Source organism: Mucilaginibacter sp., from assembly GCF_028288205.1.
Taxonomy (GTDB): Bacteria; Bacteroidota; Bacteroidia; order Sphingobacteriales; family Sphingobacteriaceae; genus Mucilaginibacter.
Genome location: NZ_JAQBOD010000048.1, coordinates 1 through 195,596, shown reverse-complemented (window position 1 = coordinate 195,596; position 195,596 = coordinate 1). Strand labels below are relative to the sequence as shown.

Annotated in this window: 165 protein-coding genes, 1 tRNA gene and 2 pseudogenes; 106 read left to right on the top strand and 62 right to left on the bottom strand. The window is 38.1% G+C overall.

The genetic code is table 11. The features are described 5' to 3' along the window. The 33 genes from rpoC to JWR23_RS11565 all read left to right on the top strand — a co-directional run. A partial coding sequence (rpoC, locus tag JWR23_RS11725) for a DNA-directed RNA polymerase subunit beta' (RefSeq protein WP_299516279.1) occupies positions 1 to 4,173 on the top strand: 4,173 nt, incomplete at its 5' end. A gap of 68 nt (positions 4,174 to 4,241) precedes the next feature. Next, a complete protein-coding gene (locus tag JWR23_RS11720; protein WP_299500009.1) occupies positions 4,242 to 4,553 on the top strand; it encodes a DUF3467 domain-containing protein in 312 nt (103 codons plus the stop codon). Between the two features lie 66 nt (positions 4,554 to 4,619). After that, entirely contained in the window at positions 4,620 to 5,582 is a 963-nt protein-coding gene (locus JWR23_RS11715; RefSeq protein WP_299516278.1) for a bifunctional heptose 7-phosphate kinase/heptose 1-phosphate adenyltransferase, read from the top strand. Between the two features lie 23 nt (positions 5,583 to 5,605). Further along, positions 5,606 to 6,541: a GDP-L-fucose synthase gene (locus tag JWR23_RS11710; protein WP_299516277.1), complete on the top strand. Its 936-nt coding sequence runs from the start codon at positions 5,606 to 5,608 to the stop codon at positions 6,539 to 6,541. 205 nt (positions 6,542 to 6,746) lie between these two features. Next, the gene (locus tag JWR23_RS11705) at positions 6,747 to 9,248 is read left to right on the top strand and encodes an SLBB domain-containing protein (protein ID WP_299516276.1); all 2,502 of its coding nucleotides are present in this window, start codon (positions 6,747 to 6,749) and stop codon (positions 9,246 to 9,248) included. A gap of 23 nt (positions 9,249 to 9,271) precedes the next feature. After that, positions 9,272 to 10,360 carry a lipopolysaccharide biosynthesis protein gene (locus JWR23_RS11700; RefSeq protein ID WP_299516275.1) on the top strand — a complete coding sequence of 363 codons (1,089 nt, stop codon included), beginning with the start codon at positions 9,272 to 9,274 and terminating at the stop codon, positions 10,358 to 10,360. Between the two features lie 3 nt (positions 10,361 to 10,363). Then, positions 10,364 to 11,389 carry an iron-sulfur cluster-binding domain-containing protein gene (locus JWR23_RS11695; RefSeq protein WP_299516273.1) on the top strand — a complete coding sequence of 342 codons (1,026 nt, stop codon included), beginning with the start codon at positions 10,364 to 10,366 and terminating at the stop codon, positions 11,387 to 11,389. A gap of 12 nt (positions 11,390 to 11,401) precedes the next feature. Further along, positions 11,402 to 12,175 carry a glucose-1-phosphate cytidylyltransferase gene (gene rfbF / locus JWR23_RS11690; protein ID WP_299516271.1) on the top strand — a complete coding sequence of 258 codons (774 nt, stop codon included), beginning with the start codon at positions 11,402 to 11,404 and terminating at the stop codon, positions 12,173 to 12,175. Between the two features lie 2 nt (positions 12,176 to 12,177). Beyond that, positions 12,178 to 13,254, top strand: a complete 1,077-nt coding sequence (rfbG, locus tag JWR23_RS11685) for a CDP-glucose 4,6-dehydratase (RefSeq protein ID WP_299516269.1) — start codon at positions 12,178 to 12,180, stop codon at positions 13,252 to 13,254. Beyond that, positions 13,255 to 14,304, top strand: a complete 1,050-nt coding sequence (locus tag JWR23_RS11680; RefSeq protein ID WP_299516267.1) for an NAD-dependent epimerase/dehydratase family protein — start codon at positions 13,255 to 13,257, stop codon at positions 14,302 to 14,304. Positions 14,305 to 14,311: 7 nt separating this feature from the next. Further along, on the top strand, positions 14,312 to 16,126 hold the full coding sequence (locus tag JWR23_RS11675; protein WP_299516265.1) for a thiamine pyrophosphate-binding protein: 1,815 nt from the start codon (positions 14,312 to 14,314) through the stop codon (positions 16,124 to 16,126). A gap of 4 nt (positions 16,127 to 16,130) precedes the next feature. Then, positions 16,131 to 16,895, top strand: coding sequence for an aldolase/citrate lyase family protein (locus JWR23_RS11670; RefSeq protein ID WP_299516263.1), 765 nt, complete (start codon positions 16,131 to 16,133; stop codon positions 16,893 to 16,895). A gap of 14 nt (positions 16,896 to 16,909) precedes the next feature. Next, positions 16,910 to 17,692, top strand: a complete 783-nt coding sequence (locus tag JWR23_RS11665) for a hypothetical protein (protein WP_299516261.1) — start codon at positions 16,910 to 16,912, stop codon at positions 17,690 to 17,692. Positions 17,693 to 17,697: 5 nt separating this feature from the next. Beyond that, a complete protein-coding gene (locus JWR23_RS11660; protein ID WP_299516259.1) occupies positions 17,698 to 18,219 on the top strand; it encodes a DJ-1/PfpI/YhbO family deglycase/protease in 522 nt (173 codons plus the stop codon). 1 nt (position 18,220) lies between these two features. Then, positions 18,221 to 18,943, top strand: coding sequence for a hypothetical protein (locus JWR23_RS11655; protein WP_299516257.1), 723 nt, complete (start codon positions 18,221 to 18,223; stop codon positions 18,941 to 18,943). A 10-nt stretch (positions 18,944 to 18,953) separates the two neighbouring features. After that, positions 18,954 to 19,991: an Ldh family oxidoreductase gene (locus JWR23_RS11650; protein ID WP_299516255.1), complete on the top strand. Its 1,038-nt coding sequence runs from the start codon at positions 18,954 to 18,956 to the stop codon at positions 19,989 to 19,991. Between the two features lie 19 nt (positions 19,992 to 20,010). Continuing rightward, complete coding sequence (locus JWR23_RS11645; protein WP_299516253.1) at positions 20,011 to 20,655, top strand: HAD family phosphatase; 645 nt, start codon at positions 20,011 to 20,013, stop codon at positions 20,653 to 20,655. Positions 20,656 to 20,682: 27 nt separating this feature from the next. After that, on the top strand, positions 20,683 to 21,987 hold the full coding sequence (rfbH, locus tag JWR23_RS11640; RefSeq protein ID WP_299516251.1) for a lipopolysaccharide biosynthesis protein RfbH: 1,305 nt from the start codon (positions 20,683 to 20,685) through the stop codon (positions 21,985 to 21,987). 190 nt (positions 21,988 to 22,177) lie between these two features. Next, positions 22,178 to 23,122, top strand: coding sequence for an FkbM family methyltransferase (locus JWR23_RS11635; protein ID WP_299516250.1), 945 nt, complete (start codon positions 22,178 to 22,180; stop codon positions 23,120 to 23,122). Positions 23,123 to 23,161: 39 nt separating this feature from the next. Next, positions 23,162 to 24,511: a hypothetical protein gene (locus tag JWR23_RS11630; protein WP_299516249.1), complete on the top strand. Its 1,350-nt coding sequence runs from the start codon at positions 23,162 to 23,164 to the stop codon at positions 24,509 to 24,511. Then, the gene (locus JWR23_RS11625) at positions 24,504 to 25,475 is read left to right on the top strand and encodes a glycosyltransferase family 2 protein (RefSeq protein WP_299516247.1); all 972 of its coding nucleotides are present in this window, start codon (positions 24,504 to 24,506) and stop codon (positions 25,473 to 25,475) included. The genes JWR23_RS11630 and JWR23_RS11625 overlap by 8 nt, the downstream gene beginning before the upstream one ends. Before the next feature lie 43 nt (positions 25,476 to 25,518). Then, on the top strand, positions 25,519 to 26,142 hold the full coding sequence (locus JWR23_RS11620) for a DapH/DapD/GlmU-related protein (RefSeq protein ID WP_299516245.1): 624 nt from the start codon (positions 25,519 to 25,521) through the stop codon (positions 26,140 to 26,142). A 1-nt stretch (position 26,143) separates the two neighbouring features. Beyond that, the gene (locus JWR23_RS11615; protein ID WP_299516243.1) at positions 26,144 to 27,427 is read left to right on the top strand and encodes a hypothetical protein; all 1,284 of its coding nucleotides are present in this window, start codon (positions 26,144 to 26,146) and stop codon (positions 27,425 to 27,427) included. Positions 27,428 to 27,515: 88 nt separating this feature from the next. Then, the gene (locus tag JWR23_RS11610) at positions 27,516 to 28,373 is read left to right on the top strand and encodes a bifunctional 2-polyprenyl-6-hydroxyphenol methylase/3-demethylubiquinol 3-O-methyltransferase UbiG (protein ID WP_299516241.1); all 858 of its coding nucleotides are present in this window, start codon (positions 27,516 to 27,518) and stop codon (positions 28,371 to 28,373) included. A gap of 86 nt (positions 28,374 to 28,459) precedes the next feature. Further along, the gene (locus tag JWR23_RS11605) at positions 28,460 to 29,806 is read left to right on the top strand and encodes an O-antigen ligase (RefSeq protein ID WP_299516239.1); all 1,347 of its coding nucleotides are present in this window, start codon (positions 28,460 to 28,462) and stop codon (positions 29,804 to 29,806) included. A 46-nt stretch (positions 29,807 to 29,852) separates the two neighbouring features. Next, positions 29,853 to 30,971, top strand: coding sequence for a glycosyltransferase family 1 protein (locus JWR23_RS11600; RefSeq protein ID WP_299516237.1), 1,119 nt, complete (start codon positions 29,853 to 29,855; stop codon positions 30,969 to 30,971). A 39-nt stretch (positions 30,972 to 31,010) separates the two neighbouring features. Then, on the top strand, positions 31,011 to 32,123 hold the full coding sequence (gene gmd, locus JWR23_RS11595; protein WP_299516235.1) for a GDP-mannose 4,6-dehydratase: 1,113 nt from the start codon (positions 31,011 to 31,013) through the stop codon (positions 32,121 to 32,123). Positions 32,124 to 32,162: 39 nt separating this feature from the next. Next, on the top strand, positions 32,163 to 33,122 hold the full coding sequence (locus tag JWR23_RS11590; RefSeq protein ID WP_299516233.1) for a GDP-mannose 4,6-dehydratase: 960 nt from the start codon (positions 32,163 to 32,165) through the stop codon (positions 33,120 to 33,122). 2 nt (positions 33,123 to 33,124) lie between these two features. Beyond that, a complete protein-coding gene (locus JWR23_RS11585) occupies positions 33,125 to 34,267 on the top strand; it encodes a glycosyltransferase (RefSeq protein ID WP_299516232.1) in 1,143 nt (380 codons plus the stop codon). A gap of 296 nt (positions 34,268 to 34,563) precedes the next feature. Then, positions 34,564 to 35,964, top strand: coding sequence for an undecaprenyl-phosphate glucose phosphotransferase (locus JWR23_RS11580; RefSeq protein ID WP_299516230.1), 1,401 nt, complete (start codon positions 34,564 to 34,566; stop codon positions 35,962 to 35,964). Positions 35,965 to 36,139: 175 nt separating this feature from the next. Continuing rightward, positions 36,140 to 36,787 carry a hypothetical protein gene (locus JWR23_RS11575; protein WP_299516229.1) on the top strand — a complete coding sequence of 216 codons (648 nt, stop codon included), beginning with the start codon at positions 36,140 to 36,142 and terminating at the stop codon, positions 36,785 to 36,787. Further along, on the top strand, positions 36,784 to 38,478 hold the full coding sequence (locus JWR23_RS11570) for a capsule assembly Wzi family protein (protein ID WP_299516227.1): 1,695 nt from the start codon (positions 36,784 to 36,786) through the stop codon (positions 38,476 to 38,478). Before JWR23_RS11575 ends, JWR23_RS11570 begins: the two co-directional genes overlap by 4 nt. A gap of 12 nt (positions 38,479 to 38,490) precedes the next feature. Continuing rightward, the gene (locus tag JWR23_RS11565; RefSeq protein WP_299516225.1) at positions 38,491 to 40,194 is read left to right on the top strand and encodes a capsule assembly Wzi family protein; all 1,704 of its coding nucleotides are present in this window, start codon (positions 38,491 to 38,493) and stop codon (positions 40,192 to 40,194) included. On the opposite strand, the gene JWR23_RS11560 is transcribed toward JWR23_RS11565, so the two are convergent. The 3 genes from JWR23_RS11560 to JWR23_RS11550 form a co-directional block, all read right to left on the bottom strand. After that, positions 40,184 to 41,251 carry a hypothetical protein gene (locus JWR23_RS11560; RefSeq protein ID WP_299516223.1) on the bottom strand — a complete coding sequence of 356 codons (1,068 nt, stop codon included), beginning with the start codon at positions 41,249 to 41,251 and terminating at the stop codon, positions 40,184 to 40,186. The two genes, JWR23_RS11565 and JWR23_RS11560, sit on opposite strands and share 11 nt — an antisense overlap. A 1-nt stretch (position 41,252) precedes the next feature. Continuing rightward, positions 41,253 to 43,496, bottom strand: a complete 2,244-nt coding sequence (locus JWR23_RS11555; protein WP_299516221.1) for an SLBB domain-containing protein — start codon at positions 43,494 to 43,496, stop codon at positions 41,253 to 41,255. A 211-nt stretch (positions 43,497 to 43,707) separates the two neighbouring features. After that, the gene (locus tag JWR23_RS11550; RefSeq protein ID WP_299516219.1) at positions 43,708 to 44,940 is read right to left on the bottom strand and encodes a glycosyltransferase family 4 protein; all 1,233 of its coding nucleotides are present in this window, start codon (positions 44,938 to 44,940) and stop codon (positions 43,708 to 43,710) included. Positions 44,941 to 45,313: 373 nt separating this feature from the next. Between JWR23_RS11550 and JWR23_RS11545 the strand changes: the two genes are divergently transcribed. From JWR23_RS11545 to JWR23_RS11535, 3 genes are all read left to right on the top strand, one after another. After that, complete coding sequence (locus tag JWR23_RS11545; RefSeq protein ID WP_299516217.1) at positions 45,314 to 45,952, top strand: methyltransferase domain-containing protein; 639 nt, start codon at positions 45,314 to 45,316, stop codon at positions 45,950 to 45,952. Between the two features lie 375 nt (positions 45,953 to 46,327). Further along, entirely contained in the window at positions 46,328 to 47,269 is a 942-nt protein-coding gene (locus JWR23_RS11540; protein WP_299516216.1) for an NAD(P)-dependent oxidoreductase, read from the top strand. Between the two features lie 16 nt (positions 47,270 to 47,285). Continuing rightward, positions 47,286 to 48,386: a glycosyltransferase gene (locus JWR23_RS11535; RefSeq protein ID WP_299516215.1), complete on the top strand. Its 1,101-nt coding sequence runs from the start codon at positions 47,286 to 47,288 to the stop codon at positions 48,384 to 48,386. Here JWR23_RS11535 and JWR23_RS11530 read toward each other — a convergent pair. From JWR23_RS11530 to JWR23_RS11520, 3 genes are read right to left on the bottom strand one after another with little or no spacing between them, the layout of a single operon-like run. Beyond that, entirely contained in the window at positions 48,383 to 49,516 is a 1,134-nt protein-coding gene (locus JWR23_RS11530; protein WP_299516214.1) for a glycosyltransferase family 1 protein, read from the bottom strand. The two genes, JWR23_RS11535 and JWR23_RS11530, sit on opposite strands and share 4 nt — an antisense overlap. Positions 49,517 to 49,518: 2 nt before the next feature. Then, positions 49,519 to 50,217: a DapH/DapD/GlmU-related protein gene (locus JWR23_RS11525; RefSeq protein ID WP_299516213.1), complete on the bottom strand. Its 699-nt coding sequence runs from the start codon at positions 50,215 to 50,217 to the stop codon at positions 49,519 to 49,521. Continuing rightward, the gene (locus JWR23_RS11520) at positions 50,207 to 51,595 is read right to left on the bottom strand and encodes a hypothetical protein (RefSeq protein ID WP_299516212.1); all 1,389 of its coding nucleotides are present in this window, start codon (positions 51,593 to 51,595) and stop codon (positions 50,207 to 50,209) included. The genes JWR23_RS11525 and JWR23_RS11520 overlap by 11 nt, the downstream gene beginning before the upstream one ends. A 208-nt stretch (positions 51,596 to 51,803) precedes the next feature. On the opposite strand from JWR23_RS11520, the gene JWR23_RS11515 reads away from it, so the two are divergent. Continuing rightward, the gene (locus JWR23_RS11515) at positions 51,804 to 52,670 is read left to right on the top strand and encodes a class I SAM-dependent methyltransferase (protein WP_299516211.1); all 867 of its coding nucleotides are present in this window, start codon (positions 51,804 to 51,806) and stop codon (positions 52,668 to 52,670) included. A gap of 12 nt (positions 52,671 to 52,682) precedes the next feature. Here the strand turns inward: JWR23_RS11515 and JWR23_RS11510 are convergent, their stop codons facing one another. Continuing rightward, positions 52,683 to 53,600, bottom strand: coding sequence for a glycosyltransferase family 2 protein (locus JWR23_RS11510; RefSeq protein ID WP_299516210.1), 918 nt, complete (start codon positions 53,598 to 53,600; stop codon positions 52,683 to 52,685). A 229-nt stretch (positions 53,601 to 53,829) separates the two neighbouring features. On the opposite strand from JWR23_RS11510, the gene JWR23_RS11505 reads away from it, so the two are divergent. The 3 genes from JWR23_RS11505 (at position 53,830) to rfbA (ending at position 57,081) form a co-directional block, all read left to right on the top strand. Beyond that, complete coding sequence (locus JWR23_RS11505) at positions 53,830 to 55,269, top strand: flippase (protein WP_299516209.1); 1,440 nt, start codon at positions 53,830 to 53,832, stop codon at positions 55,267 to 55,269. Positions 55,270 to 55,353: 84 nt separating this feature from the next. Then, on the top strand, positions 55,354 to 56,217 hold the full coding sequence (rfbD, locus tag JWR23_RS11500) for a dTDP-4-dehydrorhamnose reductase (RefSeq protein ID WP_299516208.1): 864 nt from the start codon (positions 55,354 to 55,356) through the stop codon (positions 56,215 to 56,217). Between the two features lie 6 nt (positions 56,218 to 56,223). Further along, entirely contained in the window at positions 56,224 to 57,081 is an 858-nt protein-coding gene (gene rfbA / locus JWR23_RS11495) for a glucose-1-phosphate thymidylyltransferase RfbA (protein WP_299516206.1), read from the top strand. Here the strand turns inward: rfbA and miaA are convergent. From miaA to JWR23_RS11465, 6 genes are all read right to left on the bottom strand, one after another. Further along, complete coding sequence (gene miaA / locus JWR23_RS11490) at positions 57,074 to 57,982, bottom strand: tRNA (adenosine(37)-N6)-dimethylallyltransferase MiaA (RefSeq protein ID WP_299516204.1); 909 nt, start codon at positions 57,980 to 57,982, stop codon at positions 57,074 to 57,076. The genes rfbA and miaA overlap by 8 nt on opposite strands. Positions 57,983 to 58,032: 50 nt before the next feature. Further along, positions 58,033 to 58,677 carry a hypothetical protein gene (locus tag JWR23_RS11485; RefSeq protein WP_299516202.1) on the bottom strand — a complete coding sequence of 215 codons (645 nt, stop codon included), beginning with the start codon at positions 58,675 to 58,677 and terminating at the stop codon, positions 58,033 to 58,035. Between the two features lie 43 nt (positions 58,678 to 58,720). Next, complete coding sequence (locus tag JWR23_RS11480; RefSeq protein ID WP_299516201.1) at positions 58,721 to 60,133, bottom strand: HD domain-containing protein; 1,413 nt, start codon at positions 60,131 to 60,133, stop codon at positions 58,721 to 58,723. Between the two features lie 269 nt (positions 60,134 to 60,402). Continuing rightward, a complete protein-coding gene (locus JWR23_RS11475) occupies positions 60,403 to 60,969 on the bottom strand; it encodes an L-threonylcarbamoyladenylate synthase (protein ID WP_299516200.1) in 567 nt (188 codons plus the stop codon). Next, positions 60,962 to 61,945, bottom strand: a complete 984-nt coding sequence (locus tag JWR23_RS11470) for a glycosyltransferase family 9 protein (protein WP_299516199.1) — start codon at positions 61,943 to 61,945, stop codon at positions 60,962 to 60,964. The genes JWR23_RS11475 and JWR23_RS11470 overlap by 8 nt, the downstream gene beginning before the upstream one ends. A 110-nt stretch (positions 61,946 to 62,055) precedes the next feature. After that, positions 62,056 to 62,871, bottom strand: coding sequence for a 2,3,4,5-tetrahydropyridine-2,6-dicarboxylate N-succinyltransferase (locus tag JWR23_RS11465; RefSeq protein ID WP_299516198.1), 816 nt, complete (start codon positions 62,869 to 62,871; stop codon positions 62,056 to 62,058). Positions 62,872 to 62,991: 120 nt separating this feature from the next. On the opposite strand from JWR23_RS11465, the gene JWR23_RS11460 reads away from it, so the two are divergent. Beyond that, entirely contained in the window at positions 62,992 to 63,402 is a 411-nt protein-coding gene (locus JWR23_RS11460; RefSeq protein ID WP_299516197.1) for an RNA-binding S4 domain-containing protein, read from the top strand. Between the two features lie 88 nt (positions 63,403 to 63,490). On the opposite strand, the gene JWR23_RS11455 is transcribed toward JWR23_RS11460, so the two are convergent. Then, a complete protein-coding gene (locus tag JWR23_RS11455; protein WP_299516196.1) occupies positions 63,491 to 63,964 on the bottom strand; it encodes a nucleoside deaminase in 474 nt (157 codons plus the stop codon). A gap of 136 nt (positions 63,965 to 64,100) precedes the next feature. Next, complete coding sequence (locus tag JWR23_RS11450; RefSeq protein ID WP_299516195.1) at positions 64,101 to 64,637, bottom strand: OmpH family outer membrane protein; 537 nt, start codon at positions 64,635 to 64,637, stop codon at positions 64,101 to 64,103. A 268-nt stretch (positions 64,638 to 64,905) separates the two neighbouring features. Between JWR23_RS11450 and gyrB the strand changes: the two genes are divergently transcribed. From gyrB to JWR23_RS11425, 5 genes are all read left to right on the top strand, one after another. Next, positions 64,906 to 66,864, top strand: coding sequence for a DNA topoisomerase (ATP-hydrolyzing) subunit B (gene gyrB / locus JWR23_RS11445; RefSeq protein WP_299516193.1), 1,959 nt, complete (start codon positions 64,906 to 64,908; stop codon positions 66,862 to 66,864). 280 nt (positions 66,865 to 67,144) lie between these two features. After that, entirely contained in the window at positions 67,145 to 67,483 is a 339-nt protein-coding gene (locus JWR23_RS11440) for a PadR family transcriptional regulator (protein WP_299516191.1), read from the top strand. Beyond that, positions 67,480 to 68,166: a hypothetical protein gene (locus JWR23_RS11435; protein WP_299516190.1), complete on the top strand. Its 687-nt coding sequence runs from the start codon at positions 67,480 to 67,482 to the stop codon at positions 68,164 to 68,166. Before JWR23_RS11440 ends, JWR23_RS11435 begins: the two co-directional genes overlap by 4 nt. A gap of 277 nt (positions 68,167 to 68,443) precedes the next feature. Next, on the top strand, positions 68,444 to 71,227 hold the full coding sequence (locus tag JWR23_RS11430; RefSeq protein ID WP_299516189.1) for a TonB-dependent receptor: 2,784 nt from the start codon (positions 68,444 to 68,446) through the stop codon (positions 71,225 to 71,227). Between the two features lie 6 nt (positions 71,228 to 71,233). Beyond that, complete coding sequence (locus tag JWR23_RS11425) at positions 71,234 to 71,998, top strand: GLPGLI family protein (RefSeq protein ID WP_299516188.1); 765 nt, start codon at positions 71,234 to 71,236, stop codon at positions 71,996 to 71,998. Positions 71,999 to 72,088: 90 nt separating this feature from the next. Here the strand turns inward: JWR23_RS11425 and JWR23_RS11420 are convergent, their stop codons facing one another. Both JWR23_RS11420 and JWR23_RS11415 read right to left on the bottom strand, forming a co-directional pair. Beyond that, a complete protein-coding gene (locus tag JWR23_RS11420; protein ID WP_299516187.1) occupies positions 72,089 to 74,386 on the bottom strand; it encodes a BamA/TamA family outer membrane protein in 2,298 nt (765 codons plus the stop codon). Positions 74,387 to 74,389: 3 nt separating this feature from the next. Beyond that, the gene (locus JWR23_RS11415) at positions 74,390 to 79,537 is read right to left on the bottom strand and encodes a translocation/assembly module TamB domain-containing protein (RefSeq protein ID WP_299516186.1); all 5,148 of its coding nucleotides are present in this window, start codon (positions 79,535 to 79,537) and stop codon (positions 74,390 to 74,392) included. Between the two features lie 172 nt (positions 79,538 to 79,709). Between JWR23_RS11415 and dnaE the strand changes: the two genes are divergently transcribed. The 5 genes from dnaE to JWR23_RS11390 all read left to right on the top strand — a co-directional run bounded on the left by dnaE (position 79,710) and on the right by JWR23_RS11390 (position 87,333). Further along, positions 79,710 to 83,288: a DNA polymerase III subunit alpha gene (dnaE, locus tag JWR23_RS11410; protein WP_299516185.1), complete on the top strand. Its 3,579-nt coding sequence runs from the start codon at positions 79,710 to 79,712 to the stop codon at positions 83,286 to 83,288. Positions 83,289 to 83,702: 414 nt separating this feature from the next. Continuing rightward, entirely contained in the window at positions 83,703 to 84,023 is a 321-nt protein-coding gene (gene trxA / locus JWR23_RS11405) for a thioredoxin (RefSeq protein WP_214071573.1), read from the top strand. Positions 84,024 to 84,171: 148 nt separating this feature from the next. After that, the gene (locus JWR23_RS11400; protein ID WP_299516184.1) at positions 84,172 to 85,092 is read left to right on the top strand and encodes a DUF58 domain-containing protein; all 921 of its coding nucleotides are present in this window, start codon (positions 84,172 to 84,174) and stop codon (positions 85,090 to 85,092) included. Positions 85,093 to 85,211: 119 nt separating this feature from the next. After that, positions 85,212 to 86,681 (top strand): glycoside hydrolase family 130 protein, encoded by a 1,470-nt coding sequence (locus JWR23_RS11395; protein WP_299516183.1) that lies wholly within the window; start codon positions 85,212 to 85,214, stop codon positions 86,679 to 86,681. Positions 86,682 to 86,907: 226 nt separating this feature from the next. Next, the gene (locus JWR23_RS11390; RefSeq protein ID WP_299516182.1) at positions 86,908 to 87,333 is read left to right on the top strand and encodes a hypothetical protein; all 426 of its coding nucleotides are present in this window, start codon (positions 86,908 to 86,910) and stop codon (positions 87,331 to 87,333) included. A 5-nt stretch (positions 87,334 to 87,338) separates the two neighbouring features. Here JWR23_RS11390 and JWR23_RS11385 read toward each other — a convergent pair whose 3' ends face one another. The 10 genes from JWR23_RS11385 to JWR23_RS11340 all read right to left on the bottom strand — a co-directional run bounded on the left by JWR23_RS11385 (position 87,339) and on the right by JWR23_RS11340 (position 97,804). After that, complete coding sequence (locus JWR23_RS11385; RefSeq protein WP_299516181.1) at positions 87,339 to 88,346, bottom strand: glycosyltransferase family 4 protein; 1,008 nt, start codon at positions 88,344 to 88,346, stop codon at positions 87,339 to 87,341. Continuing rightward, positions 88,343 to 90,622, bottom strand: coding sequence for a glycosyltransferase family 4 protein (locus JWR23_RS11380; RefSeq protein ID WP_299516180.1), 2,280 nt, complete (start codon positions 90,620 to 90,622; stop codon positions 88,343 to 88,345). The genes JWR23_RS11385 and JWR23_RS11380 overlap by 4 nt, the downstream gene beginning before the upstream one ends. Positions 90,623 to 90,845: 223 nt before the next feature. Then, positions 90,846 to 92,033 carry an aspartate aminotransferase family protein gene (locus JWR23_RS11375; protein WP_299516178.1) on the bottom strand — a complete coding sequence of 396 codons (1,188 nt, stop codon included), beginning with the start codon at positions 92,031 to 92,033 and terminating at the stop codon, positions 90,846 to 90,848. A 66-nt stretch (positions 92,034 to 92,099) separates the two neighbouring features. Continuing rightward, positions 92,100 to 92,495 (bottom strand): hypothetical protein, encoded by a 396-nt coding sequence (locus JWR23_RS11370; protein WP_299516177.1) that lies wholly within the window; start codon positions 92,493 to 92,495, stop codon positions 92,100 to 92,102. A 91-nt stretch (positions 92,496 to 92,586) separates the two neighbouring features. Next, on the bottom strand, positions 92,587 to 93,309 hold the full coding sequence (locus tag JWR23_RS11365; RefSeq protein ID WP_299516176.1) for a hypothetical protein: 723 nt from the start codon (positions 93,307 to 93,309) through the stop codon (positions 92,587 to 92,589). A 62-nt stretch (positions 93,310 to 93,371) separates the two neighbouring features. Continuing rightward, positions 93,372 to 93,926, bottom strand: a complete 555-nt coding sequence (locus JWR23_RS11360) for a sigma-70 family RNA polymerase sigma factor (protein WP_299516174.1) — start codon at positions 93,924 to 93,926, stop codon at positions 93,372 to 93,374. A gap of 136 nt (positions 93,927 to 94,062) precedes the next feature. Continuing rightward, positions 94,063 to 94,521 (bottom strand): thioredoxin-dependent thiol peroxidase, encoded by a 459-nt coding sequence (bcp, locus tag JWR23_RS11355; protein ID WP_299516172.1) that lies wholly within the window; start codon positions 94,519 to 94,521, stop codon positions 94,063 to 94,065. Further along, on the bottom strand, positions 94,521 to 96,236 hold the full coding sequence (locus JWR23_RS11350) for a M23 family metallopeptidase (RefSeq protein ID WP_299516170.1): 1,716 nt from the start codon (positions 96,234 to 96,236) through the stop codon (positions 94,521 to 94,523). The genes bcp and JWR23_RS11350 overlap by 1 nt, the downstream gene beginning before the upstream one ends. Positions 96,237 to 96,394: 158 nt before the next feature. Beyond that, positions 96,395 to 97,006 (bottom strand): fumarylacetoacetate hydrolase family protein, encoded by a 612-nt coding sequence (locus JWR23_RS11345; protein WP_299516168.1) that lies wholly within the window; start codon positions 97,004 to 97,006, stop codon positions 96,395 to 96,397. Positions 97,007 to 97,315: 309 nt separating this feature from the next. Further along, positions 97,316 to 97,804: a T9SS type A sorting domain-containing protein gene (locus JWR23_RS11340; protein ID WP_299516166.1), complete on the bottom strand. Its 489-nt coding sequence runs from the start codon at positions 97,802 to 97,804 to the stop codon at positions 97,316 to 97,318. Positions 97,805 to 97,994: 190 nt separating this feature from the next. Between JWR23_RS11340 and JWR23_RS11335 the strand changes: the two genes are divergently transcribed. After that, the gene (locus JWR23_RS11335) at positions 97,995 to 99,938 is read left to right on the top strand and encodes a KUP/HAK/KT family potassium transporter (RefSeq protein WP_299516164.1); all 1,944 of its coding nucleotides are present in this window, start codon (positions 97,995 to 97,997) and stop codon (positions 99,936 to 99,938) included. 82 nt (positions 99,939 to 100,020) lie between these two features. Beyond that, positions 100,021 to 100,797: a phosphatase PAP2 family protein gene (locus tag JWR23_RS11330; protein WP_299516162.1), complete on the top strand. Its 777-nt coding sequence runs from the start codon at positions 100,021 to 100,023 to the stop codon at positions 100,795 to 100,797. 416 nt (positions 100,798 to 101,213) lie between these two features. Here JWR23_RS11330 and JWR23_RS11325 read toward each other — a convergent pair whose 3' ends face one another. From JWR23_RS11325 to JWR23_RS11315, 3 genes are all read right to left on the bottom strand, one after another. After that, on the bottom strand, positions 101,214 to 102,848 hold the full coding sequence (locus JWR23_RS11325) for a DUF3943 domain-containing protein (protein ID WP_299516160.1): 1,635 nt from the start codon (positions 102,846 to 102,848) through the stop codon (positions 101,214 to 101,216). A gap of 86 nt (positions 102,849 to 102,934) precedes the next feature. Then, positions 102,935 to 103,189 carry a SemiSWEET transporter gene (locus JWR23_RS11320; RefSeq protein WP_299516158.1) on the bottom strand — a complete coding sequence of 85 codons (255 nt, stop codon included), beginning with the start codon at positions 103,187 to 103,189 and terminating at the stop codon, positions 102,935 to 102,937. A 6-nt stretch (positions 103,190 to 103,195) separates the two neighbouring features. Then, positions 103,196 to 104,932, bottom strand: a complete 1,737-nt coding sequence (locus JWR23_RS11315; protein ID WP_299516156.1) for an amino acid permease — start codon at positions 104,930 to 104,932, stop codon at positions 103,196 to 103,198. A 73-nt stretch (positions 104,933 to 105,005) separates the two neighbouring features. On the opposite strand from JWR23_RS11315, the gene JWR23_RS11310 reads away from it, so the two are divergent. After that, the gene (locus JWR23_RS11310; protein WP_299516154.1) at positions 105,006 to 105,674 is read left to right on the top strand and encodes a phosphatase PAP2 family protein; all 669 of its coding nucleotides are present in this window, start codon (positions 105,006 to 105,008) and stop codon (positions 105,672 to 105,674) included. Here JWR23_RS11310 and JWR23_RS11305 read toward each other — a convergent pair. The 4 genes from JWR23_RS11305 to yihA form a co-directional block, all read right to left on the bottom strand. Then, on the bottom strand, positions 105,669 to 106,328 hold the full coding sequence (locus tag JWR23_RS11305; RefSeq protein WP_299516153.1) for a hypothetical protein: 660 nt from the start codon (positions 106,326 to 106,328) through the stop codon (positions 105,669 to 105,671). The genes JWR23_RS11310 and JWR23_RS11305 overlap by 6 nt on opposite strands. 98 nt (positions 106,329 to 106,426) lie before the next feature. Continuing rightward, positions 106,427 to 108,127 (bottom strand): M3 family oligoendopeptidase, encoded by a 1,701-nt coding sequence (locus JWR23_RS11300; RefSeq protein WP_299516152.1) that lies wholly within the window; start codon positions 108,125 to 108,127, stop codon positions 106,427 to 106,429. Between the two features lie 165 nt (positions 108,128 to 108,292). After that, positions 108,293 to 109,174, bottom strand: coding sequence for a UbiA-like polyprenyltransferase (locus tag JWR23_RS11295; protein WP_299516150.1), 882 nt, complete (start codon positions 109,172 to 109,174; stop codon positions 108,293 to 108,295). Between the two features lie 202 nt (positions 109,175 to 109,376). After that, positions 109,377 to 110,000 carry a ribosome biogenesis GTP-binding protein YihA/YsxC gene (gene yihA / locus JWR23_RS11290; RefSeq protein WP_299516149.1) on the bottom strand — a complete coding sequence of 208 codons (624 nt, stop codon included), beginning with the start codon at positions 109,998 to 110,000 and terminating at the stop codon, positions 109,377 to 109,379. Between the two features lie 191 nt (positions 110,001 to 110,191). Between yihA and JWR23_RS11285 the strand changes: the two genes are divergently transcribed. The 26 genes and pseudogenes from JWR23_RS11285 to JWR23_RS11160 all read left to right on the top strand — a co-directional run bounded on the left by JWR23_RS11285 (position 110,192) and on the right by JWR23_RS11160 (position 137,371). Continuing rightward, on the top strand, positions 110,192 to 110,680 hold the full coding sequence (locus JWR23_RS11285) for a VOC family protein (protein ID WP_299516148.1): 489 nt from the start codon (positions 110,192 to 110,194) through the stop codon (positions 110,678 to 110,680). A 16-nt stretch (positions 110,681 to 110,696) separates the two neighbouring features. Next, on the top strand, positions 110,697 to 111,182 hold the full coding sequence (locus JWR23_RS11280) for a GNAT family N-acetyltransferase (protein ID WP_299516147.1): 486 nt from the start codon (positions 110,697 to 110,699) through the stop codon (positions 111,180 to 111,182). Positions 111,183 to 111,263: 81 nt separating this feature from the next. Then, complete coding sequence (gene ubiE / locus JWR23_RS11275; RefSeq protein ID WP_299516146.1) at positions 111,264 to 111,995, top strand: bifunctional demethylmenaquinone methyltransferase/2-methoxy-6-polyprenyl-1,4-benzoquinol methylase UbiE; 732 nt, start codon at positions 111,264 to 111,266, stop codon at positions 111,993 to 111,995. Beyond that, entirely contained in the window at positions 111,992 to 112,726 is a 735-nt protein-coding gene (locus JWR23_RS11270; RefSeq protein WP_299516145.1) for an outer membrane beta-barrel protein, read from the top strand. The genes ubiE and JWR23_RS11270 overlap by 4 nt, the downstream gene beginning before the upstream one ends. A 67-nt stretch (positions 112,727 to 112,793) precedes the next feature. Continuing rightward, a complete protein-coding gene (locus JWR23_RS11265) occupies positions 112,794 to 113,006 on the top strand; it encodes a hypothetical protein (protein WP_299499699.1) in 213 nt (70 codons plus the stop codon). Between the two features lie 293 nt (positions 113,007 to 113,299). Next, positions 113,300 to 114,058, top strand: coding sequence for an SDR family oxidoreductase (locus tag JWR23_RS11260; RefSeq protein WP_299516143.1), 759 nt, complete (start codon positions 113,300 to 113,302; stop codon positions 114,056 to 114,058). 113 nt (positions 114,059 to 114,171) lie between these two features. Further along, the gene (locus JWR23_RS11255; RefSeq protein ID WP_299516142.1) at positions 114,172 to 114,621 is read left to right on the top strand and encodes a GatB/YqeY domain-containing protein; all 450 of its coding nucleotides are present in this window, start codon (positions 114,172 to 114,174) and stop codon (positions 114,619 to 114,621) included. 72 nt (positions 114,622 to 114,693) lie between these two features. Further along, positions 114,694 to 115,455 (top strand): alpha/beta hydrolase, encoded by a 762-nt coding sequence (locus JWR23_RS11250; RefSeq protein WP_299516141.1) that lies wholly within the window; start codon positions 114,694 to 114,696, stop codon positions 115,453 to 115,455. 1 nt (position 115,456) lies between these two features. After that, positions 115,457 to 116,119, top strand: a complete 663-nt coding sequence (locus tag JWR23_RS11245; RefSeq protein ID WP_299516140.1) for a CBS domain-containing protein — start codon at positions 115,457 to 115,459, stop codon at positions 116,117 to 116,119. A gap of 115 nt (positions 116,120 to 116,234) precedes the next feature. After that, complete coding sequence (locus JWR23_RS11240) at positions 116,235 to 117,116, top strand: NAD kinase (protein ID WP_299516139.1); 882 nt, start codon at positions 116,235 to 116,237, stop codon at positions 117,114 to 117,116. A gap of 10 nt (positions 117,117 to 117,126) precedes the next feature. Beyond that, a complete protein-coding gene (locus JWR23_RS11235) occupies positions 117,127 to 117,915 on the top strand; it encodes a DUF6089 family protein (RefSeq protein WP_299516137.1) in 789 nt (262 codons plus the stop codon). Positions 117,916 to 118,196: 281 nt separating this feature from the next. Beyond that, positions 118,197 to 118,937 (top strand): annotated as a pseudogene (locus JWR23_RS11230) (isoprenyl transferase). A 63-nt stretch (positions 118,938 to 119,000) separates the two neighbouring features. After that, a complete protein-coding gene (gene bamA, locus JWR23_RS11225; protein ID WP_299516135.1) occupies positions 119,001 to 121,553 on the top strand; it encodes an outer membrane protein assembly factor BamA in 2,553 nt (850 codons plus the stop codon). A 15-nt stretch (positions 121,554 to 121,568) separates the two neighbouring features. After that, positions 121,569 to 122,099 (top strand): OmpH family outer membrane protein, encoded by a 531-nt coding sequence (locus tag JWR23_RS11220; protein WP_299516133.1) that lies wholly within the window; start codon positions 121,569 to 121,571, stop codon positions 122,097 to 122,099. A 49-nt stretch (positions 122,100 to 122,148) separates the two neighbouring features. Further along, positions 122,149 to 122,664, top strand: a complete 516-nt coding sequence (locus JWR23_RS11215; protein ID WP_299516132.1) for an OmpH family outer membrane protein — start codon at positions 122,149 to 122,151, stop codon at positions 122,662 to 122,664. A gap of 168 nt (positions 122,665 to 122,832) precedes the next feature. Next, positions 122,833 to 123,666, top strand: a complete 834-nt coding sequence (gene murI, locus JWR23_RS11210; protein WP_299516130.1) for a glutamate racemase — start codon at positions 122,833 to 122,835, stop codon at positions 123,664 to 123,666. Positions 123,667 to 123,849: 183 nt separating this feature from the next. After that, entirely contained in the window at positions 123,850 to 124,920 is a 1,071-nt protein-coding gene (gene nuoH / locus JWR23_RS11205) for an NADH-quinone oxidoreductase subunit NuoH (RefSeq protein WP_299516129.1), read from the top strand. 154 nt (positions 124,921 to 125,074) lie between these two features. Further along, complete coding sequence (locus JWR23_RS11200; RefSeq protein WP_299516127.1) at positions 125,075 to 125,662, top strand: NADH-quinone oxidoreductase subunit I; 588 nt, start codon at positions 125,075 to 125,077, stop codon at positions 125,660 to 125,662. After that, entirely contained in the window at positions 125,659 to 126,210 is a 552-nt protein-coding gene (locus tag JWR23_RS11195; protein ID WP_299516125.1) for an NADH-quinone oxidoreductase subunit J, read from the top strand. Before JWR23_RS11200 ends, JWR23_RS11195 begins: the two co-directional genes overlap by 4 nt. Beyond that, the gene (gene nuoK, locus JWR23_RS11190) at positions 126,207 to 126,512 is read left to right on the top strand and encodes an NADH-quinone oxidoreductase subunit NuoK (RefSeq protein WP_299516124.1); all 306 of its coding nucleotides are present in this window, start codon (positions 126,207 to 126,209) and stop codon (positions 126,510 to 126,512) included. Before JWR23_RS11195 ends, nuoK begins: the two co-directional genes overlap by 4 nt. 88 nt (positions 126,513 to 126,600) lie before the next feature. After that, positions 126,601 to 128,658, top strand: a complete 2,058-nt coding sequence (locus tag JWR23_RS11185) for an NADH-quinone oxidoreductase subunit L (RefSeq protein ID WP_299516123.1) — start codon at positions 126,601 to 126,603, stop codon at positions 128,656 to 128,658. A gap of 211 nt (positions 128,659 to 128,869) precedes the next feature. Next, positions 128,870 to 130,477, top strand: coding sequence for a NuoM family protein (locus tag JWR23_RS11180; protein ID WP_299516121.1), 1,608 nt, complete (start codon positions 128,870 to 128,872; stop codon positions 130,475 to 130,477). A gap of 4 nt (positions 130,478 to 130,481) precedes the next feature. Then, entirely contained in the window at positions 130,482 to 132,320 is a 1,839-nt protein-coding gene (locus JWR23_RS11175; RefSeq protein ID WP_299516119.1) for a mucoidy inhibitor MuiA family protein, read from the top strand. A gap of 6 nt (positions 132,321 to 132,326) precedes the next feature. After that, positions 132,327 to 133,826: an NADH-quinone oxidoreductase subunit N gene (locus JWR23_RS11170; RefSeq protein WP_299516118.1), complete on the top strand. Its 1,500-nt coding sequence runs from the start codon at positions 132,327 to 132,329 to the stop codon at positions 133,824 to 133,826. 109 nt (positions 133,827 to 133,935) lie between these two features. Next, entirely contained in the window at positions 133,936 to 135,243 is a 1,308-nt protein-coding gene (locus JWR23_RS11165; protein WP_299516117.1) for an ammonium transporter, read from the top strand. Between the two features lie 220 nt (positions 135,244 to 135,463). Continuing rightward, positions 135,464 to 137,371 (top strand): class II glutamine amidotransferase, encoded by a 1,908-nt coding sequence (locus JWR23_RS11160; protein WP_299516116.1) that lies wholly within the window; start codon positions 135,464 to 135,466, stop codon positions 137,369 to 137,371. Between the two features lie 115 nt (positions 137,372 to 137,486). Here JWR23_RS11160 and JWR23_RS11155 read toward each other — a convergent pair whose 3' ends face one another. After that, the gene (locus JWR23_RS11155; RefSeq protein WP_299516115.1) at positions 137,487 to 138,140 is read right to left on the bottom strand and encodes a LysE family transporter; all 654 of its coding nucleotides are present in this window, start codon (positions 138,138 to 138,140) and stop codon (positions 137,487 to 137,489) included. Positions 138,141 to 138,300: 160 nt separating this feature from the next. On the opposite strand from JWR23_RS11155, the gene JWR23_RS11150 reads away from it, so the two are divergent. Beyond that, positions 138,301 to 139,917, top strand: coding sequence for an MFS transporter (locus JWR23_RS11150; protein WP_299516114.1), 1,617 nt, complete (start codon positions 138,301 to 138,303; stop codon positions 139,915 to 139,917). Positions 139,918 to 139,999: 82 nt separating this feature from the next. Next, positions 140,000 to 140,476 (top strand): dCMP deaminase family protein, encoded by a 477-nt coding sequence (locus JWR23_RS11145; protein WP_299516113.1) that lies wholly within the window; start codon positions 140,000 to 140,002, stop codon positions 140,474 to 140,476. Positions 140,477 to 140,580: 104 nt separating this feature from the next. On the opposite strand, the gene cmk is transcribed toward JWR23_RS11145, so the two are convergent. Beyond that, on the bottom strand, positions 140,581 to 141,255 hold the full coding sequence (cmk, locus tag JWR23_RS11140) for a (d)CMP kinase (protein ID WP_299516111.1): 675 nt from the start codon (positions 141,253 to 141,255) through the stop codon (positions 140,581 to 140,583). Between the two features lie 277 nt (positions 141,256 to 141,532). On the opposite strand from cmk, the gene arfB reads away from it, so the two are divergent. After that, positions 141,533 to 141,943, top strand: a complete 411-nt coding sequence (gene arfB, locus JWR23_RS11135) for an alternative ribosome rescue aminoacyl-tRNA hydrolase ArfB (protein WP_299516110.1) — start codon at positions 141,533 to 141,535, stop codon at positions 141,941 to 141,943. Here the strand turns inward: arfB and JWR23_RS11130 are convergent. Together JWR23_RS11130 and lon are read right to left on the bottom strand one after the other, a co-directional pair. Beyond that, positions 141,940 to 142,902 (bottom strand): lipid A deacylase LpxR family protein, encoded by a 963-nt coding sequence (locus tag JWR23_RS11130; RefSeq protein WP_299516108.1) that lies wholly within the window; start codon positions 142,900 to 142,902, stop codon positions 141,940 to 141,942. The two genes, arfB and JWR23_RS11130, sit on opposite strands and share 4 nt — an antisense overlap. A gap of 45 nt (positions 142,903 to 142,947) precedes the next feature. Beyond that, on the bottom strand, positions 142,948 to 145,425 hold the full coding sequence (gene lon, locus JWR23_RS11125) for an endopeptidase La (protein ID WP_299516106.1): 2,478 nt from the start codon (positions 145,423 to 145,425) through the stop codon (positions 142,948 to 142,950). Positions 145,426 to 145,786: 361 nt separating this feature from the next. Between lon and JWR23_RS11120 the strand changes: the two genes are divergently transcribed. Next, positions 145,787 to 146,425: a hypothetical protein gene (locus JWR23_RS11120; RefSeq protein WP_299516104.1), complete on the top strand. Its 639-nt coding sequence runs from the start codon at positions 145,787 to 145,789 to the stop codon at positions 146,423 to 146,425. Here JWR23_RS11120 and JWR23_RS11115 read toward each other — a convergent pair. Next, positions 146,422 to 147,153, bottom strand: a complete 732-nt coding sequence (locus tag JWR23_RS11115; RefSeq protein WP_299516102.1) for a hypothetical protein — start codon at positions 147,151 to 147,153, stop codon at positions 146,422 to 146,424. The two genes, JWR23_RS11120 and JWR23_RS11115, sit on opposite strands and share 4 nt — an antisense overlap. Further along, positions 147,140 to 148,663, bottom strand: coding sequence for a 2,3-bisphosphoglycerate-independent phosphoglycerate mutase (gene gpmI, locus JWR23_RS11110; RefSeq protein ID WP_299516100.1), 1,524 nt, complete (start codon positions 148,661 to 148,663; stop codon positions 147,140 to 147,142). Before gpmI ends, JWR23_RS11115 begins: the two co-directional genes overlap by 14 nt. Before the next feature lie 158 nt (positions 148,664 to 148,821). On the opposite strand from gpmI, the pseudogene JWR23_RS17765 reads away from it, so the two are divergent. From JWR23_RS17765 to plsY, 3 genes and pseudogenes are all read left to right on the top strand, one after another. Further along, positions 148,822 to 149,183 (top strand): annotated as a pseudogene (locus JWR23_RS17765) (endonuclease domain-containing protein). Positions 149,184 to 149,434: 251 nt separating this feature from the next. After that, positions 149,435 to 150,280 (top strand): carboxylating nicotinate-nucleotide diphosphorylase, encoded by an 846-nt coding sequence (gene nadC / locus JWR23_RS11100; RefSeq protein WP_299516097.1) that lies wholly within the window; start codon positions 149,435 to 149,437, stop codon positions 150,278 to 150,280. Between the two features lie 92 nt (positions 150,281 to 150,372). Continuing rightward, positions 150,373 to 151,020, top strand: a complete 648-nt coding sequence (gene plsY / locus JWR23_RS11095) for a glycerol-3-phosphate 1-O-acyltransferase PlsY (protein WP_299516096.1) — start codon at positions 150,373 to 150,375, stop codon at positions 151,018 to 151,020. Positions 151,021 to 151,246: 226 nt separating this feature from the next. On the opposite strand, the gene JWR23_RS11090 is transcribed toward plsY, so the two are convergent. The 4 genes from JWR23_RS11090 to JWR23_RS11075 all read right to left on the bottom strand — a co-directional run bounded on the left by JWR23_RS11090 (position 151,247) and on the right by JWR23_RS11075 (position 156,700). Continuing rightward, positions 151,247 to 152,515 (bottom strand): anthranilate synthase component I family protein, encoded by a 1,269-nt coding sequence (locus JWR23_RS11090; RefSeq protein WP_299516095.1) that lies wholly within the window; start codon positions 152,513 to 152,515, stop codon positions 151,247 to 151,249. 66 nt (positions 152,516 to 152,581) lie between these two features. Further along, positions 152,582 to 153,859 carry an adenylosuccinate synthase gene (locus tag JWR23_RS11085; RefSeq protein WP_299516093.1) on the bottom strand — a complete coding sequence of 426 codons (1,278 nt, stop codon included), beginning with the start codon at positions 153,857 to 153,859 and terminating at the stop codon, positions 152,582 to 152,584. A 35-nt stretch (positions 153,860 to 153,894) separates the two neighbouring features. Beyond that, positions 153,895 to 154,362, bottom strand: a complete 468-nt coding sequence (locus tag JWR23_RS11080) for a Fur family transcriptional regulator (protein ID WP_299516092.1) — start codon at positions 154,360 to 154,362, stop codon at positions 153,895 to 153,897. Between the two features lie 115 nt (positions 154,363 to 154,477). Next, on the bottom strand, positions 154,478 to 156,700 hold the full coding sequence (locus JWR23_RS11075; RefSeq protein ID WP_299516090.1) for a bifunctional (p)ppGpp synthetase/guanosine-3',5'-bis(diphosphate) 3'-pyrophosphohydrolase: 2,223 nt from the start codon (positions 156,698 to 156,700) through the stop codon (positions 154,478 to 154,480). A gap of 107 nt (positions 156,701 to 156,807) precedes the next feature. Here JWR23_RS11075 and JWR23_RS11070 point away from each other — a divergent pair, with 107 nt between their 5' ends. From JWR23_RS11070 to bshB1, 3 genes are read left to right on the top strand one after another with little or no spacing between them, the layout of a single operon-like run. Beyond that, entirely contained in the window at positions 156,808 to 157,422 is a 615-nt protein-coding gene (locus tag JWR23_RS11070) for a DUF4294 domain-containing protein (protein WP_299516088.1), read from the top strand. A 2-nt stretch (positions 157,423 to 157,424) separates the two neighbouring features. Next, a complete protein-coding gene (locus JWR23_RS11065) occupies positions 157,425 to 157,925 on the top strand; it encodes a glutathione peroxidase (protein ID WP_299516086.1) in 501 nt (166 codons plus the stop codon). Positions 157,926 to 157,940: 15 nt separating this feature from the next. Next, entirely contained in the window at positions 157,941 to 158,666 is a 726-nt protein-coding gene (bshB1, locus tag JWR23_RS11060; RefSeq protein ID WP_299516084.1) for a bacillithiol biosynthesis deacetylase BshB1, read from the top strand. Between the two features lie 2 nt (positions 158,667 to 158,668). Here the strand turns inward: bshB1 and JWR23_RS11055 are convergent, their stop codons facing one another. From JWR23_RS11055 to JWR23_RS11040, 4 genes are all read right to left on the bottom strand, one after another. Then, positions 158,669 to 159,115 (bottom strand): hypothetical protein, encoded by a 447-nt coding sequence (locus JWR23_RS11055; RefSeq protein WP_299516083.1) that lies wholly within the window; start codon positions 159,113 to 159,115, stop codon positions 158,669 to 158,671. A 194-nt stretch (positions 159,116 to 159,309) separates the two neighbouring features. After that, complete coding sequence (gene lat / locus JWR23_RS11050; RefSeq protein ID WP_299516082.1) at positions 159,310 to 160,641, bottom strand: L-lysine 6-transaminase; 1,332 nt, start codon at positions 160,639 to 160,641, stop codon at positions 159,310 to 159,312. 135 nt (positions 160,642 to 160,776) lie between these two features. Then, entirely contained in the window at positions 160,777 to 161,664 is an 888-nt protein-coding gene (locus tag JWR23_RS11045) for a 1-aminocyclopropane-1-carboxylate deaminase/D-cysteine desulfhydrase (RefSeq protein ID WP_299516081.1), read from the bottom strand. Between the two features lie 8 nt (positions 161,665 to 161,672). Beyond that, positions 161,673 to 162,746, bottom strand: a complete 1,074-nt coding sequence (locus tag JWR23_RS11040; RefSeq protein ID WP_299516080.1) for a DUF6588 family protein — start codon at positions 162,744 to 162,746, stop codon at positions 161,673 to 161,675. A 132-nt stretch (positions 162,747 to 162,878) separates the two neighbouring features. Here JWR23_RS11040 and JWR23_RS11035 point away from each other — a divergent pair, with 132 nt between their 5' ends. The 3 genes from JWR23_RS11035 (at position 162,879) to JWR23_RS11025 (ending at position 165,749) form a co-directional block, all read left to right on the top strand. Next, the gene (locus tag JWR23_RS11035; RefSeq protein WP_299516079.1) at positions 162,879 to 163,934 is read left to right on the top strand and encodes an RluA family pseudouridine synthase; all 1,056 of its coding nucleotides are present in this window, start codon (positions 162,879 to 162,881) and stop codon (positions 163,932 to 163,934) included. After that, on the top strand, positions 163,915 to 164,775 hold the full coding sequence (locus JWR23_RS11030; protein WP_367277541.1) for an aminotransferase class IV: 861 nt from the start codon (positions 163,915 to 163,917) through the stop codon (positions 164,773 to 164,775). The genes JWR23_RS11035 and JWR23_RS11030 overlap by 20 nt, the downstream gene beginning before the upstream one ends. A gap of 74 nt (positions 164,776 to 164,849) precedes the next feature. Then, positions 164,850 to 165,749: a DUF1080 domain-containing protein gene (locus JWR23_RS11025; RefSeq protein ID WP_299516078.1), complete on the top strand. Its 900-nt coding sequence runs from the start codon at positions 164,850 to 164,852 to the stop codon at positions 165,747 to 165,749. A 386-nt stretch (positions 165,750 to 166,135) separates the two neighbouring features. On the opposite strand, the gene fmt is transcribed toward JWR23_RS11025, so the two are convergent. Together fmt and JWR23_RS11015 are read right to left on the bottom strand one after the other, a co-directional pair. Next, positions 166,136 to 167,056: a methionyl-tRNA formyltransferase gene (gene fmt / locus JWR23_RS11020; protein ID WP_299516076.1), complete on the bottom strand. Its 921-nt coding sequence runs from the start codon at positions 167,054 to 167,056 to the stop codon at positions 166,136 to 166,138. A 95-nt stretch (positions 167,057 to 167,151) separates the two neighbouring features. After that, complete coding sequence (locus JWR23_RS11015) at positions 167,152 to 168,255, bottom strand: exo-beta-N-acetylmuramidase NamZ domain-containing protein (protein ID WP_367277540.1); 1,104 nt, start codon at positions 168,253 to 168,255, stop codon at positions 167,152 to 167,154. A 206-nt stretch (positions 168,256 to 168,461) separates the two neighbouring features. Here JWR23_RS11015 and JWR23_RS11010 point away from each other — a divergent pair, with 206 nt between their 5' ends. Beyond that, positions 168,462 to 169,682, top strand: coding sequence for an FtsX-like permease family protein (locus tag JWR23_RS11010; protein WP_299516072.1), 1,221 nt, complete (start codon positions 168,462 to 168,464; stop codon positions 169,680 to 169,682). A gap of 12 nt (positions 169,683 to 169,694) precedes the next feature. Here the strand turns inward: JWR23_RS11010 and JWR23_RS11005 are convergent, their stop codons facing one another. The 7 genes from JWR23_RS11005 to JWR23_RS10980 form a co-directional block, all read right to left on the bottom strand. Then, a complete protein-coding gene (locus JWR23_RS11005; protein WP_299516071.1) occupies positions 169,695 to 170,144 on the bottom strand; it encodes a hypothetical protein in 450 nt (149 codons plus the stop codon). A gap of 42 nt (positions 170,145 to 170,186) precedes the next feature. Further along, positions 170,187 to 170,990, bottom strand: coding sequence for a nucleoside triphosphate pyrophosphohydrolase (mazG, locus tag JWR23_RS11000; protein ID WP_299516070.1), 804 nt, complete (start codon positions 170,988 to 170,990; stop codon positions 170,187 to 170,189). A gap of 114 nt (positions 170,991 to 171,104) precedes the next feature. Further along, a complete protein-coding gene (gene mnmD / locus JWR23_RS10995; protein ID WP_299516069.1) occupies positions 171,105 to 171,773 on the bottom strand; it encodes a tRNA (5-methylaminomethyl-2-thiouridine)(34)-methyltransferase MnmD in 669 nt (222 codons plus the stop codon). Between the two features lie 2 nt (positions 171,774 to 171,775). Next, positions 171,776 to 173,110 carry a rhodanese-like domain-containing protein gene (locus JWR23_RS10990; protein WP_299516068.1) on the bottom strand — a complete coding sequence of 445 codons (1,335 nt, stop codon included), beginning with the start codon at positions 173,108 to 173,110 and terminating at the stop codon, positions 171,776 to 171,778. Between the two features lie 222 nt (positions 173,111 to 173,332). Next, entirely contained in the window at positions 173,333 to 175,381 is a 2,049-nt protein-coding gene (locus tag JWR23_RS10985) for a M13 family metallopeptidase (RefSeq protein ID WP_299516066.1), read from the bottom strand. A 128-nt stretch (positions 175,382 to 175,509) separates the two neighbouring features. Beyond that, a complete protein-coding gene (locus JWR23_RS17760) occupies positions 175,510 to 175,725 on the bottom strand; it encodes a hypothetical protein (RefSeq protein WP_367277539.1) in 216 nt (71 codons plus the stop codon). Between the two features lie 13 nt (positions 175,726 to 175,738). After that, positions 175,739 to 175,984: a DUF559 domain-containing protein gene (locus tag JWR23_RS10980; protein ID WP_299516064.1), complete on the bottom strand. Its 246-nt coding sequence runs from the start codon at positions 175,982 to 175,984 to the stop codon at positions 175,739 to 175,741. Positions 175,985 to 176,151: 167 nt separating this feature from the next. On the opposite strand from JWR23_RS10980, the gene JWR23_RS10975 reads away from it, so the two are divergent. Both JWR23_RS10975 and JWR23_RS10970 read left to right on the top strand, forming a co-directional pair. Further along, positions 176,152 to 178,833 (top strand): valine--tRNA ligase, encoded by a 2,682-nt coding sequence (locus tag JWR23_RS10975; RefSeq protein ID WP_299516062.1) that lies wholly within the window; start codon positions 176,152 to 176,154, stop codon positions 178,831 to 178,833. A gap of 99 nt (positions 178,834 to 178,932) precedes the next feature. Further along, positions 178,933 to 180,789 (top strand): ATP-binding protein, encoded by a 1,857-nt coding sequence (locus JWR23_RS10970; protein ID WP_299516060.1) that lies wholly within the window; start codon positions 178,933 to 178,935, stop codon positions 180,787 to 180,789. Here the strand turns inward: JWR23_RS10970 and JWR23_RS10965 are convergent. Beyond that, positions 180,755 to 181,207 carry a type I restriction enzyme HsdR N-terminal domain-containing protein gene (locus JWR23_RS10965; protein ID WP_299499561.1) on the bottom strand — a complete coding sequence of 151 codons (453 nt, stop codon included), beginning with the start codon at positions 181,205 to 181,207 and terminating at the stop codon, positions 180,755 to 180,757. The two genes, JWR23_RS10970 and JWR23_RS10965, sit on opposite strands and share 35 nt — an antisense overlap. Before the next feature lie 142 nt (positions 181,208 to 181,349). Between JWR23_RS10965 and holA the strand changes: the two genes are divergently transcribed. The 4 genes from holA to JWR23_RS10945 all read left to right on the top strand — a co-directional run bounded on the left by holA (position 181,350) and on the right by JWR23_RS10945 (position 185,299). Further along, the gene (holA, locus tag JWR23_RS10960; RefSeq protein WP_299516059.1) at positions 181,350 to 182,372 is read left to right on the top strand and encodes a DNA polymerase III subunit delta; all 1,023 of its coding nucleotides are present in this window, start codon (positions 181,350 to 181,352) and stop codon (positions 182,370 to 182,372) included. Positions 182,373 to 182,486: 114 nt separating this feature from the next. Further along, the gene (locus JWR23_RS10955; protein ID WP_299516058.1) at positions 182,487 to 183,275 is read left to right on the top strand and encodes a leucyl/phenylalanyl-tRNA--protein transferase; all 789 of its coding nucleotides are present in this window, start codon (positions 182,487 to 182,489) and stop codon (positions 183,273 to 183,275) included. A gap of 536 nt (positions 183,276 to 183,811) precedes the next feature. After that, positions 183,812 to 184,216 (top strand): EVE domain-containing protein, encoded by a 405-nt coding sequence (locus tag JWR23_RS10950; protein ID WP_299516056.1) that lies wholly within the window; start codon positions 183,812 to 183,814, stop codon positions 184,214 to 184,216. Further along, complete coding sequence (locus JWR23_RS10945) at positions 184,217 to 185,299, top strand: family 10 glycosylhydrolase (protein WP_299516054.1); 1,083 nt, start codon at positions 184,217 to 184,219, stop codon at positions 185,297 to 185,299. Positions 185,300 to 185,542: 243 nt separating this feature from the next. On the opposite strand, the gene JWR23_RS10940 is transcribed toward JWR23_RS10945, so the two are convergent. Next, positions 185,543 to 186,061 carry an acyl-CoA thioesterase gene (locus JWR23_RS10940; RefSeq protein WP_299516053.1) on the bottom strand — a complete coding sequence of 173 codons (519 nt, stop codon included), beginning with the start codon at positions 186,059 to 186,061 and terminating at the stop codon, positions 185,543 to 185,545. 103 nt (positions 186,062 to 186,164) lie between these two features. On the opposite strand from JWR23_RS10940, the gene JWR23_RS10935 reads away from it, so the two are divergent. After that, on the top strand, positions 186,165 to 188,417 hold the full coding sequence (locus tag JWR23_RS10935; RefSeq protein ID WP_299516051.1) for a S9 family peptidase: 2,253 nt from the start codon (positions 186,165 to 186,167) through the stop codon (positions 188,415 to 188,417). Between the two features lie 93 nt (positions 188,418 to 188,510). Continuing rightward, on the top strand, positions 188,511 to 189,089 hold the full coding sequence (locus JWR23_RS10930; RefSeq protein WP_299516050.1) for a YceI family protein: 579 nt from the start codon (positions 188,511 to 188,513) through the stop codon (positions 189,087 to 189,089). 499 nt (positions 189,090 to 189,588) lie between these two features. On the opposite strand, the gene JWR23_RS10925 is transcribed toward JWR23_RS10930, so the two are convergent. Beyond that, positions 189,589 to 190,017: a DUF2147 domain-containing protein gene (locus JWR23_RS10925; protein ID WP_299516049.1), complete on the bottom strand. Its 429-nt coding sequence runs from the start codon at positions 190,015 to 190,017 to the stop codon at positions 189,589 to 189,591. 135 nt (positions 190,018 to 190,152) lie between these two features. Here JWR23_RS10925 and JWR23_RS10920 point away from each other — a divergent pair, with 135 nt between their 5' ends. Further along, a complete protein-coding gene (locus tag JWR23_RS10920; RefSeq protein WP_299516048.1) occupies positions 190,153 to 190,686 on the top strand; it encodes a hypothetical protein in 534 nt (177 codons plus the stop codon). A gap of 58 nt (positions 190,687 to 190,744) precedes the next feature. Here the strand turns inward: JWR23_RS10920 and JWR23_RS10915 are convergent, their stop codons facing one another. Beyond that, positions 190,745 to 193,132, bottom strand: a complete 2,388-nt coding sequence (locus tag JWR23_RS10915) for a BamA/TamA family outer membrane protein (RefSeq protein WP_299516046.1) — start codon at positions 193,130 to 193,132, stop codon at positions 190,745 to 190,747. Here JWR23_RS10915 and JWR23_RS10910 point away from each other — a divergent pair. The 3 genes from JWR23_RS10910 to JWR23_RS10900 all read left to right on the top strand — a co-directional run bounded on the left by JWR23_RS10910 (position 193,123) and on the right by JWR23_RS10900 (position 194,198). Then, positions 193,123 to 193,872 carry an RNA methyltransferase gene (locus tag JWR23_RS10910; protein ID WP_299516044.1) on the top strand — a complete coding sequence of 250 codons (750 nt, stop codon included), beginning with the start codon at positions 193,123 to 193,125 and terminating at the stop codon, positions 193,870 to 193,872. The two genes, JWR23_RS10915 and JWR23_RS10910, sit on opposite strands and share 10 nt — an antisense overlap. A gap of 48 nt (positions 193,873 to 193,920) precedes the next feature. After that, a tRNA-Cys gene (locus JWR23_RS10905) sits at positions 193,921 to 193,991 on the top strand. Positions 193,992 to 194,024: 33 nt separating this feature from the next. After that, positions 194,025 to 194,198: a spore protein gene (locus JWR23_RS10900; RefSeq protein ID WP_299516043.1), complete on the top strand. Its 174-nt coding sequence runs from the start codon at positions 194,025 to 194,027 to the stop codon at positions 194,196 to 194,198. A 177-nt stretch (positions 194,199 to 194,375) separates the two neighbouring features. On the opposite strand, the gene JWR23_RS10895 is transcribed toward JWR23_RS10900, so the two are convergent. Then, the gene (locus tag JWR23_RS10895; RefSeq protein ID WP_299516041.1) at positions 194,376 to 195,425 is read right to left on the bottom strand and encodes a quinone-dependent dihydroorotate dehydrogenase; all 1,050 of its coding nucleotides are present in this window, start codon (positions 195,423 to 195,425) and stop codon (positions 194,376 to 194,378) included. Positions 195,426 to 195,596 lie beyond the last annotated feature (171 nt).

Sequence of the window (195,596 nt, the reverse complement as noted above, 5' to 3'; positions counted from 1 at the left end):
ACCATTAACTACAGGACCTATAAGCCTGAGCGTGATGGTTTATTTTGCGAGCGTATTTTTGGTCCGGTTAAAGATTACGAGTGCCATTGCGGTAAATACAAACGTATCCGTTACAAGGGTATAGTTTGTGATCGCTGCGGTGTTGAAGTAACCGAGAAAAAAGTACGTCGTGAGCGTATGGGACACATTAATTTGGTGGTTCCGGTTGCTCACATCTGGTATTTCCGTTCGTTGCCAAATAAAATTGGTTACTTATTGGGCTTACCAACAAAAAGACTTGATCTAATCATATATTATGAAAGATATGTAGTTATCCAGGCTGGTATTAAAGAAAGTGACGGAATCCAGAAAATGGACTTCCTTACAGAAGAAGAATACCTGGATATATTAGATACCCTTCCAAAAGAAAATCAATACTTAGATGATAAGGATCCGCAGAAATTTGTAGCCAAAATGGGTGCAGAAGCTTTGGAAGAATTATTAAAACGTATTGACCTTGATGAATTATCATTTAGCTTACGCCACCAGGCAGCTACAGAAACTTCGCAACAACGTAAAAACGAAGCGCTAAAACGCTTACAGGTTGTTGAGGCTTTCCGTGGTGCAAAAACAAGGATAGAGAATAACCCTGAGTGGATGATCGTTAAGATCGTTCCGGTTATCCCGCCCGAATTGCGCCCGTTAGTACCTCTTGAAGGTGGCCGTTTTGCAACGTCAGATCTAAATGATCTTTACCGTCGTGTAATTATCCGTAACAACCGTTTAAAACGTTTGATCGAGATAAAAGCACCGGAAGTTATTTTACGTAACGAAAAACGTATGTTGCAGGAAGCTGTTGACTCGTTATTTGATAACTCACGTAAAGTAAACGCGGTGAAAACCGAAGGTAACCGTGCATTGAAATCACTTTCAGACATCCTGAAGGGTAAACAAGGCCGTTTCCGTCAAAACTTATTAGGTAAACGTGTTGATTATTCAGCCCGTTCGGTAATTGTTGTAGGTCCTAACCTTAAATTACACGAGTGCGGTTTACCAAAAGATATGGCTGCCGAATTGTTTAAACCATTTATCATTCGCAAGATGATTGAGCGTGGTGTGGTTAAAACAGTAAAATCTGCCAAGAAAATAGTCGACCGTAAGGACCCATTAGTTTGGGATATATTAGAAAACGTATTGAAGGGTCACCCGGTATTATTAAACCGTGCACCTACGCTACACAGGTTAGGTATACAATCATTCCAGCCAAAACTGGTTGAAGGTAAAGCTATACAACTGCACCCGTTAACTTGTACCGCCTTTAACGCGGATTTTGACGGTGACCAGATGGCTGTTCACGTACCACTGGGTAACGCTGCAATATTAGAGGCACAGGTATTAATGCTTGCGTCGCACAATATCTTAAACCCTGCTAACGGAACACCTATTACCGTTCCATCACAGGATATGGTGCTTGGGTTATACTACATAACCAAGGGCCGTAAAACTGATGAGGGTCGTGTTGTAAAAGGCGAAGGTTTAATCTTCTACTCATCTGAAGAAGTTATTATCGCTTACAATGAGCGTAAAATTGACCTGCACGCGTTTATAAAGGTTAAGGTTTTGATTAAAGAACGTGATGGTGGTATTGTAAGCAAGATCATTGATACTACTGTTGGCCGTGTGTTGTTTAACGAGCACGTTCCGGTTGAAGTAGGTTATATAAATGAGTTGCTTACCAAAAAATCATTACGTGATATTATTGGTGAGGTAGTAAAAATCACAGGTATGGCCCGCGCTGCCCAGTTCCTTGATGATATTAAGGAATTAGGTTTCAGAATGGCGTTCCAGGGTGGTTTATCATTTAATTTAAAGGATATAAATATCCCTGCAGAAAAAGTTACACTTATTGCACAAGCTTCTAAACAAGTGGAAGAAGTAATGGGTAACTATAATATGGGTTTCATTACTAATAATGAGCGTTACAATCAGATCATCGATATCTGGACACGTATCAACAATCGCTTAACAGCGAATGTAATGGATATATTGAGCAACGATAACCAGGGCTTTAACTCTGTTTACATGATGCTTGATTCGGGTGCGCGTGGTTCTAAAGAGCAGATCCGTCAGCTTGCAGGTATGCGTGGTTTGATGGCTAAGCCTCAAAAATCAGGTTCAGGTGGTGAAATTATCGAGAATCCGATCCTTTCAAACTTTAAAGAAGGTTTGTCTGTATTAGAATACTTTATTTCAACTCACGGTGCACGTAAAGGTTTGGCCGATACAGCATTGAAAACAGCTGATGCTGGTTACCTGACCCGTCGTTTACATGACGTTGCACAGGATATGATAGTTGGTACTGTTGATTGCGGAACTTTAAGAGGTATATACACTACCGCGTTAAAAGATAACGAGGATATTGTTGAGCCATTATATGACCGTATTTTGGGCCGTACCTCTTTACATGATGTGTTTGACCCTATTACTAATGAATTGTTAGTATCAGCAGGTCAGGATATTACAGAAGAGATTGGTAAAACAATTGAAAACTCTCCGTTAGAAGGTATTGAAATACGTTCGGTATTAACATGCGAAAGCAAACGCGGTGTATGCGCATTATGTTATGGCCGTAACCTTGCAAGCGGTAAACGCGTGCAAAAAGGCGAGGCTGTTGGTGTAATTGCTGCACAATCAATCGGTGAGCCGGGTACACAGTTAACATTACGTACATTCCACGTGGGTGGTACTGCATCAAACATTGCTGCAGAATCACAAATTAACGCGAGGTTTGACGGTGTTATTGAATTTGAAAATGTGCGTACGGTTGAATATAAAACTGAAGACGGCATTGTAGATGTAGTATTAGGCCGTTCGGGCGAGTTCCGTATAGTTGAGGAAGGAAGCAATAAAGTTATTGTAACCAACAACATTCCATATGGTTCATACTTATACATTAAAGATAACAGCAAGATTAAAAAAGGCGACCGTATTTGTTCATGGGATCCGTACAACGCGGTTATCATATCAGAATTTGCCGGTGTGGCGCAGTTTGAAGCTGTATTAGAGGGTATCACTTTCCGTGAAGAATCTGATGAGCAAACAGGTCACCGCGAAAAGGTAATTATTGATACAAGAGATAAAACCAAGAACCCGGTTATCCAGGTTGCTGATAATAAAGGAAACCTTATTAAAGGATATAACATCCCGGTAGGCGCTCACATCGCCGTTGATGAAGGAGAGAAATTACAAACAGGACAGATCATTGCTAAAATACCTCGTTCAACAGGTAAAACAAGAGATATCACCGGTGGTTTACCACGTGTAACAGAGTTATTTGAAGCACGTAACCCATCAAACCCTGCTGTAGTTACCGAAATTGACGGTGTTGTAACCTTAGGTGGCGTTAAGCGTGGTAATCGTGAGATCACTATTGAATCAAAAGACGGACAAGTTAAAAAATACCTTGTTCCATTGTCTAAACATATCCTTGTACAGGATAATGACTTTGTGAAGGCAGGTATGCCGTTATCTGATGGTTCAATATCTCCTGCTGATATCCTGGCTATTAAAGGCCCGGCTGCAGTACAGGAGTACCTGGTTAATGGTATACAAGAAGTTTACCGTTTACAAGGTGTGAAGATCAATGATAAACACTTTGAGGTTATTGTTCACCAAATGATGCAGAAAGTAGCTATCGAAGACGCGGGCGATACCCGTTTCTTAGAGAAAGAAGCTGTTGACAGTTGGGATTTCATGCTGGAAAATGACGACATCTTTGATAAAAAGGTTGTTGTTGAGCCGGGAGATTCTGCAACACTGAAAGCGGGACAGATACTATCTGTACGTAGGTTAAGAGACGAAAACTCAATTTTAAAACGTAAAGATTTAAAACTGGTTGAAGTGCGTGACGCTATCGCGGCTACTTCAAGCCCAATGTTGCAGGGTATCACCCGTGCATCATTAGGTACTAAATCGTTTATCTCTGCAGCATCGTTCCAGGAAACCACTAAGGTGCTGAACGAAGCAGCAATTGCAGGTAAGAAAGATTTAATGCTTGGCTTGAAAGAAAACGTAATTGTTGGTCACCTTATTCCATCAGGAACCGGTTTACGCGAATACGAAAATATCCGTGTAGGTTCACAAGAGGAATTTGATCGCTTAATGGCTTCAAAAGCTGAAGAAGTAGAAGCTTAATCAATATAAGTCAATAAATAAATTAGCAAGCCTTCCGCAAAACGGAAGGCTTTTGCTATTTTAGCAGTATGGAAGAACCAAGCGAAAACCAATTAAATATTGAACTTTCTGAAGAAATTGCAGAAGGCATTTATTCAAACCTGGCGATAATAACCCATTCAAGCTCAGAGTTTGTACTTGATTTTATTCGTGTTATGCCGGGTATACCTAAGGCAAAAGTAAAATCACGTATAATTTTAACGCCGGAGCATGCCAAAAGATTATTAACGGCCCTTGGAGATAATATTGAAAAATTTGAAGCAGCAAATGGCCGAATTAAAGTACAGCAGGAAACATCCGGGTTCCCAATGAATTTTGGCGGTACAATGGGTCAGGCGTAGCAAATTATTACGCTTTATTATTTATCTTATTTAACGATATTTGCATTTTATCAATTTATATAACTAATGCCTGTATACAAATTCCCTGACCATAAAAAAGCAAAAATTTGTGTAATAGGCGATATAATGCTTGACCATTATATTAATGGTTCGTGTGATCGTATTTCGCCTGAAGCTCCTGTGCAAATCATTGACGTAACTGATGAGGTTTATAGTTTAGGAGGAGCAGGCAACGTGCTTAAAAATTTGCAGGCTTTTGGTTGTGAGGGTTCACTTATAAGTATAAGCGGTAATGACGATACAAGCCAGATTGTTGTTGAAGAGCTGCAAAAAATTACGCCATCTTTTTATCATCTTGCAAAGGATAGTAACCGGCGTACCACTATAAAATCAAGGGTAGTTGTAAACAGGCATCAGTTAATAAGGCTGGATAAGGAAGATAAGGTTTATTGTACCGAGGCTATTGCTGATGACATATTTGAGTTTTTAAAAACAAAGATTACAGAACTTGATGTTGTAATATTATCTGATTATTGTAAGGGCGTATTAAGCACGCGTTTGGTAAAAAATATTATTAAATTATGTGCTGGTAATAAAGTAATTACTATAGTTGATTCAAAGGATAAAGATCTGTCAAAATATTACAAAGCTACTTTAATAAAGCCCAATAAAAAAGAAGCCTCTTTAGCGTCAGGTATAAGTATTATTAATGATGATACGCTTGAACAAGCCTGTAAAAAAATTGCCGATGTTACAGCTTGCCAAACTGTTATTGTTACCCTGTCAGAAGATGGTATAGCTATTTATGATCAAAACAAACTGACAAAAAAGCCTACCAAAGCGCTCGATGTGTTTGATGTAACAGGTGCGGGTGATACGGTAGTTGCAGCTTTAGCTTTTGCATTAGCTAATAAATTATCCATATCCGAAGCCTGTGATTTGGCAAATAGCGCGGCAGCAATTGTTGTGGCTAAATTTGGCAGCGCTGTAGCCACGATAGAGGAAATTAATAATTTGAACAGCAAATAATATAAAAACATAAATATTTAATAATGGATATAAACTCCAAAATATATATTGCCGGGCATAGAGGAATGGTGGGTTCGGCTATTTATCGTAAGCTGGAAAAGGAAGGGTATACAAATATTATAACTCGTATATCTTCTGAACTGGACCTGCGCAGCCAGCAGCAGGTTGCCGATTTTTTTGAACAGGAAAAGCCAGACTATGTGTTTTTAGCAGCAGCTAAAGTTGGGGGCATTATTGCCAATGATACTTACAGAGCAGAATTTTTATATGATAATTTGCAGATACAGAATAATGTTATCAATTCATCATATGTTAATGGCGTAAAAAAGTTGATGTTTTTAGGCTCGAGTTGTATTTATCCTAAATTGGCCCCACAGCCTTTAAAAGAAGAATATTTGTTAACAGGCCCGCTCGAAGAGACAAATGAACCTTACGCTATAGCTAAGATTGCAGGCATAAAGATGTGCGATGCTTACCGAGTGCAATACGGGTGTAACTATATATCAGTAATGCCTACTAACCTGTATGGATACAATGATAATTATCATCCGCAAAACTCACATGTTTTACCTGCTTTAATCAGGCGGTTTCATGAAGCCAAAGAACAAAATATAGATGCTGTAACTATTTGGGGTAGCGGGACACCTAAACGTGAGTTTTTATTTGCTGATGACCTTGCTGAAGCCTGCTATTATCTGATGAAAAATTATGATGAGGCCGGATTGATAAATATTGGCACTGGCGAAGACTTGTCAATTAAAGACCTGGCATTGCTTATAAAAGCCATTGTTGGCTATAAGGGTGAAATACAATTTGATGCAACTAAACCTGATGGCACACCACGAAAATTAATGGATGTGAGCAAATTACATAGCAAAGGTTGGAAACACACTGTTGAACTTGAGGAAGGAATTAAGCTGGCTTACCAGGATTTTTTAAAGAACATAGTAATAAAATAACACCAGTTATAGCTATAAACAAATAAATATATACCTGGCAATTATTTTAATTGCAGCGCAATTATTAACCTAAACTAATAGTTTTTTATAAAAAAATCAATTCTATAACCGTTTTCGTCAACCTAAAATAGTTTAATTTGCTTATTATTGCAGTAGTCAAATTAGTAGTTAGTAATGTAATTACTACTGTGGTTTATTATAAAACATGAATAATTTAAAAATCTATGTAGCATTATTGGTGGTTGTTTTATGCTTTTTAGCTCATAAACCCGCCTCTGCTCAATCTCTGCCTCAAAATTTATCAAACTATAATGTCGATGATGCTTCGGATGCTCAAATAAGGCAGATGATGCAATCTGCACAGTCACAAGGGTTAAGTGATGCGCAATTGATACAGATGGCTCAAGGCAGAAATTTGCCTCCCGCTCAAGTTCAACGATTACAATCAAGAATAGCTGATATACGTAAAAAAGATGGTAATAGCGGCGCAACAAGTGGCTACGGTAGTGATACTACTAATAATCAATCATCGGCCCGTAAAAATTATCAACAAGATGATACATTAAACAGGCAAAACAGAATTGATCTATTTAAAGATCTTCAGCCTAAAGTATTTGGTGCCAGCCTATTTAGAAACAGCAAAGCAAATACGTTTCAGCCAAATTTAAAATTGGCAACCCCTGTAAATTATATTATCGGACCTGATGATAAGTTAAAAATTGATGTTTATGGTAACTCGGTTGCAAGCTGGACTCTTCCTGTTTCTCCGGAAGGTAATATTAATATTCCCGGTGTTGGAATATTAAATGTAAGCGGGAGAACTATAGAGCAAGCTACTATAGCTATAAAAAGCAGGTTGGCAGCTAATAATTACGCTATTGGTAAAGGCACTGCTGTTCAAGTTAGTTTAGGTGATATACGTACTATTAATGTTATTTTGCAAGGTGAGTTAGTTAAACCGGGTACTTATTCATTATCATCGTTATCAACAGCATTTGATGCTTTATATGCAGCAGGTGGGCCTAACGATATTGGTTCATTCCGTAAAATTGAGATTGTAAGAAATAATAAAGTAATAAGCCAACTTGATCTGTATGATTTTATAACGCATGGCGGTGGAAAAAGTAATATTGTATTGCGGGATCAGGATTTAATACGGGTGCCGCCTTATGGAGCACATGTTGAGTTGAAGGGTGAAGTGAAAGTGCCGGCAATATTTGAAACATTAACCGGCGAAAAACTACAAGACATTTTAAACTATGCCGGTGGATTTACAGATCAGGCGTACACTGAACGAATTAAAGTAGATCAGGTTAGCGGTCAGCAACACCGTTTTAAAGATGTATTTGAAGCTGATTATAGTAAATACACTCCATTACGCGGGGATAAATTTACTATTGCCAGGATATTGGACAGGTATGAAAACAGGGTAACTATAAAAGGAGCTGTTTTTAGGCCTGGTGAATTTGAATTAAAAAACGGACTAACCATAGCACAGTTAATAAAAAATGCGGGTGGCTTAAAAGAAGATGCATTTACCGGCCGCGGAAGCATTATCAGACTTAACCCCGATAACTCAATACAACAAATTTCTTTTAACGTACAGGACGCGTTAACAAAGCCATCAGCGGATATTGTTTTACAACGAGAGGATAGTGTATCAATAACATCAGTATTTGATCTGCACGATAGGTATAGCGTTTCTATTAAGGGGCAGGTAAGAAAGCCGGGTGATTTTAATTATGCTGATAGCATGAAGGTTGCAGATCTGATTATTAAAGCAGGTGGTTTTGCTGAAGGGGCAAGCTCTAAACGTATTGAAGTATCGCGTAGAGTGTATGACAGTGACCCTAGTTTAAAAAATAGCAGGGTAGCACAAGTATATAGTGTAAACGTTGATGCTAATTTGAAATTCGAAGACATTAATTTCTCACTTAAGCCATTTGATATTGTATCGGTATATAGCTTACCGGGATACGAGACACAAAAAATAGTAAAAGTTGAAGGTGAAGTAATTTTCCCGGGATATTATACTATTCAAAATAAAAATGAAAAAATATCAGATCTGATTCGCCGTACCGGTGGTTTAACCCAATCTGCCGATATAGAAGGTGGTAGTTTAAAAAGAGACAATGCAGCCATACTTGGTGTTGATAAAACCAAACTTGATACTACAGCATTAAATAAAGAACGTACCGATCGTTTAAGAAGACTGCAAAGCAGTTACAAGGATACTACAAAAAGCACTGTTGATATAGAACAGTTTAGAAATAATTATATAGGTATTAATCTTAAAAAGATATTGCAACACCCGGGTGAGGGAGATGATTTGATATTAGAGAATGGAGACGTTTTAAGAGTGCCCAAAGAACAGCAAACTGTTAGAGTAAACGGAGAGGTGCTTTACCCAAGTGCAATAGTTTATACTGGTGGAAAATCCTTTAGGGGGTATGTTTTAAATGCAGGGGGATTTTCGGCCAATGCTTTAAAGCGCGGTGCATACGTTGTTTATCCTAATGGAACTGTTAAAGGAACAACTAAAGTTTTGTTTTTTAATAACCATCCCAAAGTTAAACCCGGGAGTGAAATATTTGTACCTAAAAAACCAGAACCTAAAGGAAATACAGCCCAGGAAATATTAGGCTTTGCTACAGGACTGGCATCATTAGGAGCTATAATATTAGGTATAATAAGTGTTACCAAATAATTCAATAAAGATTTATTACTATAATGGTCAAAGTTGATCTGGAAGAAAACTTAAATAATTCAGAGGAAATTACTTTGAAAGAGCTAATCCTGAAAATGCAGGAATGGTGGCGTTATCTTTTATCAAAATGGGTAATTATCCTGGTCGCGGGTATCATTGGAGGCGCTATTGGCTTAACCTATGCATATTTTAAAAAGCCAATTTATACAGCGGAACTCAGTTTTGCTTTGCAGGATGAAAAATCTGGTGGGGGACTTGGCAGTGCATTGGGTTTAGCAAGTCAGTTTGGGATAGATTTAGGTGGCGGTGGCGGCGGTAGTGAATTTTCCGGGGATAATTTATTGCAATTAATGAAATCGCGCACGATGGTGGAGAAGGCGCTACTAAATCCTGTAGTTATTGAGGGCAAAAGGGAAACCCTGGCTGAATATTATATTGACTGTAATAAAATTCGTGAAGGTTGGAAAGGTAAGCCGGAATTAGAAAACATCCATTTTTTACCGGACGCCGACCGTTCAAAATTTACTTTAAAACAGGATAGTATATTGGGTGCATTTCATAAAACTTTAATTACCAATAATTTGACCGTGGATAAGGTTGATAAAAAATTGAGTATAATTTCGCTTAGTGTTAAATCTACTAATGAACTTTTTTCAAAATACTTTACAGAAGTATTGGCCAAAGTTGTATCAGATTTTTATGTGCAAACAAAAACAGAAAAATCAAGTAAGAATGTGGCTATATTGCAGCGTCAGACAGATTCTGTGCGGCGCGCTTTGAATGGTGCTATATCTGGTGTTGCTTCATCTATTGACGCCGCCCCAAACCCTAATCCAGCGTTGCAAACTTTACATGTGCCATCTCAGCGCAGGCAAGTTGATGTGCAAGCTAATACAGCTATTTTAGGGGAGTTAGTTAAGAATTTAGAAATGGCTAAGATGTCTTTATTACAAGAAACCCCTTTGATACAAGTGATTGATAGGCCGATTTTGCCTTTGGAAAAGGAGAGAACAGGTAAATTAAAAGGACTGATTATAGGAGGAGCTGTAGCAATATTTTTAACAATATTAGCCATGTCGATTACTAAATTTTTTAAGGCAATAATGTTGTAAAGGATGATAACCTATACATTAAAAATAGTTGAAATATTAAGAGAAACTGAAGATGCTTGTACAATTTGTTTTAAACAACCTGCTTTAAGGAAAATACAGTATGTTTCGGGTCAATACATAACATTAATTATTACTATTAATAATAGAAAGTATAAACGGCCTTATTCATTATCGTCATCGCCTGGTATAGATAGTACATTAAATATAACTGTAAAACGGTTGCTTCATGGCATTGTTTCCAATCATTTAATGGATGTAATTAAAGAAGGTGACCTGTTAGAAGTAATGGAACCGATTGGTGATTTTGTTTATAAAACCGATATTCATTATAATAACGAATTGTTTTTATGGGGTGCAGGAAGTGGAATTACACCCCTTATGTCTATACTTAAAACTGCCCTTCATGCCAATGTACAAAGAATTATTTTATCATATTGTAATAAGAGCTTAGAAAAAACTATTTTTTATGGCCAGTTAGTACAGTTTAAAAAGCAATATGTTAATCAATTTTCACTAAGACTGTTTTGTACAGAGGAAGAAAAATTGGATGCGAAATATGGAAGAATTAATGCAGATGATGTTGCTAAAGTTTTTGAAGATATAAAGGATAAAAAAAAAACTATTCATTACATATGTGGTCCTATAGGATTAAAGGAAACTGTAAAAAATGAATTATTAAATCAAGGACTGACAAGAGATCAAATATTTTCAGAAGATTTTGAACATATCATAAATGAAAATGAACTCAAAGAAATACAAAGCCGATTTATTGAAATAATAAAAGGTAATGACAGATTTAAGATTGAGGTTGTAAGAGGGAAGAGTATTTTGGAAGCAGGATTAGACCGTCAAATTGATTTGCCGTATTCTTGTCAAACAGGAAGTTGTACACTTTGTAAAGCAAAATTAATATCCGGTGAAGTAAAGAAAATTAGTACGGAAGCATCAGAACACAAATTAGAAGATAATGAAAGATTACTATGTTGTAGTTATCCACTTACAGATAATATTATATTTGAAATTGATTAAAAAATTAGCTATATGAAAGTAGTACTCCTGGCAGGTGGTTTAGGCACCCGATTATCTGAAGAGACTGTTTTAAAGCCTAAGCCAATGATCGAAATAGGTGGTATGCCCATATTATGGCATATTATGAAAATTTATTCCGCTTATGGGTTTAATGATTTTGTTGTTTGCCTGGGCTATAAAGGATATTTAATAAAGGAGTATTTTGCAAACTATTTCCTTCATAAGTCCGACGTAACGATAGATTTATCTGATAATTCAATTAAAGTGCATGATTCACAAGCAGAACCCTGGAAAATTACTTTAGTAGATACCGGTAATGATTCAATGACTGGAGGGCGTATAAAGCGCATACAACCTCATGTTGGTAATGAGACATTTATGCTTACCTACGGTGATGGGGTAAGTGATATTAATATTAAAAATTTATTGAGTTATCATGAAGGTCATGGCAGATTATGTACAGTTACTTCTGTACAGCCATCAGGGCGTTTTGGTGCTTTGGATCTTGCAACCGATATGTCAGTTAAATCATTTTTGGAAAAACCGAAAGGAGATGGTTCCTGGATAAATGGCGGGTATTTTGTATGCCAACCAGATATCTTTAATTATATTAAAGATGGCGACCCTACAGTTTGGGAGCAACAGCCTATGGAAAACATTGCAAAAGATGGGCAGATGAAAGCATATAAACATGATGGGTTTTGGCGACCGATGGATACACTAAAAGATAAACATGATTTAAATGAAATGTGGGATAGTAATAAAGCACCCTGGAAAATTTGGTAACAATGCTTGACGAATTAAAAAAGATATATTCAGGTAAGAAAGTTTTTTTAACGGGACATACTGGTTTTAAAGGCTCATGGCTATTAAAAGTACTAACTATATTAGGTGCGGAAGTAAAAGGATATGCCTTAGTGCCAGAAAATAAATTTGATTTATTTAATTTGATCAATGGACAGAATATTTGTAATTCTGTTATAGGAGATCTACGGAACAAAGAATTACTATTAAAAAGTATCATAAGTTTTCAGCCAGATTTTATATTTCATCTGGCGGCTCAACCATTGGTGAGGTTATCCTATCAAATACCATCCGAAACTTTTGAAATAAATGCAATAGGAACAGCTAACCTGCTTGACGGTGTAAGGGCATTAGAAAAAAATTGCAGTATCATATTAATTACAACTGACAAAGTATATCATAATAATGAATGGGAATACCCTTACCGTGAAATAGATAGGTTAGGAGGGTATGACCCATACAGTGCAAGCAAAGCGTGTACAGAATTAGTGATAGATTCCTATCGTAATTCATTTTTTAATTTAGCCAATTATAATAAACACGGTAAGGGAGTAGCGGTAGGCCGCGCGGGTAATGTAATTGGCGGGGGAGACTGGGCAAAGGATAGGTTAATACCTGACATAGCCCGTGCTTTATATAAAAATGAAAAAGTGATTGTCAGAAACCCGGATTCTATAAGGCCATGGCAGCATGTACTTGAACCGCTTAAGGGCTATTTAATTTTAGGTATGAATTTATCAAAAGATCCTGTTAAATATGCCCAAGCTTATAATTTTGGTCCGTATGCGGAAGATGCACTATCAGTAAAAAAAATGGTTGAACTTTCTATAAAATTCTGGGAAACTGGTGAGTATGAAATTGTGCAGTTATCAAATCAACCCCATGAAGCCGGTTTATTAAAACTAGACATAAGTAAGGCAAATAATGAATTGAAATGGAAACCCCAATTTAATGCCGAAAATGCAGTAAAATATACAATGAATTGGTATAAAAATTTCTATTTAAACAAAAATGAAATAGATAAATATACTGACAGCCAAGTAAATGAATTTTTGACATAAATGACAAGTAATAAAATCATAGAAGAAGATCTAAGAGCAATCTATAATTCAAATATTGATTGGGATAGGTTTGCTAATAAGTGTATTTTGATTTCGGGAGCAAATGGGTTTTTGCCTGCATATATGGTCGAGTCATTACTTTTTGCCAATGTAATAAATCCTAAAATTGATTTAAAAGTGCTGGCTTTAGTGCGTAATATTGAAAAAGCAAAACAGAGATTTAAGGATTATCTTGATAATAAAAATTTAGAATTTATAGAACAAGATGTATGTAATAAAATCAAAATAACCCAAAAAGTAGATTATATTATTCATGCAGCGAGCCAGGCAAGTCCTAAATATTATGGTGTTGACCCTGTAGGTACATTAAGTGCAAATGTAATTGGTACAATGAATATGCTTGAACTTGCAAAACAAAATCAAGTTGATTCATTTTTATATTTTAGTTCTGGTGAAGTTTACGGCCAGGTAGAAGATGGGTTTAACCCTGTTAAGGAAGATTATTATGGTTATTTAGATCCGATGGCAGTAAGATCTTGTTATGGGGAAAGCAAAAGAATGGGCGAGAATATGTGCGTTAGTTATCTTCATCAATATAAGGTAAAGGCGAAAGTTGTGAGACCCTTTCATACTTATGGCCCGGGAATGGATCTAAAAGATGGTAGAGTATATGCTGATTTTGTTTCAAACATTTTAAATAACAAGGCTATAGAACTAAAAAGTGACGGATCGGCCCGACGGGCGTTTTGTTATTTGCCAGATGCTGTTACAGGTTTCTTTACAGTACTTTTATTGGGGAAAAATGGTGAGGCTTATAACGTAGGCAATCCCTTTGCCGAACATAGTATATTAGAGCTGGCAAATATTATTTCAAAAATAGGTGATGAGCCGGTAGAAGTTATTAAAATGCCGACAAATGATAACAATTTTTACATGAAGAGTCCTTTAATACGTAATACACCCAACATTGAAAAAGTAATGGAGTTGGGCTGGAAACCCGTGGTAGGCGCAAAAGAAGGTTTTACAAGAACTTATAAAAGTTATAAATAATAAATTTATGAAAATGAAAGTATCTGATTTTATCGCTGATTTTCTTGTTAAAAACACGGTAAAACATGTTTTTTCGATATCAGGCGCCGGTAATATCCACCTGCTAAACTCCATACTTGATAATAAAGACCTTGTTTCTATACACCCTCATCAAGAGCAATGTGGCGTACTTGCTTCAATAGCTTATTACAGGGTATGTAACAGGCTTGGAGTAATGATCACTACCTCTGGCGGGGCCGCTACAAACGCTATAACGGGTGTGCTTGATGCCTGGGCAGATTCAATACCATGCATTGTGATATCAGGGCAAGAGAAATCGCAATTTGTGAATGATCATAAAAATCTTAGAATGTGGGGTGTTCAGGGATTTGATATAGCAAAAACCGTAAGTAATATTACTAAATACGCGGTTTTAATAACTGACGTAAAACAAGTAAAATACGAATTGCAGAAATCATTTTATTTAGCATTGGCTGACAGGCCAGGCCCGGTATGGTTAGATATACCTACAGATTTGCAGGCCATGAATGTTGATTTTGATTTGTTACCAGATTATGACCCGGTGGAAGACCAAACAAATAAAACCGTTGCCAATATTGATTATAACGAGCTTGTTGAAAAGATAAATAAAGCTGAAAGGCCGCTATTTATTTTTGGTAATGGCGTGCGCTTAGCTGGCGGCCAAAATGTTTTAAAAAGATTAGTTGATAAATTGGGTGTGCCATTTTTACTAGCATGGAACGGTGTAGACTTACTCCCTTCAAACCACCCGCTTAATTTTGGAAGAGAGGGTACCTATGGTCAGCGTACCGCCAATTTAGTAGTACAAAACTGCGATTTACTTATTACAGTAGGCACGCGCATGGCTATCCCCCAGATTGGTTACGAATTGAATGAGTTTGCGCGTGCGGCCCAAAAAATAATAATTGATATTGATGAGACAGAACTATCTAAATTTAGTGCTGACCCATCGTTTACATTACATAAGGCTGATGCTAAAGAATTTATTGAAGGCTTACTATCAGTAAGCAAACCCGTAGGCAGCAAACAGTCTTGGATAGATAGCTGCAAAAAACTGTTGGAAAAATTCCCGGTTATTGATAATAAACTTTATAAAAGCACTACAGAAATAAATTCTTACCAATTTATCGATAAATTATCAAACCATTTTAGCAACGACGAGATTATTTTAACTGATATGGGTACAGCTTTAACATGCACCCACCAGGCAATAAAATTGAAAAACGATCAGCGGGTAATAACTTCTACCGGTTTAGGCGAAATGGGTTATGGTATCCCTGGCGCTGTAGGTGCCAGTTTAGCTTCCGATAAAAAACAGGTTATCTTAATATCAGGCGATGGCTCTATGATGATGAATTTGCAAGAATTACAAACCATAGTGCATCATAAATTACCCATAAAATTGTTTGTTTATATTAACGATGGGTATTTAACAATTAAGCACACACAACATAATTTATTTGGTAACAAGCTTGCAGGCTCGGGTGCTGCATCAGGAGTTAGCTGTCCAAACTACACCCAAATAGCAAATGCGTTTGGTATAAAAGCTTATCAGTTAGAAAAGCCGGAAGATATTGACAGCACAATTACTAAAGTGCTTGATGAAGAAGGCCCGGTACTTTGCGAAGTATACATTAACGCTTTACAGCCACTAGTTCCAAAAACGTCTTTCAATATCAACCCTGACGGTAAATTTATATCACCCCCTCTTGAAGACCTGTTCCCTTTTATTGATAGGGAAGAACTAAAACAAGCAATGATAGTACCCGTTCACGAAAAATCATTAGCAATAAAATCATAATTATATGGATAGTAAAGAATGGTTGAATAGTAAAGAAAGGCTGATTGGCCCCTTTTTACGCACACCTCGTCCCGAAATTGTTGAAATGCTTGCTATGGCAGGTTACGACTTTGCCGTTGTAGATCTTGAACATGGTGGTTTGATGAATCAATCTGACTTGTATCCATTAATACTAGCTGCCGAAAACAGGAATATAAAACTGATAGCCAGGATACCTGGCATACAGGAAAGTTATATTAAATGGTTGTCAGATATGGGTATCGGCGGCTTTCAAATACCGCATATTAAAACAGCCGAAGATGCAAAGAAAGCGATAGAATATGCTAAGTTTTATCCAGAAGGTGATAGAGGGTTATGCCGGTTTGTTAGAGCAGCCGAGTTTTCCAACATTCCTAAGGATACCTATATTAATACGGCTAATTCAAAAGCGTTAATCATATTGCAAATAGAAGGTGTTGAAGGTGCCGGCAATATCAAAAAAATACTTTCGGTTGGGGGAATTAACGTTATCTTTATTGGGCCATATGATTTGAGTCAATCTTTAGGCCTGACTGGACAAATATGGCACCCAACAGTAATAGAAAAAATCACTGAAATACTGGCTGCTTGCAACGAAGCAAATGTTGCTACTGGGGTATTTACAGATACTCCAGAAGGGGTGAAATATTGGGGCGAAAAGGGCGTGAAATACATCAATTACAGGATCGATTCGGAGATGATCTTGTCGGGCTTCAAAAAAAACAAGCAAGACATTCAGAAATTCTTATAGTAAAGAAAAAAGCAATGAAGGTAGTATTGTTATGCGGTGGCCGTGGAGTTATTGATTCCGATACAAGGCTAAGGATACCAAAATGTTTGATAAAAATAGGCAACAGACCCTTAATATGGCATGTAATGAAGCTGTTTGCCAGCTTTGGCCATACAGAGTTTATTTTGTCGTTAGGTTTTGGTGGAGATCAGATACGCAATTACTTTCTCAACGCGTTTGAATATTTGCACGATGTTGAAGTAAGCATTAAAAACAGGGAAGTATCGGTTTTAAATAAAATACCCGAAGAAGATTGGACCATTAAACTGCTTGATACGGGCTTAACTGCACACACTGGAGCACGTGTTGCAAGGTGCCAGCGATACTTAAATTACGAACCGTTTTTTATCTCCTATTCAGACATACTGTCTGACGTTAACATCAATATGTTACTTAAAGAGCATAATGAGCATGATAAATTATTTACCATTACCGGCGTAAATACACCATCAAGGTTTGGCACGTTTTATTTTGAGGGCAATAGTATTGTTAATTACAACCCACAGGCTAAATTGGACATGGGATCTGCAAAAATAAATGGTGGTTTTATGGTTGCTAAGTACGATATATTTAAAATCTTATCGCCGGTAAACGAATGTGACCTTGAGACTGAAACATTTGACAAATTGTTAAGCCAAGATCAAATGCACATGTATAAGCATGATGGATTTTGGCAAAATGTTGATACAGAGCGCGACGTGATTTACTTGCAGCATCAATACGATTTAAATAAACGCCCCTGGTTAGGGATAAATTAAAAGAAATGAAAAAAAGAGCGGTTATTGTTGTAGGGCCAGCAGTTGAGGATACAGAATATGCATATCCTTATTATAGGCTACAGGAAGATGGATTTATTGTTGATACAGCCACCAACGGGATGGTTGATGTTATGGCTAAACACGGTTTGCCAATTAAAGCTAATGCTGATATATTGAAACTTAATACAGCAGATTATGATATGCTGATTGTGCCCGGTGGTTTAGAATCTCCGGATAGGTTGCGCCAAATACCCGAATTATTGAAATTTATACAAGATATGAACACTGAAGGTAAAGTTATTGCTTCGGTTTGCCATGGCCCATGGGTACTTATATCTGCGCAAATAGTTAAAGGGAAAGACATGACAATTTATAAAGGTTGTAAAGATGACCTGATAAATGCAGGTGCAAACTATCATGATGTAGCAGTAATGAGCGATGGCAATATTGTTACTGCGCCACATTTCAGAGATAATGCTATTTGGGTTAAAACTACACTTGATAGCTATTATAAAATAAATTCATAAAATGATCCATAAAGTCTACCCTTCTTTAAATGATTTCGAAAACTTATCGAGGTTAAAGGTAGAATCATCTGATTATGCTAATGATTACGATTATAGTAATATAGTTGTAAATAAACCATGGGGGTATGAATACCTATGGTTTCAAAACGAAATTGTAGCAATATGGTTCCTTTATATTAAAAAAGACTTTGAAACTTCGCTTCATTGCCATGAAAGAAAGCGGACTTCGTTAATAGTTTTAGATGGAGAGGCTGTGTGTACCACGCTCGACGATAAATATTGGATGAAAAAGTTGGATAGCGTTGTTCTAGAATCGTGTGTATTCCATTCATCCCGCTCAGTATCAGACGGCGGCGCATTTATTATGGAAATAGAGACCCCGCCAATGAAAGGCGACCTTGTAAGAATGAACGATGCATACGGCAGGCAAAATACGGGGTACGAAAAAACTAAAGAATACTCAGACAATTTTGACGCATACGAATTTTTTCCGTTTTTAGATAAGCACTATACCGGCTGGGAGTTTCGGAATATGCAAATAAAACTAAGCAAAAATAGGCCCATGTGCGATGACTGGACAGTAATGATCGTGCCTATTTCTGGCCTCATAAAGCAAGATAACCAAGTTGTGATAGAATCGGGTGAAGCAAAGCCAGTTGATGCATCCCATTTAAACATTAATGATGATAGTTATCAATTTTTGATATTTAATAAACTTAATTAAGAATTTAATAATGGTCAATTACTTTATAGATCATAATGAAGCCGTTGATTGGGCAGTAAAGCTATTTGTAGCCCGAGGGCTTGAGTTAAACGATGCGCAAACGCTTGCAACATCGTTAACTACAACATCGCTCTGGGGGACAGACTCGCACGGGATAGCGCGCATAACGCATTATCTAAGCAGGTTTAGTACAGGTTCAATTAAAGTTAAACCTCAAATTACTTTTAACAAAACAGCAGTGGCAACTGGTATAGTTGATGGTGACGATGGTCATGGTATAATTATACTCCATGAAGCTGCCAAGCAAGCAATTGCTTTAGCAAAAGAAGCCGGTGCCGGTGTTGTTGGTGTTAAAAATTCATCACACTGTGGTGCTATAGGCTTATACACAAGGCAAATTGCAGCGGCTGGAATGGTTGGTATCGCTTTTACGCATTCAGACTCTTTTGTGGTTCCTCACGGAGGTAAAAAACCCTTCTTTGGCACCAACCCAATTTCTATCGCTTTCCCTGTAACTGATGCCGAAAAGCCAATTTGTTTAGATATGGCAACTAGCATCATTCCGTGGAATTATATTATGAATGCCAAACGAGAAAATGGTATAGTACCTAAAGGTTACGGTGTAGATAACGAAGGCAATGATTGCGTGACAGCTAATGATATTATCGCAGTTAAACCTACTGCGTTACACAAAGGCTATGCAATGGCATTTTTAATTGATATGCTATGCGGGCCGCTAAATGGTATGGGTTTTGGCCCTGAGTTAACACCGATGTATGACGATTTGGATAAGGCGCGTAAGTTAGGGTCATTGGTTATCGCTATCGACCCCGAAAAATTTGGCGGACTTGAGTATGTAAAAGCAGTAGGCACAAGAGCCATTGAAACTGTGAAACAATACGGAGATAACATACTGTTCCCCGGCGAGCCGGAGTACCTTAGTAAGGCAAACAGATTGGCCAATGGCATACCGGTTACCGAAGCCCTTGCTGCTGAGTTTGCAAAATGGTCAAAAAATCTTTCGGTAGTTCCTCCAACATATAAGTAGTTAATAGATGATAAAGGCAGTGATTTTTGATTTTGACGGCGTTATTGGCGATACAATGTTTGATAATTGTATGGCTTGGCAAAGTGCGTTTGCCACGTATGATATTAAAATAGAGCCGGTAGACTACTATTTGCTTGAAGGAATGGGTAGGTTTCAGATAGCTAATTTTTTTATCGCAAAGTATAATCTTGATAGAAACCTTGCACAAAATATAGTTTCGCTTAAAGAAGATTATTATCATCAGCACAACAAATTTACGCTGTTTCCCGAAATTGCTGAAATAATGGAGTTGCTAACATCGCGTAATATTAAAAAGGCGATAGTTACGGGCGCTTCAGACCAACGCTTAAAAAAGACTTTAGATCCTGCAATTATGGATCAGCTATCAGCAGTAATAACGGCAGACGATGTGATAAATGGCAAACCCGACCCCGAACCCTACCTTAAGGCAGTAAAAAAACTTGGTTTACTTGCTGATGAATGTTTGATTATAGAGAATGCTAAACTAGGTATACAATCTGCTAAAGGGGCACTGTGTCCTTGCTTTGCAATTGAAACCACTCTAGATGAAAGTTATTTACGAGAAGCCGATGAGGTATTCGCCAATCATGTTATTTTGTTGGCTAAATTGAAACAGATATTTGGTAGTTATCCTAAAAATTAATAATAACAATAATTATATAGTTGAGCAATGCAGTTAAAAAACATTACAAGCCCTGAACTCGAAAAAAGCCTTCGAGAAATTGCAAGGCAAAAAACAACTCAAATCATTACTCCTGGAAAAAACTACATTCCTGTAACAGGTAAGGTTTTGGACGAAGATGATATACTTCTTGGGGTTGATGCTGCATTAGATGGCTGGTTAACAGCCGGTAGATTTGCTAATGATTTTGAATATGATTTTGCCAAATATTTTGGAGCTCAAAAAGCGTTGCTGGTTAATTCCGGCTCATCTGCAAACCTGGTAGCCTTTTATTCATTAACCTCTCCAAAGCTTGGAGAGCGTGCTATTAAAATAGGGGATGAGGTAATTACCGTTGCTGCAGGTTTTCCTACTACCGTTAATCCAATGATACAGTTTGGTGCCATACCGGTTTTTGTTGATGTTGATATAGCTACCCATAATGTTAAAGCAGAGGATATAGAAGCAGCTGTATCGCCCAAAACAAAAGCAATTATGATTGCCCACTCTTTAGGTAATCCGTTTGATCTGGACGAGGTAATGCGTATTGCAAAAAAATATAACTTATGGGTTGTTGAAGATGATTGCGACTCATTAGGAGCTACCTATAGAGGTAAAAAAACCGGCACCTATGGGGATATAGCTACTTTTTCATTTTACCCGGCCCATCATATTACCATGGGCGAAGGCGGAGCCGTTATCATTAATAATCCTGAACTTTCAAAAATAGCAGAAAGTTTTAGAGACTGGGGACGTGATTGTTATTGTGAACCAGGAAAAGATAATACCTGTGGTTGTAGGTTTGCCCAACAGTTAGGCACACTGCCTTATGGGTATGACCATAAATACACTTATTCACATATCGGTTTTAACTTGAAGGTTACAGATATGCAAGCTGCATTTGGTGTATCGCAACTTAAAAAGCTGGATCATTTCGTACAACGACGGCGCGAAAACTTTGCCGCACTATATGAACGTATGAAAGAATTGGAAGAGATATTTATTTTGCCCGAAGCTACTCCCAACAGCGAGCCTTCATGGTTTGGCTTTTTACTTACATTGCGTGAGGGTAACGCAGCCGACAGACACATGCTAGTTCAACATTTAGAAGAAAAAAAAATAGGTACACGCCTATTATTTGGAGGCAATCTGTTAAGACAACCTGCTTATGCTAATATAAATTACAGACAAATAGGTGATTTAGTTAATACCGATACTATTATGAATCAATCTTTTTGGTTAGGAGTTTGGCCCGGATTAAATGAAAGTCACTACAATTACATATTGGATGTGATTAAAGATTATATAAAATAATAAAAAGCTCTTAAAATGGCTTTAAATTAGTGTTTTTATATTTTATAGATAACTTATTATTAGTAATATTTACAAAAAATGAATATTTACTAATTCTTAAAGAAATGGAATGCGATGGCTATTTGTTAAAATATAAAAAGAACACATCTATTAAATACAATGTTGAAAAAAAATAAATATGTTAAAAAATATGAAATTAGGTGAATTAAGGACCCTTTATTCAAAAGGTGAAATCAGTAAAGCAGCGTTTATTGATGAGATGCATAACCTGCACATGTTATTATTTGATTATGCAACATTTTTAAAGGAATCGGATATTTCAAAAATTACTATAGAAGACGATCAATTAATAATAACATCCCGAAAAACAAATTACAACAAGGGAGGTATAAGTTTTTATTGCGATATAGTAGATAAAAGAATAGCTCCTATTGAAACCTTTAATTTTGGTACATACGAATCAGTAGACTCTGATATGCTTTATAGAATAATTGAAAAAGACTATACAGTTTTTGATATTGGAGGTAATATTGGCTGGTATGCTAACCATATTGCTTCTTTATTGGAAGATGGAAAGATATATGCATTTGAACCTATTCCTGAAACACATCAAAAACTGCTGAATAATGTTAAACTAAATGGTTACAAAAACATTGTGGTTGAAAATTTCGCCTTTTCCGATAAACAGGATAAAATCACATTCTTTTATTCACCTGCTATACCTGGTGCGGCATCATCAAAAAACATTACTGAAAATACAAATATGCAGCAGTTGGAATGTTTTACTGATACTGTAGATAATTATACTTCAACTAATAATATAAAAAAAATTGATTTTATTAAGTGTGATGTTGAAGGTGCAGAATTTATGGTATTTAAAGGTGCAAAGAATACCATTGCGGCACATCACCCAATTGTTTTTTCAGAGATGTTACGCAAATGGTCAGCTAAATTTAATTACCACCCAAATGATATTATCAACTTTTTTAGAGAGTTAGGATATAACTGTTACATAGCCAACGATAAGGGTTTAGTTCTTTTTAGTGAGGTAGATGAAAATACCACCCAAACAAATTTCTTTTTTTTACATTCGGTAACTCATAAAGAAAAGATAACGCAAATATTATCACATTAGTGATTCGGTAGGTGTGAGCACGACAATATAAGCAGAAAAGTGGTAATAGTTAAAAAAGTATTCAGTCAACTAGGTATTGATAGTGCTATCGCTTTTACAATATTAACCCGGATTATACAAGCTTTTGGTGGAATAATTTCAATAGTTTTTATTGCTAAGTTTTTATCACCCGATGAACAGGGATATTATTATACTTTTGCAAGCATCTTAGCTATACAAATATTTTTTGAGTTAGGGTTAAGTGGTATAATAACTCAATATGCAGCTTATGAGTTTGCTTATTTGAAATGGGACGATGATTTTAAATTAACAGGTGAAGAGTATTATAAATCCAGGTTATCTTCATTACTTATATTTTGTGTAAAATGGTTTGCAATAATTGCTTTTATTTTATTTTTTGTGCTTTTAATAGCAGGATTTTATTTTTTTTCAAAATTTAATAAAGGCTTAAATATTGAATGGCAAAAGCCTTGGATAATTCTTTGTATAGCAACATCATTAAATTTGTTCATTGATCCATTACTGGCTTTTTTTGATGGATTAGGGCATGTAAAAGACATGTCAAAAGTAAGGTTAGTTCAAAAATCTGTGAATATTGGTTTATTATTTATTTTTTTTGCTTGTGGATTTAAATTATACTCAAGTGCTTTAGCGTCACTCATAGCAATAAGTGTTAATTATGTTCAAATAGTATTTTCTAACAAGATTAAAATTTTAAGAGTAATATGGCTAGCTAAAGCTGAGTGGATAATTAATTATTACCGTGAAATTTTTCCTTTCCAGTGGCGTATTGCTTTAAGTTGGATAAGCGGTTATTTTATATTTCAATTATTTAATCCGGTTTTGTTTGCTACAGAAGGCCCGGCTATAGCGGGCCAAATGGGAATGACTATAGCAACGCTTACAGGTATAGCTTCTATATCAATGAGTTGGATAGTTACAAAAGTGCCTTTTTTATCTATGTTAATTTCAAAGCGGGAGTTTACCACATTGGATACTAATTTCAAAAAAATATTCATTCAATCATTAGGAATCAACATTATCATCACATGCATTTTCTTTGCATTAGTTCAAATTGCCAAAACTTTAAATTGGGGACTAACAAGCCGTTTTTTAACAACTATACCACTTTTGTGTATGTGCTTAGCCAGCATAGCTAATCAGGTAGCTTTTGCTTTTGCAACCTATTTGCGATGCCATAAAAAGGAACCTATGTTGGTGCAATCTATTGCTATGGGTTCATTGATTTGTGTTTCTACTATAGTTTTGGGCAAAAGATATGGTTTAATAGGTATGACAACAGGTTATTTTTTCCTAACATGTATAGTTGGTTTATCTTGGACTGTTTATACTTTTATTAATAAAAGGAGAGCATGGCACAATGCATAAATTTCTATTAACCATAGCAATTCCTACTTATAACAGAAGTGGCTTTTTAAAACGCAATCTGGAATATTTATATCTTCAAAAAGAAAGTTTAGATGATGTTGAGTTAATAGTGTCTGATAATGCCTCGACAGATAATACAAATGACATTGTTGATGTTTATATTTCTTTAGGATTAAAAATAGAATACATTAGAAATGCAGAAAATAGGGGTGCAGATTTTAATGTAGCCCAATGTTATTTGAAAGCTCAAGGTAGATATGTATTGGCCTTGGGGGATGATGATTTTTTAATAAATGGCTCTATAGCCATATTATTAAAAGTACTAAGTAAAGAAAACTATGGTGTGGTTTTTTTTAATAACGATAAACTCAAAAACACAACAATTTTAAATTATAATAAACTGAATTATACAGAATACACCGATCCAATTAAGTACATTAAAAAAGTGAATTTGTATATCACTTTTATTTCTGGTAATATTATTAATAGGCAATACTTAAATGAAAGTAAATTGTTAAAATATCAGGGATCGAATCTTAATCATGTATCTCATATATTAGATATAGTATTAAAATCTTCTAAAAATCTATATATACACGATATATTGCTAACAGCAGAGCCCGATAATACAGGTGGGTATAATCTGGTAGAAATTTTTGGAGAAAATTTTAATTTGATTATAAGTGAATTAGATCATAATAAAACGGATGTTGGTATTATTAAAAAAATAATCAATAATAGCTTATTGGTTGAGTTTTTCCCAATAGTTATATTAAAACTTAAATTGAATAAAAATCATACTTTTGTTGATGCTAACCCCGTATTATCATTAAAGCCCCTTTTTAAAGGTTACTTTAATTTTTGGCTGTGCTGTTATCCACTATTTGTACTACCAAATAAACCCGCTATTGTATATAGTTATTTTATAAAAATTTATGCAAAGATAAGGCGAATAATAAGTTAGCTATATATCGAAAGAATAATTCAACACAGAATAAACCTATGAGATGAAAGAAATTTTTAAGAAATTTTTAAGAAATTTTGGGCATATTTTATCTTATCTGTTCCCATATAAATTATATGCCGAATATGCCAAAATTAGAAAATTTATATTTAGCGGGTATATTAAAGGACAATTTAAAAGTGTTGGTAAAAATTTTACGGTTGGTTTCCCACTATATATGCAAGGTGGTAATTATATAGTAATAGGTGATAATTTTACTGCTTTTTCAAGATTTTGGATAGATGCATATGATAGTTACGAGGGAAAAATACATCAGCCGCAATTGGTTATCGGCAATAATGTAAGCTTTAATTTTGATTGTCATATTGGATGTATTAACAAAGTAATTATAGGTAATGATATTTTAGTTGCAAGTAAGGTTTATATAACCGATCATTTTCATGGGGATATAGAAAGAAACTTAACCCCGCCAACAAAAAGACCTCTTGTTTCCAAAGGCCCTGTGATAATCGAAGATAATGTTTGGATTGGAGAGGCTGTAGTTATTATGCCTAATGTTACTATTGGAAAGAACTCAATAATCGGGGCAAATTCAGTAGTAACTAAGTCTTTTCCACAAAACTCACTCATCGCAGGGGTACCTGCAAAATTAATTAGAACTTTATAAAATGAACGCCGCCTTTACTATTGTAGCAAAAAACTATTTTTCAGTAGCACTTACATTAGCTGATTCTATAAAAAAAAACCATCCTGGGATTGACTTTTATATTCTTTTAGCTGATGAGACCAATGATAAAATAGATTTTGAAGGTGAGAATCACTTATTAGTGTTTACACGGGATATAAATATTCCATTATATAATAATTTGGCATTTAAGTATAATATCACTGAATTTTGTACTGCTGTAAAACCATTTTTTTTTGATTATTTGTTCAAATTAAAGAACTACGAAAAAATAATATACTTTGATCCGGATATATATGTTTACAGCAGTTTAAATAGTATTTATAACGCGTTAAATAACAGCACTGCTTTAATAACACCTCATTTTATAACACCTCAAATAAATTATACCGGAAACGCCCCAGAGACAGCAATTCTATTTGCTGGAATTTATAACCTGGGCTTTATTGCATTAAAGAATTGTGATGAAGGTTTGTTAATAATTGAATGGTGGAAAGAGCGGCTGTATGACCTATGTTATGCCGACAAATTTGAAGCACTGCATGTTGATCAAAAATGGGTTGATTTTTTGCCGGCACTTTATAAAGGGGTAGCTGTTTCAAGATATTTAGGTTATAATATTGCTTATTGGAACATACATGAACGGCAATTTGTAAAGACTGGAAACGAAAGTTATAAGGTTATAAATCGAATAACCATGGACGAAGGAGATCCGTTAGTGTTTGTCCATTTTTCAGGATTAAATCCTTTAGATATATATAATAATAAACAGTGCCCAACAATTATAATGAGCAATTATCCCGATTGGGAAGTATTGATCAAAGAATACGCACAAAGAGTTATTGAAAATGATTTTAGCAGATATTTGAGCTATAGTTACGCATATGCTGAATTTGAAAATGGTGATAAAATAACCCAGTTTCATCGCAGATTGTTCAGAAGAATTACTGATGAAAACATTAAGAGTTTTGATGATCCATTTGCAGTGGGCGAAAATTCATTTTTTGAATTGATAAGAAAAAATAAATTATTGATTAAAAAAAGTAGTAATGCCGATAAACTTAATGAGCGTAATTTTGAAGGATTTGATAATAAAATAAAAAAGTTAAATGCAATTATGCGCTATATTAAAAGAATATTAGGGTTTGAAAAATACACACTTCTTTTAAAATTTTGTCAACGATATTTTAGACCTGAAAATCAAACCTTTTTAATAAAGGAATTAGCAAATCAAATCAAGTTTAAAAATGAGAATATTAATACTTAAAAGATACCACTGTTAATAAAAACTGATTATATATAACATATAATTTTTATATTTAAAATTTACATCATTACCCAAGACATCGTTTAAAATGATAAAAGAAATAACCCATGATTATTCAACCGGGGTGTCAAATGAACTAATTGCTACAACAAAACAAGAAAGTGATTATCTTAATAAAGTTGAATCATCCCATTCTCCGGATGAATATGTTGATATGAAACACGCGCCAAGTTGTGGTTCAAGTCAATTTTCTCAGTTATTAAAGCAATTACCCAAAACGCCTCTTAAAATATTAGATGTGGGTGTAGGGGGCGGGCAAAGTACAATATATCTTGCATCACTTGGGCACAATGTTTCATGTATAGAGCCGTCTGCTACATTTTGTAATGTTATTGAAACAGCGGCTAAAAAATTTCTATTAAATATAAATATATATAGAGGAGTAGCTGAAGACATGATCAATATTGAAGACGGTGATTTTGATATTATCTTCTTTAACGCAAGTTTTCATCATGTAGATGAACCTTTACAATGTTTAGCTAATGCATATACTCTTTTAAAAGATGGAGGGTACATAATGCTTGCTTCAGAAAGCTTTTTAAGGTTTTATAATAGTAAAAAGCACTGGCAATATTTATTGGAAAACTATCCCGATAGAATTGGCCATTACGGCGGAAATGAACACGTTTATTATAACTGGGAATATTGTGATTTTTTAAAGAAAAGCAATTTTAAGAACGTAAGATGTGAGCCAACTGCTTTTATGTACTCACCTGTTGAACATATTGAAAATATACTCAATGTAGGAGTTGTAAGAGGACAATTTGCTATTTTAAGTAGATTTTTATTTTACATGACAACAGCATTTTTATTTAGAAACCGGACAGTTTTTAATTTTTTTAGCAAAATTTCTTTAGTTGGATGTAATTTTGTAGCAAATAAATAATTTATTCTTTCTCAAGATGTCGAATTTTGAGTTAAATGAACAATCCATCTACTCCATTTTTTATTATTTTAGCTGCTATAAACTAAATGATATCACTTCTAAAAAAATGGCCAGTAAAACCAATATTTGCCACAGCTATACTATTTTTTATAGGCTTTCAACAATTTCCAATTATAAGAATAGGTGGGAGTTTTAAAGTTTATGAACTACTTGCCATTATTATCTTACTTACAGATATCATATCAATCAAAAAATTAAAATTTGCAAATTCTGCTTCAATAGCTGCTTTTCTTTTTTTCGTTGTTTCACCCCTAATTAGTTATTTATATTCAAATATATTTTTAGGATACCCTAATGGATTTTTCTTAAGATATGAAGATGCTAATTCCTTTAAATTTAATTATTATGTTTTTCCATTGCTACAGGTAATTTATATGTTTTTTAACTTTTCGACATTTAATGTAATAGCTATTTCATCATTTATTTATTTAAGGTTTAATATTATTTTAAAAACTATAGTTGTAGTGGGTACTTGCATAGCTATTTACTCATTGATGGCAATGTTCACTGTTGATATTATAGCCTTATTACCACAGTATATTCAATATAAACAACCATATGATTTCCGTAGTTCCGGACTTTCACAAGAACCAAGTTTTTATGTTTTATACCAAAGCTGGATATGTTTAATTACCTGGTATTCAAAAAAAATATTCAAAAAAAGATATTGGTATATTTTATTAATTATTAATGTTGCTTCTTTGTTACTAACATTTTCCACAACCTTAGTTAGTTTTTTTTTAATTTTAATATTAAATTTATTAATTTTTAAAAGTAGTACTAAACGTAAATCGATAGTTTTATCATTATTATTAATATTAGTATTGTTTGGTTATTATATAATTGATCATTTTGGATTATACCCTCAATTTGAATATGCATTTGTATCTAAGTTAATGAACTTTTTTACTGCCCCTGAACACACTTTAGACAGCGGAAGCTTTAGAAGTTACACTTCGGGTATTGGCATCAGAATATTTAAAGATCATTGGTTAACTGGCGTTGGTGTTGGTAATAGCATGTATTATATGTATCTATATGAATTCAAAATGGGAATTGTTGAATTTGGACAGCCACTTACCGCCGGCACATTCCCCCAAAATCTCTTTTCAATAGTATTAAGTGAACAGGGAATTATCGGAGGATTGTCACTGCTTTATTTTTTATTCTGTTCTTTTAAAATAATTTGGATTAACAGAAACAAAAGTCAGTATAATAAAATGTTTATGAGTGGTATTTTATTTAATATTGCTGTTATGTTTAGTATTGCACCTGCTTATTCGTTGTTCTTGTGGGTGTTTATTGCCTTAGGATTAAATTATACCAAATATTTCAATTCATTAAATACGAAGCCAAAGCAAGTGGTAAGTTGATTTAATCAGATGATAGGTATATATAAAATGAGTGTTTTATAAGAAAATGAATATAAAATATAATCAAATAGTAGTGTTAGATGCAAGGATGATAAACATGTCTGGTATCGGGAGATACATTCAAGCTCTAATACCTGCTTTTATACAAAATTTTTCAGAAATAACACTATTAGGTGTGCTTTCCGAAATAAAAAAATTCGACTGGGCCGAGAAAATTAAGGTTATAGAATTAAACGATCATATCTACTCAATAAATGAGCAAATAAGTATTTTTTTAAAAACACCAAAATGTGATATTTTTATAGCCCCACATTATAATGCCCCGATATATTTACCACAAGCAAAAAAAATAGCTGTAATTATTCCTGATACTAACCATTTGGTTTTTAGAAATGATTTGTCATTAATGAAAAGACTTTATGCACAACTTTTTTATAAAATAGCTATAAATAAAGATATAATTTTTACAATTTCAGATTTTTCAAAATCTGAAATTGTAAAGTTTACCAACTGCGCCTCGGCTAAAATAATAGTAGCTAAATTGGCAATTGATAAAGAGCATTTCAAAAAACTAGATCAAGAGATAAAATTAACAAGCTTCCCTGAATTTGAAAAATATCAAAGCTCAAATTATATATTGTATATAGGGAATATTAAACCACATAAAAATTTGAAGCGAGCATTATTGGCTTTCGTGAAAGCTGCAATAAATTATCCTGATTTGAGATTTTTAATAGTAGGAAAGAAGGATAATTTTTTGACAGGGGATAATGAAGTATTTGATTTGGTTAAGCAGAATAATTATTTAACAGAAAAGGTAGATTTTACAGGGCATGTTTCCGATTTACATTTAGCATTTCTATATAAACATGCAAAACTTTTCTTATTTCCAACATTGTATGAAGGTTTTGGACTACCACCATTAGAGGCTATGTTTTTTGGATGCCCTATTATTGTATCAAAAGAAGGATCTTTACCAGAAATATGCGGGGATGCGGCCTATTATTGTAATGCTTATGATATTGATGATATTGCTAAAGCTATTACAACAATAATGTTGAATAAAAATCTACGTGAAAAGTTGATTGACAAGGGGGTTGCAAAAGTTAATGAATACGATTGGTCGGTTTTTACAACTGCTGTTGTAAAAGGTTTACTACAATAAAAAAGAGTTAAATATTAGTTCAGCATTTATATAATAAAAATGAAAATCGCTTTAATTACGGGCATTACGGGTCAAGATGGCGCCTACCTATTAGAATTTCTTCTAAATAAAGATTATGAAGTTCATGGAATAAAAAGAAGAAGTTCTTTATTTAATACTGACCGTATTGACCATTTATATCAAGATCCTCATAGTGAAAATGTAAGGTTCAAATTACACTATGGCGATTTAAGTGATTCTACAAATTTGATAAGAATTGTACAGCAAGTACAACCTGATGAAATTTACAATTTAGGGGCAATGTCTCATGTTCAGGTGAGCTTTGAAACGCCCGAATATACAGCAAACGCCGATGGTATCGGAACGCTAAGATTGCTGGAGGCTATACGGATATTGGGGCTTGAAAAAAAGACGAAAATATACCAGGCATCTACTTCTGAGTTGTATGGTTTAGTTCAGGCAGTACCGCAATCAGAAACAACACCTTTTTACCCGCGCAGTCCTTATGCAGTGGCTAAAATGTATGCTTACTGGATAACTGTAAATTATCGCGAAGCATACGGAATGTTTGCTTGTAATGGTATTTTGTTTAACCATGAAAGCCCATTAAGAGGAGAAACATTTGTTACCAGGAAAATTACAAGGGCGGTTGCAAAAATAGCTTTGGGTTTTCAAGATAAATTACACTTAGGAAATTTAGATGCCCAACGTGATTGGGGCCATGCAAAGGATTATATTGAAGCTATGTGGCTTATTTTACAACAAGAAAAGCCGGAAGACTTTGTTATCGCTACCGGGGTAACCACTATGGTTAGGGAGTTTGTAAAAATGTCATTTAACGAAGTTGGTATAAATGTTGAGTTTAAAGGCGAGGGCGTTAATGAAAAAGGCTACGTAGTTTCTTGCAGTAATTTAAATTACCAATTGTCTGTAGGTACTGAGGTGGTGGCGGTTGATCCTAAATATTTTAGGCCAACTGAAGTTGATTTGCTTATTGGCGACCCAACTAAATCAAACACAAAACTTGGCTGGAAACCTAAATACGATTTGAGCATGCTTGTAAAAGAAATGGTTGCAGCTGATATGGATACTTTCACTAAAGAGAAATTACTTAAAGACTCTGGCTATGTGGTTAAAAATCAATTTGAGTAAGTTTGCGGGGGAATTGGAAGTTCAAACAAAATCTAACTTATGACTAAAACTGCAATTATATCGGGTGTTACCGGACAGGATGGCGCTTACCTTGCTCAATTATTAATTAATGAAAACTATAAAGTTGTTGGATTAACCAGAAGCTACAATAATTTTAATAGTAGAAGTTTTAAATACCTGGGCATTGATGATAAAATTATAATTGAGGAATGTGACCTGCTGGATTTTTCAAGTATTATAAAAATTCTTATAAAATATAAGCCAGATGAATTTTATAACTTGGGGGCGCAAAGTTCTGTAGGTGCTTCATTTGAACAGCCCATCGGTACAATTAACTATAATACACAATCTGTTTTAAATATATTGGAAAGTGTGCGGATATTAACCATGGATACAAAAGTTTACCAGGCATCAAGCAGTGAAATGTATGGTCAGGTAAAGTCATTACCTGTAAGCGAAAAAACGCCGTTGCATCCATTAAGTCCGTATGCGATATCAAAAGCTTCAGGATATTGGATAGGTGTTAATTATCGTGAATCGTATGGTGTTCATTGTGTAAATGGGGTGCTTTTTAATCATGAGTCTTATTTAAGAAGTCCTAATTTTTTTGTTAAAAAAGTAATTAGAACTTCTTTGGAAATAAAAAATGGTATAAAAAGTCATCTTCATGTCGGTCACATCGATATAAAAAGAGATTTTGGGTATGCCCCCGATTATGTAAAAGCAATGTGGCTATCTTTGCAGCAAAATAAAGCGGATGACTATTTGATATGTTCAGGCAAGTCAATTTATTTACGTGATATTATTAATTATACCTTTGATTATCTAGGTATAAAGAAAGATAGGTTGATAGAGGATCCATCACTGTTCAGACCAACAGATATTGAAGACATATATGGTGATAATACTAAAGCAAAATCAGCATTGAAATGGGAGTATGATAAATCTTTTTTCAATGTTTTGGATATTTTAATAGAGGAAGAAAAAGAAAATTTATAATAATGAAAGTAGCCATTGTTCATGATGAATTGATGAGAAGGGGAGGGGCAGAGCAAGTGGTGCTTACTATGCTTAAAGCTTTCCCTAACGCAGACGTATTTACCCTTGCCTATGACCCTAACGGAACTTATCCGGAGTTTAAGCAATTCCATATTACGGCCTCTTGGTTTCAACGGTTGGCTGTAAATGTAAAAACAATGCACACACTTTATTTCCCATTTGCTATATGGGCAATGAAAAGTTTAAAAGTCAACAATTACGATGTAGTAATAATATCAAATACACATTGCGCCAAATACGTAAATATTGATCCCGCATCTAAAGTCTTTATTTATACCTATACGCCGTTTAGGCTGGCGTGGAACCCGGAGTCGTACACGCAATATATAAATGCCCATGGCATAAAAAGATGGGTATTTGACTACGTTATAAAATATTTAAAAAAGGTTGATGCCCGCGAAGCCCAAAAAGGCGATTATTATTTGGGCATGACAGAAGAAACCTCTGAGAGGATTAGAAAGGCTTACAAAGTTTCTGATGTAATGATAATACGCCCTGATGTAAAATGCAGATTTTTTTCAATATCGGATAAACCTAAAGAATATTTCCTGCTGGTATCACGCCTCGAGTACTATAAAAAGGCAGATCTGGCTATAAAAGCTTTCAATAAATTGGGATATAAACTAATTATTGTAGGAAACGGTACCAAGGCCGAAGAGTTAAAAGCCATGTCAAATGATAATATTGAGTTTAAAAAAGGATTATCAAATGAAGAATTGGCAGATTTATATGCTAATTGTAAGGCACTTATTTTCCCGCAGCATGAAGATTATGGTATAACACCATTAGAGGCCAATGCATCAGGCAGACCTGTTATAGCATATGGCGTTGGCGGTATAAAAGCTACTATGATCCCTTACAAAGACGATTCACTAAAATCAACAGCTATCTTCTTTAATGAGCAAACGGTGAAATCTTTATGCCGGGCTATCGAAAAATTTGAACAGCTTGAATTCGATCCGTTATTCATAAAAAATCATGCAGAGAAATTCGACGAAGAAGTATTTATATCGGAAATAAAAGAATTTGTAAATAAAAAATATAAAGAAACTCCAGATAAAAAGGTCGTTACAGAAGCTTTTTAGTGTATTTTTTAGCTTCTTATAATTTGATATAATGAAGCATTTGTGCAGAAAAAAAATAGAATTACTTGTTGTTTAATACAAATATATAAGAGGATTGCCTAAATTAATTAGCCTTATTTAAGGCAAGCATAAACACTAATTAATTTATATTTGTCAAATAATAAAATCAGCTACCAACGCTAAATAGTTAAGTATGTTATCGAATGAATAATATATTTAGCATATTTGTAATGAAGATTACATTAAAAATGTAATTAATAATTAGCGCTATTTATGATAGCGTTTTTATTTTCTCAATGATACACAGATACACTACTTTTATAAAAGCTATTAATCTTACTATAGACTATGTTATACTAAACATAAGTATGATTATAACCTATTTTATCGTTGATAATACTTCCCCATTTTGGACAGATAATCATTACTTGCCAGTTGTATTGGTTTTTAATTTAATATGGTTATTAGCTGCTAATATTACAGGTTTATACGAACATGTTTTAACCAAAGATTCAATAAAAACATATCGGGGTGTAATAAAAACATATCTTCTTTTTTTAAGTTTTGTAGGTTTTACTGCAGTTATCTTAATAGGTACAAAGTCCTATTTTATAACTCGCGAATATTTAATTTACTCGTTAATTATATTTGGATTCTTGTTGAGTATTTGGAAACTCATTTTCTTGAGCATACGTAAAAGTGAGCGAGCTTCATTGATTGATAACAGAACTTTTGTTATAGTTGGGGGGGGGCGAATAGGACAAGATTTGCATCAATTTTTTGCAAGCAATCCAGAATTGGGCTATAAATTGATGGGTTTCTTTGATGATAACCCAGAAAATATAAAGTATAAAGATATATATAGTGGTTTAATAAAAGATTGTATACGATATGTAATATCAAATAATATTGATGAAATATTTTGCACCCTTCCCAATTCAGAATCTGATAAAGTAGAGCAATTAATGTTAGAGGCTGATAAAAACTTAATTAGGTTTAAGTTTGTACCTGAATATTTTGATTTTGCAAAAAGACCAACCTATATAGAAAATTTTGGACATATACCGGTAATATCTGTACGACCAGAGCCACTTGAAAATATGCTAAATAGAGTTATAAAGCGATTATTTGATTGTATATTTTCATTATTCATCATACTATTCGTTTTTAGCTGGCTTTTTCCAATACTGGCAATACTAATTAAATTAGGATCTAAAGGTCCAATATTTTTTGTTCAGATAAGATCAGGTAGAAACAACAAACCTTTTAAATGCTACAAATTTAGAAGCATGAAGGTTAATGTAGATTCACATAAAAAGCAGGCTACGCGTAATGATACGCGTATTACCAATTTAGGTTCCTTTTTACGCAGATCAAGTTTAGATGAGCTACCTCAATTTTTTAATGTTTTAATAGGCAATATGTCGGTAGTTGGTCCCAGACCTCACATGATTAGCCATACCAAACAATATGCACAATTGATAGACAAATTTATGGTTAGGCACTTTCTTAAACCAGGCATTACAGGCTATGCGCAGATCAATGGTCTAAGAGGAGAAACAAAAACGACTGATGCTATGCTTCAACGTGTAGAAGCTGATGTATGGTATCTGGAGAATTGGTCATTCCTGCTTGACCTTAAAATCATTTTCCTTACTATTTGGAATTCGTTAAAAGGCGATGAAAATGCATTTTAACATACCATTATTACCTATTGCTATTTTAGATAATTTATAGAAGTAAATAGAAGCAAAATAGTAGTAGTCTGACTTCATTGATACATTTTATATTGTTAAAATGGAACTAAAATAAAAAATAATTAAAATTCAAATTGCTTGTTGGAAGAGCTATATTTGAATAATTTAGGTTCCTATGAATAAAAAAAATCTACTCATACTATTTATTTTCTTTATCTCTTGTAAGACGCATGTAAACAATGAGGTTACTGTTTATAATAATGATTTCGAAACCAATAACTTATCTAACATCCGCAACGGATTTTTAGAACAATATAATGGTTCTACTGTTTTGGGACGGTATAATTGCAATGATAATAAGGGCTATTTTAACTTAACACTTAATAATTTACCTAAACATGATCTGATTACCATATCATTTGATCTCTATATTCATGATAGTTGGGATGGAAATAAATCTGCTCCTGATGGCCCGGATATATGGCAAATGCTGGTAGATGGAAACCTGTACGTTAATACTACATTTTCAAATAGTATATGTCCGGCAGGTGGCTTTTGCTCTCCCCAATCCTATCCAAATGATTATCCAAATAACTATAATAATCCCAAAACAGGCGCTTATAGAACCGATTTGCCCGGAGTTTGTCTTTCTGCTGGACCTAACGGAACAACACAATATAAAATTACAAAAACCTTTAGGCATACAAATAATACCCTGTTATTACAATGCTTAGATAAATTGGTTCAACCTAATTCTCCTGATCCAAAGTGCGATGAAAGTTGGTCGGTAGATAATATCAACATCAAAGCAATTACCTTATGAAAATCATAAAGCTTACAATTATAGGCGTCCTATTGGTTTTTATTCAAGCTCAGATTCATGCGCAGTCCCTACCGGTAGGGACTACTGCTGTAGAGGATTATTATAGAAGAGCGCAATTGTTGGGAGCTACGGATACAACAGTATCTTTTATGGTTCGGCCATTATTTCCAAATTATATTGATAAAAAAGCAGATGCGTTTTATCCGGATAGTACGGAGAAACGTTATAATGTAATGAACGCAACCAGTTCATGGCAAAGTAAAGATGGAAAACTAAAGGCCAGCCTTTTGCCCTTGACCATTCAAACTCAGTTTAATTCTGATCATCCGTATGGGTGGAATGATGGTTTAATGATACCTGCTAAGGGCTCACAAACGTTAATTAGCCTGGGAATATTTGCGAAATACGGTTTGTTAACTGTTCAATTCAGGCCAGAGTTAGTTATAGCTGAAAATTCTAATTTCGAAAATTTTAACAAAAATCACTATGATGTTATTTTTGCCCGATATTATGACATCTATAACAATATTGATCTGCCGGTTCAATTCGGTACAGGTAGTTATAACCGAATATCTTGGGGACAAAGCAGCATACGATTAAACTTTAAATCTTTGTCTTTTGGTTTATCCACTGAAAATTTGTGGTGGGGGCCGGGTATTCGTAATTCGTTATTGATGAGTAATAGTGCACCGGGTTTCCCGCATTTAACACTAAATACATTGCATCCCGTGCAAACACCTATAGGTTCTTTTGAAGGACAATTAATTGCCGGAGCTCTGAATAATTCAGGTTTCCCACCACTGGAACCTGATCATTATTATTTCGGTACTGATCTATATGTACGAAAACAGAATGAGTGGAGATATTTGGCGGGTATTATTATAACATGGCAACCAAAGTGGGTTCCCGGTTTGTTTTTAGGCTTTGATCAAAGTTCACAAACCTATGGTAAAAATTTGAGTAGTATTAGAGATTATTTGCCGCTTTTTTCTCCTGTTAAGCAAACAAATGCGCCAGATAATCCTATTAGTAAGTCAGATCAATTAAGTTCAGTATTTATGCGCTGGCTTTGGCCACAAGAGCATGCTGAAATTTATTTTGAATATGGCCAATATAATAATACCCAAGATTTTCTTCAGCAATTATTAACACCTAATAATTCGCGTGCCTATATTTTCGGTATTAGAAAAATTTTACCATTTAATCACTCGCATGATGAAAATATCATGATTAGTGTTGAAGCTACTCAATTACAGGAAACTTCTGTCAATGATATTTTGAATAGAAAAGAATGGTATGTTAGCCAAAATATACGGCAGGGCTATACAAATATGGGGGAAGTATTGGGGGCAGGTATTGGACCAGGTGCTAATTTACAGTCGGTAGATGTTAGCTGGATAAAAGGATTAAAAAAAATAGGATTGCAAATTGAACGTTACGTTCATAATAATGATTTTTATTATTATGCATTTGCTGATAGCAAAGATTATACAAGACATTGGGTAGATATGAGTTTAGCTTTTAACGGTGAATGGAACTACAAGAACTTTGTTTTTAATGCTAAACTTCAGGGTATACAATCATTAGATTATCAATGGGCCTTAAAGCAACCAGGAGACGATATTACCTTTGCAAACCAGGTAAGTAAGTTTAACCTTCAAATTCAGACAGGTGTTAATTATAGGTTTTAACCGATAATCAAAATGAAAAATATATATATTGCATATTTAATACATTTATTTACTTTCATAATTTTTTACAGTAAGGTAAGCGCACAATCAATCCCTGTAGGGACACCCGTTCTTGATGATTATTATAGAAGAATGCAGCTCCTTGGTAAAATTGACACAAACCTATCTTTCACAGTTCGTCCAATTTCCTCTACTTCTATAAATGCTCATAACGCATATGATCCGGATAGTACGCTTGCAAAAGACCATTGGGTTCAGGCTGGTCCGGTTTCTTTTGCTAAAGGGTTGGGTGTTTTTCAAATATTACCATTAACGTGGCAACAGCAATTTAATTCAGATCATCCCTACGGTTGGAATGACGGAGCAATGATACCGGCCAAAGGTTATCAAACAATGATTAGTGGAGGTTTTTACTTTAAACTTGGACCTTTAAGTATACAACTACGCCCCGAATTTGTTTATGCAGTTAACCCGGCATTTAACGGGTATGCTTCTGGTCATTCTGATCAGGAAGTGGCTAATTATTATCAGTTTCATAGCTTAATAGATTGGCCGGAACGATACGGTAACGGAGCTTATAGGAAAGCATTTTGGGGGCAAAGCAGTATTAGGTTAACTTTTGGCTCTGTATCTGTGGGGCTTTCAAATGAAAATTTATGGTGGGGACCAGGCATAAGTAACGCGCTAATTTTAACAAATAATGCTCCGGGATTTAAGCACGTTACAGTAAATACAGTTAAGCCTGTAAAAACACCCATTGGGTTTTTTGAGGGGCAAATAATTGGAGGAAAGTTAGAAAATTCTAACTTTCCAGCGCTTTTAACTACTTCTTTATCAGATGGAACAAATTTAGTATACCCCGCAAGAAATGAGTGGCGTTATCTTGCCGGATTAAATATTAATTATCATCCTAAATGGATACCCAATTTTACTTTAGGTTTTATAAGAACCTTTGTATCTTATAGTGGGGATGTTAAAAGCTTCAGTGATTATATCCCATTTTTTACACCATTTCAAAAGAAAAGTATTAATAATGGTATTGGCGATGCTTATCCTCGCGAACAACAAACCTCTATATATAGCAGATGGTTATTTCCTAAAGCTCAAGCAGAGGTTTATTTTGAATATGGGGTAACTGATAATTCTTATAATTTCAATGATTTTATAGGTTCGCCAGATCATGCAAGGGCTTATGTTTTTGGTTTCAGAAAGATGATCGCAATTCCCGGCTCTTCTGAACAACATATCGTAATTAGTTCTGAAATCACTCAACTTTCATTAACTGCAGAACGAATAGTACGTACAGGATCGGGATTATGGTATGTAAATTATCAGTTATTACAAGGTGATACCCAGGAAGGACAGGTTTTTGGAGCTGGTATAGGCCCGGGAGGTAATATACAATCTATGGATATTAGTTGGGTATCAGGCTTAAAAAAATTGGGAATTAGATTTGAGCGATATGAACATGATGTTGATTTTTATCATGAATTCTTTCCCGATATCAATGGTAATAGCAGGAGTTGGGTAGACTTTGCCTTTGGTTTGCAGGGGGAATGGAACTACAAGAATTTAATATTTAATGCAAAACTACAGCAGATTAAATCGTTCAATTATGAATGGATATTAAAAGATTATGTTCCGGGTAATTATTACATCCCGCATAATGATGTGTATAATTTCCATGGTGAGCTGGGCGTAACCTTTAGATTTTAGTTTCTTTACGGGTTAATAATATATAAAAGCTAAATATTATTCCCAATAATAGCATGCCGGTTGGAATGGCTATATAAAATTTAAGCTTGTTCTTTTTTAAAGGTAATTCTGGTTCATCAACAATTTGAACTGTCGGTGTTTCTTGGGCAAGCATAGTTTTGCTGGATTCTAAGTTTTTAACTGTTTCAGAATAAACAGTCGATAACACAATTTTATCACGCTCTTTTACTTCAATGTTAGCATTTGCTGTTGTGTAAGCAGGATTTAGGTCTAATATGCTTTGATTGGCCACAGCTACTGAATAAGTTTTATGATTAAGAATTATACCAATACTATCTGCACGTTTTTGTAAACGGGTTACATTATCTCTTAATCTTTTGGTTTTTGTGCTGATAAAAAAATCTGTTGACTGATTAATCATCCTGGTACAAAAAAGCTGGGCCAGTTTTTCATCTTTCATGGTAGCATTTACTTCAAAAAAGCCTAACTTTTTATCGGTCTTGGCTATCCCAAATTCATCCGCTAAAATCAATTCGGTCATTTCATGCAGTAAACTATCTTGTAATCGCGTATTATTAATACCATTTAATGGAAAACGGATTATTTTGCCATCAGGACTATATTTCAGCCACTTGCTATTTAGCTTATTTACCGTGGCATACCGGTCTGCAAGTGTTTGGGTGGTATCGTAAGCAGTTATGAGCGTTTTCTTAATTAGCTTACGACTTTTAATTAATTCTTCAACATTATCACCGGCTAATACACCGCTGGCGCCGCCTAATCCGTCCAGGTTAAAGCCAGCTAACCCAGCCAGAGCAGATAAGCCACCACCACCTCCGGACGATTTTGAATCATCTACAACAAAAGTTAATCTTGCTGTATAAGTAGGTCTTTTTAGCCACGCAGCTAATGCACCTAATAAAGCACCAATTATTATAACCAGCGCTAATGATTTTTTAAATTTTAAAACGTATTTAATATCGCTAACACGGTCATTAAGCAACTTTTTAAGAGAGAATTCCGGCTCGTAAGGATAATTAGAATTTTCCTGGCTCATATTATTTATGTAAAATAGCTATAATACTTACTATTGCGGTTAATGCGGCTGCGATACCACTTATGTCTCCTAAGCTTATTTTAAATTTAGAATCAGGTGTTTTTTCAGGCACTATAATTTTGCTTCCAGGTTTTACTTTTGGGTAATTTCGGAAGAATAAAAAATGCCTGACAGGTTGATTTAAGCCATCAGGGTATTTAATATATGCACCTTTTAGCCGTGCATTTTCTGTAGTCCCTGCGGCAGCATTAATATAGTATTTAAATCTACTTCCTTTATAGCTTATATATTGCGGATTATTAACGGCTCCTGCTACTTCTACATATGAAATTACACGGGGCACATATACACTGTCTCCAGGCAATAATATCATATTTTTATTAGCGGTAGGATTACCAGTTGTAGAAGCAAGATCAAGATTTACACGTATACCTTTTCTATAAACCTGGGCATTTTCAAGAGAGCCATAGGGTGTAACGCCGCCGGCGCGCTTTAAAAAATCAAGCGCTGTTTCATCCCGTCTTTGCACGGGATAATCTCCTGGAAACAATACTTCGCCTTTAATTTGTACATTGCCTAATCCCCGGTAGTTAACTAAACGCGGTACATTAATAAAATCCATTGGCTGTAGTTCCATATCGATGTTCGGATCGGCTTTATTGCTCATATCTACAATAATATCATTAACTAATTGGTTAGCTACGCTATCAGATGAGTTTTTAATTGTTCTGGATACTATAACATGATGGTCGGCCGCCTCATCTTTAAATCCACCGGCCATTGCAATTACATCAGCTAACTTAATACCTTTGCGATAGATAAATACATTTGGTTTTCTAACAAACCCTTCTATAATTATTTTTTGGTTAGATGTAAACACATCGCGGTTAAAAATCATAATCGAGTCTTCACGTAATAACGGGATGTCATTTTTACCATTGACAATATCACCCGGAACAAAAGATATTGAAACCTTTTCAAGATCCGGCATGGTTCTGCTAATAATACCCTTATCCATGTAAGCCTCGGGTTTTAATCCCTGGGCATTTTTTAACAGTTGAGCAAGTGTAAGGCCTGCAGTAAGCTCGTATATATCCGGGCGATAAACAGCACCTTCCAATACAATTCTGTTAGTATAGCGATTTGTTACAGCTCCAATAGTCATCATATCACCATTGTGGGGTATATAATTTGAAAACATATTAGCCGGAACATCCTTTACTTCATGCTGCAGGTCGTTTATCTGGTCAATTTTTGCAATACCTTTATACGCGATATCAGTAAATCCGCCTGCGTATTTGATCAGGTCATTCAATGTTTCTCCTTCTTTTAACTCATAAATAGCAGGTCTTTTTATTTCGCCGCTAATTCCTGCTCTTTTTTTGTAAACCGGAAAATTAATCACATCCTGATCTTCAAGGCGGATATCAACATTTACTGAGTTTAGTAAAAAGTCATAAAAGTCAACAGTCTTATAAAGCTTGTTATTTCTTATTATCTGGATGTTTCTTAATGAGCCGTTTTGATTAGGGCCACCTGAATAATATAGTACATTAGATAAACTGGCCAATGAAGAAATGATAATTGGCTGTGGCGTGTTTACTTCTCCTTTTATAATAATATTAATGCGGCGCGTATTTCCTAAATTTATAGCTAATTGTGTTTGCCCTGTTTTTAAAGCAGGGTAACTTTTAACCATTTTGTTTTTAATTATGGCGGTAGCCTGTTCAATAGTAAATCCGTTTAAATACACGGTTCCGGCGTGTGGGATAAGCAGTTTTCCTTCCGGACTAATTACTGAGCCTTGCTCTGTGCTTTCATTTAACCCGGTTAACAGTATGATCAACTCATCGCCGGGCCCCAATACGTAGCTTTTTGGGGTTGCAACAGAAAAATTCGGTTCAGGTTTCATATTTGACCGGTTAAAAAAATTAGCGCCATATACCTGTAATTTTTGAGGTGGGGGAGGTGGCACATCATTCTTAACCACACTGGGCATAGTTACCGAATCGTCCTTATTTCTTGAGAAATCTATTTTTTTCTTTGTACTTATTGAGGACGATTTATTATTTGTTTTGCTATTTAGTCCCAATAAAGTTACCCGATCTTTTAAATTTTGTATTTCGTCTGGAGGCATCCCTCCCTGGAGCGCTGCTGCATAAATATCTTTTTCAGACATACCCTTGTTCTGAAGTTGTTGCCAATACATGGTTATCTGTTCATCAGTTAACTGATTTACTTTCATGCTCTTTAACTTGTCTAAAGATATAGGCGTTTGCTGGGCCAGGGCCGGGTTTGAAAAATTGAGCGAAAAAAGAAAAAGTAAAATGTATAGAAGGTATTTAATGCGCATGTAAAATTTTTATATGAAACTAAACGGTACAAATATAAAATATTATATTAGTCTAAAGCTATATTGATAAGTTGCTTAATTGCCGGTTGCCAGGTGTTAAAACTCATAATGCAGGAATAAGTTTTTGCAGGCCCTCAAAATGTTTTTCGGTATTAATTAGCTGGTTAATATGTTGATTGGCATTTTTACCCATTTGCAATATCAAGTCTATATCAGTAAATAATGATTTTATAAGATCAGCCAACTGATTATGATTACCAGGTTCAAACAGCAGCCCGGTTTGGTTATTAATAACCATCTCGGGTATAGCTCCAATAGCCGATCCTATAACCGGTTTGCCCAATGCCATGGCCTCAACTACCGTAAAACCTAAAACCTCATACCACTCTGAAGCACATATCAGAAACTCGGCCCCGTTAATTATCTGTAGCGTTTCTTGTTTGTTTTTTTTGCCTAAAAAGGTAACATTAGTTAGCTGATGGGTTTCTTTAAATTCTTTTAATGCTGGTTCCTGGGTCCCATCGCCAATTATTTTAAGTTGTATATCGCGACAAGCTAACATAGCATTTAACACTGTATGCGCGCCTTTTATTTTTTCGAGCCGGCCAGTAAAAACAATGTATTTTTCATCACCGGCTTTGGGTGCCAATTTTGCCGTTTCAATTTCTGCATAATCATAACCGTGATATAATTGCACCAGCTTATCACTAAAAAAATTAAAGGCTTTAAATTTTTCATATAAAAAAACAGACGGGCATACATAATGATCTACATACTCATAATAATTTAAATACTTATGTACATAGTTTTCCAGAGCGGCAACGGTACTGGCCAGGTATGATCCTTTTTTGCATGAATGTGTAATACAATTATAAAAAGCGCCGTCAAAACATCGTTCGCATATTTGGCCATGGCTAATAAATGTACCTTCCGGGCAAATAGGAATGTACTCATGCAGTGTCCAGATTATCGGAATGTTTTTTTGTTTTAAAACTTTTAAAATGATAGGAGTAATGTGGTGATGGATAACATTGATATGCGCAAAATCTATTTTAACATCAGATAATAGTTTTTCTAAATTTTTTTGAGCTTCGAAAGAATAAATACTTTTCATAACCACTTTTATACCTGCGGTTAAACTGCGCCTGTTAATTTTTTTATAATCAATGTTTTCAATAAAGTAATCTGACCATGGAGACGGAAAGTTTCTGTCATCCTTCATTGAAAATGGTATAACATGATGTCCCCTATCCTCATATATTTTAGTTAAGTTTTCAACATATGTCCAATCTCCTCCACTTGGGTACCATGACCAGTTAACAACAAGAATATTCATTTATCAGCTATTTAAATCAATGTTATCCAGATTTTTTATTGGTTAATATTAAAGCAAACCAAATCCCAAAGATGCTTGTAATTAATCATAGTTATTATGATTTTTTTATTTTTTAAATATCCCGCCATATAAAGGTTTAAAACCAAGATTTTACTGAATTAAAGCATTGACTTGGGAGAAATAGAACTATGCATAGAGGCTGTAATTATGTGGTTTTTCCTGGCAAATTAATTCCGGTTTTTAATCCAGCTTCTTATTTTTTAGTACGTTTGCGACGTTTGGAGTTGCTATAAGCTTGCTTGTAAAAACAACGCCAATTGATTAGTATTGTATAATTCTGTATTTACTACAAAATGAATAATGAAGTTAAAATATGCTTAAAAATTTCGCGATAAACATTTCTACAAAAAACAGGCAAAAAAAGTATGAGTATTTTTTAAAACAATTAAAACCCGATAAGGATACCAAAATTTTAGATGTGGGTTTCACCGATGACGATCCGTACCCAGGGATTAATTTTCTTGAAAGGAACTATCCTTATAAAAAAAATATAACCGCGCTTGGAATAGAAGATGCACCTACATTTAAAAAAAATTTCCCGGAAGTAAAAGTTGTATTATATGAAGGAAGTCATTTCCCTTTTGCAGATAAGGAATTTGATATAGCCTGGTCAAATGCAGTAATTGAGCATGTAGGCAGTTATGATAAGCAATTACTTTTCCTTAGTGAATTGATTAGGACAAGTAAAAGCATTTTTATTACTACTCCAAATCGTTGGTTTCCTATTGAGGTTCATACCAGGCTGCCTTTTTTACACTATTTGCCCAAAAAATATTTTGATAAAATTCTTCGGGTTATAGGCAAAACATGGGCATCTGGCGATTACATGAATTTACTTAGCATAGATGATATAAAAGAGATGTTAAATGAGCTTAATATTAAAGATTACATTATCAAAAGGAATAAAAAGTTCTTCTCAACTATGGATTTTGTTTTGATTGTAAAACAGTAATAAAAAAACAAATCATTATACTCTTTTTGCTCATATAGCACGATTTTATTATTAGACAAACAAACAAAATTCAATAATACTTGTAGTAAGCCATATAAAATGATACTTGTAGTACTATTTAGTTAATAAGAAAAAAAACTTGATATAAATTTTTTGTTTTTTAATTTTTAACGGCATTTGCTTATGAATTAGTATATAAAGTACCAAAGCATTTTTAATTGAATTATCAAAATATTAATTTATTGATTAGATTTTTAAAAGAAATATACTTGTAATGACCTAAAAAAGGTTAATTTTGAAAAGTGAAGGTTAACAAATGCCCTATTGCAATTTAAACATCTACCGGATGTTACCCATTATGGTTTTAACGTTTATATGAAAAAAAAAATTTACATTGCTGGTGCTGGTGGAATGCTTGGTGAAGCTTTTTATCGCATATTTAAAGATGATTACGAAGTTAAATGCACAGATAAGGATGTAAATGAGAGTTGGCTTAGCTTTTTAGACTTCCGTAATTTTGAAGGCTACAAAAAAGATGTAGAAGCATTTAAACCCGATTATTTGTTTCACTTAGGTGCTTATACCGATCTTGAATACTGCGAGCTTAACCTTGACGATACCTATCTTACTAATACCACTGCTGTAGAAAACGCTGTTTTTATTGCTAATAAATTAAATATACCTATGCTATATATTAGCACAGCGGGGATATTTGATGGTACAAAAGATTTTTATGATGATTGGGACGAACCTAATCCCCTTGGTCATTATGCCCGCTCAAAATATATGGGCGAACGTTATGTGCGCGAAAACGCAACCAGGTATATTATTTGCCGTGCAGGCTGGATGATGGGCGGAGGTCCGGATAAAGACAAGAAATTTATAAATAAATTAATTAAACAATTAGCAAACGGCAAACGCGATTTGCATATTGTAAATGATAAAGACGGTACACCAACTTTTACTGTTGATTTTGCAAAAAATGTTAAGCTTTTAATTGAAAGAGAATACTGGGGCCTTTACAATATGGTTTGTAATGGTGAAACCAGTAGGCGGGAAGTGGCTGAAGAATTAGTAAAAATTTTAGACCTGGATGATGAGGTAACTGTTAATGAGGTTTCTTCAAGCTACTTTGAAGATGTTTATTTTGCACCAAGGCCCCCGTCAGAGAGATTGATCAACAAAAAGCTCGAACTAAGAAACATGAATATTATGCGTGATTGGAAAATTGCGTTAAAAGAATATATTGATGATTACTATATAGATTATTTGAAGGAAAAAAATATTTATCCGGTAAAAGAGCAAATTACTTTATAAATATTTACTTTAGATAATGCGTATTGCTGCTTTTGGCTTCCGGTCAATCCCTTTAGCAAAAGGTGCTGCCGGAGCAGATAAATTTGCACTTGAGCTATTTCCAAGACTTGTAGCCCGCGGACATACTGTTATTGCCTATAACAGAAGGTATCCTGATGTATTTGTTGATGTTGATGAGTATAAAGGTGTGAAAATAAAAACCTTTAAAACTACCCCCAAGACTGGGTTTGATACCCTTTTGCATTCCCTTAAATGTACCTTTGATATTATACTCAATAACACTGCCGACATTGTTCATATACAAAACGGAGGTAATAGTATTTGGGCCCTGCCGTTACGCCTATTTGGTAAAAAAGTGTTTATAAGCCAGGATGGTGTAGATTGGAAGAGAGATAAATGGCCCTGGTATGGTAAACTTTATTTAAAATTATCTGCTTTTTTAACTGCCTACTTACCCAACCAGGTAATATTTGATAACGTAATAGCAAAGAAACTTTTTGAAGAAAGATTTAATAAGCAGTTTAAGTTTATACCCTTTGGCAGCGAAGTTGAGGCCGGAACAGGTAACACCGATATTTTAGCAGAGTATGGTATTGAAAAAGGCGAATATTATTTATTTGTAGGGCGGTTTATACCTGATAAAGGGTTGCATTATTTGATCCCGGCATTTAAAAATTCAAAATCTGATAAAAAACTGGTTTTGATAGGTGGGTCGCCAAACCCATCACCATATGAAAAACAGTTGCTTGATATGGCAAATGACCGGGTTATATTTCCCGGGTATGTGTATGGTAACGATGTGAATACGTTAATGTGTAATTCCTATTGCTACATTCAACCTTCGGATGTTGAGGGCCTGTCGCCTGTTGTGTTAACGGTAATGGGCTTAAATGTGCCTATGATAGTTAGTGATATTGAAGAAAATGTATATGCGGTTCTAGATACGGCACGTAAATTCAAAAAAGGCAATATTAGCTCGTTAACCGAAGAAATAAATTTTTGCGAAGATAACTACCCCCAAATGCTAATTCTCGCTCAAAAGTCTCGGGAGCGCGCGTTAAGTGTATTTAATTGGGAAAACGTTGCCGACGAGCACATACAGGTTTTTAATAGCTAAACAGCTTTCCTAAATAGCTCTACTAATTGCAAAGCCGTGTTATGCCATGAAAAAAACCTTAAGCGTTCACGGCCCTTATTGATCATATCTGCTCTTAAATCTTCGTTATCTGCTACAGTTTTTATATTTAAGAATATGTCTTCAATATCAAAAGGATCAAATTGTAAAACCGCATTACCGCCAATTTCAGGAAGGCAGGTGTTGTTTGCAACCAGTACCGGCAAATCATGATTAAACGCCTCTAATATCGGTAGTCCAAACCCTTCATTAATAGAAGGGAAAACGTACATTAAGGCATTATCATAAAGCTGGCTTAATGCTGCATCAGTTATATAGCCTGTTAACACAATATCATTTTTAAGCGTAGTATCAGCAATTGCATTTAATATCAGTTGATAATCATCGCTGCCAAATTTGTTAACCGGTGTAGGGCCGGCTAAAACTAATTTCAACTCCGGATATCCCATGTTTTTAAGCTTGCTAAACGCATATATAAGCGCGGGGATATTTTTCCGTTTATACATAGAGCCTACATGTAATATATATTGGCGCGAGGTTAATGAAAATACTCTCAGTATAGAGCCGGTTTCGTTAATGTCTCCATCAAATTTAAAAGTTTTTGCACCTTCATGCACAACAACCAGCTTTTCATTAATAATGTGGGTATAATGATTGATCTGTTTTTTTGCATATGCGGTAGGGGTTGCAACAAATGGCGATCTTTTGGCAGCAGGTACTGCCGTTTTATGATAAAGCCATAGCCATAACTTGCTATAATGTTGGGGCGTTTCAAAAAAAAACGCATCATGAAAAACCGGGATAGTTTTGTAGCCCAAATGTATTAGGGGAACAAAATTATCAGTACAGAAAACAATATCACACCCTTTTGAAAAAGCTTTTAATGGCAATATTAATTGTTTCCATAATTGATACCTTGCATGTTCTATCAGTTTTAGCAATTTGTTACTGCCGGTATAAACAGGTATGCCGGTATCTAAAAAATGAAAGCGCAGATTGTTACTATCCATTTTTTTAAACTCATTACATAGCTCTTCCAGGTAAGTGAGGGTACCGGTTTTGGCTACCCTGAGGTCGCGCACATCTACTGCTATGGTTAATGGTTTTGGCATACTTACTTATCTTCCCTGCTTTTTATTACTTTGGCAGGTACACCTGCAACTATTGAGTTTGCAGGGATAGATTTGGTAACCACGCTGCCGGCTGCAATTACACAACCATCGCCAATAGTTACGCCGGCAAGTATGGTAATACCGCCGCCCAGCCAACAGTTGTTACCAATTACGGTAGCCTGCTTGTTTACACCCTGTTCTTTTATGGTCTGTGACAGATCTGAAAAGCTGTGATTTTCTGAAAATATTTGGATGTTGGGTCCGGTTATTACGTCGTTGCCAATAGTAATGCCTCCTTGCCCGGCTAAAAATGCACGGGCGCCAATACCGGTACGGTCGCCAATGGTAATACCTGTGCCTTTTTGCGCAATTACCCCGGTGCAAAACAGTATCGAATCCCTGGCAATGGAAACGTGATTACCCAGGTTTATACCATTTGTTGACAGCGCATTGATGCTTACATTATCTTCCAATATTAAATTTTTTCCTGCGGTTAGCTGATAACCATGCCTTACTTTTACATTCATGCCAATAAAAACAAGCCCCGCAGATCTTTTTAAAAATGGCTTTAAAAGTAATCCCCTTATGATCTGGAAAGATCTTAACCAGGTAACACTAAACAGGTCCCTGCCTGTGTAGGAGCTTTCCCATTTATAATTGGAATCATTTTTTAATGTTCTTATTAATTTTTCAATTATCATTTGCCGGTTGTAATTGAGGTGCCTGGTGCATTATCATACTGATCAATAAACCAGATAAAAACCAGTTCATGTAGGATACATAAGATGATGACTCTATTTCTGACGATAATGTAGATATTAAAAGTCCAATTTTTATAAGAAATACAGTTAAACAAAGCTTTCTTTCTTTTCCTTTTAATAAAGGAAGCCATTTGAAGCTTGTTTTAATAAACATTACAAACACAATCAAATATAAAACTAAAGCTATTATTCCGGCTTGAACACCAATTATAATAAATTGATTTTCGCCGCCTATATTTTGGTTTAAACTTGCCCCAACTCTTCCTGATGATCCTAATCCAAGCCCAAAAGGATGCTGACTTATCGATACAATCCCTTCTACCCACGCTAACAGGTGCCCGATGCTGGATGGATCGCTAAAATCAATAGTATTCAAAACAACCGCCATAATACCGCTGTGATTATTTTCAAATTGATAAAATAGGTATATAATATAAATTGCAGCCAACCCAAAGGCGGTTTGTATAGTATTGACAATGAATTTCTTTTTTGTGACCAGAGCATATACATAAATCATAATACAATAGCTGGCTAATGGGGCCCGTGATAAGGCAAACAGAATAGATAAAACTGAGGCGCTCAAAGCAAGCAGGCCGATGCCATTAATAGTAAATTTATTGTCATCTCTTGTATACAAGCCGAAAATTACGGCCAGGGCAATTAATGTTGCAGCAGCATGCTCAAGCGGATTGGTGAAAAAGCTGCCAAAACGGATGTAACCGCTATCAGAGGTAAAGGTTACCTGTAATCCATAATCACCGCTCGAGTCGAGATTGAAGAAATAGTAACTATAATCAAAATAGCCCGAATGAAATTGTAAGGGGCTCTGGGCAACTACTTCAACAAGCAGTACAGCCGCGGCCGCGATAGTTAGCAGTATGATATAACTAAAGTACTTATTGATGTAAATGGTTTTTGGATCAAAAAAGCGTCCGGTAAAGTAAACCACAATATAAAAAGAAATACTTTTTAAAGCCATCAGCCGGCCTACAAAGCTCTGCTCGCCGATGGGTAAAATGGCATAAATGATGAGGTATAGTAAAAAAGCAAATATTAAATAATCAATAAGATGAAACTTGGGGCGGTGTTTTAAGTTTACTAAGTTTAAAATAAGCACACTAAAAACAAGCGCTTCTTTAAAAACCTGCATTAAAGGAATAAAATCTTTCAGCCCCAGCATAAACGCAACCGACATCGCGGTGGTGTATATAGATAATCCAAAAATCAGGAATATAAATATACCACCAGTATTGCCTTTATATACCTCTCTTAAGGCTACAATAAATGAAGTGATATAGATAAGCAGGAAAATAAACATGTTTAGCAGTATACTAACTTTGAGGCCAAATTAGGCTTTTTGAAGTTAAAATTCATCTTTTAAGCCTTTAATAAATACAGCCCTATTGTTCAGGACAAAAGTTAGAAACCGGTTAATATGGACCTATAATAACCAGGCTAAATTTAATCATTTTTTTGAATAGCAGCCAATTTGCTTTCCACCCCAATAAATTATACTTTGCATCAGCATGATTAAACAGATTAAAAAAGCGGTAAGAAAAAGCCAGAATATTGTACAAAAGGCACTTGCAAAAAACATTGATTACTTGTATGAAGATTCTCCCTGCAATAAATTGATGGCCGAATTGGAAAAAAAGGAAGATTATGCCAACTATCAGCAATATACTCAATTCAGAAAATCTTTTGAAAAGAAGATATTGAAGGTAGCCAATACTTTTTCTTATGTAAGAATGTTTGGCACATTATACCACTTCAATAGGTTTAGGAATCTTTTTAGTTTGCGTGAAGCATGTACAGATCATACAGGATTAAATTCCCGTATGCGTTTCAGTTTAGATATCATAAAGCAATATTTTCCAAACGCTAAAAAAATATATCTTACAGAAAACGATACTGCGTATCATAAAAATATAGCAAACCTAAATCAATATGATGTGGTTACCAGTATTTATAAACCGGGCGATATATTACACCAGGATCTTACCTGCCTTACTTATTCCGACAATTCATTTGACCTGTGCCTATCATTTGAAGATTTAGAACATATACCCGATTATAAAACGGTTATTAAAGAACTATACAGGGTTACCAAGCCGGGCGGGCATGTTCTTTTAAGTGCTCCTTTTATATTTGAAAACGATAAAACTATAACCCGGGCTACCATCAATGATGAGGGCGAAGTTACACACCTGTTAGAGCCGGAATACCATGGCGACCCCGTGTTGCCCCTGGGCATTCTTTGTTATTATCATTTTGGATGGGATTTATTAGATACCTTTAAAGATGCCGGTTTTACATCGGTAAAAATAGTTACGGGTTATGATATTAATAAGTTAATATTGGATACACTGCTCTTTATAGTCGCCGAAAAATAATTGGCAGCGTATTTAAGACCAAATTAATTTGGAAGGAGTAAACAAACCTTCTTTTACCCCTTTTATTATAAAGCCGGCTTTTTCATTACGGCCCCGGAGTTTTAAATAAACCCATACCCCTAAATAGTAAAAGCCGTTGTAAAGTATATTAACAGGATAAAAAACCGGCTTCCCATATTTCCTTAAAAACCAAATATGATTCCTGCTTATATAATAATGAATAACCGGGCTTAAAAAACCTTCTTTCTTCTCTACTATAGCAGATACCCCCGCTTCATGATACATTTTGCATGAAGGTAAGTAATGTAGCTCATGCCCCCAATCGCGCAGTCTGAAAGAAAGCTCAACATCTTCATAATATAAAAAGAAATGCTTGTTAAATAACCCACTCTTTATTAATGCCGAGTTTCTTAAAAGCATGCAACAGCCGGTAATCCATTCGGCAATTTCATAGTCGCCGATATTATTTTGTGCAGGCAATGTTTTATCAGAGTAAGGTAAACCGAGCACCACATTAAAACTGCCTTTCCCGTTCCATATTCTGGTTTTATCATGCATCCAATATATAGCAGGCTGTACGCCCGCGGCCTGCTTATACTTGTCGAGATGTGCAATTAGGCCCGATACCAGGTCTTCATCAACCAACGTGTCTGTATTCATCACCAGGGAATAGGTATATCCATTTGCTATACTATAAACCAACCCCCTGTTGTTGCCTTCGGCAAAGCCCAGGTTCTCTTTGTTTTCAATATATATAAGATCCGGAAATTTAGCTTTTAGTAGTGCTAAAGAATCATCTGTCGACCCATTATCAGCAACAATTATATCAAATATGCGCTCATCGCAATATTGCTTTAATGATAAAATACAATTTGCCGTATGTACGGGTGTATTCCAATTGAGCAGGATCAGTGCAACCGGCTTAGGCATTTTAAATGGATGTTGTTTTATGATGTATGCAGACAATATTACGATGCATATTTTAAAAATAAGTACAAACCGGCAAAAAACTTATTTATCAGTCGGAAAAACCGAGCGGCAAAAGCAAAGATAGACCGATGCCGGAAATTATATTAATTTTGCTGCAATAGGGAATTAACCGCTGAAAAACAGCCGTATTAAATTATTTAACACAGTTACTTATACCAGTTACCGATACATGGCTAAAAACTATTTTTATAATTTACTGCTTACGTTAGCCAATTTACTATTTCCAATATTAAGTTTCCCATATGTATCGCGTGTTTTAGGCCCGGAGGGGATAGGGAAAGTACAATTTGTGTTCTCATTTTCGCAATATTTTGCAATGATAGCCGGTTTTGGCATTCCTATATATGGGATGAAAGAAATTGCGCGCTATAAAAATGATATAGAAGGGCGCTCCCGTATATTCTCAGAATTAATCACTATTTACCTGTTAACCAGTATTTGCATGTCGGTTTTATACCTGGCTACAATTTACACGTTCCCCTATTTTAGTGTTAACAGGGATATGTATAAGGCCGGTTTATTAATGGTGCTGCTTGGATGCTCTTACATTGAATGGATGTACACCGGGATGGAAGAGTTTAAATCAATTGCCTTACGATCTGTGCTATTTAAAGTGATTGGCTTGGTGCTGATGTTTGTTTTTGTAAAAAAGACCGGCGATTATAAGCTTTATCTGTATTTAATGATGTTCTCCTTTTTAGGTAACAACATACTTAGCTTTTTTTTATTGAGAGGTAAAGTGAAGTTTATGTTTTGGGGCCTGAAATTACGCAGGCATTTAACGCCTTTGCTGTTTATTTTTGGCACTACAATAGTTGCAGTAATGGCCGATATAGATACGGTTTTACTTGGTTTTCTGTCAAACAACAAGGCCGTAGGTCTTTATACAGCTGCAGTTAAGCTCAGTAAAATTAGTATTCCAATTGTAACTTCAATGGGTGTAATACTAATGCCTAAAATAGCTAAGTATTTTGCAGACGGCGATATGTTTAATGTACAGCTAACACTAAATCAAACATTTAGGTTCCTGGTGTTTTTTGGGGTGCCAATAGCATTTGGTTTAGCATTATTGGCGCCCGATTTTATAGCCTTATTTTCTGGCAAACAGTTTTTGGAAGCTACAAGTAGTATGCGTTTGCTTTCCGTACTGCCATTAATTATGGGTTTTTCTCACTTTTTTCTATTCCTGATCCTTGTGCCATCAGGCAGAAACAGGGAAATGTTTATAAGTGAAATAGGGGGCCTGATAATTAGTTTGGCCCTGAATTTTATTTTGATACCCTCTTTACAGCAAATAGGCTCTTCTATAGCCGATGTATGCTCAGAAACAGTAGTTATTTTATTATATTTTTATTTTATCAATAAGCACTTTTCCTTTACCTATCAATGGTCTTTGGTAATCAAAGCTATAATTAGTGCGCTGGCATTTATCCCCCTCATCTGGATGGTTAAAGAGGTTTCATTGCCGTTGGTTTACAGGCTTATTATTTCTATAACCGGTTGTGCAATAGCTTATACGGCTATACAGTTATTCTTATTCAAAAACAACTTTGTATTTAATATTGCAGATCTTATAAAAATGAAATTAAATAAAACAAGCAAGGTATAAGTATATGCTTAAACCAATTATTAAAATTTTATAGTCTTTGTTTGATAAATAGTAAACATATTTGTTCCATTAAAATGAGATGATATGAATAACATGGTAGTTTTTGGGGCCTCGGGGCAATTGGGGCAGTGCATAAAAAATGTAGCTCATTTAAAAGGAATTACCACTATTGATTTTCCTGACGAAGCAGAAGCTAATATTTTAGATACAGTTGGCCTAAACAAAATATTTGAAAAGTATAAGCCGGCTTACGCAATTAATTGCGCTGCATATACAGCTGTTGATAAAGCAGAAGATGACGTTGAACTTGCCGAAAAGATCAATAAAACCGGAGCTGAGAATTTGGCTATTCAATGTAAAGCTCATGGTGCTGTATTGATCCATATATCTACTGATTTTGTTTTTAAAGGTGATGTAGCAAAACCGCTTACAGAAGATGATGAAGCGAAACCAATCAGTGTTTACGGACAAACTAAACTGGATGGCGAGCTTGCCGTTGCAGCAATTTTAAATGAGCATTTTATTATCCGTACCGGTTGGTTATATTCTGAGTATGCCAATAACTTTGTTAAAACCATGCTAAAGCTGGGCAGTGAGCGGGACGAGCTTAAAATTATAGCCGACCAGGTAGGTACACCTACTTACGCAATAGATCTGGCATCATTCATTCTTCATATTATCAGTATTGAAAGTAAAGCTTATGGCACCTACCATTACAGCAATGAAGGCATAACCTCATGGTTTGATTTTGCCCGGGCTATATTTGATATAGCAGCAACTAAAGTAAAAGCTATACCCATTCACACTGATGAATATCCAACAAGGGCCACTCGTCCAAGCTACTCTGTAATGGATAAAAGCAAAGCCAAACAAGCATTTAACATAGAAATACCATATTGGAGAGATAGCCTGATAAAGTGCATTTCCAAACTTCAATCGCAACTATAAACATACATGAAAGGAATAATTTTAGCAGGTGGGTCTGGTACCAGGCTTTATCCTATAACAAGGGCAATTAGTAAACAGTTAATGCCTATTTATGATAAACCGATGATCTATTACCCGCTATCGGTTTTGATGCTGGCTGATATTAAAGATATTTTAATTATTACCACCCCTGAAGATAATGAGAGTTTTAAACGCTTATTAGGTGATGGAAAAGAATTGGGCTGTAATTTTGAATATGCGGTACAAGCGATACCTAATGGCTTAGCTCAGGCCTTTGTAATAGGTGAAAAATTTATAGGTGCCGACAAAGCAGCCCTTGTATTGGGCGATAATATATTTTACGGAAGTGGTTTTAGTAAGCTGATACGTAGTTTTAATGATGTAAATGGTGCAGCTGTTTTTGCATATCCGGTTGCCGACCCTGAACGTTATGGGGTGGTTGAGTTTGATGCGGATTTTAAAGCCTTATCAATTGAAGAAAAACCTGCAAAACCAAAATCAAATTTTGCAGTACCGGGACTTTATTTTTATGACAATACTGTTGTAGAAATTGCTAAAAATTTAAAACCTTCGCCACGCGGCGAATATGAAATTACTGATGTAAATAAGCATTACCTGGAGCAAGGAACATTACATGTTGGAGTGATGGATAGGGGAACAGCCTGGTTAGATACAGGTACCTTTGATTCGTTAAGCGATGCAAGCGAATTTGTTCGTGTTATAGAAAAGCGCCAGGATACCAAAATAGGCTGTATTGAAGAGATTGCTTACCGTATGGGTTTTATAAACAAACAACAGTTAAAAGAGATAGCTCAAAAATATATTAAAAGTGGTTACGGCCAATATTTGTTAAAGCTTACTTAACTAAGTTTTCAATTTTTATCGGTTGTATATCATTAGGTTCAAGCCAGTGAATTTCCTTGTCTTTTTTAAACCAGGTTAATTGTCTTTTTGCAAAGTGCCGGGTATTTTGTTTAATCAGCTCAATAGCCCTGTTCAAATCAGTTTTGCCATCCAGGTAAGCAAACAGTTCACTATAGCCAACGGTGTTTAAAGCATTTAAATGGCGATAAGGCAGCAATGATTTTACTTCATCCACCAAACCTTGTTTTACCATATCATCTACCCGTTGGTTAATACGATCGTACAAAACTTCGCGGGGCAGATCCAACCCTATTTTTACAGACCGGAAAGGACGGATATTAATAGTAGCTTTTCGGTACGATGAAAAGGGTTTGCCCGTATGCCTGAATACTTCTAACGCCCTTATAATACGTTGTGGGTTGTTTAGATCAACCTCGTCATAATACACAGGGTCAGCCATTTTTAATTCTTCCTGGAGGGTGGTTATGCCTTTTTCGGCAAATTCATTGTTTAACTGTTCCCTTATTTCAGGATCAGCTTGCGGAATATCATCAAAACCCTCGCAAAGTGCTTTAATGTATAGGCCCGAGCCACCAACTAATATTACAATATCATGGATTTTAAATAGCTCATCTAATAAAGCTAATCCCTGTTTTTCATAATCGCCAACAGAAAATGTTTGGTTGACAGTATGCGAATCAATAAAATAATGCTTAGCTGCAGCTAATTCGTCTATACTTGGTTTGGCTGTGCCTATAGACATTTCACGGTAAAACTGCCGTGAATCTGCCGATACAATTACTGTTTTATAATGTTGCGCTAAACGTATAGCTACCGCGGTTTTACCCGAAGCGGTAGGGCCGGCAATTACAAGAAGGCTTTTTTGTGGATATTGGTTCATAGCAAATAATACAATACCATTAACTATGAACCATGATTTATGAACTAATATTAATAATCTTCATGCGATTTGCTGTCGTCTTCAAAGCCTTCATCATCAGCAAACTCACTTCCAAATTCGTCCTCTTCATGCTCTTCTTCATGTTCTTCTGCTACGGCTTCGCCGGTTTCATCAACTTCAGAAAAATCTTCGGTATCCTCGTGGTTCATGCCCATCTCATGCAAAAAGTCAAAGTCATCACCTGTTTCGGCTGTCGCTGCTGTTTCAGCATCGGCAACAGTGACAAATTGCCTTGGCGCTTCGCCAACAGATTTTATAATGGCCGGATAAGTTACGCCGGGTGTTTCATCCAAAATAATTTTCATCAATTCAACATGAAAATCAAAAGGGCGGTCGAAATTAAAAGTGTAATAAAATTTTTGATGCGGATCATCAATACGGTTGCTCAGCTTTACTTTTTCCATAAGCGCAATACCACGGTCAATTCTTTTTTGGTTAGGCAGATAGGTAATTTCCTCGCCTTTTATCCATTGATCATTGCTAATATAGAAGGAAGAAGGATACTGTGCATTATAACCTGTTGACTGATGGATAGCGCGGTGAAGATCTTCAAATGTTTGAGTAGATTTAATATCTATTTCTCTCGTTACATCATCATAATCCTCAAAAGTAACTCTGAACCTGTATAGTGCCATTTGTATAAAGTAGTAGTTTTTTTGGTAAAAATAATATTTTAATTTATGATTGAGTTGCCACAACTTTTAAGCCAATTTCTTCGCCTTTTTTAATTGTGTAATTAATTGCTTCCTGGCGCGAGTTTGGTATCTCTCCCTCAAGTATAGCTTCGCGTATCTGATTTTTAATAATTCCAACCTCACGGCCCTCTTTTATCCCGAATAGATTCATAATATCTATACCCGTAACAGGTGGCTGCCAGTTGCGAATATTATCGCGCTCCTCAACATCTTTTAATTTTTGCTGAACCAGCTCAAAATTGTTACGGTACTTTTTAACCTTGTATTCGTTTTTTGTGGTTATGTCTGCTTTACACAACAACATTAGTGCTTCAATATCATCGCCGGCCTCAAATAATAACCTGCGCACTGCCGAGTCTGTTACAATAGATTGCGACAATACTATTGGCCGTAAATGCAACTGAACCAGTTTTTGCACCAGTTTCATTTTTTCATTCAGCGGCAGTTTTAATTGCGCGAATATTTTTGGTACCATGCGCGCGCCACGGTCTTCATGGCCATGAAACGTCCAGCCATGGCCAGCTTCAAAGCGTTTGGTGGCAGGTTTGGCAATGTCATGCAGTATTGCGGCCCAGCGCAGCCAAAGATCGTTGGTGGTTTCGCAAATATTATCCAGTACCTGCAGGGTATGGTAAAAATTATCTTTATGTCCCTTGCCATCAATATAGTCAACGCCATAAAGTGCAACCATCTGCGGGAATATTTTGTGTAACAGCCCGGTATCAAACAAGTAATTAAAACCAATAGATGGTTTTGGTGATAAAATGATCTTATTCAATTCATCAGTTACGCGTTCTTGCGACACAATGCTGATGCGATCAGCATTATTTTTTATTGCTTCAATAGCGATAGTATCAATTTTAAAATTCAACTGCGATGCAAACCTGATGGCCCGCATCATCCTTAACGGATCATCAGAAAAAGTCTCGATAGGGTCAAGCGGCGTACGGATAAGTTTTGCTTCCAGGTCCTTTGTTCCGTTAAAGGGATCTGTTAGCTGCCCGAATGTATCCGGATGCAAGGAAATAGCTAACGCATTGATGGTAAAATCGCGGCGTTTCTGGTCATCCTCTAAAGTGCCGTTCTCTACTATAGGTTTACGGGAATCTAAACGGTAGGATTCTTTACGTGCGCCAACAAACTCAATTTCAAGGTCCTTGTATTTTAATGAGGCCGTGCCGAAGTTTTTAAACACGGCCAGCTTTACTTTTAATTTTGCAGCAACAGCTTCGGCAAAGGCAATGCCGTTGCCAATAATTACGATGTCAATATCTTTGGATGGCCGTTCTAAAAAAATATCGCGCACAAAGCCGCCAATGGCATAAACAGGCAGGTTTTGCTGGCCTGCAAGCTGCGATATAACGGTAAATACGTGATGTTTTAAATGTGCCTTCATGATGGTATCCCTTAGGGACGCGCAAAATTACAGAAATATGCCGCTTGTTTCACTGTGAGTGTGAAACAAATGAAACAAGTGAAACAAGGTTTTGACTTAAAGTATTGTTTATGAGGTTATTGCTAAAAAGTGGTGAAACAAAATGTAACAACTTATTCGTTAGTAAAATTATACGTAGTCTTGATGTTTTTAATTGATAATCAAATAATTACAAATCGCTGATTTTAGCGGTGATGAAACAAAATGAAACAAACATCGCCACCGTGTTATTAACGGCGTATAAACTCGAATTGCCCGTTAGGCGACAGCTTCATAATAGTTGATGGATTTTTTATTTCCATGCTATGCTGGTCCACATCAACCACGTAATCAACACCATCAATTATCTCCTGGTCTATTTGCGAAAAATATTGGGGCGATGGCTTGCCGCTGATATTGGCTGATGTAGAAACCAACGGCCTCCGCAATCGCTGTATTAATCCCTGGCAAAACGGATGATTTGATACCCTGATGCCTATGCTGCCATCGCCCGCAATTAAAGCAGGCGAGATATTCCTTGCACCGGGAATTATTAATGTTAGCGGGTTTTCGGCATACTCTATAAGGCTATAAGCCAGTTCGGGTACTTCCTGTACATAGCTGGCCAGCTTGTTATCCGTATCCAGCAAAATGATCATGCTTTTGGCTTCGTCACGTTGTTTAAGGCGATATATTTTTTGTACGGCTTCGGTATTTGCAGCATCGCAGCCTATACCCCAAATGGTATCAGTAGGGTAGAGGATAATACCGCCATCCTGCACAACTTTAAAAGCTTTAGCTACTTCGTCTCTAAGCATGGTTTAAGTATAAGCTCAAGGCGTTAATAATTCTTTGTTCATCTAATAGTTCCATACACTTGGGTATGCCATATAGTTTGCATTCGTTACGCACACAAGGCTCGCAATTTAACTGGCCCGCGCGTAATACGGTTAACTTGTCTTTATTATAAGGCGCGGTATTATATTCATTACCTGCGCCAAATAACGCTATAACAGGTACGCCTAAGCTATTACCCAAATGCGCCGGACCTGAATCCGTAGTCAGCAAAACTTTTGCACCGGCCATTAAATTACTTAAGGTAGCCAGTGTTGTTTTGCCGGTATAATTTTCTACCCTGTCAATGTTTGCGGCGCCATCCAAAATTTGCTCTATAAAAACCGCGTCTTTTGGCGAGCCTATCAATCCGAATTTTTTATCCGCAAAAGTGTTGGTTAATAAATTCAGTAAAGCTTTACCTTTATCCAAAGGCATCCTTCGTGATTCCGCTTCCGAGTTAAAATTGATTAGCACCAATTTATTGGGTTGTGCCGCACCGGTATCCAGTTTTACTTGTTTGTTTATAATTGGTTTTCCGGTAAACTGCTCTAATATTGCCAGGTATTCATCAACCCGGTGTGCGCTTAATGGTCTTTTGCAAACTTTGGTCAGCAAAAAGAAACCGCCTTCTTTACTAAAGCCAACACGCTGTCTGGCCCCGGTAGCTTTACCCATTACGGCTGATGAAAGCGAATCGGGCAGGGTGAAAAACAGGTCGTAGTTTTGGGCACGTAAAGTTTTGCCAAAACGGTAAACACCGCCAAGCCCCTTATATTCCTGTTTTGAAAATTGATGAATGTGGTTTAATCCCGGTATTAGTGATGCAACAGAATTAAGTTCTTTTTTAATAATAACATCAATTTGCGCAGAAGGATAAAGCTGCTTAACCGCTGCAATGAAAGCCGTACTCATAACTACATCGCCAAGCCAGTTGGGCAATCTTACCAGTATTTTCATTATTAGAGATTAGAGATTGAAGATTAGAGATTAGATGCAATGTATTAGAAGTAAGTTGCTGCAAACTATGCTTAACTAATCTCTAATCTTTAACCTCTAATCTCTAAATCCTAAACAGCCACATTATTTTCCCTCAAAGCATCATTTAACGATGTCTTTTTATCGGTTGATTCTTTGCGTTTGCCAATAATTAAAGCACAAGGAACCTGGAAATCGCCGGCAGGGAATTTTTTAGTGTATGAACCCGGAATAACAACCGAGCGCGATGGTACGCGGCCCTTATATTCAACCGGGCTGCTCCCTGTAACATCAATTATTTTGGTTGATGCGGTTAAAACCACATTGGCGCCTAAAACAACTTCGTGTTCTACATGCACACCTTCTACCACTATGGCCCTTGAGCCTAAAAAGCAATTATCTTCAATAATAACCGGGGCCGCTTGCACGGGTTCTAAGACACCGCCAATACCTACGCCACCACTCAGGTGAACATGCTTGCCAATTTGCGCACATGAACCTACAGTTGCCCAGGTATCAACCATAGTGCCTTCATCAACATAAGCGCCAATGTTTACATAGCTTGGCATCAGGATAACTCCCTTTGCTATATACGCTCCATAACGTGCCACAGCATGAGGGACAACACGTACGCCGGTTGCCTTATAGTCGGTTTTTAATTTCATTTTATCATGAAATACAAAAGGTCCAACTTTTATCTCTTCCATGGTGCGGATAGGGAAATATAATATTACCGCTTTCTTTATCCAGTCGTTTGTGTGCCAGCGGGTGCCAATTAGTTCGGCAACACGTATTTCGCCTTTGTCAAGCCGTTCAATAACGGTTTCAATGGCATCAGTATATTCGTTATAAGCTAACAGGTTCCTGTCTTCCCAGGCCTGTTCAATTAGTTTTTGTAGGTCTTGCATTGATAAATTTAAACTTTCGACAAATTAAAGGAATTTTGAGGAGATTTGTTAGTATAAGGATAATGTGGATGTAAATACTGATGCTATCTGAGAAATCATTTTTATTTTTGCTGAAGAATTATGCCCGAAAAAGAAAAACTCCGAATAGATAAATATCTATGGTCCATACGCCTGTTTAAAACGCGTACGCTGGCATCTGATGCCTGCAAGGCCGGGCGCGTAAAGCTGGAGGGTAACAACATCAAACCATCGCACGAGGTTAAACTGGGCGAAACCTACCAGGTATCAAAGGGCCCCGACCGTAAAATAATTAGAGTAACCGGACTGTTAGAAAGCCGTACAGATGCAAAAACCGCCGTTGGCTATTATGAAGATATTACCCCGGTTGAGCAAACACCTGCATTTAAATCTATGTTTCACGCCCCGGTATTAAAACGGGACAGGGGCACGGGCCGCCCCACTAAACGGGACAGGCGTGAGATTGATGATTTGCAGGATGGTATGTTTAAAAAGAAGAAGGAAGAGGAATAAGCCCCCTCTAAATCTCCCCCGGTAGGGGAGACTTTAATGTAGCGCGCGCTTTTAAAAGCCCTCCCTACCGGGGAGGGTTGGGAGGGGCTTAATAATCCGTCTTACTTTCCGATTCACTCCAAAGCTTAAATGCGCTCAAAGCTTCATCGCGCATTAATTGCACTATGGGCAGCTTGCGTTTTTCCATTGGCAGGTCAAGCTCTTGATAAATAAAGTGGTCGTCAAAACCAATTTCCGCGGCATCAGCTTTAGTATTGGCGTAGTATATCTTATCTATTTTGGCCCAATAAATAGCACCCAGGCACATAGGGCAGGGTTCGCAACTGGTGTATATTTCGCAACCGTCTAAGCTAAACGTGTCCAACTCCTGGCAGGCCAGGCGTATGGCCGAAACCTCGGCATGAGCTGTAGGATCATTATTAGATACAACCTTATTGGCACTGCGGGCCAATACCATACCGTCCTTTACAATCACGGCGCCAAACGGTCCGCCTTGCCCTTCTTTCACATTGTATTCGGACAGGTCGATCGCCATCCGCATAAATTTTTCGTGGTTGCTCATGTTTTTAAAGTCAAGAGTTAAGATACAAGAATCAAGATAAGGAATAAGTATTATACTCCTGACTTTTTTTCTTGCTCCTCTAAAAAAGAAAACCCCGACTTGAACTAAGCCGGGGTTTTCTTTTTTTTAGTTTAAATTATTTTTTATCCTTTGCGTAAGCATCATTCAGTTTTTTAACAACTTCGGCAGTTATATCTAAACTTGGGTCAACATATAATACACTTGGGTTTGATTTTGAATAAGTTAAAATTGCTTTATATCCTTTTTCTTTAGCATAAGCTTTGGCAAATTCGGTTAATTTATCATAAAGCTTGCCGGTTTCGGTGCCCTGCTCATTTTGAAACTCTGCACCGGCTCTTTGCTGATACTGATCAAACTCCTGTTTTTCACGTTGCAGGCGCTGCTCGGTAGCCTGGCGCTTATCAGCAGGCATTGTTGCCGCATTTTTTTGATATTCAACAACTTCACGCTTAAATGCTTCTTCTTTTGAAGCAACATCTGATTGTGCACTTTTGCCTTTATCCTGCAGGCGTTTGCTCATATCTTTTGCATATTCATATTTACTTAATAAAGTATCAGACTGTACGTATACAGTTGTTTCTGTACCCGGCGAAGCTGCTGTAGTTGTTGTAGCCGGCGCATTACCTGCTTTATTGTTATTACAGGCTGCCATGCTACCGGCGATTAATAAACCTAAAACGGTTTTTGTAAAAATAGAACCCGAAGTTTTCATTTAAATTGGTTTGTTTTTTTGATGATAATGATGAGATTTCACTATAAAAACCAGGCATCATTTTTAATATTTTTTTTCACAAAGATAAACTTTCATAACAAGTATCCTAATCATTTGGGCTGCTTGTTCATATCGGGTCATTTTTATCAACAATAGCAAATATTTGCGGCAAAATGCGTACTTTTGTGAGTTATTTTTTTAACCCAATATGAGCGAAGAAAATCAGGACAAATCGAATTACTCAGCAGATAATATACAGGTTTTAGAAGGTTTAGAAGCGGTGCGTAAGCGCCCCTCCATGTACATTGGCGATACAGGTGTTAAGGGCCTGCACCATTTAGTATATGAAGTTGTAGATAACTCTATAGATGAGGCGCTTGCCGGCTATTGCGATACCATAAATGTTACTATTCATAAAGGCAACTCAATTACCGTTGTTGATAATGGCCGTGGTATTCCTACAGGCATTACCACTAAGGAGCAAGTATCGGCATTACAAATTGTAATGACCGTTTTACATGCGGGTGGTAAGTTTGATAAGGATACTTATAAAGTATCGGGCGGTTTGCATGGTGTGGGTGTAAGTTGCGTTAACGCGCTTTCCATCCATATGAAAACTGTTGTTGAGCGCGACGGCAAAATATTTACCCAGGAGTATTCACAAGGAAAACCATTGTTTGAGGTAAAAGAGATAGGTTTATCAGACCGTACAGGTACCACACAAACTTTCCAGCCCGATCCGGAGATATTTACTTTAACTACAGAATATAAATATGATACACTGGCTGCCCGTTTACGCGAGCTGGCCTATCTAAATAAAGGTATCCGTTTAACTTTAACGGATGAACGTGACGCCAATGAGGATGGAACTTTCCCGGTAGAAGAATTTTATTCGACCGGCGGCTTAAGCGAGTTTGTTAAGTTTTTAGATGGTACCCGTACCTCAATTATACCTGAGCCAATTTATCTGGACGGCATAAAACAAGGTATCCCGGTTGAGCTTGCCCTGCAGTACAATGATACTTATACAGAGAACGTACACTCTTACGTAAATAATATTAATACAATTGAAGGCGGTACACACGTTGCAGGTTTCCGCAGGGGGTTAACCCGTACTTTAAAGAGTTATGCCGATAAAGAAGGCTTGCTGAAAAACATGAAGATAGAAATTACCGGTGATGACTTCCGCGAGGGGTTAACCGCTGTAATTTCTGTAAAAGTGCAGGAGCCGCAATTTGAAGGTCAAACCAAAGGCAAACTGGGCAATAACGAAGTAATGGGCGCGGTTGATATGGCGGTAGGAGAAATTTTAGGTAATTACCTGGAAGAGCACCCTAAAGAGGCCCGGATGATAGTGAACAAGGTTATACTGGCCGCTACGGCCCGTGCGGCTGCCCGTAAGGCGCGCGAAATGGTGCAGCGGAAAAGTGTAATGGGCGGCTCTGGCTTGCCGGGTAAGCTTTCTGATTGCGCTAACAGCGATCCTGCATTGTGTGAATTATATCTTGTCGAAGGTGACTCGGCGGGTGGTACTGCCAAGCAGGGCCGTAACCGCGAGTATCAGGCCATATTACCGCTAAGGGGTAAGATCCTTAACGTGGAGAAAGCCATGGAGCACAAGATATATGAGAATGAAGAAATAAAGAACATGTTTACCGGTCTTGGTGTAAGCCGTGGTACGCCTGATGATGATAAAGCGCTTAATATTACTAAGCTGCGTTATCATAAAATAGTGATCATGACGGATGCGGACGTTGACGGATCGCACATTACTACTTTAATACTTACCTTCTTCTTCCGTTATATGAAGGAGCTGATAGAGGCCGGTTATGTATACATCGCATCGCCGCCATTATACCAGGTTAAAAAAGGTAAAGAGTTTGAATATTGCTGGACCGAAGAACAACGTGATGTAGCAATACAACGTTTAAAAGGTGCCGGTAAAGAAGATAGTGTACACGTGCAACGTTACAAAGGTTTGGGCGAGATGAATGCCGAGCAGTTATGGGAAACTACCATGGACCCTGCCCGTCGCACACTAAAACAAGCCAGTATTGAAAACGCTGCCGAATGCGACCATACCTTCTCCATGCTTATGGGTGATGAGGTTGCACCACGCCGCGCGTTTATCGAGAAGAATGCAAAGTACGCAAGAATAGATACGTAGGATTTCGGAAGTTCGATTTCGGAATTTGTTGAATTTTTAAAGCCGCTTTTTGAGCGGCTTTTTTTGTTTTGTTATCACCACGTCATTGCGAGGAACGAAGTAATCTCTGCACTTGCTAATCAATGTCCTGAATGGTCGTTCCGGCTATCGCTAAATGAAATTTTCTTGTTGAATGTCTGTTGCAGAGATTGCTTTGTTCAATGACGCGCTGTAAAAATTACTTTTAAATTTATATACCTAAGTTTATTATATATATAATTATTTATATGTTTGTTTTATCATGAGCACGAATCCATTATTAAAAGGCACCCTGCATACTATTATTTTAAAGCTACTGGAAGGCAACAACCGGATGTATGGCTATGAGATAACACAAAAAGTTAAGGAAGCATCCGAAGGCGGTATCATGCTTACAGAGGGTGCGCTTTACCCCGCGTTGCATAAACTACAGGCCGAGGGCCTTTTAAAAGCTACTGTGGAGATTGTAGATGGCCGCGCCCGAAAATATTACCAGCTTACCGGGCATGGCGGCAAAGAAGCAACCGATAAAATTAACGAAGCCCAGGCATTTATTGATCAGCTGCAAAATATATTAAACATTAAACCCGCTGTGAAATGAAACCAACAGCCGATCAGCAATTTTTTTTAGGTGAATATTTACGGGAATATTTAGCGTACCGTGAAACGTATGCCGAGTTTTATGACCACATACTAACCGCTTTAGAAGGATATCCTGAAAATATATCTTTTTATACGGCCTTAAATAATATCATAGAGGAAGACTTTGGTGGGCTTGGAAATATACCGGTTATAGAGGCAAGGTATCAGCAGGAAACCTTGGTGGAAATGAAAAAAAGATATTGGAACTATCTGATGGAGTGTTTAAAATTTCCATCAATTAGTATTTTTATAATAAGCTCAATAATAATTTATTGGTTTGTTAAGCAAGCATGGTTCAATTTTTCTTTATTTTTTTGGATAGCTATTGCTATGTCTCTTTTTCAATCAATATTAAATAATATAAGATATATCAGGTTGGGTTATATCGTATGCTTTGGTTACGTGTTTGGTAATTCTAAAAGGTCAGTTAAGGATACTGGATTTACATGGTTAAAATATAGTATCGTGCCATTAATTATCTTATTCGCAGCATTTCAACACATCTTTGCTAATGATATATCTACAGATTGGTTTAAAAAAGCAGGTCCGATTGTTTTAACTATGATTTTTACAGCGTATACAATACACGCCGCTGCCTATTATAAAATATATCGGGATGAATTTAAAATAAGCATTGTATAATTATGAAACCAACCGAGCAACAAAAACTATGGTTACAGGATTACTTATATCATGTAATGCAGTATTGCGAAAACTTATGAAGAGGTTTACGACCAAAATTCAACAAATAATTGATTACCAATCATTTGTTAATTATGTTAACGAATGTTAAATAATAAGAATGATGCTTTTTATCCTTTACATTTAAAAAGCCAATACATAACTAAGTTTAGTAATAAAATCGTTACGTGATTTACTAAGAATTTAGTTATATATTGAACCAACCTAAACCTAAATTATGAAATTCACAACCCTGGCAACCATTGTGCTCTGCCTATGCGTTTTTACCTCCTTTGCGCAAAATTCGTACAGTATAAGAGGTTTTACTGTTGATACAGTTGCCAAAGCTAAATTAACAGCCACCGTTACCTTATTAGATGCAAAAGATTCTATCCTTGTTAAATTCACCCATGCTGCAGATGATGGTTCTTTTGCCATGAACGGCTTACCAGCCGGCAATTATTTATTATTAATTACCTACCCCGACTATGCAGATTATGTAGAAGGCTTTAACATTACACCTGCTAATAAGACGCATAACTTTGGCAATATAAGCATGGGCCTTAAATCGCGGATATTACAGGAGGTAATTATAAAGGGAACGGTAAGTGCTATTAAAATTAAGGGAGATACTACCGAATTTAATGCCAAAGCTTATGTAATACAACCTAACTCGAAGGTAGAGGACCTGCTAAAGCAATTGCCGGGTATGGAGGTTGATAAGGATGGAAAGATAACTTTTCAGGGCGAGAAGATAAGTAAGGTATTGGTTGATGGTGAAGAGTTTTTTGGGGATGACCCTAAACTGGTTACCCAAAATTTGCGCGGCGACATGGTAGATAAAATACAGGTGTATGATAAAAAAAGCGACCAGGCCGCGTTTACCGGGATAGACGATGGGGTAAAAAATAAAGTGCTTAATGTTAAGCTTAAAGAAGATAAAAAGAATGGCACTTTTGGCAAAATTGATGCCGGGCTGGGCACAAATAGGTATAATGAAGTGCAGGCCATGTATAACCGTTTTAAAAATAAAGCCAAATTTTCGGCCTATGCTACTACGGCTAACGATGGTAAACAGGGCCTGGGTTTTCAGGACAACGCAAAGTTAGGCACATCAGGCAGTAACGTGCAGATAAGTGATGACGGTGGAGGCATTAGCATATTTGGCGGACAGGACGACGTAGATGGTGGCTTTGGTACCTATTTTGGTACAGGTGTGCCGTTATCCAGAACTTCGGGCGTACATTATGACAATAAGTGGAATAACGATAAGCAATCCATCAATACCAATTATAAAGCTGGATCGTTAGAAGTTAACACAGATCAGACAACCTTACAGCAGCGTACTTTGGGTAACGATATATCTAATACGGATAACGTTTCTCACTCGCATAATTTTACTTTCAGGCAAAAACTGGATGCCGTTTATTTAACCGCGTTAAGCCCAACCGCCAACCTTAAAATTGACGTTAACGGTACGGATAAAAATACAGATTCGCATAGTAATGGTGTTACTTCTTTATCCGATGGTAATAATACCTTAATAAATAGAAATACCAATACCAATAGCAGTAAAGGCGACCAGCAACTATTTAATGCCAGTGCGTTTTATACCAAGAAATTTAAAACTATTGGCCGTACCTTTTCCTGGAATGTGAATGGTACTTATACCAAAAGCACTTCTACTGCCTATCAATACAATGACATATTTTACACCTCAACAAGTACGGATAGTATAGTTAATCAATATAAACCTACTACACTTATCAGCACGGTATTGAATAGTAACATGACCTACACTGAACCAATAACCAAGAAATTTGCCCTTACTTTTAATTATGGTACCGGGTTAAATAACAGCACATCTGACAGGGAGTCATTCAATAAGTCAACTTCAGGCAATTATGATGTATTTGACCCTGTTTATAGTAATGATTATAAATTTGACCAGTTAACCAATCAATTAGGTGCCGTGTTTAACTATCGTACCGGAACTTCTATTATCACCTTCGGTACCCGTACATCCATTGTAAATTTTAAACAGGTTGATGAGTTTACAGGCATAGCTTATAAAAGAGATTTTGTTAACTGGATGCCGCAGGCAACTTACCAGTATCGCGTATCGCAAACCAAAGTATTTAATGTTAACTATAATGGTAATACGATACAGCCCCAGATAGGACAGTTACAACCCTTAAAAAGCAATGCAAATCCGTTAAATATTTTTGTTGGTAACCCTAACTTAATACCGGCATTTACTAACCGTATCAATGCCCGGTATACAGCCAATTATCCAATAACCAACCAAAACTTTTCAATAAGCGGTAATTTCAACATGACCTCCAACGAGATAAGTAGTAATAGTAGTTATGATATAACAACAGGTAAACAAGTTACACAGTTTATTAATTTAACTAATAAAACTCCTTATAATTATAACTTATCAGTAAATGGAGGTACAAAAATACAGGCTTGGGATATGAATATAAATGCGTCTTTAAATGAGGGTGGTAATGTTTATTATAATTATAATAATGGTATTTTAACTACAACTCATACTAATAATTACAATGCGTCAATTGGGTTTAACAAATATAAGGCCAGCAAATACAGTATCTATTTAAACGGCGGACCTAATTATACCCTGCAAAATATTTCGCCTAATAACAGTAATAATAATAATGCCTTTGGCTATAACTTAAACGGACAGGCAACTATTTATCTACCCGCTAATTATACAATATCGTCAGATATTAGTGATAGGTATACTGGCGCGACAAAAAATCTGCCTGCCAGTAGCCGTACTTTGTGGAACGCATCTTTCGGTAAAATGTTCCTGAAAGAAAAGAATTTAAAATTATCCATAGTAGCAAGTAACCTGCTCAACCAGGATCAAAATACAAGATACTCGGGTTACAGTTACACTACCCAAACCACGTATAACCAAATTCACCGGTATTTGATGTTTACTGTTACTTATGACTTTACAAAATTTGGTACTACTGATACCGCTAAAAAATAACATATCATGAAAGCAATTATTATATTTTTTATTGGCTTATTAACCGGCAGCACGGTTGTGGCCCAGCATGCTAAATTTATAACCACAGGTACTATTGAGTACGACAAAACCATAAACATGTTTGCCATAGCACGTGGCTTGTTAAATAAAAATGATGTATTTAGTAACCAGGCGTTTGAGCAATATCAAAAAAACCAGCCTCAATTTGTAAAGTTTAAGGGTAAATTAATTTTTAATAAAGACAAGACCTTATTTACAACAGAACGACCTATTGAAAATGTGGTAATCTTCCAGGCCAACCCGCTGGCTAACCAGTATAATACCACTTATGTTGATTTTTCATCAGGCATCAGCACGATATTAAGGAGCATACAGGGCCAGGACTTTTTAGTGAAGGATAGTATACGTAAAATAAAATGGCGGATTATGGGTGACACCCGCGAAATTGCCGGCTATACCTGCCGCGAGGCTCATGGTGTTGTGCAAGACTCTATATATGTGGTAGCATTTTACACCGATAAAATATGGGTTAGCGGCGGCCCCGAATCATTTTCGGGTTTACCGGGTATGATATTGCAAGTGACATTACCACGTGAGCATGTAACCTGGGCAGCCACGAAAGTAACTATAGAGCCAGTTCCGGATGCTGCACTAACACCTCCGCAAAAAGGGAAACCAATTTCTAATAAGCAATTAGTAGAGACTTTGCGCGCGGCTTTTAGTGCCAGGGGCTCCACCGGAAAATATCAGCTAAAAATATTTACGCTTTGATAATGATTGAATAAGCGTATACAGGTGTATATGGGTGTATACGGGTGTATACGGTACCGTATACACCTACACTTTGAATTCACTTAGTAATTAAAAAGGATACCCAATAGCCAGGTTAAACACAGCGTTTGATCCATGCCAGCCTGATCCGGTATAGTTTACGCCATCAATAATACCGGTATTATTGGTTTTAGGCTTTAATACCGGGAAACCCATATCGGTACGCAAGATCAATACCGAAAGGTTAAAGCGCAGGCCAAAGCCAACGTCGGCCGCTATTTGGCTCAAAAAGTTTTTACCAAACGCGGCGCCGGGCAGGCCATAATGGGGCCTCATCAGCCATATATTACCGGCATCAACAAACAGCGCGCCTTCTACAATACTGAACAATTTAGGGCGGTACTCTATATTTCCTTCAATCTTGATATCGCCCGATTCATCAGGCAAAAACTGGCTGCCGCTGGTTACCGAACCAGGTGGATAATAAGAGCCGGGGCCAATAGACCTGGCCTGGAAACCGCGTAAACTATTTGGTCCACCGATAAAAAATTGTTGGGTGTAAGGTAAAATGGTAGAGTTGCCATACGGTAACCCAACATCAACCATAAAGCGGGCAGCAACTTTACTGCCGGGCCCTAACTTATGGAAGAAGCGGAACTCGTTTTCCAATTTGATATATTGATCAAATGGGGTACCAAATAGTTTGCTCACCTTACCTTTTAAGGTATCGGCTCCGGTTAATATACCATATACATTACCCGACAGGCTAAGCTTACTCATGTAGTAAATACTATTGATGCGGAAATCCTCGGTCGTATTATCATAAGTATAACTATAACTTGAGCCGAATGTAAATTGGTTATTAATTACATGGGTTAATGTTGGATTGCGCGTTTTACGAATGCTATCCTGGTAAAGCTGGCTAATATTGGCTGCATCAACATACGTTACTTCTAACAAATTAAATACATTTTGCTTATGCAGGTTAGGTTTCCATTGATAACCCCATGAGCCGTTAAATGAATTTAAGGTATAAAGTTGCGAACGGTCAATTAAAGTATATCCTGTTGTCAACACCGTTCTGGGGATAAATGCATTATTTGTTTTAAAATCAAACGGACTTATAAACCGCGGCCATGACATGGATGGTTGTACGCCAAACTGGTAAACATTAAACCCGTTATGATAGCTGCCGAATTGCTTGTCGGTACTGGTAAAAAAAGTAAGTGTGAACAGCTCGCCGCCTTTAAAAGTATTTTTATTTTTAAACGTCAGGTTAAATTGTGTACCGTCATAGTTTGCAGATGTTTGGCGGGCAATTATTTCGGCAGTAAGCGATTTCCGTTTAGATTGTGTTAAAAAGTAATAGATATCCAGCTTGGCCGAGTCGGGCGTAACATCTTCAAAGCGATTTTTAACAAAGCTAAATGGCCCAAGTTCAATAAACCTGTTTAAGCTATTATTATGTGCGGTACGGTTGTACACATCGCCGGGGTGCAGCAACACTGTATTTTTAAATAAAAACGGTCTTACAGATTTTTTTGGGTCGATAACATTATACCAACGATATTTCTCGGCCGAATCTAATTTAAGTGAGGTATCCCTTAATGAATATTTAGGATATACATAAATGTTCCTTATCTGGTATATCCATCGGGCCTGGTCGGGTGTGGTTTCTTTAACCTTTACAAACATATCCACCTGATGATTGGCAATGGTGCTATCGTACCGCATGATCAGGTTGTCGGGCGAAAAATAAAAGAAACCCTTTTCTTTTAAACGGGCATCAATACGTATGCGCTCGGCTTTAATAACATCCAGGTCATACCTGTCGCCAACCTTTAATAAACTTTGTGCAGCCGTGCCGGTAACCGCGGTATCCAGGTCATCCTTTTCTGTCGGGAACACTATTTTACGATAATGATAAGCCGGGCCGGTTTGCGTAGTATATACGGCCTTTGCCACCTTCGAGCCTTTTTTACTTACGGTATCGCCATTTACCTGTGCAACAAAATAACCTTCATTTTGTAACCTGTTTTGTAGTATACTACTGTTTTTTTCCAGGTCGACTGTATTTACCAAAACAGGGGGCTCTCCAAAGTGGGTATTTAAATAGTGCCTTAAGCCGCGTACTTTGTTTGTTCTTGTTTTGTTATATATCCATAACTTATATCGTAACCCTAAAATAGTAGTGTTTGGTTTGGGCCGTAACATGGCCAATAGCTCGGCGTTTAAAGCTTTTGCATCGCTTTTTTTAATATCCTTATCTACAATTTTTACTTGGCTGCCGGTATATAGCTTTTGCCCCGGAGCCAAATATTTGGTTGTGCTGCAGGCGCTTATAAAGGCGACAAATAAAATAATAAGTATATATCTAAGCTTGGTCATAAGTTAATTTGATGGTTGTTGCGCCGGTTTATCTGCAGGCTGCACATCTGCAACGGTTGCATCATGTTGTTTATCGGCTTCTTTCTTTTGCTTGTTTTTTTCTTTTTCTTTTTGCCTGTATTCTTTCAGCATATCCCTGTCTTGTTTAGGCTTTCTCTTAAACAGTTCTAAGAACCGGTTATAAGTAAAAGTTAACGCGAAGGCTACGCCGGTTTCAATTACCTGGCCCTCTACTACAATAAATTCATCACGGCGATAAGCGCGTATCATATAGCGGCCATCTTGTGTTAATTTATAATTTACCGATAGGTTACCCGCAATGCTGGTTGATTTTTGCCCCGGCTGGTTTTGTCCCTCAAGGTTAAAGTTGTTGCCAACTGTAACCGTTAAGCGGTCATTTAAAAATTGTTTAGATAAGCCAACATTCAGATCCGTTCGGTTTTGTTGGACCCCGGTTGAGTAATCAGCCCCCGATGTTACACCAAAGCTTAATTGCACTCCGCCAATAAGATTGCCTGCCAGTTTGTTTAACTGGTCTGACAATAAACCGCTCACGCTATTACGTATAACGCCACTAACACCGGCGCCACCGCCAAGGCTTTGTAAAGGATTATCGCCAATAAAATGGCCCAATACTAACACGCCCAGCACCTGTTTATTCATTTCATTAGGATCTTGCCGTATTTGCGATAGCCGGGTGTTAACGTTGGTAACTACATCCGGCGATACCGTATAGTTACTGTCAGGCAGCACAATATCAAAGCTGATATCCGGTTTCATTAATTCATTCTTTAAGTTAAGGTCAACATTAAATGGTAGTTTTTGCTTATACATGGTGGTGGTTATAGCATCGCCGCCTAACTGATCATTCACCAGATCGATAGGAGGTACATTGGCTACGTATATAGCAGTAAGGTTAATATTCGCGGTGGTTGGGTCGCCCGTCCAGGTTATGGTACTGCCTTTACGGAAATTAAATTTACGCTTCACTGTAGCATAGGCCAGGTTGTATGAACCTTGTTCAACTGTATAAGTGCCGGTAAGGTTTATTTTTCCGCTTGGGTCAATACCGCCATTCAGGCGCGCCTCGCCTTTAAGCTGTACTACATCGCCATTACGTTCATCAACCACTATATTAAAGTTGGCAGCCTTATTTATGATGATTGTTGCATTAACATCCAATCCAACTAAGCTCGTTTTTTTAAGTGAATCAAGCTGCTTGGCCAACATTATAGAATCCAGCTTGGGCGCATTTTCATTAATAACTTCCACAACCCCGGTCCTGTCTTCCAGGCCCGGGTCGTTTTGTGGTAAAACAAAGGTCATATCGGTTTTATCATTAACCGTTAAATTAGCGTCAACCCGTGGCGAGCTCTTTGTGCCGCGTATCTGTATCCGGGTATCTATGTATAATTTACCGTAGAATAATTTATTATTTGCCTGGGTAGAATTTACTACCCTGAAATTTTGCGCGTTTATATCAATACCGAATTTAAAATCGGTAAAGGTTTTGGTGTACAAGGTACCGGTAACAATGGCTTTGTTTCCTGTGGAATCTACCAGCGTAAAATCTCTAAACAATATACCGTCCTCATTAAACGTAATAGTCTCTTTCGGCATGTTGAAATAAGAATTCAGCATAGCCACATTAAAGCCCACCTGGTTAAAATTAACATCGCCGCGTATAACCGGCGCAGTGGTTGTGCCGGTCATTTTTAATTGCCCGCTCAGGGTGCCTTTGGCATTACGGATGCTGCCAAAGCTAAAGCCCTCTATACTTTTCATATTAAGCTGCACTATGTTTAAGTTAAGATCGAACTTGCTTTGGGGGCCGGTATAGTATAAACCATTCAGATCAACCTGGTTGCCTTTGCCGGTTATACTCATGGTAGCGGCATAAGCATTTTGAGCCTGGTTATTTACTTTAAGGACAATATTGCCTACAGTATCGCCTTTAAAGCTAAAATCGGTAATGTTTAGGGCCGATGTAAACTTAGGCGATTTTTGGAAGTCGCTGATATTGGCATCGCCGTTTATTATCCCGCCAACTTGTAAAGAATCCTGCTGGGCCATACGGGTTAAAGTCTCGATATGGAAATTCTGGAAGCTAACTTTAACAGGCGAGTTCATCTGGGCAGATGTGCTGTTAACACTCAATACCTGGTTGATGCTGGTGATGGTAAAATTACGGGCTAAAATACCTTTGCTGCCAAACTGTAAAGCGTTATCAGCATTTACGGCCCAGGGTATATAATTAAACATCACGCCATTTTGCAGGAAGCTAAACTGGTACTCATTTGGCAATACGCTAAATACACCTGCCATGCGATAACGCTCTTTCCGGGTGGCATCACGCACCTGTAAACTGATGTTAAGCTTATTGTTTTGCGCGTTGCCGGTAATGCTTGGGTATAGCAGATCAAGAGAGGATGAAACTTTTACTTCATCAACCGTTAAACTATAATTAAGCGCGTTATTGCCTGTGTTAATATTTAGCTTTCCGTTATTTATAACCTCGGTACCATACACTATTTTCGGCATGGTGCCATTTACTACCAGTTCGCCGGTCGCGCTGTTAAAGCGGCCCGTAATATTAACCGGCTCCAATTGTTTAAGCGTAGGTGCAAATTGGGCAACTAACGGCGTTTTTACAATTCGCGCGGCAAAAGTAAACTGTTGCGGCGAGTAGGTTGGTTTGCCTTTAGGTGCTGCTTTGGCTATATGTGTGTCAAAATATTTGTCTATAACATCTTGCACAGCAGGAGCTATTTGCGTCAGTTTATATTTGCCGCCCATGCGCGCCGTTAAGAACGGAGTTTTTAAACGCAGTGTACTGCTATCCGCATTCGCGGTGGATACCAGGCTGATGGTATCTATTCTGATACGCTGAGCGCTGTCTGTCACTAACAGATCCGTCACCTTAATATTAGCGTTCAGGTAATCCGGGTCGGCAGTGGGTAGATCAGCAATAACCTTTCCATGCAAACGTATGGAAGAAGAAGTAAGATGCAGTTTTTGCAGGTTAATGCTATCCAGTAATAAAGTGGCATTAACAGATGGATACTTTTTATTCATATTAGCTTTAGCATTCAGGCTAAAGTTAATGTTAGGGTCCTTCATGCGCGAGCTAACTACATAATTACCATTGGTAGCAGTGCCGTTAAGTTGCAGGTTTTGATAATTATACCCTTTAATGTAGGCTTTAGCAACATTGCCATCAAACTGCAGGCTGGCCTTTTTGGGGTCAAGCCCTCGCCCTTTAATATTGGCAGATAACGTAACCATGCCCACCATTTGCGGCTGTTTGGTCAACGCGCCAACATTCAGATCATTCGCTTTTATATTGGCCGTATACGTCGCGCCTGTTTTACTGTTACCTTTTTTCATGGCCGCAACCAGATCCATAGCGCCGTAGCTTGAACGAAGATTCAATTTAGTATTAAAATTATTCGTGTTGCCTTTAAAGTTTCCCTTTAAATTCATGCTTGCAGGGATGCTTACAGATGATGGAATGGTGCCGGCAGGAATAAGTTTGGCTATATCGGTTTGGCTGGTATTAAAGTCGAATATGTTTACATCAAAATAGGCCTTATTCATATCAGGCAGGCCCTTTAATTTGGCGGACGCTTTGATGTGGGTATTGCTTAATCCGCGTATGTCCAGCTCAGGAATATTAAGGTTATTTACCTGCCCGGATACTTTCCCGTTAATAGTAAATACCGAGTTTGGCGAATTTTTAAATGGCTCCATACTGCTCATAGTCGGCATCAACAACAACACATCTTTTAAACTTAGTTTGCTGCCATCTAAGTTGGCAATAACACGTAACAGCCCAATGTTTTTAGTGATGGCTGCAATGGATGGGTAGCTAACCTGCACTTGTTTTTGTAACCTGGTTTGCGGTGTTTCAACCAATAGGTCGTTCAGGTAAGCGTTGGTTGGCCCGTAAAAGAAAGCGGTATGGAACTTTCTGATAGATAACCCGCTCTTGTCATTAAAAGTTAACGAATTTATTTTTCCTGAAAGCGTATCCGGGTTATAAGCGATATTCTCTGCCTCTGCATTCAAATTACGGATGTGCATATGCGCAAAATCCAATCCTTTGGCAATTGGTTTTTGTGCATCATTATCATACTTAATATCATCATTAGTAAAGCTGATCTTTGCGAGTGTGGCTGTCCACCCATTTTTGTTTGGGTTAGAAGTTAGCGTGTCTAATTTTTTTATGGTTTTAACCACTGCTTTTTTAACGGTTTGTGGCTTCGCGAAAGTAAGCGCGACTTTAGTGTCATTCAACTCAATGTTTTTTATGCCTACCTTTTGATTTCTCAGGTCTATCTTATCCATCTCCACCAAAAACTTACTCAGATCAACATTGGCAGCCATTTCGCCGCTGCGATAAACCACGTAAACTTTTGATACATCTATGGTTCCCAGGTTAAGTTCCATATTCAACGGTTTAACGGCAGTGTCAATCTTAGCAGCTTGCGCTATTGATGAGCCCGTTGGTGTTTGTATAATGCGCGCGTTAACACCTGACAGGTTGATCTTTGGTATAGTAAACTTCATCTTATCCATATCAAAATCTTTGATACGGGTATCAAAATGGCCAAGCAGGAATTTTACATCATTACCGGTGGTTAGGTCTTTATAGGATATATTTATACGATCGAGGACGATCTTATCCATCGAAAACTTCATGGTCGAAGTTGTATCGGCAGGTTTAACCGCTTTCTTCTGTTCGCCGGTAAAAGCTTTCAGGATATAATCGAAATTGAAAACACTGTCTTTACCGCGGCTTATTTTGGCGGTTACTCCCTGCAGGTTAATTTCGTTGATCTCTACCTTATGATGCAGCAATTGCAACATGCTGATATCAACCTTTAATTTATCGCCGGCTATAAGGGTATCTTTTTTCTGATCTTCGAAATATACACTATCCAAAATCAGCAGTTTGGGCAGGCCTAAACTTATATGGCCTATTTTAACCTTTGTGTGGATTTTATTTTGTAAAAAAACAACGGCCTTGTCTTTCGCGAAGTTTTGAACAGCAGGTATTTGTATTAAAATGACTACAAGCAACACCAGAAAGATGACACTTGCAATTATCCAAAGAATGGTCTTTAAAGCTATGCGTCCAAATCGTCCCAATTTTATAGATGTTGCAAAGGTTATTAGTATTATTATAAGTATTATATGCAAAAAGTATGCTAAAGTAGCCCCTTTCTAATAAAGTAGGGGGCTTGCTCAATTTTTCAACAACTGTAAACCTCATCTTGTTTTTTGGTAGATTTGTATTCATCCAAAAGTTTATAGGATTACTATGCCCGATTTTTCGCACTTACACGTACATACCCAGTTTTCATTGCTTGACGGCGCTGCTGATATATCTAAGTTATATAAAAAAGCGGCTGCGGATGGTATGAAGGCTTTGGCTATTACCGACCACGGTAATATGTTTGGCGCATTTAAGTTTGTGGCCGAAGCAGGTAAGCATAATATTAAACCCATAGTAGGCTGCGAGTTTTATGTGGTAGAAGACAGACATAAAAAACAATTTACCAAAGAAAAGAAAGACGTACGCCGTCACCAGTTATTGTTGGCAAAAAATCCACAGGGTTACAAAAATCTGGTAAAGATCTGTTCTTTAGGTTATATGGAGGGCCTTTACAGCAAATGGCCGCGTGTTGATAAGGAGCTTATTGAAAAATATCATGAAGGCTTAATTGCTACTACCTGCTGCATTGGTGCATCTGTACCGCAAGCAATATTGAGACAAACAGAAGATGAAGCCGAAGCCGAATTTAAATGGTGGCTGGATCTTTTTGGTGAGGACTATTATATAGAATTGCAGCGCCATGATATCCCCGAGCAGCATACAGTTAACGCGGTATTGCTTAAATACGCTAAAAAATATAATGTAAAAGTTATTTGTTCTAACGATTCACACTATGTAGATCAGCAGGACTCGAACGCGCATGATATTTTACTATGCGTAAATACGGGCGATATGCAAAGCACGCCGATAGCTACCGATGAAGAAGGTGGTAAAGGCTATCGGTTTGGTTTCCCTAATGACCAGTTTTATTTTAAAACGCAGGAAGAAATGGGCAAACTGTTTCATGACCTGCCCGAATCATTAGATAATACCAACGAGATTGTTGACAAGGTTGAGGTGCTTAAATTAAAGCGCGACATATTACTGCCAAACTTTGTTATCCCTAACGAATTTAATATACATACCACCGCTGATGCGGATACCCTCAACCAATGGGAATATTTAAAGCACTTAACCTTTACCGGGGCTAAAGAGCGCTATGTTGACCTAACTCCCGAAGTTGAAGAACGTATCAACTTCGAGCTTTTCACCATCCGCACTATGGGCTTTGCCGGTTACTTTTTAATTGTAGCCGACTTTATCAGGCATGGCCGTGATATAGGTGTGTTTATTGGTCCCGGTCGTGGTTCGGCAGCGGGGTCGGTGGTTGCTTATTGTACGGGGATAACCAATATTGATCCGTTAAAGTATAATCTGCTATTCGAAAGATTTTTGAACCCCGACCGTAAGTCGATGCCCGATATTGATACGGACTTTGATGATGCCGGCCGCCAGAAAGTTATTGACTATGTAGTTGATAAATACGGCAAAAACCAGGTAGCGCAAATTATCACCTATGGCTCCATGGCCGCACGTACCAGCATACAGGATGTGGGCCGGGTGCTGGATATGCCGTTATCAGATGTAAATGCGCTGAAAAAACTTGTTCCCGAAACGTTGGGTATTACCCTGCAAGGCGCTATTGACCAGGTACCCGAATTGCAGGCAATCTATAAAGCTACGGACCTGCGCGGAATTGTTTTGCGTGAGGCGGCAAAGCTGGAAGGCTCTGTACGTAATACAGGCGTGCACGCTGCGGGTATTATTATTGCACCTTACGATTTGACAGACATTGTTCCTGTCGCGGTAGCTAAAGACTCTGACCTGTTGGTTACTCAATATGATGGCCGTGTTATTGAAGATGCCGGCGTTATCAAGATGGACTTTTTAGGTTTGAAAACTTTAACCATTTTGAAAGACGCGTTAAGGCTCATCAAACAAAATCACGATGTAACCATCGATATAGATTATATACCACTGGATGACCTGAAAACCTTTGAGCTTTACCAGCGCGGCGATACCAACGGCACTTTCCAGTTTGAAAGCGACGGAATGCAAATGTACCTGCGCGATCTGAAGCCCGATAAGTTTGAAGACTTAATAGCCATGAATGCCCTGTACCGCCCGGGGCCGATAGAATATATACCATCATTTATTAAGCGTAAGCATGGCTATGAACCGGTAGCTTTTGATCTTCCGGATATGGAAGAATACCTGGGCGAAACCTATGGTATTACCGTTTACCAGGAACAGGTGATGCTTTTATCGCAAAAACTGGCAGGTTTTAGTAAAGGCGATGCCGACGTATTGCGTAAGGCAATGGGTAAAAAGCAAATTGAGGTGCTTAATAAAATGGAGTCGCAGTTTATGGAGGGCGCCACCGCAAAAGGTCACCCTAAAGATAAACTAACCAAAGTTTGGAATGACTGGAAAGCATTTGCCCAGTACGCGTTCAATAAATCACACTCTACCTGTTATGCCTTTGTGGCCTACCAAACGGCCTATTTAAAAGCGCATTACCCGTCTGAGTATATGGCCGCGGTTTTAAATAATCAAAATAATATGGAGAAGATAACCTTCTTTATGGAAGAGTGCCGTAGGATGGGGGTTGAGGTTTTAGGACCGGATATTAATGAGTCGGACATGGCTTTCGCGGTTAACAAAAAGGGCCAGGTCCGTTTTGGATTGACCGGTGTTAAAGGCGTAGGTGATAAAGCAGTTGAAAGCATTATTGAAGAACGTTTGGAACGTGGCCCGTACAAATCAGTATATGATTTCGCCCAGCGCTCAAACACACGCAGTGTAAACCGTAAATCATACGAGAACCTGGTTTATGGGGGCGCATTTGATGAGTTTGGTTTGAACCGGGCGCAGTTCTTCGCCAAAACAGAGAATGGTATTTTAACAGGTGTTGAGCGTTTAATAAAATATGCTAACGATTATCAGAATACACAAAGCACCACACAGTCGTCGTTATTTGGCGGTTCAGTAGCATCCTATATACCCGAGCCATCCATGCCCGATGCAGAAGAATGGCCTTTAATAGAAAAGCTTAAATACGAGAAAGAAGTTATCGGCATATACCTAACCGGCCACCCGCTTGATAATTATAAGCTGGAGATGGAAAAGTATTGCAATACTACTATCAGCGAGTTGAAAAATATGCAGAAAGCACGTTCGGGCGAAGGGGGTGAAGAGGTAATGGCAGCCTTTGCACAATTACGTAAGCGGGGCGAGGTTTATATTGGCGGGTTGGTAGGCAACGTTCAGCATAAAATGACCAAGACCGGTAAGCCTTTCGGCACTTTTGTGTTAGAGGATTATAATGAATCGTACGAGTTCGCGCTGTTTGGCGAGGATTATGTAAAATTCAGGAACCTGATGGTTGATGGTTACTTCCTGCATATTAAAGGAAATATCGAAGAGAAATTTCGCCAGAAAGATAACTGGGACCTGCGTATAGCTACCATGAGCCTGTTATCAGAAATGCGCGATAAGTTAACCAAATCTCTAACCGTGTATTTGGAGTTGAATGCTTTAAACGACCAGCTATTAACGCATATACAGGAGGTGATTGAAACCAACAATCAAAAATATCCAATGAAAAACTGTACGCTGCGTTTCAAGATACGTGATGAGGCTATGCTGGTAGAAATGCCTTCGAAAACCTATAAGGTAAACCCGAGTGATGATTTAATGGCTGATATTTTGAGCTTGACTAATTCGGCAGCGGTGTTGAATTGATAAAGTGGAATTATAAAGTTACTGAGAGACTGTCTAAAAAAAACGATAAGAAAGGCGTCATTGCGAGGAACGAAGCAATCTCTATGTAGGACATTCAAACAAGAGTTTGCCTTTTTGAGCTGGGCCTTGAATAACATTTTTCACTATTGATTAGCGAGTGCAGAGATTGCTTCGTTCCTCGCAATGACGGCGTGGTTTGTAATTTAGATATATATTTGAATGAAATTTAGATAGTTTGTAAGTCAAAAAATAATATTCTCTCAGGTGTCTCAGTGAGAGACTCTTTCGTCACCCCAAAATCAAAGTGCATAAATATACCTGTTGTTAGTAATTTCTTTGTCAGATTGTCAGGTATACACTTGTGGCAAGCAATTTGAATAGTATATATTTGTATAACATAAATAAAGAAAAATTATGGCTTTAGAAATAACTGACGCAAACTTTGAAGAGCTTGTGCTTAAATCAGATAAACCGGTATTGGTAGACTTTTGGGCAGAATGGTGTGGCCCTTGTAGAATGGTTGGTCCGGTGGTTGAAGAAATATCAAAAGAATATGCCGACACAGCTGTTGTAGGCAAGGTAAATGTTGATAACAACCCGGGTATATCTGTAAAATATGGTATCCGCAATATCCCTGCTTTATTATACTTTAAAAACGGCGAAATTGTAGACAAACAAATTGGTGCAGTACCAAAATCTGTATTAGCAGGTAAATTAGATAAGCAATTGGCTTAATCATTATATCATAAAGTATTTAAAAAGCGTTACAATTTTGTAACGCTTTTTTTGTTTATATAATTGTACTTTTAGTGGTAATGAAGCTACCATGTACTTTGTTAAGTTTTATTTTGATGCACATGGTGGTTTTGTTTCTTTATATTGTATGTCGCAACTAAATGATGATCAGCAAATACGGCATTTAGCCAACCTCGAGCTTTTGGCCCGCCAGGTGGTTGAGGGTTTTATAACCGGTTTGCACCAAAGTCCGTTTCATGGTTTTTCGGTAGAGTTTGCCGAACACCGTTTATACAACAACGGCGAGTCGGTAAAAAATATCGACTGGAAACTACTTGCCCGTACCGATAAGTTGTTTGTTAAACAATTTGAGGAAGAGACCAACCTGCGCTGTTACTTATTACTGGATACATCATCGTCCATGAATTTCCCCGATAAGGGAATTGACAAATTGCAATTTTCCATCTATGCTATAGCCTCGCTCATGTACCTGTTCAAAAAACAGCGTGATGCGTTTGGGTTGTGCTTATTTTCGGATAAAATAGATTGGATGAGCCCGGTAAAATCGGCCTCTACACACCTGTTTTACTTATATGCCGAACTGGAGAAGTTGTATAGTAATCCTAAAACAAATACACAAACAAATATTACCAATGTATTGCACCATGTTGCCGAGCAAATACACCAGCGCTCATTGGTTATTATATTTAGCGATATGCTGGAGAATAATCTCGACTCCGAAAAAATGCAGGCATTATTTGCTGCAATCCAGCATTTAAAATTTAATAAGCATGAGGTAGTAATATTTAATGTGAACGATAAGCAAAAAGAGCAAAACTTTGACTTTGATAATCGTCCGCACCATTTTATTGATATAGAAAGCGGCGAAGAAGTAAAGGTGCATCCGGGTAAAATACGCCACGCGTACCAAACCTCATTACAACATTACAAGCGCGAGTTAGAACTAAAGTGTGCCCAATACCATATTGATATAGTTGATGCAGCTATACAGGATGGATATTATAATATATTAAAGTCATACCTTATTAAACGCAATAGTATGGTATAAGTGGTTTAATTATTGCCAGTAATAGTTGCATATTAATAAATTACCTAATTAACTAAAAAAAATTAGCCAAATCAATTTATACATGTTTGTGTTAATTATAAAACTATTTTATAACATATATGAAGTTAGCTGTTGAACGTAAACCCGTAAGAGTTAATCCAGATCCTAAACGTGTTATTGCAAGATTCTTCTTTAATGGAAATGATCGCGCCAAGGAAGTGTTAGAGCGTGTAATTGGTATAAGCGAGGAAGTTGCTTTCAGTATCATTTCTCCATTATTACAGGAATACTCTAAACGACATAGAAACATTACCCGTGTTTTAAACCGCCATTGCAGTAAATTAAAGCCGCTTTTTACAGAACTTAATATTGATTACGATACACTTACCGTGTATCGTAAATTGCTTATTGGTTCGTACTTTACGCACGAATATTCCATTGAGTCTGCTGCGTTTTTTAATCCTTCAATAATCCAGGACCCTGATCAAACCGAATTATCGGAAGGCGAAAGACGTGTTATTATGAGTTTCAGGGCAGTAGGCGAGGGGCATATTTCATCTATTACTTTCCGCAGGGCACTGATAGATAAAAATAATAATATAACAGTTTTGCCAGCCGGTAATTATATTGATGAGGCTGAAATTGTTCGGAATGCGGTTTATAATAAAAAGCTATTTTTCGATAAAGCCGTTATTACCCAAATAAATATTGATGTGTTGAATGAGCTGGAATCAAAACTTGACCACCATTTTGAATACTCAAACCTGCGCCGTATAATAATCGACTCGCAAAGGCTGCAGGAAAGTGATATGAAAAAACTGGAGTATGATAAAGTATTATGGCTTGCTGATTCTTATTATGAAATAGTTTTCTCGCTTGATACAGATATATCAGACCGGGTAATTTTCCCTATATCTGAATATGAACGTAAAGGTATTGAAGATGCCCGATTTGTAGAATTTGTAAACGAGGATGGCAGCTGTGTTTATTATGCTACTTACACTGCTTACGATGGCGCATTGATAATGCCAAAACTATTACAAACAACCGATTTTTATAATTTTAAAATAATGCCTTTATATGGTGCCGGTGCCCAGAATAAAAATCTGGCTCTTTTCCCACGCAAAGTAAACGGCAAGTTTGTTATGATATCGCGTATTGATGGGTGCAATAATTATATCATGTATTCGGATAAGATCAATATATGGAAAAACCCCATCTTATTACAAAAACCAAAATTTAGCTGGGAATTTGTACAAATAGGCAACTGTGGTTCGCCTATTGAGACAAAACATGGCTGGATAGTGATAACTCATGGTGTGGGCCCCATGCGCCGCTATGTGCTGGGTGCAAGCTTGCTGAAGCTGGATGATCCGGCTGTTGAAATTGGAAGGCTTAAAGAACCCTTGCTTATTCCTAATAACGATGAGCGTGAAGGTTATGTGCCTAATGTTATTTATTCCTGCGGATCAATAATCAATAACAACAAACTTATTATACCCTACGGCTTATCAGATTATTCAACTTCATTTGCCGAGGTTGACCTGGATGAGCTAATGGCTAAGTTTAAAGAAGACGGATTGAGTTAGATTCGGCTTCATCTTTAATTAATATGTAGTAAATAATATACATTGTAACTACGTAAAATACACCCCCCTGCCTTTGCAGCTAATAGATAATCACTATTTAATAAACATAGTTTACAGTTTTATAACAATGTAAAAATTTGGCATAGCCATTGTTTAATAAATATTAGCACTATTTAATTAATAATGTGGATGTTATAATATTGCATGGAAAAAAATTATTAAGACTATGGATCATTTTAGGGAGATAAAAAACTGCCTTACCTGGCATAATGAGGGCAAGTTTGAGGTTGAGTTAATTAATGGGATAATAACAAGACTTAATTTTTGCGAACCCGGAAAGGGCACTGATGACACGGGCAAATGCCTTACATCAGTTAATTATAAATACTTGCAGGCAGTTCACTCCTGTCTTGGCGATCTGTTTACTTTTATTGAAGAAGAAAACAAAAGATTAGGATATAGTTATGCGCGCGAAGTTGAGATTGCGCAATATCATACAGGAGAGGAGATTCATGATAATTATCAATCTGAGACTAAACTAAGGCCATTGATTAATTATAATCATCAATTGGATGAAAACCCAATAGAAAATAAAGAATCTCTTGTAAGCCAGCAGGACCGTACACAACAGGATATAGAATTGATTGCTTAAAAAGGTTAAGCCCCTAAAATTTTATGGTAAAGCTTAAAATAATCAGCAGCCATTTTATCGCATGAAAATTGTGATGTGGCCCAGTTATAACAATCAATTCTTTTGATGTTTTTTAGATCCTCAACTGCATCTACAGCTTCATTAATTGTATTTACTAAAAAGCCGGTCTCTTTGTTCTTAATTAACTCGGGCATCGAGCCTTTATTGAAGGCAATTACCGGTGTGCCGCAAAGCATTGCTTCTGCCACGCTTAAACCAAATGGTTCATTAAAGTTAATGGGGTGTAGTAAGGCCATTGCATTTCCTAATAAAGCGTTTCTCTTTTTGGGTTCAGCGCTGCCTATGTAGTCAATTTGCTCACTAAGTTGTGGCTCTATTTTTTCTTTAAAATACCTCTCATCCTGAACAATGCCTGCTATTAATAGTTTACGCTTACTTTTTTTAGCAATTTCAATAGCTTCGGCAGTTCCTTTATCGGGGTGTATACGGCCAAAGTAAAGTAAGTAGTCTTCCGGATTATTGTTAAACTCAAAACCCGTAGCATCCAAACCGTTGTAAATGGTAGCTAAATAATTAAGCTCGGGGCTTCTGTCTGAATTACTTATAGAAACATAATTACCTGTAGAATTATACTTTTTATATACCGGAATAATATGTTGCGACGAAAACCCATGTATAGTTGTAATAATGGGTGTCTTTATCAACCTCGAATAGGTAAGTGGCAAAAAATCAAAATTGTTATGGATGATATCAAACTGGTTAGCCTTTTCCATCAGGTTACTGATGTGTAAGCACTCTAAAACTTTAGCATCCTGCGTGCGGTCTTCTTCATAACCTTTGTTACAAATAAAATCAAGCTTACCGGCTGTAATAGAATCGCCTGTTGCAAACAGGGTAATATCTATCCCGAGCTTTATTAAACCTTCTGCTATATTTGATGTTACCTGCTCCCATGGCCCATAATGCCTGGGCGGCGTGCGCCAGGCAACAGGGGCTAATATGGCTGCTTTCATCTAATACCTACCAATTTCTTCGAAACTTTGTTATACTCGTATTCCAGTTCAAATGCCTGCAATACTGTTAAGTGCGATATTAAATAAGCTAAGGTGCTTTCTGCACCTTGATTACGATTTATGCCTGTTGGTAATAACCCGTCGCAACAGCCTTTGGTTTCATGGTCATATAATGGTGCTCTTAAAGTGTTTTCACCAAGGAACCATTTATAGCATAAAAACATTTTTTCAATGTGTTCTGGCTTGCGGAATAGCTGGTAAGCCTGGAAATGCATCAATACCATAGCCATGGTCTCAATGGCCTGCTGGTCAAACGTTGGAAATTTACCGCCGCGATAATACCAGCCATCATTACCAACCGGGCTTAAATAACCATTTGATAGCGTTAAATTATCCAAAAAACTCATTGTTTTTAAAGCGATCTCTTTTACTCTTTCATTACCCGTTACATGGCAAGAATGTAATAGGGCCAATGGTAATATGGCATTGTCATAGGTCATGCTTTCTTCAAACCATTCCCAATCATCCGAGCGGGTTTTTTCGTATGCATCAACTAAAGGATTGGTAAGGCGCATTAACTCATTTATCATACCTTCATCAGTAGGGTGAAGTTGTAAATACATGCTTATGCCTATGATTGTATTGGCCATCCCTCTTAAATATTTTAAATTACAGAAATGAGGGAAAGATCGTTGAAATATCTCTGTAGCAAATTCACGGTATGAGTTATTTGAAGCATAGCCAATTAAATAACCCAGGCTCCAGATGGTACGGCCAAATGAATCTTCCGAACCAACCTCATCCAGGTATTCCCTGTTAAAACTTAAAAAATTGCGAAAATTACCGTCATCCGTTTGCATATAGTGGATATAGCTTAAATAGATAGGTAACAACTCGAATGCTTCTTTACTGTTATTACGCTGATAAGCCATCAGTGCCATAATTAATGCCCTTGAGTTATCATCTAAACAATAGCCTTCTTTTAAATTAGGTATGCCAAATTTAGCATGTTGTACAATACCGGTATCGTCAGTTAAACGCAAAACGTGGGTTAAACTAAACTTAGGCATTATTTCGGGGTCGACAATACTGTTTTTTAATATCTTATCCCTAAAATCATGCTCAAAGCAAGCCTCTTGTGCCACCTTAATAAATTCGGCACCTATAACAGGCCAACGTAAATGCAAACCATACTCGTATGCATTTTCTTTTAATTCGTTTAACACTCTTTCCTGGTCCAGCAATTCAATTACTATATCGGCAAGCGCGTCGGCATTTTTAAAATCGAATAATCTTCCTCGGTTATTAGCCAGCAATTCGGTTGCATGCCAATAGGGGGTAGATACTACTGCCGAACCGGCACCAATAGCATAAGATAATGTTCCGCTGGTTATTTGAGCCTCATTTAAATAAGGCGTAACATAAATTTCGGTTGCTGACAGGTATTGTATCAACTCTTCTTCGGTTACAAACTTGTTAATAAAACACAAGTTTTGCGATACGCCAAGTTGGTTTGCTAACGTTTTTAAGTGGTCCCTGTATTCCTCGCCCGAGTTTTTTATTACACCCGGATGTGTATTTCCTAAAACCACATACATCACGTCAGGATGTTTTTTAACTATACGCGGTAATGCTCTTACTACCGTTTCCAAGCCTTTGTTACGGCTTATTAAACCAAATGTTAGTAATACCCTGCGATTTTTAAATGGTGTTAAATTAAGGATCGGGTTATCTTCAGGAGCTTCCAAATCCGGAACGCCATGTTCAATTATTTGTATTTTTTCGATAGGGATGTCATAAACGTTTATTAGAAATTCCAATGCCCGTTTGCTCATTACAATTATTTTTGCCGACTGCTCGGCTACCTCGCGTATAATAACACGTTGTACATAGCTGGGATCTTTTAATACCGTATGTAGTATAGATATTAAAGGTTTTTCTAACCGGTTTAATAGCGGAAGTATGTATATCCCGCTCTCACCACCATAAATACCAAATTCGTGCTCTAGTATACAAGCATCGGCATTGCTGGTATTTATATAGTTAGCAGCCCTTATATAATCTTTTTGGTGGTTTTGGCGTATAGTATATTTTACTTCTTCGGGATATTCATATTCATGAACATTTTCAGAATCCGTTAATGCTACAATAAAATCGCCACGTAATAAATTTCCTCTTTCAGGAAAATTAGCGCCGATGGCGCGCATTAAACTTTGATTAAATGTCGCGATACCGCATTCACGGGGCGGATAGGTTGAGATGTAGGCTAATTTCATATTTTTTGGCAGTACGTTAATTCGGGTCATTTTTGTATTAGTAGATGTTTTTAAGTAATTGTATAGTAAACTGACTTTAAAAACGTGCAATTGTGACCAAAAAACTGTTGTTTTTACACTTTTAATGCACTTTTAACAGCATACCTGATATTTTGCATAAACCATACCAACATTATATTAATAGATTGAAGGATAGGAGAAACAAATAAGATATAACAGCCAGTTAATAATAATAACTTATTGCTTCTACGATTGTTTGACAAGATTTTTTAATTTCATCAGAAACTATAATTAGCGGGGGAGCTATGCGCATAGAATTATCGCAATGTAAAAACCAATCGGTAATTACCCCGTTCTCAATGCAACGGTCAATTATTTTTTTGTTGAGGTCAAAATTTTCCAGCTCAATAGCAAGCATCAGGCCTTTACCCCGAACTGCTTTTATTGCCGGGTGGATCAATAAGCTGCGCATCAGGGTTTCTTTTTCCGGTACTGTTGCCGTTAAATTCTCATTGATCAATACTTCAAGAGCTGCCAGCCCTGCAGCACAGCATACCGGGTGCCCGCCAAAAGTAGTTATATGACCTAAGATAGGATTTTCTTTAAATGCAGACATTATTTGGTTTGATGCTATAAACGCGCCTATAGGCATGCCGCCGCCCAGTGCTTTGGCCAGCAACAATATATCAGGCACAATACCAAAATGTTCAAAGGCAAACAGTTTTCCGGTACGGCCAAAGGCCGCTTGTATTTCATCTAATATTAATAACGTTCCGGTTTCATCGCAACGCTTGCGCAGAGCTTGCATATAGGCAACATCCGGAACACGTATACCTGCTTCGCCCTGTATGGTCTCAATAATAACGCACGCGGTTTGATTGGTAACCAGGGCAAGGTCATTGATATTATTAAACCGGATAAAATTAATCCCCGGTAATAACGGGCGATAAGCTTGTTTAAAATCTTCATTGCCCATTACGCTCAACGCGCCATGCGTGCTGCCATGATAAGAGTTATAACAGGCGACGATTTGCTGCCGGCCGGTATAGCGCTTAGCCAATTTTAGCGCGCCTTCAACTGCTTCGGTACCCGAGTTTACAAAGTATACCGATTGTAAGTTTTCAGGAAGCAGCGAAACTAACTTCTCTGCAAAGCGTACTTGTGGTGTTTGTACATATTCGCCATATACCATTAGGTGCATATATTTATCAACCTGTTGTTTAATGGCATTAATAACATATGGATTGCTATGACCCAAATTGCTCACGCCTATACCAGATATAAGGTCGATATAAGCTTTCCCCTTTATGTCATATAAGTTTACCCCTTCGGCACGTTCAAATTCCAGCAGAAGCGGAAAGTCTGTGGTTTGCGCGTTATTGGCTAAAAATAGTTGGCGAAGAGTAAGCATATTGCCCAAAAATACAAAAGGCTTACCACTTATGCGGTAAGCCTTTTATTGTTGTATGAATATTTCTTATTTAGGCTGCTCGTGTAGCTTCCTTATCAGCTCATCGGTAAATTCGCGTTCGCTTTTTATCAATTGGCTTACTTTTTCGGGAGGTAATATTTTTAAAAACTCATCATTATAATGCTTGCGTATGTTTATCAGTTGCGCATCATAATCCATATCTTTTTTAATTTGTTCGGATCCGTTAGCCTGCGCGTCCGAATTGTTCAGGCGTTTTAATCTCCTAACTTCAAAAAGCTCATTCTGGTACTGTCTGTACATGGGCCAAAATCTTTCACCCTGTTCGCGCGAAAGCGAAAGCTGCTGGCCAATAAAGCTTTCTTTAACAACCTGTATGCGGCGCATACCAGGATTTGGTTGCTTTATAACCCTGTTATTAAAATTTTGCCGCTGTACTGGCATATGTAAATTTTGCGCAAAAGCAGTACAACTAATAAACAATATTAATATAACAAAGATATGTTTAGCAAACTTATTCATTTGTTATAGCTCATTATTGATTGTTATCTGTATAATCTTGTAAAGCTGCTTTTAAATCAGCTGCGTTAACCGGCAGGTTTTCGTCTGTAACGGTGTGTTGGGTTTCATTGGCATCAACGTTTTCATCCAAATAACTTTGAATTTCATTTACCGGAACTGCCGATAATTCTTTATGTAAAAAAGAACGGTCATGAATAGCCGTAGGCGATTGCAGCTGAAAAAAAAGGCCGGTACCTAACATTAAAATAACACACGCGGCAGTAGCATATTTAAAAGCGGTTGATGATATCATTCTAATCATCGCGCTTTTGGGTTTTACTACACCCTGGTTAACGGTTTTGTTTAATATGTTTTTATTTAATTGGCTAAAATAATTCTGCGGAACTGTAAATGTATCTTCGGCATTATTTACTGCCTGTTCAATCAATAAACGGTTTTGTATTTTACTTTTTAACTCCTCAAAATAATTTGCCGGAACAGTAAAGCCCGTGTTTTCCGGGTTTAAAATAGTTTCAATATTAATTCTGCTTTTTATAGTACTGCCCAGGTCCTCAAAATAATTTTCAGGAACGGTAAAACCATTTAAAGGTGTAGTGTTTTTTATTTCATCCAGTTTAATACCCGATATGATGCGCTCTTTCAGCCCATCAAAATAGCCATCAGGCACTGTGAACGCATTAGTTGTGCTAACTTGTTTTAGTGACAAATAATCATCCAGCCATTCTTTATTTTCCATATCGCTTGCCATAATTACTTTTAGATGAAATTTATATGAAAAGGTTTAAACGCAATTTAAATTTAGTCTTCTGCCAATAAAATGGCCTCAATTTTTTTCACCGCCAAATGAAATGAAGCTTTTAACGCCCCCACACTTGTACCCAGCACTTGCGACATTTCTTCATACTTCATATCTTCATAATACTTCATATTAAATACCAGCCGTTGTTTTTCGGGCAAGGTAATTATGGCATTCTGTAATTTTTTTTGTGCTGCATCACCATTAAAATAGGTAGAATCGGCCAGTGTATCAGCCAGGTCATAAGCTACATCATCTAATGAAATATTGTTTTTTTGTTTTTTCTTATTCAGAAAAGTTATGCACTCGTTACTGGCTATCCGGTACATCCAGGTGTATAGCTGCGAGTCGCTGCGGAAACCGCCAAGGTTTTTCCAAACCTTAATAAACACATCTTGTGCCAGGTCATCAGCATCATCATGGTCTATAACCATGCGGCGAATGTGCCAGTAAATTTTTTGTTGATATTTATTGAGTAATAGGTTAAATGCTTCGTTCCGGGTCTTTTCGTCCTGGAACTTGCTTAGTATCTCTGCATCTTCAACCTGTGTAAGCATGTACAATAATATTTATTTTTTAGTATAATAGTTATTCAGGTCTTTTGTTTTTATTATAATAACTATAGCTGCTAAAGTACTATTATTTTGTTTATAGCAACTGCCCACTTAAACGGCGAAGCCTATCACGAACGCATTATAGCAGATCAAGCACTTGTTGTGATGATGCTTTGGTATCCACCTTATCTATTATTGTTTGGATATTGCCATCGGCATTTATAATAAAAGTTGTACGCATGGTGCCCATATACTTTTTGCCATACATGTTCTTTTCGCCCCATACGCCGTAAGCTTCAACAATGTGATGATCTGTATCAGCAATTAATGGAAAAGGCAAACTATACTTGGTCTCGAATTTTTTGTGCGATTTTTCATCATCGGTACTAACACCTATCACTTCAAACCCTTTACCCGCCAACGACTGGTAATTATCCCTGAAATCACAAGCCTCGGCCGTACAGCCGGGGGTATCATCTTTTGGATAAAAATAGAGGATAACAGTTTTGCCTTTAAAATCTGATAAAGAAACAGATTTGCCATTTTGATCTTTCGCGGTAAAATCCGGGGCCTTGTCGCCTGTTTTAAGTGTTGCCATTATCTGTAAAAATCTGCGTTGAATTGTGAAACGTTATTTTTATTGTCGCCAACAGTTAACTCAAACACATGTTTACCGGCAGGCAACTTACCATCAAAGGTATAACTTAGTATCCTGCTTTTATAATTCCATTCCATTAAAACCCATTTGCCATCTATTTTGCCATTGTAAGTTTTTACCCCCGATAAATTATCGCCTATTTTTAAAAATATGCCGGTAGATTGAGTCATATTACTACCATTGTGGATATTTAGCGGCGTTATGTATGGTGCCGTAGTATCTAACTTTATATAATAATCACCAAACACACGGGGCTGTGCTTTTACATAACCATTCTCATATATACTGCTATCGCAAACACCGTTGGTGTTAACTATGGTGGCTTTATCAGCAAATTTACCCAGGTCAACATCGGGTTTTATCCACAGATCATACTTGTCATGTATAGGAGTAAAGCGGTTATGTATATGGTGAACAGCCGAATAGGCACCCACCGGTTTTTGTGACGAAGCTGAATAAGTAAAATCTACATCATCATATAAATTGCCAGGCATAACAGATACTTTAACCTTATCTGTACTAAAGTCATTTTTTTGATCGTAATGAAATAATATACCCGCCGGTTTAGCTATAGCAGGAGCGTGCAATAAATGTTTTGAACGTACTTTAAGCGTTAGAGTTGATGTATTACCTGCAACATCTTTAACTACATATTCTATTTCGTGCAGGTTATCATCATCAAAATTAATTATGCCGCGATTAACAGATTGCGGGTAAAGCGATATTTTACTGCCCGGCAGTATAAAGCACTTTTGTATAAATCGGTGCTGCGTTAAAAAGGCAGGGTAATCTATATAACCATTTATAGCATGGGTTTGATCAAAGGCGAAACGTTCGGCAGCAAAGGTATAAACGTCATTACCATCCAGCTTTAGCTGGATAGAATAAACGTTGTTATGGTTACCCGACACACTGTTCATATCGTTAGCAGAAATGCCAAAACCAATATCGCCATTTAGTTCAATCACCTTAGGTTTTGTTAAATGATAATTGCCTGCCGCACCGGTAACCGGTAAAAATTGGTGCGGTGTATTTTCGCTAAAGGGCCGCCCGTTTAAATGGTAAATAGCTATGGCGCTTATAGTAGGCGGTATCCTGTCTGGAATAGTGACGCCGAAAAGTTGCGGATTTATTGTCTCTTCTGTTTTGGTATCCCTGGTTTCAAAGTGCAGGTGCGGCCCTGCTACACCGCCCGATTGTCCTGAAATAGCAATAATGTCATCTTTACATACCCGTATTTGCTCTGGTGGCAGCGCAAAATCAACCTCGAACAATTGATGCTCGTATTGATAGTCGCGCACGGCATTAGCAATCTGTGGGCTAAAACGTTCATTATGCATATAAACCGTGGTAAAGCCATTAGGATGGGTAATATAAACTATGTTGCCGCCGCCGCCAAATTGTACCCGCAGCCGCGACACATAACCGTCGGCAGCAGCATGTACGGGGTAACCGCTTCGCTGGTTGGTTCTGAAATCTAAACCAGAATGGAAATGATTTGGCCTTAATTCGCCAAAACCCCCTGCCGTGCTGGGTGGTAAATCAAGCGGATAACGAAAAAACCTTTTAGGATATTCTCTGCTTTGTATCGGGTTTTGTGCCTGGGTAGAATTGTATTTTAAAAATAATAAGAGGATGAAAAATATTCTTTTCATTTAGATATTATCGATAGGGGATGTGTTAAATAAATGCTTTAAATGAACGTTGTGGTGCCGAACTTATTTCGGCATCACCTATATAAAGTTATTGAGGTGTCATTGGCAGCCCGTCGAAATGTGCGTAAAGGCCCTTTCCGACAGGCTGACAACGCTTTTTACTTTATATAAAAATCCATAAGCTTCTGATCTTCCAAATAGCCTTCCAGCCTGTCGCCAACGCTTACTTTTGCAACACCCTGCGGGGTGCCGGTAAATATCAGGTCGCCTTTTTTTAAGGTGATGTATCTGGAAACAAAGGCAATTATATATTCAAAAGAGAAGAGCAAATTTTTTGTGTTGCCAATTTGCCTGCTTTCGCCGTTAACGTCCAGGTGAAAATTAAGGTCATAAATATTTTTGAATTGGGCTTTGGGCAGAAAATTACTTATAGGGGCAGAGTTATCAAAGGCTTTTGCCAGTTCCCACGGCAGGCCCTTTTCTTTGTGCCGTGACTGAATATCGCGCGCGGTAAAATCTACACCCAGTGCAACTTCGTCATAATATCCGGCAGCAAATTTTTCGTCGATGTGCTTGCCTTCTTTACTTATTTTTAATACAATCTCTATTTCGTGGTGTACATCGTCAGAAAAATCAGGATGGTAAAAAGGCTTATTATCTTTTAATAAGGCGGTATCAGGTTTCATAAATATTACCGGGATGGTAGGTACCGGGTTATTCAGTTCTTTGGCGTGTTCGGCATAGTTGCGGCCAATGGCAATAATTTTCATGTGTGTTTTAGTGAGTGATGAATAGATTAGCGATTGAATGAATAATTTTTTGAATATGCAAATAAATGAATTAATTTAAAATGTTTAATGATTGAAAATTAAACGTCAAGAGCTTATGTAAGAAACAGTGTATGCAAGTGTTCCGGGGTGTACCAAGGTGTATTCACCTGTACCTGGTACAGTACACTCACTTCTTTGTGATTGCCCGGTTATTGCAGTATTATGGTTCTTAACCGGATAGCTAATTGCTAAACACGTTAATTTTATATTCATTCCCTAATTCAATCAATCCCTTATTCACTAATTGCCTTATAACACTGATATTCGCTTAATTATAGATTCGGTACCGGCAATAACGCGAATAAAATAAAATCCCCTGTTTAGTTTGTTGTTTAATTGGCGGCTCAAAATTTGCTCGCCCGGATCAACTCTTTGAGAAAACAAAGTTATAACATCATTACCTAATACATCAACCATTTTTATGGTTACGTTAGTATTCCTGGATATCATGTATTTTAAGTTGATCTGATCTGTTATAGGGTTAGGGTAAACCTCAACATTGCTTAAAAGTTTGTCATCCAGCCGGGGCACATTCACCTTTGTGGTCGAATAAATTCCCGGCTTTATAGGTGGAATAGATAAAGACAGGATGCCTTTTTTAGGTTTTTTCTTGCTAAAAAAATAGTTGGTAGTATCGTGTTGGGGTAATATAGCCGCTGCAGCAAAGGCATAGTTCATGAATATTGCTATCGCAATTATTATTATCCATGAATTGGTGTAAGTAAAAATTCGCCGCATGTTTTAGTAATCTGTACAAAAGTATAAATAAACCAGCCATCAATAGCAATATTGATGCTTTTGTTACTTGTTTTAACAAAATTTAACAAACCTTGTTCTAAGTTAACGATTTGTTTAGTTATACGTTTATATGATTTTTAAGTTGCAACCCAAAAATTTTAATATTTTTGTGCGTTTTAAATAAATATTAGTGTCAAATCATAAAGATCTGCAAAAACTGACAGGCGCAGGCCTCCTCATCAGTTTAGGAATAATTTATGGGGATATAGGTACATCTCCATTATATGTTTTCAAAGCAATTGTTGGTACCCAACGTATTTCTGATATTTTAATCCTTGGAGGGGTTTCCTGTATTTTCTGGACGCTTACCCTGCAAACTACTTTAAAATATGTAGTAATAACCTTGCGTGCCGATAATAAAGGCGAGGGTGGCATTTTCTCCCTGTTCTCTTTAGTACGCCGTAAGGCAAAGTGGCTTATAATACCGGCTGTGGTTGGTGGCTGCGCTTTGCTTGCCGATGGTATTATTACACCACCTATTACAATATCAGCAGCTATTGAAGGTTTACACACCTATTATCCGCATTTACATACTGTGCCGATAGTTATTATAATTATAGCCGCACTCTTTATTATACAGCAGTTTGGTACATCATTAGTAGGTAAGGCTTTTGGACCAATAATGTTTATATGGTTTACTATGATGGGCCTATTAGGTGTGTTTTTTGTAGCTCAGGCTCCGTCTGTAATAAGAGCTTTAAATCCATATTATGCTTATGAACTTTTAAGCAGTAACCCCAATGCTTTCGCCATTTTAGGTGCTGTATTTTTATGTACTACAGGAGCCGAAGCTTTATATTCGGATCTTGGGCATTGCGGCCGTTTAAATATTCAAATAAGCTGGATATATGTTAAAACCTGCTTAGTTATTAATTACCTGGGCCAGGCAGTTTGGTTATTACAACGTAGCGGGCAAATAGTTAACCTTAACCTGCAAAACCCCTTTTATAAAATAATGCCGGAGTGGTTTCTGATGTATGGCATAGGTATAGCAACTGTGGCTGCTATTATTGCCAGCCAGGCGCTTATATCGGGTTCATTTACACTAATTGCCGAAGCAGTAAGATTAAATTTATGGCCCAAGGTTAGAATAAATTACCCAACCGAGCAAAAGGGACAGCTATATGTGCCGAGCGTTAACTGGCTGCTATGTGCCGGCTGTATTGGTGTAGTATTATTATTTAAACATTCAGACAAGATGGAGGCGGCTTACGGCTTAAGTATTACCGTAGCCATGCTGATGACCACCATATTAGTATCTAAATTCCTGAAACGTAAAAAACTGCCGGATTATATTGTAAATACCTTCCTTATAATGTACTTGTTAATTGAAGGTACTTTCTTGTGGGGTAACCTTGGTAAATTTGTTGATGGTGGCTGGTTCACCCTATCAATAGGCTCATTCCTGTTCTCTATTATGTGGAGCTGGCATACGGCCCGTAAAATCAGGAACCGTTATGTTAAATTTATTGAGATAGAAGATTATTACGGCATAATTAAAGAATTAAGCGATGATGAAACGGTGCCCAAATACGCGTCGCAGCTTGTTTATTTAACCAGCGCTAATTTTAATTCGGAGGTTGAATCTAAAATAGTTTATTCCATTTTGCAGAAGCAGCCAAAGCGTGCCGATGTTTACTGGCTGGTACATGTTGATGTTATGGATGAGCCTTATAAAAAGGAATATGAAGTAGATGTGTTGGTACCCAATAAGCTAATAAGAATAGATTTTAAACTGGGTTTCCGTATTGAGCAGCAAATAAATTTATTGTTTAGAAGAGTAGTTGAGGATTTGGTTAAAAATGGCGAAGTTGATATTACCAGCAGTTATAAATCATTAAACAAGCATAAAATTGTAGGCGATTTTAGGTTTGTTGTTATTGAAAAAGTGCTTTCCCGTTCGCATAACCTGTCGTTTTATGAGAGTTTTATTATGGCTTTTTATGGCTATTTAAAAAAGGTCAGCTTATCAGAAGAACGTGGCTTCGGGCTTGATCTGAGTTTTGTTACTATAGAGAAAGTTCCGCTGATGCTGGCCGCCCCGGAAACCGTAGAAATTAACCGCGTTAAATAATTATTAAAAACAATTTAAGATAATATTACTTCAATATTAATACAGATTGTAAAAATAAGTTTGTAATCTACATCGTTATAATATGAAGAGGATATTAGTTGCATTATTTTGTATTATTTCGTATCAGGCCAATGCGCAAAAAATTGGAGATACTATTAAAAAGGATCTTTTAACTGCTCCTGACACAGTAAAGCATTTACACAGTAAAGCATGGGCGCTTATACCTCCGGCCGGCTTGGTTGCCTATGGCGCTCTTTCATTTGTATTTCATCCTATTCGCCAATTAGATTACTCCATTCATACTGAGATTGCCAAAACTGATCCTAATTTCCACACGGTGACAGAAAGCTATTTCCAGTTTGCTCCTATCATAATAGTTTATGGCTTAAATCTCGTAGGCGTTTCTGGTAAAAACACTTTTATTGACCGTACCGCTTTGCTTGGCCTATCAGCCGGAATATTAGGTGTAACTGGTTATGCTACCAAACATCTAACCCATCGCTTACGGCCCAATAATGAGGATTATTTATCTTTTCCATCCGGGCATACGGCCACCGCGTTTATGGCGGCTGAGTTTATGGCGCAGGAGTACTCGGGCAAATCAACCGTATATGGTATCATTGGCTATACGTTTGCTGCTACTACAGGCGTATTTAGGCTCTATAACCGCGATCATTGGTTTAGTGATGTTGTTGCAGGCGCCGGTTATGGTATCCTTTCAACTAAATTGTCTTATTTGGTATATCCCTATATCCGAAATTGGTTAACACATACCGACGGTAAAACCGGCAAAAAAGTTATGGTTATGCCCACCTACCAGGATGGTACAGGGGTATTATCATTTGCTATGGATTTATAAAACGCCCTTTCGAGCAACCATATTTGCGTTTGCAAATAACCGCATTGAAAACAACACTAAATTATCTGTTTGAAAATCATTCTTAGCACAAGCTTTCGCGTGGTATAAACTTTGGGCATCTGATATAATGGCGGCATTATATTGTCAGTGATTTTGTTCATCTTGTTTCATCCTTGCTTAAAATCAGTAATTTATAATTATTTGATTATCAATAAGGAAACTTAAAATCATACCTAAAAATACTGACGAATAAGTTGTTACATTTTGTTTCATCACTTTTTCGCAATTGTCTCATAAGCAATTAATTAACCAAAAATCTTGTTTCACTTGTTTCATTTGTTTCACCCTCGCGTGAAACAAACAGACAGCATTTTTGTCATTGGCAGATCTTATCGTATACCTATACAATTGCTTGTTTAGTTATAACGGCCCTTGCGTTGCTGGTCTTCCAAAAACCAGGATACAAATATTTTTTGTTCTGTTCTTACTGAATATATACCGGGGATGTTTTTTAAATAGCGGTCATCATAATATATAAAATGCTCAAACCCCAGGCTTATGTTTTTTGCTACCTGTATGGTAATTCTGGGCTTTAAAATGCTTATATTATTATTGCCGGGAGTACCAACATAGGTATGAAGAAAGAAATAATAATATATAAAAGATGCGCTGAAAGCTTTCCCTACATTAAGCGTAGTTTCAAATTTAGCCTCCAGTCCATTATTATACGTATAATCTCTAACTTGTGATGTATCAGGGCCAAAGCGTGTACTATTGCCGGCCAAAGGCACTAAAGCAAAATGTGCATTTGTATAAAGATTTACAGTTTTACTAATTGGATATTTGGTAAATACACCGCCGCCAATACCAAGTGCCCCTAATTCAAAGGTTTTATTATCCCAGTAATCATCATATTGGAAAAGGCCATATAATACAGAGAATTTACCATAATCAGTTTTAACACCTGTATTATCGCCCAATAAAATCCCATAACCGGTAAGGTTATCTAAAAGCTTTCTTCCAGATCCGAAACTAAATTCTGTACGCAGTCTGAAAAAATCAAAAGGTTTGCGGTAACGCTCTTCAAACGGGTTTCCATAATCAAACTGCACATTTATTAAGGCCTCGTTAGGTCCCTTGCCAAATATTGTTTTATTATCATTATTTATTTTATGTATCCCTGCAAATATGGTAATATTAAGAGGTTCTTTTTGATATACCTCCTTCGTAGTTCTCCTAAAAGATTTTCCCTGTAACAACCTGTTAAGGCCGCGGACAGGATCAACCAACCCGGCTGCTATTTCACGAAAAACCCTTTCACTTCCCCTGGTACGGTCATCTAAAATATTTGAACTTAAGCGGTAAAATATTTCCCCAAGAAATGCTCCGTTAACGGGAGTGTTAATGATGTCATTATAGGATGGGCGCGAATTTTCACCAAAATACTCCCACATTAAGCTACCGGCAACGGCAAAGGGAATAGATTGAATATAATTATATCCCTGCGAACGGGCTGCATTAAAATACATTGAACCTGTATAAGGATGGCCTATAAAGTTTATACCGAACCTGTCGGCGTCCCATTCCCAGCCTTTTTGTATATTATACTTCCAGGTTGTTGGGCCTATGTGCGAAAAATCCTCGTTAAGCACAAGTCTGTCTAATGACCATGTAAATACATTAATACCTACAACCTGGACAAGAGGTTTCCACAACGGATATTTTTTATTAAAGTTTTTATCATCATTTAAAAGATCGCCATACTTATTTTTAATAGTAGTATCAATAAGCGGGCTTTTTTTAGGTTCATTACCTATGGAGTCGGTAATTGTTTTTTTTGCTGCCTTAATATCTTTCAGCTGTTCTTTGACAGGGCCATTGCCTGGTTTAATTGTATCTATGGGTGTAGCGCTCTGTGCAAATACACAGGATGACGAAATTATTAGTAAACTAAAAAGGGCTAAAATTTTTAGTTGTTTAGCTATATTAAAATTAAAGGATAAGAATAAAACAGATAATGCTACGGAAAAAAGAAAGTACAAACTTGTCATAAATAGGGTATAAAAGTTATAAACTACAACTGATAATACACCTAAGTGTTTTAATTAATATGTAATATATCGTTATTTTAAAATTGCTATTTATACCTGATCTTATAGATCAAAATTATCCCTGCAAATAAAAAGGTTACTGCATTGGCCAGCGCCACCGGCAGGCTGGGGCTAAGAATGCCATATATTAACCACAAAAAAGTGCCCGTAGTAAATACTGCATACATTGATAATGATATACCCGAGGTATCTTTAGTGCGAATAGTTTTAACCGCCTGCGGCAGAAAAGAAACTGTAGTGCTAAACGCGGCCATTAAACCAATAATTTCAATATAGTTCATGCTGATTTAACTATATGCTTCCTTGCCAAGCTTGCTGTTTTTGTAACTATAAGTAAAGTAAACAATCAAGCCTATAATAAGCCATATTATAAAGCGCAACCAGTTGGTTGTGCCTAACTCCGTCATTAAATAAAAACAGGATATTAACCCAAGTACCGGTATTAAAGAAAAGTTTTTAATAAAGCCTGCTACTGTAATAGCTAAAACAAGTAAAGTGAAAGCAAAATAAGGTATCCTTTCATGCAACACTGCCGCTTTTGATAAATTTGGCTGGCCCGCATCTATAAGACCAAAGAAATTTTTAAAGAAATAAGGAAATTGTATTTGTACAAATATAACAGCAGCTACCAAAATTAAAGGAACAAGGTATTTTCCGTTGATATAAGGCACTCTGAATTTACCTGAATGCTTATCTGTACGTGGCAGTATTAAAATGCCCCCGCATACCAATACAAACGCAAACAGGGTGCCAATACTGCATAGGTCGGTTACTATTGCCGAGTCGAGAAAAAGAGATGGAATGCCTACTACCAAACCGGTAATTATTGTTGCAAATGATGGTGTATGATATTTGGGGTGTAATTTTGAAAACCGGGGTGGTAATAAGCCGTCGCGGCTCATGCTCATCCAAATACGCGGCTGCCCTATCTGGAATACCAGCAGTACCGATGTGGTTGCCACAACCGCGCTTAACGCTATAATACCGCCAAATATATTTAAGCCGCGTTCGTTAAAGGCGTTAGCCAAAAAATCGCTGGTATTAAGTTTTGAATAGTTAACCATGCCGGTAAGCACAAGCGCTATTAAAATATATAATATGGTACAAATTATCAGGGAGTAAAACATGCCTCGTGGTAAATCTCTTTGCGGGTTTTTACATTCTTCGGCAGTGGTTGATATGGCATCAAAGCCAATATAGGCAAAAAATACCGCCGAAACCCCCTTCATTACACCGGCAAATTTATTAGGTAAAAATGGTACCCAGTTTGCAGGGTTTACATAATAAAAACCTACCGCAATTACAGCAACAACTACTAATAATTTAAACAATACCATGAGGTTGCTGGCTCGCCTTGATTCTTTAATGCCAACATAAACCAGGTAGGTAATAAAAACAGTAATAGCTAAGGCAGGAATATTTATAATAAAAGGGACTGAACCAATGTGCGGCGCGTTGATCCAGATATTGTGCAGGTTTAAAAAATCTGCTGCGCCAGCCATATCATGACTGGCTATTTTTTCTAAATACCGGGTATTCCCATTTTTTACTTCGAAAAAGCTGGTGCATAAAAAGTCTGGAATATGCAGGCCAATATTATGCAAAAAGCTGGTGAGGTTACCAGACCATGAAATAGCTACTGTAATATTACCTACCGCATATTCCATTACCAGGTCCCAGCCAATTATCCAGGCAATTATTTCGCCAAACGCGGCATATGAATAGGTATAAGCACTGCCCGACATTGGGATACGTGAAGCAAATTCTGCATAGCAAAGTGCCGAAAAAGCGCAAGCGACGGCGCATATCATAAATAAAAAAATAACGCCCGGGCCACCGTCAAAGCAGGCTTTGCCTACCGTGCTAAAAATACCGGCGCCTATAACGGCGGCAATACCAAGCGCAGTAAGGTCGCGCACACCCAAAACTTTATTTAATGATACTCCGTGGCCATCATCAAGGCCGGCGTGAGCATCTGCAACTATTTTTTCAATTGATTTTTTGCGGAATAGATTTCTTGCCATTTAAATTTATTGTCCTGAAACCAAACATAGCCATTTTTTTGCAGTGATATAAGTATATGCTTACTTTGCACCCATGAATATCAGAATAAAGGCTATTTTATACAAAGTAAGATTCTTTTTTATCCCCTATCTTATCCTGATAGCTATTTGTTTAATTATTAAGCTCACCTATAGTCGGGAAGAAATTTATTATGCCATAAACGAAAAATTTACTGATTTTGGCGATTGGGTAGCCCCTTATGTTACTGACCTGGGTAATGGCTGGACAACAATTGTACTGGCAGTTATTTTGCTTTTTTTTAGCTACCGAAAGGCTTTTTTACTGGCAGGCGCTTATGCCATTACATCCATATCGGCACAAATAATTAAGCATATTGTTAATGCGCCCAGGCCCAAGCTATATTTTCACGATCAGCTTTTGCGTATACATTTTGTTAAGGGTATTGATCAGTTGAGTTTAGGGAGTTTCCCCTCCGGCCATACTGTAACGGCTTTTTCAACAGCCTTGCTGCTGGCTTACTGGTGTAAAAATAAGCTATGGGCATTGACCTTATTATTAATTGCCATATTAGTTGGCTATTCGCGAATGTACCTGAGTCAGCATTTTTTTGAAGATGTAACCGCCGGTTCGGCAATAGGTGTGGTACTTACCATTTTCTGGATATACTGGGCCGAAAATCGCGAATTTTTAAAGTCCCCTAAATGGAATAGGGGACTGTTAAAGCGTTCAAAATTATTATAAATCTAATCTTCTCTTTTTTTGGATAAATAAGATTATAGTGATGATTATCAGTAATCCACCGCCGCCAAACAAACCTATTTTTATTACCGGCGACATGCCTTTAGCATTTGATAAGTATTGGTCATTACGCTGAAGCATCGGCGATAGCTTGATAGAACTAACAAAAGCTTTCAATTCACCTTTAACCACCTCACCTCTGCTTTCGGGATATACATACTCAAAAGTATAAGTAGCGCCTGTAGTATAAAGTAATATAAAATTTCTAAGTTCAACATCGCCTTGTCCGTTATCAGTTTGCAACGTAAATGTTTTGGCTTTTAAAGTGCCTATAGTAGTGTCACGAACATTTTGCGCGCTCGAACCGTCATCGGATTGAACCTGTATCCCTTTAATATAGTCTAATAAAACCTTATTAAGGTCTTCCTCCATTTTTAATGGTTCATTGTTTTTGGCGTTAACTGCCCTTATAACAGCCATATAGCCATACAGGCCATTTGCCGAAAAAGTTTGTTGCCCTAAAGTGTCTTTTTTATGATAGGCGCGAGGTAAAGAAACAGTAACCAAGCTGTCAATTTTTACCGGTTTTAATACCTGGCTAAATACAGGTAACGCCAGAAATAATAATATTGCAGAATTTAAAAATATCTTTTTCATAGCTATATATGCCCTAAAACCGTACCAAAGTTTTGCTTTAAGGTCATTTTAACGTAGACTTACGAAGTTTTAAAAACTTCGTAAGTCTTAAAATATTTTTATAGCTTCTCTATCTCCGCTTTAACAAAAGCAGCCAATTCTTTTACATAAGCGGCACTAAAATCAAACTTGATCCCGGCGGTTTCATAAATTTCTTTGATGGTTTTGGTGTATCCTAATTTTAAAGCATCCAGATATTGCTGCAGGGCTTTTTCGGGATTTTCTTTATAGTTTTTCCAAACGGCGATGGCGCCCAATTGGGCCATGCCGTATTCAATATAATAAAACGGAATTTCGAATATATGCAACTGCTTTTGCCATAAATTAGCCTCGGCTTCTTCTAAGCCGCTCCAGCTGGCAAAACCTGCACCAAAAGGTTCGTAAATCTTTAACCAGGCTTCGGCACGTTCTGACGCCAGATGATCGGGGTTAGTATATATCCAATGTTGGAACTGGTCTACCACGGCTACCCATGGCAACGTTTTTAACACATCAACCAATTGATCACGTTTGGCACGTTTTAGATCTTCCTCGTTATCAAAAAACACATCCCAGTTATCCATGGATATTAACTCCATAGACATTGAAGCCAACTCTGCAACTTCCGACGGGCAATGTTTAAAATCGTTCAGCTCCAGATCGGCAGTTAAAAAGGTGTGAACCGCGTGGCCGCCTTCATGAACCATAGTGGTAAGGTCACGAAATGTATTGGCCGAATTCATAAAAATAAACGGCGCGCCGGTTTCTGATAGGGGGTAGTTATAACCGCCCGGTGCTTTGCCTTTACGGCTCTCTACATCAAACAGGTTATTATCTTTCATGATCTCCAACCGCTCACCCAAATAGCGGTTGATATTGCTAAAGCATTGGATAGATTTTTCTATCAGGTCCTCACCACTGTTAAACGGTTTTAAGGCAGGTTTGCCTGAGGTGTTCACATCCATATCCCATGGTCTTAGTTCGTTTAAACCAAGCGCTTGTTTGCGTTGTCCGGCTTGTTCGCGCAGTATGGGTACAATCTCCAGTTCAATAGCTTCATGAAAAGCGTAGCAATCCTGCGGGGTATAATCAAAACGGCCCAGTGCCTGGAACATATAATCCCTGAAGTTTTCAAAACCTGCATTAAGGGCCACTTTATGCCGTAAAACGCGCAGATGATCAAACAGGTCATTCAGCTTGTCTTTTTCCTGCAGGCGACGGGCGGTTATCTTCTCCCAAACTTCCCGGCGCTTGCTGCGGTCGGTATCTTTTAAAAATACGGATGCCTGCTCTAAAGTATATTCCTTATCGCCGATATGAACAGACAGCGAGCCGCTGATAGATTGGTACTTTTGCTGCTCAACCTGTATTTCTGTTTGGATAGGGATATTTTCCTCCCTGAATAGCTCCAGCGATTTTTTGATGCCGCGCAGGTAAACAAAGTATTTGTTTTTATCCAGTTGGTCAATAAACTTGCTGTTAACCAGTTTTTTGTTGAGCTCGTTGCTGTAAGGCGCGGCCTTGGGTTCAATTTCGGTAGCGAAATATTGAAAGTTTGCCAGCAGTTCCTCATTGTTAGTATCGCAGGTCATGCGGATATAGCGCCAGGCAAAATCTTCTTCCAGGGCGGCTTCCAGTTCGCTGCGGTCATGCAGCCAGTGTTCCAGTTCCTCAACAGAATTGATAGATCTGTTTACTAAATCTTTATAAAGTGGTTCGAGCGTTTCCCATTTTATTTCAAGGTCGGCAGGTATATAGGTGCGTGTTTTTTTGTGGATCATGATGTTTTGATATGCAAATGTGCAGATATACAAATATGCAGATTAGTAAGGAAGTGAGGAAGAGCGAAAGTCTGAAAGATGTAAAACTATTAAGTGTAGGTGTATACGGTAAGTGTATACACCATATACACCCGTATACACTGACAAAATAGTGTCAGTAATTTATTAAAGCCGTATACCAAATATCAAACCATGCAGCAACAACGTCCTGTCCAGCAAAAACAAAACAGCAAACACTACGCTGGCTAAACCATTAGTAGTCATAAAGGCAAAATTTACCCGGCTTAGGTCATTTGGTTTAACTAATCTATGCTGATAAGTAAGCATAATGCAGAAAAATATTATCCCCACATAATACAGCAAACCAACGGCAGTATAAAAAACCGGCAATACAATAAATATGGCCGATAGCACATGTAAAAAAGTAGACAACCGTAAAGCATTAACCTTACCCAAATAAGCAGGGATAGAATGCAGGTTTTCGCTGCGGTCAAAATCTTCATCTTGCAGGGCATAGATAATATCGAACCCGCTAACCCAGCATAGTACGGCTAATGAGAAAAATATTGGCAGCAAAGCAAACTCACCCGTAACCACCAAATAAGCGCCAATAGGGGCAAGCGATAGTCCCAGGCCCAAAACCAAATGACAAAGCGCCGTAAAACGTTTGGTAGCACTGTAGCCCAAAACTACAATCAATGCCACCGGCGACAGGTAAAAGCAAAGCGGGTTAATAAACCATGTAGTGCCAACAAACAGTAGACAGTTTATCAGCGTAAATATTAATGCCGATGCCGCGCTGATGCGACCGGCGGGTATATCGCGCACTTTAGTACGCGGGTTTTTTGCATCAATATTCCTGTCCAGGTAGCGGTTAAACGCCATGGCCGAGTTACGCGCAAACACCATACACAAAACCATCATCAGCAGTTTTTGCCACTCAAAAGTGTGTTGTGTTGTAGTTACCGCCAAAAAAAAGCCGATAAAGGCAAACGGCATAGCAAATATGGTGTGCGAGAAGGTTACTAATGATAGATATTTTTTCATGTATGTTTCAATAATAATAATTAAAATAAACCGCCCGTCATTGCGAGGAACGAAGCAATCTCTACATAAGCTAATCAATATCCGCAACGTCGGCTATAAGATAAGTGCCAAAAAATAACATTTATCATAATGACTGTCTGGCTTAGAGATTGCTTCGTTCCTCGCAATGACGCTTAGTTTATTGTCTTTTTATTATTTCTCTTTACTCAAAGCTTTTATAATCCGGCACTTCAAACGTCTGATTTATCCCTCCAATAAACCCTAATATTTCATCGCGGCCACTGTGCAGCTCGGCTGATGTGATAAAGTATTGCGGTATCTCTTCAAATGTTTCGCCTAATGCTTTTTTAAATTTAGCAACATTTTGATCTGTTTTTAGGCCCGATTGTTTATCGGCTTTAGTAAATACCAACACAAACGACAGGCCCTTTTCGCCCAACCAGTTACAAAATTCCAGATCTATTTTTTGCGGCTCAAGGCGACTGTCTATCAGCACCATTACGCATTGCAGGCTTTCGCGCTTATCTAAATATGTTTGGATAAACTTATTCCACTCGGCTTTTTTGGTTTTTGACGCGCGCGCATAACCATAGCCGGGCAGATCCACAATATACCAGTTATCGTTTATCAAAAAATGGTTTATCAGCTGGGTTTTACCCGGCGTTTGCGATGTTTTAGCCAATCCTTTTTTAGCCACCAGCATATTTATTAACGAAGACTTACCCACATTAGAGCGGCCAATAAAAGCATATTCGGGCTTTACCGGCGGCGGAAGCTTTGAAATTTGGGTGTTGCTGCAAATAAATTCGGCAGATTTTACGATCATGGGGGCAAAGATAGTGATTAGAGATTAGTTGATTGGAGATTGGTTATTAAAGATTAAAGATTAGAGATTAGAGATTAGAGATTAGAGATTAGAAAAACATTATGTTAAGTGGCCTGTCTCTTTTGACAGTTCTATTATAATTTAACCGGCCTAATCTCTAATTAACTAATCTCTAATCACTAATTTCGTAAATGAACGATTATAAAATACCCGCGCAAACCCGTATAGGGCATGTGCATTTAAAAGTAAGCGACATCCAAAAATCATTAGATTTTTATTGCGGTTTACTGGGTTTCGAAAAAATGGTAATGTACGGCGACCAGGCAGCATTTATATCAGCCGGGGGATATCATCATCATATCGGCTTAAATACCTGGCAAAGCAAGGGCGCGCCGCCCGCGCCGGAGTATGCGCCGGGATTGTTTCATACAGCAATATTATATCCCGAACGCAAGGATCTTGCCGTAATTTTACAACGATTAATCGATGCCAAATATACCATAACCGGCGCGTCGGATCATGGCGTATCAGAAGCCATATATTTAGACGACCCCGACCGTAACGGCGTTGAGCTTTATTGGGATCGTCCCCGCGAGGAATGGCCGAAAGATGAAAATGGCGATTTGACCATGTATACCCGCAGGCTGGATATTGAAGGATTATTGGCGTTGGCTAAATAATTATCTTTGCCAAATTATGACTGCTTTGTTAAGACCTGTTCAATTTAAAGATAATGTTGAATTAGCCCGTATTATCCGTGACGTTTTTGAAGAATTTGATGCGCCTAAGGAAGGCTCGGTTTATTCAGACGATCATACCGACCATTTATTTGAATTGTTTAACGATACACCCGGCAGCTGCTATTTTGTAGCCGAAGAGGATGGTGTATTATTAGGCGGTTGCGGCGTTTTCCCTACAGAAGGTTTGCCCAATGGTTATGCCGAATTAGTGAAGCTTTACTTATCAGCAGCTACCCGCGGCAAAGGCATTGGCAAAATGCTGATGGAAAAATGCTTTGAGGCAGCTGTAGGATTAGGGTATACCCACTTGTACCTGGAATCCTTTCCTCAATTTGCTAAAGCGGTAAGTATGTATGAGGGGATGGGTTGCGTAAGGATAGATCAGCCGTTAGGTAACTCCGGGCATTTTGCCTGTACCATTTGGTTGGTGAAAGAGTTATAAAGACCGCTTATACTATCAGCATAATCAAACCATCAACTTAATCAGTGGTTCATACAAATAAATTATCTTTGCCTTTACTATATGAGCAAAACCATCACCCCGTACCACGATAACCAGGGCACCAAGAAAGAGCAGGTGGCCGATATGTTTAATAATATATCAAAAACGTATGATTTTCTGAACCATTTTATGTCGTTGGGTATTGATATTATCTGGCGCAAAAAGGCTATCAATGAGCTAAAGAAAGATCAGCCTAAACTAATACTGGATGTAGCCACCGGTACCGGCGATTTTGCTTTCGAGGCCCTATCAATACTAAACCCCGAAAAAATTATTGGTGTTGATATTTCACAGGGGATGCTTGACATCGCCAAACAAAAAATAGCTAAGCGAAATTTAGGCGATAAATTTGAAGTTAAACTGGGCGATTCGGAAAAACTGCCTTTTGAAGCTGATGAGTTCGACGCGGTAACCGTTGCGTACGGTGTGCGTAATTTTGAAAATTTAGAATTGGGCCTTGCCGATATTAACCGTGTTTTAAAACCGGGGGGTAAAGCCGTGGTGCTTGAGTTTTCTAAACCCAAAGTTTTCCCGGTAAAGCAGTTATATAAGTTTTACTTTAATTATATAACCCCCGGTATTGGCAAGCTTTTTTCTAAAGACTCAAGAGCTTACTCTTATTTGCCAGAGTCGGTAGCTGCTTTTCCGGATGGGAAGGACTTTATTGCCCTAATGGATAGGGTGGGCTTTAAACATACCAAATGCAGGCCTTTAGCGTTTGGTATCTGTTCAATATATACAGGCGTTAAATGATTAAACTGCGATACCTGCTAATTGTATTATTCCTTTTTTGCTGCAATTGCCTGTTTGCGCAATCTGTACCGGCATGGGGCGGCGGTGCCGACCAAAGCGACCAAAGCTTTGGTTTTACTTTTAGTTATATAAGCAGTTATTATAAAATTGATAAGAATGCCGACTGGCGCAAGCCTTTTATTGATAATGAAGGCACTAAAGTAACCGACTCTTTAAGAAGCATCAATTCGCCCAACGCGCAGGGTTTTGCGGTTGGTTTTCTTTCGCGCTACAATATTACCGATCATTTGGAAGCCAGAATAGCCCCATCATTGATATTTGCCGACCGTAGCCTGAATTATATATATAATACATCTTCGTTAAATACAATCAAGTCGGTACAGTCTACCATGATTGATATACCCATATCATTAAAGCTAAAGTCAGACCGTTTGGGCGATTTTAGGGCTTATGTTATGGGGGGTGTTAAGTATTCGCAAAACATTGGTTCAAGATCAAACCCTAATGCTAATGTAGCACAGCTGGATAAGGTGATTAGAAATGTGAGTGGTTTTGCCTCGTACGAGGTGGGCATAGGGTGTGATATTTATTTCGAGTTTTTTAAACTATCGCCCGAGATAAAGCTATCAAACTCATTCGGGGATGTATTGCTGCATGAAAATAGCGCATTTTCCAACCCTATAAACAGATTATCATTACATACACTGATGTTTACGCTGTACTTTGAGTAGGGGCGATATACACGCCTCAGTGGAATAGGAATTGTAGAAATTTGTTTATATTTGATAAAAACATTGTATGCCAGTTGCACTCAATAATACCCAATTGGAAATCCTGAAATTGTTTAGGAACGATCAGCCGGAAGAAGAGCTTCAGGAGATCAGGTCATTACTTATTGCATATCTTGCTAATAAAGTAACCTTAGAAGCCGATAATGCATTTCACGAAAAAGGTTATACTTCTGCCATTTTTGAAAAATGGAAACAGGAACATTTTCGGAAAACAGCTTAACAAATGACTGTTGTAATAGACTGCAATATTTTTGTTATGTGTCTTACATCCAGTTCACCGACAGGCTGCATATATTGTTACAGAGGATAAGCATTTTGATGTGTTGAAAGATATTCCTTTTCCTTCAGTTACAACAATCACAATAGACCAGTTTGTAAAAATTCTTCAATCTGCCTGACCCGGCGAGTACACCCCTGATATAAATACTTAACCTGTTTACTTTCTTTTAATACAGAAAAACCTCTAATTCCCAACGAAAAAGTATAATTTCGCAGTGGATTTTATATTTGTTTATGGCTAAAATTGCATTAATTACCGGGGCCACAGCAGGAATTGGCGAGGCCTGTGCAAACTTGTTTGCACGCGAAAATTATAACCTTATACTTACTGGCAGGCGGCTTGACAGGTTGGAGAAATTGGCAGCACATCTCAATAAAAAATATAATACAGAAGTAGCTGTTTGCGCGTTTGATGTGCGCGACCGTGAGCAGGTAATTACTAACCTGGATAATCTGCCGGCAAAATGGAAAAAGGTTAACGTACTGATAAATAATGCCGGCCTTAGCCAAGGGCTTGACCCTATACAAAATGGCAGCCTGGATGATTGGGATACCATGATAGATACCAACGTTAAAGGCCTGCTATATGTTAGCAAGGTGGTATCAAACTGGATGATAACTAATGGCACGGGCCATATTGTAAATATAGGATCAATAGCCGGTAAAGAAGTTTATCCTAATGGGAATGTGTATTGTGCAACTAAACATGCCGTTGATGCGTTGAACAAGGGTATGCGTATTGATTTGGTGTCGCACGGTATTAAAGTTACCGCGGTGCATCCCGGAGCTGCCGAAACTGAGTTTTCAGAAGTCAGGTTTCATGGCGATAAGGAACGGGCAAAAAAAGTTTATGATGGTTTTGAGCCATTGGTAGCCGCGGATGTTGCCGAAAGTATATGGTTTGTGGTAACCCGCCCTGCGCATGTTAACATTAATGAGCTAACCATTATGCCAACCGCGCAAGCCAGTGCTACAGTAATTTTTAGAAAGTGATGAGGATATGCAAATGTGCGGATATGCAGATGTGCAAATGAATAAATAAAAATGATAAGTACAGATTTGCAAATAAAATCATTCACTCAATCCATAATTCACTAATTAAAAAGATGGCATTAATAACACTAATAGATCAGGATATAAAATTGGCTATGCTGGCCAGGCAGGCAGACCGTTTACGCGGGCTGCGTGCAATAAAATCTGCTTTGCTGGTTGCAAAAACAGAAAAAGGAGCAGCAGAAGAGTTAACCCCTGAAGCAGAGATCAAGGTGTTGCAGAAATTGGTAAAGCAACGCAAAGAATCTGCGGATATTTATAAAGCGCAAAATCGTGTTGATCTTTACCAGATAGAAATTGCCGAAATGGAGGTTATTGAACCTTATTTGCCACAACAAATGAGCAGGTTTGAAATTGAAGGCTTTATACAAGAGTTAATAACCAGGATTGGCGCCACATCAATACAGGATATGGGCCGTGTAATGGGTATGGCTAATAAAGAGCTTGCCGGGCAGGCAGATGGCAAAACAATATCAGAGATTGTAAAACAATTGTTAGGATAATTTATTTGATATAATTGTTGCAGGTAAACCGCAATAAACTATTTTTAAAACTTAAACATTACAAATTTATATATGGGTTTCGTGCTTAAAGAGGAACGTGGTTTTAGTTACATCGATGAGGGCGAGGGCGAAGTGCTGTTGTTGCTGCACGGTTTAATGGGCGGCTTAAGTAACTGGGAAGAGGTTATTGAAGAATTTAGTAAAAAGTACCGGGTAATTTTACCTATGCTGCCGGTATATGATTTGCCTGTAATAACTACGGGAGTAAAAACTTTATCAAAACATGTACATAAATTTATAAAGTTTAAAAAGTTAGAAAATGTTGTTTTGCTGGGTAACTCGTTAGGCGGGCATGTTGGTTTAATATATGTACTTGCACATGCCGAAAAGGTAAAAGCTTTAGTATTAACCGGAAGCTCGGGTTTATACGAAAATGCTTTTGGCGGATCTTTTCCGCGCCGGGAAAGTATTGAGTTTGTAAAAGAAAAGGTAGAATACACCTTTTATGACCCTAAAATTGCTTCGCCCGAATTAATTGACGAAGTTTATAAATTAGTTAATGACCGCCATAGTGTAATAAGGTTATTAGCTATGGCAAAATCGGCCATACGCCATAACATGAAAAAGGACCTGAATAAAATACGCGTCCCGGTATCATTAATATGGGGTAAAAACGATAAAATTACACCGCCGGAAGTTGCTGATGAGTTTCATCAGTTGCTGCCCGACTCTGAATTACACTGGATCGATAATTGCGGGCATGCGCCAATGATGGAACATCCGCAGGAATTTAACCGGTTGTTAAAAGGATTTTTAGACAAAATAAAAGCATAATATGTTTGCAGTTGAACTGATAGCTAATGCCATACCACCGGTACATACTTCTGATAGCGTGCAGAAAGTGTTAGACCGCATGGTTGAGTTTCGCGTGCGCCATCTGCCAATTGTAAACGAAGAACAGTTTTTGGGGCTGCTTTCAGAAAACGACATTTTACCCGAAATTGATATCCAAACACCAATTGGTGCGCTGGCACTATCATTAGTTAACCCATACGTGCGTGAGGACCAACATATATATGATGTTATCCGCCTGTTTTATGAGCAGCGGTTAACCGTTGTACCGGTGCTTGATATCAAAAAGAACTACCTTGGCCTTATACCTATTAATGCCATGAATGAATATTTTGCAACTATAACATCGGTTTCACAACCCGGTGGTATAATTATGTTGGATATCGATAATAAAAATAACTCGCTGGCGCACATGGCGCAAATTGTAGAGTCTGACAATGCGCAGATATTGAGTTCGTATGTTCGCACCTTCCCTGATTCAACCAGGATGGAGGTTACACTAAAAGTAAACAAGCAGGATATCTCTAATATAATTGCTACCTTTTTGCGTTATGAGTACAACGTAAAAGCCACCTTTAACCATAGCAGCAATAATAACGGAGCAATGGATCGGTATGATTCATTAATGAATTACTTAAACCTTTAAGTTCATTAGCTCATTAGTTCATTTGTAAATAGTTCATTATCTTAACATATAAACTAAAATACATTCCTAATAACAGTGCACCAATAAACTAATGAACCACTGAACCAATGAACGCATGAGAATAGCAGTATACGGCAGACAGTTTAATGACCAGGCAGTAATTCCCTTTATACAACACGTATTTGATAATTTGTCTCAGCATGGTGTAGAAATTTATGTTCATCACCAGTTAAATAACTACTTATCAGGTAAAATAAATACAGTAACCTATAATGTGCTTAATGAAGGCGAACAAATAAAGGGCTTTATTGATGTGTTTATTACACTTGGCGGCGATGGTACCTTGCTGGATATGGTAAGCGTTATAAGCGATTCGGGCGTTCCGGTAATAGGTATTAATTTTGGGAGGCTTGGCTTTTTGGCGAGTGTAAATAAAAGCGATATTGCCGCAGCCATATACGCGGTTGTAAACAATCAGTTTACGCTTGATAGCCGGGGATTACTAAGTGTTGATTCTGAACTTAATATTCTGGGCAAGGATAATTTTGCCTTAAATGATATCACTATCCATAAGCGGGATGATTCGGCAATGATAACTACCCACATGTTTTTGGATGGCGAATTTTTAAATTCGTACTGGGGCGATGGTATCATTATAGCAACTGCAACAGGCTCAACAGCTTATTCATTAAGTTGCGGCGGACCAATTATTTTTCCGGAATCAAACAGCATAGTGGTAACACCGGTTTCGCCTCATAACTTAAACGTGCGGCCAATTGTATTGCCCGATACTTGTAAGCTATCTTTCGAAGTAGAATTTCGCAGTTCTAATTATCTTTTATCATGCGATTCAAGAACAGTTATAGTAAATAAACCCATAAAATTCGAGGTACATAAGGCAGGTTTTGAATTAAATCTGGTGCGGTTAAGTAATGAAAGCTATTTATCTACGTTAAGAAACAAATTATTGTGGGGCCTTGATGCACGCAATTATTAAATTTTGATGGATGGCCAAATATTTAGCAATTATACTTCTGATCTTATTTTGCTATAATGTACGGGCACAATCCTGGGAAGTGGGCGGGTTTGCAGGCGGCTCAGGCTATATGGGCGATCTGAACCCGAATAACCCGCTTAAAGTTTCCGGCATAGCGGCAGGCGGTTTTATAAAGCGCAACATTAATGGCTATGTGTCAATAAGGGCAGGATATACTTATGGCAAAATCAGCGCTGCCGATAGTACCTCAGGGGGCAATCAGCAGTTTCGTGATCGTAACCTTAGCTTTACTACCCGGCTAAGTGAGATAAGTTTAACCGGCGAATTTAATTTTTTGAAATACATACCATCGGTTAGTCATGATATATATACACCTTTTATTTATGCAGGTATAGGCTATACAGCTTATAATCCGCAGGCTAATTACCAGGGTAAAACATATGATTTGCGGCCCTTAACCACCGAAGGGCAAAGTACACCCTATCCAAACTCGACCATAGTTGCGCCTTTTGGCGTTGGTATTAAGTATAATGTTGCAGGCAGGTTAAGTTTAATAGCTGATTTGGGTTACCGCGTTGCTTTTACAGATTATTTGGATGATGTAAGTGGGGTATATGTTGATAAAAGCAACCTATCCGGAGTTGTGGCAAAGGCCTTGTCTGATCGGTCCGGAGAAAAAACAGGTATTTATACCGGATCTGCCGGGACACAACGCGGTGATTTAAGAAAGCGTGACACTTACTTATTTGTGGGTTTTTCCATATCATATACTTTTATTACCCCAAAATGTTATTTTTAAGCAACGCTCTTTAGTTTATTTCATTACTAACGTGGCAGTTTTGTCATAAGTAAAAGAACGACAAAGCAATAGCAAATGAAAAATCAAAACCACCAATTGTAGGCGCAAACTTTCTTTTCATCAGCATACTAAAAAAGTACAAAGGAAGTTTTACCTTTGTCACCTGAAAAATTGGGCATTATTTACCAAAAGCATAATTATCGGGCGTGTTATTGACTAATAGTTTTTGATAAAAAAGTACGCTTATAAGCTTATTAAGGCTTATTGATGGGTAAAAGAAAATGAGTTATAAGGATAAGATTGATTTGTTAAAGTTACCGCAGCACATAGCCATTATAATGGATGGTAATGGCCGGTGGGCTAAAGATAAAGGCAAATTAAGAATATTTGGTCATCATAGCGGTGTGCTTTCTGTAAGAGACGTGGTTGAAGGCGCGGTTGACGTGGGTATTAAATATCTTACCCTATACACTTTTTCTTCCGAAAACTGGAATCGCCCAAAGCTTGAAGTTATGGACATTATGGAATTAATGGTGAACACCAGACATAAAGAGATAAAAAACTTTATGTAAAAAAATGTGCGTTTAAACGCCATTGGCGATCTAAGTATGCTACCAAAAAAATGTTTTGATGAACTTAATAACGCTATTAAAACAACATCGGGCAATACCGGCCTTGTGCTTACGCTGGCATTAAGCTATAGCTCGCGGCGCGAAATTGTACAAGCTGCAAAAAACATAGCCATTAAAGTGCAAAGTGGCGATATTAATATAAATGATATTGACGAAGAACTTTTTGAAAATAACTTATACACCGGCGATATGCCTGATCCGGAATTATTGATCAGGACAAGCGGCGAATTTCGCATAAGTAATTACTTGCTTTGGCAAATTGCCTATGCTGAATTGTATTTTACACCAAAGTTATGGCCGGATTTCCGTAAGGAAGATTTGTATGAAGCCATACTGGATTATCAAAAGCGCGAGCGCAGATTTGGTATGACAAGCGAGCAAGTCAACTAAATTTTTTCTTTTAACACTTTTTAACAACTGTATAAATTATTTTTAGCCCACTAAAATATCCGAATGAATAAATTTCTGTTTGCTATTCTTTTCTCTGTAATAAGTGCTGGCGCCATAGCTCAGGTTCGACCAAATCCTGCAATGTTAACCAGGAAATCTGCTGATACTTTGAGTTATCTAAATCCTAAAGAGTATATTATTGGTGGCATTACTATTACAGGCACACAACACCTGGATAAAGATGTGTTGCTGCAAATATCTAAGTTGGTTAAAGGTGATAAGATCACTTTACCCGGCGAAGCTAACGCCACCGTTATAAAAAACCTGTATAAGGAAAACTTATTTGATGATATACAATTAAATATCACCAAAATTAATTTAGATACGGTATACCTGGAAATAGCTATAAAAGAGTTGCCGCGTTTATCGCGTTTGCATATAACGGGTATACGTAAAGGAGAGATAGATGATATAAATAAAAAGCTGGCTGATAAAACCGGTAAAATTGTAAATGCCAATTTATTAAATACAACCACCTCAATAATAAAGAAACATTTTAATGAGAAAGGGTTTTTAAATACTACGGTAAACATAAAGCAAAGACCAGATCCCGGTGATGCGAATAGTTTAATACTTGATGTTGCTATTAATAAAGGCAGAAAAGTAATGATAAACTCGGTTACATTTGAAGGTAATAAGGCATTCTCGCAAGGCAGTTTAAAGAAATACCTGACAAAAACCCGTACCCGTAAGTTTTATAACATATTTGGATCGAAAAAATTCAAAGATGATAAGTATACAGAGGATAAACAGAACCTTATTGAAAAAATGCAGGCTAAAGGATATCGTGATGCCTCATTAATAAGCGATACGGTGACCAAACATGATTTTGAAACGGTAGATGTTAAAATTAAAGTTTACGAAGGACCTAAATATTATTTTGGCAACATTAAATGGTCTGGCAACGCTAAATACAATAATGATATATTGAATAAAGTATTACGTATTAGCAAAGGCGACGTTTTTAGTGAAGAAACACTAAATAAAAGATTGAGCGGCGGCGGCCAAAATAGTGATGATGTTTCGTCACTTTATTTAAACGATGGCTATTTAACTTATAATGCTGATCCGGTACAAACCCGCATACATAATGATACGGTTGACCTGGATATAAGAATATTTGAAGGCCCCCAGTATACCATAAATCGTGTTTCTGTTAAGGGTAATGATGTAACCAACGATAAAGTGGTTTTGCGCGAATTACAAACGCTGCCGGGACAAAAATTTAATAAAGCATTGCTGGTAGAAAGTACCCGTATAATTGGCCAGTTAGGAAATTTCGATGATCAGAAAACCGATCCTAAGCCGGTTAATATAAACTCGCAGGATGGTACCGTGGATTTGATCTATAATGTTGTAGAGAAACCATCAGACCAGGTTGAGCTTTCTGGCGGTTACGGTGGCGGGCAGCTGGTAGGAACATTGGGCCTGACCTTTAATAATTTCTCTATAAAAAATATTTTCCATCTTAAAGATTACAAGCCATTACCAAAAGGCGACGGCGAAAAGTTAAGCTTAAGAGGGCAATCAAGCGGTCACTCATATCAAAATTATTCGTTCACTTTTTCTGAACCATGGTTAGGCGGCAAAAAACCTATATATTTTGCCTTATCAGCCTATACCCAATTAAGTTCGACCGGCGATTATTATGCAAAAACAGACCCTGCATATAATTACCTGCGCATTAATGGTGTTGGTGTTACTTTAGGTAAGCACTTAAAATGGCCCGATAACCATTTTCAGTTAAATTATTCGTTAAACTTCGATCATTATAATCTGGATAACTACCCCGGCTACCTATTCTCTAACGGAACATCATATAATATTAAACTAACACAGGAACTTACCCGTAACTCACTGGATGGGTCGCCCGTATTTCCTACAGGTGGTTCAAATATTAAATTTACGCTGCAAGGCACGCCACCATATTCATTATTTAACAGCATCAATTACAAGCTGCCGCCTACGCAGGAACAGCTTTACCATTTCGTAGAATACTATAAGGTAAAATTTGATGCGCAGTGGTTTACACATCTTGCAGGTAAATTTGTGTTAATGACACAGGTTAGGTTTGGATTTTTGGGAGAATATAATTCTGAAGTACCGGGATCGCCGTTTGAAAGATTTAAACTGGGTGGCGACGGTATGCAAAGCTACCAGTTTTTACAGGGTAGTGATATAATTGGTTTAAGAGGATATCAGAATTTCTCTATTGTTCCGGTAGGAACAAATTATACAACCAGTACCAATCCGGGCAGTGCAATATATAACAAATATACAATGGAGCTTCGGCACCCCGTTATTACCAGCGCATCGGCTACTATATTTATGCTGGCCTTTGCCGAAGGTGGTAATGTTTGGAATAAATTCTCGCAATTTAACCCTTATAACGTAAGAAGATCAGCAGGTATTGGCGCCAGAGTATTTTTACCTATTTTTGGCTTACTTGGTTTAGATTATGGTTATGGCTTTGATGCTATACCGGGGATACCGTCGGCTAATAAGGGCCAGTTCAGTTTCTCAATCTCACAAAGCTTAAATGGTGGGTTTAATTAATTAAAGAAAAAATCTATGAAAAAGATAATTTTCACACTGGCTTTTACGTTCTTAGCAATCACTACCTCGTTTGCGCAGCGGTTTGGTTATGTTGATTCGGACTATATTTTAAAACATATGCCCGATTATGCATCTGCTCAAAAACAATTAGGCGCGTTATCTGATCAATGGCAGAAAGAGGTTGATGGCCGTTTCCAGGAAATTGACCGCTTATATAAAGCATACCAGGCAGATCAGGTTTTAATGGCCCCTGATATGAAAAAGCGTCGTGAAGCTGAAATAGTTGATAAAGAAAAGATAGCTAAAGATTTTCAACGCCAAAAATTTGGCCCTGATGGCGAGCTGGAGCAAAAAAGCAGTTCGATAATGAAACCTATACAGGATAAAGTTGCAAAAGCCGTACAAGCAGTTGCCGAAGCTGAAAGCCTGGATATAATATTTGACAAAAACAGCGAACTAATTATGATGTACGCTAACCCGCGTTATGATAAAAGCGCCGATGTTATTACACGCCTGGGATTAAAGCCGGGAGTATTTGCTAAATAAATTTTTTATACATATAATCGCACTAATTATTAAACACAGAACAAAAACAATGAAAAAACTATTTAAAGTTGCTTTGATTGCAGGATGCATGATGTTACTTATGGGCAACTTTGCCAAAGCACAACAAAAAATTGGGCATATTGCATTTGACCAGGTTGTAGGTTTATTGCCAGAGCTTGCTACAGTAAAAACTCAACTTACCGCATACCAAAAAACATGGTCTGATCAATTGGGTACGCTTAATACTGAATACCAAAATAAGCTTAACGACTACCAATCTAAACAAGCAACAATGACAGATGCTGTTAAATCGATAAAACAAGCTGAATTAACCGATCTGGGCAAAAGATTCCAGGAGCAACAATCAAATGCGCAACAACAGGTAGATGCTAAAACCACCGAGTTAAGCAAACCTTTAATTGATAAAGTGCGTGCAGCAGTAACTGCCGTAGCTAAAGAAAAAGGTTACGCCTATGTATTAAACTCAACCCAAACAGATCTATTAGTATCACCGGATGCTGATGATTTAATGCCGGCTGTAAAAGCTAAATTAGGATTGAAATAATATTTTAATAAATACATTTACAAAGCGCCCTGGTATATGGGGCGCTTTTTTTATTTTTGACCGTTGATTTTTTTTGATTAAGAGATTTCGTTGATTCTTTACTTTTTAATCTTCAATAACCAATCTTTATTCCTAATCTTTAATCTTCAACAACTAATCTTCAACCCCATGCAGCCAATAGGTATTTTTGATTCGGGAATAGGCGGCCTTACCGTTTTTCGGTCGATAGCCGAACAGTTGCCGGGCTATGATTATATCTATTTAGGCGATAATAGCCGCGCGCCTTATGGTAATCGCTCATTCAATACCATCCACCAATATACCTGGGAGTGCGTGCAATGGTTGTTTAAGCAAGGCTGCCCGTTAATTATACTGGCCTGTAACACCGCCTCGGCTAAGGCGCTGCGTAATATTCAGCAGTTAGATATGAAGGGTTTGGATCCATCTAAAAGAGTACTGGGCGTTATCCGTCCTACTGCCGAGGTTATTGGCAACTACTCTGCCACAAAAGAAATTGGTGTATTGGGTACCATAGGCACCGTAAAATCTGAATCTTATTTAATAGAGATAAAAAAGTTTTTCCCCGACCTTAAAGTTTACCAGCAAGCCTGCCCGCTTTGGGTGCCATTGGTAGAAAGCGGCGAATATGAAAAACCGGGATCAGATTATTTTATAAAAGAATACCTTGACCAGATCATGGCTCAATCTGCCAATATTGATACACTATTACTGGCCTGTACCCATTACCCCTTACTGCAGGACAAAATAAAAGCGCATTTACCTGCCAATGTTAAGGTGATAGCGCAAGGCGATATAATAGCCAAAAGCCTGGTTGATTACCTGCACCGCCACCCCGGGCTGGAGCAGAAATTAAGCAAAGCAGGTACCCGCAAATTCTATACTACTACAGATGATACCGCTGATTTCGATCATCATGCCTCACGGTTCTTTTCGGCACCGGTAACTTCAGAATTTGTATCAGTTACAGAGTTTGGCTGTTAAGCCTCATCCCAGCCCTCTCATTTGGTGAGGATTGTTCGCGTTGTTGATTTTGTTTAAGGAACTCATAAAACGCTGAGTTTAGGTAAGGCTTATTTCATTTTCTGCTAAGTCAACCAACTTAATACCCGCTATCTGCCATAATTTAACAACCATTTATTAAGTTTGCAGCTAAAATAAACGGGGTTGAGTTTTTATATTACATATGTACTTGTAAGTATTGGGCTGTTTGCCTTCTCGGCTTTATTTGCGCTTTTTGCAGTGTATGGCGAGCGCAAGGTTTCCGCGTTTATTCAAGACAGGCTGGGCCCTACCGAAACCGGTAAATTTGGCCTGCTGCAAACCCTTGCAGATATACTAAAGCTGCTGCAAAAAGAAATGATAATCCCTACAGCTGCTGATAAAATATTATTCATGATGGCCCCGGCTATTATATTTATAGCCGTATATATGGGTTTTGCAGCCTTGCCGTGGGCGCCGGGTTTAATTCCGTCAAAAATTAATTTAGGGCTGTATTATATTTTCGCCATTATATCAATCGAAACGCTGGGCATATTAATGGCAGGTTGGGGATCGAATAATAAATATTCTATTTTAGGTGCTATGCGGTCGGCTGCGCAAATTATCAGTTATGAGATACCTGCCGGGTTTGCCTTGATATCCGTAGTGATGATAGCGCAAACACTTAATCTGCAGGATATAGCCATACAGCAAGGCACCTTATCCGCCGAAAAAATAAAATTTTTAGGTTTTTGGGATATAACCAAAATAGGAGGAATTTTGTCATGGAACATATTCAGGGCGCCGCATTTGATAATTGCTTTTGTAATCTATTTTATAGCCTCATTAGCCGAGAGTAACCGTGCGCCGTTTGATATCCCCGAGGCGGAATCAGAGCTGGTATCCGGCTTTCATACAGAGTTTACCGGGTTGCGTTTCGGGCTGGTGTTTTTGGCTGAATATTCTATGATGTTTCTGGTATCAATGGTGGGCGTGATACTATTTTTGGGGGCTTGGAACACACCACTGCCAAATATTGGGGCAATACATTTAGCCGACTGGACAACCAGCAAAGTATGGGGCATATTTTGGATAGCCACCAAAACATTAACGCTGGTGGGCATACAAATGTGGATCAGGTGGACCATACCAAGATTACGCGTAGACCAACTAATGAACCTATGCTGGAAGGTATTAACACCACTGGCTTTTGTGTGCATGCTGGTATCGGGCATATGGCGGATATGGTTGATGTGAGTTGGGTAGTGATTAGAGGTTAGGTATAAAGTTGTTGAAGATTAAAGATTAAGGAATGAAGATTGGTTATTGAAGATTAAAGATTAGAAAATAAAGAATCGGTGAAATCAATCGAAAAAATGCAAATTAAATCAGTGAAATCAAATAAAAATCAGTGATCAATAAAGCAATAAACGGATTTAAAACTACCTGGAAGGGGCTATCCCTTACCATAAGGCACCTCTTTGCCTCAAACGCGAAGCGGCAGGTGATATCTGTTACTGATGATAATTATTTTAAACGGCTGGAAGGTACAAATACTATCCAGTACCCGCACCAAAAATTACCGGTGCCAGAGGTTGGCCGTTACCAGCTGGATGTAGAAATAGATGATTGTATTGTATGCGACCTCTGCGCTAAAATTTGCCCGGTTGATTGCATCACCATCGATTCTATAAAAGCTACTGAATTGATTGGGAACACATCAGACGGTTCGCCAAAACGTATTTATGCCGCTAAGTTTGATATTGATATGGCCAAGTGCATGTACTGCGGCTTGTGTACCATAGTTTGCCCTACCGAATGCATTGTAATGACCAATCAGTATGACAGGACCGTATTCGAATTAAAAGACCTTAACTACGAATTCTCTGATATGACACCCGAAGTTGCCGCCGAAAAAAGGCAACTGCTGGAAAATCAATTAGCCGAAAGGCAAGCGGCAAAATTAGCTGCTATGAATAAAAAGGAGGGCGGCGCATGAGCTTGGCCCAGGTGCTTTTTTATGTGATGGCTTTTGTTGTGGTGGGGTCGGCATTGTTTGTGGCATCAACCAAAAACCTGGTGCGCTCTATCTTTATGTTTTTTATAACGCTGTTCGCGCTGGCAGGATTATACGTTTTGGCACTGGCAGATTTTATAGCTATAACCCAAATAGTAATTTATGTAGGCGGTATTTTGGTGTTGATATTATTCGCTTTTATGCTGTCGGGCAAAGAAACGCTGAATGTGTTACAGCAACAAAAAAGCAAATTCATCAGCCTGAGCAAATTGCCTGCAATACTATTGGCAGTGCTGTTTTTTGTGGTGATGGTGAATGTGATAACTAAAATTGACGCCGGTAATATAGGCTGGATAAAACAGGCCATCAGCACAAATACAGAAATCAAGCCAAACGAGGAAATGATAAACAATATTGGCATTAATTTAATGACGAGGTATTTATTGCCATTTGAGGCCATATCCATATTATTAATGATGGCACTGGTAGGTGCGGCACATTTATCCAGAAAGGAGCGGGGCGCGGTATGATAACCTTAACCGATTTTTTAATAGTGAGCGCAGCCCTGTTTTGTATAGGTTTATACATGATCGTATCCAAACATAACGCCATACAAATATTAATAGGAATTGAACTAATGCTGAATGGTGCCATTTTAAACCTGGTAGCGTTTGGCAAGTTTGATAAGATCAATAACGGCGGGCAAATATTCGCCCTGTTTGCCATTGTGCTTGCAGCAGCAACAACAGCGGTAGCTTTAGCTATTATATTGAACGTTTATAAAAAATACAGAACCATTGATCCGGGCAGGATTAATAACTTGAAAGATTGAGCGCCCCACCTAAACCTTCCCCTTGGGACGACTTAATATTCAAGTCTCCCCAACCGGGAGAGATTTAGAGGGGCTAATAATAAATTATTTGAAAACACTCATACCATACCAGGACCTATCCACCATTTACTTTGCAATAGCAGCAGTATTGTTGCCGCTGTTTGCCTGTATAGTAAATTGCTGTTTGCCCGGTAAGCGTAACAAGGTTTCGGGCTGGATAGCTACCATAGCTATTTTGGTAAGCTGTATTTTATCCATTTCCATTTTTGCTAAAATATGGAATGGGCACCCGGCGCATATACAGCAGCTTTGGTTCATTATTGGTTCCACGCAGTTATATGCCGGTATTTTGTTGAATAACCTATCGGCAATATTATTGCTGCTGGTTTCGGTAATTGCGTTGCCTGTACATATTTACTCTATTGCCTACATGAAGAACGACGAGAATTACGATCGTTACTTCATCTACCTCAGCTTTTTTTGTTTCAGCATGCTGGCACTGGTAGTTGTTGATAGTATGGCACTGTTTTATGCTTTTTGGGAGCTGGTAGGCTTTTCATCTTATTTATTGATAGGTTTTTGGTTCACCCGCGAAAAAGCGGTACAAGCTAATAAAAAAGCTTTCCTGATGAACCGTATTGGCGATGTGGGTTTGTTAACCGCTATCATTATCCTGTTTGCCCAGTATCACACCTTTGATATCACCCAGCTTTTTGGCGATGGCGGCTTAGTTAGCCAATCAACCATTACCAATGGTTTATGGATATCGCCGGTTGGTAGTTTGCCTGCTATCTGGCAATATGTAGCCTGCGGTGGTATATTCTTAGGGGTGGCAGCCAAATCGGCACAGTTCCCGCTCCATACCTGGCTGCCTGATGCTATGGAGGGGCCAACTTCGGTATCGGCATTAATTCACGCGGCAACAATGGTAGCGGCCGGCGTATTTTTATTAGGCAGGGTTTATCCAATATTTAACACAACAGAGCTTGACATATTAGCCGTAATAGGTTGTTTTACCGCTTTTATGGCCGCCACCATCGCGCTAACGCAAAACGATTTGAAACGTATTTTGGCTTACTCCACCATATCGCAATTAGGCTTTATGGTAATGGCCATGGGGGTTGGTGCGTATGCATCGTCGTTGTTCCATCTGGTTACGCACGCGTTTTTTAAATGTTTGTTGTTTTTGGTAGCGGGTATTGTTATCCACCAAATGCAGCACATCAAAGAAGATAACGATCTGGACATCGACCCGCAAAGCATTTTATATATGGGCGGCTTGCGGAAGAAGCTGCCGTTTACATTTATTGCCGCTGTTATTGGCGGCTTGGCGCTGATAGGCTTGCCGTTTACATCGGGTTATTTATCCAAAGATGGTATTTTGATACAGGCTGTAGATTGGTCGGATAATAAAAATATTTTGTTCAGACTGGTACCTATAGGCGCCATCATCACCACCTGGCTAACCGCTTTTTATGTAGCAAGGCTGATAGTAAAAGTGTTTTTTGGCGAGTTTAAATTGGAGCAATTTCATCCGCATATAAAATACCATATCAGTGATGGGGGGTGGAAATACCGCGTGCCATTAATGCTGTTGGCTGTGGCATGTTTGTTCCCCTTGTTCTCTCTAAACCCGGTGTTATATGAGCATGCATGGGTATTTACCGGTTTTAGTTCTACCCATTTACAGCGGATAAATATTTATCATACCATTGTGCCGATAGGTGTAAATATACTAAGCCTGTTTTTAATCTATTGGGCATGGGCGGTATATACCGAACGTAAGCTTTTAATATTTCCGCAAACCGGCTTATTGTTCCATATGTCGTACCACGAATGGTATATTGATAAAGTATACAGGAAAGTGATTGTACGTGCGGTAATGGCTTTAAGCAGGGTGCTGTCATGGTTTGACCGTAAGGTTATTGACGGTTTTATCCACCTGCTGTCAACCGTCACCATAGCGATATCAAAAATAGCTGCCTGGTTTGATTATAATGTTATTGACGGAATATCGCGCCTGCTTACCTTTATCGTGCAAATAACCGGTAATTTTGTGCGCCGGTTTCAAGGCGGTAAAATTCAATATTATTTGTTTAGTATGCTGGCAATTGTACTGGCCCTGCTTATTTATTTATCTGTTTAGATATGAGATTACTGACTTTTGAAAATCACTACGCGATAAGTTCCCCTCTTGAGAGGGCGCGCGTATGGCTGTGCGGTTGCAGGGGTGTGTTAATACGCACAAAGTACACATCTCTACACCCCCCTCAAGAGGAGAATCGCACGGGCCTCCGCTTTTTTCGAACACCCGTTATCTCATATTTTACATTTCACATCTCAAACCTCATCAACGGATGAACCTATTAACCATACTCATATTTATCCCCCTGCTGTTCGGACTCATCATCGCGTTGATGCCTTCCAACTGGCGCGGTAGTTTTAAATACATTACGCTGTTGGCTACGTTGGTGCAGTTGTGTATGAGTGTGTGGTTATACCTTAACTTTAAAACGGGCGCGGCTTTTGGCGGTATAGCTACCGAGGGTCAGTTTCAATTTGTGCAAAAACTACCCTGGATAAACCTTAACCTGGGCAGCATGGGCCATATGCAAATGGATTATTTTGTGGGGATAGACGGTATATCCATCACCCTGCTGGTAATGACCTCATTGGTATTGGTTATAGCAGCGCTGGCATCATGGGAAATTAAGAGTAACCTCAAAGGGTTCTTCGTGCTTTTCCTGATATTGGATATGGCAGTACTGGGCGTGTTTTGCTCACTGGATTTCTTCCTGTTCTATATTTTTTACGAATTAATGCTACTGCCATTATACTTCCTGATAGGTATGTGGGGAGGAGCAAGGCGCGAGTACGCGGCTATAAAGTTCTTCCTGTACACCCTGTTCGGCTCGGTATTTATGTTACTGGTGATGATAGGCTTGTACTTATCTGTAATTGATCCGGCTACCGGCAACCATACCTTTAATATGGTGCAGATGATGAACCCGGCCAATTACGGGCATGATTCAATATTTTCTACATTAAGTCATTATACCTTGTTTGGTGTACAGGCAAGAACGCTTGGCTTCATCATACTATTTATTGCATTTGCCATTAAGGTTCCGGTTGTGCCGTTGCATACCTGGTTACCCGACGCGCACGTAGAGGCACCAACCCCGGTATCCATCATTTTGGCAGCTATCCTGCTAAAAATAGGCGGTTACGGAATTATAAGGATATGTCTGGGCATATTCCCCGACGTAGCTGCATCCGGAGCATTCTGGCTGGGCTTGCTGGGTGTTATCTCTATAATATATGGCGCGTTAAACGCGTTGGCTCAGCGCGATCTGAAGCGGGTTATCGCTTATTCGTCTGTATCGCAAATGGGGTTTGTATTGCTGGGCATAGCCTCGCAAACTGCCGAAGGTTTAAGCGGCGCAGTAATACAAATGGTGAGCCATGGATTTTTATCAACTATGCTGTTCTTTTTGGCAGGAGTGATTTATAACAGGGTACATGACCGGGATATTAACCATTTCCGTGGATTGGGTACCCTGATGCCAAAATATACCATATTTATAATGATTGCATTCTTTGCTTCATTGGGCCTGCCGGGGTTCTCTGCATTTATTGCCGAGGCATTCTCATTAGCAGGCGCTTTTAAATCGGCATCGGTTAACGGCTTATTGCCTTATTGGATGGCAGTTTGCGGCGCGATAGGTATTCTGCTAAGTGCCTGCTATTTTTTATGGACACTGCAACGCATGTTCTTCGGTTCGGTATCATTAAAAGGAGGAGAGATCTGGAAAACAGCTTTAGCCGATCTGAATGTCCGCGAAATAATAACCTTGTTGCCTTTGGCGATAATAGTGTTAGTTTTAGGCATAATGCCATCGTTGGTTTTTGATAAGATAAATGATTCGGTATTGGCGCTGGTGCAGTTTTTACATATAAATAAATAGTTGTATGATTAAAAGATTATTAATTGTTTCATGCTTATTGATTATTGGAATTGCTGCAAAAGCAGATGAGCCTAAAATAGATTCAAAAGTTCAAAAAGTTATAATTTTTTTAAATGGTGCACAGGTAACCCGTACGGCATCAGTTAATATTACTGCCGGGGCATCTACTTTAGTGTTTGGCAATATTTCGCCTAATATTGATGTGCAGAGTTTACAGGTACGCGCCAATGGTGATTTTACGATTTTATCAGTTAAAAGTGAGCTTAACTTTTTGAATGAGCAGGTTAGAAGAAAAAATGTAGATGATCTGCAAGCTCAACAAAAAACACTAAGAGATAAAATCACTTTCCAAAATACGTTGCTTACTATAGACCAACAAGAAGAGCAGATGTTGACTAAAAATCAATTGGTGAGTGGGCAAAACGCTAATCTGGATATTCTAAAATTAAGGCAAGCACTTGATTTTCAAACAATGCGTTTAACCGAGATAAAAAAAAGGGAAACCGTGGCTCATGAACAAATAGCCACATTAAATATTGAACTTCAAAAATTAAACCGCCAAATAGCTGATGTTATGAAAGGTAGCAGTAAGGCTACCAGTAATATAATTGTAACTGTTTCGTCAAAAACACCCTTGCAATCAACCTTTACCTTAAGTTATGTTGTAAATAACGCAAGCTGGTATCCAACTTATGATATCAGAGCCAAAAATGTTAATAGCCCCATAACTATTGCCTATAAAGCAAATGTAAGCCAACAAAGTGGCGAGGATTGGAAAAATATAAAACTCACACTTTCAACAGGTAATCCTTCTTTAAGCGGAAGTAAACAGACATTAAACCCTTACTATCTTAATTTCGGGATGTCTTACACTACCATTAGTGCTATTACAAAAGTTAGTGGCAGGGTATATGATAATAATGGATCAATACCTGGTGTTATAGTTAAAGTAAAAGGAACTTCTATTGGTTCTACAAGTGATGCGAACGGCAATTATTCTATTCAAATACCTCAGGGAGCCAGTCAATTGTTAGTTTATGCTTTTATAGGATATGAAACAATTGAGCAGCCGGTAACTAAGTCAGTAATGAATGTAGGACTTAGACCTACTGTAAATTCATTAAATGAAGTGGTTGCGGTAGGTTATGGAACCTCAGTTACAGAAGAATTATCAGATCGGGTCGCGGGGTTAAATACATCCACTTTGCCGGTTGCAGTGCAACAAACTCAAAACCAAACAAATGTAGAATTCAATATTGATAACCCATATTCCATACCAAGCGATGGTAAGCAATATTTGGTTGAAATTAACCAGGTAGAGTTAGCTGCTACTTATCAATATTATACTGCGCCAAAAATCAATACTGATGTATTTTTAACTGCCAGCTTAACTGATTGGAATAAATATAATTTTTTATCAGGGGAAGCCAATTTGTTTTTCGAAGGAACTTATATTGGTAAATCATTAATCAATACACAGGTAGCTACAGATACACTAAACTTATCGTTAGGGACTGATAAAAATATTGTAGTGACACGAGTACTACAAAAGGAGCTGACTGAAAAACAAACATTCACTTCAAATAAAAAAGATACACGTAGCTGGTTGATAGATATTAAAAATCGAAAAAATCAACCTGTAAGTCTTTTGGTTGAAGACCAGGTTCCTGTATCACAAAACTCATCTATTGAGGTAGAAAATCAGGAAGTATCGGCCGGTAATTTGGATAAAGCAACCGGTAAAGTTTCATGGAATTTAAATTTAAATCCGCAAGACGAAAAGAAGCTTCTGTTAAAATATCAGGTGAGATATCCCAGAAATCAATCTATTATAGTCCAATAGTAAAATATGCACGATCTGCTACCCTATATACAAGGACAATTAACCCAGATACTGGGCGATATGCAGTATTTCGGTCCCGAAATATGCTTGTCTCTGTTGTTTGTTGTAGTATTAATTACCGACTTGCTATTTGGCCGTAACTCCGAAAAATTATGCCGCATTGTAGCATGCGGAGGTATTATATTAGTAATATCTAAAGATATTATACAGCTGCAGCTAATTGGAGAGCATAATATATTTCTGTTTAGCGATATGTTGCTGCAGAATCATATCTCTTTAATTTTTAGACTCATTATTGATAGTTCGGCTTTACTGCTATTATTATACTTTGCCTGGGATGAGCCATTAAAATCGCATACAAAAAAACTTTCCGACCTTTATTCTATAAGTATAGCCGCGATACTTGGTCTTCACTTAATGACAATGGCGGCAAACCTGCTATCGGTTTATTTGGCTATCGAGATGGTATCCATAGCATCATACCTGTTGGTGGCCTATCGTTCAGAAAATGCTTTTAGCACAGAGGCCGGGTTAAAATATGTACTATTCGGCGCGTCGGCGTCGGCTATTATGTTGTATGGTATATCATTACTTTATGGTTTTACCGGTACGTTGAGTTTATTTGATCCTAATTTTGTGGCAGGACTTATACAGGTTAATGCGGCAGGTACAACTTTCGCGTTGATATTAGTATTGGTTGGCATCGGCTTTAAACTATCATTTGTTCCCTTGCATTTTTGGGTGCCCGATGTATATGAAGGCGCGCCAACGCCAATTACCGCGTTCCTGTCTACCGTACCCAAAATTGCCGCGTTTGGGTTATTGCTTAACTTTTTAACGCCGTTCCTGATCTCTCAGCAATGGAAAGCATTTGATTTTGGGTTATACCTGTCGGTTATCGGCATCATCACCATGATAGCGGGCAACTTTGCCGCTGTAATGCAAAACAACGTTAAGCGCATGCTGGCTTATTCCAGCATAGGCCATACCGGCTTTGCTTTAATGGCGATTGTTACCTTTACATCACAAGGTATTACGGCCCTGGCTTATTATCTGGCAGTGTATGTTATAGCTAATATTGGCGCGCTGATGCTGGTAACCTACTTCACAAAAATTACCGGATCAGAAGATGTAAATACTTATAAGGGCCTGGGCCTTAAATATCCTGCAGCATCAGTATGTTTTATAATTATACTCATATCATTAACCGGGTTACCGGTAACCGCAGGTTTTACGGGAAAATTATTAGTGTTCTCTGCGGTTTACAGTGTTTACCAGGCAAATCATAATATCTGGCTGCTGTTATTAACCATAACCGGGGCGCTTACTACGGTGGTATCATTATTTTACTACATTAAAATTCCGCTTAATTTATTTTTAAAACGGACAGATAATGCCGCAGAACCAATAGCGCAATCTGCTTATATCTTAATTTTTGCCGTAATTATATCCATAGTACTGGTATTGTTAGGTATTTTCCCCAATTGGCTCATCAAATTCCTATAAAAGGAATCCTTCTATATCTTTTTTAATAAAAAATTAACGTTTATTTCATTTTATTATGATTTAAATCATAATTTCAGGCGTTTTTTAAAACTTATTCTTAAACAATTCCATGAAGCGTTATTTTCCTTTTTTTATTATCCTTTGCATTTTAGTATTAACCTTCATTTTTCCTTCCGTCGAGTTTAAAAACACAGGCACATCACATTTTAACACCGGCGATATTGCCTGGATGCTCATGTCGACAGCTCTGGTTTTAATTATGACACCCGGCCTTGCATTTTTTTATGGCGGTATGGTAAATAAGAAAAACGTAATATCAACTATGCTGCAAAGTGTGGTCTGTATGGTTATTATTACCGTAATGTGGGGCATATTTGGTTTTAGCCTTGCCTTTGGCGATAGTTTTCATGGCATAATAGGCAACCCCGCAACTTACTTTATGATGAAGGGCATGCTCGGCGATTCGACATGGAAACTGGCGCCAACTATCCCTCTGCTATTATTTGCCATGTACCAGTTAAAATTCGCTATTATAACCCCGGCGTTAATAACAGGGGCTTTTGCAGAACGTATCCGCTTTAACTCCTACATTATATTTTTATGCCTGTTCAGCATATTTATTTTCTCGCCGTTGGCACATTGTACCTGGCACCCCGATGGTTTATTGGCTAAATTAGGTGTACTTGATTTCGCGGGTGGTACGGTAGTGCACATGTCGGCCGGATGGGCAGCTTTGGCATCAGCATTATATTTAAAGAAAAGAAATGAACCCAGCCACGCGCCCGCCCGCATTACCTATGTATTAATAGGCACGGGTCTGCTATGGTTCGGTTGGTTTGGGTTTAACGCGGGGTCGGCATTTGGGGCAAACCACTTAGCGGTTACCGCTTTAGCTACCAGCACAACCGCGTCGGCAGCAGCCGGTTTAACCTGGATATTTTTTGATATGCTAAAGGGCCGTAAGCCATCGGCGATGGGTACTTGTATAGGTGCTGTTGTTGGATTAGTTGCTATTACGCCAGCGGCTGGTTATGTATCTATCCCGCATTCATTGGCAATAGGCATTATTTCGGCAGTAATAAGTAACCTGGTGGTTGAGTGGCGCACCCGCACTTCAATAGATGATACGCTGGACGTATTTCCTTGTCATGGCGTTGGCGGTATGGTGGGTATGCTGCTTACCGGTGTATTTGCCAATAAAAATGTTAATCCGGCCAATACTACCGGAAATGGTCTTTTTTTCGGGGAGCATCATTTGTTTTTCGTGCAATTATTTGCCTTGGTCATAGTTTCTATCTATGCTTTTTTTGGCTCATTGCTGCTGCTTAAAATTACTGATATGATATCGCCGCTGCGTGTTTCAAAAGAAGACGAAGTAATAGGCCTGGACATTAGCCAGCACGGCGAAAGATTATAAAACTAACCTTACCAATTTATAAACCAAAGTTGAGGGCCGGCTAATTTGCCGGCCTTTTTTTTACTTATTAGATTTGACAACTTTTAAAAAGTTGTCAAATCTTTAGCTTGCTTATGTAATGGATATATTATGATTTTATTAATTTTTAATACGAATTAATGACAATTCATTTAGCGGTACTTTACAATAAAATTATAACTTTGCGGGCTCATCATCAATCATGAGCGATCAGATTAAACATGAATGCGGTGTGGCATTTATCCGCCTTTTAAAGCCACTATCTTTTTATCAGAAAAAATACGGCACTGCGCTGTATGGCTTAAACAAGCTTTATCTTTTAATGGAAAAACAACACATCCTGGGTCAGGATGGCGCGGGAGTTGCCACTATTAAATTAGATATCGCCCCGGGTAAGCGATACATCAGCAGGCACCGATCCATGGCATCAAACGCGGTGGCTGATATATTTGAATATATCCAGAAAAAGTTTGCTGATATACAGAAGGAGACGCCCGAAAGAATGGCTGATGCGGAATGGCTCAAAGACAACGTTAGTTTTACAGGCGAAGTTTTATTGGGCCATTTACGTTATGGCACCCACGGCAAAAACAGTATTGAAAGCTGCCACCCTTTTTTAAGGCAAAACAACTGGATGACACGTAACCTGGTTATTGCAGGCAACTTTAACATGACCAATGTTGATGAGCTGTTACAGCAGCTATATGACCTGGGCCAGCATCCAAAAGAAAAAGCCGATACCATTACAGTGCTTGAAAAAATGGGTCATTTTATTGATACCGAGAACCAGGGCCTGTTTGACCAATACAAACGCGAGGGATTAGACGATAACGTAGAGATAAGCAAGCTGATAGCCAATGATATGGATGTAGCTAAAATTCTGCGTAAATCTGCCAGGAACTGGGATGGTGGTTATACCATTGCCGGTATGTTGGGCCACGGAGACGCATTTGTAATGCGCGACCCGGTTGGTATACGCCCTGCCTATTATTATTATAACGATGAAATTGTAGTGGCCGCATCAGAGCGCCCTGCTATACAAACCGCTTTTAATATCCCTATTGATGAGATTAAAGAAATACGCCCCGGTCATGCTTTAATTGTAAAAAAGAACGGCAAGATAACCGAGGATATGTTTAGTGAGCCGCTGGAAAAGAAAGCATGCTCTTTTGAGCGTATCTATTTTTCGAGGGGGAGCGACGCGTCTATCTATCGCGAGCGTAAGCAATTAGGCAGGCTGCTTTGCCCGCAAATATTAAGCGCGGTTGATAATGATATAAAAAATACCGTATTCTCTTACATACCAAACACTGCCGAAGTTGCCTTTTATGGTATGGTAGAAGGGATACATAAATACATTAAAAAATACCAGCGCGATAGGCTGCTTAACCGCGATGATAAAATAAGTGAGGAAGAGTTAACCGAAGTATTATGCCTTGCGCCACGTGTTGAAAAAATAGCCATTAAGGATGTTAAGCTGCGCACCTTTATAACCCAGGACGCCGACCGCAGCGAAATGGTAGCGCATGTATATGATACTACCTACGGCCTTATAAAAAATGGCACGGATACGCTTGTTGTACTGGATGATTCTATCGTTAGGGGTACAACGCTTAAGCAAAGTATATTGAAAATATTGGATCGTTTGGGCCCTAAAAAAATTGTAGTGGTTTCATCGGCCCCGCAAATTCGGTATCCTGATTGTTATGGCATTGATATGTCGCGCATGGGCGACTTTGTTGCTTTTGAAGCAGCCATCAGCTTGCTAAAAGAAGAAGGAAAAGAAGCTGTTATAGCCGATGTTTATAAAAAATGCGTGGATAGTGCCACATTACCTAAAGAAGAGGTGGTAAACTATGTAAAAGCTATTTATGAGTCTTTTACAGATCAGCAGATATCAGACCGTATAGCAAAGATCATTACACCAAAAGATATAAAGTGCGGGGTTGAAGTGATCTATCAAACTTTAGATAACCTGCATAAAGCCTGCCCTGATCATACCGGCGATTGGTATTTCTCCGGAGATTACCCTACCCCGGGCGGTAATAAAGTAGTTAACCGTGCTTTTGTTAACTGGATGGAAGGTAAGAACCAACGGGCTTATATGTAGTTCTTAGAGGTAAAAGGATAAACGTAAAAGGCGAAAGGTGTTTAACTTTTCGCCTTTTGTTGTTTGTATGTACCCGGAAAAACCTTTCACCTTTCGCCTTTTACCTTCCATCTCCCTACGCCGCAGGCGCTGCAAAAACGTAGTGCGTAACCAGCTTATCCACCAATATTAACGATGCAATAATTAAAGCTATCCCGGCCACTTCGTTAAGGCGATGTACAAACTTTTCAGATATCTTGTCGCGCAGTTTGTTAGCATAAAATGCTTTGGTGGTATCCAGCCCAAATTGCACAATTAATATGGTTAAAAACATAATGGCAATTTTAAATGCGCGGTGGTGCACGCCATTATGGTAAATGGTACTTGCGGTACCAATAACAGTTATCCAATGGAATAAAATAGCGGGATTAAAAATACACAGCAAAAATCCCTTTAAAAAATAACCGGTGCGTTTAAGGCCGGTAGGGGCTACGTTAGTATAATTTACTTTGGCCTTCTTGAAAATATAACGGATACCCACTACAAATAATATAATACTGCCTATAACACCAGCAATGGTTTTGGTTTCGGGTGATACGTCAAATAATTGCGAACCAAAAAGTATGGTACCTACAAATACAACGTCACTACTTACCACACCTAACGCCAGGAAAACGCCCGCGTGGAAACCCCTTTCTATGCTGGTTTTAATTAAAGCAAAAAATACGGGGCCTGTTAAAAACGTCAGTACAATCCCAATTCCTATGCCCGAAATAACAGCTTCTATCATTAATATAGCCTTGAGTCAGTTTGAAGAATGCGAATATGCGATTTTTATCTCTTAAACAAAGAAACTTAATATTGTGTGTTTATTAATTTAAATAATGAGAATTCTAAAAAATGGATTATGTTAGTACTTTAAAACCAAATTGATATAACCTTAAATAAAAATGGAACAAAACAAAACAAAAAACTATGGCTCGGCACTATATACGCTGGTTACCGTATTTTTTTTCTGGGGCTTTTTAGCCGCTTCAAACGGTATATTTATACCTTTTTGCAAAACACACTTTCATTTAACCCAGTTCGAGTCGCAGTTAATTGATTTTACTTTTTATGGTGGATATTTTATCGGCTCGTTAATATTGTATTTTGCTTCGCAGATAAGTAAGACCGATATTTTAAATAAATTGGGCTACAAAAATGGTATAATATTAGGCTTAGTTGTATCAGCAGGTGGAGCGTTATTAATGATACCTGCCGTTGCCGCAGGTTCGTACGCGCTTGTTTTGTCGGCCATATTTGTTATTACCATTGGTTTCTCTTTACAACAAACCGCTGCAAATCCTTTTGTGGTTGCGTTGGGCCCGTCAGAAACCGGCTCTAACCGTTTAAATTTTGCAGGCAGTATAAATAATATTGGTGCCTTATTGGGCCCTGCTGTTATCAGTATTGTGTTATTTGGGTCGGCAAGCAGCCATATTGCACCTGCCGATGTTAAAATATCATCTATTGATAACTTGTATTACATATTTGCAGGCTTATTATTAGCGGTAGCATTATTTTTCTGGCTATCAAAATTACCGGTAGTTACCAGCGACGAAAAATTTGAAAACAGTAAAAGACCAGGGCTGCCAATTATTATTATGTGTATTGGATTTTTAATTATCCTGGCTGCCGACCCTTTGGTTAGCATGACCGGTATACCAAAATCAGTTTACATTTATTCGGCATTAGCGCTTATTATTTTAACCTTAATAGGTTCACTATTATCTGCACAGAAAAACAGCGAAGGCTGGGGCGCTATGCAGTATCCGCAGTTAATATTAGGTATGATAGCCATATTTACTTATGTAGGTACAGAGGTTACTATACAAAGTAATATGGGTGCTTTACTTAAAACTCCGTTATTTGGTGGTTTTAAAGATTCAGAAATAGCACCTTATATTTCGCTTTATTGGGGCAGCTTAATGATAGGCAGGTTTACCGGTGCTATAGGCGCGTTCAACCTGTCAAAAATGACAAAGAACATTCTAACTGTTATAGTTCCTTTTGTAGCATTTGGCATTGTATTGCTGGTAAACCGGTCAACAGTTGCTGATGTTAGTACGCTGTTTGTTTATGGAATAAGTATTTCAATATTAGTTGTGGCATTTTTTATCGGCCAGCAAAAACCGGTACGCACCCTGGTTACTTTTGGTATACTGGGCGTAATATTTATGCTGATAGGTTTATTTTCAACCGGCATGGTTGCTGTATTCTCTTTTATTAGCGGCGGTTTATGCTGCTCTATTATGTGGCCATCTATCTTCTCTTTATCTATTACAGGTTTGGGTAAATACACTGGTCAGGGTTCGGCATTTTTAATTATGATGATATTGGGTGGTTCAATCATCCCGCCGGTACAAGGCTTTATGGCCGATACTATTGGCATACATCAATCATACCTCGTTCCGGTTTTAGGTTTCGCCTACATTGTGTTTTTTGCATGGAAAGTGCGTGTTGAGCTTATCAAACAAGGCATCAACATAGACCATGTGCAACTTGAAAAAAGCGGGGGACATTAATTTTTAGTCATTAGTCACTGGTCATTAGTAATTGGTGGATTTTATAATTTGCTATTACTAATGACTAATGACACAATGACGGATGACAATTATGAAACCATCTTTCGATACTATCTTTATGAAACTGGCTACTGACCTGGCCCTGCGCTCGCATTGCGTAAAGGCCCATGTTGGCGCGGTTTTAACACGTGACACGCGTATTATATCAATAGGCTATAATGGTCCGCCTGCAGGCACGCATAACTGTGACGAAGAGTGGCCGGATGTTGGTTGTGCCCGCGACTCGAAAGGAAGCTGTTCATTAGCTTTACATGCCGAAGAGAACGCCATATTATACGCCGTTAAAAGCGGTGCCAAGCTGGAAGGTGCTACTTTGTATACAACATTGTCTCCATGTATTGCCTGTGCACGGTTAATATTCTCTGCTGGTATTAAACAAGTTTTTTTCAATAAATCATATGCCCAATACAAAGGCATAGCCAGTGATGAAGGAGTTGACTTTTTAAATAAGTTTGGCGTGCCTACGGTGAAGTTGTCCGAACACGATTCGATGGATTAATATGATTATTAATGATTGTATCGTGTGTGTATAATAAATTTCGCTTATCTAAACAATCTGCCGGCACCGGTAATCCTTAAATCTTAAAAATCAATAAATCGTGTTCAGACAAGTAACGGCTCAACCCAATCCAGCGCAAATTGCAATTGTTCATCAGGCGTCAAATCTGTATTATCTAATATAATAGCATCATCCGCGCGTGTTAGGGGGCTTTCTTTGCGGGTGGTATCAGCGTAATCACGGTGGGCAAGGTTTTCAAACACTTCTTCAAGAGTCATGGTAGGGTTGGTTGGCAAAAGCTCTTTATACCGCCTTTCTGCACGTATTTTGGGGTCGGCTGTCATAAATAGTTTTATCTGCGCATGCGGGAAAACTACGGTGCCAATATCGCGGCCATCCATCACAATGTTTTTTGATTTGCCCATGCGCTGCTGTTGGCGCACCATTTCTACACGTACCTCGTGGATTGCAGCAACGGCACTTACCTTGTCTGACACCGGCATCTGACGGATTTCGTCTGATACCTCTTCGTCATTTAGCGTAATGTGTGTCTGGTAATCGCGCGAGTGAAAGTTAAGATGGATGTTTTTTAAAGCTTCGGCTATTTGATCATGGTTGTGCATGTCAATATTGTTGCGTAAAAAGTACAATGCCACAGCGCGGTACATTGCCCCGCTGTCCACATAAATAAAATGAAGTTTTTTTGCGAGGGCCTTAGCTAAAGTGCTTTTTCCGCACGAAGAATAACCATCAATAGCTACTACAATATTACTGCTCATGTGTAACAAAGTTATAAAAAATTGTGAGTGGTTGATTGGGTGAGCAGTTGATTTTATTGACAAATACACAACTATCAATAAATAGATTAGGCTAAAGCCTTCGCTGCCTATTTATTCCTATCCGTCCCTTAAAAGGGATGGCAATGAAATGAGTGTTATCATAAATCATTTGCCGTTGGCTTTCAACCAACGGATAGAAGAGCCATTTAATAAGGCTTTAGCCAAACTCAAACCACCCACTCAGTCCAACTTAATCAACTAATAACTAACTTTGACCATGAATTTTTCTAAGTCCGAATTACAAAAAGAAACCTTTTACAAAACATCACGCAGTGGGGGTAAGGGCGGGCAAAACGTAAACAAAGTATCGAGCAAGGTCGAGCTGTTGTTTTCTGTTAATGATTCGGCTTTGTTTAATGAGGAGGAGAAACAGTTGCTTAATCAAAAACTACAATCACGTTTTAACAAAGATGGCTACGTGCAGGTAATTTGTGATGAAGAACGCAGCCAATATCTAAACAAAGAAAAAGCTTTGGAGCGATTGGTTGGTTTATTAACCCGCTCATTGCAGGTACCCAAAATACGCAAGCCTACCAAACCCAGCAAAAAAGCAAAAGCCGAGCGCCTGGATAATAAAAAAATACAGTCGGTTAAGAAAGAAGGCAGGAAAAGAAATTTCGAGATTTAATTTAAACGGTAGATAGCAGTTATTGAGCCCCATTGATGGGTATAGATCATCACTTTTGTATCGCGCGAATGAAATATGGCTGTAAAACCCAGCACCCAACGATTGGTAGTATAAGTTAAACCTAATTCATTACTAAACATTAACGGCTCTGGTACGCGTACTATTTCTTCACTATCCGGTTGGTTGTGTTTTTCAAATAAACCACCCTGCACGGTTGCATCATAACCTACATAGTTAAGCTGGGGTTTATAATAAAAGAAAAATTCGTGCTGATGTAATGGGGTAACACGGGCGGCTGCAATAACGGTACTTTGTGTGCTTGCCGAATTAAATAATTGATTAAAATTACCAAACCTAAACAACGGACCCACACCTGCGCCCGTAAAACCGGTACCCAAATTGCCATAAGCACTTACAGACATATCCAGCAATGCGCCCCTTGCCAGCAATTTATTATATTCGGCAGAGAGATTGAGTTCTAAGTCGTTTTTTATTTGATACTGCCAGCCAGTTATATGATAAAAACCAAAAGTATTATGAACAAACTCTTGCGCAGTTTGCGCGCCGGATGCAGGGCCAACAACGCCTAATTGCGCACCTAATTTAAGGTTGCTTTCGTTTTTATAAAGTAAATTTAGGGTTGAGCCTACGTAGAGGTAACCGGCAAATGGCCGGTCTACATATTTTGCAGCGGGTATCATGCCGGTTTGGGGGTTAAATATTTTTTGCCCCAACTCCAACCCGAATATTTTATTCTGAAGATGGGTGTTGTAATCACCTTTAACTTTTAAAGCATGGCGGTAGTATAAAAATACGCCATCGGTATAATAATTATCACCGCCACGCAGCAGGTAAGAATCATTATCTGTTTGCAAGCCAAACTCATTACGGTGTGTTTGCGCGAAGGCACAAATTGTTGTAATGACAAAAAGCAGTACTAAAAATAATTTTCGGTTCATCCGTTAGTAGCCGCTATGTGATATAATAAATGACAAATATTTTAGTTAATTATTGGCTTTAATATCTGTTTTAACTGTTAAGTCAAGCGGCTCATTAACTTTTTCATTCAACAGCGCCAGGTTAATAACTTCGCGCATAGTAGTCACATAATGAAACTGCAAATCTCTGATATAGCTTTCCTTTATCTCCAAAATATCTTTTTTATTTGACTTGCATAAAATGATCTCTTTAATATTGGCGCGTTTGGCAGCCAGTATTTTTTCTTTTAAACCACCTACCGGTAATACACGGCCCCGCAAAGTAATTTCGCCTGTCATGGCTAAATGAGGTTTAATTTTGCGCTGTGTAAATGCAGAAGTTAACGCGGTTAACATAGTAATACCTGCCGATGGGCCATCCTTAGGTGTAGCACCTGCCGGAACGTGTACATGCACATCCCACTGTTCAAACAGTTTCGGGTGGATATTGAAATAGCCGGCGTGCGCGCGTAAGTATGCTAACGCTATAGTTGCCGATTCTTTCATTACATCACCTAAACTACCTGTTAAAGTTAAACTACCTTTACCCGGGCTTAAACTGGCTTCAATAAACAATATGTCGCCGCCTACTGATGTCCAGGCCAGGCCGGTTACTACTCCGGCTACGTCATTGCCTTCGTATAGGTCCTTATCAAATATGGGCGCACCTAATATGGTTTCTACATCTTTTTTGCTTATTACGGTGTTGTAGGGCTCTTCCAGGGCGATGTTTTTTGCTATACCACGCACTACCGAGCCTATCTTTTTCTCCAACCCACGCACGCCCGACTCGCGGGTATAATCTTCTACCAGTTTCTCCATCACATCAGGTTTTATAGTGATGTCTTTTAATTTCAGGCCATGTGCATCGCGTTGTTTTGGCAACAGGTGCTGTTTGGCTATCTCAATTTTTTCTTCGATGGTATAGCCGTTCACTTCGATAATCTCCATGCGGTCAAGCAACGCCGGCTGTATGTTGCTTAATGAATTGGCTGTCGCGATGAACATTACGTTAGAAAGGTCGAAATCCATCTCTACATAATGGTCATAAAAGGTACTGTTTTGTTCGGGATCCAACACTTCCAGTAAAGCTGATGATGGGTCGCCCCTGAAATCATTGCCCACCTTATCTATTTCATCCAAAATAAATACCGGATTTGCTGCACCTGCTTTTTTAACCGATTGTATAATACGCCCTGGCATAGCGCCAATATAAGTTTTACGGTGGCCGCGAATTTCGGCCTCATCACGTATACCGCCTAAAGCCATACGCACATATTTGCGTCCTAAAGCTTTGGCAATTGATTTACCCAATGATGTTTTACCAACTCCCGGAGGGCCAACCAAACAAAGTATAGGCGCTTTCATGTTGTGTTTTAGCTTTAATACAGCCAAATACTCAATAATACGGTGCTTTACTTTATCTAAGCCAAAGTGGTCCTTATCCAACACCTTTTGGGCGCGTTTAAGGTCGAAGTTATCTTTAGTGAACTCGTTCCAGGGCAGGTCAAGCAATAGCTCAAGGTAGTTTATTTGTACAGAATAATCAGCAGCGGCAGGGTTGGTACGTACCAGTTTTTCAACCTCTTTATCAAAATGCGTTTTAACCTCAACGTTCCATTTCTTTTTGGCGCCGCGCTGGCGCAGGTTGTCAATTTCCAGGTCGGGCGATGTTCCGCCCAATTCTTCCTGTATGGTTTTAATTTGTTGATTTAAAAAGTAATCCCGCTGCTGCTTATCCAGGTCAACACGCACCCTGGTTTGTATCTGGTTCTTTAGTTCAAGTAATTGCAGCTCCATGGTTAGGTGCTCTAAAACCAGGTTAGCCATATCGCGGCGATTGGTTACTTCCAGCAGCTTTTGTTTAGCCATCATATCGGCATTCATGTTTGATGATATGAAATTCATCAAAAACGAAGTGCTTTCAATATTACGAATAGCTATACCGGCCTCGCTTGGGATATTTGGCGAAAGCTGTATAATATTCATAGCCATATCCTTAATAGAGGATATCATGGCTTTAAACTCTTTATCTTCTTTTGATCTCTTTACCTCCTGAAAGGGCTCAATAGTGGCCTTAATATAAGGCTCGCTTTGTACTTCCTCCTTTAAGTAAAAACGTTTTTTGCCCTGTAGTATAACGGTTGTATTACCATCAGGCATTTGCAGCATTTTTATAATTAAAGCTACGGTGCCTATTGTATTTAACTGGCTAAAATTTGGGTCTTCAATAGCTACATCCTTTTGTGATACTACACCTATCATGCGGCTGCCTTTATTGGCATCGCGTATTAATTTGATGGACTTGTCTCTGCCAACTGTAATAGGAATAACCACGCCCGGAAAAAGCACGGTATTACGCAACGGCAGTATAGGTAAAAACTCGGGTACCTGCTCGTTATTCATTTCTTCCTCATCCTCTGAGGACATCAGAGGGAAAAATTCAGAATCTTCATTTATCACTGGCAAAACATTTTTAAAATCAAATGGATCAAAACTCATCAAATACTTTATATATCAATAAAAAACGTCATGTTGTCACCCTGTAAAAATTAAGCGGGCATTAACACGGGTAAAATAGCGGTTACTAATTAATAGCGTACTCTGTTCAAGAGCTATGCCAAGATAAGGTAATTCAGACACAACAATTACTTTAGCATTGTATCAGTTTGATTACATGCTGTTTACAAATTTACCTGCTTTTTTTTAAACCTGCTTAAATAAATTGATAAAGATGAAAAAAAGTCATACCCTTGCCCTGCATAATTTATTGGAGGGGCTTTTTTAAATAAATAGGCGGATATGCATAATAATTTATAGTTAAAGGAGTTAACTATATACTATTTGTTAACATAATAAGTTTTTAATGAGGTTACCGGTCTTAGTATCTTTCCTGATTATCTCTTCTGTTGAACATGCAGCATCACAAAATGCCTATGTTAGATTAGGAAAACAAGCTTATATTGACGGAAATTTTAAAGCTGCGGTAACGCAGCTGGAAAAAGGATGTATGATAGACTCTACTAATGCTAACGCCTTGTGGATGTTGGGTTATTCTTATTATCATAGCGACAATTATCTTAAATCTATAACCGCCTTTACCAAAGAAATAGCTATTACCCCTGCCGATGCTCACGCTTATTACTACAGAGCAAGGGCGCAATATCACTTAGGTACTGATAGCCAGGTACCGGCCGAAAAGGAAAAATATTTATTAGGCGCGATTATAGATTTTACCAAAGCCATCTCCATTAATCCTGCTGATACAAAACTGACTGTTTTTTATCAAAATCGCGGGCTTGTTTATAAAGACTACGCCGCGTTTAAACTACAAACAAACTCTCGTTTTTACGATAAGAGAAGAGGCATAGACGCCTTGAAAGCATCTATTGCCGATTTGCAAAAGGTTTTGGATAGTGATGGAAACCGCAATGATGTATCTAATATTTCTTCGCTGATAGACCTGTCAAAAGAAAAACTGGCCACGGCTGTTGGTCACCATTAATTTAACGTACCTTTTATTGTATACGTGTTGGCGCCCAGCAAACGTACTTTCTGATATTTTTGTATGATATAAAGTGAATCAGGGAAATAGCTTAGCTTTTCATTGGTTTGATACAGTATGTTTTTAGTACGATTATAGATCAATATCCATTTAACTTTATCAGCCTGTTTATTAATAACTATCAACTGCGTTTTAAGATCGAAAGTTTTTGCACGGTAAATGGTGGAAGCGCCGTTGGTTTGAATATTGTAACTATCCCGCCACGCAGGTTTGTTAATGTCTGATTCGCTGAATGAGCTTAACTCTAGCCCCCAGTTATTGATGTTGACCTTCTTGCTTTCGGTAATACCGTTATGGGTAACGGTTTTGTTGGTAAGGTGATTTAATTTATGAAGACGGGCAGTATCAGCTTTAAAATAACCTTTAATATCAAAATAATTTTGAGTAGTGCCGTTTTGTACTATATCAGGTTTACAGGATGGGAGGAGGAAGGTTAGAGATAGTATAAATAAATAAAAGAGAATTTTTAACCCTCTTTCCCGCTTGCGGAAGAGAGGGTCGACAAGAGTAGCGATGTCGGGGTGAGTAAACGTTCGCCAATGCAATAACGCTATTGCTGCTTTATTAATCCACTCACCCGGTCTTTGCTTCGCTCGACCACCCTCTCTTCGGCAAGCCGTAAAGAGGGTTTCTTTAATTTGCTTTATAAGATTCCTACACCAATACATTCCCACCCATTTCTTCAGGAATTGTAATACCTAAAATATGAAGTACCGTTGGTGCAATATCACCCAACTTACCATCTTTAACGGTCTTAACATCTTTATCAATAACAATACAAGGTACCAGGTTAGTGGTATGTGCGGTGTTTGGCGTTCCGTCGTCATTTATCATGTAATCGGCGTTGCCATGATCGGCTAAAATAATGAAAGAGTAGCCGTTGGCTAAGCCTGTTTCTACCACGTCTTTGCAGTATCTGTCGGCCGTTTCGGCAGCTTTAACTACCGCGCTGAAAACTCCTGTATGCCCCACCATATCGGTATTGGCAAAGTTTAGTACAATAAAATCAGGCCAGCCGCTTTTTAGTTCGGGGATGATGGCATCGCGTATACCTTCGGCGCTCATTTCGGGCTGCAGATCATAGGTTGCAACTTTTGGCGATGGCACCATCAGGCGCTTTTCGTTTATAAATTCTTTCTCACGTCCGCCCGAAAAGAAGAAGGTAACGTGGGGATATTTTTCTGTTTCGGCAATACGGATCTGGTTCTTACCGGCATCCTGTAAAATCTCGCCTAAAGTTTTGGTCAAATCCTCTTTGGTAAATATTACTTTAACGCCCTTAAACGTTTCGTCGTAAGTGGTCATGGTAACATAATACAGATCAAGCGGCTGCAGGTTATATTCCGGGAAAGCCTTTTGTGTAAGCGCTACGGTAATTTCGCGACCACGATCGGTACGGAAATTAAAGCAGATCACTACATCGCCCTCTTTTATAACCACAAGCGGTTGCCCCGCACCATTGGTTTTAACAATAGGTTGCATAAACTCGTCGGTAACATCCTTTAAGTACGCCTCTTTAATAACCTGTTGTATATTGTTAGTTGGTTCGCCGGTACCGTGTACCATTACATCATAGGCTTGTTTAACACGTTCCCAACGGTTGTCGCGATCCATAGCATAATAACGGCCAATGGCCGATGCCAGCTTAACAGGGGTGTTGGCAATATGATCTTCCAAATCAGTAATAAAACCTAAACCCGATTTTGGGTCAGTATCCCTGCCATCTAAAAAAGCATGAACAAAAACATTACTTAGCCCCGAGGTAACTGCCGCGTCACATAATCCTTTTAAGTGTTTTATATGCGAGTGTACGCCGCCATCAGATACTAAACCAATGAAATGTACATCTTTATTGTTTTGTTTAGCGTAATCAAACGCGTCTTTTAAAACCGGGTTGGTTATCAGCTCATTATCATCAACCGCTTTGTTAATACGGCCAAGCTCCTGGTAAACGGTACGGCCGGCGCCCAAATTCATGTGCCCTACTTCTGAGTTACCCATTTGCCCAGCCGGCAAACCAACGGCCATGCCTGATGCTTCCAGCTTTGAATTTGGATATTGACTGATAAGCGAATCAAAAAATGGCGTATGAGCCGCTAATATGGCGTTCGACTGATCGTTACGGCCGTAACCCCAGCCATCTAAAATTATTAATGCAAGTTTCTTTTTGTTTTCCACAATGCAAATATAAAGGGGATGGGGGATAGATTATAATTAATTTGTTTGAATGCGCGCCGGTTACTCACCCCGCGCACGAAGTGCGCGGCCCCCTCTTCGCCTTTGGCGGAAAGAGGGTTGAGGGTTTTGATTAAAATTTTTTTATCTTAACTTTCTTTATGCAATCTATAATTGAATTTTGCCGTGAATTAAGGCAGCGGGAAACGCCTGCTGAAAAAGTTTTATGGCAACATCTTAGAAATAGAAAGTTATTCGAGCAGAAATTTCTAAGACAATATCCTGTTTGTATAACGTCAATATTTGGCAGAAACTTATATTATATTCCTGATTTTTATTGCATAAGGCAAAATTGGTTATTGAAGCCAATGGGCCTATTCATCTGCTAAAAAAAGAATATGATAAAAATCGCGATGAGGTATTAACTGCTTTAGGACTTACTATAATTAGATTTGAAAATGACCAGATATTAAATGACATTGAATCGGTTTTAAATACAATAAAAGAGCATTTAATTCTTTAAAAAAATCTAAACAACCCTCTTTCCGCCAACGGCGAAGAGAGGGTCGACCAGCGAAGCATAGTTGGGGTGAGTAATCGCCGCCAAATTAATCTCTTTTCAGGTATGAAAGTTAAAACTTCTTCATTTGATTACGCCGATCAGTCTTATTTATCATAATAATCATTTTATCTGTTTAATCTGCTATTCAGGCATCAACAAACTATCACATCCAAAAAATGTTATTACTTTTGATCTTCTAAAATATACTTGATTTGGACAAAGAACTTGTACGCCCATTTATAGATAATGCCCTAAAGGAAGATGTTGGCGATGGCGACCATACATCATTAGCCACTATACCCGCAGGCACCATTGGCAAAGCAAAACTGTTGGTTAAAGACCCGGGTATAATTGCCGGTGTTGAGCTGGCCAAATATATTTTTCACTGCGTTGATGAAGATCTTAAGTTAAACGTATTTATTACAGATGGTACCGAAGTAAAACCAAAAGATATTGTATTTGAAGTTGAGGGCAGCGCCATAAGTATTTTAACCGCCGAGCGATTGGTGCTGAATTGTATGCAGCGTATGTCGGGCATTGCTACTGCTACCGACCATATTGTGGACCTGTTAAAAGGTACCAATACCCAGGTTTTAGATACCCGCAAAACCACGCCCGGTATGCGTTATTTAGAGAAATGGGCCGTACGCATTGGCGGAGGCATTAACCATCGCTTTGGCTTGTATGATATGATGCTGATAAAAGACAATCATGTGGACTATTCGGGCGGGATTGCCAGGGCCATTGAGAACGCGCATCAATACATCGGCGTGCACAACAAAAAATTGACTATAGAAATTGAGGTACGTAATCTGGATGAACTGGACGAAGTTTTACGAACCGGTGGTGTAGACCGTATATTGTTGGATAATTTTAATTTCAACGATCTTAAACAGGCGGTAAATATTATCGAGGGCCGGTACATTACCGAAGCATCAGGCGGCATAAATATTGATAATGTGCGCGAATATGCCAACTGTGGGGTTGATTATGTATCCATAGGTGCTATAACACACTCTGTTACCTGTATGGACCTGAGCTTAAAAGCTATTAAATAACCCTGCTAATGTTATTCTGTTAGTATAAATGTTTGCTTTTAAATATGATTAAACTTGTTAGTACAATTATCAATTTATAATATTGCGTTGATATGATCACCCCTTATTCCATTGCAGCGCTCATATTGGCCTACATGTTTGGTTCTATCCCCACTGCGGTATGGATAGGGCAGGCATTTTTTAATATTGACGTACGAGAGTACGGCAGCGGTAACGCCGGGGCCACCAATACCTTTAGGGTGCTTGGCAAAAAGGCCGGCATACCTGTTATGCTGCTGGATATTTTAAAAGGGTGGACAGCCACAAACCTTGCCTTTGTTATAGGAGTTGCTACTACCGGCCCCTATCATTCAGTATCTTTCTATAATTATCAGCTTGCCCTGGGCATAGCCGCTGTTATGGGGCATTTGTTCCCGGTATTTGCCGGCTTTAGAGGTGGTAAGGGTATTGCAACTTTGTTCGGTATGATACTGGCTGTTAATTTGCCGGCGGCTTTATTATGTGTATCGGTATTTCTTGTTGTGCTTTTAATTACCCGGTATGTATCGTTAGGCTCTATTATGGCAGGCTTCACTTATCCTATTGGCGTAACTTTTATTTTTCCCACTTATATTAAATCGGTTATTATATACGGCATGTGCATGTGCCTGTTGATATTAGTAACCCATCAAAAAAATATCGAGCGCCTGTTAAAAGGGAAAGAATCAAAAGTCAATTTCTTTAAGAAAAAAGCAAGCTAAGAAGATCAACAGAAATGTTGTTTCATTTTGTTTCACCACTGCCAAATCTACTGATTTGTAATTATTTGACAATCAGTAGTATAATTAAAAATTATGCATAAAAATATTGACGAATACGTTGTTACATTTTGTTTCATCACTTTTTCGTAATTCTCTTATAAACAATACTTTAAGTCAAAATCTTGTTTCACTTGTTTCATTTGTTTCACACTCGCGTGAAACAAAACTAAGCTAACAACTGTCCCAGCACCTCTAAAATAGCCTTGGCTTTAAGCAGACATTCCTCATACTCATTTTCGGCATCGGCATGGTAGGTAATAGCACTGCCCGCATGGAACGACAGATATTTCTCTGCTGAATTATATAACAAGGTTCTTATCACTACATTAAAGTCAAAATCATTATCTGGACTAAAGTAACCAATGGCACCTGAGTATACCCCGCGCTTGCTGCGCTCGTACTGTTCCATCAGCCGCATCGAATTGATCTTAGGTGCGCCAGTCATGCTTCCCATAGGGAAAGTATTGCGTATGGCTTCTACGGCGGTAATTCCGTCTTGTAATTCACATACAACGGTCGATATCATTTGGTGTACCTGGTTAAAGGTATAGATGCCAAATAGCTCTTCGGTTTTTACCGTACCGGGTTTGGCCGAATGGGTAAGGTCATTACGTACCAGGTCAACTATCATCACATTTTCCTGCAGCTCTTTGGTGTGGTTGCGCAGTTGTTGTTTGATGGCCTCGTCTTCCTGCTCTGTATTACCTCGTTTGGCGGTGCCCTTAATGGGTTGCGATATAAGTTTGCTGCCTCGTTTAGCTAAAAAGCGCTCGGGCGAGGCGCAAAGAATATACTTATCATTCCATTTAAAAAAAGTACCAAACGGTGTAGGCGAGACAAGGTTAAGCTGTAAAAAAGTAGCTACAGGATCTATTTGTGCACCGGCAGCAAAAAACTCCTGGCAAAAGTTGGTTACGTAGATATCGCCACGGCTAATGTGGTCCTTAATTTTATTGACAGTGGCTATATAATCATCTTTACTAAATCTCGATTGAAGGTCAATGTTATTCGCTGGTGAAGTGATGGGTGTTTGTTGTTCAATTGATTCAAAAATGGCTTGCGGATCATCGGCAGTTATTTCCACCTGTTCGCTGTTGATCAATATCAAATGCTGCGGAGCGAAAAAACACAGGTCAGGAAAATTAAGATGATCCGGGTTTGCGGATGATAAATTCTCCACCTCGTTCTTCAAATCATAACTAAAAAAGCCGGTTAACCAGCCCGGGTTCTTTGCGCGAAAGTTTTCTAATTGTTTAAACGCTGATCCGATATTTGCCACAACATGATCTTTAACACCCGCAGCAATTAACGTGTCAAATTTTGAATAAGGATCATTGAAGTTATTTGAATCGAGATAGCAAGCCGCATCAAAAGTAGCGGCCCATTGCAGGGCCTTTTGTTTAAATAAACGCAGATCGGTTACCTGTTTAATCACAAATACAAAGTTAAAACAAAAGGCCCCGGATTAGCGGAGCCTTTATGTTATTTATTAGCTATGCGGTTAGTGCAATACTAAGGTTTGCTTTCTATCGGGCCCTACTGATAAATATTTAATAGGCACGCCCAATTCTTTCTCCAAATAATCTATATACGATTGCAATTTTGCAGGTATTTCTGATAATTCGGTAATGCCTGTCAGGTCCTCGTTCCAGCCATCAATTTCTTTTAAAACAGGTATGGCATCAACAGAGCAAATGTCATAAGGCATATAATCTATCTTTTCGCCCAGGTAATTGTAATGGGTACAAGCGTAAATTTTATCAAAGCCGCTTAATACATCAGCTTTGGTCATTACCATTTGGGTAACGCCGTTAAGCATAATTGCATATTTTAAAGCCGGCAGGTCTATCCAGCCTGTACGGCGGGGTCTTCCGGTGGTAGCGCCAAATTCGTGGCCTATTTTACGCAACTCTTCACCAACTTCATTATCTAATTCAGTAGGGAAGGGGCCGCCGCCAACGCGGGTGCAATAAGCTTTAAATATGCCTATCACATCGCCAATAGTATTAGGGGCAATGCCTAAGCCTGTACAAGCACCTGCTGCAGTAGTGTTTGATGAAGTAACAAAAGGATATGAACCAAAATCAATATCCAACATAGCACCCTGTGCGCCCTCTGCTAATATCTTTTTGCCCTTTTTTAGAAAATCGTTAACCAAATGTTCAGAATCAACCAACGGGAATTTCTTTATTAATTCAATTGCTTCAAAAAATGCCTGTTCGCGTTCAGAGAAATCAGCAACCTCGCCGTATAATGCCTGCAGCATAGAGGTATGCTTGGTAACCAGTTTTTTATATCGTTCTTTAAAATCAGGCAGGGTAATATCACCTATACGCAAACCGTTGCGCCCGGTTTTATCCATATAAGTTGGCCCAATACCTTTTAAGGTTGAACCGATCTTGCCTTCGCCCATTCCTTTTTCAGAAGCGGCATCCAATAACTGGTGCGTAGGTAATATAAGGTGCGCCTTTTTGGCGATGAGTAAATTCTTTTTAGCTAAAAGATCATGTCCGGCATCTTTAAGTTTATCAATTTCTCTTTTTAGAGTGATAGGGTCAATAACCACACCATTGCCAATAAGATTTAGTGTGTTATCAAAAAATATACCTGAAGGGATAGTGTTTAAAACAAACTTTTTACCATCAAACTCCAATGTGTGGCCGGCATTCGGGCCTCCCTGGAAACGGGCAATCAGGTCATAACCTGCGCTTAAAACATCAACAATTTTACCCTTACCTTCATCGCCCCACTGGAGGCCTAATAATACGTCAACAGCCATTCTAAGATTAAAATATTAATAATAAGGTTGTAAAGTTATACTTTTCTATCGCAAAAGCCCGCCTTAAGTTTTTCACAATTACCATAAAGATTCAAAGAGTGGTGCTTTATTTCAAATTTTAATAACCCACCCATCATACTTTGTATCTGCTGAATACGCGGGTCGCAAAACTCAACTACCTTGCCGCAATCCAGGCAAATAATGTGGTCGTGTTGCTTATAGCCGTATGATTTTTCGAACTGGGCCATGTTTTTACCAAACTGGTGCTTGGTAACCAAATCGCATGATACCAATAGTTCAAGCGTATTATAAACAGTTGCGCGGCTAACCCGGTATTTTTTATTTTTCATGTGGATATATAATGATTCCACATCAAAATGGTCACTTCTTGAATATATCTCTTCTAATATAGCAAAGCGTTCGGGAGTTTTCCGTAGATTCTTATTTTCAAGATAAGCCTCAAAAATCTTCTTTACCATTACTTTAGTTTCCTGCTGGGGCATAGTGAATGTTAATGTTCAAAGTTATTAATTTAAGTTGATTTGTTAATTAGATTAAGTGAGCGGGTATCTTTAAATTTAACTATTCGCCTAATCAATCATTCACTCAATCAACCTGTCATGACGCTTTTTCAACCGTAGTATCAAAACGGGTTACAGAGGTAACGCCATTTACCATTTTTAATCTTTTTATCAGGTTATCCAGGTGTTCGGTATCATTTACATAAACCATGATGGAGCCTTCAAAAATACCGTTATCACTATCAACAGTAATAGAGCGCATATTTACCTTAAAATCATTTGATATTACCGTAGTTAATTTATTTATCAACCCAACATCATCAATACCAGTAATACGCAAGCCGGTTAAAAATGCCAATTCCTGCTGGTTGGTCCAGCGGGCTTTTACAATACGGTAGCCATAATTAGCCATCAGCTTAGCCGCGTTAGGGCAGTTGGTGCGATGTATTTTTATACCATCGCTAACCGTAACAAAGCCAAATACATCATCGCCGGGGATAGGGTTACAGCAATTGGCCAGCTTGTAGTCAATTTTTTGCATATCCTCGCCAATAAGCAGCATGTCACTGTCTTTGGCTTTAATGTTTCTTAACAGGCCTTGTAGCTGCTCATTTTCTATTCTATCCTGCGGCTTGTTTTCAACTACTTTTTCTGATAACTGGTATTCCTTCAAGTCCTTCATATCAATAAGCCCTTTGGCTATATTGAAAAACAGATCCTGGGTAGAGCCCAGCTTAAAATAATAGCTTAGCTTATGTATATTTTCAGAGTTATAAGTAATTTTTAATGACTTTAGCTTGCGTTCAAGTATCTCTTTCCCATCCTCGGCAACTTTGCGTTTCTCTTCTTTTAAAGCCGATTTAATTTTGGCTTTAGCTTTAGCGGTTACTACAAAATTCAGCCAATCTTCTTTCGGTGTTTGCTTACTTGAGGTAATAATTTCTACCTGATCGCCATTTTGCAGCTTGTAACTAAGCGGGACGAGTTTATGATTAACCTTGGCCCCAATACAGCTTGCGCCAACGTCAGTATGTATCTCAAAGGCAAAATCAAGCGCGGTAGCGTTTAATGGTAATTGTATAAGCGCGCCTTTAGGTGTAAAAATAAATATCTCGTCAGAGAATAAATTCATCTTAAAATCATCCAGAAACTCCAACGCGTTCGAATCTGGGTTTTTTAGCATATCCCTCACCTTTTGCACCCATTGGTCAAGCCCGCTATCGGTTGACGACTCTTTGTATTTCCAATGTGCTGCAAAACCTTTTTCGGCAATTTCGTTCATGCGTTTGGTGCGTATCTGTACCTCAACCCATTGCCCGCGCGGCCCCATTACCGTGGTATGTAATGATTCATATCCATTCGCTTTTGGCGACGATATCCAATCGCGCAGCCTATCCGGATTTGGCCTGTACAGATCGGTAACAATTGAATATGCCTTCCAGCAATCTGCCTTCTCGTTTTCAGGGGTGCTATCCAAAATTACCCTGATGGCAAAAAGATCATAAACCTCCTCAAACGGAATAGCCTTTTTCTTCATCTTGTTCCAGATGGAATGGATAGATTTTGGCCTGCCAAACAAATCGGCATCCAGGCCCTGTCCATGCAAAACTTTTTTTACCGGTTCAATAAAGTCTCTGATAAATTTTTCGCGTTCAGCCTTTTTCTCGTTGAGCTTATTTTTAATGAACTGGTAGGTTTCTCTTTCCATGTATTTCATAGAAAGGTCTTCCAGTTCAGATTTTATAGCATATAACCCCAGGCGGTGCGCTAAAGGTGCATATAGATAAACGGTTTCTGACGATAGTTTAAGCTGCTTATCGCGTGGCATAAACTCCATTGTACGCATATTGTGTAAACGATCGGCCAGCTTTATCAATATTACCCTAACATCATCAGCCAGGGTAAGCAGCATTTTCCTGAAGTTTTCGGCCTGTAATGAACTATTAGTATCAAACACGCCCGATATTTTGGTAAGCCCGTCAATAATCTTAGCTACTTTCTTACCAAACTCCTGCTCAATATCGTCTAATGTTACGTCAGTATCTTCTACAACATCATGAAGTAAAGCGCAAACTATAGAGGTGGTACCCAGCCCAATCTCTTCGGCGGCTATTTGTGCAACAGCAATAGGATGATAAATATAAGGTTCGCCAGATTTACGGCGCATATCTTTATGGCTCTCTAAAGCCATATCAAATGCTTTACGTATCATGCGTTTATCGCCTTTTTGAAGGGTAGATTTACTTGCACGCAATAAAGCCCGGTATCTTTTTAATATTTCCGTCTTCTCTACTTCCAGATCAATAACTAATTCTTTCATATCCAGGCAGTCTCAGTATTTATTATCATAACTTGCAATAAACAATTAAATTGCAGGTTATAATAAATACCAAAAAAAAATGCATTAATTTTGCATTAAGTAAAATTATGAAATTATTTGGGTTTCTCTTACTGTATTGTTGCTTAATGGGTGCGTTAAAGGCCCAGGCACAAACCCCTGCATTTCCAAGAACAGGCAAAAATGATACCATTAAAACTTATGTTACTGTTTTAGACGGTGAAATGGTACCCTGGATTGTTACCGAGGACGTTAACATAATTGATAGCCGTATATTTAAGAGCGAAGCCGATAGAAAAGCCTTTAACTTATTAAGATACAATGTAACCAAAGTTATACCATACGCGCATTTCGCAGGTAGCAGATACCGTCAATTACAACGCGATTTGGCTTTAACAGGTGATAAAGAGAAACAAAAGGTGTTGATCAAAGCCTGCGAAAGTCAGATAAAAGACATGTTTAAGAAGGAAATTGAGAACCTGACAATTAGTCAGGGTGAAATACTTATTAAACTGATAAACCGCGAAACTGACAACACTACCTACAGTATGGTTAAAGAATTAAAAGGTGGTTTTAATGCATTCTTATTACAATCGGCGGCACGTATATTTGGTCATAATTTAAAAGAAACCTACGACCGTGATGAACAGCGTGATATTGAACAAATACTACAACAGGCTGGATACGATTCTTACAGGAACTAATAATGAGTAGTAATAATATCTACCAGTTTACTGCCCGGAAAATACCAGGGCAGGAACTCAGTCTATCACAATATAAAAACAAAGTACTTCTAATAGTAAATACCGCCTCTCAATGTGGATTTACTCCCCAGCTTAAAGATCTGGTAAGTTTAAAAAATGAATTTTCAGGGCAGGATTTTGAAATACTTAGCTTTCCATCGAATGATTTTGGCGGGCAGGAACCATTGGAAGGGGAAGAGATCATTGCGTTTTGCGAAAACTACGGCGCCAACTTTCCAATATTTGAAAAGATAAGGGTTAGAGGACCTTATGCCGACCCTTTGTATAAATTTTTTGCAGATAAAAAGCAAAATGGCGTGATTAGCTCTGTGCCAAGATGGAACTTTCATAAATTCCTGATCAACCGATCAGGCGAGGTTGCAGCTTTTTATTATCCGTTTACCAATCCTACCTCTTCAAAAATAAAAAAAAAGATCGCGAGATTATTAGCTGCTGATCATTAATTACTATGTTTAAATATGTTTAAGTTAGATATATTAGTTTTATCTGTTCACCCGGACGATGCCGAACTTGGATGCGGGGGCACCATTTTAAAACACATTGCTCTTGGGAAAAAAGTTGGGATTGTTGATCTAACCCGGGGTGAGTTAGGTACGCGCGGCTCTGCAGAGATACGTGACCATGAAGCGGCGGCGGCCGGCAAAATTTTAGGTTTGACTGTAAGAGAAAATTTATCTATTCCGGATGGTTTTTTTGAAAATACAAAAGAATACCAACTAAGGGTTATCGAAGCTATTCGTAAATATCAGCCCGAAATAATCATAACCAATGCCTATAATGACAGGCACCCGGACCATGGCCGGGCAAATCAGTTGGTTGATACTGCTGCATTTTTGTCGGGACTGCTAAAAATAGAAACTTATGCAGATGGCAAGTTACAAGAACCATGGCGGGCAGAGATCTTATTGCATTTTATACAGGATGAATATATTAAACCCGATATATTGATAGATGTTACTGAATATTGGGATAAAAAAATAGAAAGTATGTATGCCTACAGCTCACAATTTTTTAATCCTGACTGGGAAGGCGATGAGCCACAAACTTATATCTCATCGCCAGAATTTATTGCTGTAATTGAGGCGCGTGCACGTGAGTTTGGAAAAGTTATCCGTACAAAATTTGCCGAAGGCTTTACCTCACGCAGGATTTTAGGAGTGGATAATTTGTTTGATCTTAAATAAAATCACACAGCTATATACTCAAAACGATTATTGTCATCGTTTCTTTCGCGTTTAAGTTTATTTTCTTTAGCAAGTTTTAAAAGTATGCCTGATAATTCGGATGTTTTAAAGTTTGAATTGTAATGCTCTTTACAATAATCTGCAATTGAAGATATGGAGTGTGTTGTTTTAAAAAAATCGGTTGAAAGTAACTGATTCAATATTTTTGTTGCTCCCGGTTTTTTACGATTGGAACTAACAGAATAATTATCGTTATCACTTATTGACCTTAGTTTATTTCCCTTCTTATTAAGGAACTCATATCCATCAATATCTCCTCTTTCAAACTCAATCATTGCATCTAATAATTTGTCAACAACTCTTACCTGAACGGCTTCGGATTGAAATGCATTAACAACTTCAGAGATCTCAATAAGTTGTTTTTTTAATTTTTCTATTGGTCTGCTCATAATCATATATATATAGGGCTACGGTAAATATTTATCTCTTTATAGCTTAACAGGAGCTTTAAAATATAGCCTGTTAATTAGAAATAATTATATTATAGAAGATAACGTAAACTTACGATTATAGTATATTTTGAAATATGAAAAGTGTTGTGATATTCGAAAAAAGCAGCGCTTGTAGCAAAAATATTACATTTTTACAACTTATTAACTATTTTTTGGAGCTTATTTAAGCCTTCATCAATATTATTTTTTTCGATAATAAGTGCCGGTCTAAAACGTATGGTACGATTTCCGCAACCTAAAAACATTACATTGTTTTCAATGCCGGCCTGTATAAACTTATCGCGCATAGCCTTGTCCTGAAAATCAAATGCGGTAAGTAGTCCTTTGCCGCGTATATTACTAATAGCCGGTGTGTTTTTGGCAATTAATAATAATTGATCTTGTAAATATTGACCATTCTCTGCGGCTTTATCACATAAACTATCTTCTTCAATAATCTCCAGTATTTTTGTTGAACGTACCATATCAACCAAGCTGCCGCCCCATGTGGAATTAATGCGCGAAGGCACGTTAAATACATTATGCTCAACCTCATCTATTCTGTGGCTTGCCAATATGCCGCATACCTGCATTTTTTTGCCAAAGGCGATAATATCCGGGCGGGCCCTTTCGCCAAAATGTTCATGGTACCAAAATTTACCGCTAAGGCCAACCCCGGTCTGTACCTCATCATAAATTAACAATGCTTCATTCTCATCAGCCAGTTGCCTTAGTTGCTGCATAAACTCTTTACGCACATGCCTATCGCCTCCTTCGGCCTGTACAGGTTCAATTATTATGGCACATATATCATCTTTATTATCCGCAAATGCTTGTTTAATTTGGGTAATAGATAGCTCCTCTCTTTTTAAAAGCTCTTCCTTATTACTCTCCGTTAACGGGAAATTTATTTGTGGAAAAGAAACACGGGGCCAGTCAAACTTAGCATACCATTTGGTTTTAACAGGTAGGGTGTTGGTTAAACTTAATGTATAACCCGAACGGCCATGAAAAGCGTTTTCAAAATGAAGTATTTTGAATCCTTTTTCGGTAGTATAGCCTTTAGCAAAGTTTTTTTGAACTTTCCAGTCCATAGCAGTTTTAAGCGCGTTCTCTATGGCTAATGTACCACCCGAAATGAAAAAAGCATGGGGAAGATATTCAGGAATACCAACTCTTGCAAAAGTTTCCAGGAATTGGGCATATTGGGTAGTATATATATCAGAGTTTGATGGATTAGTTAATGCCGCCAGCATCAGATTTTTCTTAAACGCTTCGTCATTGAGCATTTTAGGATGATTATAACCTAACGGTACCGATGCAAAGCAGGTAAAAAAATCAAGCAGTGTACGTTTGTTTTTAGAATCGTAAATGTGAACACCATTACTCCGTTCCATATCAAAAGTAAGGTCGAAGCCATCGGCCAGCACATGTTTTTTTAGTGAGTCAATTACATTTTCGGGAGAAACAGATAGGGTATACATAAGATAATGCTTTAAACAAATCTACTAAAAAACCCTCTGAAATGATAATTTAGACGGTTTTTGAACCAAACCATTAAATACTAACTTTAAATTGTTTAAAGCTGTTTTTTGTACTGAAATTTAGTTGGGTATAGGTTAAAATTTATCTTTCATACCCAACAATCCCCATATACCACCGCTATGAATTGCCAATATACGGCTGCCCGGGTTAAAATGCTTTTTGGCTGCCAGGTCATAAATAGCATAAAACATTTTGCCGGTATAAACAGGGTCTATCAATATTCCGGTGGTTGCTATAAACCTTTTTATAAAGGCAATAAGTTCAGCATTAACCTTTCCGTAACCACCAAAGTGATAATCAGTATGCAGCTGATAATTTGCGGGTGATGTTAATAGCTTATTTATCTCATCAGCAATAAAGCCGCCATTTTTTAATACCGGGATAGCATGAAGTCTGGCAAGTGAAGAATTGTTTTGCAAACCATTAATAATGCCTGCTGCCATAGTACCGGTCCCGCAAGCGCAAAAAATATGGTCGTATGTTTCGGTTAGTTCATCAATGAGTTCGCTGCATCCTTTGGCTGCTTCGGGCGATGTGCCCCCTTCGGCAATAAAAAAAGCTTCATCATTATTGGTAAAGTATTTATCAAATAATGCCGGTTTATCGCGATAGCTTTCACGAGCAGCAAATATTAAATTCATGCCATGCAGCCTGCAAAGAAAAAGTGTATCGTTTTCTATGGTTTCGCCACGAACTATTCCGGTTGATTTGAAGCCAAATTTTGCGGCAGCTGCCGCAGTTGCTAATAAATGATTAGAGTAAGCACCCCCAAAGGTTACAAGGTGAGTTTTGTTTTGAGCCTGCGCTTTTTTTAGCAAGTATTTAAGCTTGCGCCATTTGTTTCCTGATATAATGGGATGTATCAGGTCATCACGTTTTATAAATACTTTTAAATCCTGTTCATCAAATAATTTGTCTTTGATTTGATGAACAGGACTAAAAATTTCCAGATCAATATTCATTAAGCTGATTAGAAGCCAAGCCCTATACCTACGTTAGCTGATTTGTATTCGGCAAAGCTGTATGAACCATATATTTTAAGGAAGAATAAGCTCATTTGGAAACCAACATCGGCACGTGCGCCGCTTACACTGGCTGATGAACCACTGATACTAATAGGATCGGCATAGGTGGTATAAACAGGTTTACCCAAATTGTTTACACCGGTAACAAAAGGGAAATTACCCTTTAAACCAACATCAGTACTGCTGGTTAAATAGCCTACAGAAACAAACGGAGTAAAGAACAATAATTTTTTAGAAAGGATAATCTGGGTATTCCATCCGCTAAAATGTCCTTCTAAGCGCTGGTTGGAGTAATCCTGGCTACCGCTTGTCCCCCCATTGCCTGCATCCGGAGTTACGCTTAATGGTTTATTATAGCTTAAACGGGTATAACCAATAGCAATGGCAAGGTCAAATGGTATTATATGCTTGGCAGTGCCAAAATCCTGTGCAATATTATGTTTAAAGCCAAAACCAAACATACCTACCGAACCTACATCATCAGTGATCTTAGTGGTTGGTATAAAACGCACTGTTACATCGGTATTTTTCACCAAACCAAGCGTTAACTGCACTTGTGGCGCCGGAATATATTGACTAACACCTTTAGGTAAGGTGGTATTGTATTTTCGGGTCGGATCATTCGGGGCAGCTGGATCAGATACAACAATACCGGTGCTCAGATTTTTATCACCGCCAAAGGTTGGGGCGATTGATGAACCAGATGCTTTTACATTAGCTAAACCTAATGTGTTAAGATCATAAGTTTTATCAGCGTTAGGGACAATACTGGCGGTAGCGCTTACCCTGATAGCAAAACGTAAAAATTTCTGGGTTTTAGCAGTGTTGGTCCAGCCACCGTTCAAGCTATTGCCAAATCCTTTAAATAATGGGTTACTATAAGCACCTACCAATTTGTTTACATCGCCAGGGGAGCCTTTAAATAGTTGGGAAATTCCATCATCACTAGACTGTGCATTGGCCTTGAACGCGACAGTTATTAAAATTACTAAAGTAATCAGGGGGTAAAGTTTTTTCATATAATTGTTTATAAAGTGAGATTTTAAATCATAAAAGTAATACATATTTAGTAATAATCAATATTACTAAATATGTTACCTGATAATATATATTATAACCAATTAGTTTAAAAAACGGTTATTTTTGCCCAAATGATAAAAGAGCCTGATTTATTTGAGCAAGACGAACAAGATTTATACGAACATCTGCGTGTAATTGTTGATAAGGGTCAATCTCTCTTACGCATTGATAAATTTTTAATGTACCGTGTTGAAAACGCGTCACGTAACCGCATTCAAAATGCTATTGATGCGGGTAATGTATTGGTTAATGATAAGGTAATAAAAGCCAGCTACAGGGTTAAACCGCTTGATGTTATATCGGTTGTTCTCCCTCATCCGCCCCGCGATACAGAAGTATATCCTGAAAACCTGCCAATAAACATTCTTTATGAAGACGATGATGTACTGGTAGTTAATAAAGCAGCCGGAATGGTTGTGCACCCGGGGTATAATAATTATACAGGCACGCTGGTTAACGCGCTGGTTTTCCATTTTCAGCAATTGCCTACTTTGCCCGGCAATGATGGCCGGCCTGGCCTGGTGCACCGCATTGATAAGGATACTTCGGGCTTATTATTAATAAGCAAGAACGAACGTTCAATGACTTACCTGGCCCGCCAGTTTTTTGATCACAGCATCACCCGGAAATATATAGCACTGGTTTGGGGCGACCTGGAGCAGGACGGAACAGTAACAGGCTACATTGGCCGCAGTGTGAACGACAGGCGGGTAATGTCTATATACGATGACCCTGAAAAAGGAAAATGGTCTGTAACCCATTACAAGGTTTTAGAACGCATGAGTTATGTTACCCTGATAGAGTGCCAGCTGGAAACCGGCCGTACGCACCAAATAAGGGCACACCTAAAACATATTGGCCATCCCTTGTTTAGTGATGCTACCTACGGGGGCGATAAGATATTAAAAGGTACTGTTTTTAGTAAATATAAGCAGTTTGTAGAAAACTGTTTTGAGCTGATGCCGCGCCAGGCACTGCATGCGCAAACGCTTGGTTTTACCCATCCGTCAACAAAAAAACGTATTGATTTTGAAGCACCTCTGCCACAGGATTTTGAAGCAGTATTGCAAAAATGGCGTAAATATGTTGGTGCTAATACCATACAAAATGGTGAAATTAGCGATTAATTATATGGCGCCGCTTTACATTAATTTTAACGGAGAAATACTTCCTGCCGATAGCAAACTGCTTTCGGTAGCAAATCGCTCGTTCAGATATGGCGATGGTTTGTTTGAGAGTATGCGCATGCTTAAAGGGCAATTAAAATTTGCCGACTTGCATGCCGATCGTTTACAGCGTGGTATGAAATCGCTTAAAATGGATGGCTACTCGCAAATGGATGCCTGGTTTTTAAAAGACAAGGTTGAGCAGTTGGCCATACGCAATAAAGCAAAACACGGGCGGTTACGTTTAACCGTTTACCGTGATTCGGAAGGGTTATATACGCCCACGCAAAATAAAGCAGGCTATTGTTTGGAGCTTACGCCGGCAGATGAACCCCGGTATTTTTTGAATGATAAAGGTTTAATAGTTGATATTTTTACCGATCTGCCAAAGCCATCAAATTACCTGTCGAATATTAAAACCTGCAACTCATTGATCTATGTTATGGCCGGGCTTTACAAGGCTCAGAATAATTTGGATGAGGTGTTTTTACTTAATCAAAATGGTTTTTTGTGCGAAGCCGGCAGCTCTAATGTATTTGTTTGGTACCAAAATCATTTATATACGCCGGCATTAAGCGAGGGTTGTGTTGAAGGGGTTATGCGCCAGGTTATTATTAATATCGCTCAAAAAAATAATATCCCCATTACCGAGGCACAGATAAATCCAGAGATTTTGTATGAAGCCGACGAGGTGTTTTTAACCAATGCCAGCAGGGGTATACAATGCGTAATGGGGTATGGCATCAGGCGTTATTTTAACAAAGTGAGCAAGATGCTGATGGATGAGCTGAACAAATTGTAATCGATTGCATAGATTTTTAATTACATTTGATATAACCAATATATCATTTATAAACTTCAATAATTAAATCAGCAATGAAACTAAAACCAATCTTGATTTTTAGCGCATTTTTATTATTTAGCACCTCTGTATTTTCACAGGAACTTACCAATAAATGGACATCTTTATTAACTAAAGATGGAAGAAACTTTGATGTATTTATCGGTATTCCGCATAAAAGCCTTACCAGTTTACCGGGTTGGGATAAAGGCGACGGAATGAATACCGGCACACCGCTGGGCCTAAACAATGACCCGTTACATGTTTTTACTATTGAGATGGTTGACGGACAGCCTGTATTACACATTTCAGGAGAGATATTTGGCGGTTATAGCACTAAAAAAGAATACGGCAACTACCATTTAAAAGCCGAGTTTAAATGGGGCGAGAAAAAGTATGAACCTAAATTAGGTATTAAAAGAGATAATGGCATATTATATCATGGCAAAGAACCTCATGGGCAATTCTGGCACGTATGGCTGCGTTCGCCTGAGTTCCAGGTGCAGGAAGGAGATATGGGCGATTTGTTTTCATTGGCCGGAGTGGGTTCTGATGTGCATGCAAGGTTAAAAGACAGTACCAATAAAAAATTGGGTTGGATATATGATCCGGTAGCTCCTTCACAATATTTTGCATCATGGGGAACGCCGGGCGCGCCCGCGCCACCCAGCAACCTATCGCATTTAAAAGGTGATTTTGAAAAGCCAAACGGCGAGTGGAACGTTATAGAACTTTACTGCTATGGCGATAAAGCTGTGCATGTTGTTAACGGACATGTGGTGATGGTAGTAGAACATATACGCACAGTACCAAAAGATGGAAGCCCGGCAACCCCGCTTACTAACGGACATATCCAGTTTCAATCTGAAGGTGCAGAGGCTTATTACCGCAATATCCAAATAACAAAATTGGATAAAATGCCTGATTTTAAATAAGCTATTACTATATACCACGCGTCATTGCCGTACCCACCAGGGCCAACCCTGGAAAAAACTGTAATGACGTATATAAAAAAGAAATTATATAAAATGCGTTGTCATTTCGACGAGGAACGAGGAGAAATCTTAAACGCCAGGCATGGTTGCTTAGCAGGGTGTATAAGATCTCTCACTACCGTTCGAGATGACAATTTTAGTTATTACTGATAATCAATAACTTACAATCACGTCATTGCGAGGAACGAAGCAATCTCTACATAGGACAGTCAGTAAGAGTTTACCATATTCTTTAGGCTCAAAAATGAAATTTTTCACACTTGATTAGCAAGTGTAGAGATTGCTTCGTTCCTCGCAATGACGCTTTGAGAGGAATTGACTGCTTATTACAATTTTACCCCTCTTAAAAATTCCTCAATATTCATACGTTTTTTACCTTCTAATTGCACATCAGTTACACTGATAAAGCCATCCTGGGCCGCAAATTTTAAATGAGTTTTATTATCAGTTAAAAAACCACCGGGCTGTATGCCGGGATCTGTATCATGGTAATCAGCCCTGTATATTTTAAATGTTTTTTCGTTTAATGAGGTATAAGCAGCAGGGGTAGGGCTTAAGCCACGTATAAGGTTATAAACAGTTGTTACAGGTTGATTCCAATCAATCTTACCCATCTCTTTGAAAATTTTAGGGGCCGATTTTAACTCAGTATCATCTGCTAACAGGGAAGATTGTGGATGCTCATTATACCGGCCGCTTTCAACAGCTTTAACTGTTTTTACTAACAAGCCAGCACCTTTATGCATTAAGCGGTCGTGCAGCTCGCCTGCGGTTTCATGGCCGGTAAGGGTTATTTTTTCGGTAAATAATATATTGCCGGTATCTATCTCATGTTTTAAGAAAAAGGTGGTAACACCGCTTTCTTTTTCGCCGTTAATTAATACCCAGTTAATAGGGGCCGCTCCCCTATAATGGGGCAGCAATGAGGCATGTAAATTAATGGTTCCTTTATCAGGCATATTCCAAACCTCTTCCGGTAACATGCGAAATGCTACTACTACCTGCAGATCGGCATCTAACGACCTTAATTCGGCTAAAAATTCGGGATCTTTTAAATTTGCAGGTTGTAAAATTCTTAAGCCATTGGCTACTGCATATTGCTTTACTGCCGACTCGCTTACCTTTTGCCCCCGCCCCGCAGGTTTATCAGGGGCAGTTATTACGCCTGCAATTTCAGAACCTGCTTTTATCAGTTCGTCTAATGATGCGACAGCAAACTGGGGCGTGCCCATAAATACAATTTTCATGGTGAAAATATACTGATTTTATCTGGTAACTTATGCTTGTATCAAATTTAATTAATCCATAATTGTTTAAGCTATTTAAGCATAGCTTTGTAAATTTATTGATATAATAAGTATTTACTTCGTATAGCTTTAAATCTGTCTAAAGCAGGTTGCCAGCTTTGGCGTATTTCGGCTTCGGTTTTACCTGCTTCTATTTGTTTTCTTAACTCTTCGGTACCGGCAAGTTTGGTAAAATAGACATTAAAAAAATGTTGCTTGTCAGGAAAAATTTTATAGAATTCTATTAACCAGGATAAATTGATCTGACCGCTTTTTTTAATAATATCGGTGTTGTAATTTCTTAGATCTATACCATAACAAACCTGGTTTTTTTGCGGCGGATCTTCACTCATCCCCGCAATACTTACCGGGGTAAATGAGTACTGGTATTTTCCTTTTAAAGCGGGGTGCCCTAATACCTGGAAGGGTATCATTGTTCCCCTGCCCAAACTAAAGGTAGTTCCCTCAAACAAGCACACGCTTGGATAAAGTAATACCGATTGATTAGTATTTAAATTAGGTGAGGGGCTTACCGGCAATTTATAGCTTAACGAATGATTATAATTAGCAACTTTTATCAGCTTTAGTTTGCATTGTAAATGGTTTTTGAGCCAGCCTTGGCCATTTATCATTTGGGCATATTCTGCAATAGTCATTCCATGCGTTATGGGTATGGGGTGCATACCTACAAAAGAGTGGTAGGCGGTATCTAATATGGGCCCGTCAACACAATAGCCGTTGGGGTTGGGCCTGTCTAATATCATCAGTTCAATATTTTTTTCGGCGCAGGCTTCCATTACATAATGCAGGGTAGAAATGTAAGTATAAAAGCGGGCGCCAACATCCTGTACGTCAAATATCACCAGGTCAATGCCTTTCAGGTCGGCAGGGGTTGGTTTAAAATGTTTGCCATAAAGTGATATAACCGGGAGCCCGGTTTTAGGATCAACACTATCATCAACAGAGGCCCCATTACTGGCATTCCCCCTAAAACCATGTTCGGGGCCCAGGATCTTTTTTATGGCTATACCTAACTTAACGAGGCTATCAACGCTTGCAATCCGGCGCTCGCCAATTATAGAAGTTTGGTTAACTACCATCGCTATATTTTTCCCTTTTAAATAGGGCACATACAGTTGAGTTTGGTCTGCTGCCGGCATGATTTTTTTTACAACATTATGCTTTTTTTGTTTTGTTATAGGATGGGGCCTGCTGTATGTTACAGAAGTGACATTTAATACTAAACCTACTATTAGCACAAATTGAAAAAAAGATTTAATTCTTACCATAATATCCCATCAATTTAAAAATATCATTTTAAGCGGTAAAACCGCATATTTGCGAAGTTACAAAAAAACACGCTGCCTTGAATTTTACATATTTTATAGCTGGTAGGATAACATTCAAACCTAATCGTACATTCTCTAAGCTGATTGTGCGTATAGCTATTATTGGCATTATGCTGGGCCTTGGTGTTATGATATTATCATTAGCTGTAATTAAAGGGTTTAAGCAGGAGATAAGAGAAAAAATACGCGGTTTTGACGGTGATATTAAAGTAGTAAAGTATGATCTTAACAGCTCATACGAAAACACTCCCTTTATAAAGGCTGATACCTTTGTAAGGGCAATAAAAAGCAATAACCTTATTGCTCACCTGACGCCCTTTGCTACCAAACCCGGAATAATTAAGGCGCACAACGGGATTGAAGGGGTAATACTTAAAGGTGTTGATAATACTTACGATTGGTCGTTTTTAAAGAATAACCTGGTTGCCGGTACCGTAATAAATTTTGCCGACACTGTCGAATCAAAAAGGCAGATCATGATATCAAACATTACGGCTAACAGGCTAAAGCTTAAATTGGGTGATAAGCTATTAATGTACTTTGTACAACAACCTTTAAAAAGAAGGCCCTTTAAAGTGGTTGGTATTTTTGAAACCAGTATTGAGGATATTGATAAAACCTATGTTGTAGGTGATCTGTCATTAATAAAAAGGCTAAACAATTGGTCCCCGGATGAAATTGGAGGATATGAACTACGGGTTGCTAATTTTGATGAGTTAACCCCTACGGCCGCTTTTGTTAATGATAACCTGCCCACCAGGCTTAAAGCAACAACAGTTATTGAAAATTATCCTGTAATATTTGAATGGCTAAACCTACTTAATGTTAATGCTAAAGTAATGCTTATTTTAATGCTGATAGTAGCTGTAATTAATATGATATCAGCTTTATTGATAATGATATTAGAGCGAACCAGTATGATTGGTATATTAAAAGCAATGGGCGCAAGCAACTGGCGCATCCAAAAAATATTTTTATATAATGCCGCTTATTTGATATGCCTTGGACTGATCTTTGGCAATATATTCGGTCTGGGACTTAGCTGGTTTCAATTTAAAACGCATTTTTTTAAACTTGACGCCACATCATATTATATGACTTTTGTACCTATCCAGCTTAATTGGGCTGATGTGGTGTTATTAAATATTGGCACTATGATAATTTGTTTATTGGTGCTTATTGTGCCGTCTATGCTGGTGTCCAAAATATCACCGGTAAAAGCCATTAGGTTTAAGTAACGTATTTAGCGATTAATTTCCTGTTTTAGTTAAATCATACCGATAAGCAAGCGAATCCCCATCTGTAGCGGTAATAGTAAAATTTAAGCCACTCATGGTATAAAGATATATGCCGGCTAAATGGGTTTTTTTAGGGAAGCCCATTAATGGATAGGTATTGTCATTAAATGCAATATTAAATGCATTCTCGCTAAAGCTGCCATAGCTCCCGGCATGAACTGTTGCTGTGTCGCCGGTAACTGCATACCCCGTTGCTGTAGATAAAATTAATTGGATAGACGCGGTTGCAGTGTCAGATTTTAATGTTTTAATGTTTTTGTGGATACGTGTAAACTTTCCCGAGAAAGTGCCTAAAGGATATGGGTAGTTACTAATATCGTTACTGGGGTCATGAGCCTGTTTAACGCAGCTTACAGCAAGTGCCATTAATAGCGGCAATAAATAAACAAGCTTATTTTTCATGACTCATTTTATTGTATATAGCTTTAAATTAGGCATGTAATATTATATTTTCTTAGCTTCTTCCCAAAAAACATCCATTTCGGTAAGGCTCATATTGTGTAATTGTTTGCCATTTTCGGCAGCTTTATTTTCAAGATATTGAAATCGCTTAATAAACTTGCGATTAGTTTTTTCGAGTGCATTTTCCGGATTAATATTAATAAAGCGCGCGTAATTAATGAGTGAGAATAACAGATCGCCAAATTCACTTTCTGCTTTTTCATGATCAATCTGGTTTCCATCTTCTACATTAAATTCGTTTTTAAACTCCTGTAGTTCTTCTTCAACCTTTGCCCAAACCTGGCTTTTTTCTTCCCAGTCAAACCCAACCCCGCGTGCTTTTTCCTGTATGCGTGATGCTTTTACCAAAGCCGGCAATGATGCCGGCACACCTCCTAAAACAGATTTATTACCTTCTTTTAACTTTATTTGTTCCCAGTTTCGCTTTACATCATTCTCATCATTAACCTCAACATCGCCATAAATGTGCGGGTGCCGGTTAATAAGCTTTTCGCATATACTGTTCAATACGTCGGTAATATTAAAATGGTTGCTTTCGGATGCAATGCGCGAATAAAAAACCAGGTGGAGCATAATATCGCCCAGTTCCTTTTTTATTTCGGGCATATCAGTGCTTAAAATAGCGTCTGATAGTTCATAAACCTCCTCAATAGTAAGGTGTCTTAAACTTTCAAGCGTTTGCTTTTTATCCCAGGGGCAATTTATGCGCAGGTCATCCATAATAGTGAGCAGGCGTTCAAATGCTGTTGCCGGAGTTGATGCGGTTAAAGAAGGAGTTATGGGCATGATGTTGATGTGTTATTGATGTATTATTGATGTGCGAATAGGCAGATATGCAAATGTGCGGATTTTTTGTTGATGCGTAAATGTGCGTTAAGAAATTGGCAGGCATCTGCACATCTATCTAACCGCTCTCAGCATTTCGCGCTTGCCTGCCGCGCCTGGTATTTTTTGTATTTTTTGCAGGCCCAGGCCCTTCAGCATTCTTTTAAGATTACCGGTAATAGCGTAAGTAACAAAAACACCACCCGGCTTTAAAAATTTTATAGTGTGACTTATGGCTTCTTCGTTCCACATTTCAGGCTGATGAACTGCGGCAAATGCATCAAAGTAAACAACGTCAAATTTTTTATCCGATTGAAAATTTAACAATTGGCAGTTGGCTATTTGCAGTTGGCAGTTAGGATTTAATTGAACAGGAGCGAGCAATGAAACAGAATAGCTATTGATAAAATCATCCCATAATGCAGCGTTTACATACTGGTCATAACCGGTTTTATCAATCATGTCTTTATTTAAAGGATAGGCCTCAATACCGGTATAATCAAGATGGATATTTTGTTCAGTACAAAAATCGGCACTTAGTAAAAAGTTAAGCCCGGTGCCAAAACCAACTTCTAATATTGATACTTTTTTTAGATTATTGTTATCCAAATAATAGGATAAGCCTGAATTGACAAATACATGTTTGCTCTCCTGTAAAGCACCATGACGGGAATGATAGTTTTCGCCAACTTCAGCATTAAATATGGTATTCGAGCCATCGGCAGTTTGTACAAGTTTAAGCATAGTTAGCTTGTTACTTCAAACTCCACTATCGCTTCATTCAGATCATAAACCGGAACTGAATTTATTTTACCTGCCACAATACTGGCAGCCGCTGCCGAGCGATAGCCCGCAGCACAGTGTACCACAATAGGTTTATCGGCAGGGATCTCATCCAGGCGCCCGCGTAACTCAGGAAGCGGAATGGTTAATGCGTGGCTAAATATTTTGCCGTCATTAATTTCGTTCCAATTGCGCACATCAACTACCGTATATCTTTCGGGTGAAGTTTTAAAATCATCAATATCAATAATTGCTGATTGTTCATTGCCACCTGTTGATATTAGCGCGGCTTTAATATTTTGCTCATAGCCTATTTTGGCCGCTTTTTTTATTACTGTGTCCAGTATTTCATTTGTGGCTGCAATTAAATAAAACCGCTCATTGGGTTGTATTATTGATCCCAGCCAGGTTTCAAACTTTTCGCCATCCTGCAGGTTGATAGCGCCTTTTACATGTCCTTGTCTGAATTCTTCTTTCGGGCGGGTATCAATTACCTGAATATTTTTTTCAAGGGCTGTGCCGGCTTTTAAAACCGCATTGATACTTTGTTGAAATGCAGGAGCACCTTTTTTATTCAGATCAACATCAAACCCAAAATAGTGGGGGACAAAAGGCTGATCGGCAACGATCATTTTAATAAATGCCTGTTCGCTCATTTCTTGCAGTGCGTAATTTTCTTTTACCTCGCGCCCTATAGTGCTTTGCAAATCGGCGCTGGTGGTTTTACCACAAAGCGAGCCGGGCCCATGTGCCGGGTATGCAATTATATGGTGCGGTAACACCATTACCTTTTCGTGCAGCGAATGGTATAGCTGTTTAGCCAATTCTTCTTTTTTTGCAGTGATGTTTCCCGCGTTTTCACGCAGATCCGGGCGACCAACGTCGCCTACAAATAAAGTATCGCCGGTAAATAAGGCTTTATCATATCCGTTTTCATCCTGTAATAGGATGCAGATAGAATCGGGCGAATGACCGGGGGTATTTATAGCTCTTAGTTTAATATCTGCTAAATGAATAATATCGCCATCGTCAAAACATTCGTGCGGATAATTAGCGCCTGCCAATTTGCTGGTATAAATAACTGCGCCTGTTGTTTGATGTATCTCTAAATGCGAACTTACAAAATCAGCATGCGGATGGGTTTCAATAACACCGGTTATATCAGCTTCATGTAGTCTGGCAAAGTCATAATAGGGCTGCGGATCACGGGAAGGGTCGATAACGATCATTTTTGCATTCCTTATCACTGCATAGGAAGCATGGGCCAAGCCCTTATCGTAAAATTGATGAATGATCATTGTGTACAAAGATAATGTATTTCGGGGCATATAGATTTATAGGCAGCAGTAGGTGTATACGCTAAGTATATACACCCGCATACACCCATATACACCACCCATATACACTGGCAATATTGTGCCACCAAAAATAAAAAATATTTTAATAACAAAGCCCGCGTTAAGCGGGCTCGTAAGTGTAAGGACCACCTCTCATTTTGGAGATGGGTAGGGGGTGAGGTCTTACCAGATTTTGATCCTATCTTCCGGTTTTTTATATAGCTTATCGCCAGGTTTTACATTAAAGGCACTGTACCATGCATCCATATTGGTTAATGGCGCGTATGCTCTGTAATTCTCAGGCGAGTGCGGGTCTGTTAAAACACGTTGGGCGGCAAACTCGGGGCGCTGTTTTGAACGCCAAACCTGCGCGAATGACAAGAAGAAACGCTGATCGGGCGTAAAGCCATCAATTTTTTGGTTCGAATGGCCCTGTTTTGTTTTCTTAAATGCCTCGTAAGCAACATTTATACCGCCCAGGTCGGCAAGATTCTCGCCTAAAGTTAATTTCCCATTTAAATGCACGGTATCATTTACGGTAAAGGCATCATACTGTTTTACAACCATGTCTGCACGCTTTTTAAATTTATCCGCGTCATCTTTGGTCCACCAGTCATGCAATGAGCCATCGCTGTCATACTGCCTGCCCTGGTCATCAAAGCCGTGGGTCATTTCATGACCTATAACAGCACCTATGCCGCCATAGTTAATAGCATCATCCGCATCAAAATCAAAGAACGGATACTGCAATATGCCTGCCGGGAAAGTAATTTCGTTTTTATTAGGGCTGTAATTGGCGTTAACTGTAGGCGGGCTCATGTTAAAGCGTTTTTTATCAACCGGCTTGCCTAACTGGCTCACGTTATAATTATAGCGCCACTCGTCCAAACGGCGCAGGTTGCCAAAATAGTCGTTACGGTCAATAATTAAACCGGCATACACCTGCCATTTATCAGCATAGCCAATTTTAACGCTAAAGGCAGCCAGCTTCTTAAGTGCATGCGCCTTTGTTTCAGGGCTCATCCAATCCAAACGCTTTATCCGCTCGCCTAAAACTGTCTTTAAATTATTTACAAGGTTTACCATGTAAGTTTTGGCTGCCGGTTTAAAGTATTTCTCAACATACAGTTGTCCAAGCAGATCGGGCAGGTTGCGGTCGACAGATGATGACATACGCTCTGTACGCGGTGTTTGTACCTTTTGGCCACTTACTACGCTGCTAAAATCAAACGAGGCCCTTACAAAAGGCGAGCTTAATGCACTCGCATTATCTTTTAATATGTTCCAGGCCAAATAAATTTTCCATTCATTTACGGTTACCGAGCCTACCAGGTCATCTTCGGTTTTGAAAAAATCAGGCTCTGCAACCAACACACTGTCCTGGCCGGGTGCCTTCATATCAACCATTAATTTAACCCAGTTAAAATGCGGCGTAAGCTTTTTAAAATCAATAACCGATAATTTATTATAGGTTTTATTAGGGTCGCGCAATTCGGTACGGCTTAGTTGCGCTTTAGCCAGCCTGGCTTCAATACCAAAAATTATATCGGCATTTTTAATCGCTTCGTTTGTATTAGAGCCGGTTAAGGAAAACAGGTTAACTATGTACTGTTTGTAAGCATTTTGGATTTTAACCGTACGCTGATCATTTTTTAAATAATAATCGCGGTCGGCCAGGGTGGTACCGCCTTGGCCAAATCCTGCAATGTTTACGTTAGGGTGTTTAGAGTCAGCCGATACCCCGAATGAAAACAATGGAGACGCAATACCATGCGAACGCTCATAAATTGCTTCGGCTACTACATCATCAGTAGTATGTATGCGGCCAATACGCTCCAAATCCGGTTTTATCGGGTCATAACCTATTTTTTCAATGGCTACGGTATCCATTCCGCTGGCATATAGGTCGCCAACTCGTTGTTTTACGCTACCTTTTGGTAAGCCGAATGTTTTGCTTACATCCTTCAAAATGGCCAATACACGATCGGTGTTTTCCTGGTTAAGGATAATAAATGCGCCCCAGCGGGTTTGCTTTGCCGGTATCTCATGCGTTTTTATCCAGGTACCGTTGGCATATTCAAAAAAATCATCGCCGGGCTTAACAGCTTTGTTCATGTTAGCCGGGTCAATAAATTTTCTGTGGGATTTTGGCTTAATGTTATCAATAACAAAAGCGCTGGCGGTAACGCATATAGCGCCTGCCATAAACAAATGGGTGAACTTTAATTTCATAAAAATAGCGAATCAGTTAATTATACAATAATAACATTTTTAAGTGTTTGTTAAATAAATCTACAATAAATATTAGGGCAGGCCTGGTATTTGTCATCTGGTCACCGGCATGTTAGAACGCGCGCCGGTTACTCACCCCGACTACGCTTCGCTGGTCGACAGTAAACAAAATTAAAATATATTTGATAATTAACACAGAATCTCTCTTCCGCAAGCGGGAAAGAGGGTTGGGAATTTTTTAAAAGAATTAAATATTGTTTTATTGTATTTAGAACTGATTCAATATCATTTAGTATTTGGTCATTTTCAAAACTAAGTATAGTAAGCCCTAAAACAGTTAACACTTCATCCCGGTTTTTATCGTATTCTATTTTTAGCAGATGGAATAGAACCGTCGGCTTCAATAACCAATTTTGCCTTATGACAGTAAAAGTCCGGGATATAATACAGTGTTTTGCCAAATGCAAATGCCGAGCTTACGGGGTACTGGCGTAAGAATTTTTGATTAAGAAATTTTCTATTTCTAAGATGCTGCCATAAAACTTTTTCGGCAGGGGTTTCCCGTTGCCTCAGCTCACGACAAAATTCAACTATAGATTGCATAAAGTAAGTCAAGATAAAAATTTCTTAAAGAAAATGCCAACCCTCTTTCCGCCGAAGGCGAAGAGAGGGCCGCGCACGAAGTGCCGCGGGGTGAGTAAACGGCGCGTTCATAAACGATTTTAATCAACCCATAAAGTTTTAATTCAAAACGCTATTTTTGTACCCTTATGAGTATTGCTAAAACATATTTGCCGAAAGAAGCCGAAGAGAAGTGGTATAGTTACTGGTTAGATAATAATTTTTTCAGGTCGGTGCCTGATGAACGCGAACCGTATACCATTGTGATACCGCCGCCCAATGTTACCGGGGTGCTGCACATGGGGCATATGTTAAACAATACCATACAGGATGTGCTGATCCGTCGTGCCCGCATGAAAGGCAAAAATGCCTGCTGGGTACCCGGAACGGATCATGCCAGTATAGCTACCGAAGCCAAGGTTGTTGCCATGCTTAAAGAGCGCGGCATTAGCAAAAAAGATCTTACCCGCCCCGAGTTTTTAGCCTACGCCTGGGAATGGAAGGAAAAATATGGCGGCATTATATTAGAGCAGTTAAAAAAACTGGGTGCATCATGCGATTGGGAGCGTACGCGCTTTACAATGGATGAGGAGCTATCAGAAGCGGTAATTGATACATTTATTCACCTGTATAAAAAAGGTTGGATATACCGCGGCATACGTATGGTAAACTGGGACCCGCAAGGAAAAACCGCGGTAAGCGATGAAGAGGTTATCCGTAAGGAAGTAAATCAGAAACTTTACTATATAAAATATGCTGTTAGTCCGAAGTCTGAAGTCTTAAGTCAAGAGTCGACTCAAGACTCAGGACTTAAGACTCAGGACTATCTGACTGTCGCGACTACTCGCCCCGAAACCATTATGGCTGATGCTGCTATCTGCATTAATCCTAATGATGAGCGGTATACACACTTGCATGGCAAAAAAGCATTTATACCATTAATTAACCGCGAAATACCGGTTATACTGGATGAGTATGTAACCATGGATTTTGGTACCGGTTGTTTAAAAGTTACTCCGGCGCATGATCTGAATGATTATGAGTTGGGGCAAAAACATAACCTGCCTGTTATTGATATTTTAAATGATGATGGCACGCTGAATGAAAAGGCGCAAATATTAGTTGGCGAGGATAGATTTGCAGCACGCAAAAAAATTGTAGCCCTGCTGGAAGAAGCAGGTGCATTAGATAAAGTAGAAGAATATAAATCGCAGGTTGGATTTTCTGAACGTACAAATGCAGTTATTGAGCCTAAACTATCAATGCAATGGTTTTGCAAGATGGAAGAAATGGCTAAGCCTGCTTTGGATTATGTACTTAATGGCGATATTAAACTTATTCCTGAAAAGTTTGGTAATACCTATCGTCACTGGATGGAAAATGTGAGGGATTGGAACATTAGCAGGCAGCTTTGGTGGGGGCAACAAATACCGGCATGGTACCTGCCAAATGGCGAATATATTATTGCTAAAACAAGAGAAGAAGCATTTGAAGAGGCAAAAAGTCTCCAACCTCAAATCTCCAATCTCAAATCTGAGGATTTGGTACAAGACGAAGATGTTCTTGATACCTGGTTCTCATCATGGTTATGGCCGATATCTGTATTTGATGGATTTAAGGACCCCGATAATGCTGATATCAACTACTATTACCCAACCAATGATTTGGTTACCGCGCCCGAGATCTTGTTTTTCTGGGTAGCACGAATGATCATGGCCGGGCACGAGTTTAGGGGCGAAATACCATTTAAAAATGTTTACCTAACCGGTATAGTGCGCGATAAGCTGGGTCGCAAAATGTCAAAATCATTAGGCAATTCGCCAGATCCTTTGGATCTGATAGAAAAATATGGCGCTGATGGTGTTAGGGTAGGGATGTTGTTAAGTTCGCCTGCCGGTAATGACCTGATGTTTGACGAGAGCTATTGTGAGCAAGGACGTAATTTTTATAATAAACTATGGAACGCGTTCCGTTTAGTTAAAGGATGGGAGGTTGACGAAAAGCTGCCAAATCCTAACCAAATTGCAATTGATTGGTTCGATAGCCGTTTTAATGAGGCGCTAATAGAAATAGAAGATAACTTCGCTCAATATCGTTTATCAGAAGCATTAATGGTTACCTATAAATTGGTATGGGATGATTTCTGTGCATGGTATTTAGAGATGATAAAGCCGGTTTATTTACAGCCAATTGATAAGCAAACCTATAACCGCACCATAACATTCTTTGAAAATATTTTAAAAATACTTCATCCGTTTATGCCCTTTATTACCGAGGAGCTATGGCACGATGAGCTATTTGGCAAACGCACTACTATGGATTGTTGTATTGTAGCCCAATTGCCAACTAATGGGGAAATAAATTCCCAATTGTTGGGCAACGTAGAAATAGTAAAACAAATAATTACCCACATTCGCAATATTCGAAACAGCAAACAAATTTCTCCTAAAGAAGCCTTAACGCTTTCTGTAAAAGCAAATTCAGGCATTGATTATTCATCTTACAAAACAATAATTGCCAGGCTGGCAAACCTTAGCGAGTTAAATTTGATTAATGATAAAATAAGCGGCGCAAGTAGCTTTTTAATATCAACAGACGAGTTTTATGTGCCTTTAAACGAAAATATCGATCCTTTGGCAGAAGCGGAACGCCTGCAAAAAGAGAAAGAATATTTAAACGGATTTTTAAGATCTGTAAATGCAAAACTTTCTAACGAGCGATTTATGAGCAACGCCAAGCCCGGGATAATTGAGGTAGAGCTAAAGAAAAAAGCTGACGCGGAGGCGAAACTAAAAATATTGGAAGAAAGCTTATCGGCATTGGCAAGCTAATTGCATCAAATGTTATAACCAGTATTTGGGTTTTAAATTAATAGTAAATCATTAATTACAAAAATCCAGAGGTATAGCATAGCTGCAAAATAGCTTTACATGAGTAAAAAAGTGCATTTTTTTGATTTTTCAACTAAAAGGATACTGTCAAATGATTTGTCAATCCTTGATAGTGATCGTTTGCGCTTATTATACTATGGCCTGGTATTGTCTTTCTTTACCTTGTTTATATTACTGGCTGATGTTTTATACCAACACCATACAATTCTAAGTATAATAATAGGTGTATTGTTTGTTGCTTCTGCAATGTTATTTAAGTTTTTAACTTATAAACCCCGCTGGACGGTTATTTCGCACCTTATACTTATTGTAGGCACACTTGCTAACCTGGCTAATATTTTTATAGCCATACAAAATGTAAATGTTGTTACCGTAGAGGCTATCATCATGATATTACTGTTCAGCTTTTATATGCTGGGGCAAAGATTTGGCTTAATTTACTCTTTGGTAAATATAATACCGGTAGTAACCCTTTTTATTTTGCAGTATAATAATGATTATATAATTGATCTGAAACCTGAAATAGTAGATGAATCAACTACTATTATAGGCGTATTTGCCAGTTTTATATTGATAATTTTTATACACAGCCATTTTTATAGTGCATTTATAAGAACCATAAAAGAGCTTAAAGAAACCAGTGATAAACAAAGCGGGCTTAATGTTGAGTTTGAAAAGGCGATAGAAAAGGCACAGAAATCGGGGGAAGCAAAATCTGATTTTCTTTCAACCATGTCTCATGAGATAAGGACACCGCTTAATGCCGTTATTGGTATGAGTGATTTATTGATAACCGGTAATCCAAGAGCAGACCAGGTGGAGAATTTGGAAGTGCTTAAATTTTCGGCCGGTAACTTGTTATCTATTGTTAATGATGTGCTGGATTTTAATAAGATAGAGTCGGGCAAGTTGATTTTTGAAAACATCAAATTTAATTTAGTTGAGCTGATGCAAAATATTTGTGGCGGGCAAATGATGACTGCGCAGACAAAAGGCCTGTTATTTAAATTAGACGTTGACAATACGCTAAGTAAGAAAATGGTATTTGGTGACCCTACCCGTATAACACAAATAGTTTTTAACCTGGTAAGCAATGCTATTAAATTTACTGCCGAAGGTAATATATTGGTTAGAGTCACCTGTATAGAGGATAGGAATAACCGGGTAAACGTAAGCTTTTCGGTTAAGGATACAGGCATTGGAATTGAACAGGACCGCTTAGATATGATTTTTGAACCTTTTATACAAGAATCAATAAGTACTACACGCCAATACGGGGGTACAGGGTTAGGTTTAGCTATAGTTAAGCGTTTGTTAGAATTACAGGGGTTTAAAATTAAAGCAATAAGTAAACCCGGTGTTGGATCTGAGTTTTCATTTAATATGGAGTTTCCTGTATCAATAGAAGTTTATGCAGGGAGTACACACCACAATCAGCCACAGTGGATAGCTGAAAATAGTGAAACATTAAGCGCTATACGTATGCTTATTGTCGAGGATAACCCGGTTAACGTAATACTGATGAAAAAGCTACTTTCTAAATGGAACATTGTACCTTCCATTGCCGAAAATGGTGAACGCGCGGTTGAACTGGTACAATATGGTAATTTTGATATTATTTTAATGGACCTGCAAATGCCTGTTATGAATGGCTTTGATGCTGCTATAGAGATACGTAAAATGTCCAATCCTCAAAAATCAGATATTCCTATTATCGCTTTAACAGCATCCGCGTTGTTTGATATTAGGGAACGCGTGCAGGAATCTGGTATGAACGACTATGTTTCAAAACCATTTAAACCGAATGAGTTGTTTGAAAAGATACAGACTTTGGTAGCAAAGTTGCCTGCTGCTGCAACCCTTAAATATTCTGATAGTCCGGTAACTCCTCAATAAACTTATAACCCTGTTGCTCAAAATTTATGCGGCAATAATAATGCTGCAAACCATTGGTAACAGCTAATAAAACTATTTTATGGACGATGTTATAACGCGCCACCTGGTCAAACACTTTTTGATCAATAGGTATTGATGGCGCTTTACATTCAACCAATAGGATCTTCTCGCCTGCCGAATTAAAGGCGATAATATCAGATCGTTTTTGCTTGCCGTGTAATTTATGGCCGCCTTCCAGTTTGATTAATGATTTTGGATAGTTTTTTTGTTTGATCAAATATTGTACAAAATGCTGGCGCACCCATTCTTCGGGAGTAATAATGATATTCTTTTTCCTGATCTCATCAAATAAAGATAGCTGCCCGTTTTCGTCGGTTATTTTAAACGGATGAGGCGGAAGGTTAAGCGGCTGCAGCATTTGTAAGTTAAAATTCAAAAGTAAAAATTCAAAAGCGTTATTCGTTATTTAGATTTAACAACTTTTAAAAAGTTGTCAAAATCTTACTATTTACTTGCTAACACTGTGTTTTTTTGCCTTTTGAATTTTTACTTTTGACTTAATGACTCCTGCTGATATTTTAAAAGATCTTAAAAACCGTAAATACAAACCCATATACCTGTTACACGGGGATGAACCCTATTTTATAGACCTGGTAAGTAATTTTGTTGAGCATAAATTATTGCCCGACGCCGAGAAAGGCTTTAATCAAACCGTATTATACGGCAAGGATACCGATGTAATGACGGTGCTTAACGCATCCAAACGTTACCCTATGATGGCCGATTACCAGGTAGTGCTTGTAAAAGAAGCGCAGGAAATGAAATGGGGCAGCGACAGCGACGATAAGAAAAGTATTAACCCTTTATTAAACTACCTCGAAAATCCACTACCCAGTACAATATTGGTGTTTTGTTATAAGTATGGCAAGTTTGATAAACGTAAAAAAACCTATAAAGCGATAGAAAAAAATGGGATCGTTTTTGAGTCGGCAGCTTTGTATGATAGTAAGATACCGGCTTGGATAGAAGGCTACCTGACCGAAAAGGGCTATAAAATTAATCAGCAAGCCTCTTTAATGCTGGCCGAATACTTGGGTAATGACTTGTCGAAAATTGTAAACGAGCTGGATAAGCTGATGCTTAATGTAGCTGCCGGACAGGAGATCACGCTAAAGCATATTCACGACAATATTGGCATAAGTAAAGAGTACAATGTATTTGAGCTGCAAACCGCTCTGGGTAGAAAAGATGCTTTAAAAGTTAACCAGATCATAAATTATTTCGAGGCAAACCCAAAAGCTAACCCCATTGTATTGGTGCTGGGTAACTTAAATAATTTTTTTACAAAGGTGCTTCTATACCATTACTCAAAAGATAAATCACAACAAACCCTGGCGCGCGAATTAAGTATTAGTCCGTTTTTTGTAAAGGATTATGAGCAGGCGGCGCGCAGTTACCCATACGGCAAAACTATGCAGATCATCAGTTACCTGCGCGAGTATGATGTAAAAAGCAAAGGCGTTGAATCAAGTACAGACCACGGCGGATTAATGAAGGAGTTGATGTTTAAGATATTGCATTGATAAATAAATTAAAAATGTTTTGTGATAGAGTGATAGAAATATTTTTAGCGTTGTTTTTTTAAAATTAAATGGTTAATTTTAAGGAAAGGCTTTTTGTTTATTTTGTTAAAATTCATGGATATGGGGTTTTTGCCAAAAGTAGTATCAGCTATAGTTCCTACAAGATTTAAAGGTCCCGCAAAAAGGTTACTTCAACAGTTACTTCATTCGGGTTTGGTAAAGGTGTCCGGAGGTCAGGAAGATGCTTTATTGTGGTCCTGTGCGCAGGCTAAATTAACCCCATATATTATGATACAGGGATTTTTACAAGGTACTTTTCCTATGCCTCAAGTCGATAATAATAAGATCTTTATTTGGTATGATCCCGATCCCCGAGCAGTTATACGCGTTGCTGATTTTAAAATAAGGAATGATTTATTACGTTGCTTAAAAAAAGATAGGCTACAAGAGTTAGACAAACGATTTGAAATAAAGGTGAATGCTGATTTTGAACAAACAATAATAAATTGTTCGAAACCAAGGGGGAAGAAAACAAGTACATGGATATCCACTGAATACATTAAGGTTATGTTAGAACTTCATAAAATGGGGATAGCCCATAGTTTTGAGACTTATCAAAATGGTGAGCTTGTAGGTGGTGTTTTGGGAGTTGCTTTAAATGGTTATTTTATAACTTTAAGCCTCTTTAGAACTATTGATAACGCTAGTAAAGTTGCGTTTTGTTATTTATTAACCAAGCTTAAGGAAGATGGATTTAAGCTGCACATTACCGGAGATGCTAATAGCTGGTTTGCTCAATTTGGGGCGGTTAATGTCACAAAGAATGATTTTAGACACGAGCTGATATCTGCGATTACAGCACCCGTTACCTTTACTTCTCGAGTGCCAGAACTCGTATTGTAGCCAGCTCATTGCCATACACTAAATGTTCTTTTATTGTTGTCAATCATTTTTACGATCCATTTCCTGTGGTGGAGCACTATTGTTTGCGTAGTAGCTGGGTTGGATTTACAACAACACTAATAGTAATTCCTACATTCTTCGAACGGATCAAATCTAACGGCTGCTCAGCAATTGGTCCGCCTTCCATAATTCCCGCATTGCTGATTAAGATATTTTACGGAATTAACTGTTTGCTATTCCGGAACGAGGTGGTCAACGGCTCCGGAATGTCCATATGTTTAGCGAGATATTTACGAATTCAAACTAATTTGTTATTATTGCTATTTTTAAAATAATAGAAGATAAAGGGCTTATTAGAACTTAGAACCGATAAAATTGTGTGGGATGTGTAAATAAAACTCGTAATCTTCCCACACATGGATTTGAAGTGATTGCTTTAATTGTTTCATAAAAATGGCTAATTTGTCGCCACTTTTGTCGCTAGTCGTTCTAGCGACAAGAAAACACCTCTTACAGTATCAAAAACAAAGAAATAAATGAACCATTGGTTAGTAAAATCTGAACCTCATAAATATAGCTGGGAAAAATTTAATGAAGATGGCCGCACCTTTTGGGATGGCGTGCGCAATTACCAGGCACGCAATAACCTAAGGGAAATGAAAACCGGCGATTTGGTACTGTTTTATCATAGTAATGAAGGAAAGGACGTAGTTGGTATTGCCAAAGTTGCTAAAGAGTTTTACCAGGACCCAACTACCGATGATAAAAACTGGGTAGTGGTAGACCTTGTACCTGTTGAAAGCTTAAAGAACCCGGTAACGCTTGAGCAAATAAAGGCTGATGAGCAGTTGAAAAACATTCACCTGGTAAAACAGGGACGCCTGTCTGTAATGGGGCTAAAGCGTGAAGAGTTTGACAGGATTGTTGAATTGGGCAGTTAGATGAATAAGCGCGAATTTTTAAAAGCCGGGTTATTAATGGGTGCAGCTGCTCAGCTGCCTTTAAGCAGCACCGCAAAGGATATTGAATTTAAGAAGCATCAAAAAAAACACAAAAATTGGATATGGGCACGCCCCAATCAGCGCGATAAAGACGATGACCTTAAAACCCGTTACGCTTCCTTTAAAGCGGCTGGTATAACCGGCTTGTTTTTTGAGTATGATAGTGAGCGCCATTTCCGCGCGGCTAAAGCGGCAGGGCTGGAGGCTCACCGCTGGGTATGGACAATGAACTGGCCCGACCTGGTAAGTACCCACCCCGATTGGTATAGCAAAAACCGTAAAGGCGAATCGTGTGCTGATAAACCGCCTTATGTAAATTACTACCGCTGGCTATGCCCATCGCGTGAGGAAGTACAGCAGTATTTAGAGAAGTATGTGAGTGATACTTTGGATAAGGATTATGTAGACGGTATCCACCTGGATTATGTGCGTTTTTGTGACGTGATACTGCCTGTTAATTTATGGGACAACTACCACATTGAGCAAACCAAAGAGCTGCCCGAATATGATTATTGTTATTGCGATGTTTGCAAAGCCAAATTTAAAGAAGAGTACGGTACTGATCTCAACGATATCCAGTATCCCGAGGCCAGCCTTTCGTGGCGGCTATTCAGGTATAATGCCATTACCCGTATAGTAAATAATTTATCGGCAGTTGCCCATCAGCATAAAAAAATAATTACCGCGTCGGTATTTCCAACGCCCGAAATTGCGCGCCGTAACGTGCGGCAGGACTGGACAAACTGGAAACTGGATGGCATTTGCCCCATGACCTATCATGGCTTTTATAAAGAAAAAGTAACCTGGATTGGCGACGCCGTTACCGAAGGCATACATTTTCTTAACGGTTCCTTCCCGTTATATGCAGGCCTTTATTTATCAGATTTTAAAAGTGATGATGAGTTAGGGCAGGGAATAAGGCTCGCCCTGCAAAATGGCGCATCAGGAGTTTCGTTTTTTGGTAACGTAACGTCTAATGTATTGGCTATTTTAAGCCGCGAGCTGGCTAAGCCGATAGCATGAAATAAAAAAACTATGTCATTGCCAACGAAGCAATCTCTACATAGGACAGTCCAATGAGGGGAATTATTTTAATAGTTGTTCCAAACCACCCATTTCTCTTACTGATTTGCATGCGTAGAGATCGCCACGCTCCGCTCGCAATTACGTGTGGAGTGGCTAAAAAGGTAATACATTCTATCTGAACTCAGATTTTAATGCATTAATCAATGCTAATATTAAAATCCTAAAATCGTGGTTCAGAAATTACCCCTTACCCATAAATAAAGCCTTCAATTCGGTAGCATCATCGGCCTTCATTTTGCCACCTAATACTAAACGAAGTTGGCGGCGGCGCAGGGCGCCGTTATACAATTCTATATCCTCATCGGTTTCGGGAGTAAGCTCTGGTACTTCAATTTTATAGCCATCTTTATCAAGCGCTACAAAGGTATAGTAAGCCTCGTTGCTTTTAACGCGGGTGCCCGATGGTATATTCTGTGCCCAAACATCCAGCCTAACCTCTACAGATGTATTAAAAGCGCGCGATACTCTGGCTTCAATAGTAACCACGTCCCCTAATTTTATGGAGTGCTTAAAAGAAACATTATCAACCGAAGCTGTCACCACAATACGGTTACAATGTTTTTGACCTGATATGGCAGCCGCTATATCCATCCAGTGCAGCAGGCGCCCGCCCATCAAATTGTTTAGCATATTGGTATCATTGGGCAATACCAACTCGTTCATGATGGTAAATGATTCTTTGGGCGATTTTCCGGTCATTAGCTATATTTTTAGGGTAAATATACATTTTAAGTATAAATATGGCCTATAATATTGCTCAAATGCTACAAATCATTTAGCTTTAGCAAACTGATTTTATATTATGAAAAAATTATTTGCACAGCCCATGTGCTATATGCTTATTTTAATAAGTGTATTTCCGTATGCCTTAAAGGCACAAACCAAACAAGAATACAGTAATTTAACCGATGCCATATTTGCAGGAAGCAAGCTTAGGGGCAAACAAGGGCCCGCAAGCGTAAACTGGATAAACGGCGGACAAAAATATTCTTACATCGCGGGCGAAGAGATCCGATCGATGGAGCCTGCCACTTTAAAAGACGAGGTTGTTTTTTCTAAAAACGGTCTCACTTTCCCCGGCACTAAAAAGCCGTTTGATTATGAATCTTTCCAATGGTCGCATGATTCAAAGCATTTGGTTTTTAAGTCTGATTTCAGGCCGATATACCGTAAATCGGGCATAGCAGATTATTACATCTATGACCTTGGAACTAAGCAATTAAAACAAGCGGCAAAAGATGCCCGTACTGCCGAGCTATCGCCCGATGGTAAAAAAGTGGGTATAGAGCGCAAGGGCAATATGTATGTGTATGATTTTGCAACCGGCAAAGAAAAACAGCTAACCAATGATGCAACCGGCGAGAACGCGATTTTTAATGGCCATTATGATTGGGTTTACGAAGAAGAATTTGGCCAGGCACAGGCATGGAACTGGTCGCCTGATAACAAGTACATAGCCTATTGGCAATTTGATGAACGCAAGGTGCCCGATTTTGAAATGACCAATTTTGAAGGGCATCATAGTAATATTGTACATATCTCAATTCCGCAGGTAGGGGATGAGAACCCTAAAGTACAGATAGGCGTTGCCGATGTAGCAACCGGCAAAAAAATATGGCTAAAGCCGGATGAAACAGGCGATTTTTATATCCCGCGTATTTACTGGACAAGCAACCCGGACGTGTTGGCGATGATGACCCTTAACCGGGAGCAAAACCACATGAAGCTTTACTTTTTTAATGTAAAAACCGGCGAGCACCATGTAGTGCTTGAAGAAAAGAACACCACCTGGGTGGCTATTTTTGATTTTTATACTAACGTAAATGATATGGTTTATTTCCCCGAAAAATCTAAAGAGTTTTTTTGGGTATCAGACCGTTCAGGGTATTACCACATTTATCGCTATGGCTATGATGGTAAATTAATTAACCAGGTTACCCAAGGTAATTGGGATATGATAAAAGTGAGCGGCATTAACCCGCAAACAAAAAGCATATACTATTTATCGGCAGAATCTTCGGGCCTTGCGCAGGAGTTTTATAGCATTAAATTTGACGGAAGCGATAAGAAAAAATTAAGCGATGGGGCAGGTTTTCATGATATCAATATGTCGCCGGATACGAAGTATTATATAGATAAGTATAGCAATATAAGTACACCAACACATGTAGCCTTATGTGATGATAGTGGCAAAGCGCTTAAAATGCTGGAAGACAACCAGGCCGTTGCAGCTTATTTACAGGTGCACGCCTATTCGGCCCCAGAATTGTTTAAAGTGAAAACAAGTGATGGCGCCAGTTTGGATGCTTATATGATAAAGCCATTTAATTTTGATCCGCAAAAAAAATATCCGGTAGTGTTAACCATTTATGGTGGTCCCGAATCGCATGCGGTGTATAACCAGTTTTCGGCAAATGGCTGGCAGCAATGGCTGGCTCAAAACGGGTATATTGTTGTTGATTTGAACAATCGCGGCATATCTAATTATGGCAGCGCCTTTTTAAAGATAGGCTATAAGCAACTGGGTAAATACGAAAGTAATGACTTTGCAGAAACCGCGCAATACATGAATACTTTGCCTTTTGTTGATAAGGGAAATATAGCCATAATGGGTACAAGCTATGGCGGCTACAGCACAGTTTATACCTTATTAACCCATCCCGGCGTGTTTAAGGCGGGGCTGGCAAACTCGGCAGGAAGCGATTGGCGCTTGTATGATGATATTTATACCGAGCGGTACATGGGCCTTGCAAAAGAGAACGCGGCAGGTTATGATGCAAGCTCTACCTTAACTTATGCTAAAGACCTGCAAGATCATTTGTTACTTATCCATTCTATGAGCGACGATAATGTACACCCAGCCAATACCATGCAGCTGCTTACTGCTTTAACCACGGCAGGTAAAGATGCAGATTTGCGCATATACCCTAAGGGTGCGCACGGTGCCGCGTACGACCTGGCCAGTTACGTATTAATAGAAAATGTGAACTTTCAATATTTAGAAAAATATCTTAAAGGCAATAATAACCTGCCCAATTTAAATGCGAAGAAATAAGAAAAACATCTAAGCGTCAAAATATATGTTTAAACATATATTTGTTAACGATCTTTTTATTTTTGGTGAAATATTAAAAAAAAACACATAAAAATGAAAAAGATCGTTACCCTTTTAGCAATAGCTTTATTGTCATCAGTTACTGTATTTGCACAATCTACTTGGAAGGTAGACAAATTACACTCACAACTTAAATTTACAATTACACACTTAGCAGTATCAGACGTTGAAGGTGTTTTTAAAGACTTTGATGTTACCATAGTAACCAACAAGCCCGATTTTAGCGATGCCAAATTTACCCTGATTGCCAAAACAGCATCAATTAATACTGATATTGAAAAACGCGATAATCACTTAAAAAGCGAAGAATTTTTTGATGTTACTAAATACAATACCTTAACCTTTGCCAGCACAAGCATAACTAAAACTGCTGCTAACCGCTATAAGTTAAAAGGCAACATGACATTGCATGGCGTTACCAAACCTATTGCTATGGAACTATGGTACCGTGGTACAATTACTAACCCAAGTACTAATGCTGATGATGCCGGTTTCCAGCTTACAGGCGAGCTTAAACGTTCTGATTTTGGTTTCGGTTCAAAATACGGTCCGCCAATGCTTAGCGACGAAGTACAGATAAAAGCTAATGGAGAGTTTAGTAAGCTAAACTAAAGAGATTAGAGGTTAGTGATTAGGTTATAGCGTAATCTTACTACGACCTAAAAAGCTATTGTCATTTCGATACGAGGAACGAGTGAGAAATCTTAGACGATTGCAGGTTCCTGGCATATGTCTAAGATTTTTTTGCTATCGCCTAAGAGACAGGTCTCACGAGGAACGAGTGAGAAATCTTAAAAATAAAGTGTTTCACATCAGGTGTTTCACCCTGTTTTTGCAAAAATCCATAAAATAGCATAAAACGCTAATTATAAGATATTTATACCGTTTAACTTAAAGCTTTTGTACTGTTTCAAAGTGTTTCACTCATTTTGTCAAATTATTAATTATCAATAAGTTAACCTAAAAGAGTGTTTCATGTGTTTCATTATTTTTGTGAAACACTACATCACGTTTTTTTTAATGTAATAACCGTTACTATCCCGGCAGCATACGCTACGGGAAACTGCCGCGATGATGTTCGTTGATAAGGCTCGCAATGGCAATTGATGGGTTATACCCTTGTAAAGGTCATGGTACGGCCAATAAATTTAAAATGCCAATACCCAGTTACCTTTAACTTCCCATCGTTATCAATATGTACAGACGCGCTCCATTCGTGGCCGGTCTTAGCATCATATATTTTACCATCTTCCCAACTGTTAGATTTTGGTATGTAATTCATACCACTTACAATACTCATGCCTATTAGTTTACGGGTTCTAAGGGCAGGATTGGGGTTATGGATATCCGCCCATTCATCCATGGCTTTGGTTTTATCAATATTGTCATACCACACTAATTTGGCTTTAAAGGTTTCACCATCTTTATACACCTGTACAATAAGGTTTTTTTCGGATGATATCCATTTGCCGCATATACGGTTAGGGTCGTTAACAGTAACCGTTTTAGGAGCAAACCCGGTTAAAAAAAATAAGAGCAAAAGTTTAAACATTATTAATCGCACAGTATTATCTATTTAGTTTTAGCCGAAATTATCTTAATACCCAATATCATAAGATTATATTAACTAATTTTATTGCGGGTTGTTTGTGAATGTTCAAACCTAATATAAAAAATGAAAAAAATATTATTTGTTGTTTTCTTATTGCTTATATCAAATAGTTTTGTTTTTGCTGATACTGTAAGTATTAAACATTTTGTTGTTAAAAATAATCCATTTGCCGATAGCGAAATAGCCGTTGTAGCAACCGATTCGGTTGGCAACATACAAGAAAAAGTCGACGGGGTGTTTAGCTTTACTATAAACGGTTTCCAGGAGCAAATGAAGTTTGATAAGGGGACCGCCTTTTATCGCCATAAATTAGATAAGTCGAGCTTTTTCTATGTAAAACATATTAATGATAGTGGCACCCATTCCATGCTTTACTATATCTATAAACAGGATGGTAAGCTACATCCGTTTCATATTAGCTGGGTATTATTATTAATAATACCATTAGCGTTGGTTTTGCTTGGCTATATGTTTAAGCGATTTATCATTATAGCCATAATTATCTTCTGTATCTTCTTATACTTTAACCACCATAACGGCCTTACAATGCCTACTTTCTTTGAAAGTATATTTGACGGGTTGAAGGGGATATTTTAGTGATTAGAGGTTAGTTCATTAAACCTTATCTCTAATCACTAATTAACCAATCACTACCCTAAAACGGCATCCCTATACCAAAATTAAGCTGCATAAAGTTGTAAGTTTCGCCATTGGTTTGCAGATAATTATTTTTAAATGTTCCACTGCGGAACAACTCATTAGCATGATTAATAAGCACCCATTGATCTGTGCCGTTAAACTGGGGGTCTTTAAATTTAAATGCCGCGTCAAGCCGGAATACAAAGAAGCTTACATCAAACCGCAAACCGCCGCCAATACCAATAGCTGTTGATTGCAGTACATTATTGAACCTGAATTCGCCATTAGGATTATCAGCCTGTTTGTTTAACCGCCAAACATTACCTGCATCCACAAACAGGGCACCTCTTAATATAGAGCCAAAAAAGTCATTAGCCAGTTTGCCCCGGAACTCTGCATTAGTAATAAATTTTATTTCGCCAAACTGGTCAATATATTTTAACCTTGTACGTAAAATATCTCCGGCTGACGGGGCGTTAGGCGTTCCTGCAGGCCCATAAGCGGTCCCACGGTTAAACTGGCCGGGGCCCAGCGTACGTGGCAGCCATGCCCGCATATCATTTGCACCGCCGGCATAAAAATTCTTTTCGAATATTAATTGGCTGCTGTTACCATAAGGAACACCTATGCCGGGGTTTATCCTGAATACAAATTGCTTTTCACCACCTAAGCTATGGTACAAGCGGAAATCTATCTCGGCCTTTGCGTATTGGGCAAAAGTATAGCCAAAAATTGTACGCTGCCCTAAGGTGTCTTTTGGCGTGTTAAATACTTTACTTACCCCTGAAAGCCAGTTGCCGCCAATATCAAGCGACCCCCTGAAATAGGTAAAATTGCCAAATGTGTTTAACAGGTTACCATTGGCCTGGTAAGTATACTGGCTGCCTGTGGTAAATATGGTACGGCCAATTAAATAAATATACGAATAGCGGTTTTGACTTAACAATTCCTGATAGGCAATAGGATCAATAGACCCTTTAGAAAATTCAATATTTATAGGAGTTACACTATGGATTTTATTAGCCGTCTCCATAAAATCATAGGTAACCGAGTTAATAAAACTTGTTCTTTCAACCAATCCTTTTTGATAAAACAAGGAATAATTGGTTGAAAATGTGGTGTGGGGTACGCCATGTTTACCCGGCCTGGTAACCTTAAACGGCAGCAGCAGGCGCGGATAGATCAAACTTGCGCCTACTTTAAAATCCTGGTTCTCAACTCCAGTTGAATTTACAGAATTGCGTCCATTATCATACAATATACTAAAATTAAGTTTTACCTGTAAAGTTACCGCCTGCTTAAACATATTACGATCTGTAAATGTATTGCCTATATTATAGCCATATCGGCCCCCGCTAAATAAAAACTCGCCCTCCACACGGTCAGACATTTGCTTGAGTGGTATAATATCAATTTTAGTATTTAGCCGGTTAGTACTATCGGATGTTTTGGTATAGGTTGGATTGGGCACATTCCTGAAAACATTTAATTCTGAAAGGCGCGAGGTTGTTACCGTTTGCATATCGGTATTAAACAGGTCGCCTTTTAGCTGATAAACGTAATCTGTAGCTGTATGGGGTTTAAACCTATGCGAATAATCTACGAACCTAAATTGCGAATCAACTTGTATAGTATCCGCAGTACCCGTATTTCGCCCGTTACTGGCAGAGATAGTAATAAGTGTGTTATTAATAGTATAAATGGGATGCGCCGGCTTATCAGGCGGATTATCAATTATCATTCTTAGATCTACAACACTGCTGTTAAATGCAGAATCATAAGTAAAATTGATATACTGGCGATAGAAATCATAATAGCCATTACGTTTCATCAGCGTGAAAAACGCATCGCGTTCATAAGCTACACTATCGTTATCAAAGCGCCCCCCAGGCTGTAAGTGCGAAAAACTATTACGGTTAGCTCTATACAGCGCGCGCACTTTTTGATCAGGAATACTATCATCAAATTTCCGTATCCTAAACATCGGCCCTTGTGTAGTAGTAAATATTAGCCGGGCTTTTTTCTTTTTAATAATAATGGTATCAGCCACTTTTGCCTTTAGGTAGCCTTTGCTTTGTATAAATTTTTCTATTTGCACACGCGAAAACTCAACCAGGTTACTGTCTAATATCGCCGGTGGCTCGCCAATGTTTCTTTTACCTTTTTTATTAAACAGGTAATAAAGCTGCAGGTTAATTACGTTGTTAGGCTGCTGTTGTTTATCAACATAGTTTATTAATGCCAGCTCGGCAAACTCACTGTCCATCCCCTTAATGGTCACTTTACGCACCAGCGACTCATTCCCCTTAAGCCCGCGCGTTAAACTACAACCAGACCCTATAAAGAGCAGAAGAATACTTAATATTGTAACGCGGTAACTATTTGTATATATATATGCTTTCAAAATCTCAGATCAGTTTATTACAGTCCTTACAACATAAAAAATTTCGCAGGGAACATGGCTTATTCTTAGTTGAAGGCTACAAATCAGTTAGCGAATTCATTAATTCGGCTTACCAAATTGAAGCAGTTTACTATACGCCCGCAATTGCTCCAAAATTGCTCAAATTATCGCAAAAAATGAACTCTCTTGAGATTTCATTAACTATCATGGGCAAAATAAGTTCTTTAAAAACTGCTCCGGATGTAATTGCCGTAGTTAAATTACCACAATGGCCCGGTTTAAATTATAATATGCTTAACAAAAAATTCTCAATAGTGTTAGATAGTATTCAAGATCCGGGCAATATGGGTACTATTATTCGTACCGCGGATTGGTTTGGCATTGATCATATAATTTGTTCTGAAGATTGTGTTGAGGTTTATAACCCAAAAGTTGTGCAGGCTACCATGGGTTCGCTTTCGCGGATAAATGTTCATTATGTTGATCTGCCTGCTGTTTTATCACAAATAAACCTGCCGGTATACGGCGCTTTGCTGGATGGTGAAAATATTTACAGCACAAATTTTGGCAGCGAAGGGTTAGTTGTAATGGGTAATGAAGGTAACGGATTAAGTGAAGAAGTTAAGCAATTGGTTAACAAAGCCATAACCATACCACGCGCCGGTAATGCCGAATCATTGAATGTTGCTATTGCTACAGCTATATTCTGTTCAGAAATAAACAGAAATAAGCTCAAATAAATGTTGGCAGGCAATAAATTAATTGTTAGTTTTGCAATCCTTAAAATTGGTCGGGTGGCCGAGTGGCTAGGCAGAGGTCTGCAAAACCTTTTACAGCGGTTCGAATCCGCTCCCGACCTCGAGGTTAACAAAACATTAAAAAATAAAGTATCATGGGCGTAACACGTTTAAAAAGAAAAGATAGAAGAAACAAAACTTTTTCAAGATTGGAAGTTCAGTTTTTAAAGAATGCTACAAACCTGGAGCCGGGAAGCCGTTCAGCCGAGTCTCCTACGAGTCAGCTTGCAAAAAACAATGCTGCTTTAGCTATTGCAGCAGGTAAATAAACCTTCTCTAAATCTCCCCGGTAGGGGACTTTGGTAAATAAAATTTGTGATTTTTTTAAATCTTGTTGGTTTACGCCGACAGGATTTTTTTATGAAATAATTTTTTATCTGAACACGATTTATAGAATTTAAGGATTTGTTTGATTATTTGTATATTATCATGGTAATCATAAAATCCTATAAATCGTGTTCAGACAAGATCCTTTTATTGATCCTTTTTATCAACCCCGGCCCCTCATAAATAAACCCGGTATAAAGTTGCACCAGCGATGCCCCGGCTTCTAATTTCTCCAAGGCATCATCAGCAGAATGTATCCCGCCAACGCCAATAATCGGGAAAGAATGGTTTGACCTTTCGGCCAGGTAACGTATAACCTCGGTTGATCGTTTGGTTAACGGCGCGCCGCTTAACCCGCCCGCTTCTTCTTTTAGTTTTTCTATTGATAAAAAACTTTTATCAATGGTTGTATTGGTGGCAATTACCCCGGCTATTTTGGTTTGTTGCACAATCTCAACAATATCGTCCAGTTGCTCATTGGTAAGGTCAGGAGCAATCTTAAGTAAGATGGGTTTGCTTACCCCGTTCTTGGTATTGCGTTGCTGCAGGGTGTTTAATAATTGCATTAACGGTTCTTTTTCCTGCAACTCGCGCAACCCCGGTGTATTAGGCGAGCTTACATTCACTACAAAATAATCAACCACATCAAATAAACGGTCGAAGCATTTAATATAGTCATTTACGGCATCCTCATTTGGCGTGTTTTTGTTTTTGCCGATGTTGCCGCCAATTACCAGTCCTTTTTGTGCCGGCGAAGCATTTTTGCGATAAGCGGCTATGCGTTCGGCTACTACATCAACACCTAAATTGTTAAAACCCATTCGGTTAATAATAGCTTTATCAGCCGGACTGCGAAACATGCGTGGTTTTGGATTGCCGGGTTGGGGCAGGGGGGTTACGGTACCCACTTCAATAAAGCCGAAACCCATATTGGCCATTTCGCTTATAAATTCGCCGTTTTTATCAAAGCCCGCCGCCAATCCAACCGGGTTTTTAAATTTAAGGCCGAATACTTCTTTTACAAGCCGGTCATCCTTTAAATCCCAGATACTCCGACTTAAGGCCGCGCCACCCGGAAAACGGTTGAAACGCTTTAAATTTCGGGTCACAAAATAGTGTACATTCTCCGGGTCGAACTGAAATAATATGGGCTTAATTAAAGAATACATGCGGCAAAGTTAGCAGTTTATTTTAGTTGATAGTTCATAGATGACAGGGCAATCGCTTTTAAAATTGCAGGCAGACATAGCTCCCAAATATAAGTACCGGTTTTGGCTAAAGCCCGTCTATAATTATAATCTTAGCCCGTTGGCTGAAGCCAACGGCAATGAAAAAACTAT

Coding starts and splice junctions, on each gene's coding strand:
- JWR23_RS11235 (WP_299516137.1), top strand. CDS start 117,127: ATGGCCAAATATTTAGCAATTATACTTCTGATCTTATTTTGCTATAAT.
- plsY (WP_299516096.1), top strand. CDS start 150,373: ATGATCACCCCTTATTCCATTGCAGCGCTCATATTGGCCTACATGTTT.
- JWR23_RS11475 (WP_299516200.1), bottom strand. CDS start 60,969: ATGCTTAGAGACGAAGTAGCTAAAGCTTTTAAAGTTGTGCAGGATGGC.
- JWR23_RS10950 (WP_299516056.1), top strand. CDS start 183,812: ATGAACCATTGGTTAGTAAAATCTGAACCTCATAAATATAGCTGGGAA.
- JWR23_RS10895 (WP_299516041.1), bottom strand. CDS start 195,425: ATGTATTCTTTAATTAAGCCCATATTATTTCAGTTCGACCCGGAGAAT.
- JWR23_RS11310 (WP_299516154.1), top strand. CDS start 105,006: ATGAATATCAGAATAAAGGCTATTTTATACAAAGTAAGATTCTTTTTT.
- JWR23_RS11285 (WP_299516148.1), top strand. CDS start 110,192: ATGAACGATTATAAAATACCCGCGCAAACCCGTATAGGGCATGTGCAT.
- JWR23_RS11395 (WP_299516183.1), top strand. CDS start 85,212: ATGAAGTTAGCTGTTGAACGTAAACCCGTAAGAGTTAATCCAGATCCT.
- JWR23_RS11150 (WP_299516114.1), top strand. CDS start 138,301: ATGGAACAAAACAAAACAAAAAACTATGGCTCGGCACTATATACGCTG.
- JWR23_RS11180 (WP_299516121.1), top strand. CDS start 128,870: ATGAACCTATTAACCATACTCATATTTATCCCCCTGCTGTTCGGACTC.
- JWR23_RS11055 (WP_299516083.1), bottom strand. CDS start 159,115: ATGAGCAGACCAATAGAAAAATTAAAAAAACAACTTATTGAGATCTCT.
- bshB1 (WP_299516084.1), top strand. CDS start 157,941: ATGTTTAAGTTAGATATATTAGTTTTATCTGTTCACCCGGACGATGCC.
- JWR23_RS11600 (WP_299516237.1), top strand. CDS start 29,853: ATGAATATAAAATATAATCAAATAGTAGTGTTAGATGCAAGGATGATA.
- JWR23_RS11720 (WP_299500009.1), top strand. CDS start 4,242: ATGGAAGAACCAAGCGAAAACCAATTAAATATTGAACTTTCTGAAGAA.
- JWR23_RS11520 (WP_299516212.1), bottom strand. CDS start 51,595: ATGTTTATTTTCCTGCTTATCTATATCACTTCATTTATTGTAGCCTTA.
- JWR23_RS11580 (WP_299516230.1), top strand. CDS start 34,564: ATGATACACAGATACACTACTTTTATAAAAGCTATTAATCTTACTATA.
- JWR23_RS11655 (WP_299516257.1), top strand. CDS start 18,221: ATGATCCATAAAGTCTACCCTTCTTTAAATGATTTCGAAAACTTATCG.
- JWR23_RS11005 (WP_299516071.1), bottom strand. CDS start 170,144: ATGAAAAATAAGCTTGTTTATTTATTGCCGCTATTAATGGCACTTGCT.
- JWR23_RS11650 (WP_299516255.1), top strand. CDS start 18,954: ATGGTCAATTACTTTATAGATCATAATGAAGCCGTTGATTGGGCAGTA.
- JWR23_RS11075 (WP_299516090.1), bottom strand. CDS start 156,700: ATGAAAGAATTAGTTATTGATCTGGAAGTAGAGAAGACGGAAATATTA.
- JWR23_RS11450 (WP_299516195.1), bottom strand. CDS start 64,637: ATGGCAGCCTGTAATAACAATAAAGCAGGTAATGCGCCGGCTACAACA.
- JWR23_RS11560 (WP_299516223.1), bottom strand. CDS start 41,251: ATGAGCCAGGAAAATTCTAATTATCCTTACGAGCCGGAATTCTCTCTT.
- JWR23_RS10900 (WP_299516043.1), top strand. CDS start 194,025: ATGGGCGTAACACGTTTAAAAAGAAAAGATAGAAGAAACAAAACTTTT.
- JWR23_RS11430 (WP_299516189.1), top strand. CDS start 68,444: ATGAAATTCACAACCCTGGCAACCATTGTGCTCTGCCTATGCGTTTTT.
- JWR23_RS11420 (WP_299516187.1), bottom strand. CDS start 74,386: ATGACCAAGCTTAGATATATACTTATTATTTTATTTGTCGCCTTTATA.
- lat (WP_299516082.1), bottom strand. CDS start 160,641: ATGTATACCCTATCTGTTTCTCCCGAAAATGTAATTGACTCACTAAAA.
- JWR23_RS11250 (WP_299516141.1), top strand. CDS start 114,694: ATGGGTTTCGTGCTTAAAGAGGAACGTGGTTTTAGTTACATCGATGAG.
- JWR23_RS11625 (WP_299516247.1), top strand. CDS start 24,504: ATGCATAAATTTCTATTAACCATAGCAATTCCTACTTATAACAGAAGT.
- JWR23_RS11160 (WP_299516116.1), top strand. CDS start 135,464: ATGAGCGATCAGATTAAACATGAATGCGGTGTGGCATTTATCCGCCTT.
- bamA (WP_299516135.1), top strand. CDS start 119,001: ATGAATAAATTTCTGTTTGCTATTCTTTTCTCTGTAATAAGTGCTGGC.
- JWR23_RS11590 (WP_299516233.1), top strand. CDS start 32,163: ATGACTAAAACTGCAATTATATCGGGTGTTACCGGACAGGATGGCGCT.
- JWR23_RS10940 (WP_299516053.1), bottom strand. CDS start 186,061: ATGACCGGAAAATCGCCCAAAGAATCATTTACCATCATGAACGAGTTG.
- JWR23_RS11040 (WP_299516080.1), bottom strand. CDS start 162,746: ATGAAAAAACTTTACCCCCTGATTACTTTAGTAATTTTAATAACTGTC.
- JWR23_RS10945 (WP_299516054.1), top strand. CDS start 184,217: ATGAATAAGCGCGAATTTTTAAAAGCCGGGTTATTAATGGGTGCAGCT.
- rfbH (WP_299516251.1), top strand. CDS start 20,683: ATGCAGTTAAAAAACATTACAAGCCCTGAACTCGAAAAAAGCCTTCGA.
- JWR23_RS10935 (WP_299516051.1), top strand. CDS start 186,165: ATGAAAAAATTATTTGCACAGCCCATGTGCTATATGCTTATTTTAATA.
- JWR23_RS11325 (WP_299516160.1), bottom strand. CDS start 102,848: ATGACAAGTTTGTACTTTCTTTTTTCCGTAGCATTATCTGTTTTATTC.
- JWR23_RS11080 (WP_299516092.1), bottom strand. CDS start 154,362: ATGCCCCAGCAGGAAACTAAAGTAATGGTAAAGAAGATTTTTGAGGCT.
- JWR23_RS11145 (WP_299516113.1), top strand. CDS start 140,000: ATGACAATTATGAAACCATCTTTCGATACTATCTTTATGAAACTGGCT.
- arfB (WP_299516110.1), top strand. CDS start 141,533: ATGAATTTTTCTAAGTCCGAATTACAAAAAGAAACCTTTTACAAAACA.
- JWR23_RS11545 (WP_299516217.1), top strand. CDS start 45,314: ATGCTTAAAAATTTCGCGATAAACATTTCTACAAAAAACAGGCAAAAA.
- JWR23_RS10965 (WP_299499561.1), bottom strand. CDS start 181,207: ATGCTGCAGCCGCTTAACCTTCCGCCTCATCCGTTTAAAATAACCGAC.
- JWR23_RS11070 (WP_299516088.1), top strand. CDS start 156,808: ATGAAATTATTTGGGTTTCTCTTACTGTATTGTTGCTTAATGGGTGCG.
- JWR23_RS11360 (WP_299516174.1), bottom strand. CDS start 93,926: ATGCTTACACAGGTTGAAGATGCAGAGATACTAAGCAAGTTCCAGGAC.
- JWR23_RS11540 (WP_299516216.1), top strand. CDS start 46,328: ATGAAAAAAAAAATTTACATTGCTGGTGCTGGTGGAATGCTTGGTGAA.
- JWR23_RS10970 (WP_299516060.1), top strand. CDS start 178,933: ATGAGTAAAAAAGTGCATTTTTTTGATTTTTCAACTAAAAGGATACTG.
- JWR23_RS11435 (WP_299516190.1), top strand. CDS start 67,480: ATGAAACCAACAGCCGATCAGCAATTTTTTTTAGGTGAATATTTACGG.
- JWR23_RS11295 (WP_299516150.1), bottom strand. CDS start 109,174: ATGAAAAAATATCTATCATTAGTAACCTTCTCGCACACCATATTTGCT.
- gyrB (WP_299516193.1), top strand. CDS start 64,906: ATGAGCGAAGAAAATCAGGACAAATCGAATTACTCAGCAGATAATATA.
- JWR23_RS11660 (WP_299516259.1), top strand. CDS start 17,698: ATGAAAAAAAGAGCGGTTATTGTTGTAGGGCCAGCAGTTGAGGATACA.
- JWR23_RS11120 (WP_299516104.1), top strand. CDS start 145,787: ATGAGGTTACCGGTCTTAGTATCTTTCCTGATTATCTCTTCTGTTGAA.
- JWR23_RS11530 (WP_299516214.1), bottom strand. CDS start 49,516: ATGCCAAAACCATTAACCATAGCAGTAGATGTGCGCGACCTCAGGGTA.
- JWR23_RS11260 (WP_299516143.1), top strand. CDS start 113,300: ATGGCTAAAATTGCATTAATTACCGGGGCCACAGCAGGAATTGGCGAG.
- ubiE (WP_299516146.1), top strand. CDS start 111,264: ATGAGCAAAACCATCACCCCGTACCACGATAACCAGGGCACCAAGAAA.
- JWR23_RS11015 (WP_367277540.1), bottom strand. CDS start 168,255: ATGCCGGCAGCAGACCAAACTCAACTGTATGTGCCCTATTTAAAAGGG.
- JWR23_RS10980 (WP_299516064.1), bottom strand. CDS start 175,984: ATGCAATCTATAGTTGAATTTTGTCGTGAGCTGAGGCAACGGGAAACC.
- JWR23_RS11570 (WP_299516227.1), top strand. CDS start 36,784: ATGAAAATCATAAAGCTTACAATTATAGGCGTCCTATTGGTTTTTATT.
- JWR23_RS10910 (WP_299516044.1), top strand. CDS start 193,123: ATGCTTTCAAAATCTCAGATCAGTTTATTACAGTCCTTACAACATAAA.
- JWR23_RS11390 (WP_299516182.1), top strand. CDS start 86,908: ATGGATCATTTTAGGGAGATAAAAAACTGCCTTACCTGGCATAATGAG.
- JWR23_RS11130 (WP_299516108.1), bottom strand. CDS start 142,902: ATGAACCGAAAATTATTTTTAGTACTGCTTTTTGTCATTACAACAATT.
- JWR23_RS11575 (WP_299516229.1), top strand. CDS start 36,140: ATGAATAAAAAAAATCTACTCATACTATTTATTTTCTTTATCTCTTGT.
- JWR23_RS11610 (WP_299516241.1), top strand. CDS start 27,516: ATGATAAAAGAAATAACCCATGATTATTCAACCGGGGTGTCAAATGAA.
- mazG (WP_299516070.1), bottom strand. CDS start 170,990: ATGCCCATAACTCCTTCTTTAACCGCATCAACTCCGGCAACAGCATTT.
- JWR23_RS11470 (WP_299516199.1), bottom strand. CDS start 61,945: ATGAAAATACTGGTAAGATTGCCCAACTGGCTTGGCGATGTAGTTATG.
- JWR23_RS11380 (WP_299516180.1), bottom strand. CDS start 90,622: ATGAAATTAGCCTACATCTCAACCTATCCGCCCCGTGAATGCGGTATC.
- JWR23_RS11375 (WP_299516178.1), bottom strand. CDS start 92,033: ATGCTTACTCTTCGCCAACTATTTTTAGCCAATAACGCGCAAACCACA.
- JWR23_RS11170 (WP_299516118.1), top strand. CDS start 132,327: ATGCACGATCTGCTACCCTATATACAAGGACAATTAACCCAGATACTG.
- JWR23_RS11510 (WP_299516210.1), bottom strand. CDS start 53,600: ATGCCTAAGCCGGTTGCACTGATCCTGCTCAATTGGAATACACCCGTA.
- JWR23_RS11065 (WP_299516086.1), top strand. CDS start 157,425: ATGAGTAGTAATAATATCTACCAGTTTACTGCCCGGAAAATACCAGGG.
- JWR23_RS11330 (WP_299516162.1), top strand. CDS start 100,021: ATGAAGAGGATATTAGTTGCATTATTTTGTATTATTTCGTATCAGGCC.
- rfbF (WP_299516271.1), top strand. CDS start 11,402: ATGAAAGTAGTACTCCTGGCAGGTGGTTTAGGCACCCGATTATCTGAA.
- JWR23_RS11680 (WP_299516267.1), top strand. CDS start 13,255: ATGACAAGTAATAAAATCATAGAAGAAGATCTAAGAGCAATCTATAAT.
- JWR23_RS11515 (WP_299516211.1), top strand. CDS start 51,804: ATGATTAAACAGATTAAAAAAGCGGTAAGAAAAAGCCAGAATATTGTA.
- JWR23_RS11085 (WP_299516093.1), bottom strand. CDS start 153,859: ATGGCTGTTGACGTATTATTAGGCCTCCAGTGGGGCGATGAAGGTAAG.
- holA (WP_299516059.1), top strand. CDS start 181,350: ATGACTCCTGCTGATATTTTAAAAGATCTTAAAAACCGTAAATACAAA.
- JWR23_RS11280 (WP_299516147.1), top strand. CDS start 110,697: ATGACTGCTTTGTTAAGACCTGTTCAATTTAAAGATAATGTTGAATTA.
- JWR23_RS11240 (WP_299516139.1), top strand. CDS start 116,235: ATGAGAATAGCAGTATACGGCAGACAGTTTAATGACCAGGCAGTAATT.
- JWR23_RS11550 (WP_299516219.1), bottom strand. CDS start 44,940: ATGAATATTCTTGTTGTTAACTGGTCATGGTACCCAAGTGGAGGAGAT.
- JWR23_RS11705 (WP_299516276.1), top strand. CDS start 6,747: ATGAATAATTTAAAAATCTATGTAGCATTATTGGTGGTTGTTTTATGC.
- JWR23_RS11565 (WP_299516225.1), top strand. CDS start 38,491: ATGAAAAATATATATATTGCATATTTAATACATTTATTTACTTTCATA.
- fmt (WP_299516076.1), bottom strand. CDS start 167,056: ATGAAAATTGTATTTATGGGCACGCCCCAGTTTGCTGTCGCATCATTA.
- nuoK (WP_299516124.1), top strand. CDS start 126,207: ATGATAACCTTAACCGATTTTTTAATAGTGAGCGCAGCCCTGTTTTGT.
- JWR23_RS11365 (WP_299516176.1), bottom strand. CDS start 93,309: ATGGAAAATAAAGAATGGCTGGATGATTATTTGTCACTAAAACAAGTT.
- JWR23_RS11265 (WP_299499699.1), top strand. CDS start 112,794: ATGCCAGTTGCACTCAATAATACCCAATTGGAAATCCTGAAATTGTTT.
- JWR23_RS10955 (WP_299516058.1), top strand. CDS start 182,487: ATGGATATGGGGTTTTTGCCAAAAGTAGTATCAGCTATAGTTCCTACA.
- JWR23_RS11215 (WP_299516132.1), top strand. CDS start 122,149: ATGAAAAAACTATTTAAAGTTGCTTTGATTGCAGGATGCATGATGTTA.
- murI (WP_299516130.1), top strand. CDS start 122,833: ATGCAGCCAATAGGTATTTTTGATTCGGGAATAGGCGGCCTTACCGTT.
- JWR23_RS11400 (WP_299516184.1), top strand. CDS start 84,172: ATGTCGCAACTAAATGATGATCAGCAAATACGGCATTTAGCCAACCTC.
- JWR23_RS11115 (WP_299516102.1), bottom strand. CDS start 147,153: ATGTATTGGTGTAGGAATCTTATAAAGCAAATTAAAGAAACCCTCTTT.
- JWR23_RS11300 (WP_299516152.1), bottom strand. CDS start 108,127: ATGATCCACAAAAAAACACGCACCTATATACCTGCCGACCTTGAAATA.
- JWR23_RS11195 (WP_299516125.1), top strand. CDS start 125,659: ATGAGCTTGGCCCAGGTGCTTTTTTATGTGATGGCTTTTGTTGTGGTG.
- JWR23_RS10920 (WP_299516048.1), top strand. CDS start 190,153: ATGAAAAAAATATTATTTGTTGTTTTCTTATTGCTTATATCAAATAGT.
- JWR23_RS10975 (WP_299516062.1), top strand. CDS start 176,152: ATGAGTATTGCTAAAACATATTTGCCGAAAGAAGCCGAAGAGAAGTGG.
- JWR23_RS11455 (WP_299516196.1), bottom strand. CDS start 63,964: ATGAGCAACCACGAAAAATTTATGCGGATGGCGATCGACCTGTCCGAA.
- JWR23_RS11715 (WP_299516278.1), top strand. CDS start 4,620: ATGCCTGTATACAAATTCCCTGACCATAAAAAAGCAAAAATTTGTGTA.
- rfbG (WP_299516269.1), top strand. CDS start 12,178: ATGCTTGACGAATTAAAAAAGATATATTCAGGTAAGAAAGTTTTTTTA.
- JWR23_RS11175 (WP_299516119.1), top strand. CDS start 130,482: ATGATTAAAAGATTATTAATTGTTTCATGCTTATTGATTATTGGAATT.
- JWR23_RS11460 (WP_299516197.1), top strand. CDS start 62,992: ATGCCCGAAAAAGAAAAACTCCGAATAGATAAATATCTATGGTCCATA.
- JWR23_RS11710 (WP_299516277.1), top strand. CDS start 5,606: ATGGATATAAACTCCAAAATATATATTGCCGGGCATAGAGGAATGGTG.
- JWR23_RS11480 (WP_299516201.1), bottom strand. CDS start 60,133: ATGAAGGCACATTTAAAACATCACGTATTTACCGTTATATCGCAGCTT.
- JWR23_RS11385 (WP_299516181.1), bottom strand. CDS start 88,346: ATGAAAGCAGCCATATTAGCCCCTGTTGCCTGGCGCACGCCGCCCAGG.
- JWR23_RS10985 (WP_299516066.1), bottom strand. CDS start 175,381: ATGAAATTAAAGTTCACCCATTTGTTTATGGCAGGCGCTATATGCGTT.
- JWR23_RS11220 (WP_299516133.1), top strand. CDS start 121,569: ATGAAAAAGATAATTTTCACACTGGCTTTTACGTTCTTAGCAATCACT.
- JWR23_RS11315 (WP_299516156.1), bottom strand. CDS start 104,932: ATGGCAAGAAATCTATTCCGCAAAAAATCAATTGAAAAAATAGTTGCA.
- JWR23_RS10990 (WP_299516068.1), bottom strand. CDS start 173,110: ATGATCATTCATCAATTTTACGATAAGGGCTTGGCCCATGCTTCCTAT.
- JWR23_RS11440 (WP_299516191.1), top strand. CDS start 67,145: ATGAGCACGAATCCATTATTAAAAGGCACCCTGCATACTATTATTTTA.
- JWR23_RS11030 (WP_367277541.1), top strand. CDS start 163,915: ATGGTGAAATTAGCGATTAATTATATGGCGCCGCTTTACATTAATTTT.
- JWR23_RS11670 (WP_299516263.1), top strand. CDS start 16,131: ATGGATAGTAAAGAATGGTTGAATAGTAAAGAAAGGCTGATTGGCCCC.
- JWR23_RS11320 (WP_299516158.1), bottom strand. CDS start 103,189: ATGAACTATATTGAAATTATTGGTTTAATGGCCGCGTTTAGCACTACA.
- JWR23_RS11025 (WP_299516078.1), top strand. CDS start 164,850: ATGAAACTAAAACCAATCTTGATTTTTAGCGCATTTTTATTATTTAGC.
- miaA (WP_299516204.1), bottom strand. CDS start 57,982: ATGAACCAATATCCACAAAAAAGCCTTCTTGTAATTGCCGGCCCTACC.
- JWR23_RS11675 (WP_299516265.1), top strand. CDS start 14,312: ATGAAAATGAAAGTATCTGATTTTATCGCTGATTTTCTTGTTAAAAAC.
- JWR23_RS11345 (WP_299516168.1), bottom strand. CDS start 97,006: ATGAAAATTATTGCCATTGGCCGCAACTATGCCGAACACGCCAAAGAA.
- JWR23_RS11615 (WP_299516243.1), top strand. CDS start 26,144: ATGAACGCCGCCTTTACTATTGTAGCAAAAAACTATTTTTCAGTAGCA.
- rfbA (WP_299516206.1), top strand. CDS start 56,224: ATGAAAGGAATAATTTTAGCAGGTGGGTCTGGTACCAGGCTTTATCCT.
- JWR23_RS11505 (WP_299516209.1), top strand. CDS start 53,830: ATGGCTAAAAACTATTTTTATAATTTACTGCTTACGTTAGCCAATTTA.
- JWR23_RS11700 (WP_299516275.1), top strand. CDS start 9,272: ATGGTCAAAGTTGATCTGGAAGAAAACTTAAATAATTCAGAGGAAATT.
- JWR23_RS11485 (WP_299516202.1), bottom strand. CDS start 58,677: ATGGCACTATACAGGTTCAGAGTTACTTTTGAGGATTATGATGATGTA.
- JWR23_RS11035 (WP_299516079.1), top strand. CDS start 162,879: ATGATAAAAGAGCCTGATTTATTTGAGCAAGACGAACAAGATTTATAC.
- JWR23_RS11350 (WP_299516170.1), bottom strand. CDS start 96,236: ATGAAAAGAATATTTTTCATCCTCTTATTATTTTTAAAATACAATTCT.
- rfbD (WP_299516208.1), top strand. CDS start 55,354: ATGAATAACATGGTAGTTTTTGGGGCCTCGGGGCAATTGGGGCAGTGC.
- JWR23_RS11270 (WP_299516145.1), top strand. CDS start 111,992: ATGATTAAACTGCGATACCTGCTAATTGTATTATTCCTTTTTTGCTGC.
- gmd (WP_299516235.1), top strand. CDS start 31,011: ATGAAAATCGCTTTAATTACGGGCATTACGGGTCAAGATGGCGCCTAC.
- JWR23_RS11585 (WP_299516232.1), top strand. CDS start 33,125: ATGAAAGTAGCCATTGTTCATGATGAATTGATGAGAAGGGGAGGGGCA.
- JWR23_RS11370 (WP_299516177.1), bottom strand. CDS start 92,495: ATGCCAGTACAGCGGCAAAATTTTAATAACAGGGTTATAAAGCAACCA.
- JWR23_RS11635 (WP_299516250.1), top strand. CDS start 22,178: ATGAAATTAGGTGAATTAAGGACCCTTTATTCAAAAGGTGAAATCAGT.
- JWR23_RS11245 (WP_299516140.1), top strand. CDS start 115,457: ATGTTTGCAGTTGAACTGATAGCTAATGCCATACCACCGGTACATACT.
- JWR23_RS11535 (WP_299516215.1), top strand. CDS start 47,286: ATGCGTATTGCTGCTTTTGGCTTCCGGTCAATCCCTTTAGCAAAAGGT.
- cmk (WP_299516111.1), bottom strand. CDS start 141,255: ATGAGCAGTAATATTGTAGTAGCTATTGATGGTTATTCTTCGTGCGGA.
- JWR23_RS11425 (WP_299516188.1), top strand. CDS start 71,234: ATGAAAGCAATTATTATATTTTTTATTGGCTTATTAACCGGCAGCACG.
- JWR23_RS11555 (WP_299516221.1), bottom strand. CDS start 43,496: ATGAAAGTAAATCAGTTAACTGATGAACAGATAACCATGTATTGGCAA.
- JWR23_RS11045 (WP_299516081.1), bottom strand. CDS start 161,664: ATGAATATTGATCTGGAAATTTTTAGTCCTGTTCATCAAATCAAAGAC.
- JWR23_RS11525 (WP_299516213.1), bottom strand. CDS start 50,217: ATGATAATTGAAAAATTAATAAGAACATTAAAAAATGATTCCAATTAT.
- mnmD (WP_299516069.1), bottom strand. CDS start 171,773: ATGCTTAAACTTGTACAAACTGCCGATGGCTCGAATACCATATTTAAT.
- dnaE (WP_299516185.1), top strand. CDS start 79,710: ATGCCCGATTTTTCGCACTTACACGTACATACCCAGTTTTCATTGCTT.
- JWR23_RS11605 (WP_299516239.1), top strand. CDS start 28,460: ATGATATCACTTCTAAAAAAATGGCCAGTAAAACCAATATTTGCCACA.
- JWR23_RS11305 (WP_299516153.1), bottom strand. CDS start 106,328: ATGAAAAAGATATTTTTAAATTCTGCAATATTATTATTTCTGGCGTTA.
- JWR23_RS11255 (WP_299516142.1), top strand. CDS start 114,172: ATGGCATTAATAACACTAATAGATCAGGATATAAAATTGGCTATGCTG.
- JWR23_RS10930 (WP_299516050.1), top strand. CDS start 188,511: ATGAAAAAGATCGTTACCCTTTTAGCAATAGCTTTATTGTCATCAGTT.
- JWR23_RS11155 (WP_299516115.1), bottom strand. CDS start 138,140: ATGATAGAAGCTGTTATTTCGGGCATAGGAATTGGGATTGTACTGACG.
- yihA (WP_299516149.1), bottom strand. CDS start 110,000: ATGATCGTAAAATCTGCCGAATTTATTTGCAGCAACACCCAAATTTCA.
- JWR23_RS11695 (WP_299516273.1), top strand. CDS start 10,364: ATGATAACCTATACATTAAAAATAGTTGAAATATTAAGAGAAACTGAA.
- JWR23_RS11620 (WP_299516245.1), top strand. CDS start 25,519: ATGAAAGAAATTTTTAAGAAATTTTTAAGAAATTTTGGGCATATTTTA.
- JWR23_RS11165 (WP_299516117.1), top strand. CDS start 133,936: ATGAAGCGTTATTTTCCTTTTTTTATTATCCTTTGCATTTTAGTATTA.
- JWR23_RS11340 (WP_299516166.1), bottom strand. CDS start 97,804: ATGCGGCGAATTTTTACTTACACCAATTCATGGATAATAATAATTGCG.
- bcp (WP_299516172.1), bottom strand. CDS start 94,521: ATGGCAACACTTAAAACAGGCGACAAGGCCCCGGATTTTACCGCGAAA.
- trxA (WP_214071573.1), top strand. CDS start 83,703: ATGGCTTTAGAAATAACTGACGCAAACTTTGAAGAGCTTGTGCTTAAA.
- JWR23_RS11665 (WP_299516261.1), top strand. CDS start 16,910: ATGAAGGTAGTATTGTTATGCGGTGGCCGTGGAGTTATTGATTCCGAT.
- JWR23_RS11465 (WP_299516198.1), bottom strand. CDS start 62,871: ATGCAAGACCTACAAAAACTAATTGAACAGGCCTGGGAAGACAGGAAC.